The sequence below is a fragment of the Exiguobacterium sp. E17S genome (assembly GCF_057772545.1).
Genome location: NZ_JBYLRU010000002.1, coordinates 115,343 through 322,627, shown reverse-complemented (window position 1 = coordinate 322,627; position 207,285 = coordinate 115,343). Strand labels below are relative to the sequence as shown.

Annotated in this window: 205 protein-coding genes, 2 pseudogenes and 5 riboswitches (1 of these 212 running past the window's edge); of the genes and pseudogenes, 70 read left to right on the top strand and 137 right to left on the bottom strand. The window is 47.3% G+C overall.

The window, feature by feature from the left end:
- Positions 1-367: 367 nt before the first annotated feature.
- The 12 genes from AC3B4V_RS10820 to mtnK form a co-directional block, all read right to left on the bottom strand.
- Entirely contained in the window at positions 368-1,279 is a 912-nt protein-coding gene (locus AC3B4V_RS10820) for a proline dehydrogenase family protein (protein ID WP_488378390.1), read from the bottom strand.
- 83 nt (positions 1,280-1,362) lie between these two features.
- The gene (locus AC3B4V_RS10815) at positions 1,363-2,667 is read right to left on the bottom strand and encodes an NCS2 family permease (RefSeq protein WP_029340736.1); all 1,305 of its coding nucleotides are present in this window, start codon (positions 2,665-2,667) and stop codon (positions 1,363-1,365) included.
- 135 nt (positions 2,668-2,802) lie between these two features.
- A riboswitch (purine riboswitch) is annotated at positions 2,803-2,904 on the bottom strand.
- Positions 2,905-2,973: 69 nt separating this feature from the next.
- Complete coding sequence (locus AC3B4V_RS10810) at positions 2,974-4,005, bottom strand: acyltransferase family protein (RefSeq protein ID WP_488378388.1); 1,032 nt, start codon at positions 4,003-4,005, stop codon at positions 2,974-2,976.
- Between the two features lie 111 nt (positions 4,006-4,116).
- Positions 4,117-5,637, bottom strand: a complete 1,521-nt coding sequence (gene guaA / locus AC3B4V_RS10805; RefSeq protein ID WP_051353615.1) for a glutamine-hydrolyzing GMP synthase — start codon at positions 5,635-5,637, stop codon at positions 4,117-4,119.
- 130 nt (positions 5,638-5,767) lie between these two features.
- Positions 5,768-5,869, bottom strand: a riboswitch (purine riboswitch).
- 40 nt (positions 5,870-5,909) lie between these two features.
- Positions 5,910-7,982 carry a transglutaminase TgpA family protein gene (locus AC3B4V_RS10800; protein ID WP_488378387.1) on the bottom strand — a complete coding sequence of 691 codons (2,073 nt, stop codon included), beginning with the start codon at positions 7,980-7,982 and terminating at the stop codon, positions 5,910-5,912.
- Complete coding sequence (locus tag AC3B4V_RS10795) at positions 7,979-9,061, bottom strand: DUF58 domain-containing protein (protein ID WP_055970223.1); 1,083 nt, start codon at positions 9,059-9,061, stop codon at positions 7,979-7,981. The genes AC3B4V_RS10800 and AC3B4V_RS10795 overlap by 4 nt, the downstream gene beginning before the upstream one ends.
- Positions 9,058-10,014, bottom strand: a complete 957-nt coding sequence (locus AC3B4V_RS10790; protein ID WP_023467045.1) for an AAA family ATPase — start codon at positions 10,012-10,014, stop codon at positions 9,058-9,060. The genes AC3B4V_RS10795 and AC3B4V_RS10790 overlap by 4 nt, the downstream gene beginning before the upstream one ends.
- Positions 10,015-10,379: 365 nt before the next feature.
- Positions 10,380-11,384: an ABC transporter permease gene (locus AC3B4V_RS10785; RefSeq protein WP_488378386.1), complete on the bottom strand. Its 1,005-nt coding sequence runs from the start codon at positions 11,382-11,384 to the stop codon at positions 10,380-10,382.
- Positions 11,381-12,889, bottom strand: coding sequence for a sugar ABC transporter ATP-binding protein (locus tag AC3B4V_RS10780; protein ID WP_313122525.1), 1,509 nt, complete (start codon positions 12,887-12,889; stop codon positions 11,381-11,383). The genes AC3B4V_RS10785 and AC3B4V_RS10780 overlap by 4 nt, the downstream gene beginning before the upstream one ends.
- On the bottom strand, positions 12,886-13,968 hold the full coding sequence (locus AC3B4V_RS10775; RefSeq protein ID WP_058265592.1) for a sugar ABC transporter substrate-binding protein: 1,083 nt from the start codon (positions 13,966-13,968) through the stop codon (positions 12,886-12,888). Before AC3B4V_RS10775 ends, AC3B4V_RS10780 begins: the two co-directional genes overlap by 4 nt.
- Positions 13,969-13,979: 11 nt before the next feature.
- The gene (gene mtnA / locus AC3B4V_RS10770) at positions 13,980-15,029 is read right to left on the bottom strand and encodes an S-methyl-5-thioribose-1-phosphate isomerase (protein WP_488378385.1); all 1,050 of its coding nucleotides are present in this window, start codon (positions 15,027-15,029) and stop codon (positions 13,980-13,982) included.
- A complete protein-coding gene (gene mtnK / locus AC3B4V_RS10765; protein ID WP_488378384.1) occupies positions 15,026-16,192 on the bottom strand; it encodes an S-methyl-5-thioribose kinase in 1,167 nt (388 codons plus the stop codon). Before mtnK ends, mtnA begins: the two co-directional genes overlap by 4 nt.
- Positions 16,193-16,270: 78 nt before the next feature.
- Positions 16,271-16,374: riboswitch (SAM riboswitch) on the bottom strand.
- A gap of 205 nt (positions 16,375-16,579) precedes the next feature.
- Positions 16,580-16,681: riboswitch (SAM riboswitch) on the top strand.
- A 70-nt stretch (positions 16,682-16,751) separates the two neighbouring features.
- On the opposite strand from mtnK, the gene AC3B4V_RS10760 reads away from it, so the two are divergent.
- The 6 genes from AC3B4V_RS10760 (at position 16,752) to AC3B4V_RS10735 (ending at position 21,197) form a co-directional block, all read left to right on the top strand.
- Positions 16,752-17,942, top strand: coding sequence for a 2,3-diketo-5-methylthiopentyl-1-phosphate enolase (locus tag AC3B4V_RS10760; RefSeq protein ID WP_290777992.1), 1,191 nt, complete (start codon positions 16,752-16,754; stop codon positions 17,940-17,942).
- Positions 17,939-18,598: a 2-hydroxy-3-keto-5-methylthiopentenyl-1-phosphate phosphatase gene (locus tag AC3B4V_RS10755; protein ID WP_488378383.1), complete on the top strand. Its 660-nt coding sequence runs from the start codon at positions 17,939-17,941 to the stop codon at positions 18,596-18,598. The genes AC3B4V_RS10760 and AC3B4V_RS10755 overlap by 4 nt, the downstream gene beginning before the upstream one ends.
- On the top strand, positions 18,595-19,215 hold the full coding sequence (locus tag AC3B4V_RS10750; RefSeq protein WP_023467033.1) for a methylthioribulose 1-phosphate dehydratase: 621 nt from the start codon (positions 18,595-18,597) through the stop codon (positions 19,213-19,215). Before AC3B4V_RS10755 ends, AC3B4V_RS10750 begins: the two co-directional genes overlap by 4 nt.
- Positions 19,216-19,231: 16 nt before the next feature.
- Entirely contained in the window at positions 19,232-19,768 is a 537-nt protein-coding gene (locus AC3B4V_RS10745; protein ID WP_023467032.1) for a 1,2-dihydroxy-3-keto-5-methylthiopentene dioxygenase, read from the top strand.
- A gap of 124 nt (positions 19,769-19,892) precedes the next feature.
- Entirely contained in the window at positions 19,893-20,381 is a 489-nt protein-coding gene (locus AC3B4V_RS10740; protein ID WP_029340721.1) for an arsinothricin resistance N-acetyltransferase ArsN1 family A, read from the top strand.
- Between the two features lie 60 nt (positions 20,382-20,441).
- Complete coding sequence (locus tag AC3B4V_RS10735) at positions 20,442-21,197, top strand: MBL fold metallo-hydrolase (RefSeq protein ID WP_064300624.1); 756 nt, start codon at positions 20,442-20,444, stop codon at positions 21,195-21,197.
- Positions 21,198-21,264: 67 nt separating this feature from the next.
- Here the strand turns inward: AC3B4V_RS10735 and AC3B4V_RS10730 are convergent, their stop codons facing one another.
- Complete coding sequence (locus AC3B4V_RS10730) at positions 21,265-21,903, bottom strand: pentapeptide repeat-containing protein (RefSeq protein ID WP_064300623.1); 639 nt, start codon at positions 21,901-21,903, stop codon at positions 21,265-21,267.
- A gap of 176 nt (positions 21,904-22,079) precedes the next feature.
- Here AC3B4V_RS10730 and AC3B4V_RS10725 point away from each other — a divergent pair, with 176 nt between their 5' ends.
- From AC3B4V_RS10725 to AC3B4V_RS10690, 8 genes are all read left to right on the top strand, one after another.
- Positions 22,080-23,402 carry a Y-family DNA polymerase gene (locus AC3B4V_RS10725; RefSeq protein ID WP_047391492.1) on the top strand — a complete coding sequence of 441 codons (1,323 nt, stop codon included), beginning with the start codon at positions 22,080-22,082 and terminating at the stop codon, positions 23,400-23,402.
- Positions 23,386-23,715, top strand: a complete 330-nt coding sequence (locus AC3B4V_RS10720) for a YolD-like family protein (protein WP_023467027.1) — start codon at positions 23,386-23,388, stop codon at positions 23,713-23,715. The genes AC3B4V_RS10725 and AC3B4V_RS10720 overlap by 17 nt, the downstream gene beginning before the upstream one ends.
- A 51-nt stretch (positions 23,716-23,766) precedes the next feature.
- Entirely contained in the window at positions 23,767-24,579 is an 813-nt protein-coding gene (locus AC3B4V_RS10715) for a ZIP family metal transporter (protein ID WP_023467025.1), read from the top strand.
- A 357-nt stretch (positions 24,580-24,936) separates the two neighbouring features.
- Entirely contained in the window at positions 24,937-25,773 is an 837-nt protein-coding gene (locus tag AC3B4V_RS10710; RefSeq protein WP_488378382.1) for an undecaprenyl-diphosphate phosphatase, read from the top strand.
- Between the two features lie 107 nt (positions 25,774-25,880).
- The gene (locus tag AC3B4V_RS10705; RefSeq protein ID WP_488378381.1) at positions 25,881-26,474 is read left to right on the top strand and encodes a LemA family protein; all 594 of its coding nucleotides are present in this window, start codon (positions 25,881-25,883) and stop codon (positions 26,472-26,474) included.
- Positions 26,471-27,208 (top strand): TPM domain-containing protein, encoded by a 738-nt coding sequence (locus tag AC3B4V_RS10700; protein WP_488378380.1) that lies wholly within the window; start codon positions 26,471-26,473, stop codon positions 27,206-27,208. Before AC3B4V_RS10705 ends, AC3B4V_RS10700 begins: the two co-directional genes overlap by 4 nt.
- An 18-nt stretch (positions 27,209-27,226) precedes the next feature.
- Positions 27,227-27,490 carry a DUF1294 domain-containing protein gene (locus tag AC3B4V_RS10695; protein WP_051656210.1) on the top strand — a complete coding sequence of 88 codons (264 nt, stop codon included), beginning with the start codon at positions 27,227-27,229 and terminating at the stop codon, positions 27,488-27,490.
- A 179-nt stretch (positions 27,491-27,669) separates the two neighbouring features.
- Positions 27,670-28,632, top strand: a complete 963-nt coding sequence (locus tag AC3B4V_RS10690) for an EAL domain-containing protein (RefSeq protein ID WP_195865730.1) — start codon at positions 27,670-27,672, stop codon at positions 28,630-28,632.
- 54 nt (positions 28,633-28,686) lie between these two features.
- Here the strand turns inward: AC3B4V_RS10690 and AC3B4V_RS10685 are convergent, their stop codons facing one another.
- On the bottom strand, positions 28,687-29,712 hold the full coding sequence (locus AC3B4V_RS10685; protein WP_488378379.1) for an iron-containing alcohol dehydrogenase family protein: 1,026 nt from the start codon (positions 29,710-29,712) through the stop codon (positions 28,687-28,689).
- A gap of 132 nt (positions 29,713-29,844) precedes the next feature.
- Here AC3B4V_RS10685 and AC3B4V_RS10680 point away from each other — a divergent pair, with 132 nt between their 5' ends.
- A complete protein-coding gene (locus AC3B4V_RS10680; protein WP_214856053.1) occupies positions 29,845-30,660 on the top strand; it encodes an aldo/keto reductase in 816 nt (271 codons plus the stop codon).
- A 111-nt stretch (positions 30,661-30,771) separates the two neighbouring features.
- On the opposite strand, the gene AC3B4V_RS10675 is transcribed toward AC3B4V_RS10680, so the two are convergent.
- From AC3B4V_RS10675 to AC3B4V_RS10665, 3 genes are all read right to left on the bottom strand, one after another.
- Positions 30,772-31,515: a general stress protein gene (locus tag AC3B4V_RS10675; RefSeq protein WP_488378378.1), complete on the bottom strand. Its 744-nt coding sequence runs from the start codon at positions 31,513-31,515 to the stop codon at positions 30,772-30,774.
- A gap of 128 nt (positions 31,516-31,643) precedes the next feature.
- A complete protein-coding gene (locus AC3B4V_RS10670; RefSeq protein ID WP_023467016.1) occupies positions 31,644-31,961 on the bottom strand; it encodes a DMT family transporter in 318 nt (105 codons plus the stop codon).
- Complete coding sequence (locus tag AC3B4V_RS10665; protein WP_029340708.1) at positions 31,958-32,287, bottom strand: DMT family transporter; 330 nt, start codon at positions 32,285-32,287, stop codon at positions 31,958-31,960. The genes AC3B4V_RS10670 and AC3B4V_RS10665 overlap by 4 nt, the downstream gene beginning before the upstream one ends.
- A 269-nt stretch (positions 32,288-32,556) precedes the next feature.
- Here AC3B4V_RS10665 and AC3B4V_RS10660 point away from each other — a divergent pair, with 269 nt between their 5' ends.
- From AC3B4V_RS10660 to AC3B4V_RS10650, 3 genes are all read left to right on the top strand, one after another.
- On the top strand, positions 32,557-33,111 hold the full coding sequence (locus AC3B4V_RS10660; RefSeq protein WP_133208350.1) for a GNAT family N-acetyltransferase: 555 nt from the start codon (positions 32,557-32,559) through the stop codon (positions 33,109-33,111).
- 140 nt (positions 33,112-33,251) lie between these two features.
- The gene (locus tag AC3B4V_RS10655; protein ID WP_488378377.1) at positions 33,252-34,955 is read left to right on the top strand and encodes an SH3 domain-containing protein; all 1,704 of its coding nucleotides are present in this window, start codon (positions 33,252-33,254) and stop codon (positions 34,953-34,955) included.
- 104 nt (positions 34,956-35,059) lie between these two features.
- On the top strand, positions 35,060-35,806 hold the full coding sequence (locus tag AC3B4V_RS10650; RefSeq protein ID WP_488378376.1) for a C40 family peptidase: 747 nt from the start codon (positions 35,060-35,062) through the stop codon (positions 35,804-35,806).
- A 58-nt stretch (positions 35,807-35,864) separates the two neighbouring features.
- On the opposite strand, the gene AC3B4V_RS10645 is transcribed toward AC3B4V_RS10650, so the two are convergent.
- Positions 35,865-36,158, bottom strand: coding sequence for a putative quinol monooxygenase (locus tag AC3B4V_RS10645; protein ID WP_029340705.1), 294 nt, complete (start codon positions 36,156-36,158; stop codon positions 35,865-35,867).
- Positions 36,159-36,235: 77 nt separating this feature from the next.
- Here AC3B4V_RS10645 and AC3B4V_RS10640 point away from each other — a divergent pair, with 77 nt between their 5' ends.
- Both AC3B4V_RS10640 and msrA read left to right on the top strand, forming a co-directional pair.
- On the top strand, positions 36,236-37,414 hold the full coding sequence (locus AC3B4V_RS10640) for a M20 metallopeptidase family protein (RefSeq protein ID WP_488378375.1): 1,179 nt from the start codon (positions 36,236-36,238) through the stop codon (positions 37,412-37,414).
- A gap of 62 nt (positions 37,415-37,476) precedes the next feature.
- Positions 37,477-37,580, top strand: a riboswitch (SAM riboswitch).
- Between the two features lie 94 nt (positions 37,581-37,674).
- Positions 37,675-38,205, top strand: a complete 531-nt coding sequence (gene msrA / locus AC3B4V_RS10635; protein ID WP_023467010.1) for a peptide-methionine (S)-S-oxide reductase MsrA — start codon at positions 37,675-37,677, stop codon at positions 38,203-38,205.
- Between the two features lie 75 nt (positions 38,206-38,280).
- Here the strand turns inward: msrA and AC3B4V_RS10630 are convergent, their stop codons facing one another.
- The 4 genes from AC3B4V_RS10630 to AC3B4V_RS10615 all read right to left on the bottom strand — a co-directional run bounded on the left by AC3B4V_RS10630 (position 38,281) and on the right by AC3B4V_RS10615 (position 40,964).
- The gene (locus AC3B4V_RS10630) at positions 38,281-38,763 is read right to left on the bottom strand and encodes a DMT family transporter (protein ID WP_214861379.1); all 483 of its coding nucleotides are present in this window, start codon (positions 38,761-38,763) and stop codon (positions 38,281-38,283) included.
- A gap of 12 nt (positions 38,764-38,775) precedes the next feature.
- Positions 38,776-39,444 (bottom strand): Crp/Fnr family transcriptional regulator, encoded by a 669-nt coding sequence (locus AC3B4V_RS10625; RefSeq protein ID WP_023467006.1) that lies wholly within the window; start codon positions 39,442-39,444, stop codon positions 38,776-38,778.
- Positions 39,445-39,459: 15 nt separating this feature from the next.
- A complete protein-coding gene (locus AC3B4V_RS10620) occupies positions 39,460-39,888 on the bottom strand; it encodes a DMT family transporter (RefSeq protein ID WP_058265576.1) in 429 nt (142 codons plus the stop codon).
- Positions 39,889-40,025: 137 nt separating this feature from the next.
- On the bottom strand, positions 40,026-40,964 hold the full coding sequence (locus AC3B4V_RS10615) for an NAD(P)H-dependent flavin oxidoreductase (protein ID WP_488378374.1): 939 nt from the start codon (positions 40,962-40,964) through the stop codon (positions 40,026-40,028).
- Positions 40,965-41,055: 91 nt separating this feature from the next.
- On the opposite strand from AC3B4V_RS10615, the gene AC3B4V_RS10610 reads away from it, so the two are divergent.
- Positions 41,056-41,595, top strand: coding sequence for a gamma carbonic anhydrase family protein (locus AC3B4V_RS10610; RefSeq protein ID WP_488378373.1), 540 nt, complete (start codon positions 41,056-41,058; stop codon positions 41,593-41,595).
- A 56-nt stretch (positions 41,596-41,651) separates the two neighbouring features.
- Here AC3B4V_RS10610 and paaX read toward each other — a convergent pair whose 3' ends face one another.
- The 12 genes and pseudogenes from paaX to AC3B4V_RS10550 all read right to left on the bottom strand — a co-directional run bounded on the left by paaX (position 41,652) and on the right by AC3B4V_RS10550 (position 52,046).
- Positions 41,652-42,536 (bottom strand): phenylacetic acid degradation operon negative regulatory protein PaaX, encoded by an 885-nt coding sequence (gene paaX / locus AC3B4V_RS10605; RefSeq protein ID WP_050678965.1) that lies wholly within the window; start codon positions 42,534-42,536, stop codon positions 41,652-41,654.
- Between the two features lie 73 nt (positions 42,537-42,609).
- Positions 42,610-43,377 carry an enoyl-CoA hydratase-related protein gene (locus AC3B4V_RS10600; protein ID WP_488378372.1) on the bottom strand — a complete coding sequence of 256 codons (768 nt, stop codon included), beginning with the start codon at positions 43,375-43,377 and terminating at the stop codon, positions 42,610-42,612.
- Positions 43,374-44,582, bottom strand: coding sequence for an acetyl-CoA C-acyltransferase (locus AC3B4V_RS10595; protein ID WP_488378371.1), 1,209 nt, complete (start codon positions 44,580-44,582; stop codon positions 43,374-43,376). Before AC3B4V_RS10595 ends, AC3B4V_RS10600 begins: the two co-directional genes overlap by 4 nt.
- On the bottom strand, positions 44,579-45,445 hold the full coding sequence (locus AC3B4V_RS10590) for a 3-hydroxyacyl-CoA dehydrogenase (RefSeq protein WP_064300606.1): 867 nt from the start codon (positions 45,443-45,445) through the stop codon (positions 44,579-44,581). The genes AC3B4V_RS10595 and AC3B4V_RS10590 overlap by 4 nt, the downstream gene beginning before the upstream one ends.
- A 74-nt stretch (positions 45,446-45,519) precedes the next feature.
- Entirely contained in the window at positions 45,520-47,028 is a 1,509-nt protein-coding gene (locus tag AC3B4V_RS10585) for an aldehyde dehydrogenase family protein (protein ID WP_488378370.1), read from the bottom strand.
- A gap of 5 nt (positions 47,029-47,033) precedes the next feature.
- Positions 47,034-47,813: an enoyl-CoA hydratase/isomerase family protein gene (locus AC3B4V_RS10580; RefSeq protein WP_023466997.1), complete on the bottom strand. Its 780-nt coding sequence runs from the start codon at positions 47,811-47,813 to the stop codon at positions 47,034-47,036.
- A complete protein-coding gene (locus tag AC3B4V_RS10575) occupies positions 47,791-48,114 on the bottom strand; it encodes an EthD family reductase (RefSeq protein WP_488378369.1) in 324 nt (107 codons plus the stop codon). The genes AC3B4V_RS10580 and AC3B4V_RS10575 overlap by 23 nt, the downstream gene beginning before the upstream one ends.
- A 15-nt stretch (positions 48,115-48,129) precedes the next feature.
- A pseudogene (gene paaD / locus AC3B4V_RS10570) lies at positions 48,130-48,623 on the bottom strand (1,2-phenylacetyl-CoA epoxidase subunit PaaD).
- 14 nt (positions 48,624-48,637) lie between these two features.
- Positions 48,638-49,423, bottom strand: coding sequence for a 1,2-phenylacetyl-CoA epoxidase subunit PaaC (gene paaC / locus AC3B4V_RS10565; protein WP_149426765.1), 786 nt, complete (start codon positions 49,421-49,423; stop codon positions 48,638-48,640).
- Positions 49,420-49,764 (bottom strand): 1,2-phenylacetyl-CoA epoxidase subunit PaaB, encoded by a 345-nt coding sequence (gene paaB / locus AC3B4V_RS10560; RefSeq protein WP_023466991.1) that lies wholly within the window; start codon positions 49,762-49,764, stop codon positions 49,420-49,422. Before paaB ends, paaC begins: the two co-directional genes overlap by 4 nt.
- 14 nt (positions 49,765-49,778) lie before the next feature.
- Positions 49,779-50,750, bottom strand: a complete 972-nt coding sequence (paaA, locus tag AC3B4V_RS10555; protein ID WP_133208338.1) for a 1,2-phenylacetyl-CoA epoxidase subunit PaaA — start codon at positions 50,748-50,750, stop codon at positions 49,779-49,781.
- An 18-nt stretch (positions 50,751-50,768) separates the two neighbouring features.
- Positions 50,769-52,046 (bottom strand): phenylacetate--CoA ligase family protein, encoded by a 1,278-nt coding sequence (locus AC3B4V_RS10550; RefSeq protein ID WP_350468414.1) that lies wholly within the window; start codon positions 52,044-52,046, stop codon positions 50,769-50,771.
- A gap of 331 nt (positions 52,047-52,377) precedes the next feature.
- On the opposite strand from AC3B4V_RS10550, the gene AC3B4V_RS10545 reads away from it, so the two are divergent.
- The 7 genes from AC3B4V_RS10545 (at position 52,378) to AC3B4V_RS10515 (ending at position 59,231) form a co-directional block, all read left to right on the top strand.
- Positions 52,378-52,779: a thioesterase family protein gene (locus AC3B4V_RS10545; protein WP_488378368.1), complete on the top strand. Its 402-nt coding sequence runs from the start codon at positions 52,378-52,380 to the stop codon at positions 52,777-52,779.
- Between the two features lie 37 nt (positions 52,780-52,816).
- Positions 52,817-53,959: a Glu/Leu/Phe/Val family dehydrogenase gene (locus tag AC3B4V_RS10540; protein ID WP_133208336.1), complete on the top strand. Its 1,143-nt coding sequence runs from the start codon at positions 52,817-52,819 to the stop codon at positions 53,957-53,959.
- Between the two features lie 13 nt (positions 53,960-53,972).
- Entirely contained in the window at positions 53,973-55,022 is a 1,050-nt protein-coding gene (gene pdhA, locus AC3B4V_RS10535; protein WP_195865747.1) for a pyruvate dehydrogenase (acetyl-transferring) E1 component subunit alpha, read from the top strand.
- Between the two features lies 1 nt (position 55,023).
- Positions 55,024-56,022: an alpha-ketoacid dehydrogenase subunit beta gene (locus AC3B4V_RS10530; protein WP_058265564.1), complete on the top strand. Its 999-nt coding sequence runs from the start codon at positions 55,024-55,026 to the stop codon at positions 56,020-56,022.
- Positions 56,023-56,035: 13 nt separating this feature from the next.
- Positions 56,036-57,253, top strand: a complete 1,218-nt coding sequence (locus AC3B4V_RS10525) for a dihydrolipoamide acetyltransferase family protein (RefSeq protein WP_488378367.1) — start codon at positions 56,036-56,038, stop codon at positions 57,251-57,253.
- 1 nt (position 57,254) lies between these two features.
- Positions 57,255-58,652 (top strand): dihydrolipoyl dehydrogenase family protein, encoded by a 1,398-nt coding sequence (locus AC3B4V_RS10520; protein WP_488378366.1) that lies wholly within the window; start codon positions 57,255-57,257, stop codon positions 58,650-58,652.
- A gap of 78 nt (positions 58,653-58,730) precedes the next feature.
- Entirely contained in the window at positions 58,731-59,231 is a 501-nt protein-coding gene (locus AC3B4V_RS10515; protein WP_326188491.1) for a methylated-DNA--[protein]-cysteine S-methyltransferase, read from the top strand.
- Here the strand turns inward: AC3B4V_RS10515 and AC3B4V_RS10510 are convergent.
- The 17 genes from AC3B4V_RS10510 to AC3B4V_RS10430 form a co-directional block, all read right to left on the bottom strand.
- On the bottom strand, positions 59,205-59,615 hold the full coding sequence (locus tag AC3B4V_RS10510) for a VOC family protein (protein ID WP_488378365.1): 411 nt from the start codon (positions 59,613-59,615) through the stop codon (positions 59,205-59,207). The genes AC3B4V_RS10515 and AC3B4V_RS10510 overlap by 27 nt on opposite strands.
- 333 nt (positions 59,616-59,948) lie before the next feature.
- Complete coding sequence (locus AC3B4V_RS10505) at positions 59,949-60,953, bottom strand: aldose epimerase family protein (RefSeq protein WP_488378364.1); 1,005 nt, start codon at positions 60,951-60,953, stop codon at positions 59,949-59,951.
- Positions 60,950-62,446 carry a UDP-glucose--hexose-1-phosphate uridylyltransferase gene (locus AC3B4V_RS10500; protein ID WP_488378363.1) on the bottom strand — a complete coding sequence of 499 codons (1,497 nt, stop codon included), beginning with the start codon at positions 62,444-62,446 and terminating at the stop codon, positions 60,950-60,952. The genes AC3B4V_RS10505 and AC3B4V_RS10500 overlap by 4 nt, the downstream gene beginning before the upstream one ends.
- A gap of 29 nt (positions 62,447-62,475) precedes the next feature.
- Positions 62,476-63,474, bottom strand: coding sequence for a UDP-glucose 4-epimerase GalE (gene galE, locus AC3B4V_RS10495; RefSeq protein WP_214725013.1), 999 nt, complete (start codon positions 63,472-63,474; stop codon positions 62,476-62,478).
- Positions 63,475-64,647, bottom strand: coding sequence for a galactokinase (locus tag AC3B4V_RS10490; protein ID WP_488378362.1), 1,173 nt, complete (start codon positions 64,645-64,647; stop codon positions 63,475-63,477).
- On the bottom strand, positions 64,644-66,767 hold the full coding sequence (locus AC3B4V_RS10485; RefSeq protein ID WP_290716882.1) for an alpha-galactosidase: 2,124 nt from the start codon (positions 66,765-66,767) through the stop codon (positions 64,644-64,646). Before AC3B4V_RS10485 ends, AC3B4V_RS10490 begins: the two co-directional genes overlap by 4 nt.
- Positions 66,768-66,781: 14 nt before the next feature.
- Positions 66,782-68,776 (bottom strand): beta-galactosidase, encoded by a 1,995-nt coding sequence (locus AC3B4V_RS10480; protein WP_488378361.1) that lies wholly within the window; start codon positions 68,774-68,776, stop codon positions 66,782-66,784.
- A gap of 25 nt (positions 68,777-68,801) precedes the next feature.
- Entirely contained in the window at positions 68,802-69,587 is a 786-nt protein-coding gene (locus AC3B4V_RS10475; protein ID WP_023466970.1) for a carbohydrate ABC transporter permease, read from the bottom strand.
- 13 nt (positions 69,588-69,600) lie between these two features.
- Complete coding sequence (locus AC3B4V_RS10470; protein ID WP_214725005.1) at positions 69,601-70,563, bottom strand: carbohydrate ABC transporter permease; 963 nt, start codon at positions 70,561-70,563, stop codon at positions 69,601-69,603.
- Between the two features lie 72 nt (positions 70,564-70,635).
- The gene (locus AC3B4V_RS10465) at positions 70,636-71,946 is read right to left on the bottom strand and encodes an ABC transporter substrate-binding protein (RefSeq protein ID WP_050678942.1); all 1,311 of its coding nucleotides are present in this window, start codon (positions 71,944-71,946) and stop codon (positions 70,636-70,638) included.
- 29 nt (positions 71,947-71,975) lie between these two features.
- A complete protein-coding gene (locus tag AC3B4V_RS10460) occupies positions 71,976-72,458 on the bottom strand; it encodes a hypothetical protein (protein ID WP_050678941.1) in 483 nt (160 codons plus the stop codon).
- Positions 72,459-72,679: 221 nt separating this feature from the next.
- Complete coding sequence (locus tag AC3B4V_RS10455) at positions 72,680-73,840, bottom strand: ROK family transcriptional regulator (protein WP_023466966.1); 1,161 nt, start codon at positions 73,838-73,840, stop codon at positions 72,680-72,682.
- A 110-nt stretch (positions 73,841-73,950) separates the two neighbouring features.
- Positions 73,951-74,655, bottom strand: coding sequence for a hypothetical protein (locus AC3B4V_RS10450; protein ID WP_058714012.1), 705 nt, complete (start codon positions 74,653-74,655; stop codon positions 73,951-73,953).
- 107 nt (positions 74,656-74,762) lie between these two features.
- Positions 74,763-74,891 (bottom strand): hypothetical protein, encoded by a 129-nt coding sequence (locus tag AC3B4V_RS10445; RefSeq protein WP_488378360.1) that lies wholly within the window; start codon positions 74,889-74,891, stop codon positions 74,763-74,765.
- Between the two features lie 77 nt (positions 74,892-74,968).
- A complete protein-coding gene (locus AC3B4V_RS10440) occupies positions 74,969-75,817 on the bottom strand; it encodes an MBL fold metallo-hydrolase (protein ID WP_488378359.1) in 849 nt (282 codons plus the stop codon).
- Positions 75,818-75,901: 84 nt separating this feature from the next.
- Positions 75,902-78,568 (bottom strand): MMPL family transporter, encoded by a 2,667-nt coding sequence (locus AC3B4V_RS10435; RefSeq protein ID WP_373953182.1) that lies wholly within the window; start codon positions 78,566-78,568, stop codon positions 75,902-75,904.
- Between the two features lie 31 nt (positions 78,569-78,599).
- Positions 78,600-79,043, bottom strand: a complete 444-nt coding sequence (locus tag AC3B4V_RS10430) for a MarR family transcriptional regulator (protein ID WP_029343331.1) — start codon at positions 79,041-79,043, stop codon at positions 78,600-78,602.
- 128 nt (positions 79,044-79,171) lie between these two features.
- Here AC3B4V_RS10430 and AC3B4V_RS10425 point away from each other — a divergent pair, with 128 nt between their 5' ends.
- Complete coding sequence (locus tag AC3B4V_RS10425; RefSeq protein WP_023466956.1) at positions 79,172-79,369, top strand: hypothetical protein; 198 nt, start codon at positions 79,172-79,174, stop codon at positions 79,367-79,369.
- A 40-nt stretch (positions 79,370-79,409) separates the two neighbouring features.
- Here AC3B4V_RS10425 and AC3B4V_RS10420 read toward each other — a convergent pair whose 3' ends face one another.
- The 3 genes from AC3B4V_RS10420 to AC3B4V_RS10410 all read right to left on the bottom strand — a co-directional run bounded on the left by AC3B4V_RS10420 (position 79,410) and on the right by AC3B4V_RS10410 (position 81,136).
- Positions 79,410-79,859, bottom strand: a complete 450-nt coding sequence (locus tag AC3B4V_RS10420) for a universal stress protein (RefSeq protein ID WP_023466954.1) — start codon at positions 79,857-79,859, stop codon at positions 79,410-79,412.
- Between the two features lie 28 nt (positions 79,860-79,887).
- The gene (locus AC3B4V_RS10415; RefSeq protein WP_050678937.1) at positions 79,888-80,337 is read right to left on the bottom strand and encodes a general stress protein; all 450 of its coding nucleotides are present in this window, start codon (positions 80,335-80,337) and stop codon (positions 79,888-79,890) included.
- A 64-nt stretch (positions 80,338-80,401) separates the two neighbouring features.
- Positions 80,402-81,136: a hypothetical protein gene (locus AC3B4V_RS10410; protein ID WP_064300587.1), complete on the bottom strand. Its 735-nt coding sequence runs from the start codon at positions 81,134-81,136 to the stop codon at positions 80,402-80,404.
- A 123-nt stretch (positions 81,137-81,259) separates the two neighbouring features.
- Between AC3B4V_RS10410 and AC3B4V_RS10405 the strand changes: the two genes are divergently transcribed.
- The gene (locus AC3B4V_RS10405) at positions 81,260-81,898 is read left to right on the top strand and encodes a FusB/FusC family EF-G-binding protein (protein ID WP_488378358.1); all 639 of its coding nucleotides are present in this window, start codon (positions 81,260-81,262) and stop codon (positions 81,896-81,898) included.
- Between the two features lie 78 nt (positions 81,899-81,976).
- On the opposite strand, the gene AC3B4V_RS10400 is transcribed toward AC3B4V_RS10405, so the two are convergent.
- The 4 genes from AC3B4V_RS10400 to msrB form a co-directional block, all read right to left on the bottom strand.
- Positions 81,977-83,515, bottom strand: a complete 1,539-nt coding sequence (locus AC3B4V_RS10400) for a diguanylate cyclase domain-containing protein (protein ID WP_488378357.1) — start codon at positions 83,513-83,515, stop codon at positions 81,977-81,979.
- Between the two features lie 195 nt (positions 83,516-83,710).
- Positions 83,711-86,281: a HAMP domain-containing sensor histidine kinase gene (locus tag AC3B4V_RS10395; RefSeq protein ID WP_488378356.1), complete on the bottom strand. Its 2,571-nt coding sequence runs from the start codon at positions 86,279-86,281 to the stop codon at positions 83,711-83,713.
- A gap of 149 nt (positions 86,282-86,430) precedes the next feature.
- Entirely contained in the window at positions 86,431-89,328 is a 2,898-nt protein-coding gene (locus AC3B4V_RS10390) for a S8 family peptidase (RefSeq protein WP_488378355.1), read from the bottom strand.
- A gap of 144 nt (positions 89,329-89,472) precedes the next feature.
- Positions 89,473-90,573 (bottom strand): peptide-methionine (R)-S-oxide reductase MsrB, encoded by a 1,101-nt coding sequence (gene msrB, locus AC3B4V_RS10385; RefSeq protein ID WP_488378354.1) that lies wholly within the window; start codon positions 90,571-90,573, stop codon positions 89,473-89,475.
- A 186-nt stretch (positions 90,574-90,759) separates the two neighbouring features.
- Between msrB and AC3B4V_RS10380 the strand changes: the two genes are divergently transcribed.
- On the top strand, positions 90,760-91,146 hold the full coding sequence (locus AC3B4V_RS10380; protein WP_223041255.1) for a DUF302 domain-containing protein: 387 nt from the start codon (positions 90,760-90,762) through the stop codon (positions 91,144-91,146).
- Between the two features lie 64 nt (positions 91,147-91,210).
- Here AC3B4V_RS10380 and AC3B4V_RS10375 read toward each other — a convergent pair whose 3' ends face one another.
- The 9 genes from AC3B4V_RS10375 to AC3B4V_RS10335 form a co-directional block, all read right to left on the bottom strand.
- Positions 91,211-91,987: a sulfite exporter TauE/SafE family protein gene (locus AC3B4V_RS10375; protein ID WP_214772119.1), complete on the bottom strand. Its 777-nt coding sequence runs from the start codon at positions 91,985-91,987 to the stop codon at positions 91,211-91,213.
- Positions 91,988-92,038: 51 nt separating this feature from the next.
- Positions 92,039-92,266, bottom strand: coding sequence for a sulfurtransferase TusA family protein (locus AC3B4V_RS10370; protein ID WP_029343316.1), 228 nt, complete (start codon positions 92,264-92,266; stop codon positions 92,039-92,041).
- A 43-nt stretch (positions 92,267-92,309) separates the two neighbouring features.
- Positions 92,310-93,446 carry an MBL fold metallo-hydrolase gene (locus tag AC3B4V_RS10365; protein ID WP_064300580.1) on the bottom strand — a complete coding sequence of 379 codons (1,137 nt, stop codon included), beginning with the start codon at positions 93,444-93,446 and terminating at the stop codon, positions 92,310-92,312.
- A 35-nt stretch (positions 93,447-93,481) separates the two neighbouring features.
- Positions 93,482-94,057 carry a sulfurtransferase TusA family protein gene (locus AC3B4V_RS10360; RefSeq protein ID WP_214861428.1) on the bottom strand — a complete coding sequence of 192 codons (576 nt, stop codon included), beginning with the start codon at positions 94,055-94,057 and terminating at the stop codon, positions 93,482-93,484.
- 28 nt (positions 94,058-94,085) lie between these two features.
- On the bottom strand, positions 94,086-94,382 hold the full coding sequence (locus AC3B4V_RS10355) for a rhodanese-like domain-containing protein (protein WP_023466941.1): 297 nt from the start codon (positions 94,380-94,382) through the stop codon (positions 94,086-94,088).
- 25 nt (positions 94,383-94,407) lie between these two features.
- On the bottom strand, positions 94,408-94,767 hold the full coding sequence (locus AC3B4V_RS10350; RefSeq protein WP_047391640.1) for a rhodanese-like domain-containing protein: 360 nt from the start codon (positions 94,765-94,767) through the stop codon (positions 94,408-94,410).
- Between the two features lie 22 nt (positions 94,768-94,789).
- On the bottom strand, positions 94,790-95,269 hold the full coding sequence (locus AC3B4V_RS10345) for a DsrE/DsrF/DrsH-like family protein (protein WP_023466937.1): 480 nt from the start codon (positions 95,267-95,269) through the stop codon (positions 94,790-94,792).
- 55 nt (positions 95,270-95,324) lie between these two features.
- Positions 95,325-95,588 carry a metal-sensitive transcriptional regulator gene (locus AC3B4V_RS10340; RefSeq protein ID WP_023466936.1) on the bottom strand — a complete coding sequence of 88 codons (264 nt, stop codon included), beginning with the start codon at positions 95,586-95,588 and terminating at the stop codon, positions 95,325-95,327.
- A gap of 144 nt (positions 95,589-95,732) precedes the next feature.
- Positions 95,733-96,581, bottom strand: a complete 849-nt coding sequence (locus AC3B4V_RS10335; RefSeq protein ID WP_488378353.1) for a LysR family transcriptional regulator — start codon at positions 96,579-96,581, stop codon at positions 95,733-95,735.
- 115 nt (positions 96,582-96,696) lie between these two features.
- Here AC3B4V_RS10335 and AC3B4V_RS10330 point away from each other — a divergent pair, with 115 nt between their 5' ends.
- On the top strand, positions 96,697-97,545 hold the full coding sequence (locus AC3B4V_RS10330; RefSeq protein WP_488378352.1) for a sulfite exporter TauE/SafE family protein: 849 nt from the start codon (positions 96,697-96,699) through the stop codon (positions 97,543-97,545).
- Between the two features lie 50 nt (positions 97,546-97,595).
- On the opposite strand, the gene AC3B4V_RS10325 is transcribed toward AC3B4V_RS10330, so the two are convergent.
- A complete protein-coding gene (locus AC3B4V_RS10325) occupies positions 97,596-98,453 on the bottom strand; it encodes a YihY/virulence factor BrkB family protein (protein WP_023466934.1) in 858 nt (285 codons plus the stop codon).
- A gap of 187 nt (positions 98,454-98,640) precedes the next feature.
- On the opposite strand from AC3B4V_RS10325, the gene AC3B4V_RS10320 reads away from it, so the two are divergent.
- Both AC3B4V_RS10320 and AC3B4V_RS10315 read left to right on the top strand, forming a co-directional pair.
- Positions 98,641-99,735, top strand: coding sequence for a nitric oxide synthase oxygenase (locus AC3B4V_RS10320; protein WP_488378351.1), 1,095 nt, complete (start codon positions 98,641-98,643; stop codon positions 99,733-99,735).
- Entirely contained in the window at positions 99,732-100,178 is a 447-nt protein-coding gene (locus tag AC3B4V_RS10315) for an NUDIX hydrolase (RefSeq protein WP_214858746.1), read from the top strand. The genes AC3B4V_RS10320 and AC3B4V_RS10315 overlap by 4 nt, the downstream gene beginning before the upstream one ends.
- Before the next feature lie 21 nt (positions 100,179-100,199).
- On the opposite strand, the gene AC3B4V_RS10310 is transcribed toward AC3B4V_RS10315, so the two are convergent.
- The 8 genes from AC3B4V_RS10310 to AC3B4V_RS10275 all read right to left on the bottom strand — a co-directional run bounded on the left by AC3B4V_RS10310 (position 100,200) and on the right by AC3B4V_RS10275 (position 110,529).
- Positions 100,200-100,979 carry a GNAT family N-acetyltransferase gene (locus AC3B4V_RS10310; RefSeq protein ID WP_214858745.1) on the bottom strand — a complete coding sequence of 260 codons (780 nt, stop codon included), beginning with the start codon at positions 100,977-100,979 and terminating at the stop codon, positions 100,200-100,202.
- Between the two features lie 94 nt (positions 100,980-101,073).
- On the bottom strand, positions 101,074-102,462 hold the full coding sequence (gene bcaP, locus AC3B4V_RS10305; protein ID WP_075642704.1) for a branched-chain amino acid transporter BcaP: 1,389 nt from the start codon (positions 102,460-102,462) through the stop codon (positions 101,074-101,076).
- Between the two features lie 216 nt (positions 102,463-102,678).
- Positions 102,679-104,475, bottom strand: coding sequence for a mechanosensitive ion channel (locus AC3B4V_RS10300; protein ID WP_410756438.1), 1,797 nt, complete (start codon positions 104,473-104,475; stop codon positions 102,679-102,681).
- 161 nt (positions 104,476-104,636) lie between these two features.
- Entirely contained in the window at positions 104,637-106,028 is a 1,392-nt protein-coding gene (locus AC3B4V_RS10295; protein ID WP_488378350.1) for an MBL fold metallo-hydrolase, read from the bottom strand.
- A gap of 22 nt (positions 106,029-106,050) precedes the next feature.
- Positions 106,051-106,344: a rhodanese-like domain-containing protein gene (locus AC3B4V_RS10290; protein WP_195865792.1), complete on the bottom strand. Its 294-nt coding sequence runs from the start codon at positions 106,342-106,344 to the stop codon at positions 106,051-106,053.
- Positions 106,345-106,473: 129 nt separating this feature from the next.
- Positions 106,474-108,330, bottom strand: coding sequence for an ABC transporter ATP-binding protein (locus AC3B4V_RS10285; RefSeq protein ID WP_316499659.1), 1,857 nt, complete (start codon positions 108,328-108,330; stop codon positions 106,474-106,476).
- Positions 108,327-110,051 carry an ABC transporter ATP-binding protein gene (locus AC3B4V_RS10280; protein WP_488378349.1) on the bottom strand — a complete coding sequence of 575 codons (1,725 nt, stop codon included), beginning with the start codon at positions 110,049-110,051 and terminating at the stop codon, positions 108,327-108,329. Before AC3B4V_RS10280 ends, AC3B4V_RS10285 begins: the two co-directional genes overlap by 4 nt.
- Positions 110,044-110,529, bottom strand: a complete 486-nt coding sequence (locus tag AC3B4V_RS10275; RefSeq protein ID WP_488378348.1) for a MarR family winged helix-turn-helix transcriptional regulator — start codon at positions 110,527-110,529, stop codon at positions 110,044-110,046. The genes AC3B4V_RS10280 and AC3B4V_RS10275 overlap by 8 nt, the downstream gene beginning before the upstream one ends.
- Before the next feature lie 157 nt (positions 110,530-110,686).
- Here AC3B4V_RS10275 and AC3B4V_RS10270 point away from each other — a divergent pair, with 157 nt between their 5' ends.
- Entirely contained in the window at positions 110,687-111,028 is a 342-nt protein-coding gene (locus AC3B4V_RS10270) for an ASCH domain-containing protein (protein ID WP_488378347.1), read from the top strand.
- Between the two features lie 45 nt (positions 111,029-111,073).
- Here AC3B4V_RS10270 and AC3B4V_RS10265 read toward each other — a convergent pair whose 3' ends face one another.
- A complete protein-coding gene (locus AC3B4V_RS10265) occupies positions 111,074-111,943 on the bottom strand; it encodes a cation diffusion facilitator family transporter (RefSeq protein WP_053452503.1) in 870 nt (289 codons plus the stop codon).
- A gap of 299 nt (positions 111,944-112,242) precedes the next feature.
- Between AC3B4V_RS10265 and AC3B4V_RS10260 the strand changes: the two genes are divergently transcribed.
- The gene (locus AC3B4V_RS10260) at positions 112,243-112,566 is read left to right on the top strand and encodes a thioredoxin family protein (RefSeq protein WP_023466923.1); all 324 of its coding nucleotides are present in this window, start codon (positions 112,243-112,245) and stop codon (positions 112,564-112,566) included.
- Positions 112,567-112,604: 38 nt separating this feature from the next.
- Here AC3B4V_RS10260 and AC3B4V_RS10255 read toward each other — a convergent pair whose 3' ends face one another.
- From AC3B4V_RS10255 to AC3B4V_RS10205, 11 genes are all read right to left on the bottom strand, one after another.
- Positions 112,605-112,901 (bottom strand): excalibur calcium-binding domain-containing protein, encoded by a 297-nt coding sequence (locus tag AC3B4V_RS10255; protein WP_029343294.1) that lies wholly within the window; start codon positions 112,899-112,901, stop codon positions 112,605-112,607.
- Positions 112,902-113,015: 114 nt separating this feature from the next.
- A complete protein-coding gene (gene rsiV / locus AC3B4V_RS10250; protein ID WP_488378346.1) occupies positions 113,016-113,870 on the bottom strand; it encodes an anti-sigma-V factor RsiV in 855 nt (284 codons plus the stop codon).
- Positions 113,854-114,357 (bottom strand): RNA polymerase sigma factor SigV, encoded by a 504-nt coding sequence (gene sigV, locus AC3B4V_RS10245; protein WP_488378345.1) that lies wholly within the window; start codon positions 114,355-114,357, stop codon positions 113,854-113,856. The genes rsiV and sigV overlap by 17 nt, the downstream gene beginning before the upstream one ends.
- 124 nt (positions 114,358-114,481) lie before the next feature.
- The gene (locus AC3B4V_RS10240) at positions 114,482-114,631 is read right to left on the bottom strand and encodes a hypothetical protein (RefSeq protein WP_156772485.1); all 150 of its coding nucleotides are present in this window, start codon (positions 114,629-114,631) and stop codon (positions 114,482-114,484) included.
- 30 nt (positions 114,632-114,661) lie between these two features.
- A complete protein-coding gene (locus AC3B4V_RS10235) occupies positions 114,662-115,135 on the bottom strand; it encodes a hypothetical protein (protein ID WP_488378344.1) in 474 nt (157 codons plus the stop codon).
- Positions 115,136-115,512: 377 nt separating this feature from the next.
- Positions 115,513-117,870: a carbohydrate binding domain-containing protein gene (locus tag AC3B4V_RS10230; protein WP_488378343.1), complete on the bottom strand. Its 2,358-nt coding sequence runs from the start codon at positions 117,868-117,870 to the stop codon at positions 115,513-115,515.
- Between the two features lie 61 nt (positions 117,871-117,931).
- Positions 117,932-119,278: a GH1 family beta-glucosidase gene (locus AC3B4V_RS10225; protein WP_035399106.1), complete on the bottom strand. Its 1,347-nt coding sequence runs from the start codon at positions 119,276-119,278 to the stop codon at positions 117,932-117,934.
- A gap of 23 nt (positions 119,279-119,301) precedes the next feature.
- A complete protein-coding gene (locus AC3B4V_RS10220) occupies positions 119,302-120,225 on the bottom strand; it encodes a carbohydrate ABC transporter permease (RefSeq protein ID WP_488378342.1) in 924 nt (307 codons plus the stop codon).
- Positions 120,226-120,228: 3 nt separating this feature from the next.
- Positions 120,229-121,125, bottom strand: coding sequence for a carbohydrate ABC transporter permease (locus AC3B4V_RS10215; RefSeq protein ID WP_023466912.1), 897 nt, complete (start codon positions 121,123-121,125; stop codon positions 120,229-120,231).
- A 60-nt stretch (positions 121,126-121,185) separates the two neighbouring features.
- Positions 121,186-122,493 (bottom strand): ABC transporter substrate-binding protein, encoded by a 1,308-nt coding sequence (locus tag AC3B4V_RS10210; protein ID WP_488378341.1) that lies wholly within the window; start codon positions 122,491-122,493, stop codon positions 121,186-121,188.
- 204 nt (positions 122,494-122,697) lie between these two features.
- Positions 122,698-123,711, bottom strand: a complete 1,014-nt coding sequence (locus AC3B4V_RS10205; protein WP_488378340.1) for a LacI family DNA-binding transcriptional regulator — start codon at positions 123,709-123,711, stop codon at positions 122,698-122,700.
- An 835-nt stretch (positions 123,712-124,546) separates the two neighbouring features.
- On the opposite strand from AC3B4V_RS10205, the gene AC3B4V_RS10200 reads away from it, so the two are divergent.
- The gene (locus tag AC3B4V_RS10200) at positions 124,547-126,574 is read left to right on the top strand and encodes a Z1 domain-containing protein (RefSeq protein ID WP_488378339.1); all 2,028 of its coding nucleotides are present in this window, start codon (positions 124,547-124,549) and stop codon (positions 126,572-126,574) included.
- An 852-nt stretch (positions 126,575-127,426) separates the two neighbouring features.
- Here AC3B4V_RS10200 and AC3B4V_RS10195 read toward each other — a convergent pair.
- From AC3B4V_RS10195 to AC3B4V_RS10150, 10 genes and pseudogenes are all read right to left on the bottom strand, one after another.
- Positions 127,427-129,481, bottom strand: coding sequence for an AIPR family protein (locus AC3B4V_RS10195; RefSeq protein ID WP_488378338.1), 2,055 nt, complete (start codon positions 129,479-129,481; stop codon positions 127,427-127,429).
- A complete protein-coding gene (locus AC3B4V_RS10190) occupies positions 129,481-130,422 on the bottom strand; it encodes a PD-(D/E)XK motif protein (protein WP_488378337.1) in 942 nt (313 codons plus the stop codon). Before AC3B4V_RS10190 ends, AC3B4V_RS10195 begins: the two co-directional genes overlap by 1 nt.
- Positions 130,415-132,304, bottom strand: a complete 1,890-nt coding sequence (locus tag AC3B4V_RS10185) for a Z1 domain-containing protein (protein ID WP_488378336.1) — start codon at positions 132,302-132,304, stop codon at positions 130,415-130,417. The genes AC3B4V_RS10190 and AC3B4V_RS10185 overlap by 8 nt, the downstream gene beginning before the upstream one ends.
- A 56-nt stretch (positions 132,305-132,360) precedes the next feature.
- Positions 132,361-133,173, bottom strand: a complete 813-nt coding sequence (locus tag AC3B4V_RS10180) for a hypothetical protein (RefSeq protein ID WP_488378335.1) — start codon at positions 133,171-133,173, stop codon at positions 132,361-132,363.
- A gap of 2 nt (positions 133,174-133,175) precedes the next feature.
- On the bottom strand, positions 133,176-133,415 hold the full coding sequence (locus AC3B4V_RS10175; RefSeq protein ID WP_488378334.1) for a hypothetical protein: 240 nt from the start codon (positions 133,413-133,415) through the stop codon (positions 133,176-133,178).
- Positions 133,412-134,577 (bottom strand): annotated as a pseudogene (locus AC3B4V_RS10170) (ATP-binding protein). Before AC3B4V_RS10170 ends, AC3B4V_RS10175 begins: the two are co-directional and overlap by 4 nt.
- A gap of 132 nt (positions 134,578-134,709) precedes the next feature.
- Complete coding sequence (locus AC3B4V_RS10165; RefSeq protein WP_488378333.1) at positions 134,710-136,374, bottom strand: DNA cytosine methyltransferase; 1,665 nt, start codon at positions 136,372-136,374, stop codon at positions 134,710-134,712.
- Between the two features lie 214 nt (positions 136,375-136,588).
- The gene (locus AC3B4V_RS10160; RefSeq protein ID WP_488378332.1) at positions 136,589-137,002 is read right to left on the bottom strand and encodes a hypothetical protein; all 414 of its coding nucleotides are present in this window, start codon (positions 137,000-137,002) and stop codon (positions 136,589-136,591) included.
- 14 nt (positions 137,003-137,016) lie between these two features.
- Positions 137,017-139,416, bottom strand: coding sequence for a DEAD/DEAH box helicase family protein (locus AC3B4V_RS10155; protein WP_488378331.1), 2,400 nt, complete (start codon positions 139,414-139,416; stop codon positions 137,017-137,019).
- On the bottom strand, positions 139,413-139,736 hold the full coding sequence (locus tag AC3B4V_RS10150) for a pyrophosphohydrolase domain-containing protein (RefSeq protein ID WP_488378330.1): 324 nt from the start codon (positions 139,734-139,736) through the stop codon (positions 139,413-139,415). The genes AC3B4V_RS10155 and AC3B4V_RS10150 overlap by 4 nt, the downstream gene beginning before the upstream one ends.
- An 89-nt stretch (positions 139,737-139,825) precedes the next feature.
- Here AC3B4V_RS10150 and AC3B4V_RS10145 point away from each other — a divergent pair, with 89 nt between their 5' ends.
- On the top strand, positions 139,826-140,215 hold the full coding sequence (locus AC3B4V_RS10145) for a RidA family protein (protein WP_047391772.1): 390 nt from the start codon (positions 139,826-139,828) through the stop codon (positions 140,213-140,215).
- A 34-nt stretch (positions 140,216-140,249) separates the two neighbouring features.
- On the opposite strand, the gene AC3B4V_RS10140 is transcribed toward AC3B4V_RS10145, so the two are convergent.
- Genes AC3B4V_RS10140 through AC3B4V_RS10130 form a run of 3 tightly spaced genes read right to left on the bottom strand, consistent with a single transcriptional unit; the run spans position 140,250 to position 141,311 of the window.
- Positions 140,250-140,513 (bottom strand): hypothetical protein, encoded by a 264-nt coding sequence (locus tag AC3B4V_RS10140; protein ID WP_488378329.1) that lies wholly within the window; start codon positions 140,511-140,513, stop codon positions 140,250-140,252.
- Positions 140,503-140,865, bottom strand: coding sequence for a hypothetical protein (locus tag AC3B4V_RS10135; protein ID WP_488378328.1), 363 nt, complete (start codon positions 140,863-140,865; stop codon positions 140,503-140,505). The genes AC3B4V_RS10140 and AC3B4V_RS10135 overlap by 11 nt, the downstream gene beginning before the upstream one ends.
- Positions 140,862-141,311 carry a hypothetical protein gene (locus AC3B4V_RS10130; RefSeq protein WP_488378327.1) on the bottom strand — a complete coding sequence of 150 codons (450 nt, stop codon included), beginning with the start codon at positions 141,309-141,311 and terminating at the stop codon, positions 140,862-140,864. The genes AC3B4V_RS10135 and AC3B4V_RS10130 overlap by 4 nt, the downstream gene beginning before the upstream one ends.
- Positions 141,312-141,451: 140 nt before the next feature.
- Between AC3B4V_RS10130 and AC3B4V_RS10125 the strand changes: the two genes are divergently transcribed.
- Genes AC3B4V_RS10125 through AC3B4V_RS10110 form a run of 4 tightly spaced genes read left to right on the top strand, consistent with a single transcriptional unit; the run spans position 141,452 to position 144,221 of the window.
- The gene (locus tag AC3B4V_RS10125) at positions 141,452-142,132 is read left to right on the top strand and encodes an ABC transporter ATP-binding protein (RefSeq protein ID WP_488378326.1); all 681 of its coding nucleotides are present in this window, start codon (positions 141,452-141,454) and stop codon (positions 142,130-142,132) included.
- Positions 142,125-143,123 carry an ABC transporter permease gene (locus tag AC3B4V_RS10120; protein WP_488378325.1) on the top strand — a complete coding sequence of 333 codons (999 nt, stop codon included), beginning with the start codon at positions 142,125-142,127 and terminating at the stop codon, positions 143,121-143,123. The genes AC3B4V_RS10125 and AC3B4V_RS10120 overlap by 8 nt, the downstream gene beginning before the upstream one ends.
- Before the next feature lie 49 nt (positions 143,124-143,172).
- Positions 143,173-143,823 (top strand): Type 1 glutamine amidotransferase-like domain-containing protein, encoded by a 651-nt coding sequence (locus AC3B4V_RS10115; protein ID WP_488378324.1) that lies wholly within the window; start codon positions 143,173-143,175, stop codon positions 143,821-143,823.
- Positions 143,820-144,221, top strand: coding sequence for an NUDIX hydrolase (locus AC3B4V_RS10110; RefSeq protein ID WP_488378323.1), 402 nt, complete (start codon positions 143,820-143,822; stop codon positions 144,219-144,221). The genes AC3B4V_RS10115 and AC3B4V_RS10110 overlap by 4 nt, the downstream gene beginning before the upstream one ends.
- 43 nt (positions 144,222-144,264) lie before the next feature.
- On the opposite strand, the gene AC3B4V_RS10105 is transcribed toward AC3B4V_RS10110, so the two are convergent.
- Positions 144,265-145,356, bottom strand: a complete 1,092-nt coding sequence (locus tag AC3B4V_RS10105) for a GGDEF domain-containing protein (RefSeq protein WP_488378322.1) — start codon at positions 145,354-145,356, stop codon at positions 144,265-144,267.
- 145 nt (positions 145,357-145,501) lie between these two features.
- Here AC3B4V_RS10105 and AC3B4V_RS10100 point away from each other — a divergent pair, with 145 nt between their 5' ends.
- Both AC3B4V_RS10100 and AC3B4V_RS10095 read left to right on the top strand, forming a co-directional pair.
- Positions 145,502-145,678 carry a hypothetical protein gene (locus tag AC3B4V_RS10100; protein WP_023466867.1) on the top strand — a complete coding sequence of 59 codons (177 nt, stop codon included), beginning with the start codon at positions 145,502-145,504 and terminating at the stop codon, positions 145,676-145,678.
- Between the two features lie 89 nt (positions 145,679-145,767).
- Entirely contained in the window at positions 145,768-147,417 is a 1,650-nt protein-coding gene (locus AC3B4V_RS10095) for a methyl-accepting chemotaxis protein (protein WP_488378321.1), read from the top strand.
- A gap of 48 nt (positions 147,418-147,465) precedes the next feature.
- Here AC3B4V_RS10095 and AC3B4V_RS10090 read toward each other — a convergent pair whose 3' ends face one another.
- A complete protein-coding gene (locus AC3B4V_RS10090) occupies positions 147,466-147,993 on the bottom strand; it encodes an NUMOD4 domain-containing protein (RefSeq protein WP_488378320.1) in 528 nt (175 codons plus the stop codon).
- 132 nt (positions 147,994-148,125) lie between these two features.
- Between AC3B4V_RS10090 and AC3B4V_RS10085 the strand changes: the two genes are divergently transcribed.
- A complete protein-coding gene (locus AC3B4V_RS10085) occupies positions 148,126-148,704 on the top strand; it encodes a shikimate kinase (RefSeq protein WP_488378319.1) in 579 nt (192 codons plus the stop codon).
- 36 nt (positions 148,705-148,740) lie between these two features.
- Here the strand turns inward: AC3B4V_RS10085 and AC3B4V_RS10080 are convergent, their stop codons facing one another.
- The 3 genes from AC3B4V_RS10080 to AC3B4V_RS10070 are packed head-to-tail and all read right to left on the bottom strand — an operon-like array spanning position 148,741 to position 151,169.
- Complete coding sequence (locus tag AC3B4V_RS10080) at positions 148,741-149,082, bottom strand: GNAT family N-acetyltransferase (protein WP_488378318.1); 342 nt, start codon at positions 149,080-149,082, stop codon at positions 148,741-148,743.
- Entirely contained in the window at positions 149,083-150,129 is a 1,047-nt protein-coding gene (locus AC3B4V_RS10075; RefSeq protein ID WP_488378317.1) for a DNA alkylation repair protein, read from the bottom strand.
- Positions 150,126-151,169 (bottom strand): bifunctional transcriptional activator/DNA repair enzyme AdaA, encoded by a 1,044-nt coding sequence (locus AC3B4V_RS10070; RefSeq protein WP_214858720.1) that lies wholly within the window; start codon positions 151,167-151,169, stop codon positions 150,126-150,128. Before AC3B4V_RS10070 ends, AC3B4V_RS10075 begins: the two co-directional genes overlap by 4 nt.
- Positions 151,170-151,331: 162 nt before the next feature.
- Between AC3B4V_RS10070 and AC3B4V_RS10065 the strand changes: the two genes are divergently transcribed.
- From AC3B4V_RS10065 to AC3B4V_RS10050, 4 genes are all read left to right on the top strand, one after another.
- Positions 151,332-151,907 (top strand): class I SAM-dependent methyltransferase, encoded by a 576-nt coding sequence (locus AC3B4V_RS10065; protein ID WP_069940202.1) that lies wholly within the window; start codon positions 151,332-151,334, stop codon positions 151,905-151,907.
- Positions 151,885-152,574, top strand: a complete 690-nt coding sequence (locus AC3B4V_RS10060) for a response regulator transcription factor (RefSeq protein WP_488378316.1) — start codon at positions 151,885-151,887, stop codon at positions 152,572-152,574. The genes AC3B4V_RS10065 and AC3B4V_RS10060 overlap by 23 nt, the downstream gene beginning before the upstream one ends.
- The gene (locus AC3B4V_RS10055; RefSeq protein ID WP_488378315.1) at positions 152,571-153,920 is read left to right on the top strand and encodes a sensor histidine kinase; all 1,350 of its coding nucleotides are present in this window, start codon (positions 152,571-152,573) and stop codon (positions 153,918-153,920) included. The genes AC3B4V_RS10060 and AC3B4V_RS10055 overlap by 4 nt, the downstream gene beginning before the upstream one ends.
- Before the next feature lie 135 nt (positions 153,921-154,055).
- A complete protein-coding gene (locus tag AC3B4V_RS10050) occupies positions 154,056-155,849 on the top strand; it encodes an acyltransferase family protein (RefSeq protein WP_488378314.1) in 1,794 nt (597 codons plus the stop codon).
- Positions 155,850-155,899: 50 nt separating this feature from the next.
- Here AC3B4V_RS10050 and AC3B4V_RS10045 read toward each other — a convergent pair whose 3' ends face one another.
- From AC3B4V_RS10045 to AC3B4V_RS10035, 3 genes are all read right to left on the bottom strand, one after another.
- Entirely contained in the window at positions 155,900-156,889 is a 990-nt protein-coding gene (locus AC3B4V_RS10045) for a copper resistance D family protein (protein WP_488378313.1), read from the bottom strand.
- On the bottom strand, positions 156,886-157,413 hold the full coding sequence (locus AC3B4V_RS10040; RefSeq protein ID WP_064300536.1) for a copper resistance CopC family protein: 528 nt from the start codon (positions 157,411-157,413) through the stop codon (positions 156,886-156,888). Before AC3B4V_RS10040 ends, AC3B4V_RS10045 begins: the two co-directional genes overlap by 4 nt.
- A 63-nt stretch (positions 157,414-157,476) precedes the next feature.
- Positions 157,477-158,844, bottom strand: a complete 1,368-nt coding sequence (locus AC3B4V_RS10035; RefSeq protein ID WP_050676874.1) for a hypothetical protein — start codon at positions 158,842-158,844, stop codon at positions 157,477-157,479.
- Positions 158,845-159,091: 247 nt separating this feature from the next.
- Between AC3B4V_RS10035 and AC3B4V_RS10030 the strand changes: the two genes are divergently transcribed.
- Positions 159,092-160,111 carry a hypothetical protein gene (locus AC3B4V_RS10030; protein ID WP_488378312.1) on the top strand — a complete coding sequence of 340 codons (1,020 nt, stop codon included), beginning with the start codon at positions 159,092-159,094 and terminating at the stop codon, positions 160,109-160,111.
- A gap of 66 nt (positions 160,112-160,177) precedes the next feature.
- Here the strand turns inward: AC3B4V_RS10030 and AC3B4V_RS10025 are convergent, their stop codons facing one another.
- The 3 genes from AC3B4V_RS10025 to AC3B4V_RS10015 form a co-directional block, all read right to left on the bottom strand.
- Complete coding sequence (locus tag AC3B4V_RS10025) at positions 160,178-160,663, bottom strand: FixH family protein (RefSeq protein ID WP_488378311.1); 486 nt, start codon at positions 160,661-160,663, stop codon at positions 160,178-160,180.
- Positions 160,656-162,023, bottom strand: a complete 1,368-nt coding sequence (locus tag AC3B4V_RS10020; protein WP_488378310.1) for a PepSY-associated TM helix domain-containing protein — start codon at positions 162,021-162,023, stop codon at positions 160,656-160,658. Before AC3B4V_RS10020 ends, AC3B4V_RS10025 begins: the two co-directional genes overlap by 8 nt.
- A gap of 276 nt (positions 162,024-162,299) precedes the next feature.
- Positions 162,300-162,881, bottom strand: coding sequence for a DedA family protein (locus AC3B4V_RS10015; RefSeq protein ID WP_488378309.1), 582 nt, complete (start codon positions 162,879-162,881; stop codon positions 162,300-162,302).
- A gap of 272 nt (positions 162,882-163,153) precedes the next feature.
- Between AC3B4V_RS10015 and AC3B4V_RS10010 the strand changes: the two genes are divergently transcribed.
- The gene (locus tag AC3B4V_RS10010) at positions 163,154-163,939 is read left to right on the top strand and encodes an NUDIX domain-containing protein (RefSeq protein ID WP_023466838.1); all 786 of its coding nucleotides are present in this window, start codon (positions 163,154-163,156) and stop codon (positions 163,937-163,939) included.
- Between the two features lie 48 nt (positions 163,940-163,987).
- Here AC3B4V_RS10010 and AC3B4V_RS10005 read toward each other — a convergent pair whose 3' ends face one another.
- Complete coding sequence (locus tag AC3B4V_RS10005; RefSeq protein WP_488378308.1) at positions 163,988-164,836, bottom strand: VOC family protein; 849 nt, start codon at positions 164,834-164,836, stop codon at positions 163,988-163,990.
- Between the two features lie 121 nt (positions 164,837-164,957).
- Here AC3B4V_RS10005 and AC3B4V_RS10000 point away from each other — a divergent pair, with 121 nt between their 5' ends.
- Together AC3B4V_RS10000 and AC3B4V_RS09995 are read left to right on the top strand one after the other, a co-directional pair.
- Complete coding sequence (locus tag AC3B4V_RS10000; RefSeq protein ID WP_023466835.1) at positions 164,958-165,308, top strand: winged helix-turn-helix transcriptional regulator; 351 nt, start codon at positions 164,958-164,960, stop codon at positions 165,306-165,308.
- Positions 165,309-165,411: 103 nt separating this feature from the next.
- The gene (locus AC3B4V_RS09995; RefSeq protein ID WP_133208268.1) at positions 165,412-166,194 is read left to right on the top strand and encodes a nucleotidyltransferase domain-containing protein; all 783 of its coding nucleotides are present in this window, start codon (positions 165,412-165,414) and stop codon (positions 166,192-166,194) included.
- A gap of 263 nt (positions 166,195-166,457) precedes the next feature.
- Here AC3B4V_RS09995 and AC3B4V_RS09990 read toward each other — a convergent pair whose 3' ends face one another.
- The 3 genes from AC3B4V_RS09990 to AC3B4V_RS09980 form a co-directional block, all read right to left on the bottom strand.
- Positions 166,458-167,042 carry a DUF4352 domain-containing protein gene (locus AC3B4V_RS09990; protein WP_488378307.1) on the bottom strand — a complete coding sequence of 195 codons (585 nt, stop codon included), beginning with the start codon at positions 167,040-167,042 and terminating at the stop codon, positions 166,458-166,460.
- 167 nt (positions 167,043-167,209) lie between these two features.
- On the bottom strand, positions 167,210-168,145 hold the full coding sequence (locus AC3B4V_RS09985) for an NADP-dependent oxidoreductase (protein WP_488378306.1): 936 nt from the start codon (positions 168,143-168,145) through the stop codon (positions 167,210-167,212).
- A gap of 112 nt (positions 168,146-168,257) precedes the next feature.
- On the bottom strand, positions 168,258-169,727 hold the full coding sequence (locus AC3B4V_RS09980) for a methyl-accepting chemotaxis protein (protein WP_488378305.1): 1,470 nt from the start codon (positions 169,725-169,727) through the stop codon (positions 168,258-168,260).
- 154 nt (positions 169,728-169,881) lie between these two features.
- On the opposite strand from AC3B4V_RS09980, the gene crcB (AC3B4V_RS09975) reads away from it, so the two are divergent.
- On the top strand, positions 169,882-170,280 hold the full coding sequence (gene crcB, locus AC3B4V_RS09975; RefSeq protein WP_064300527.1) for a fluoride efflux transporter CrcB: 399 nt from the start codon (positions 169,882-169,884) through the stop codon (positions 170,278-170,280).
- On the top strand, positions 170,281-170,631 hold the full coding sequence (gene crcB / locus AC3B4V_RS09970) for a fluoride efflux transporter CrcB (RefSeq protein WP_488378304.1): 351 nt from the start codon (positions 170,281-170,283) through the stop codon (positions 170,629-170,631). It begins immediately after the preceding gene.
- A gap of 54 nt (positions 170,632-170,685) precedes the next feature.
- On the opposite strand, the gene AC3B4V_RS09965 is transcribed toward crcB (AC3B4V_RS09970), so the two are convergent.
- The 11 genes from AC3B4V_RS09965 to AC3B4V_RS09915 form a co-directional block, all read right to left on the bottom strand.
- Positions 170,686-171,540, bottom strand: coding sequence for a DegV family protein (locus AC3B4V_RS09965; protein ID WP_058265493.1), 855 nt, complete (start codon positions 171,538-171,540; stop codon positions 170,686-170,688).
- Between the two features lie 70 nt (positions 171,541-171,610).
- Positions 171,611-172,642 carry an aldose epimerase family protein gene (locus AC3B4V_RS09960; protein WP_488378303.1) on the bottom strand — a complete coding sequence of 344 codons (1,032 nt, stop codon included), beginning with the start codon at positions 172,640-172,642 and terminating at the stop codon, positions 171,611-171,613.
- 89 nt (positions 172,643-172,731) lie between these two features.
- Positions 172,732-174,408: a LytS/YhcK type 5TM receptor domain-containing protein gene (locus AC3B4V_RS09955; protein WP_064300525.1), complete on the bottom strand. Its 1,677-nt coding sequence runs from the start codon at positions 174,406-174,408 to the stop codon at positions 172,732-172,734.
- A 178-nt stretch (positions 174,409-174,586) separates the two neighbouring features.
- Positions 174,587-175,870, bottom strand: a complete 1,284-nt coding sequence (locus AC3B4V_RS09950) for a hemolysin family protein (protein ID WP_488378302.1) — start codon at positions 175,868-175,870, stop codon at positions 174,587-174,589.
- A gap of 68 nt (positions 175,871-175,938) precedes the next feature.
- Entirely contained in the window at positions 175,939-176,307 is a 369-nt protein-coding gene (locus AC3B4V_RS09945) for a MerR family transcriptional regulator (RefSeq protein ID WP_035399153.1), read from the bottom strand.
- Between the two features lie 156 nt (positions 176,308-176,463).
- Positions 176,464-178,599: a (Fe-S)-binding protein gene (locus AC3B4V_RS09940; RefSeq protein ID WP_488378301.1), complete on the bottom strand. Its 2,136-nt coding sequence runs from the start codon at positions 178,597-178,599 to the stop codon at positions 176,464-176,466.
- 204 nt (positions 178,600-178,803) lie between these two features.
- Positions 178,804-180,108, bottom strand: coding sequence for an alkaline phosphatase (locus AC3B4V_RS09935; RefSeq protein WP_488378300.1), 1,305 nt, complete (start codon positions 180,106-180,108; stop codon positions 178,804-178,806).
- A gap of 104 nt (positions 180,109-180,212) precedes the next feature.
- Complete coding sequence (locus tag AC3B4V_RS09930) at positions 180,213-180,650, bottom strand: NUDIX domain-containing protein (protein WP_488378299.1); 438 nt, start codon at positions 180,648-180,650, stop codon at positions 180,213-180,215.
- A 55-nt stretch (positions 180,651-180,705) separates the two neighbouring features.
- The gene (locus tag AC3B4V_RS09925) at positions 180,706-181,125 is read right to left on the bottom strand and encodes a hypothetical protein (protein ID WP_023466820.1); all 420 of its coding nucleotides are present in this window, start codon (positions 181,123-181,125) and stop codon (positions 180,706-180,708) included.
- Positions 181,115-181,537, bottom strand: a complete 423-nt coding sequence (locus AC3B4V_RS09920; RefSeq protein ID WP_231681721.1) for a YwiB family protein — start codon at positions 181,535-181,537, stop codon at positions 181,115-181,117. The genes AC3B4V_RS09925 and AC3B4V_RS09920 overlap by 11 nt, the downstream gene beginning before the upstream one ends.
- 108 nt (positions 181,538-181,645) lie before the next feature.
- The gene (locus tag AC3B4V_RS09915; RefSeq protein ID WP_251138197.1) at positions 181,646-183,346 is read right to left on the bottom strand and encodes a glycoside hydrolase family 13 protein; all 1,701 of its coding nucleotides are present in this window, start codon (positions 183,344-183,346) and stop codon (positions 181,646-181,648) included.
- A gap of 349 nt (positions 183,347-183,695) precedes the next feature.
- Between AC3B4V_RS09915 and AC3B4V_RS09910 the strand changes: the two genes are divergently transcribed.
- The 9 genes from AC3B4V_RS09910 to AC3B4V_RS09870 all read left to right on the top strand — a co-directional run bounded on the left by AC3B4V_RS09910 (position 183,696) and on the right by AC3B4V_RS09870 (position 193,413).
- Positions 183,696-185,132 (top strand): NAD-dependent succinate-semialdehyde dehydrogenase, encoded by a 1,437-nt coding sequence (locus tag AC3B4V_RS09910; protein WP_064300519.1) that lies wholly within the window; start codon positions 183,696-183,698, stop codon positions 185,130-185,132.
- Positions 185,129-186,757, top strand: coding sequence for an acetolactate synthase large subunit (locus AC3B4V_RS09905; RefSeq protein ID WP_488378298.1), 1,629 nt, complete (start codon positions 185,129-185,131; stop codon positions 186,755-186,757). The genes AC3B4V_RS09910 and AC3B4V_RS09905 overlap by 4 nt, the downstream gene beginning before the upstream one ends.
- Positions 186,758-186,762: 5 nt before the next feature.
- A complete protein-coding gene (gene ytxJ, locus AC3B4V_RS09900) occupies positions 186,763-187,089 on the top strand; it encodes a bacillithiol system redox-active protein YtxJ (RefSeq protein WP_029343222.1) in 327 nt (108 codons plus the stop codon).
- A 244-nt stretch (positions 187,090-187,333) separates the two neighbouring features.
- Positions 187,334-188,869: a DHA2 family efflux MFS transporter permease subunit gene (locus AC3B4V_RS09895; protein WP_023466811.1), complete on the top strand. Its 1,536-nt coding sequence runs from the start codon at positions 187,334-187,336 to the stop codon at positions 188,867-188,869.
- 117 nt (positions 188,870-188,986) lie between these two features.
- A complete protein-coding gene (locus AC3B4V_RS09890; protein WP_488378297.1) occupies positions 188,987-189,283 on the top strand; it encodes a metal-sensitive transcriptional regulator in 297 nt (98 codons plus the stop codon).
- A gap of 13 nt (positions 189,284-189,296) precedes the next feature.
- Positions 189,297-191,426: a heavy metal translocating P-type ATPase gene (locus AC3B4V_RS09885; RefSeq protein ID WP_488378296.1), complete on the top strand. Its 2,130-nt coding sequence runs from the start codon at positions 189,297-189,299 to the stop codon at positions 191,424-191,426.
- A complete protein-coding gene (locus AC3B4V_RS09880) occupies positions 191,423-191,629 on the top strand; it encodes a cation transporter (protein ID WP_035399161.1) in 207 nt (68 codons plus the stop codon). The genes AC3B4V_RS09885 and AC3B4V_RS09880 overlap by 4 nt, the downstream gene beginning before the upstream one ends.
- A gap of 86 nt (positions 191,630-191,715) precedes the next feature.
- Positions 191,716-191,940, top strand: coding sequence for a hypothetical protein (locus AC3B4V_RS09875; protein ID WP_023466807.1), 225 nt, complete (start codon positions 191,716-191,718; stop codon positions 191,938-191,940).
- Positions 191,941-192,111: 171 nt separating this feature from the next.
- The gene (locus AC3B4V_RS09870) at positions 192,112-193,413 is read left to right on the top strand and encodes a globin-coupled sensor protein (protein WP_029343217.1); all 1,302 of its coding nucleotides are present in this window, start codon (positions 192,112-192,114) and stop codon (positions 193,411-193,413) included.
- A gap of 56 nt (positions 193,414-193,469) precedes the next feature.
- On the opposite strand, the gene AC3B4V_RS09865 is transcribed toward AC3B4V_RS09870, so the two are convergent.
- Both AC3B4V_RS09865 and AC3B4V_RS09860 read right to left on the bottom strand, forming a co-directional pair.
- On the bottom strand, positions 193,470-194,078 hold the full coding sequence (locus tag AC3B4V_RS09865) for a class F sortase (RefSeq protein ID WP_029343216.1): 609 nt from the start codon (positions 194,076-194,078) through the stop codon (positions 193,470-193,472).
- Positions 194,050-194,838, bottom strand: coding sequence for a DUF4397 domain-containing protein (locus AC3B4V_RS09860; RefSeq protein WP_023466804.1), 789 nt, complete (start codon positions 194,836-194,838; stop codon positions 194,050-194,052). The genes AC3B4V_RS09865 and AC3B4V_RS09860 overlap by 29 nt, the downstream gene beginning before the upstream one ends.
- 217 nt (positions 194,839-195,055) lie before the next feature.
- Here AC3B4V_RS09860 and AC3B4V_RS09855 point away from each other — a divergent pair, with 217 nt between their 5' ends.
- Together AC3B4V_RS09855 and AC3B4V_RS09850 are read left to right on the top strand one after the other, a co-directional pair.
- Positions 195,056-195,517, top strand: a complete 462-nt coding sequence (locus tag AC3B4V_RS09855; RefSeq protein WP_488378295.1) for an Lrp/AsnC family transcriptional regulator — start codon at positions 195,056-195,058, stop codon at positions 195,515-195,517.
- Complete coding sequence (locus AC3B4V_RS09850) at positions 195,517-196,110, top strand: LysE family translocator (protein WP_149426676.1); 594 nt, start codon at positions 195,517-195,519, stop codon at positions 196,108-196,110. Before AC3B4V_RS09855 ends, AC3B4V_RS09850 begins: the two co-directional genes overlap by 1 nt.
- A gap of 45 nt (positions 196,111-196,155) precedes the next feature.
- Here AC3B4V_RS09850 and speB read toward each other — a convergent pair whose 3' ends face one another.
- From speB to AC3B4V_RS09835, 3 genes are all read right to left on the bottom strand, one after another.
- Entirely contained in the window at positions 196,156-197,028 is an 873-nt protein-coding gene (gene speB, locus AC3B4V_RS09845; RefSeq protein WP_023466800.1) for an agmatinase, read from the bottom strand.
- A gap of 114 nt (positions 197,029-197,142) precedes the next feature.
- Positions 197,143-197,985 carry a polyamine aminopropyltransferase gene (speE, locus tag AC3B4V_RS09840; protein ID WP_149426674.1) on the bottom strand — a complete coding sequence of 281 codons (843 nt, stop codon included), beginning with the start codon at positions 197,983-197,985 and terminating at the stop codon, positions 197,143-197,145.
- Positions 197,986-198,129: 144 nt separating this feature from the next.
- Positions 198,130-198,801: an NAD(P)H-dependent oxidoreductase gene (locus AC3B4V_RS09835; protein WP_488378294.1), complete on the bottom strand. Its 672-nt coding sequence runs from the start codon at positions 198,799-198,801 to the stop codon at positions 198,130-198,132.
- Between the two features lie 378 nt (positions 198,802-199,179).
- Between AC3B4V_RS09835 and AC3B4V_RS09830 the strand changes: the two genes are divergently transcribed.
- Both AC3B4V_RS09830 and AC3B4V_RS09825 read left to right on the top strand, forming a co-directional pair.
- A complete protein-coding gene (locus AC3B4V_RS09830) occupies positions 199,180-200,736 on the top strand; it encodes a BCCT family transporter (RefSeq protein WP_410755798.1) in 1,557 nt (518 codons plus the stop codon).
- 89 nt (positions 200,737-200,825) lie between these two features.
- Complete coding sequence (locus AC3B4V_RS09825) at positions 200,826-201,671, top strand: metallophosphoesterase (RefSeq protein ID WP_410755799.1); 846 nt, start codon at positions 200,826-200,828, stop codon at positions 201,669-201,671.
- A gap of 36 nt (positions 201,672-201,707) precedes the next feature.
- Here AC3B4V_RS09825 and AC3B4V_RS09820 read toward each other — a convergent pair whose 3' ends face one another.
- Both AC3B4V_RS09820 and AC3B4V_RS09815 read right to left on the bottom strand, forming a co-directional pair.
- The gene (locus AC3B4V_RS09820) at positions 201,708-202,202 is read right to left on the bottom strand and encodes a YwhD family protein (RefSeq protein ID WP_023466794.1); all 495 of its coding nucleotides are present in this window, start codon (positions 202,200-202,202) and stop codon (positions 201,708-201,710) included.
- A 65-nt stretch (positions 202,203-202,267) separates the two neighbouring features.
- Positions 202,268-202,792 carry a hypothetical protein gene (locus AC3B4V_RS09815; RefSeq protein ID WP_488378293.1) on the bottom strand — a complete coding sequence of 175 codons (525 nt, stop codon included), beginning with the start codon at positions 202,790-202,792 and terminating at the stop codon, positions 202,268-202,270.
- 168 nt (positions 202,793-202,960) lie between these two features.
- On the opposite strand from AC3B4V_RS09815, the gene thmT reads away from it, so the two are divergent.
- Both thmT and AC3B4V_RS09805 read left to right on the top strand, forming a co-directional pair.
- Positions 202,961-203,146 carry a 2-hydroxymuconate tautomerase gene (gene thmT / locus AC3B4V_RS09810; protein ID WP_023466792.1) on the top strand — a complete coding sequence of 62 codons (186 nt, stop codon included), beginning with the start codon at positions 202,961-202,963 and terminating at the stop codon, positions 203,144-203,146.
- A 72-nt stretch (positions 203,147-203,218) separates the two neighbouring features.
- The gene (locus tag AC3B4V_RS09805) at positions 203,219-203,863 is read left to right on the top strand and encodes an NAD(P)-dependent oxidoreductase (protein WP_488378292.1); all 645 of its coding nucleotides are present in this window, start codon (positions 203,219-203,221) and stop codon (positions 203,861-203,863) included.
- A 55-nt stretch (positions 203,864-203,918) separates the two neighbouring features.
- Here AC3B4V_RS09805 and AC3B4V_RS09800 read toward each other — a convergent pair whose 3' ends face one another.
- The 3 genes from AC3B4V_RS09800 to AC3B4V_RS09790 all read right to left on the bottom strand — a co-directional run.
- Positions 203,919-205,097, bottom strand: coding sequence for a NupC/NupG family nucleoside CNT transporter (locus tag AC3B4V_RS09800; RefSeq protein WP_023466789.1), 1,179 nt, complete (start codon positions 205,095-205,097; stop codon positions 203,919-203,921).
- Between the two features lie 122 nt (positions 205,098-205,219).
- On the bottom strand, positions 205,220-206,047 hold the full coding sequence (locus AC3B4V_RS09795; protein ID WP_488378291.1) for a phosphotransferase family protein: 828 nt from the start codon (positions 206,045-206,047) through the stop codon (positions 205,220-205,222).
- A 26-nt stretch (positions 206,048-206,073) separates the two neighbouring features.
- Positions 206,074-207,285, bottom strand: the 3' portion of a protein-coding gene (locus AC3B4V_RS09790) for an HD domain-containing protein (protein WP_488378290.1). The gene runs 96 nt beyond the window's last position; only the last 1,212 of its 1,308 coding nucleotides appear in the window; the start codon falls outside the window, past its right edge; its stop codon occupies positions 206,074-206,076.

Sequence of the window (207,285 nt, the reverse complement as noted above, 5' to 3'; positions counted from 1 at the left end):
GGCACGCCGCCAGCGTTCGTCCTGAGCCAGGATCAAACTCTCCATGAAGTGTTTGACTTGCTCGTTTTTGTGACCGAAGTCACGATTGACGAAGCTTGCGCTTCATTCGTTTTTGTATTCCGTAGAATACGATTTTTGCCTCATCGTTCAGTTTTCAAAGTTCGTCTGCCGCCTTAGCGACTTTAATAGATTAACAGGTTGTTTTGATTATGTCAACCATGCTTTTTAAAAAACTTTTCAGCCCCAACGAACCGTTTATAAAAGGCGTCTCGCTGGAACATTTATTAATATAACAACAAAATTCGACAAACACAAGCATTATTTCAAAAAAACTTTGCAAAGAGTTTAAATCCTCTTCGCAAAGTCTTTACCTTCTTAACATAGCTCCTACTGTAAACGCGATATTCGCTGGGCGTTCCGCTAACCGTCTCATCAAATACGTATACCAGTCCACACCATGCGGAACGTAGATGACGATACGATAACCTTGTCGAACTAACTCTTGTTGTCGTTTCGGTCTCATGCCTTGAAGCATCTGAAATTCAAACCGTGATGGATCAATCTGTTTCATTTGAGTAAAGTCAATGATTTGCTGGATGATCTGTTCATCATGTGTCGCGATTTGCGTGTAGTTCCCATTCAACAAATTCACTTTTACTAATTGAAGGTATGTCTCATCGACGGTCTTCTTCGGTTGAATATAGAGTTTATCGTCTCCATCGTATGCCCCTTTGACGACACGTACTGTTGCCTGAAGACGTTCTAGATCAAAACGACTTCGATAGACGTTTGCCTGTAGCGCAATCCCGACGTTTGGATATCGTTCATGCACGCGTTCGAAGACTCGGACGATCGACTCGACCATCATCGCTTCTTCCATGTTGACTGTTACGCGCATGTTTTGTTGATCTGCAACCTCTGCAATACGACTCAACTGTTGATAGGCGATATCCGGATCGATTCTTAATCCGATCGATGTCAGCTTTAGAGATACTTGTGCATCCAGATCATGTTCTTTAATTTGCCCGATGACTTTAATACATTCATTTGCGATGTCTACCGCGTCCTGTTCCGTCTCAATGAACTCTCCTAGACAATCCACCGTAGCGGCTCGTCCATCTTGATTAAATTGTTTCACGGTGTCGAGTGTCTCTTCTGCGCCTTGTCCTCCGACGAATAATGTTCCACCAAGCGGCAATCCGACTTTTCTTGCTAATTGAATCAACAGTCTATTCTCAGCCAAGTATTCAAATACAGGTCCAGTAATCTGCTGTAACATCTGAATCACCCTCTCTCTTCTTCCTTACCCTCTCCTAACAAAAAAACGTCTTTCTTCTATATAGAAGAAAGACGCAGTTTGGATTAATGCAACCAGATGAAGTAACCGAGGAAGCCGAGTGACAACACGTACATGATCGGATGCACTTCTTTTGCTCGTCCTTTCGCGATCATCGTGACCGGGTAGAAGAGGAAACCGAATGCAATCCCTGTTGCGATTGAATACGTTAACGGCATCATGATAACGGTCAAGAAAGCCGGAACAGCGTACTCGAATTTTTTCCAATCAATCTGAAGCAGTGAAGCTGCCATCAACACACCGACGATGATCAATGCGGGTGCCGTGACTGGCGCTGTGATGATTGCGAGCAATGGTGAGAAGAATAAAGCAAGACCGAAGAATAACGCTGTGACGATTGCCGTCATTCCTGAACGACCACCTGCTGCAACTCCTGCACTTGATTCGATGTAAGAAACCGTTGTTGACGTTCCGAGAATCGAACCTGCTACCGTCGCTGTTGAGTCAGCGATTAACGCCCGACCAGCACGTGGTACTTTATTTTCTTTAATCAGACCAGCTTGGTTTGCTACTGCAACCAGTGTACCTGCTGTATCAAAGAAATCAACGAAGAAGAAAGTTAGGATGACGATCATCATTTGAACCGTGAAGATTTCGTCAAAGTGAAGGAATGCCTGTCCGAATGTCGGTGCGATACTCGGCGGTGCTGAAATGACTTCGCCAAGACTTGTTGGAACTGGAATCAAACCGAAGATCATTCCAGCAACTGCCGTTAGGATCATTCCGAAGAAAATCGCTCCTTTGACACCACGCGTCATTAGGACCGCAGATACGACAAGACCAAATACAGCGAGAAGCGTTGTTCCTTTACTTAAATCACCAAGCGAGACGAGTGTCGCTTCATTCGCAACGACGAGACCACCTGTTTTTAATCCGATGAACGCGATGAACAATCCGATACCTGCTGCAACTGCCATTTTCAAAGGTTCTGGAATCGCATTGATGATCATCTCACGAATTCCTGAAGCTGTTAATACCATGAAGACGAGACCTGAGACGAGAACGCCTGAAAGTGCGGTTTGCCATGGAATACCCATTCCGATGACGACGCTGTAGGCGAAGAAAGCATTTAGTCCCATTCCTGGTGCGAGCGCGATTGGATAGTTCGCTAGTAATCCCATCGTAACGGAACCGATGATCGCAACGAGTGCTGTGGCACCGAAGACTGCTCCTGCGTCCATGCCTGCTTCGGCTAAAGTATTCGGGTTAACGAATAAGATATACGCCATCGCGAAGAATGTCGTCATGCCGGCGATGAACTCTGTACGCATGTTCGTACCAAGCCCATTGAAATCAAAGAAACGCGCAATCGCATTTTCTTTTGCTTTCGGTTGGTGTGGCTGTTTCAATTGTGTGCTCATGATTGCCTTCCTTCCAAATAAGCCGTCTCCTTGAAAACAAAAAACGGCCCTTACCTAAGCGGTAAAAGCCGTTTCAATAAGCGCACGATGCTGCGTGTGCGCCGTAGTAGGAACCTTTACGGTGTTCCTGTAGAGACTTCCGGGCCCTATCCCCAGAATTATACGGCATTATTTATGTTTTTTTAGTGGTATGAAAAATAAGAACAGACACATCGTAGCACGGTCAAATTCACGGGTCAACCATAAAAGCGAAATTTAACCACTTAATTTATCCGAACGTTCGGTTTTGTAAGCGTTCTTCTGTTCGGAATCTACCCTGATCCATTTCGAAAGTTGTAGTGTCATTGGGAGGTTTCCGAGTAAAACTAATATTAGAATGGTTGCCACCCCAACCCATACCAGATACCAGCTCTCTACATTGTCATAGAACGATGCAGCTATCATCGCTTTTACAATAAAACCGTGTCCGACATAAATCGGTAATGTGTGAGCACCCAGTGTTGTTCCAATTCCATGTCGTCGTGATATCCAAGCAAAAAAAGCGCAGACTAAAAGCAGTTGCAAAGCATACAAAGAAAGTCGAATACCTGCTCCTTCTAAACCGAGATCCATAGAAGCATAACCGCTTGTACCACTCAACAATTGAAAGTTCAAAGTCTCTGGGTAACGTAACAGTAGGACGATTGCGATTCCGCCCATCCCTAATCCAAAAACCTTTGCGCCACCCGACGTCGGAAAGGTTAACTTGTATTGGCGGAATGTATAGCCCAGTAAAAAGAACGGGAAAAATACGATAATCCGCGAAGCACTGAGTGTCCAATCGATTGCTTCAAAAAAGCCAAGACAAACACTGATCATGATGCTTCCCGCGACAAAGTACCATAATGACACTTGTAGAAAGTGATTGATCCAGACGATTCCCCACAACACGAACGTCCATATAAATACGGCAAACAGATACCAATAGATATACGCCGGTTGCAGCGTCCAAAACGCATATTGTGTAAGTCCCATCCACTTTGTCACTGCGACGAATACCGTTTGCACAAGCAGAAACAACAGAAGATAATCTAGCGTCAGTCGAAGAAGACGAGATGTCGTCATGCGTCCTTTCGTAAAGTAGCCGGAGATGAAGACGAAGGCCGGCATATGAAACAGATAAATGAAATGAAACAGGTTCGTAATACCGACATCTTTTGAAATCATCGGTTCAATCAAATGACCGAATACGACGAGCGTAATCAATCCGAATTTCGCATTATCCCAATATGCATCGCGTTTGTTCATAACGAATATCCTTACCTAATCCTTTAGAATAATAAGCTCCAACTCATAGTGTAGCAGGAGATAACAAAAAAGCACCACGTTCTTTTACAGAAACGTGGTGCTGATCACTTATTACTCCCACTCAATCGTTGACGGTGGTTTCGACGTCACATCGTACAGGACGCGGTTAACGTTCTGTACTTCGTTGACGATTCGAACCGAGATTTTCTCTAGCACGTCCCATGGGATACGTGCCCAGTCCGATGTCATTCCGTCAATTGACGTGACAGCACGGATTCCGACCGCATAGTCGTATGTCCGCTCATCGCCCATGACACCAACCGAACGGATTGGAGGAAGGACTGTGAAGTATTGCCAGATTTCGCGCTCGAGTCCTGCTTTTTTGATTTCATCCCGAAGAATGAAATCAGATTCGCGGACGATTTCGAGTTTCTCATCTGTGATTTCACCGAGGACACGAATTCCGAGACCTGGTCCCGGGAACGGCTGACGCCACACGATTTCATCAGAAAGACCGAGTTCTTTCCCAAGTTCACGGACTTCATCCTTGAACAACGTGTTGATCGGTTCTATCAATTCAAACTGCATGTCTTCCGGCAGTCCACCAACGTTGTGGTGTGATTTGATTGTTTGTGCCGTATCCGTACCGCTCTCGATGATATCCGTGTAGAGCGTACCTTGGGCAAGGAAGTCCATGTCCGTCAGCTTCGAAGCTTCTTCGTCGAAGACGTAGACGAACTCGTTGCCGATGATTTTACGTTTCTGCTCTGGATCTGAGATACCACGGAGTTTGTCGAGGAAACGGTCCTGGGCATCAATCTTGATGACGTTCATGTGGAAGTGATCCGCGAATGTCTTCATGACGCTCTCCGCTTCACCCTTACGCAATAAACCGTGATCGACGAACATACACGTCAATTGATCACCGATTGCTTTGTGAATCAAGGCTGCGACGACAGACGAGTCGACACCACCAGAAAGGGCACAGAGGACTTTTTTGTCGCCGACTTGTTCTTGAATCTTCGCTACTTCGATTTCGATGAAGTTCTCCATCGACCAATCGCCTGCACATTTACAGACTTCAAAGAGGAAGTTCTTGAGCAATTCTTTTCCGAAGACCGTATGGTTCACTTCCGGGTGATACTGCACACCGTACATTTTCAATTCTTCGTTCTTGATCGAAGCGATCGGACATGACACGTTCGTTCCATCGACGACGAATCCGTTTGGCACAGATGTGACGAGGTCGCTGTGGCTCATCCAGACCGTTTGTTCAAGCGGTAGGTTCGCATACATCGGTGACGGGTCTTGTAACGTCAATGTGGCTTTTCCATATTCACGATGTCCCGCACGTTCTACTGTTCCGCCGAAATGTTGTGACATGAGCTGCATGCCGTAACAGATCCCGAAGATTGGAATACCGAGGTCGAAGATTTCTGGGTCACACCGGTACGCATCCTCTGCGTAGACGCTACGTGGACCACCTGAGAAGATGATACCAGCAGGTGCGATTTCTTTTACTTCTGCTGCAGTGATTTTATGCGAATGCAATTCACTGTAGACACCAAGGTCCCGAATACGACGTGTGATCAATTGATTATACTGTCCTCCAAAATCGAGGACGAGAATCATTTCCTGGTCCAAATGTGCTTCCAAAGCTGTTCCCGCCTTTCTGATTTCATGCGCACCCTATGAAAAAAGCCCACTCTTCGCCCATGGATAAAATGGAAAAAGAGCAGGCCGCTTCACAAAAAAAATGTATACGAAGGGTCTGCTCCTTCATAGTCAGGTCGTTTAAGGTGACCCGGTAGAGACTCTCGCGCCATATTCGCGAGTATATACAAAGGAGATTGCATGTGTGTGATTTACGTTGTTCCCATTGTAACTGTATCGTTTCGTAAATATCAACCCTCTACATGACGAATGATATTTTCGAAATATTCACGTTTTTTCTCAGCCGACAGTGATTCTCCACCATAGACCATCCGTTCGTAAGCATCCGTTAACGGTCGCATCGCATACGTCTCGTAGTACCCATCGACTTCGTGAGCGAGTTCCGCAAGCGTCCGACCATCTTGATAATGGAATCCTTTTTTATCAAGACGTCGTAAGAGGTAGCGATACATCCGGCGGAATCCTTCCGGTCGCTCGATTTGTCTCCGGAAGAAGAGAATCGCGAGCGTTCGAATGATTGGTTTTCGGAACAGATAGAGGAACAAGAGAGCAAGTGCCGTCAGGAAGATTGGCCAAAATGGAATCGACTTCTGCTCCGTCTGTCCAGCGCTAGTCGTCTGTTCTTCATCAAGAAGATTTTCTTGCGGACGATTTGGCGTCGTCGTCTCCGTATTATCTTCTGTCTCACGTTGCGGATTTGCTTGTTCCGTCTCGTTATCCGTTTCCCGATCGATCGTGTATTGTCCTGCTCCATCGAAACTGACTGTTGGCTCAAGCGGTACCCAGCCTGGTCCTTCGATATACACTTCGACCCACGAGTGCGCATTTTTATTTCGCACTGTATAACTCGTCACGGCAGCTCCGATGACGTCGGATTCGCCTCCCGTGAACCCTTTCACCCAGCGTGCGGGTAACCCGGCTGCCCGTAGCAAAACAGCAGCCGACGTCGAGAAGTTATCACAGTATCCGAGCTTCGTCTCGAACAGGAATTGATCGACGTAATCCTGATTTTCTCCTGGTACAGCGACTTCCTCCGTATTGTATTCAAAGTTCTCTTCTTCGAAATAATTTTCAATCGCCCGTGCTTTGTCCCACGGTGTCTCCTCACCCTCAACGATTTGTTCCGCTAAATCACGGACACGCTGTGGTAAGCCATCCGGCAGTTGAAGATACCGCGCTGTTTCATTCTCCGATAAATTGACGGGTTCATCTGTCTGAAGTTGTTCTTCCGTAAAGAGCGGATATGAATAGTCAATTTGATAGTTACGTTGACGATCCGCCTCGTCTAGATACGATATTTTTTGATTCTCTGGATCAACCAGTACATTTTGTCGTTGTTGATCGACCGAGACCCGGACATTGTCTCCGTTGTATGGCACGAACGGCAGTTCACGTGCCATCTCAAACGTCGCTGTTTCTTCACGCGTCTTGACTTCTCGCCCGAAGTGCGAGAAGAAACTCCGTCCATCGATTTCCGGGTTCGATTCCGACAGCACCCAGCCTTTGCCCGTGTAAATATCTTTCGTCTCGACTCGCCAGTATCGGTTCCCTTCACTTTCGACCTGGAAGACTTCCCGGTCGTCCATCTGGAACGGTCCTCCGAGTTGCTCATCATTGTTACCGTAGCCAACCTTTTGAATCGCATTTGTCGGCTCTCCTTCACCTTCAAGACCGGACGTCAAATCGTACCAACTGTCTTGCCATGTCGCATTGATGACAGGACTTTGGACAGCAGCGACGATGACGGCACCCATGATGAATAAGGCACTCAGCGGACGAACGTAAGAAGCGCGTGGTCGTTCGTTGACTTCCGTCGCATAGAGCAATAGCAAGGATAAGATGATCGGATAGAGAATGAACGTCTCTCCCGAGTAATCCGTCCATGTATCACAATACGCGATGAATCCAATGACTCCGAAGGCAAGCCCGAAGACGAACCCACGATTCGGGAACGTCCGACGCGCGAGATAGGCGATCAAAAAACTAATCAAACCGATCGAGAGCGCGAAAGCGGGTCGTCCTGGTAATTCACCATTGATGACGCTCTGAATATCTGAACTGATTTCCGTAAAGATGCCCCATGGTGCTGCTCCCGGCGTCAAAATCAGATAGAACGACAGCAGTAATCCACCGAGACTTCCGAGTAAAAAGTAACGCCGCGATAGATGCGACAACAGCAACGGCAGAAACAGCATCGGTAAGAAGGACCAGAGATGCTCGAACGTCGTCAGTTCGAGAAGTGGTGGCATGAAACAAGTCAGGACGGATGCCGCGATGGCGTTCCAAATCAAACGTCGCATCATCGCACTCCCCTCCGTTCTGGTGTATAGACATGAACGGTGGCTTCTTGATTAATCTTCGAAATCCATAGTTCATTGTTCGATTCAAGATCCGGTGTGATGAAAAGGACGTTCCCGCTCAATCGAAGTGCTTTTGACGAGTACTCCCATGACTCGATGAACGTCCGCGTCCGACTCGGCTGCGCCGTCATCAGGTAATGCGTCAGCTTCGCTCCTTCAAGAGGTAACGATAACGATTGAACGGCATGTCCGACGAGGTGAATGCGGTAGCTCAGACGTCGTTTGTTCAACTGATCCGTCGCTTCTGCCAGCATCGAGATGACGCGTTCGAAGGCTTCACCCGCTTCCGTCCCCTCATCAAAGACGATCGTCGTCTCTCGTTCCTGCTCTCGCTCGAACGTCTTCGTCATTAAGCCTTGGCGTTTCGCTGTCGCTTTCCAGTCGATCTGATTCATCCGGTCACCACTGACGTATTCCCGGACCCCGACGACAGTAAAGGACGATTGACGAAGATCAAGCGACACAGGGGAGATTCCCCCATCGCCACGATCCTCCTCATGCGGAAGTTGAACGGCAAGGCGTGCCGGTTCAATCGCAAGATACGTCTCGACCGGAAACATCCGTTTCCGCTTGAACAATCCAAATGGATCCGTAATTTCAACGATACAACCAGGGATCTGGTAGACCCCTCGACGAATCGATGGAATCGTGTAGTCGATTTGCTCTGTCTTCCGGTAGTGGGCACGGAGCGGACGGCTGATATCGAGTTTTTCTTCACTGAGTTCGTTTGGAATCGCCTCCGTCACCTCGACGGCTCCGACCAGGAACGGGAAACGCCGGCGAACCCGTAAGGAAACCGGGATATCCGTTCCGGCAACGAGCATCTTATTCGAGACTTCGCGCGTCGCCAGTGCCTGCGTGACGGGCCAAACGAGGAAGAGCGTCCAGTAGACGGTCAAACCGGCCATGACATAAAACAGCAAGGAAGCGACATTTCCGCCATCGACGCGCGCATATGTCCATAAGGCAACCGTCGTCAAAAGGAGTACAGCGTAACGCCAACCAATTTGCCACTTCGTCATAGGGACTCCACGTCTTGTTGGATTGGTACAGCAACCTCTTTTTTGATTTGTTCTAAAATCCGTTCAGACGATTGACCGTGATAACGCGCGTCCGCTGTCAAAATCAAGCGGTGTGACAGGACCGGAATCAAGAGATGTTTGACATCATCCGGTAACACGAAACTGCGCCCTTCCATGTATGCCCATGCTTGCGCGACTTTCATCAAGGCAATCGAAGAACGGGGACTCGCGCCGAGATAAAGTGAACCGTTCGTCCGGGTCGCTTGGACGAGATGGACGATATATTTTTTGACAGGCTGTGAGACATGAACGTTCTTGACTTCTTCTTTCATCTGGAGCAATTGCTCGCGACCAATCACCGCTTCGAGCGTTTCAATTGGTTCATCCCGTTCGAAACGTGTCAGCAACTTCATTTCTTGATGGAAATCAGGATAACCCATTTTGACTTTGACGAGAAAACGATCGAGTTGTGCTTCTGGTAACGGATACGTTCCTTCGTGTTCAATCGGGTTTTGTGTCGCCATGACGAAAAAGGGATTCGGAAGCGTATGAATCTCACCATCGACGGTGACGTTCGCTTCCGCCATTCCCTCGAGTAAGGCAGATTGAGTTTTCGGTGATGTTCGGTTGATCTCATCGGCTAAGACGATGTTCCCCATTAGAGGACCCGGTCTATATTCGAATTGGCTTGTTTTCTGGTTATACATCGATACACCCGTCAAATCCGACGGAAGTAGGTCTGGCGTGAACTGAACACGTTTGAAGGTCAACCCGATCGATCGGCTGAACGCACGGACGAGCATCGTCTTCCCGACTCCCGGTACGTCTTCTAATAGGACGTGACCGCCCGCTAGTAGTGCTGCCAATGATTGTGTGATGACATCTTCCTTACCGATGATGACTTTCTCTACGTTGTCGATAATCGCTTGAATCTCCTTAGTGTATGTTCGCATTGTCAGGCCCCTTGCTCTCGTAGTAGTTGAATTTTCTGACTTTTTATATCATCTCATATTCCGCTACGCTTTTAAAGAAATACGAGCAGTTTCTAGCACATGAAAAAGGGGGAACGCCGTAGCGTTTCCCCCTTATTTGTTTCAGGAACGAACACATGCCGTGATCCGTTCTTGAACCGTGCAGTTGCACGTAAAACACGAATACATCCGTGTCAATGGACAACGTTCGTCAAGTCCGGTGATCCTCTTCTTTCAGAAGCGACATGCGATCGTTCCCTCTACATTGGTAATCATTCATGTGCATCACCATCCTTTCATATATTGAATATTACCGAATATGTTATAAATGAAACGTCGAATTTTAATTATTTTTTACGATACCGCGCATAAGTCGTCGCGAGCGCGACCGCAAGGACCAGCCCTTTGATGATATTCAACGAATAGTATGGAACAGACAGCATGACGAGACCATTTTCAAGAATCCCGACGAGACAAGCCCCAACAAGTGTACCAAGCGCATTCGGCTTCCCTTGTCCTGCGAACGACGAGCCGATGAATGCCGCCGCGACCGCTGGCATCAGATAACCGGAACCGGCGTTGATTTGCGACGATCCGACTTGTGACGCAAGCAAAATCCCACCGACCGCAGCAAGTAACCCAGCAATCAGATACGCGAGTGCCCGGTAGCGGTTGACACGAATTCCTGTCAGTCGTGCGGCTTCCGGATTCCCACCGATAATATAGAGAAAACGACCATGTCGCGTATAGCTTAAAAAGACATGTGTCACAGCGACGACGACGAGCATGATGACGATGATCCAAGGCGCCTGGCTGATTTTCGCGAAAGCCTCCGGAATCGTGCCGACTGTTGGTGTACCGTCCAGGCGCGGCATTCCGGCACTGATTGAACCACCACCGGTATACGTCATCGCGACACCTTCGACGATGAACATCGTTGCAAGCGTCGCAAACAAATCCGGAATCTTAAACCAGACGATGAGTAAGATGTTCACCAGAGCAACGCTAAGAGATAAGAGAAGTGCTAAACCAATCGAGACACCGAGCGGTAGACTGTACCAGACGAAGAACGAGACGACGAAAGAACTCGCAAGCGTCGCGGTCGACCCGACCGATAAATCAAATCCATTGACCGTCAAAGAAACGGTCAAGCCGATCGCGATAATCGTCACGATTGAGATACTTCGTAAAATATTAATTAAATTCGTCCCTTGTAGGAATGTTGGAGCCGTCGTCGCAAAAAACAGGACGAGGGCAAGGATCGCGAGGACGATCCCCCAGTCGTTCAAGAATCCGAGGACAGGACGTAAACCCTTCCCTCGGTTCGTTTGTTTTGATACTACCTCATTCATCGTTGCCCTCCTCCTGTCGCATACCACAACAAGGTTTCTTCTGATGTATCCGCCGTCTTCGTTTCATGGACGATCCGTCCATCGAACATGACGTAGATTCGGTCCGTGACGGTCAAAAGTTCATCCCATTCACTCGTCGCGTAAAGGATCCCTTTTTGTTGTTGTGCGAGTCCGTCAATCAGACGATAGATATCTTGTTTGGCTCCGACGTCGACACCTTTTGTCGGTTCGTCCAAGACGAGTACAGAAACATCGGTCAGTAACCATTTTCCGATGGCGACTTTTTGTTGATTCCCACCGGATAGTTGACCTACTTCCTGTTTCACGTCTGCCACTTTAATGCCCAGCTCCTTGACCCATTGCGATGCCTGATCTGCTTCTTTGCGACGATCCATCAGCCCCCAGCGGTTGACGAAATCATGAGCTGCCGCTGCTGTTAGATTTTCTGCGACAGAATCGGCAACAAGAATTCCTTCTTTTCGTCGTTCTTCTGGAACGAGACCGATTCCCGCTTGAATCGCAGCTTGTGGATTGCGAAGGCGATGGGCTTTTCCACCTATCCGAACCTCCCCTTCCTGAAACGGGCGATCACCGAACAATGCTTTGCATAATTCCGTTTTACCAGCACCGACAAGACCCGCGATACCAACGACTTCACCTGCTTGAACCGTCAAGGAGATATCGTGGACGTCCGCATTCGTAGCACTCTCGACGGTCAATACGTTCGTTCCATTTACCCGTGACGTTTTCGCAACAGACGTAAGCTGACGCCCGAGCATCTGCTCAACGACAGCTTCCTTCGTGATGTCTGTCAAAAGACATCGTGAGATGAGTTGACCGTCGCGCATGACTGAGATGGAGTCGCAAATCTCATATAGTTCCTGTAAACGATGCGAGATGAAGATGATCCCAAGCCCTCGTTCGGCTAAACGACGCACGACTGAAAAGAGATGGCTTGTTTCCGCCTGACTGAGAGGTGCCGTTGGTTCATCTAAAATCAAAAAACGGCGTTCTTGGACGAGGGCGCGAGCAATCAGTACGAGTTGCTTTTCAGCAAGCCGCAACTCCTCGACACGTGTCTTGACGGAAATATCCGCCTGTAATGTCGCTAACGCTTCCTTGGCACGCTGTATGTAACGGCGTTGGGATACGAAGCCAGTCATCGTTCCGTCCGTCAACAGATCGAGACAGATATTCTCAGCGACCGTCAAATACGGGACAAGCGCCACATCGACCTCTTGTTGGACGAGATCGATTCCAATCTGTTTCGCATCACGTGGTGACGTGATGGACAACTCCTTCCCGTCGAGACGGATCGTTCCTTCGTCCGCCGTTTCCGCTCCGGATAAGACTTTCATCAACGTCGACTTACCGGCACCATTCGCACCGACAAGCGCGTGGATTTCACCGGATTTCACTTCAAACGAGACTTGTTTTAAGGCTTGCACTCCTGGAAACGCCAGTGAAATCCCAGTCATCTTCAAGTGATGATTGGTAGACGTCATTGTTTTTTATGGACGTCACGCAACCGGTCCATCCACGGTTCATTGAATTTGTCCGATGTACTCCATCCTTTGATGATCGTATCGAGATTGTACATCGTCGTATCCTGCTTCAACGCCTTCTGCTCCACGAGTTTCGCGTCGAGATCAAAGCTATCTGGTGTCTTCTCGCCAGCGATTTTCTTAGCCAGTAATCGCATGTCCGTTTGTCCAATCAAGAATGGATCCACCGCACTCGTCGAGACCCAGTTACTGCCTTTTTCACGCATCAGGTTGATATCCTGATTCGAGACATCGATCGAGATTAGCGGGATTTCTTGACGTTTATTATCCTTGAGCGATTTGTAAGCCCCTTTTGCGACTTCGTCCCACGCTCCCCAAACCGCATCAATGCTTCCTTTCGGATATTTCGCGAGAATCGCATTCATCTTCGTTGCGATATCCCCTTGGACATCTTGGAAGTTTGTCGGTCCAACCGTCTCAAGCGTTTTGATCTTACCGTCTGCTTCGTACGTCTTATAGATTTCCTGACGACGATCGAGCGGGGCAAAACCTGGTCCGAACCAAAGTTTGATGACACGGACCGGCTTTTTGTCCGTCACCTTCGTCACTTCATCAAGCGATAGCTTCGCGAGTTGATGATCGTTTTGGAATGTTTCCGTCACACCTTTTAACGTCGTTCCTTTTTTCTTCGTGACCGTATCGAACGTCACGACCTTCAGCCCTTTGTCGACCGCTGGTTTAATCATGTCATAGGCGTAGTCTTCCTTACCATGCGAGATGATGAGCCCATCATAATCTTGCTGAATCGCTTGCGCGACCAGCTCCTTGAACTTGACGTCGTTACCTTCCGAAATGAACGTGCTGACTTTAAAGCCAAGCGCTTCGCCTTCACTTCGTGCGCCATCAAGGAATTGTTTCGTATGGTCGTCCGATGCTAGGTTGCGGATGACGGCGATCTTGACGTCCGATTGAACCCCTTTTGGTACATCCTTGACGACCTTCGTCGTCGTGGCTTCTCCATTCGCACAAGCCGCTAGTAACAGTGCCGGTGCTAGGACGGCGTAAGCTAGTTTTTTCATGACATATCTCCTTATCCGAGGGGTTGAAGCCCTGTTAATTGTTCAATCGTTTCTTCATTCGGTTGCGTGATGACACCAAGTTCGGTAATGATGCCCGTGATCAATGTGTGTGGTGTGACATCAAACGCCGGGTTGAAGACAGCGACGCCTTCCGGTGCTGTCGCGACACCTTGGACAGTCGTCACTTCCTGCGGATCACGTTCTTCGATTTCGATCGCGTCTCCGGAAACGAGCGAGAAGTCGAACGTCGAGAGCGGTGCTGCGACGTAAAACGGAATACCAAAAGCTTGCGCGAGCAATGCCAATTGGAACGTCCCGATTTTATTCGCGGTATCTCCGTTTCGTGTAATGCGGTCGGCACCGACGATGATCGCATCGATCTGTTTTTCTTTCAGCGTATGGGCGACCATGTTGTCCGTAATTAACGTGACATCGATGCCGGCACGTTGCAGCTCCCATGTCGTCAATCGTGCTCCCTGCAGTAACGGTCGCGTCTCACTCGCAAAAACGGATAATTCGATGCCGCGTTCTTTTGCGATGTAGAACGGCGCAAGTGCCGTTCCATAAGCAGCGGTCGCAATCGATCCAGCATTACAAATCGTTAGGATCCGGTCGCCTGACTGGAACAATTCCAGTGCATGAATCCCGATTTGACGTGACGTCTGCGCATCCTGGTCGTATAAGGCGACCGTCCGTTTTTCCAACCGTTCGCGAATCTCTTCTACCGACGTCCCGTCTTGAATGATTGGATTCAATTGATCGAGGACATTTCGCAAGTTGACGGCCGTCGGTCGTGTCGCGAGTAACGTCGCCGATGTCTCAAGCAAGGCTTGCTTGTAGACCGGTAGCTCTGCTTCAAAGCGGTACGCTTCTTGAACGAGCACGAATCCACCGAATAAGCTGATCGCAGGTGCGCCCCGGACACGTAGTTGTTTAATCGCCTCAACCGCTTGCGCGAGATCAGCAATGACTTCATAGTGCTCTTCTTGCGGTAGACGTGTCTGATCGAGAATCGTCAAGATACGATCTTCGTAACGGATACTTTGAACGAATGTAGTCATCGGCTGAGTTCCTCCGTTACGTCAAAGTTTCGTAAATCATCGAATGTCCGGCATTCTGTACGGCGTTTGATTAACGCCGCTCCTAGACGAAGAGCGTGACGTTTCCGCTCTAAGCGTTCCGTCGTTGAATCGATTGATTCTAAATCAGCGACCGGTGCAAGACCAATCGTCCGCCGAATCAATTCGCAACCGGCAAAGCCAAGGGCATCCTGCAAGATCGTGCTCAATACATCGTCGACGAGCCCCGATGTCCGGAATGGTTCGACGGCTTCCCGTTCCCATAAGGCACGGAACGTTGAAGCAAATGTCAGCCAGAACGTGTCGATGTCGCGAATCCGGGCATCACGAAGTGCTGAATAATCGGGGTATGCTGCAAAGAATAAGTGGGCGATGAACTGTCCGACATCGAATCCGAATGGACCATAAAAGGCGAATTCAGGGTCGATGACCTTCGTTTCCGTCACCGAGGCGAAGATGCTTCCTGTATGTAGATCGCCGTGCAGCAATGCATCTCCTTTTGTGATGAAGAGCGCTTCAAGTTTTGCGACTTCGCGTTTTAACTCATCGTCTGCCCATAAATATGCCACCTCTTCTTCAAGCCCGGCTTCAATCTCGTTCGTCTCCGCGTCATGGAACGGATCCGTGAAGATTAATTTTTCCGTGATGTCGCACAAGTCTGGATTGTAGTACGTTCGGGCGACACGTTTCTTTTCAACCGGACCAAGCGCAAAGTCCGATGTATGAAATAACGTCCGAGCGAGATAAGAACCGATATGTTCCGCAAGCAACGGATACTGTTCACCTGCGAGTAAACCGCTTCGAACGATCGTCAGATGTGAAAGATCTTCCATGACCGTATACGCCTCTTCATGACTAGCATGAAAAACACGTGGCACGAACGGTACGGCATGCCGTGCGAATTCACGGAGTGCGGATTGCTCGATCCACGCTCGTTCGAGCGATAACGGCCAGCTCTCCCCGACGACCTTCGCATATGGTAATGCTTGTTTTAAAATCAAGCGATGTTCGCCTTCTCGAATCCGAAAGACGAGGTTGAGGTTCCCGTCGCCAATCTCTTCTGCTTCGACGGCTCCATCGCCGATCAGTCCTAATGTCCGAACACGATCAATCGCGTCCTGTTCTGTGAATGCTTTATATGTCATCTCAGTTTCCCCCTATGTGATACACGAAAAAGCGCCTCTTTTCGTCATCGAAAAGAGGCGCAGAAAAGTCACTGCGTCCTCTTATCTCTCAGACGAAACGTCTGTTGGATGTAGCACCGTGCCCAGTGGTCGGTTGCTGCGGCGTCATCGGGCCAATTCCCTCTGCCAACTCGCGATAAGAGTCGTATGTAGTTGTCGTGTGTGATATTGATTTGAATCTTACGCAATCGACTTCCTCGCTGTCAAATCGAAATCAAGCAGAAACGGATATCATTTTTAAGTCATCTATAGAAAGAGTATTTTCAAAAAAATAAATTTTCTAAAAATAGTTTGACAAGTGGCGATTCTCATGTAAAAATTGCAATTAGATTTCACAATTTCATCCAATTCTTATCAAGAGCAGACGGAGGGACAAGCCCTACGATGTCGCAGCAACCGACCTTTTGGCACGGTGCTAATTCTTGCAGCTACTAAGCTGACAGATAAGAGTCCACGTTCGAATCATTCATGGTCTCTTGTCGCTGACGAGAGACCATTTTTTTGTTGAAGGAGGAAAGACATGGCTTATATCACTGCTACTTATCAATTGACTGCCCGTGATCGACTCGAGCAGCGCGCTGAACAACTCGCGCTTGGTCTGACAGTCGGTTCTTGGACGGAACTGAATCATCTCGAACAACAACAACTCGCCTCGTTCAAAGGGGAAGTCGTACATACCGAAGAGCGCGATGGCAAAGGATATATCACGATTCGTTACCCGGAACATAACGTATCGCGCGACTTTTCTGCGATTCTGACGACCGTCTTCGGGAAACTCTCACTCGACGGTGAAATCAAACTAACGGAATTGCTACTACCCGATACATTTACGTCGGACTTTCCAGGTGCGAAATTCGGGATCGAAGGGGTCCGTTCCTTGATCGGTGTCGAAGATCGCCCATTATTAATGAGCATCTTCAAAGGAGTCATCGGACGCGATTTATCGTTCCTTCGTGATCAACTCGAAGGACAACTCGCTGGTGGGATTGATCTCGTCAAAGACGATGAGATCCTATACGACAATCCGTTGACACCGACGATTGACCGGGCACGGATCGGACGTGAGGTCATCGATGCTCACTTCCAACGGACCGGTAAACGTGCGTTATATGCGATCACACTCAGCGGTCCCGTCTTTACGCTCAAGGATCAAGCCAAGCGATTGATTGATGCTGGAGCGACTGCTTTCTTGCTGAATACCTTCACATACGGACTCGATGTCTTACGTGAACTGGCAAGTGATCCGGAAATCAACGTTCCTATCTTCAATCATCCGGCATATAGCGGTGCGTTGATCGCTAGCCCGAATCACGGAGTCGCAGCCCCTGTCTTACTCGGCACATTACCGCGTGCTGCCGGAGCAGACTTGACGCTATTCCCGTCTCCTTACGGCAATGTCGCTTTACCAAAGGATGTCGCCCGTGGCATCGCGGTCGAAGCGACCCGTCTCGGTCAGACGAAATCAATCTTCCCGGTTCCTTCAGCCGGTATTCATCCTGGACTCGTCGCTCAACTCGTACGAGACTTCGGGATCGATTCCGTCATCAACGCCGGCGGCGGCGTACATGGTCATCCGCAAGGTGCTGCGGCTGGTGTCATTGCTTTCCGCCAGGCACTCGATGCGGCACTCGCAAATGAATCCCTATCGGCGGCAGCATCGCGTCATGAAGAATTACGGATCGCCCTTGACGCTTGGGGGATCAAGTCATGACCGTACGGATTCTTTGTGACTTCGACGGTACGGTGACGACGCAAGATAACATCATCGCACTCATGCAACAATTTGCGCCAGCGAGTGACTTCGAACCGTTGAAACGCGGCGTACTCGACCGAACGCTATCGATTCAGAGTGGTGTCGGGCAAATGTTCGCACTTCTGCCGTCTGACGGAAAAACAGCCTATCTTGACTTTTTGTTGGAGCGTGCAGTCATTCGCGACGGATTTTCGGAGTTACTTCAGTACAGTCGTCGTCAAGGAATCGATTTTTCGATCGTCAGCGGTGGAATGGACTTTTTCGTCGAACCGATCTTAGCGCCATTCCTTGAACAAGAACAGATTTACTGTAACGTCGCCGATTTCAGTGGTCCATTCGTCCATATCGATTGGCCAAACGCCTGCGATGCCCATTGCACGAACGGGTGCGGCTGTTGTAAAACGTCCGTTGCCCGGGCATTGCGCAAAGACGATGACGTCATCATCGTCATCGGTGACTCGGTGACGGACTTCGAACTCGCGAAACAAGCGGATCGTGTCTATGCCCGTGATTATCTGATCACGTTGTGTGAAGAGAACGATATCGCCTATACACCGTTTGAGACGTTCCACGATATCGTTCATGATTTAACGCGAGCGGAGGTGACAACATGACATTCATGCGACGGTATGAAGAGCTACGCGCCATCAAACAAGAGCTTGCGGCGCGCGATTGGTTCCCTGGTACGAGTGGCAATCTCGCCATTCGGACGTCCGGTGTCCCGGTTGAATTCCTTGTGACGGCAAGCGGAAAAGATAAACGGCAGACGACTCCTGACGACTTCGTTCATGTCGATGCGACCGGTCAATTGATTGGTGAGCAATCCGGGCGTCCTTCCGCTGAGACATTGCTCCATGTCGAAGTGTTCAATCGAACGGACGCCGGTTGTTCTCTGCATGTCCATACGATTGCGAACAATGTGATTTCGGAACTCTATGGCGATCAAGGCAGCATCACCTTTTCCGGTCAAGAAATCATCAAGGCACTCGGACACTGGGAAGAGGATGCGACGGTCACGGTACCGATCATTCCGAATCATGCGGACATTCCGACGCTTGCCGCTGCTTTTGCACCGCATGTCACAGCGGACAGTGGTGCCGTCCTGATCCGCAATCACGGAATCACGGTCTGGGCACCGACCGCCTTTGAAGCAAAGAAACACCTCGAAGCCTTCGAGTTTTTATTCAATTACACGTTGACGTTGCAATCATGCCGTCAATCCATTCATTAAAAGGAGGAATCATCTCATGGCAACAGTCTTATTCCAAGAAACAAACACACGGTATACGGATCAAACGGAAGTCGCTGACTTCCTCGCGTCACGCGGCGTTCTTTACGAACAGTGGGACGTTTCGAAACTTCCAGCGCCTCTCGTTGAGAACTTCACACTGACGGATGCAGACAAACAAACGATTCTCGATACGTTTGCTCCAGAAATCAAAGACGTATCAGAACGTCGTGGGTATCAGACAGCTGATATCATCTCACTTTCGGATACGACACCGAACCTTGATGAGTTACTCGTCAACTTCCAGAAAGAACATCACCATACGGATGATGAAGTTCGTTTCATCGTTAGCGGTCATGGCGTCTTCGCGATCAAAGACGAAGAAGTCGGCTACTATAACATCGAACTCAATCCTGGTGATTTGATTTCCGTTCCTGTTAACACACGCCACTACTTTACGCTTCAAGACGATCGTAAAGTCGTTGCTGTTCGGATCTTCGTCACGACAGACGGCTGGGTTCCGATTTATGAAAACGAGACGTCAACGGTCTCTTAAGAACGATATAAGCGCTGATTTCCTTTATGTGAAGGAAATCAGCGCTTTTCTTATCGCACAAACATATCACTACATTGACACGTAACCGATATAATGAAGGAAAAGCGATGAGGAAGTGAGCGTCATGCATATTCGTCCCGTAACGGAACACGACTTACCAGCGATTCTCGCCATCTATAACGAAGGCATTGAAGATCGGATCGCAACGCTTGAGACCGACCAAAAGGACTTATCCTTCATGACCCAGTGGTATGCGGAACGCACCGATCGATATGCCGGTTATGTCGCTGAAGATGACACAGGTGTCCTCGGCTTCATTTCCCTCGATCCGTATAATCCGCGTCCTGTCTACGCATCCGTCGGTGAGATTTCGGTTTATATCACCCGGACTCATCGTGGACAAGGGATTGGCACACGTTTGCTTGAAACGGCTGAGCAACACGCCCGTGATCATCAGATGCATAAGCTGATCCTCTTTACCTTCCCGTTCAATAAAATCGGACAAAAACTCTATATCCGCTCCGGGTTCCGGATCGTCGGAACGTTTAAGGAACAAGGACAGTTGAACGGCGAATATGTCGACGTCATGGCGATGGAGAAACGCTTACGATAGGATTCATTGAATGCCAGACAGGGAATAGTCACTCCGAGTCATTGAGAGAGGATGAACCTAATGGATATTCAACAAATTCGTAATGCAACACTCGTTGTCACGTATGCCAATCAAGTCTTACTGATTGATCCGTTCCTTGGCGAAAAAGGTAGCTTACCTCCCTTCGGTCAAACACCGAATGCCGTCGCCAATCCACTCGTCGACTTACCGGTCGATGTCAACACACTGCTTGATCCTGACGCAATCTTCGTCACGCACCTGCATGCCGATCATTTCGACGATGCTGCAAAACAACTTCTACCCAAGCATTTGCCACTCTATGCGCAGCAAGAAGAAGACGCGCAACAAATCCGAGAAGCCGGCTTCACGAACGTTTCTTCCTTCGATTCCGGTGTAACGATCGGTGATATCCAAGTCCATCGAACAGGTGGACAGCATGGTGTCGGTGAAATCGGCGAACGGATGGGACGTGTGTCTGGGCTCGTCCTCACCCATCCGGACGAACCGACACTTTATATCGCAGGTGATACGATCTGGTGTGACGAGGTCGCGCATGCGATCGAACAACATACGCCCGATATCATCGTCGTCAACAGTGGTGCCGCTCAGTTCTTGACCGGAGAGCCGATCACGATGTCACAGCGTGATCTCCTTGCCGTACACGAAGCGGCGGCGGAAGCGACGATCATCGTCTCGCACCTCGAGTCCGTCAACCACTGTCTCTTGCGACGTGATATGATTGCTGACTTTTTAACTGCTTTCCATCTCTCTGCCCATTTCCTGATTCCGGAGGATGGCGAAACGATGTCATTTTAAGAACAGTAACTTTCATTAAAAAGAAGTCCTTGTTTCGAATATCCATCGAAACAAGGACTTCTTTTTGTTATGGGATGACGAGACCTAACAAACGAGCAAAGGCAACTGCTTGCTCTTCCGTAATGACAGCACCTGGTAAAAATCGCGGATCGATCGTAATACCAGAGAGCTCCGTCTGCCGGAGGTCGAGACCTTTTAACGGCGTTTCAATCCATTGACTATCCGTAAGCCGGACCGCTTCGAGTTTCCACTGGGTCGGTTTCACTTCGAAGAACTGTGCTTCTTTCATCGTCGTTTCGCTCCAGTGTTGGTGACGGACCGTACTGCGAATGAACTGTGCGTAATCCGCAAGTCCTTCCTGAATCGTCACATGGTCCAGCGTACAATCTTCGAACTGAACACCCGTCATCCGGCATCCGACGAAGGACACGCGGTGAAAACGAGTTTCTTGGAAGTGACATCCCGTTAAGTCACATTGCTCAAAACGGATATCTTCGAACGAACCACGGTCAAAGGTGAGATTCGCGAACGAGACATTTTGAAAACACACTTGATAGGCATCGATGCGTTCTGTCAGTTCACTCGGCATCGACTCTTTCTCATAACGCGCCCCTTTTAGATACGGGTCATCGATTTCGACTTGATCGAACGTCTCTGGTTGAAGCGTTTTTGGTAATTCTGGTAAACGGATAATGGTCTCTTTCAATGAAGGTTCCCCCTTTTTTCTCTCCCTTAGTGTATCAAACTCCTTTTATATGAGGGAAAATCGTTCAAATTCCCCTTTTTTCAACAGTTTTTATTTTGAGACACTTTGAGACCATGCTATAGTCAAAGAAAATCAAAATAAGAACATATGTTCTTTTGTGTAAAGGAGTGATTCAAATGTTTCCTTCCGTCGTTTTACCACAAGATAAACGGATTTTTTGCGTCGACAGTGTGTCCTTCTACGCCAGCTGTGAATGCCAGTATCGCAATCTCCCTCCCTTGACGACACGCCTAGCGGTCGTCTCCGATTTGAAACGAAGCGGATCCGTCATTCTCGCTGCCACCCCTGCCTTAAAAGCACTAGGAATCAAGACAGCCGGTCGGCTATATGAAATCGAGCAATTGCCATACGCTGTTCGTCGCACGATTCAACTTGTCGAACCACGCATGCTCGCTTATATGAAGACGTCAATTCGTGTCCTTGATGTCCTGCACCAATTCGCCCCACCTGAAGCGATCCGCGTCTATTCGATTGACGAAAGCTTCATTGACATGACCGGAACCGATCGCCTATTTGGTTCCGACCTGCAAGCTGCCCTCAAAATTAAAGAAGCGATCCTGAAACAGACCGGCATCCACGTCCGGATCGGGATTGGTCCAAATAACGTCATCGCGAAACTGACCCTTGATTTAATCGGGAAAAAAGAAGGCATCGCGCGATGTGGATATGCCGACGTCGCACGACGTCTTCATGATTTTCCGATTCGGAAGATGTGGGGGGTCGGACACCGTATGGAACAACATCTGCAGATGATGGGGATTGAAACAATCGGTGATCTTGCCATGCGCCCTGTCGAAGAGTTGCACGAACGATTCGGTGTCATCGGTGCCGAACTATGGCACCACGCTTGGGGTCTTGACGCGTCACCGACACTTCTTGCGCCTCGTCATCTGTTCGAGAAAGCCCCTCAACGGACGATTGGACACGGTGTGACCTTAATGCAGGACTATTATCAGTTCGAACGCATTCGGAATGTGCTCAATGAACTCGTGCAGGATGTTGCCGCACGTTGTCGCTTTTCGAATCAAGTCGGCTGGACCGTTCACATCGGCGTCCGCTATTCTCGAAACGTCGTCCGAAGTGGTTTCTCCCGTCAAGTGCGGTTGCCTTATCCGACATCCGATGAACGAATCATTTTGCGTCACGTCTTACAATTATTCGAACCGAATTGGCTCGACGGAGAACCTGTTCGTTTTTTATCCGTCGCAGTGGGGCATTTGACTGCCGATCAAGGCACCTTACAGTTGTCTTTGTTCGAGGATAATGCGCGGCTCTGGAAACGACGACGGTTATTAAAAGCAATGGATGTCGTCAACCTCCGCTACGGAAAAGGAACGATTCGCCTCGCTGTCTCGTTTCTTGATACGAGTGTCGCCAAACGTCGCCTTCGTTTTGTCGGCGGTCATCCGGGAGGTGATCTTCATGACAGCGTATCGTGATCGAGGAAATTTAAAATGGATTCCTTTTCTCATGCCGGAACATTTGCAACTGTTGCGGGAATATTATGTCCAGATGCATCAGCTCGACTTGCCTGAAATTGATGAACAGTTGCAAGAATCATGGCACTTTCTGCTTCAAGAAGCTTTAATAGAAGGAAACGAACTTGAAATCACGTATTATAAGGAAAGTAGCTACGTGACGGTCGTCGGTTTCGTGGAACGACTAGAACCCGAACGTTCCGTTCTCTTTCTGCGCGGACGTGAAGTCATTGAAATTCCCTTCACACGAATCGTCCGGATCGAAAACGGGTAAGCTCTCATACAGATGGATGCTTTAAATCGTGCCCGGAAAGAAGGAATAGTCATGTTGGATTGGTTTACTTCCCTCCCCGTCGTCGTGCAAGCATTGCTTGCCGGAATGATGACGTGGGGGTTAACCGCACTTGGTGCGGCACTCGTCTTCGTCTTTACGACGATTGAAAAACGCGTCATGAACATGATGCTCGGTTTTGCTGCCGGCGTCATGATTGCTGCGTCATTTTGGTCGTTGCTTGCTCCTGCGATCGAGTTCACGGAGCAGGATGGAGGAATCGCCTGGATTCCTGCTGCCATTGGTTTTCTCGCTGGTGGATTTTTCGTCCGTCTCCTCGACTTCGTTACGCCGCATTTGCACTTATCTGCACCACTCGAGACAGCGGAAGGTCCTTCGACAGGACTCAAGAAAACGACATTGCTGTTTCTTGCGATCACGTTGCACAATATTCCCGAAGGTCTTGCGATTGGTGTCGCTTTTGGCGCCGCTGCCTTAAACATGGACGGGGCGACCGTCGCCGGTGCCTTGACGCTCGCACTCGGTATTGGGATACAAAACATGCCGGAGGGAGCTGCCCTATCGATTCCACTACGCGGTGAAGGAATGTCGCGCCGGCGCGCCTTCCATTACGGTCAATTGTCAGCAATCGTCGAACCGATTGCCGCGATGGTCGGAGCAGCCGCGGTCTTCTTCGTTCAACCGCTTCTACCGTATGCGTTATCGTTTGCTGCCGGAGCGATGATTTTCGTCGTCGTCGAAGAATTGATTCCGGAATCACAAGCAGAGAACGGATCCGATTTAGCAACGCTTGGTCTGATGGTCGGGTTTACGGTCATGATGATTCTTGACGTCGCTTTAGGATGATCCCGTTTCAAAACGAGTAGTGGACGATATCGTCTCCTGCTCGTTTTTCTGTTTGTAGATTCAGACATATTCCAGTGAAACCAATCGATTTGAAGTTTTTCTGACCTTGTGTCCTAACAGAAAGATTCCCTTTTCCTTCATGCCGTTTTAGTATGAATGAAAATGATCGGATTTCCTGATCTATCCGATGATACCTAAATCCATCTATTATCTTATCCAAACGAATTTAAATCGTACAACGCGTCTTACACATACGATCGTCTCTCAGACCTGCGCCCGATATTCCAATTAGTTCTATCTCACAAGAATAAAACATGATATGTTTTTAACTAGCACATCATATAGAAGGAGATTATCATGACAATCATTGAACTTTTAAAAGCGCTCTTACTCGGTTTCGTCGAAGGGATGACGGAATTTGCACCGGTCTCTTCCACAGGTCACATGATCATCGTCGATGACATGTGGTTGCAAACGACCGATTTTCTCGGTAAATATTCGGCGAACACCTTTAAAATCGTCATTCAGCTCGGATCGATTCTTGCAGTCGTCGTCGTCTTTTGGAAACGCCTCTTCAGCTTGATCGGTTTGTATAAGATTGAAGGCGAACATGACGCATCAGGCACACACAAGTTAAAGCTACGTCACGTCTTGATCGGTCTTCTACCAGCAGCTGTTCTCGGGTTGTTATTCGAAGATTTCATCGATGAGAACCTCTTCTCGATTGAAACGGTCATCATCGGTCTTGCTGTCGGTGCCCTCTTGATGATCGCAGCCGATAAACTCGGACCAAAGGAACCAAAAACGACATCGCTTGATCAGATTACATATCGCCAAGCAGCACTCGTCGGTCTGTTCCAATGTATTTCACTCTGGCCTGGCTTCTCCCGTTCTGGTTCAACGATTTCCGGAGGGGTCTTCCTCGGGATGAATCACCGGACGGCAGCCGACTTCACGTTCATCATGGCTGTACCGATCATGTTCGGTGCTAGTTTCCTTTCGCTCGTTAAGAACTGGGATAACATTCAACCGAACCATTTCGCATTCTATGCTGTCGGTTTCGTTGCGTCGTTCGTGTTTGCCCTCTTATCGATCCGCTTCTTCTTGAAGCTGATCAACAAGATCAAACTCGTTCCGTTCGCCATCTACCGTCTTGTCTTAGCGGCTATCTTAGCTGTCATCGTCTACATGTAAGTTCAAACCGTTAGCTATTTTAGCTGACGGTTTTTCATTTTTTTGAAACTAATTCAGTCGCTTAAGGGTATATAGGGATGAGACATAATTAAAGGAGTGAATGCCACATGGCACGCAGAAGTCGGAGTACATCAAAACTCCCATTAATCATCGGAGTCGTTATTGTTGCCGTGATTGCCTTTTTAGCAATCGGACAATACAATAGCCTCGTCAATGTAGAAGAAGATGTATCGAATAAATGGTCGCAAGTCGACAACCAAATCAAACGTCGTGCGGATTTAATTCCGAACCTCGTTGAAACCGTTAAAGGTGTCGCGGGTCAAGAAGAAAAAGTCTACGGTAAAGTCGCAGAAGCCCAAGCTGGTCTTGCGCGTGCTGCGTCAACCGAGCAACGAATTGAAGCTGACCAACAAGTCACGTCTTCGCTTCGCGGATTGATTGCCTTGCAGACGACTTATCCAGAATTAAAATCAAGCGAACGGTTCCAATCCTTGATGGACACGCTGGAAGGAACAGAAAATCGTCTCGGGATCGCCCGCAAGGATTACAATGATGCTGTAACCCTCTACAACAAAAAACGTCGGAGCTTCCCAACGGCACTTTACGCATCCGCCTTCGGATTCGAGAAAAAGCCGTATTACGAGATTTCAGACAGCGACCGGGAAAATCCGACCGTCGACTTTAACAGTGATTCGAAATGATTCGGCGGTGGACGCGACTTCTATTGAGCGCGTTCCTTGTCTTCTTCCTCTTCGTTCCAACAGCTAGTGCCGTTTCAGAACGGACGGGAGCAGCCTTCTTCATTCAGGATGATGCTCAGCTGCTCACCCCTTCGGAAGAAGCCGAACTCGCGCAACTCGGTCAGGAACTCGAACAATATACGACGGCACAAGTCGTTCTCAAGACGGTTCCCGATCTAAAGGGACAGGATTTAAGCTCTTACGCCAATGAAACGTTCCGGCGCCAAGGCATCGGTCAAGAAGGAAAAGACAATGGTGTTCTTGTCGTCGTCGCTCCGAACGAAAAGGATCGCCAATTCCGGATCGAGGTCGGTTATAAACTCGAAGGGATTTTGACAGACATCACAGCCGGACGTATTCTCGATCAGTATGCTGTTCCTTACAAGGAAAACAGTGAGTATGGAAAAGCAGCCTCCGAAACATATAAAGCGGTCGTCAGTGTCATCTCAAAGGATCAATCGCTTGAGTCACAGGATCCTCCGAAAACACAAAATGACGACGGACTTCCGCTTTGGACGAAGATTCTGATCGGTGCTGGATTAATGATCTTATTGTTCCTCGATATGAAGTTCACCGGTGGTATGTTCTTCTTTGCGATTTTGAACATCTTCTCCGCGATCATGCGTGGTGGCAGTGGAAATGGTGGCAGTCGCGGTGGTGGCGGAAGTTCCGGCGGTGGTGGTGCCGAACGGTAGAAAAGGAGTCGTTTTTTCATGAGGATCATCTTAGGGTATTACCTCCTCCTGACACTCATCGGATTTGTATCGATGTGGCAGGATAAACGTCGGGCGCGGCAACATGCTTACCGGACACCCGAAGCGACACTATTGACGATTGCTTTCCTCGGTGGTGCGCTCGGTTCTTGGATCGGTATGTACACAGTCCGGCACAAGACACGGAAAGCGAAGTTCCAATGGCTCGTTCCAATAGCCGCTATCTTGCATCTCGCTTTCTGGTTTGTTTACACTTCACAATGAAAGAATGTGACCGATAGAGAAGAGAACGTACGGAAATGTGTCCGTCGTTCCTTCTCTTTTTTGTATGAGGTCAATGATTATGAAGAACAGGTTTAATTTCTTTTTCTCTTAGGGTAAAGAATTTAACCAATTTAATAAATACATCTTTTTTTGATGTACTGAGAGGTGGACATCCCTTTATGTGGCATCCTTGCGCCGAATGTACGACATCCATCCGTTTCGTTGAAGCGGGAGCACTCCATATTCAATCACCAACGCCAGAAATCTATTCCTATCAATCGTTTGAACAGCTCGAACAGCTACTAACATCGCTCTTACGTGTAGCGGATTATCCGGTGTCGTGTCGCGCCACACAATCGCGTTATGTGACAGCACCCATCCTAGCTTCAGCACTTCTAGAACAACTGAAGCATCGATCTGCGATTGATTTCATCCAGCATGGGATCATGACGAGCCATTTACAACCGATTTATGATATCCAGCGCAACGTGCTCGTCGCGAACGAAGCCTTATTGCGAGCAGCAGATGATAATACGCCGATCTCGCCTGGTGTCTTGTTTTCGACGGCCTCGAAGATGGGACTTCATTCCCGTCTTGATCAGCGGGCGCGTGAAGAAGCCATCCGTGCGACGCATCATATCGGTGGCACAACAAAAACGTTCATCAACTTTCTCCCTTCGACGATCTATAATCCGGAGTACTGCCTGCGCCATACGTTTGAGATCGTCGAACGTTATCAAGTCGATCCGAGTCGGCTCGTCTTCGAAGTCGTCGAAACGGAAAAAATTGAAGACGTCAACCATTTGAAACACGTCTTCGAACAATATAAAAAGCAAGGCATTCAAGTAGCACTGGACGATGTCGGCGCTGGTTTCTCGACACTCGATATGTTGTCCTTGCTTCAACCGGATTATATTAAGATTGATCGTTCCTTCATCGATCACTGCGATACGAACTCAGAAAACGAAGCCTTTTTACGAAAAGCCCGTCATCTGACACGAGAAATGGGGATTCAAATCTTAGCGGAAGGAATCGAACGGCAAGAAGAACTCGATCTTTGCCGCGAACTCGGCTTCGATCTTGGTCAAGGATACCTACTCGGTCGCCCTGCTCCTTATGCTCGCTTTGCGAAAGCACAATAAAAATACGCACATGGACCGTTTGATGATTATTCGGCACATGTGCGTATTTTTATGTTAAGTCGTCGAAACGAAAACAGTCTCGTTCCGTGTAATAGCATCCACTAGTTGTTCCATTGACACGATCGGACGCAACAGACGACACAATTCCTCTTTCGATGTCCGTAAAGCAAGTGTTTCGACGACATCGAGCGATAATGCGAAGTCTGCGAGTGCCGTCGGCTGTTCTTGTGCAATAAGATAGTCACGCAACTCTGCATAATCATCATCATGTCCGAGTAACTTCTCCTGAACGAGTAGTCCGTAACCTACCTTACTCCCGTGCAAGAACGCATGCGTTTCTGGATGAGGAGATAACGCGTTATGCACTGCGTGTCCGATTGCACCACGCGTCGCCGCGTCACCAAAACCGCCGATACTTCCGGCTAACGGAATGACGGTTTCGACGAGATGTTGCATTTCAACGGGATACTCACGAAAACGCGTTTCCGTTATATTCGTCGACAAGATAAGATCCTTACAACGTTCAGCTGTTCGAAGCGCCATCTCAATGACGGGATCTTCAGCCGATGATCCGCTTAAGGCACGTGCTTCATACCACTTCGCTAGCGTATCGACGAGTCCGGCTACGAAATAATCATACGGACTTGCTGCGATAATCCGATGATCGAGTAAAAGAGCTTCAATCACGACGGGAAACGTATCAAATCGGATGTACTGTCCCTCTTCGTTATACATGACACTGAGCGGAGTCCACGGAGCACAGTTCGAGACGATCGTCGGAATGACGATGATTGGGCGTTGTAATTGAAACGCGACTTGTTTTGCCGTATCGATGACACTCCCACCTCCGAGCGCGAGAATCACATCGTATGGAGCACATACCTGTTTGAAAGCTTCCACCTGTTGATCCGTACAATGTCCTTCAAATAAAAAACGTGGTAATGCTGGTAAAGCAAAAGCGGCTGCTTCATAGGCCTGACGTCCATGAATCAGGACTGCTGAACGATCACCTATCACTTCTTCGAGTTGATCGAGTGCGTGTTGCTCATGTATGTATTGTAAAACAGCTTGTCGAATCACAGGATCGCCTCCTAATATTTGTTATCGCTCAGTATACGCAAAAGAACTCACTTCGGCAATCATTCGATTTTTACAGGAGGAGCGCGTACACTAGAAAAGAGAAGAATCTACTACAAAGGAGTCGATGAATCGATGCAACAGATTACGTTAAATAACGGCATCAGCATGCCCCAACTCGGATATGGTGTCTTTAAAGTACCGGAAGAAGAAGTATATGAAGCGGTCAGCGAAGCACTCCGCGCCGGGTATCGTTCAATCGATACGGCGATGATTTACGAGAACGAAGAAGGTGTCGGTCGCGCGCTGCGTGACTCGGGCATTCCCCGAGAAGAGATCTTTCTAACGACGAAAGTCTGGAATTCCGATCACGGCTATGAAGAGACACTTGCCGCTTTCGAGACGAGTCTGCAAAAGCTTGGTGTCGATTACGTCGATTTGTACCTGATTCATTGGCCGATGCCAAAAGAAGATCGTTATGTCGAGACATGGCGGGCGCTCGAACATCTCTATGCAGAAGGAAAGACGCGTGCCATCGGTGTTTCGAACTTCCATATTCCGCACTTGGAACGAATTTTAGCCGAAGGATCAATCGTTCCTGCCGTCAATCAGATTGAACTCCATCCGTTCCTCAGCCAAGAAGCGATCCGAGACTTTTGCCGCAAGCACGGTATCGTCGTTGAAGCTTGGAGTCCATTGATGAAAGGACGCGACGCGTTAACGCATCCGGTCATCGTCGATATTGCCGATCGTCATCAGAAAACGCCAGCTCAAGTCGTCCTCCGTTGGCACTTGCAACACGATATCGTCGCGATTCCGAAATCTGTCACGCCAAGCCGCATTCGCGAAAATCTCGATGTCTTCGACTTCAGCTTGTCAGACGCTGATATGCAAGCCATCGATCAATTGAACGCCAACGTGCGTACAGGATCAAATCCGGATCATAAATAAGACGAGACGATTCTCGTTTAATCTCCATACAAAAAGAAGGTATTTTTCGGAATTGATCCGGAAAGTACCTTCTTTGATGATGACCCTAACGCGTGATTCTAATCCATTATTTTAGCGGTCTAAATTATTTCCATGGTCTTGCTTGGCGATGTCATCCGATTGATGTTTCGATTGACGACGTTCTTCGCCGTCTTGCGTTGCATCATGTTCTTTTTCCTTGCGTTCTGTTTCCGGCCGGCGGAAATCGTCATCCCGACGCATCGCGATGTCCGGTTCCCGGTTCCCGTCGAGTTTTTTTGAATGATCGATTGCCTGCTCGTCTTGCGGCATCTTATCCGTACCGGCACGGTGCAAATCAATCTCTGCATGCTCTTCCTTCGAATCTTTATCAACATCAAGTGGATTACCGGAGCCGAGCTGTGCATTGGAGTTCGCATCTGATGACGTATGTGTCTCTTCGCCACTACCATAACGGACTTTTACATCAGGATGCGTATTGTCTGTATTTAAATGTGGATCGAACTGGATGTCCTGGACTTCAAGTAACAGAACGAAGCCCCCACCTTCGACTTCCGTTTTGCGTTGTTCGATTTCATTGTCTGATAGATCAAGTGACCCGAACAGATCATCGACTTCTTGATCGCGTCCTTTGTTCCCACGAATCCGATCAATCCAAGACGGTTTTGTCGTCGCGATTTCTGCGTCCATTTGGCTACGGACGAGTGCGATGTTCGACTTCTCCTTGACGATGACGTAGAAGTCTTCCTCCCGATGTCCTTGAATGTGCAGTTCGTCCATTTTTGAGATCAATTCTTCCTCTGAATAGAACGTTCCGATATATTGTTTCGTTTTCATGGATGTTCTCCCCTTATTAACACGATTTGTCATGCGTGACTTCTATAAGGAGTATTTCCTCTTTTGCGTTAAAATATGCCAAAAAACATGCGTTCCATTAAAACGTCATCTGTTTGACATGTAAACAATCATTCGCCGACGAGTTTCAGACCAATCGTCGCACTCAAGACGAGACCGATACAAACCAGTCGCTTCCAGTCTTTTGATTCGTTATAGAGCACCATGCTGAGAATCGCACCACCCGCTGCTCCGATTCCCGTCCATACCGCGTACGCTGTTCCCATCGGTAAACCATTCATCGCAAGTGTCAAAAATAGAAAACTGAGTCCGAATCCTGTTCCCATCAACAGTAGATTCTTCGCATTCTTATTTTGATTGAACGTATTGATCAAGACGACACCAAACATCTCAAAGATTCCGGCAATGATTAAATAAATCCAACTCATGCTGATTTCTCCTCTCCACTGACTAATTTCAGACCGATGACGCCGACGAGTAAGACAGCAATCAATGCTAATTTCATCACGGAAGCGGCTTGATCGAACAAGACGATATCCGTCACGACCGTTCCTGCTGTTCCGAGACCGACGAAAACAGCATAGACCGTTCCGACTGGTAAATGGTTACTCGCTTTAATGAGCACGGTAAAGCTAACGATGATACAGACGATCGTTGCAGCCCACTCAAGTGGTGTTGCCGCATGTTTTAATCCGATGACCCAGCCCACTTCAAAACACGCTGCGACGATGATGCCAATCCAATACTTTGCCATAGTAATTGCCTCCTGATAGGTAAATTCAAATGAAAAAGCCCGGGAGCAAGCGAGACGATTCGCTTTACTCCCGGGCTTTTATCCCTCCGTTGCATGGACAAACGTCCATGTTCCTCCCTCGGTCCAGCCGTACGGAACCCTAGAGGATACTCCCTATTCCATTCGATACAACCACCCTAGCACGCCCTTTTTCCCGTGTCAAACAGGAATCCGTTCCCCATCTGTCAAATAGAATCAAAGTGACTTCATCTGAAAGAGGAGGATGCTGCATGCGTTATAAAATCAATGATCAACTTCGGATTCGTCGTTTTACACCAGAAGATGTAGAAGCGGTTCACGCCTATGCCTCACAACCCATCGTCAGTCAATTCCAATCATGGGGACCGAATACCGAAACGGATACGAAACAATTCCTACATGATGCGCTTGAAAGTGAACTCGAGACACCAAGACGTCGTTATGTCTTTGCCGTGACGTTTCCAAGTGACGTCGTCATCGGTGCCGGTGAACTCGTCATCACAGACGTTGATAATAAAATCGCCGAAATCGGATACGTCCTCTCGCCTGATGAATGGGGGAACGGATATGCGACGTCGATCGCCTCTTTCCTTCTCCAATTCGGTTTCGAAAAACTAGAACTACACCGCATCACGGCAACGTGTGACCCACGGAACGTCGCTTCTGAACGCGTGTTGCAAAAGGTCGGCATGACGAAGGAAGGACAGCTCCGTGAGACGGTCTATCTCGAAGACCACTGGCGCGATTCCTTGATTTACGGCATGCTCGACTGGGAATGGCAAGTGGATCACGAAGAAGATAACTAACATACGACTTCAAACGGTGTGCCAAGGCATACCGTTTTTTTATGGATAATCTCCTATTTTTTTGATTTTTATCAATTTTTAACAATCGCATGCTACACTATTCATAATGATAAATTTTAAGAATTGGAGTGAACCTCTTGATGAAAAAATGGACTGCTCATGTTGCTGGACTTGCCGCAACGTTAATGTTGAGCTCGGTTTTACCCGCACCCGCTTTCGCTGAATCGCCACCTGCTCAACCGATGGCAGAAACACAAACAGTCACCGAGACGATTGGAACGGCTTATTTGAAAGAGGATGCTGCGTTGCTACAAACGGCTGATTCCACAACGGTCATTCAACAACTACCAGCAGGAACAACATTCAAGACACTCAGCACGGACGGTGACTTTACCCGTGTCAGTTGGCAAGAAGGCGCTGCTTATGTCGCAACAAACGCGTTGACGCAAACAGCACCTGTCTTTCAAAAACAAGCAACACTGACGTCGAAAGGTCCACTCTCATTAGTTGCTTCACCATTTGATTCCACCGTCGTGACGACACTTCCCGCCTATCAGCGAATCGATACATACGGCACTTTCGACACGTTCACACGTCTGAAATGGGACGAGCAATACGTCTACGTCTCTACGACACAACTCGAGCAACTTCCGAAATTAGTTGGAACGCGTTATGCCAAACGAGCGACTTCTCTTTTCGTTGAACCGAAGACGACGAGCGCGAAGTCAGCTGTCACTCAAAATCAAGCATTCGAAACGTTCGGTACGATCGGTACTTTTACACGTGTTGCGACTAAGACGGGTTACGCCTTCGTATTGACGGCTGATTTAGCTGATGCGCAGGTCGAAAATTATCCGGAAACAGGACTGCGTTATGCCAAACGAACGACTTCTCTTTTCGTTGAACCGAAGACGACGAGCGCGAAGACAGCTGTCACTCAAAATCAAGCATTCGAAACGTTCGGTACGATCGGTACTTTTACGCGTGTTGCGACTAAGACGGGTTACGCCTTCGTATTGACGGCTGATTTAGCTGATGCGCAGGTCGTGAACCATTCGGAAACCGGGCTACGTTACGTCCAACAGCAGACGACGGTCTATGCTACTGCGACTACAAAAGGAAAAGTCGTACAATCGATTCCTGTGAATACTTCTCTTCAGACGTACGGCATCGAGGGGTCATTTACACGAATCAAACGAAACGACGAGTATGCCTATGTGTTGACGGCACATCTCGGTACGTTGAAATACTATCCGAAGACTGCACGCCTCTATGTTCAGCGCGCTACGCCAATCTATTCGGACGCCAAATCTTCAAGTCCTGTCTTGAAGCAACACCAAACGAATACGCTGCTGACGGTGTATGGCACAAGCGGTACCTATAGCCGGATCATCTTCCGTGGAGTTCATGCTTACGTCAAGACAGCTGATCTCGGTACTGGAAAAGTCTATGCATCAACCGGGACACGATACGCGAAACGCAACTTGTCCGTCTACACATCTGCTTCGACGAAGAGCAAAATTATGTATTCCGTCAAACGAGCTGACAAACTAACGGTTTACGGCACAAGCGGTAGTTACACACGCTTGAAAAAAGGATCGGTCTACGGCTACGTCAAGACGACGGATCTCGTGACGAAAAAGCCGGATCTGTATGACGTCACTGGTCAACGCTATGTGACGGAAGACGATGTCGTCATTCGTTCGCAGGCAAAACTTTCGAGCAAAAAAATCGGCACACTCAAAAAGGGACCTCGATTTCGATCTACGGAAAAAGCGGTTATTATACACGCGTCAAATATAAAAATGCCTTTGGTTTCGTCGATTCGAGTCGTATCGGACTGAACAAGCCGACGGCAAAAGCAAAAAAAGGAACGACATTTTATGTCCACCTGGACCAGACGCCACTCTTCTCTGCCGACGTTGCTTACAGTCGCCCAGCTGCCTATTTGAAGAAAGGAACAAAACTGATTGGTCTGAAATCGATTGATGATGACTTTTGGCAAGTTCGCCTGGCAAATGGTCAAACCGGTTATGTCCTCAACCCTTATATCAGCACGAGCAAACCCGATATGGGACTGACACAAAAAGCGATCGACCGGGCGAAAATCTATACGGTCAAACAGACGACGTCGTTCTTTGCGAGTCCGACAAGTCCAAAAGGCAACGGACTCGTTGAACAAGGCAAACGGGTTTATCCGCGTCATCGAGTCGGAAACTTCTATGTCATCCAGTCAGGCTGGACACCTGTTTATCTTCCTGTATCCGCTGTGACGATCACGTCCGATAAACGGGTCGTCAAAAAGAACAATACGCGTGGTGAAAAGCTGATCCAAGCAGCAGTCCAACATATCGGCACACCATACACATGGGGTTCGCAAGATGCCGTGAATGGTGGTTTTGACTGTTCCGGTTTGATTCACTACGCGACGAACAAGGCTGGAAAATACGGTGGTCGGACGAACGTTCGTGGCTACTGGTACGGTGCTTTCTTTACGAATCGCCGGACGAGTATCTCGAGTGGTAAACGCTCGGATATCGTCTTCTTCCAGAACACCTACACGGATGGTCCATCGCATATCGGAATCATGCTCGATAGCGAACACTTCATCCATGCGGGCGGTTCACAGCTCCAAATCAATTCGATTTATGAACCGCGTTGGCAAGAGCATTTCCTCGGATTTAAATCGATGTAAGACAAAAAAAGACGAAGCCGTCGAATTCGACGGCTTCGTCTCTTCTTATCGCAACACGTCAGAATGTCATCTCGACGTATTTCGTTACTTGTCGATCCATCAAGTATAACTCGATCTGTTCACGGTATGCTTTATAATGATCGGATGCGATATGCGCTTCAAGCGCCTCTTCGTCCCGATACACTTCATACAGCATGAATTGATGCTCATCCTCGATCGATTGGTGCAAGGAATAACGTAAGCATCCTTCTTCTTTTTGTGAGGCATGATAGACCGTTTGTAGAATCGGGAAAACTTGATCCGCGAGTCCTGCTTTGATTGTAAGTACAGCGTTGACGACGATTTCTCCCATGTTTCATTATCCCCTTTCGTGATTACCTGTATCTGTACCCATTTTCACGAAAAGACACACGTCAAAGGAGCTTGAAGATGCAAACTCAACTTTTTGAAGCACTTGAACAATTTGAACCCACGATGATCGCGTTACGTCGTGATTTCCACCGGCATCCGGAACTGTCCTTCCAAGAAGTCCGCACACCAGAACAGATTGCTGCCTTTTACACAGAACGAGGCATTCCTCATCAAACAGCCGTTGGAGGTCGTGGGGTCGTCGCGACGATTGAAGGTAAACAACCTGGTCCGACGATTGCTGTCCGCGCAGATTTTGACGCATTACCACTTCAGGAAGAGACAACGCTTGCTTTCCGGTCGATCCATCCTGGTATCATGCATGCTTGCGGGCATGATGGTCACACGGCAATGGTGATGGCCCTGGCTGCTACGCTCTATCCGTTGCGTGATCAATTGCAAGGAACGATTCGAATCATTCACCAGCATGGTGAAGAGGTCTTTCCCGGTGGAGCGATTCAAATGATTGAAGCCGGTGTCCTCGAAGGTGTCGATGCGATTTTTGCGACACATCTCGAAAATGATTTACCGGTTGGTACGATTGGGTTTCGGGAAGGACATACATTATGTGCGATCGACGAATTCGAAATCATCGTCCACGGTCAAGGCGGGCATGCCCAAGCACCACATAAAACAAAAGATGCGCTCGTCGCTGGAGCGCAGCTCGTCTGCAACTTACAGCATCTCGTCAGTCGACGGATCGATCCGTTTGAGCCTGCTGTTCTTGCAATTGGTTCTTTCCATGCGGGAACGGCTCCGAACATCGTCACGGGTGAAGCACGCATCGTCGGTGAAATTCGGACGTTCAATGAGACATTGCGGCATCAGCTCCGGCAAGAAGTCGATCTTGTCGCCAAAACGACATGTGCCGGCATCGGTGCTACCTATTCAATCGACTTCACGACTGGTTATCCAGCACTCTGGAATCATCCGGACGAGACAAAACTTGTTCAGGAAGCCGCTTCTTTCTTACCGGAAGCATCCGTCCGGGCACTCACACCAATGATGGCTGCGGATGACTTCGCGCATTATCTAACACATGTCCCGGGAAGTTATTTCTTTACTGGCTCCGGATATACGGACGGTCGCGTCAACTATCCACAGCATCATCCGCAGTACGAAATCAACGAACAGGCGTTGTTGATTGGTGCGAAGACACTCGGAGCGACGGTTTTACGTGCCTTGAAACCTAAGGATTGACTTTATTTCTGTGTGAATGGTATCATCACAACAATGATAACGAATGACATCAACTTCATATACCCTTATCAAGAGTGGACCGAGAGATCTGGATCGATGACGTCCCAGCAACCTGCGCATAGCAAGGTGCTACGACCAGCAAAGCGAAAGCTTTGGTTGATAAAAAGCGGCGACTCCTTTTGCAACCAAGCGAAGGAGTCGTTTTCGTTTTCTCGCTGTCAGACATACAATGGGGATTTCCCACGGAGAGGAAGAGACAGATGGAAAAAGCAACATTTGCAGGTGGATGTTTTTGGTGCATGGTGACACCGTTTGAAGAATTACCAGGAATCGAGGGAATCGTATCAGGTTACATGGGCGGACACGTCGACAATCCGACATACGAGCAAGTCAAGACAGGAACGACGGGACATCTCGAAGTCGTCCAAATCACGTTTGACCCGAGCCTGTTCCCGTACGAGCGTCTGCTCGAACTCTACTGGCCACAAACGGATCCAACGGATGCAGAAGGTCAATTCCAAGATCGCGGCACGCAGTACGCACCAGCAATCTTCTATCATACGGATGCGCAGCACGAAGCAGCGATCGCTTCCCGTGACGCTCTTGCTGCAAGCAATCGTTTCAAACAACCGATCGTGACGCGGATCGATGCCGCTTCTGAATTTTATCCGGCGGAAGAGTACCATCAAGACTTCCATAAGAAAAATCCAGAACATTATAAAAAAGATCGTGCTGCCTCTGGTCGCGATGCTTTCATCGAGCAGGAATGGAAAGATACGACGACGGTTTAATTCAAAAAATGCATATAAAAAACAGGTCAGCAAACATTTGTTTGCTGACCTGTTTCATTGTTATGAAAAAATAAGTCATGAAACACGTTCTACTTGATCCGCCGCCTTCTCTTCCGGCGCGACGACTTGATACCGCTTCAAAACGAAGATCCCACATACCATGACGGCGAGACCGACGAGCTGACCGAACGATAAATCAATTTGTGGTAAACCGAACCAGCCGAACGTATCAACAGCAAGAGCAAAGCTTAACTGCGAAATCAGAACGACAGAGATGGCGACGGACGGACCAAGCAACTGAATCCCACGCATGACACAAAAAACGACGCCGACACCGACAAGTCCACCAAACCAATAGAGTGGCGATACGTTTTGAATCTGTCCGATTGTTCCACCACGAAACAGAACATACGTGACACTTGCTCCGACGAAACCGACAAAGAAGACCAGCGTCGTCGTCGCCCAAGCTCCAAACGCGTCACTCATCCGAGCATTCAATACCGTCTGTAAACTGATTAACATCCCTGCCAACACGGCACACACGATGCCTATTACCATGTTCGTTCCTCCCTACTCATAGCTGTTGCCGTTCGCCTTCTCGCGAATCCGCTCCAGATCGACGATGATGATTTTCCCGCGTCGTCGAACGAGAATCTCTTCTTCACATAATTTCGTGATGATCCGATTGAGATGGCGATAACTCGTTCCAAGCCAGTCGGCGACGTCATGTAAGTTCGACGTCCGCATCTCCTGATAAAATAAACTGTCACTGGCTTCAGAAGCGATCGACAACAAATACCCTGCAAATCGCTCTTCAACTGTATACAACACATGGTGCGACGCTGATTTCGAGTCGGCATACCACTTCGCTGTGATCGTGCGTAATAAGAATTGCAGAAAGACGTTCGTTGTATTGTGCTCGCGTAAAATCGCATACGGTACGCTCAACACCTCGACATCGGTCACTGCTTCGACCGTATTCAGCACTTCCCGTTCATTGATGAACTCAGCGTCACCGATCACTGTCAGTGGTGTCTTGAATCGTAGAATCCGTTGTTTCCCTTCTGACGAGGCAGCAGATATCTTGACCTTGCCTGCGACGATGAAGTACATCCGGTCGATCGCTGCCCCTGTCGTACAGAGGAGTTCCCCTTTTTGGAAGGTTTCTTGACGCAACCAAGCGCGCGTCTCTTCCGTCAAAATCGTATCGAGTCCATACTGTTGAATGACGGTTTCCATGTTCATTCCCTCCCTTTAGGCAAGTGAGAAAATCGCAACTCCTGCAAGCATGAGACCCACACCAACCCACTGACCACGATTTCCTTGTTTTTTTAAGACACCGAACCATCCCTTTAAATCAATCACAAACGCACATAAAATCTGTGCGACGAGTAATAAACACATTGCCCATGTCATCCCGAGTTTTTGGATTGCTGTCAGTTCCGTTACGACGACTAGCACGCCAATCAAACCGCCACTCGCATAAATCCATGGTAACTGACGGAAGCCACCGATTTTCCGATCTCGTACGAAACTGTAAATGACTAAACAACCCATCAGACCCACAAAGTGGACGATCAATACGGACAACCACGGTCCGACGCCTGTCGCAAGGCGCGCATTGAATATGCCTTGCAGGGCGATGAACAGACCGCTCATCAAAGCAAACACGACTCCTTGCACGTCATCTCCTCCTTTAATCTCTACACTAGAGTAGACCTTACTCGTGCCCTACTTGAAAAGGACAAATGTCCCATTTTCAAAAAAACATGAAAAAACCCGCTGTCCACAAGTGGCATCACGGGTCCCTCACTATATGCTCATGTCGTAAAACGAGTCGTCGTTTGTTTCAGCTGTTCCTCTGCTTCCGCCATCATGCGCGTAAACAACTCCGCAACAGTCGGCACGTCATGAATCAATCCCGCAACCAGTCCAGCGTTGACATATCCGTTCTCCTCATCGCCCTCAAGAGCGCCTGTAATATGATACGACTCATTCGTCTGATCGAGAAAAGCAGCAGGTGTCTCTACTGTGAGTCGTTCGACGTAAGGACCATCAAGGACACGTCGGACGAATCCGACGGAACGTCCGATGATGCGTGTATCGGTATCGGTCGCATCCATTAAGTGCGCCTTGTATGCCGAATGAACCTTCGCCTCTTCCGTCGCAATCAACCGTGTTCCGAGCTGTGCGCCAGCCGCACCAAGCAACAGGACAGCTGCTAGTCCACGACCGTCACCAATCCCACCTGCTGCCAGGACCGGAATGTTGACCCGATCGACGAGTTGCGGAATCAAGGTCAGCGTCGTCAGCTCGAGCGGTGAATTGATGCCTGCTGCTTCAACTCCCTCCGCTACGAGTACATCAGCACCTGCCTGTTCTGCCTTTAACGCCTGTTTGACCGAGGCGACAACCGCGATCGTTTTGATGCCAGCAGCTTGAAGTCGCGCTATGTACGGTGCCGGGTTTCCGGCCGACAAGGAGACGACCGGAATCTTTTCTGCAATCGCGAGATCAATCAGTGCTTCCGTATAAGGAGACACCCGAATCGCGATGTTCAAAGCAAATGGTTGATCCGTCAGCATTCGTGTCTCGTGAATCCGCGACGCCACTTCATCAACCGACAATGTCCCGCACCCGAGCGTACCGAGTCCTCCTGCATTCGACACCGCTGCCGTAAGCGCCGCATGACTAATGTTACCCATTCCTCCTTGAATCAAAGGATATCGAATTTTAAAGAGCTCACAAATCAGAAACATGTCTTTCCTCCGTTCTCGCCTTCACTCACATGCTATACTGACATGGAATGAATAGTAGTTCATCTTATTATAGAAACGAGGTCATTCTGTTATGAAGATTCCGTATCAATCGATTCATCCGAACGTTGCCTCCGATGTATTCCTCGCTCCTGGTGCTTATCTGATCGGAGACGTCACGATCGGTTCCGAGTCTACCGTCTGGTTCAACGCTGTCTTACGCGGTGACGAAGGACCGATTACAATTGGGAAACGCTGCAGTATTCAGGACAACGCGACGATCCATCTCTATGAAGGGGCACCCGTCGTCATTGAAGATGAAGTGACGGTCGGACATAACGCGATTTTACACGGTTGCAAAATCGGACGTCGTTCGATCGTCGGAATGGGTGCGACCGTTCTTGATCATGCAGACATCGGTGAAGAATGCATCATCGGGGCGAATACGCTAATTCCATCGGGAAAAGTTTTCCCACCCCGTTCGCTGATCATCGGCTCTCCCGGTAAAGTCGTGCGTGAACTAACAGAAGCGGATCTCGCGATGATTCAGGAGTCGATTGATTCTTACGTCGATAAAGGATATGCCTTCCGGAACATTCTCGCAGAATCAGCTGAACAGAATACATCTGAATGACACGAATGCGGGGCGGATCAACTGATCCGTCCCGCTCTTTTCATTCGAATAAATGCTCACCTCTCTGCAAACAGCGGATGTTCCGCTGCGTCGTACGAGGCACTGCGTTGGGATACATCATGCGTCTCTTCAAAGATCGATTCGAAGAATCGACTCGCTGGTTGTGCGAGCAATCGGTAATATTGTTCGAACAAGAGCGCCGCGTGATGTCCGCTCCAAGCATCTGGTAACAGTTCTTGCGGTAATCCGGGATCCGTGAATAGAAACTTCCGGTATTCATGTACGAGCATCGTCCGTTCGACGAAACACTGTTCATCCGTCATTTCTCCGAGTTGGAGCTGACTCTGATGGACGATGTATTGCCGGCTGTAATCCGTGATGAACGTCTCGTAACGCTCTTGCAATTCCTCCAGCGGAAACGCACGCTCGACGAGGGATTGATCCTGCTTCGGACCGTGGTATTCACCGACGAAGAAATCGACATACTCTTCGATCTCGTACGCTTCGATCAATCGTTCCGCCTCTTTTTCAAGCGGGTTCGGTGAAATCCAAACCCCGTTCGATAAGTTGCCAAACCCACTCCACGTCAGTTCTTTGCGCAGCTCATCACGAATCTGGCGTTTATCCTCCGGAATCGTGTACATCAGCGTCCGCCACTTCCCGTCCCAGTCGTGCGGTGTTGATCTGTAGATCCGGCGTGCGGCCTCCTCCATCCGTTCCACCCCACGTGGTGTTAATGAATAGAAGCTTTTATTTCCTTGTTTCTCGGAGACGAGCCAGCCTTGTTTAACCATCCGGGATACCGCGACCCGAACGGCCTGCTCGTTATGTCCGAACTCTTTGACGAGTCGAATTAAACTACCGACCCAAATTTGATTGCCGTAATGGCGGATATAATCGCCGTAAATCGTAAAGATCATCGATTGGGTGTTCGCACTCATGGTATTCACTCTCTCTTCAGTCGTTCATAGTGTGTATCGTTAGTATACGGGTTATTTCAAACGTCGACCATCCTCATCTTCCTTCAAAGCGCGGTGCTCGTTTTTCAGCGAAGGCTTGTAGCGCTTCCTGACGATCAGCCGTCGGAATGACGACTTCATAAGCTTCTGTTTCGAGCTGTAGTCCTTCTTCGAGTGAGACATCCCGCCCTTGATCAATCGCTCGCTTCGCTTGGCGCAAGGCAATCGGACCATTCTGTAACATTTGATGGGCAAACTCAAGACACGTCGTCATCAACGCTTCCCGGGCAACAACGGCTGTCGCGAGTCCGTACCGTTCTGCTGTCATCGCATCGATTTTTTTAGCCGTGAAGATCAATTCCTTTGCCCGCGTCTCCCCAATCAGTCGTGGCAATCGTTGTGTTCCACCGGCTCCCGGAATGATCCCGAAGCTGGTCTCCGTCAAGCCGACGAGTGCATCCTCGACGAGAAAACGGAAATCACAGGCAAGGATCCACTCGAACCCACCGCCGAGCGCGTGACCGTTGACGGCTGCGATCGTTGGTTGCGGCAATTGTGCGATCGACGTGAAGACGTTGCGGATCGCAAGGACATTGCGCCGGACTTCTTCTTCGTTTAACTGCGCGCGTTCTTTTAAATCGGCACCCGCACTAAATGCTTTCCCCGTTCCCGTAAACAGGACGACCCGCGCTTCCGGGTCGACCGATAACGCATCGACCTGTTCTTGCAAAGCGACAAGCGTCGGATAATCGAGACAGTTCAAACGTTCCGGACGATCAATCCGGACGATCGCAATATAGCCTTCTCGTTCTAAGTGAATCATACGAGTCCCTCCCGATCGACGACGAGTGCGATCCCTTGTCCGACTCCAACACACATCGTCGCGAGACCATAGATCCGGTTCGTCCGGCGCATCTCATGCAATAATGTCGTCAAAATCCGCGCCCCACTTGCACCGAGTGGATGACCGAAGGCGATCGCACCGCCGTTGACATTGACTTTTTCGCTTGGTAAACCAAGTGCTTCGATACAGGCAAGACTTTGAGCCGCAAACGCTTCGTTCAACTCGATTTGATCGAGCTGTTCGACCGTCAACCCTGCCCGTCGGAGGACTTTTTTCGTCGCGTCGATCGGTCCGATTCCCATGATGGCCGGTTCGACCCCTGCCGTCGCACTCGCCCGGTAATACCCGAGCGGCGTCAAACCGAGTTCGTTTGCTTTTTCTTCACTCATCAATAACAACGCCGACGCACCGTCGTTGACACCAGATGCATTCCCCGCCGTCACGGTACCACTTGGGAATAACGGACGAAGTGTCGCCAGTTTCTCACGTGTCGTCTCAGGACGAGGATGTTCATCGCGGTCGAAGACGCTGACGTTACCTTTCCGGTCTGTTTGTGTGACCGCAACCAATTCGTCCGTGAAGCGCTCTGCCTCGATCGCTCGTTTTGCGCGTTGTTGGCTTTCGAACGCAAAGTCGTCCTGCGCTTCGCGCGAGATTCCGTACTGACGGGCGACGTTCTCGGCTGTCTCCGGCATCGAATCCGTTCCGTATTGATCTGCTAAACGATCATTGACGAAGCGCCAACCAATCGTCGTATCGTACATCGTCTGGTTGCCACGTGGATTGGCTTGATCCGGCTTCGCGAGAACGAACGGTGCACGCGTCATACTTTCCGTTCCACCAGCGATATAGATATCACCTTCACCTAAGGCAATCCCACGTGCCGCCACGATGACGGCGTCGAGCCCTGATCCACATAAGCGATTGATCGTCGTACCGGCGACTTCGACCGGTAGACCCGCTAGTAGTCCCGACATCCGGGCGACGTTGCGATTGTCTTCTCCCGCCTGATTCGCATTACCGAAAATGACTTCCTCGATCGTCTTCGGATCGACTTGTGGATTACGCTCAAGTAACGCTTCGATGACGCGTGCTCCTAAATCATCCGGACGAACCTGACGCAAGGCGCCGTTATAGCGACCGATCGGTGTCCGAACGGCATCGATGATGGCGACCCGTTTCATGATGTCACCTCGCGATTCGTATAATCATAGACACCACGACCTGTCTTACGACCGAGTCGACCCGCTTTGACATACTGTTCGAGTAGTGGTGCTGGACGGTATTTTTCGCCGAGCTTCTCATGCAGATACTTTAAGTTGTGGAGCCGAGTATCAAGTCCGACCAAGTCCCCGAGTTCGAATGGTCCCATCGGGTAGTTTAAGCCGAGTTTGATCGCTTTATCGATCTCTTCTGGTGTCCCGAGTCCTTCTTGTAACATGTAGAACGCTTCGTTTCCGACGAGCGCACTGATCCGCGAAGTCACGAACCCCGGAAACTCACGGATGACGACCGTTTCCTTCTGCATCTGACGCGCCACCTGTTCAAGAGCTGCGACCGTCTCATCCGATGTCTCAAGACCACGAACGAGCTCGATCAGTGGCATCAGATGGACCGGATTGAAGAAATGCATCGCCATGACCCGATCCGCTCGATTCGTAAAGGAGGCAATTTCCGTTGGACTCATCGTCGATGTGTTCGTCGCAAAATAACAGTCCGGACGTGCGTTTGCTTCTAACGTTTCAAAGACTTGCTGTTTGATGCTGAGTTGTTCCGGTACTGCTTCAATGACGAGATCCGCTTGTTGTGCCGCCTCAGCTAGGTCGGTCGACAGACTCAGCCGATCGAACAGTCCCTCGACCTCACTTGCGGACATCTTCCCTCGCGTGATTCCTTTCTCTGCGATGCGTTCGAGTTCTCGATAGGCACTTTCGACATAAGCTTCTTTTATATCAACGAGTGTCACCTGAAATCCGCGGTGTGCGGCAACATAAGCGATGCCACGTCCCATGACGCCGGATCCGACGACGACGATTTGTTCTACCATCTGAATTCCCCCTTATCCCCTGTGCTGTTAAAAAAGGCTGGACTTCCCGACGGAACTCCAGCCTTCCCTCTTGCTTATAGTCCGAACGGATTGAGTGGACGACTGCCGTAATACGACAAGATACTTTTTGTTTCCGTGTACAGATCAAGTGTTTCGATACAGAGTTCTCGACCGAAGCCTGATTGTTTATAGCCACCAAACGGTGTACCCGGGAAAGCAGAGAACGGACAGTTGACCATGACGATGCCGGCTTTGATTTGATTGGCGACACGTGTCGCTTTCGCGCCATCTTTCGTCCAAACAGCTGAGCCGAGTCCAAATGATGTATCGTTTGCTAGACGAATCGCTTCTTTTTCATCTTTGAACGGCATGACGACGACGACCGGTCCGAATATTTCTTCATTGACCGCTTTCATCTCGTGCGTGACGTCCGTGATGATCGTCGGTGCGTACCAGAAGCCTTTTTCGTATCCTTCTGGTGCTGCCGCGTGACCACCTGTGACGATTGTTGCCCCGTCCGCTTTCGCTGACTGGACGTATCCATCGATGACGTCGACTTGTTGTTGGTCGATGATCGCTCCGACGTGTGTTCCTTTGTCGAACGGGTTACCGAGGACGAGTTGTTTTGTTTTTGCGACGAATTGTTCCATGAACGCTTCGTAGATCTCCTCGTGGACGTAAAGACGCGAACGCGCTTCACACGATTGACCGCTGTTATAGAAGATGCCGAACAACGAACCATCAACGGCTGCCGTCACGTCCGCATCTTCAAAGACGATGTTCGGTGATTTCCCACCGAGTTCGAGTGTGACCCGTTTTAGCGTCTCAGACGCACGTCCCATGATGTCTTTACCGACTGGCGTCGAACCCGTGAAGGCGACTTTATCGACGTGAGGATGCTCGACAAGATGGTTGCCGATTTCGCGTCCGGATCCCGGGATGACGTTGACGACACCTGCTGGTACGCCAGCTTCTAGACAAATCTCACCGAGAATGATCGCTGTCAATGGTGTCAATGTCGCTGGTTTGACGACGACCGAGCAACCGACAGCTATTGCTGGTGCGACTTTCCAAGCTGCCATCATTAACGGATAGTTCCACGGAATGATTTGTGCACAGACACCGACCGCTTCTTTTTCCGTATAGTTATGGAATTGTCCCGGTACGTTATTGACGACACCACGGTGACCGACGATTGCACCCGCATAGAACTCGAAGTCTTCGATCGCTTGCGTGACTTGTCCTTGCGCCGCTGCCAGTGATTTCCCTGTATCAAGAATCTCCAGTTCGACGATTTCGTTGAAGCGGGAACGCATGATGCTCGCAATCTTATTCAAGATTTGTGCCCGACGGCCGACCGGCCACATCTTCCACTTTCCGTGATCAAACGCATCACGTGCCGCTTGAACAGCACGATCGGCGTCTTCCTTCGACGCTTTTGCGACTTCCGCGATCACTTCGCCCGTTGCCGGATTGTATGTTTTGAACGTCTCGCCTGTTGCACCCTCGACTTGTTCGCCGTTGATGAGCAAGTGATAGACGGACCGTTTCATTTCAAGTGTTTTTTCATGTACTGTCGACATTGTATTCACTCCTGTTCCTGTTGATTGAAAATCGGTGATCGTTTTTCGAGAAATGCTTGCATGCCTTCTGTTTGATCGGCTGTCGCGAACAAGAGATAGAAGTTACGGCGTTCGTGCTCCATCCCATCCTGTAACGATAAATCGACGGCTTTGTTTGCCGCGTCCTTAATCAACCGCAACGCCATGCTCGGTTGATTCGATAACCGCTCTGCCATCGCCAGCACCGTCGCTTCGACATCAGCCGTCACCCGGTTGATGATACCGAGTCGTTCCGCTTCCTCTGCCTTCATCCGGTCGCCGGTGAAGAGCCACTCGAGCGCCCGCGTTCGACCGATGCATTTCGTCAAGCGCTGTGTCCCGCCTGCTCCCGGCATGACGCCGAGTCCGACTTCCGGGAATCCGAACTGTGTCTCAGGATCGGCGTAGATTAAATCACAAGCGAGTGCCAGTTCAAAACCGCCGCCAAGGACGAACCCGTGGACACCTGCGATGATTGGCTTTTTGATTCGGCTGATCCGGTCCCAGTCCGCGAACGGATCGAGGAGTTCCATCGAGATCGGTGTCGCCTCGAGCATCTCCTCGATATCGGCGCCTGCTGAGAACGATTTTCCGTTTCCGGTCAAGACGATGACCGTCACCCGTTCGTCTCGGTCGAACGTCTCCATCGCCTCGACGATTTCCCGGACCATCGTTCGGTTCAGCGCATTGTATCGTGCCGTTCGGTCGAGTCGAATCCGACCGATCCGATCGACCATTTCCGTCTTAACGTACTGTTGTGTCGGCATGGACATCTTCACCAATCATCAATGTGACGAGATCCCCCGCAAAGCTCATCAAGTCTTTCCCGGACGCTTTTCCTTCGAGCGAACGCATACCTGCTTGCATCGCTTCCTGACTTTCATAGACCATCTCGCACATCAAGTAATACTCTCCGTCTCCGCCCATTGGTGAGCCGACGATTTTCGTGACATTCATTTCTTGCAGTCCTGGAATTTTTGCTGTCAATGGACCATGGACCTCAAAGTAATGCTGATCGAATGCTTCCTTGTTTTCCGGATGTTTGTAAAGTGCGATTAATTTTGCCATATTGATTACCTTCCTTCACATGAGAGTAGAGACGGGTTTCATCGCCTCGAATGGATTTTTACACGATTTACAGTAGAGAATACTTCGACAAGCGGTCGGTCCGAATAAGTTTTCCATCGTCACGTACGTCGATCCACAGTACGGACAGTCAATCTCCCACTTCCCTTGCTCGAACCGAGGGGGAGCGATCCCGAATTCCTTCAATCCTTGCATGCCTTGTTCCGTGATCCGGTCCGATGTCCACGGTGGATCAAATCGGAACTGGACGTCGACCTGTTCGACATTCGGAATCACCTGCAAGGCGGATTCGGTGTTTTTTTAATGATTTCAAGCGCCGGGCAACCGAGGAACGTCGGGAGAAGCGTGACGCGCACCAGGTAACCATGCTCCGTCGCTTCCGCGTCCATCGTCTCGACCATGCCAAGATCTAAAATACTGACGCTATCAATTTCCGGATCCTTCACCCCGTTCAGGGCTTCCCGGATTGCATCCTGGAGTGTCGTCGTCATGCTTCCCTCTCCTTTCACCACGTCGCCGTCTGATCGATCAAGTAGACTTCTCCGAGTGTCGCAAGCGCGTCGTTCAAATCTTCTGTATGATCGCCGTCCCGCCCGTTACGCGTCATCTGCATTTCCGGAAGAGTCACGTTCAATTCGACGAGCAACGGTGTGATCGTCTGATACCAACGATCGAGTAAAATGCCTTGCCCTTCGATCAACCGCATCTCTTCGATCAATTGACCGTGTTCGCCATAATCGAACATGTCACCGAAGTCATAGAGGACTTTTTCTAGGGCTGCATCCATCTTCTGCCGCGCCGTCTCCGTCGATTGATAAAGCTGGGTAAACCACGTTTGCCAGTGCAGCAAATGATAGTACAACTCCATGTTGATCTTGATGGCAGCCGTAGCGAGTGGCTCGTAACTGCTCGACTTCAAAGCATCAATCCGGATCTTTTTCGCGACCGTGTAGCAATAGTTCCGTACGACGGCGAATGCCCAGTCATATTCAGGCTTCTCCATGTAGTAGCCAGGTCCGTTGACACGTTCGACGAGGATCGAATTCTTCCGTTCATGCGCCAGTCGGACATGAGCTAATGCATCAGCATTTCCTTCGCCGAGTTCTTCGAGGAGTTGGTAATACATCGCCGCGTGTCCCATCGAATCTTGCGCAATCGAAGACGAAGCGACGTCCTCTTCGATATGCGGTGCGAGTCCGAGCCATTCCGAACCACGATACGCGTAAAGGAAATCATCATCCGCGAGTTGATAGAGTAAGGAGGCGAGTGCCGTCCGTTCTTGTTCCGTCATTTGGAATCGCCTCCTTGCCAAGACATGATCTCTTTTTCATCGAGCATCTGTTGCTCGTAATGACGCCATTTTTTCTTCAAGTAGCCGTACCCTTTCGTCGTCCGGTAGTCCTTATTATCAAGGCGTTGTAACATCTGCTTCTCATCGGGTGATAAACCACGGATATCTTCGCGTTTGACGACCCAGATGTCGACGACCGGTTCCCGGCGCATGAAGTTTTCTTGCGCCATCAACAGTGCCATCTCCTTGTTCGGAGCGAGCAAGCTGAATTGATGGGTAAACGCCGCGTTCGGCGTCCGTTTGCTAAAGACTTCGAATTCGTGATAAAACGTCTCGTTCATCGTGCTTTCCCCTCTCATGCCTTCGTTTCAGCGAGTGCATCCCGTACCCAGGCGTTATTTTCATAAGATGTCCGGCGCAGGTCCAGTCGCTCTTTCGAACGTGGTCCTCCCCCTTGGATGATCGTCTTGAATTTTGTCCAGTCTGGCTGTGCATATTCCCACTGCCCTGTCTCTTCATCAAAACGTAACGTCGGATCCGGAATGACGAGTCCGAGTGAACGAATCCGTGGTACGTACTTCGTAAAGAAGTTTTGCCGTAACTCTTCATTCGTTTTCGTCCGAATCTTATAGGCGATCGTCACGTCCTGTTTTGATGTCCCAGTCGTCTCTTTCGAGGCTGGTCCAAAGAACATCAATAAGGATTCCCACCACTCATCCAGTGATTCCTGAATCATCGCCCGCTGTTCCGGTGTTCCTTCCGCGAGTGCCATGATGATCGACTCTCCGTGTTGCGCATGGAAGACCTCTTCCGCACAGATCCGTTGCAAAGCCCGTGCGTAAGGTCCATATGAAGCACCGAGCATGTTCGTCTGCGTGATGATCGCCGCGCCATCGACGAGCCAACCGATCACCCCGGCATCAGCCCATGACCGCGTCGGCATGTGGAAGACGTTGTGGAACTTCAATCGTCCGGTGAATAAATCGTCCATCAAATCCCCGCGTGTCTTGCCATACGGCTTCATCAAATCCTCGACGACACGAAGCAACAGTTGTCCATGCCCCATCTCATCCTGGACCTTCGCCATGATGCCGAGCTTCCGGCGAAGTGATGGTGCTTTTGGAACCCATTCTTTTTCCGGAAGTGCACCCATGATTTCACTGATACCGTGCATCGAAATCAATTTAATCAGCGTGTCCCGGTAAAAAGCAGGCATCCAGTCATCGGCTTCGATTTTTTCACCTCGCTCGATTCGTTCCTTAAAGCGAGCCAATTTTTCCTCTTCCGTCAGTTGGACGGGTTCGAACAGTTGTGTTGCATCATACATGCTAGTTCCTCCTTTGAATCAGACGAGTGATGTCGAGCGTCGATCAACGATCCGAACGGCTTTCCCTTCCGATCGTGGTAACCCTTGATGCGGGTGACAGACGAGATCAATAGAAATGAGACATTCCGACTTGATGGCGTCACATATCGAACGCCTTTGTCGCTCCGAGATATTTTCGAATTCGATATGTAGCTCAACGGCATCGAGTCCCGCTTTACGCACGAGATGGATTTGATAATGTGGCGTCACGTCCGGTTGTTGGAGCAAGACTCGCTCGATTTCTGACGGAAAGACGTTGACCCCTCTGATGATCAGCATGTCGTCTGTCCGACCTTTGACACGTGACATCCGTGTCGTCGTCCGACCACAAGCACACGCCTCATGCGTGATCGATGCTAAGTCACCTGTCCGGTAACGAATGATTGGAAGCGCTTTCTTTTTTAAGCTTGTAAAAACGAGTTCCCCGACCATGCCATCTGGTACCGGTTCCCCCGTAACGGGATCGACGACTTCCGTAATGAATAAGTCATCCATGATATGCAGACCTGCCTGCTCCTGACATTCCATCGCGACACCTGGTCCCATGATTTCACTGAGTCCATAAATATCGAATGCCTGTAGATCAAAGGTCTGTTCGAGTGTCTGACGCATCTCTTCCGACCAGGGTTCGGCTCCGAAGATGCCGTAACGCATGCTTGTGTTGCGTGGATCGATGCCCCGTTCGATCATGCGTTCTGCTAATCGCAAGATATAAGAAGGTGTCCCACAGATGCCATCCGGTCGGAAATCCTCGATTAACGTGATTTGGCGATCCGTGTTGCCGCCGGAAATCGGCAAGATTGTCATACCTAGTTTTTCAGCACCTGCATGAAGACCGAGTCCACCTGTGAACAGTCCGTAGCCGTATGCATTGTGCAACAAATCAGCTGGTGAACCACCGGCTAAGACTAAGCTACGTGCTACGGCATCTGCCCAGTCGTCTAAATCTTCTTGCGTATACCCGACGACGGTCGGTTTACCACTCGTACCAGACGAGGCGTGAATTCGAGTGACCTGTTCTCGTTCGACGGCAAATAGCCCGAACGGATAATGATCGCGTAAATCTTGCTTGCGTGTGAAGGGAAATTTTCGTAGATCTTCGATCGTTTGAAAATCATGTGCCGTCATCTGCAATGTCTGCAGACGTTCTTGATAGAACGGGACGCGCGTGACGTGTTCCATCGTTTGACGTAATTGCTCCATCTGTAGTTGCTCCCGCGTTTGCGCATTCATCGTTTCGTGATGTTGATCGTACATACCTGCACCTCCTCATCATGTATACAATAATTAAACGGTCGTTTATTTTTAGTTATATGTTTAACGTACGATACGTTCACAATGTTGTCAATCTTGTTTTGTTAAATGCTCCCAAACGATTCTCGCTTTATCACTTCAACGCACCTTATCAGTAAATCGTTCGGCTTATAAAGCTATTTTTTCATGATAGAGAGTCTTTTTTGGAAAATATTTCTGAAATGATTTGCTCATTTTGTAACGGGTTGATAAAATATCGTGTGACAAGTGTTATACTATTTTTGGTAAGACCACTTGATTGAATGAGGATTCGTTGTAGTGAAGGGGGATCACGATGAAGCCAGGTTTAGCTGTCGGGGATACAGCAGAGATTCAAGCGGTCGTCTCGCAAGATATGTTTGCACGGTTTGAAGGTCAATTGGTTCATCCCGCATACTCGACCGTTTCGATGGTCTACCATATGGAATGGGCAGCACGTCAACTTATCCTGCCTTACTTAGAGGCAGACGAAGAAGGTGTCGGGGGTGCGGTTTCGTTGAAGCATCTTAGCATGGCAGCTGAAGGCGCACGATTGATTGTGACCGCTACAGTAACACGCGTCACAGCACGTCGCGTTGACGCTGACATTGAAGTCCGAGACGGACAATCGATCATTGGAACAGGAGAAGTGACACAATTCATTTTAGAAAAAAGTCGGATTCAAGAAAAATTGCAAGTGAATGCTCCAACAAAATGAAAGCGCTTACTTATATTTGATAGAGGAGGACTCTACTATGAACATGTTAAACCCATCTACGAATCCAACGCTCTCGATCATGGAAAAAATCGCGGGTCATGAGCAAGTCGTCTTTTGCAACGACCCTGTCTCAGGGTTACAAGCAATCATCGCCATCCACGATACGACGCTCGGTCCCGCTCTCGGTGGTTGCCGCATGGCGCCTTACGCTTCTGTCGATGAAGCACTTGACGATGTCCTCCGCCTGTCACGTGGCATGACGTATAAATGCGCTGCCGCTGATGTTGATTTTGGTGGTGGTAAAGCTGTCATCATCGGTAATCCGGCAACAGATAAATCACCAGAGCTTTTTCGTGCCTTCGGTCGCTTCGTCGATTCGCTCGGCGGACGTTTTTACACCGGAACCGACATGGGTACGACGATGGATGACTTCGTTCATGCTAGCCGGGAAACGTCACGCATCGTCGGCATTCCGGAAGCCTTTGGCGGAAGTGGCGATTCATCGATCCCGACGGCTGAAGGTGTCGTCTATGGACTCCGGGCGACGATCGAGACGTTATTCGGTTCAGACGATTTGAGTCGAGCGACTTACGCGATCCAAGGACTTGGAAAGGTCGGCTTCAAGGTTGCCGAACAACTGTTACTCGCCGGTGCGACGATTTATGTTTCAGACGTCAATGAAGCCGCGCTCGCAGCAATCGTGACCCAAGCCGAAATGGCACCCGGGACAGTTCGCGTCGTCTCACCTCACGAAATCCATCTAACAGACGCTGATATTTTCGTTCCATGTGCATATGGCGGTGTTATTCACGCCCAAAATATCGCCCTCTTACCGTGCAAAGCCATCTGCGGTTCGGCGAACAATCAGCTTGCAGATGAACAGCTCGCGCACGTCTTGATGGATCGCGGCATCTTGTATGCACCAGACTATATCGTCAACGGTGGTGGATTGATTCAAGTCGCTGACGAACTGTACGGAGCAAATCACGAACGGGTTCTCCTGAAGACGCGTCACATCTATGACGCCGTGCTCGAAGTCTTCAAGGAGTCGCAAGCAGAGAACATCACGACGGTCGAAGCCGCGAACCGGATGTGTGAAAAACGGATGCAGATCCGGGCAAAACACAACAACATCTTCACGAATACGACAAAACCAAAATGGGATATCCGTAACCACTGAAGGAGGGACTGACATGGAGCAACATTTTCCGATTCAACGCATCATCGATGAAGAAGGTCGTATCATCGACGCCTCAAAAGAACACGATCTGACGAAAGAGCTCGCCCTCACCCTATATGAACAGATGCATCGGATCCGGACGTTCGACCGGAAGGCGATCAACTTACAACGCCAAGGGCGCCTCGGCACTTATGCACCGTTCGAAGGACAAGAGGCGGCGCAAGTCGGTAGTGCACTGGCGTTGTCAGAGCAGGACTGGTTATTCCCGACGTACCGAGATCACGGTGCGACGTTGACGTTCGGTGCCGACATGGTGCGGACCCTTCTCTACTGGAACGGTCGTGTCGAAGGTTGCGTGCCATCTGAGAAACACATCTTCCCTCCTGCCGTTCCGATTGCGACGCAAATTCCGCATGCCGTCGGTGCCGCGTGGGCAGAAAAACGAAAAGGTACGACGAACGTCGCGGTCGCCTACTTTGGTGACGGGGCCACGTCTGAAGGCGACTTCCACGAAGGGATGAACTTCGCGAGTGTCTTCCAAGCACCAGTCATTCTGTTCAACCAAAACAATCAATTCGCGATTTCTGTTCCGATCGAAAAACAGATGCATTCCGAAACGATCGCACAAAAAGCGATCGCCTACGGAATGCCAAGCGTCCGAATCGATGGGAACGATGCATTTGCCGTCTATTTCACGATGCAAGCAGCCGTTGCGCGTGCCCGTTCTGGCGGTGGACCAACATTGATTGAAGCCGTCACATGGCGATTTGGTGCGCATACGACAGCAGATGATCCAACGAAATACCGTGATCAAGCCCGCTCTCGTGACCGGGTCGATCCGCTCGATCGACTTGAACAGTTCTTAAAACACCAAGGCTACTTTGACGAAACCTGGATGCAACAGCTGCAGGAACGGCACCAGGCAGAAGTCGAAGCGGCAGTAACTGCGATGGAGCAATTCAAGGCACCAGACGTCAATGATCTGTTCGACCATACGTACGCGACCTTACCGGTTGATGTCCAGCAACAAAAAGAAGCGTATCTGCTAGCAAGGGGGAAATGAGATGGCAACACCAATCAATCGTCAAACAGAGATGACACTCGTTCAAGCTGTCACGGATGCCCTGCGGACAAAATTGTCGGAGGATGAGACAACCCTCGTCCTTGGAGAAGACGTCGGAAAAAACGGTGGTGTCTTCCGAGCGACGGACGGCTTACAGGAAGAGTTCGGGGAAGACCGGATCGTCGATACACCGCTCAGTGAAGCCGGCATCGTCGGTACGTCGATCGGTCTTGCCATCAATGGCTTTAAACCGATCGTCGAGATTCAATTTCTTGGCTTCATCTACCCTGCCTATGAACAAATCATGACGCACGTCTCCCGGATCCGGATGCGGACGATGGGACGGTACAGTGTGCCAATGGTCATTCGTGCGCCTTATGGTGCCGGCATCCGGGCACCGGAAATCCATTCCGACAGCACAGAAGCACTCTTTACATCGATGCCTGGTCTCAAGGTCGTCTGTCCGGCGACGCCATACGATGCAAAAGGGTTATTGATTGCTGCGATTGAAGATCCAGATCCCGTGTTATTCCTTGAGTCGATGCGCAGTTACCGCTCATTTAAGGAAGTCGTACCGAGCGAATCATATACCGTTGAAATCGGAAAAGCGCGCTGCGTCAGCGAAGGGACGGACGTGACGTTGATCGCCTGGGGAGCAATGGTTCAAGTAGCCCAAAAGGCAGCAACGGCTGCTCAGGAACGCGGGATTTCTTGCGAAGTCCTCGACTTACGGACGCTTTATCCGCTTGACCGGGAAACGATTGCTGCTTCCGTTCAAAAGACGGGTCGTGCCGTCATCGTTCATGAAGCCGCAGCAATGGGTGGTCTCGGTAATGATCTCGTGACATTGATCAACGATACGGCGTTTCTTTATTTACGGGCACCGATTGCCCGCGTGACCGGTTTTGATGTTCCGGTTCCGCTGTTCGCCCTCGAAGACCATTACATTCCGACGCCAGAACGTGTCCTTGCGACGATTCAGCGTACGGTCGAGTTTTAAGGAGCTGAATGCCATGATCGAAGTTAAATTACATGATGTCGGTGAAGGAATGACAGAAGGTGAAATCGCCCATTACCTCGTCCAAGTCGGAGACCATGTCACGACGGATCAACCGGTCGTCGAGGTCGCGACCGATAAGATGGTCGCCGAACTACCGGCTCCTGTTTCCGGGATCGTCAAGGAAATCATCATCCCGGTCGGTCAGACGGTGCAAGTCGGTACGACATTATTGCACATCGAAGCAATTAACGCTTCCGACATGCCGGTCGCGGTAACACCTGAAGCGTCGTCCGCTCCTGAACCAGCATCGGTTGCTGTCACTGCCCCACCTGTTCAAGTTTCTCCAGCAAAACGGGTCCTCGCGACACCATATACACGAAAAATCGCTCGTGATCACGGGATTGATATCGAAGCTGTCACGGCTTCCGATCCATCGGGTCGCGTCTCGGAGGACGACGTGCTTCGCTTCGTCCAGGCTGCTACTACCCAACAAGAGACAGCTACGCCGATCATTGAAGAGGTCACGTACCAAGAAACCTTACCGGAAACGATTCCGTTTCGCGGCATTCGCAAGCAAATCGCGAAAAAGATGACCCAGTCACTTTACACGATTCCCCATGTCACCCACTTCGAGGAAGTCGATATGACGCGTTTGCTCGCACTACGTGCCGAATGGAAAGCAGCTGGACGAAACATCAACGTCAACGCCTTCTTCATTAAAGCCTTGATTGTTGCCTTAAAAGAGTATCCTGTCTTTCATGCCAAACTCGATGAAGCAAATGCATGTATTCGATTAGAGCAGGATTTCCACTTTGGCATGGCAACCGAAACACCGGACGGGTTGATGGTTCCGGTCATCCGTCATGCCGATCAGCTCTCACTGACGGAACTGCATGAACAATTGGTCGCGTTGCAACAACGTGCTCAAAACGGTGCCTTGCGCGCAGCGGACTTAAAACCAAGCACTTTTACGATGAGTAATGTGGGTCCGCTCGGCAGTACGGGAGCAACACCGATCATCAACTATCCGGAGACAGCACTGATTGCCTTCCATAAGACGAAAAAACGAGCCTGTGTCGATGAGAATGATCAAATCGTCGTTCGCTCGATGATGAATTTGTCGATGTCGTTCGATCATCGTGTCGCAGACGGGGCAACGGCTGTTGCCTTTACGAACCGATTCGTGTCACTGATTGAACATCCGACTACCCTACTTCTGGAGTTGATCTAACATGGTTGTTGGCGAACTTACACAAGAACGGGATCTTCTGATCATCGGTGGAGGTCCCGCAGGTTATACGGCAGCGATTCGCGCCGCACAAGGCGGTCGAAACGTTACATTGATTGAACAAGCTGAACTCGGTGGACTTTGTCTGAACCGAGGCTGTATCCCGTCCAAGGTCTATGCGCATGCGGCAGAAGAGATGTTACGCTTGCCGCATCTTGAAGACCTTGGATTCACCGCCCCTGCTGTCCATGATTTTAGTAAACTGAATGCTTACCGGAATCGTGTCGTGCAACAATTACGTCAAGGAGTGGTCGCTCTCTGTCAGGCGAACCAGATTGAGCATATCTCTGGTGCAGCCTCCTTCCTGTCAGAGGACCGGATTGGCGTCGAGTCGGGACATCAGTTCGATACGTACCGGTTCCAGGACGTCATCATTGCGACCGGCAGTCACAGCATCCAGCACGAGGAATCGTGCCGCTTGAATGCCGAACAGCTTTATCAACTCGAGCAACTACCAGAGAGCTTATTGATCATTGGATCTGACACGCTAGCACTCGAAGCGGCCGCCTGTTTCCATGCACTTGGGACAGAGGTGACGTTGTTCGCGGATCAATTGCCACTCGAACCAAGCCTTGAAAAGGAACTGAAGCGGACATTCAAAAAACAAAAAATCCGTCTCGTGTCGGATGTCGTGACACGTATCGAGGCTTCATCGGACGCGACCGTCACCGTCATGAAAAACGGAGAAGAAGTCGCCTATCAGGGTGCCTATCTGTTCCAGTCCCTTTCCCGGATCCCGAACAGTTTGACACTCGGTCTCGAACGGATTGGTGTGACGCTTGCAGAAGACGGAACGATTTCAGTTGACGCAACTGGACGAACGAATCAACCCCACATTTACGCAATCGGTGATGTCACACCGGGGCCACAGCTCGCCATCCGTGCGATTCATGAAGCGAAGCGGACGGCAGCGCATCTGTCCGGTCAAGACGTCGATTCAACGACACCGTATTATCCGACGGTTCTACGGACCTTCCCACCGATTGCTTCGGTCGGGATGACAGAACAAGAAGCAGTCGAAGCCGGACATGCTGTTCAGAGCGGACAGTTCCCACTGAATGCAAACGGAGCGACGACGATTGAAGGTGGCAGTGGGTTCGTCAAGGTCATCGCTGATGAGCAAACATCACTGATCCTTGGTATTCACATGATCGGAGACGATGCTCATCGTCTCGTCGGACAATTCACCCAAGCGCTGGAACTGACAGCAAAACGGGAGGATCTTCTCTTCCCTGTCATGGCCCATCCGAGTCGAAGCGAAGCCTTGACGGAATCGATGGAAGCCTTATTTGGTCAATCGATTCATCTTCCACCGCGGCAACAAGTCGGTTCGCGCGCGTAATCCAAAAGAGGTGCCTCTGCGTCAGAAGCACCTCTTTCTGATTCATCACTTCATTTCGTGTAGAAAGGAAAACATGTCATGGAACTGTACTTCACTCGTTTGCACTGGAATACGCATACGTTTCCGGTCGCCGCTACAGCAGATGGTCTCTGTTATGTCGGCGCTTGGGATGAACCGGAGGATTTATTCGACGACTGGTCGCGGAAACACTTTCCCCGAGCCGAGCGGATTGCTTCTGACACCGTGCTTGCTCCGTATACGGAGCAGCTACTGGCTTATTTAAATCAACAGTCGACGACACTGTCCTTTCCAATCGCACCAGTCGGTACCCCGTTTCAACTTGAAGTCTGGAATGCTTTACGCGCGGTACCGTACGGTCAAACCGCCACCTACTCCGATATCGCGGAACGACTCTTCCGCCCGAACGCGACTCGCGCGATTGGTACAGCAATTGGGAAAAATCGATTACTGCTCGCGATCCCATGTCACCGGATCATTGGCAAAAAAGGCGATCTGCTTGGTTATCATGGCGGTCTGAATATGAAGCGTACACTACTCGCGCTCGAGCAACGCCTCTGATTCTCGTCCCTCTTCGCTGAACGATAAAGCGAACAGAATCCCGAACGGATCGCGGACTTGCGCATACCAACCTCCAAAGTCTGCTACCGCAAGGGGTGTGACGATTTGACCGTCTGTCGTTAATCGTAAATACACTTGCTCGAGCTCTTGAAGCGACGTAAAAGTCAACAACAGATGGAGCGAAGAAGAGGTATTCGGCGCGGCACTCTCGTCCCAGAGCATCAATTCAAACGCGCCATTGGATAAATGCGCGTGGTAGACGGTATCTCCTGCTTCATCCATTATGATACGCCTACGTGTCATCGCAAATACGTTTTCGTAGTACACGATCGCCTGCTTGGCTTGTCCCGAAAAAACGAGACAAGGAGTAGCGGCATACTGCATGAAAAGCCCTCCTTTCATTATGCTTTAGTATCACCTTTCACACTTTTCTTCCCGATTTCCTTCTATACACAAAAAGGGGTTGACTCAAAAAAAGAATGATGCGTCTTTTCACGCCCTTTCCTCAGGCGAGACACAAGCCAGTTTTCCTGCTTTATTCAAGCAGGAAAGCGGGTCTTGTTTGTCTCTGACAGCGCATAATGCGCTTTTTCCTGTAGGAGTGGCGTGTGACGCGTCATTCTTTTTGTTACGAGAAAAGGGTGGCAGATCATCATTCTGCCACCCTTTTCTTTGCAGAGACTGATTTTTGAGTCAGCCCCTTCTTCTTCGAATCCATCAAGACACTACACCAAAGCGATAAGTTGTTTTCCAATGATAGGTCTCACCGGGTGACAACAAGATTGATGGAAAATCGGGTTCATGGACTGCATTCGGATGGACTTGTGCTTCAAGGCATAGACCAAGTGATGGTCGAGCCGGAACACCGTGAACCGTATAATCGGTCAGTAGTTGCGTTCCCGTATAGAGCACGACCGCCGGCTGATTCGTTGTGACGTCGACGAAACGACCGGACACCGGATCTTCAAGTCGAAGTGTGTCATCCCGCAACACGAAGGGATGATCATAGCCGTTTCCAACAGCAATCGTCTCGGGATGCTCCAGCGTAATCCCGTCACGAATCGACTGACCGTTCCGGAAATCGAACGGGGTTCCGGAGACATCCCGTTGTTCCCCTGTCGGTAAGCCGTCTGGCTGGACCTGTAAGTAGCAGTCGCTTGGTAACGTCAAGACGTGATCTAACACATCCCGCTTCGCATCTCCCGATAAGTTGAAGTACGTATGATTCGTCAGATTGAGTGGTGTCGTCTGATCCGTCACGGCCGTCATCTCAAGCGTCAGTGTTGTTCCCTCTAATCGATAATATACGTCGAGTGTGACCGTTCCCGGATAACCTTCTTCTCCATCCGGACTGTTCAAGCGCAAATGGAACAATGTATCCGTCGCTTCGATGACATCGAACCATGCTTGATCGAATCCGTGAATCCCACCATGCAGATGATTCGCACCGTCGTTTGCGACAAGCGGATAGACCTGTCCCGCTACTTCGAAGCGTGCCTGTCCGATTCGACCAGCGACGCGTCCTACGATTGCCCCGAAGTAAGGCGAGTGCTGTTGATAATCGTTCACCGTCTCGAGACCGAGGACGACACTTTCCAAATGACCATCCCGATCGGTTGTCCGGATATCTTGAATGATGCCGCCGTAGTTCCAGAGTGTCACTTCGATGCCTTCCTGGCGTAACGTATGTCGGATCAACTCTTTCTCAAGTAGTTGCGTCATCGTTGTTCCTCCACCGGTTGGCGCGTCACGAGTTGAACGAATCGCCCGAACGCCGCCTGACCTTCTTCCGTCTGTTTAAAGACGCCACAGTCCTCGAGACCACGTACGAATTTCGCAGCGACCGCTTGCTCGACGTACATCGTGACATCTTGTCCGACATACGCTTGTTTTAGTTCCTGCGCCCAGTCAGCATGCGCGACAGCCACTTCGTCGACTTCACCTGTGATGAACTGTTCGACCTGTTGCAACTCTTGGAGCAGGCGTGCCGGTAAGACCGCCAGTCCCATCACTTCGATCAAACCGATATTTTCCCGCTTGATGTGGTGAATATCGGCATGCGTATGGAAAATACCGTCCGGATGTTCTGCTGACGTCCGATTGTTCCGTAAGACGAGATCGAGCTCGAATTGTCCATCATGTTGACGGGCGATCGGCGTTACCGTATTGTGTCGCGTCTCACCGGTATGTGAACGGATCTCTTGGCTCTCATCCGTATACGTCAACCACGTCTCATAAACGGTCGTCGCAGCATCGAGTAGTGCCGACGCATCTTCACTCTTCAGACGCAACACACTCAGTGGCCAGTGTAATGTTTCACCAGTGACTGTCGGTTGATCTGGTAACGTAAAGGATGTTAAAGCGTTTGCCCGGTCCATCGCAAACGTATAGCGACCGCCCTGATAATGATCATGCGTCAGGATCGATCCGCCGACGATTGGCAGATCAGCGTTCGAACCAGCAAAGTAATGCGGAAACTGCTCAACGAAGGCGAGCAGGCGTGCAAACGCATCCCGATTGATGACCATATCACGATGTTCCTGTGACAAGATGATGCTATGTTCGTTGTAATAGACGTACGGCGAATATTGTAACGCCCACGATTCTTCCAGCAGTGTCAGCGGAACGATTCGGTGATTCGCACGGGCTGGATGATTCGCACGCCCCGCGTAGCCGACGTTTTCAACGCACAACAGGCAGGTCGGATAGTTCGACGTCGTCGGTGCCTCCGTCCGAGCTGCTGCGATTTCACGCGGGTCTTTTTCCGGCTTCGATAAGTTGATTGTGACATCAATCGTCCCGTAAGCCGTATCCGCTTGATAGCGTTTATTCTTAGCGATCCGTTTCGTTTGGATGTAATTGCTCGCTTGACTCAGTTGATAAAAGTAATCCGTCGCCGCTATCGGTGATTCAGCGTACAGACGACGGAATGCCGCCGTCACGTCAGACGGACGGGCGACGAAGATATCCATCACATCTGCTGCGAACTGCTCTTTGTCTTCAAAACGCGCCGGCAACTGTCCACTTACGATCAACACTTCAATCATGTCATCCAAGATATCTGGAATCGGGCGAGATGGTACGTCTGCCTGTTCTTCAAAATCGGCTTGACCGACCCGCGCTAGAATCCGGTTCCGGGCGTAGATCGCATCTTCCGGTTCAATCAAGCGTTCCTGGATTGCTTGCGCTACTAACTGTTGGATGAGTTCATTCATCGCCGTCACTCTCCTCATTCTGTCTCTCTTTAACGAACGCTCGTCCGGTACCCTTCTGGATTGTGCGCATGCCAATTCCAAGCATCACGGATGATCGTTTCGATGTCGGTGCGTTGTGGTGTCCAGCCGAGAACTTCTTTTGCTTTGGCGGATCCGGCGATTAAGATACTCGGATCCCCTGCACGACGTTCAATGATGCGTTCCGGAATCGGGTGTCCCGTTACGCGACGGGCTGCTTCGATGATTTCTCGCACGGAAAACCCTTGGCTTGAACCGAGGTTAAAGACTGCGCTGTCGTTGCCGTCCGCTAAATAATCGAGTGCTCGTACATGGGCATCAATCAAGTCTTCAACATGGATGTAATCGCGAATGCACGTGCCATCCGGCGTTGGATAATCATCGCCATAGATCGAAATTTCTGCCCGTTGTCGGTTGGCGACTTCAAGGACGAGCGGAATCAAATGTGTTTCTGGTGTATGGTCTTCTCCGATTTCACCTGTTGCCCGTGCACCGGCGACATTGAAGTAGCGTAACGCGACGTAACGTAAGCCATACGCTTGTGCAGACCATCGCATCATCTTCTCCATCATCAACTTCGTCTCGCCATACGCATTCGTCGGACGCGTTTCCGCTGTTTCGAGAATCGGCATCTGTTCCTGTTCACCGTATGTCGCTGCCGTCGAAGAGAAAACGATCTGTTTGATGTCGTGAGCAATCATCGCTTCGAGCAACACTTGTGTCCCGTAAACGTTGTTATCAAAGTAGCGTAATGGTTCCGTCATCGACTCGCCAACGAGTGAAAAAGCAGCGAAATGAACGACTTGTTCAATCGTCTCTTCCGTAAAGACGCGATCGAGAAAAGCACGATCGCGTATATCGCCCTCATATAAACGTGCTTGCGGGTGAACCGCTTCACGATGACCGGACTGCAGATGGTCGATGACGACGACATCCTTTCCGGCATCAATCAATTGATAGACGGCATGGGAGCCGATATAACCAGCTCCACCTACGACTAACGTTGCCATTTAGATGACCTCCCGTTCGATTTCACGTGCTCCGTCACCGACCGTCGCCGTATAGAACGTCGCCGGGTATCCGATCCGTGCTTCATAGTGTTCGCCGACAGCTTGTTTGAACGCGTCGACTGCTTCGTCTTCAACGATCGCAATCGCACAGCCACCAAAACCAGCACCTGTCATCCGTGCGCCGAGCACGCCCGGTTGTTCCCAAGCGGCTTCGACGAGTGTATCGAGTTCAATCCCTGTCACTTCATAATCTTCCCGTAACGAGACGTGTGACGCGTTCATCAACTGACCGAACGTCGTCAGTTCTCCCGCTTCAAGTGCCGCTAGTGCCTGAAGCGTTCGTTCATTTTCTGAAATCGCGTGTCGGGCGCGACGCATCAAACGTTCGTCTTCCCATGCGACTTTCGCAAATTCTGACGTCGTCCATTGTCCGAGTGCTTCCCGTGGCGTGAATTGATTGAGGTAAGCGAGTGCTGACTCACATTCCGCTCGGCGTTCATTGTATTTCGAATCCGCCAGTTCACGGCGTTTGTTCGTATTCATGATGATGATCGTATACCCCGTCAAATCGAGTGGGGCATACGTATAGTCAAGCGTCTCACAATCGAGCAACAATCCCGCTCCCGCTTTTCCCATACCGATCGCAAACTGGTCCATGATGCCACTGTTGACGCCAATATAACGGTTTTCGACTTGTTGTCCAAAGCGGACGAGATCAAGACGTGGAATCTCTAATCCGTATAATCGATCGAGCAAGACACCGATGACGAGTTCAAGCGAAGCCGATGATGAAAGACCAGCTCCATTCGGGATGTCACCTTGAATCAGGATGTCACATCCTGAGTCGATTCGATACCCTGCTTCCTGTAAGACTGTAATCATACCCTTCGCATAGTTCGCCCAACCATGCTTCGCATCATACGCAAGTTCGTCGAGCGCGACTTCGATGATGCCGTCTTGCTCAAAATTCAGTGAGTAAAAGCGGAAACGTTGATCGTCTCGTTTTCGTGCGATCGCATGCGTGCCGAACGTCAACGCACATGGAAAGACGTGACCGCCATTGTAATCCGTATGTTCGCCGATTAAGTTGATCCGTCCTGGTGCAAAGAAGCGATGCGTCGACGGTGAGCCAAACCGCTGTTCAAATTGTTCTTCTAACGTCTGGTCTGTCATACGATCGTCTCCTTTGATTCGAGTAGTGAGAGCGCACGGTGGACTGGCTGAATCCGCAAGCAGCGGGCTTCATAGTCCGTCGTGTAAGAGAATGTTAAGCCTTGTTGCATCAAATAAGCGCCGCTTAACGTCCGGTCCTCGACTTGATAACGCATTGCTGGGTCGAGTCCTTTTAGCTTGAAGTGATACTGATGTGTTCCGTATTGTCGAAGTGGTGCGATCGCAAGTAGGACCGTTTCTTCTTCTGATGTATACTGCATGACGCTTGGCGTCTGTTGTGTAAAAGCAGATAAGCGATACTGGATACCGCGTTGAATCGTCGGACGAATCGCTTGATATGTCTCGATCCAACCTTTTGCTTCCGCAAGTTCATCCGTTGACCACTCGCTTAAGTTACCACCGATGCCGAGTGTGCCTTGCATCGAGGAGACGAAGCGTGTCGCAAGCGGTACGTTGCGTCCATTTAACCAGTTCGGTCCGTCCGTCACCCAGCAACTCATCATTTTCGCATTGTAGGCATACGAGAAGTCGTGCTGAATTTGTAAGCGATCGAGTGGATCGGTGTTATCACTCGTCCAGACTTGTTCTGTCCGTGAGAGGATTCCAAGGTCGATCCGTCCGCCACCACCGGCACAGGCTTCGAAGTCGACCGTCGGATGCAAGCGACGTAATTCGTCAAAGATCCGGTACAATGCATCGACGTGACGTTTCCATAGTTCTTGCTGTCGATCCGTCTGGTCTTTTGGAACGCCTGGTTCCGAGAAGGCACGGTTCATATCCCATTTGATGTAGTCGATCGCGTGACGCGTCAGCAAATCATCCATCATCTCGAGAATGAATTGCTCGACTTCTGGTAATCCGAGGTTTAAGACGTATTGATTCCGTGACGTCGTCCGAACCGCATCGCGCGCATGGTATATCCAATCTGGATGCGCCCGGTATAGATCAGAATCCGGATTGACCATCTCCGGTTCGACCCACAGACCGAATTGTAAGCCTTGTTGTTTCACATACGAGATCAAAGGTTCTAGACCGTTCGGGAACTTTTCCCGATTGACGTGCCAGTCCCCGAGTCCCGCTTGATCGGAATGGCGTTCGCCAAACCACCCGTCATCGACGACGAACAGCTCACAGCCGATTCCTGCTGCCAGATCAACGAGTTCACGTTGACCAGATTCCGTCACATCGAAATAAGTCGCTTCCCATGAGTTATAGAGAACCGGACGCTCCGTCGCTCGCGGCATGATGACGTCACGCTGGAACGCATGCGCATGGGCGCTCATATCCGCGAAACCGTCCGCATAGCCGATGTAGAACGTTGGTGTCGTCAACTGTTGTTGATGTGATAGTTTCCAACTGAAGTCAAACGGATTCATGCCCCCTGATAGTTGGACAAAACCGAACGCATCTTGTTCGACGTGAATCGCCCAGTTGCCGGAATAAGCAAAATGTCCGTAGACGACTTCACCACTGTCTTCTGTCGCGTCCTGCTCAAGTGCGAACCAAGGATTCGCTTGGTGACTTGTCACTCCACGTCGACTTTCAATCGTCTGGCGCCCTGGTGTCACTGGTGTGATCTGTTTCTTGAACTCACCTGTCCACATCCCAGCGAAGTGATGCAGTTTTAAATTCGGTTGATGCCAGCGTCCCATCGCGAAGGACTGGGCTGCTGTCAAACGAACAGGTAATCGGCCTGTGTTTTCGACGACGATCGAACGACCGATGATGTCGTAATCGGCGAACACTTCGTACTGAACTCCGACTCGCATCTCCTGCAAGGGATCAAACAGCCAGAGCGTCAATTTCGTTTCGGTCTGCTCGGAGCGTTCAAACTGGAACTGGTGAATCCGCTGTCCGTCTTCTCGTTCCGATTTCAAAGTCGGCTCCGTGTACAACATCTCGCCGAATGGTACGAAATCGTACGTCGCGACGCCATCTGGTGATTCAAATGAACTGTGTGCGACGATTGGACTCGGTAATGCTTCATAATCATCTCGATATGGTAACTTGGCACCGAAATACGTGTGAATCAGCTTACCGTTCGCACCAATCGTGACGACGTGAGCGACCCGTTTCCCTTCGATGACGAAACGACGTCCTGCTACTTCAAAGATTGCCATGGTTCTCTTCCTCCTTACGTCGTCAGAATCAGTGTCTCAAGTGGTGCGAGCTGGACCGTTCCACGATATGTCTCATCTTTTGTCAATGCTTTGTATGTTGCGTCTAACGTGACGTCCCGCGTTTCTTTCGTGTCATGGTTCATCAAGAAGAGGAAATCACGCTTTTCGCCGTGACGACGCACGATTTCGACTTGATCCGGCGCCTCGATCATCTCGATGCCGGCCTCAGTGAACGCTTGACGGTAAATCGTATCAATCATCGCGTCATCAATCGATGAGCCGATGTAGGTAATCATTCCTTTATAGGCATTGCGCGTCACAGCCGCTACACCCTCGTAGAACGTATCTTTATAGACAGCGAGCGTCTCTGCTGTCGTTGGTGTAATGAGGTCACACCAGAGTCGGGCTGTTGAGGATTGTCCTGCCATCTCGCCGATGCCTGTCACCTGATGTTGCTGAACGGATTGGAGTGACTCGTATTCGTCGATCTCGATGCCCGCATACGGCGCGAACTTACCGGGTAACGTCGTCGGTACGACATGGTTCCGTGCATCCTTGACGCCTGTCCGGTACGTGAAGATGACGTGACCGCCTTGTTCCATGTACGCGATTAAAGCGTCGTCGAACGTTGGATTCGTTAAGAAATAGAGCGGAACGATGATCAGTTTATAACGAGAGAGATCATCACCCGGGAAGACGATGTCGGTTGCGACTTGTTGACGAACCGCTCCACCATAGAAGCGAACGAACTCCGTCCGGAAATCAAACGCATCACTGTGTGGCTGGTGTGTCCACGCCCAAACGTTTTCTTGATCGAAATAGACACCGACTTTCGCGTCGTAACGGCTCGCGTTGATCTCATCACCGTACGTATTCAGTTCCGTCATGATTTGTTTGACTTCTTCGAATTTCCGTTTCGGTTTGCCATCATGATCGATGATGCCGTGACAGAACTCCTCTGTTCCGAAATGAGCAGCCCGAAAGCGGAAGTAGACGATTGCTTCTGCTCCCCGCGCGACCGCTTGGTACGTCCAGAGGCGAATGTGTCCTGGTCGTGGCAAGTAACCGATTTTGCTCCAGCCTTGTGCGCCACTCAACTGTTCCATGACCCAGAACCCTTTTCCTTGCTTCGAAGAACGGCAAAGATCGTGATCACTCGCCATCTTCTCGAACCGGTTCGGCTCCGGTAGTCCACCCCAGACTGGGTAGTTATCGAACGCCACGTAATCGAGGTCTTGCGCCATTTGTTGTTGATTGACCGCCATGTCACTGTAGACCAGATTGTGCGTGATGAAGACGTCCTCTGGAATGTAGCGACGTAAGACATCAACTTGTAATTTGTTGTAGTACGTATAGCCGTCGGCACAGAAGCGATCGAAGTCGACGAGCAAGGATGGGTTGTGTTCCTGATAGACTTTACGCGGTACCGGGATTTGCTCCCACGCCGTGTACGTCTGACTCCAGAAGACGGTTCCCCATGTTTCGTTCAAGGCATCGAGCGTTCCGTAACGGTTCGCTAGCCAACGCTGAAAAGCAGCGCGGTCGACATCGCCGTAAGAACGATCCGATTTCTCATGCCCGTATTCATTATCCGTTTGCCACCCGATGACACGAGGATGTTGACCGTAGCGTTTCGCCATCTCTTCCGTGATCTTGACGGATAGACGCTGGTACGTTTCGCTGTGGACCGTATAATGGCGACGAGCACCAAAGCTGATCGTCACACCATTCTCATCGACCGGTAAGATTTCTGGATACTTTGTACATAACCAAGCCGGTGGTGTCGCAGTTGGTGTTCCGAGTACGATATCGAATCCTTCCGCACTCAAGCGTTCGATGACGTCATCCCAAATGCTGAAGTCATAGACGCCTTCTTCCGGCTCCATCATTGACCAAGCGAATTCCGCGAGACGAACGACGTTGACGCCAAGTTCCTTCATCAGTCGGAAGTCTTCCTCCCATAGTGCTCGTGGTGTTTGTTCTGGATAATAATCGACTCCTAAATACATTGTGCTCCCCCTTACGCAAAAACAATTATTTTACTGCACCCGCCGTCATTCCTTTTTGGAAGAAACGTTGGAAGAAGATATAGAAGATCATCGTCGGTAAACTGATCAAAACAAGTGACGCGTAGATTTTTCCTGGATCCCCACCGAGCGCATCTTTGAAGAAACTTGGTGCCATCGTCACTGTCTGATAGGCAGGATCCGTCATGAACGTAAGAACCATCAAGTATTCGTTCCATGAGTTAAGGAACGCATAGATTAAAGCTGTTGCGAGCGCTGGTTTTGCGAGTGGTAGCATGACTTTGAAGAAGACTTCAAGAATCGTCGCCCCATCGATATACGCCGCTTCCATCAGTTCGTTTGGTAGTTCATCAAAGTACCCTTTGATGAGCATCAGACCGAATGGTAAGAAGAATGCGACTTCCGCTCCGATCAGTCCCCAGTGGTTGTTCAGTCCGTCAAACGAACGGAGCGTGAAGAACAATGGAACGATCATCGAAGCGACGGGTAACATCAGACCCGCTAAGACCATGTTGAACAAAAGGCGTTTTCCAGCAAACTCAAGTTTCGAGAAGGCGAACGCCGCGAATGCCAGAATCGTGATCGAGATGATGATCATGAAGAAGGCAACGAAGAAACTGTTGAAGACGAACGTTGGGAAGTTCGGGTTTTGCAGTGTCGCGATATAGTTGTCGAATCCATTGATTCGGAGACTCTCTTTGAACATGACGAAAATCGGGAATAACCAGACGATTGATGCCAGCACCAATACAAGGTTGATCATCCAGCGGCTTTTTTTAGATTCTACATCCATGGGTCGTTCCTCCTTAGTTATCCATTTTCTTTTGTACGCGCAATTGGAAGTACGTGATGAGTAAGGCAATCGTCAACAGGATGATGGCAACAGCACTCGAGTAACCGACTTCCTGTTGCAACATCGATTTCCGGAATAGATAAGTCGAAATGAACTCCGTCGACGATCCCGGTCCGCCGGCTGTCGTGATCCAGACTAAGTCAAACGTCTTCAGACCACCGATGACACCGAGGATCGAAAGTGTGAACGTCGTTCCTTTCAAGTTCGGGAAGACGATGCTCCACAGTGTCCGGAAGAATCCAGCTCCATCGATTTTTGCTGCTTCGAAGATTTCCTTCTCAATCGTCAACATCGCCATGTAGTACATGACCATTGAAGAACCCGTCCACTGGAAGATGTTGATTGCAATGACGGAATAAAGCGCGATATCCGGGTCACCGAGCCAGTTCTGTTCGAGGCTACCGAGACCAATTGCACGGAGGAACTCATTGATGTAACCAAACTGGAAATCATAGATTTGTGAGAATGCCGCACCGAGTACGACAGGGCTCAAGACGACCGGGAAGAAGAAGACCGACTTCATCGCCGTCCGCATTGGTCCCGGTGTATGCAGGAAGTACGCCAAGACAAGACCGATACCGGCTTGGATCGTGACTGTTAAAATCGTGAAGATGAACGTATTCTTCAGCGAGAGATAGAAGTCTGGATCTTGGAACATCTCAGCATAGTTGTCGAGTCCGACGAACGCTTTGTCAAACGAGATTCCGTCCCACGAGAAGAACGAGTTATAGGCGTTATAGAAGATCCCATAATAGATGAAGCTGACAACGAACAAGACGATCGGGGCAACGAAAGCCCATCCGACCATGTTCCGCTTCATGTTCTTTTTCTTCTTTGGCGCAGGCGTACGTGTCGCTACCGGCTGGAGCGGTTCTGCTTTTGGTTTAATCGGCAATTCCTGTCGCTCTGTCTGCATATGGATTCCCCACTTTCCTCAAGTCCAAAAATCAGGAAGTGGCACGCAGGCGTACCACTTCACTGTCGAGTCTTATTTCGCTGATTGATCCGCTGCGTCTTGAACGCGTTGTAATGCTTCTTTCGGATCTTGTCCTGTCGCGATGTTTTGAAGTTCCTTACCGAGGATATCGTTTAATTTCGTATCCCGGATACCACGGCTAGCAACCGCTTTTGCTAATGTGTCGTTCAACATCTTGTACGACTCTTTTTCACCTTCCGATGTGAAGGCAGCATCTGAATCGACTTTGACGTCCTTGATTCCAGGTGCCATCTCGAACTCACCCATGTAGACTTCTTGTCCTTTTCCTTGGCTCATGAAGGCGATGAACTCCGCTGCACCTTCTTGTTGTTTTGACTCTTTGTTGACACCAAGTGCCATGTCGATCGATGCGATGACGGGTTGCTCTGTTCCGCCTGCTAAGTTCGGGAGTGGAACGAATCCGAGCTCATCATCGATTTTCCATTTTTCTTTTTTCTCTTTCGTCGTCATCGAGTGTGCTTCCCATGAACCGATGACCCACATCGCTGCTTTTTTATCGAAGAATTGGTTCATCCCGTCATTGTACGTCGCTAGACCAAGTGCACCTTCTTGGAAGACTTTATCCTTGAAGAGGTCTTGCCAGATTTGCGCTGTTTTGACCATCTCGTCGTCTGTCCACTTCGCTTCACCCGAAAGAACTTTTTGGATGTAGCCTGGTGCCACTTGGTGACTGAGGACGTTGTAGACGTCGATATCGATCCACGCATCTTTTGCTCCGAGCATGAGTGGGATGACTTTATCGCCTGAGTCTTTGATCTTCTTGACTGCACTGACTGTTTCTTTGTAGTTCTTCGGTGGTGTCACGCCGTATTTGTCGAGCATCGTCTTGTTGTACATCAAGTACGCTTGACCTGTGAAACCGATTGGCACTGCATATTGTTTACCGTCGAGTGTCGTTTGTTCGATTCCAAGCTCGACGAACTTGTCTTTCCAACCTTTGCCGGCTGCTTTATCCATGTACGAATCAACCGGTACGACACGATCCTTGTACTGCTGGATCATCGGTTCTTTTAGACCGATGATGTCTGGACCCTTACCTGACAACATCGCGACTTGTAATTGTTTTTCATAGTCTTCACTGTAACGTTTGAATTGAACGACGTATTTGTCTTGCGATTCGTTGAACGCATCAACGACTGCTTTCCCCGCTTCTGGTTGTGGCGCCCAGCCCCACCATGTGACGATCGTCTTGCCGTCTTTCGTTTTCGTTTGTTGCTCGTCTTCGCCACCACAAGCAGCAAGGAATGCGGATAATGTTAGGACTGATGCTGCAGCAACGAGTTTCGTTTTTTTGAATTTCATGTAAGAGCTCCCCTTTTATGTGTAAGTAGTCAAGCGTATCGTCTAGCGTGTTCCCCTTCAATTTGTGCTTGTTTGCACCATTCTTCGATCACTTTCGTCTGAATCGGCATTCCCTGTAGCTGAATCAATACGCGGGCAATCAATCGAAGACGGTACGCCAGCGTATCAACGTCCGGTCGGACGAAGAGATATAACTCCCCACCGAGCGTCAAACAACCGGCAGAGCGCATGTGTTGCATGAGTGCGCGTAATTCAATGTATCCGCTCTCATTTTTTCGAATGTGTAGCTCGGATGAACGGATCGTCAGGACCCCTTGTACCGATGACATCCGGAATTGAAACACACCGTCACGTCGTGGTCGGACGAGCACGATATCCTGCTCGTCTGTCGGGACATCGCCTGGACCCTGTTCTGTCATCTGTTGCGTCGACCGATGAAAATAAAAACCGCGGATTGCTCCGTAACGCCCGAAAGCTTCACGGTACGAAACCCATGGATCGTATGGTTCCATTGCGCGATGCCTCCCTTTCCTGCTTCAGCTTGATTAGCCCCTGCTAACCTGCATCCACCTCCACTTAGTTGACCATGAACTTAGTAAATTAAATTTATTATCTAACTTTACATCGACTATAGCACATCACTTTTTAATTTGTAAACGGTTTCATTAAATTATTTTTGAATAACAAAACCGATTCCATCTCTTGCTGGTTCGCAAGACACGGAATCGGCTCATTAAATCGTTTGAAATAAACTGTTCGTTGCAAGGGCCGCAGCACTGAGCGCTCCCTGTTTTTCACCCCACGGGACCATCTTGACATCGGTTTCACGTGAAGCAGCGGTCAACGCCGTGTGCTCGACCCGTTCCTTGATTTGATCAACGATCGTAGGTGCGAGCTCGAACATCGGTCCCCCAAGTAAAATCCGGCGTGGATTCAAAAGATGAATCGTATTCAAGACCCCGATTCCGATATATTCCCCCGCCCGTTCATACGCACGAACCGCCTGCTCGTCTCCCTCGTTCAACCGCTTGCGCAAATCAGCAAGCGTCGAGACTTGTGGATCAACGACAGCATAATCCCGTAACAATGCTTTTTCGCCTGCCAACGCTTCAAGACATCCTCGGTTCCCACACGAGCAAATCGGACCATCGAGATCAAGGCGCATATGTCCGACCTCTCCCGTAATATGATGTTGTCCGTCGACAAGCTGTCCGTCGAGCACATAAGCACCCCCGATCCCTTCCCCAGCATAGAGATAGAAGAATTGTTCGACCCCGACGCCTTCACCGAACAATAACTCAAACGAAGCGAGTGCCCGGACATCATTTTCGATGAAGACAGGATAGTCAAAACGTGCTTCGAGTTGTACCTTCAACTCAACGTCATGCAGATGGAATCGTGGAGCAAAAAGAATGACACCTGTCTCTGGATTGACCATCCCGTGGACGGAGATCCCGATTCCGTGAATCGTTCCCCGTCCTTTTGTCTGTGCAATCAAGGTCTCGCATAAGCGACCGATTGCTTCAATCAGTTCTTCATTCGTCTCAAAGCGTCCCACGGCTTCGGACTCATGAATCGTGTTCCCACTTAAATCCGCAACGACACCGATGAATTGGTGACTTGTTGCATCGATGCCGATGACGTATTGCTCTGTTGCGACGAGTTCGAGCATGATCGGTTTTCGTCCCCCATTTGATACCCCAAGCTCTCGCTCCGTCACGAGTTGTTCTGCAATCAATTCACTGACGATGTTTGATACCGTCGGCTTCGTCAAGTTCGTCCGTTGTGCTAACTCGACCCGCGAAATCGGTTGATGCATCCGGATCAGTCGCAAGACGAGTGCTCGATTATAAGAACGCATCCATTTAGAATTACGCGGTGTTTCTTTCGCCATGTCCCCCTCAACCCCTTTGGTCTGTCTCTTTACTATCTTCGCATATTTTGTAAGGGATTTCACGGTCTCACACAAAAACCGTTCATCTGCTGAACGGTTTTTGTGCACTTTCATGCTTCGTCGTATGGTTGTTCCAAGATCAAGACACGTGAACCGTCCGGATTCTCGGTCAGTTCAATTTCGACGATCGCTTGACCGACCAGCAAAACAATCGGTTGAGACGGATCATTCTCGCGAAAGAAACCGATTTTTCCGTGGTGTGCATCCATATAGTCCGCATATAAAAATGTGCCGTTGACGTGTAACTCATCCTTCATGCGATTAAACGTCAGACGTGGAACACCGTACCATGCTTCCCCATTCAAATAAAGCAACGGACGCTCGCCAACCGATTCATTCATCGCCCGTCGGACCTCGATCGCCCCCGTCGTATCGTAATACAATCGATCCTGACCACGTGTCGCGATGACAATCGGATGTTTCTGATACAAGACGACTTCTAAAATTTCATCCGCTTGTTCGACGAAATAACCAGTATCATCCGACTGGGCAAAACTAATCGTATACAATTGCATCCAGGAAACAATATCCGTCACTTGAACCGGTTTATGAAAAAGCGCAGAAACAAGCAGTGTTTCTTGCGGAGTCACAATCAGATTGACGGAGATATCCGCTAAGCGGATCGTCCGGATTTGTGTCGAAGGATACGTATGATCATAACTCGGAACAAGCATCGCTTCATAGTGATCATCCTTTTCAACCAGTTCAATCGATGGCATGCGTCGATCAAAATCCGCAATTTGAATTCGTTTCATCCGACATCTCCTCTCACCTTCTCGAACAGCCTCACGCAAGTTATTACCCAATATCTGGTTTTCGTGCACTCCCCTGAATTCAAAAAACCGGAACGCATGCGTCCCGGTCATTGTAAATACAAATCATATAGTAGATATAGAATGCCTCCGACGATGATTAAAAATGAGAAGATGCCCGTTTTCCCAAAAAAGACGCGATCGATGGTTTCATCTCGTTCGAATCTTTGCTTCGTCATGTAGTACCGCTCCCTTTAACAAGCTCGTAGTACTTCTCTTTTTCGACGTCTCGTATCCAATCCCTTGTTATGATCTGTCATTTCGTTCCATTTGCGAAATAAATCAATGTTTCGGTCTCATCTTCTGTCAACGGTCGTCCTGTCTCTTCTGCATATAAGGTCCGCATGTCCTTCAGTCGTCCTCCGGTCGCTTCTGTTACGCGAATGGCTCGACGCAACATGTTGATCTCTTCTTCAAATTCCGACTTCGGCATCGCTTCTCCATGCGACCAGATATAATAGTCGGCATCTAAACGATCGAGCGCCGCTAATAAACGCGTCGTCCGCTCGACCGTATAATTCACCTCCGGCGAAAAAATATCGGCATACATCGCGTCACCTAAGAACACGGCATGTTCTTCCGGAATGTAGACGAGTAGACTTCCCGGGGAATGATCGTTTTCGACTTCAATCAACTGACAGTGTACCCCGCCCAAATCAAGATCCAGTTTTCCTTCAAAGCCGATCGTCGGTAAAACGACTTCGATATCACGTGTCGAACCGAACTCGAGCTTGATCGCGTCCGCACAAAACGGAATCTCGATGCCTTGATCCATTCGTTCTTGTAACGCTCCATCTGTCCAAGCGTATGGTTGCATCTCCTTCATTCGTTCGATCGTTTGCTTGGTCGCGATTGACGGCAGGTCGAGATGTTTCATCCCAAAAATATGATCCCAGTGCCAGTGGGTCAATGCCAATAAATCAGGTGATCCAAGATTGTGTTTCTTCATTTCTTCTAAGAATAGTGCTGCATGAGCTGACGAGTTTCCCGCATCGATCATCAATTGATGATTTTCCCCACGTACGACGGCGAGAATCGGGCGGTCCGTCTCGCTGACCGGTGTCTGATACCAAATCCGTGAAGTTAGTTGTTTGAAGTGTTGCATGCTCTACCTCCTTATCATCTGCTTTTAGTATACGTCATGACAAAACCGGGTTCATCTAGAAGACGAACCCGGTCTGGTTAGTTATTATTTTTTAGCGTTTGGTCGAAACGGCCACCAGACCCCTTTGCCAAACGATACCGTGATCGCTGGAATCAAGAGTGGTAAGACGATCAAACCATACAAGAGTAGACCTGTGATGACGATCGTCGCGATTTGAACGAGACTCAAGACACCAGACGGCATCATCGCTCCGAAGGTTCCTGCGAGGATGATCGCTGCCGTGATGATGACAGACCCCATCTTTTTCATCGACAGGAACATCGCTTCCTTCGTATCGAGTCCCTTGATCGTCTCTTCCCGGAAACGGTCGAGTAGGAAAATCGAGTAGTCGATACCAAGGGCAATCAACATAACGAATCCGAAGAACGGAACGGCCCAACTGATACCGTCATATCCGAGTCCGTTGACGAAGATCAGCTCTGCGATCGACATCGACGTATAATACGTCAGCAATAACGAACCGATCATGAACAACGGCATGATCAACGAACGGAACATGATTGCTAGAATCACGAAGAGACTGATCAGCATGACCGTCACTGTTCGTTTGAAATCGGCTTTCGACGTATCGTTTAAATCACTGTTGACGCTTGAGATACCACCGTATGCAACACTGCTGTCTTCAAACGGTGTCCCTTTGATTGTCTTCGCTGTCGTCTCTTTGATCGCAGCGACCGTTTGAATCGCTTCCGGAGAATACGGATCATCTTCGAGGATGACTTCGAACTTCAATCCCGTCTGTTGATCGATCGCGTAACGATCAATTGCTGGTTTAAAGGCTTTATCCGACAGCGTATCTTTTGGAACGAACACACCTGTCCCCCGAATCGATGTCGCTTGTCCCATCTCGGTCAGAAGATCGGAAATGTCTTCAAGACCACTTTCAATTTTCGTCAATCCTGCGTTCGCTTGACCGACACCGTCCGCGAGTTGCGTCAACCCACTTCCAAGTTGACCGGCTTGCGCCCCTTGAGACGCAATCCCACTTGCTGCTTGACTGATGCCGGCTTGAACTTGGCTCAATTGACCAGACAAGGCATTCAACGTTCCAACGGTTTGCGGGATGTTTTGGGTCGATTGTAGACCTTGACCGACGAGCGTCAACTGTTGGTTAATTTGCCCAAGTCCGTCTGCTGCTTGTTGCAACTGACTCGCACCTGCTGAAGCCGCATCTCCTGCCGGTAGCTGTCCTGTGATACCGTTGAGATTATCTTCAACGGTCGTCAGACCAGACTGAACATCCGTAAGACCAGCGGTAGCTTTCTTCATGCCATCAGCAACTTGTTTTAATTGACGATCGACGTAGAAATCATTGATGACTTCGCCTGTCGGACGAGAAATCGAACGAACCGATTTGACCCCGTCAATCTTCACCAGTTCGCGACTGAGTTGTTCCGCATAAGGAACTGTTTTTTCAGTAATCAAATCATCGTCACTCTTCAGGATGACGTTGACCGGGAGCGACTCACCTGCACCAAATCCATCCGAGATCGCATTCAGTCCTTTGACCGTCTCATACTTCGCACCAATCTCATCGACGGTATTAAACGAAAGGTCATCATCATACGTAAAGAGTGTCGGGACCGTTATGATCGCAACGATGATCATCGCAAGCAACGGACGACGAATCGATAATCCACCATAATGTGACCACAGTTTACTATCTTGGTGACTCGCCGCCTTCTTCGATGGCCAGAATAGCTTTTCTTTTAGTGTTGCCATGAAGAATGGGACGAGTGTGAACAAGACAAGCAAGAGCACAGCAATCCCGACTGCAACAGCGACCGACGATTTAAAGATCGGGAAGTCCGCAAAACCAATCGCCGAGAAGCCGACGAGAACAGCGAGACCACTGATGAGTAACGTACGCCCTGCTGTCTTATACGTGTTGACAATCGCTGTCTCAACGTCGTGTCCTGCCGTCAACTCTTCCTTGTACCGGCTCAGGAGCAAAATACAATAGTCCGTTCCAATCCCGAACAGGATGGCAACAAGGAAGATTTGCGTATAGTTCGATACCGGGAAGCCGAACCAATCGACGAAAAAGGCGACGAGTGATTGGCTGATCAGGTACGTAAACCCAACCGCAACGAGTGGGACGAACGGTGTGACGACTGAACGGAAGACGAGCAGAAGCAGTCCGAAAATCAATCCGACGGTAATCAGTTCCGTCCGCTTCAGTCCCTCTTGCGAGCTCGTATTGACGTCATCATTGATTAACGCTTCACCCGTTAGATAAATCGTTTGATCCTTTGGTAAGAGGTCCGTCCGGATTTGTTTTGCCAGTTTGACGATCTCTTCTTGCGAACCATCGACCGTGATTGGCACGAGAACTGTCTTTTTGTCTTTTGAGACGAGCTGTCCTTCCGTTTCTTTGTTTTCAAACGGATCCAACACATCCGTGACCGGACGATCAAGTGCTTCTAAATCCTTAACGATTTGCCCGATTGATGTTCGATCGGCATCGCTGACTTTGTCTTTGAGCGGAATGACGAGAGAAATGGTTTCTTCACTTGCCCCCGCTTTTTCTAAAATGTCAGCTGCCCGTTGTGAATCGGCATCATTTGCAAGCTGAATCGCACCTGCTTCTTCTGCTTGTTTAGCTAAGTTTGGTGCCGTAAATAGTAAACCTACTGTGACGATGAGCAATAACGCAAGAATTGCCCAACGCCATTTGACGATTTGTCGCATATCCGATTCTCCTCTTCCTTCGATTCTGTCTTTAGTCGTTCAACTGCAAAATCTCTTTGATCTTCTTAAAGGTTTCGATGAACTGGATGATTTCTTCTTCCTCGACCTTTCCTTCAATCAAATTTTCAAGATACGTATAGATTTCTTGCTCCGCTTCAGTTGCCACTAACCGACCTGATTCCGTCAGTGAGATATACTTCGTCCGGTGGTCGTCTTCTCGTCGTTCGACGATGACGAGACCTTTTTCCGTCAACTTTTTCAGCCGATTCGAGATGGCACTTTTGTGAACACCCTGCACTGCCGCGAGACGCCCAGACGAAATCGGTCCATATTTTCCGACGAGCTTCAACACATGAAGTTGTTCCGGTGAATACATTTGCCAAACGGGTGCTTCGACCGACTTCAACACGCGTTCTGTTCCGTGGATCATGACTTCTTCAAACAGGAGGACTGCTTCACGTAAATTGTCTTTCATTTTTAGTTTACCCCCTAAACTCATGAAGTTAGTTTAGCCCCTCAACTAGAAGTCTGTCAACTCTAAACTGTCACAACTTACCGATGCAGAACATGACCAATTTCTGTATGATAAAGGAAGAGAGGAGCATGCTTATGTTGACTTTGTTTTGGATTGCGTTAGTCATCTGTCTAGTAGGTCTTGTCTTTACGTTACGGATTGCCAAGCAACCAGCAGAAGAAAAGTATGACCACAAAACTTCGGCCAAAAACATGTCTTGGATGTATTTCATTTTTCTTCCGATCATTTTGATTTTATTAGGCATCTTCTATTATTTTTTAACATGATATAAAACAGCACACATCAACCGATGTGTGCTGTTTTATATCACTTCAAGGTTTTCGGACGGACGATATAGATATCGCATTTTGCATAACGGGAGATGTTTTCAGAGACACTCCCGATCATGATGCGTTCCATCGCATTCATCCCGACCGCCCCACAGACGATCAACCCAGCACCGACACGTGGTGCGATGACCTTCGGAATCAATGTTTTTGGAGAGCCATTTTCGATGACCAGTTCAACTGTCTCGACGCCTGCTTCTCGTGCCCGCTTCTCGTAACGATCGAGCAGTCCTTGTGCATATTCCGTGACGTTTTGATCAATGAAACGCTTATTGGCACGTACATTAGCAAATGTCTGAATATCGATGACATGGGCGATGACGAGTTTGGCATGATCGAGTTTGGCGAATTTCACTGCCTTTTCAAAGGCAAGATCTGCCGTCTTTGATCCATCGACTGCCACTAAAATCGTATGATACTGGCTCTCCATCAAGAATCATCCTTTCTGCACGACTCTCTTACAGCATCCGGTCATTTTCATTTTCGAGGGCGCGGTTTTCGTGATCGAGTTTTCGTTCTGCCTCGATCCCTTCTGGTTCTGTCTCCAAAATACTTTTTGGTTCCGGTGCAGGACGTGCTGCACCTGCTTCGTCTGCTAACAGGACATACTCACCTTGTTGGACACGTAAGACATGTTGACGAATATCCGACTCCGGTAATCCGAGTTCCGTGAAGGCGGTTTGAATTTCCTCAGCCGAAGCCGGTTTGCCTGTAAATCGCTCAAATAGCGTCCGTTTTCCAGAGACGAGTTGCGCTGCTGATTGCCCGCGTAACATCGCCATATCGGTTTTGTCTTGCAACACGACATACAAATCTTCTTCTAGATAACCAGCAAAATGTAGATCCTCAATTTTTCGAATCAAATCCGTCTCATTTTGATAGACACCGATCCATTGTTTTTTTCCCATGACACACGTCTCCCCCTTTTATAGCAACTATATGAGATATACCCCAAATTCATCTAAAACATGACTAGGATGAAGAAGACTTCGGCGATTGCTGTCGAAAAAGACGTTGCCGTTTATAGAAGACGTAATAGCACAAGAGTAAAACACATACGATTCCGACCCCTGTTACGATTTGTTGCAGAAGAAAGAGGCGATCGTTAAAGTACAATCCAATCAAATACCAGACGAGCGCGAGACCGAATACCCAATCGGAATGAATGACGACAAACAATAGTCCTCCGATAATCGCTACGATGAGTGCAATCGTACTCCATTGCTGTTCGGAAAGACCAAATAGCGAAGTGAACTGAAAATCCGATAAGATCCGAAATGGTAAAATTAACAGCATCGTGCTCATCCAGGCAAGTAATACTGAAAATGGGGAGCGCATCCAAGGCGAGCGCCGAGGATGATACTGAATTTTCATATAGACTAAACAAAGACTGATGAATGAAATCGTAGTCCAGACGAGTTCCCAAGGTGGTCCGGTCATACTACTGACGCCAAGTGTCAGGAGCGATAACGCGAGCCATCCCCCGATGTCTTCAATCAGTTCTCGATCCGCTGGAAAAGCTCGGACCGGTCGAATACACCAAATTAACAACGTCGTGAACACGACACCTGTAATCGCATCAAAAAAAGGTGCTGGAACAAGAGGCAACGCAGGAAGGGTGACCGGATTTGACCAAACGACGCGCGCTAGCAATGCAAAGAGGAATGCTCCTATATTCATGAGGCGTAAAAATGTTAAATACTGCACGTCCCTCTTCACCTCCTCGTTCATTCTGTTATTCAATTCCCCTTGCAAGAGGCAGAAAAACAAAAATGTCGCTTTGTTCTGTTGCCAAATTCCGGTACGATGAAAAGAAAAGGAGGAACGCGAATGGACGCATTTTTATTGCCCTATCAATATAACTTCATTCGGAATCAAGTCGACCTGTTACAACATCAATTCGCTGCCGTTCATGATCCCGATGTTCGTGATGCTGTCCGGTATAGTGCTGCTGAAAAAATATTCGATCTATTGCCCGTACTTACACCAGAACAGGAAGCGCTGTTGACGAACATTCGTGACGCTGAATCCGAACAGGATCTCCTCGCATATTTAGCACACGTCGAACCATTCGTCCAACCGTTTCCGAGCATTTCTGAATCACGCATCCGTCAGCTCTTCAAAAAAACGAAAAAGTTACATGTTCCGCCACTTTACTCCTTTGAATGGGCTCACACGACGTTTTTAAGCTGGAACGATACCGGAAATCGAAAAAAATACTTCGTCTATCCTTTGGACGGTCAATGGATCGGCGTCGAGGGAACCTATCTGCCATCGATCCAAAAAGGGATTTGTGCGATTTGCCATACGTATAGTGACATCACACTCGTAACCGCAACGACACGTCGTTCAGCTGAACAGCACCAGACGATTGGTCATCATATGTGTATCGACAGCGATGCATGTAATCAAGCTGTGACGAATCCAGAAGTCATTGAAACGTTCTTAGCACGCACGCAAAAGAAATGATAGGCATCAAAAAAACACGTTCGTATGACTGATCCGATGAGGTTCAGTATACGAGCGTGTTTTTGCATGTGACGGCGTTCAGGTGTTCGTTATCGCTGGATCATGTAAGCAAAATTGATTCTTCCCGCGACGTTTTGCCTCATACATCGCTAGGTCTGCTTGCTCGATCAAGTCTGATCGAGAGGCTGCATGCGCAGGATAGATCGCTCCACCAATGCTTGCCGTTACGGGAAGTGGAATGATGCCATGGTGAAACGGCTGTTGGAACAAGGAAACGAGATGTTCTCCACACTGCACCACTTCTGCTTCTTGTTCAACGTCAAATAACAAGACGACGAACTCATCTCCGCCTTGTCTTGAAATGACTGTATTGGGCGGCAGTTTCTTTTGTAAGCGTGTCGTGACATCGACGATGAGTTGATCTCCGACGCGATGACCGTACGTATCGTTAATCTCTTTGAAGTGATCGATATCGATAAAGAATAATCCGACTTGTCCTTCACTCGCTTCCGCCCGGTACAAGGCATCTTGGAACAGTCGCGCAAACAGATACCGATTCGGTAACCCTGTTAAGGCATCGTGGTATGCCATTTGCCGCATCTCCTCCATGGCAGTTGCTAATGCTTCCGTTCGCTCTTCCACCTTCGCTTCGAGATTTTCGCGCAACCGTTGATTGTCAACGACAATCCGGATTTGACGGGAAATCAACAACGGTATGGCAATCATCAGACCAATCGTCAAACCGTTCCAACTAATCGTTTGCCGTGCCATCGTCACGAATAGAATCAATAAGAATAAGTAAGGTGTAATTAAACGTAAGACATCGATCCATCTCCGTGTGACGTCAAGAGGAACGAGCGCTTCTTCAGCGTCAAAGCGATATGCGGCAAGCCCGACGATCATGACAGTCGCTAACCATAACGGATCGAGCCAACTCGAAGGAAATGGATAATCAAATCGTTCTAGGACGACGTATAGGAGGTCGGCAAGTAATTGAAAATGAAATGCGAGTAGAATCAATAATAACGATCCGCCATTACCACGTTTCATCAAACCAAAGAATAAGACAATCATTCCGCCGAGCAACAATAAATCACCGATCGGATAACGAAGCCATAAAAGCGTTTCGATCGTCAGCAAGGCATTTGCTTCTAAATAGGGTGTCACTAAGTAGTGCCACGAGAGCGATCCAGCAACGACTAAAATGATGAACTCATCGAACAAAAAGACCCGCAAATTGACTTCTTGCCGTCGATTGCGAAGGAAATAACCGAAAGCAATGATATAGATCAAGATTTGAAGACTAAAGATCAAGTCAATCCAATCAAACGGTTCCGTTCGCGTACGTCCTTGGAGAAAGTATAGGAGCTGTCCACATTCGCCGATACCAAGCATCGCATTAGCGAATAATAATAGAAAAAATAAGCGGTAAGTAAAAGGGCGTCTTGCCTGGCGTCGCTGTGCCCGCCAAATCAAATAGAGGGAGATCGTTACACCACCGATCGTGAACAGACTGTTGACGACTTGTCCGATTGCCGTATCCGTGCCCACATACGTCACCCAGCCGATATGAAACAGTAACCAGCCTATAACGACTCCCAGCCATTTCTCATACATGACGATTCCCCCTTTCCTTTTTTAACCATAGTTCGTTTGTCCTATAGGTATATCGGTTCAGGATTGCTGTTTATTCACTCTTTTTTTATTTTATTGAAATCTTTTTTGACAAGATTACTCGTTTTAAACATAAGAAAAAACCGTGCTCGCCCCTAGCGGATTGAACACGGTTTAGTTGGAATGTATCCTAGTTCTTTAACTAGAACGTCGATTCTCTTCTGTCGACTCGATCGATTCACTTAAACTGAGCGGTAACACGATGATGAAGCGACTTCCTTTGCCGACTTCAGATTCCACATGAATTACACCTTCATGCTCTTTGACGATTTCCTTACAAATCGATAACCCAAGTCCAGTCCCACCGATTCGACGTGTATCGGAATTATCGACACGATAGAATTTATCAAACAAGTGGGCAAAGGCATGGTGTGGAATCCCAATTCCTTCATCCTTCACTTCAATGATAGCTTGATCGTCTTTCGTATCGATCCAGACGTCAACACGCCCACCATCCGGAGAATACTTGATCGCATTGTTGATCAGGTTACTCATCAATTGTTTGATTCGATCCTCATCTCCTAAAATGAATGGACGATCCGGGCTGAGCAATTGCAAATGAAGATCGTGCCGTTCACTTGAAGCATCGTACAGAGATATCACTTGTTCAGTCAGGCTAAATAAATCGAGATGTGCCATTTGGTATAACTGTCCACCTGACTGCATTCGCTGAACATCTAAGAAATCCGTGACGAGGTTTGATAAGCGTTCCGTCTCGTTATGGATCGTCGCCAGATACTTCTGCTGTTTTGAGTCATCGATTTTTCGATTTAGCATCAACTCTGTAAAACCGTAAATCGACGAGAGCGGTGTTCGTAACTCATGCGATACGGTTGAGACGAGTTCTGTTTTGAGACGATCGGCTTCTGTTTCCCGGGTAATATCCCGTAAAACGAGAATGATTCCCTTCCATCCTCCGACGACGTCAATGCGTTCTGCGTAGACTTCTAAATGAGCCGTGTTATTTCGAATATCAAATCGGACCTTTTCCGGTGAAATCTCACCGGAACGAATCAACTCTAGATACGTATTAAAAGCCTCGACATCATCCACCAACTGGCGCATCACATCGATGACATATTCACTCGACGGTAACGTTCGATCCACCGTGAATTCCGATTGAAGTTCTGGAATCAATTCAAACAATGGACGGTTGACATATAACTCTCCGTTTCCATCTTCAAGATAAATGATCGCTTCCCGGATGGAGTCCAATACTTGCTCGGTCTTTTCTTTTTCTTGACGCATCCCTTCATACGAGCGCGTTCGCAGGAGCGATAACGTCATCTGTTGCGCAAACTCGCGAATATCCGTTAACTGCTGTCCTTTATAGGCAGATTTATAACGAACCAGATAGATGGCTGCAATCAATTCATGCGTTTCCGGATCTTCAATCGGAATCGTCACTTCATGCGTGCTGAATGAATACGGATGGTCTTTTTGACGCGTGACTCGTTTTTCCGATTGGACGAATTCCATCTGACGAACCGATCGATTGATGACGGACATCTCATCTTTTAGAAGGACTTTCAAATAATCCATCGTCATCCCCTTCGTCGTCGCACCTATGAACGCTCCTTCTTCATAGAGTAATAGAGCACCGTACTCCGAAGAGGTGATATCGATCATCTTTTGAACGATTGCCGGATACGATTCGACGGTTTCGCGAACAGCAAGCGCCTCGGTCAATTCGCTACGTAATCGGAGCTTTTCCTCATTCTTTTTCGTTGTTTGATACGCTTCTTCGAGTTCTTCTTGTTGCGCTTGCAGTTCTTCTTGTTGCGCGAGCAACTCTTCACTTTGCGCCTGCAACTCTTCGTTTTTGCCTTGCATCGCATCCGTATGGGCATTTGTCGTCACGACCATCCGATTAAAGGCTGCGCGCAACAATCCGATTTCGTCTGGTCGCTGCTCGGCAGCTTTATCAATCTTAATCGGTTCTTTCCGAGCGAGCTTCTGATTATCATCGATTAAGCGTAGTAATTGTCGTGTCATCCGGCGAAGGAACGGGTGCACGAAGAGAAGGATGAAGGCGATGAGCACAATAATACTCGAGATCCAAATCCATTGTGATTTTGCGACCTCACTTCGTAATTCTCCGACAGCCGTTTCTTGTTGTTGGCTGAGATTCGTGCGGTATTCATCAAGTGCGGCAGATGCTTTTTCGATATCTGGCGTAATATCAATCGAACCGTCCGCTGTCGGCTTCAACCGTCCTTGTTCAACGAGTCGTTTCGCAATCGGTAAGGAAAACAGACTATCTCCTTGTAAAAAGTCCTCATTGATCCGATTCGCCTTTTTTTCATTGACGTAAGACTGGGTCAACGGGAACAAGGCGTCATAGTATAACTCATATAAATTCGTCATTTGCGCTGCGAATTCTTCTTCTTCATCCGTTTTGGCGTTTCGCATGAACCAATCTGTCTCACTTTTGATATCTGTTCGGAGCGCTTGGATTTCATCAAACCGTTCCTGATTACCAAAAATGACGAATCCGCGTAAACCGAACTGAACCGTTTGCCAATTGTCCCACAAATCATTGGCTCGGCGATTTTGTTCACTGATCGTCTCGAGATTCTGTTTTGATGTTTCAATTCGTCCTTCCATGTAGTCATAGACAAAGAACGAAGTAATCGATACTACGATCAGTACCGCATAAAAAACAGTCAGCAGTTGCCGACCGATTCGTCGCCGAATCCAATTCACCATGAATGTATCCTCCTCATCATTCGTTGAATGATGCTTTTTCATTTGTTTCTATAGATTTAATATAATAGAAACGCTTTCGAAGCAACAGCTAGGATATCCAAAAAAGACCTTTTCTCGGAATGTACCCGAAAAAAGGTCTTTCTACCCTCTTACTTTTTCGCTTTCTTTACTGTCACAGATGTCACAGGACTGACTTGTCCACGTGTATTTTTAACGTAGACGGAAAGCTTTGCTTTTGCTTTTTGCTTCGGAATTTTGACAGAATAGTTGCCTTTTGCAGAAACCGTTCCTTTTCCGATGACTTTTTTCTTCGCATCTTTTACATAAACACTCAATTTCTTTTCAGCTGTCCCGGTTACTTTCGTTTGTCCAGCATAGACGGATTTCACTTTCGGTGCTGCTGGGGCTGGGAGGACTTTTACGATCGTCGGTTTACTTGTGCGTTTAGCAATATCCGTCACTGTGACGATCAAGCTTGAACCACCGACTTGTTTTGGTAATTTCGCACTAAAATGACCTTTTGCATCAACTTTTGCTGTGGCAATTTTCTTTTGTTTCGCATCTTTGACAGTAATCGTACCGCCAGCGAGAGCTGTACCTGTCATTTTCGTCGCACCAGCAAGAACTGGTTTGACCTTCGGTGCTTTTGGTGCTTTTCCTGGAAGGACTTCTGTCCGTTCCGATGTAACGTCTAATCCATTCGCATAGCGAACCGTCAAGACCGTCTTTTGATTTTGACGTGGAATCTTAACGCTGTATTTTCCTGCTTGAGCCGTTGTCGTAGCTAGCTTTTTGTTCGTTGTTGTTTCTTTACCATTCTTATCTTTCGTTACGAGTGCTGCCCATACTTCAACTTTCGTTCCTGTCTTGACTGTTCCAGAAACGAACAATTGGTTATCGTAGACGTCATTAACATTCCCGTTCAAGTTCAACTGAGAAATCGCACGTGGAATACTGACTTTTCCGTATCCAGAGACTGGGCTGACGTAAGCTGGGAATTCCGGTTCCATCTTCTCCCCGTCTTCATCTTCTTCGAAGTCGAACCAGTCGTTTGGATTTTCAAACGCAAGTGGCTCTGCACTCTTACGCAAAATCTGTTCGATTTGTGTTGGTGTCAGTTTCGGGTTCAGTGACTTCAAGATTCCCGCTACTGCTGCAACGTGTGGCGAAGCCATACTTGTTCCATCCATATACACCGTGTTACCGTCTGGAATTAAACTAGCGACTTTTGATCCTGGTGCCACGACGTCAAGTCCGATACCATAGTTCGAATAATCAGCAACCATTCCGAGTGGGTTCGTCGCTCCAACAGAAATCGCATATTCCGAGTTCGCTGGGTAACCGACCATCATGTCATAGTCGTTTCCTGAAGCCGCAACGACCGTAACACCATGATCTGCTGCATATTTCATCATATAAGCCATCGTCCGGCTCTCACCGCCACCAAGACTCATGTTGATGACTTTGGCGCCATGATCGACTGCATATTTAATCCCGAGTGCGATCGCGTCTGTTTCTCCTTCGCCGTTTGCATTCAAGACTTTAACCGGCAGGATTTGTGCCGATTGATGAATCCCTTGGATACCATAATCGTTGTTCATCGTTGCTGCGATGACGCCTGCCACGTGTGTTCCGTGACCGTTGTCATCAATCGCATCCCCGTCACCGTTGACGGAAACGTAGTTCTTTTCATTTGCGATATCAACTTTTCCTTGTAAGTCCTTCAAACGATAATCAACACCTGTATCGATGACTGCAATCTTCACAGGCGCTAACTTCTTCGTTCCAAAACGCTGTTGGAATGCTTCAAAACCGATTCCAACGTTATCGAATTGCTCGAAGACGGTCTTTTTATTGACGGCCCATTGATAATCGAAGTTGATATCATTCGTCGCCCGGTACGTCTGAACTTTTTCAACGTACTCGACCGCTGACGAACGGTTGAGTGATTGTTTTAATGCTGCCGCTGATTGTCCTTTGACCGTCGGATCTTCCGTTACGATGACGAAGTCTCCCGCATTACCAAGAGATAAACGTTCCACATCATTTGCTTGAACACCTGCAATCTTCATTGAACGATTCATCTTACCTGGTTTTAATTTAACGATGTAACGTGTTGCTTCTTTTGATTGAATGTTCATACCCATTGACTTGAATGTCTCGCTTAACGAACTACCACTTAATGTAGAGACATCCATTTTGTTGGCGTATCCATCAATCTCTTCCGCAATCACAGCAGGAGATGCGTCACGTGATAATTTGTAGAGACGATCGACAGCTTGTTGATCGGCTTTCGTCAACGTGTACGATGTTCCACGTACGAGTGCCTCCATTGCCGGCTTCAATGTTTTTAAATCTTCATATGCTTGTTGACGCTTTTCTTTATTGAATAAAAGCGTTTTGACGACGTAAGGAGACGCTTTGTAGTAAAGCGATGTCAAAGCACGTCCTGCATCCGATTGGCTCAACACTTGCTTTTGGATCGAGTGCATGAGTGCAAGCATCGGCTTTTCTTCTTTTGTTTGCTTGAGTGCTTCTTCCGCCATACAGCTGATGTCATTGATTGGCTCATACTCGACAGGTAGTTTGACATTGTTATACGTCAATTTGACATGAGCGGCTTTCGTCGTCTTACCTTCTTCGATGTTCGGGTAATATTCGACTTTGACATAATACGGTCCATCCCATGCATATGGAACGGCTAATTTCGTCAGATTTTTTTCATCTGGCTCCGCTTCTGTCCGGTAACGATCAAACGTATCGTCTTCCGCAGCCATCGCTTCACTCGGATACGCTGTTACTTGAACAGGTTGATCCGTATCGATCGATAGTTCGAAGTGAGACGCGTTCTTCTCTACACCCGCTTCATGATTGACGCGGTACCAATATGTATTTTTTTCTTCCGTTCCCGTTTCAAGCGTCGTCTCTTGTCCTACTTTCAAGAGCGTTGCTTTAGCAAGGGCTGTTTCCGCCTTTGCTGTCGTAGGTCCTACTCCAAGCGTCAAAATCAGACAGCTCAGCATGACCCAAATCATCAGTTTCTTCACACATGTTCCTCCTTCAAGATGGATTTACTTTATCTTGATTATAAACAGGATATGGATAAAATGGATATTTATTTTATGGATGTATCTTACAATTTTGAAAGGAAAGGCATCCTATGCATATGAGCATCGGATGCCTTTTAATGATTATTTAAAATCTGCTAGATATTCACCGTATCCTTCTTGTTTCAAGTCCTCTTTCGGAATAAAACGTAAAGCGGCTGAGTTCATACAATACCGAAGCCCCGTTGGCTCTGGACCATCCGAGAAGACATGTCCAAGATGGGCATTTCCATGTCGACTCCGGACTTCCATCCGTTTCATGCCGATTGAAAAATCACTTTTCTCAATGATATTACCCGGCTCAAGTGGTTTCGTGAAACTCGGCCATCCTGTCTTCGAATCATATTTATCGTTTGATGAAAACAATGGTTCGCCAGAAATCAGATCGACATAGATACCGTCTGCTTTCAAATCGTGATACGGATTATCAAACGCCGGCTCCGTCCCATCTTCTTGTGTCACCTTGTACTGGATGTCGGTTAATTTCTTTTTGATTTCTGCGTCTGATAATTTTGGATAGGTTGGAAGATCAAGCTTTGGTTGATCGTTCCAGTAACGGTTGATGAAGTCGTCGCGTCCAGAAGCTGCTCGGTAAAACTTATACTTTTTCTCACTCTTCAAATAGTAGTCTTGATGATACGCTTCCGCTTCATAAAAAGGACCTGCCGCAATCAACGGTGTGACGATGTTATCATCGAAGACTTGTTGTTTCTCTAAATCTTGTTTCGATTGCGCTGCGATTTCTTTTTGTTTCTCATTCGTATAGAAAATCGCCGTCGTATAAGACTCACCACGGTCGACGAATTGACCATCTGCATCCGTCGGATCAATCTGGCGCCAGTAGACATCCAACAATTGCTTGTACGAGATGACGTTCGGATCAAATGTGATCAATACAGCTTCCCGATGACCTGTCGTCTCCGCTGACACTTGATTATACGTCGGATTTTCAACATCGCCGCCCGTATAACCAGAAATGACGGATTTGACGCCTTTTAACCTTTCGAACGGTGGCTCCATACACCAGAAGCATCCACCAGCTAAAATCGCCGTTTCTTCCGGTTGATAACTTAATTCCTTACTGCCGCTTGATTTTGCCTGCTGTTGCTGGAACACGAAGTATCCCCCGACCATGATGACGATGAGACCGATGACTGATACAATCGTCCACATTCGTTTCTTCATCTCCCTTCGCCTCCTTTATTTAGCTTACGTCGCATGACGTCTATTGGATGTTCTTTTATTTAACTGTACCGCGCTCATGCCGTCTTGTCGTAGCATGTGCTCAAACGGAGCACATTGGATCTTCCGGATTAAAGAAGTCCAATCAGGGAATAGACTATATATCAAATAACACCAGGAGGGGTATTTATGTTTGATTACACTGTAACGTCACATCACGATTTAGATCACGTCATGACTCAACTGAAGCAAGCTCTCTCCGAGGCATCGTTCGGTGTCTTATGGGAGTTTGATTTAGCAAACAAATTCGAAGAAAAAGAACTCTCTTTTAATGAAAGCTATCACATTTTAGAGGTATGCCAACCTAAAGAGGCGCACCGCGTCGTTTCCCATGACTTACGGGCTGGTTACTTTCTTCCATGTAAAATCGTCGTCTATACCGAAAAAGGACAAACGAAAGTCGGAATGCCAAAACCAACTGCCTTGATGGACTTAGCAGACGAGGCAGCACTTCAAACTGTCGCAAAAGAAGTAGAACATACGTTACGACACGTAATCGATCAAGCTACACAATAACAAAACGCTCTACCTGTACATTGTTTCGTAAAGGAAACATCATACAAGTAGAGCGTTCTTTCGTTCACAGGATGTCGATCCAAATCTTCACGGCTGTCGCTAAAATCAGGACAGCAAGAATGACTTGGAGAATCTTCGTGTTCATCTTCTTCCCGGCGATTGCGCCAAGTGGTGCTGCAATTAAACTAGCAACGACCATGATTGCCGCAGGACCCCAGTCGACTTGTCCGGTCGTGATTTTACCAACCGTTGCGCCGATCGACGAAATGAACGTGATCGCTAATGACGAAGCAATCGTCATCCGTGTCGGGATTTTCAAGAGCACGAGCATAATCGGGACGAGTAAAAAGGCACCTGCCGCACCGACGATTCCGGCTCCGACACCTACGATGAATGCCGATACCGCCGCAATAGTTTTGTTGAACTGGACCTGATCAAGTGGAATGTCGTCGATTCCCTTTTTCGGAACGAACATCATGATCGCTGCCGTTAACGCAAGAACACCATAGACGATGTTGATTGTGTCTTCAGCCAGGATATTTGAACCATACGCACCGATGAAGCTACCGATTAAAATCGATCCCCCCATGTAGACGATCAATGATTTATTCAAATAACCGCCTTTTCGGTAAGCCCAGACGCCACCAATCGTCGCAAAAAAGACTTGAATCGCACTGATTCCAGCAACCTCATGGGCAGAAAATGCTGCAAAGCCGAGTAGCGGCGGGATATACAATAACATCGGGTATTTAATGATTGAACCGCCAATTCCTAACATTCCTGAAATATAGGACCCAACAAATCCGATTAAGAAAATCGTCACGATAAAACCGAATTCCATCGTTCATCACTCCTTAAAAAAGAGAGCCGTAAATCAGCTCTCTTTTCAAAATTAACCTTTTTGAATCCAGAATTTTAGGACGCTTGCTTCTTCTTCATGTTTGACGAGTTCATGACCACCTGATGTCGCCCACGCCTGAAGATCGTTTTTTGCCCCTTTATCCGTTGCATGGACTTCAAGGATTTGACCTGATTCGAGTCCAGCGATGGCTTTTTTTGTTTTTACGATTGGCATCGGACAAGCAAGTCCTTTTGCGTCGAGTACGAGTTCTGATTTCATGTTGTATTCCTCCTGAATGATTTGATATTCGTTATGCGTCGGTTTAGCGTACCGCACAGCGGTTCGGTCCGACTTCCATTTCCCGTTGTGTTTCAAGATCGGGTGTCTGTTTCCCCATGTTCGTTTCACGGATATCTTGATACGCGTTCGGTTGTGGCGGCAGGTTCTCTGTGACCATTTTCCGGAATGTTGCTTCATCGTCGATGTTGAGACCATGATTGTTCGCAAGCAAGATGCTTAATTTTTCCGCTACACTACCATCCGTGTTCAATTCTTCAATGATCATGAAATGTGCCGGTAAGACGATGAGTTCTGGTGAAAGATCACGATACGTGTTGTAGAGCGAATCGCGTAAGTCGCCGACCCAGTCTTCCGCGAGACCGGCTAAATCCGGACGACCAATCGAGTCGATGAACAAGATATCACCCGTCAATAAATAACGCTGATCGACGATGAATGAAGTCGATCCAATCGTATGTCCTGGGGAATAAAGAGCGCGTACTTCAATCGCTGTATCCCCCACTTGAACCGTACTACCGTCTTCAAGTGGTGCATAATCGAATGTGACATCCGTCGCATCTTTTGGCGGCAACCAGTATGTCGCGCCTGTTTTTTCGGCGATGTCGCGTCCTCCAGAAATATGATCCGCATGAAGATGTGTATCAAACACATGCTTAATCGTGACGTTGCGTGATGCGGCATAATCCAAATACACATCTGTCATTCGTGTCGCGTCGATGAGTACGGCCTCTCCTTCTGAGATGACCATATACGAGAGACAACCTTTACCGATTCGAACGAACTGAACGACTTCGCCTTGATCAGTTCCTGTTTCGTTCAGCGTTCCGAGTGAAATCGGTTCTAGATGTTCACTCCATGCTTTCATACCGCCTGACAGATACGATACGTCTCGTCCTGCTTCTTCTAGCATATCGGCGACGAAAATCGATGAACCTTCTTTTGCGCAAACGACGAGAACATCCTGATCCGTTGGAAGCTGATCGAGAATCTCCTCGACACCATCCAACAATTCAAAATACGGAATGTTGAGGTACTTGAAGTTCTCTCCTTCGATTTTCCAATCTTGAAACGCATCCTCATTCCGGACATCTAAGATGAACAGAGACTCACGTCCAATGATTTTTTTTGTAACTTGTGCGGCTGTCATTGCTTGTGCCATATCTACTCGTTCCTCCTCTACTTTACGCTGTTGTATTATTTCGCTGAAACGAGTGTCGTCGTCTCAGACGCCCATTCCTGCATACCCGGTACGACATTGTGGACCGTATACCCCTTGTCACTGAGCTGTCGGCATGCCATGTCACTTCGGCTACCTGTCCGGCAGATGACATAAATCGTCTGATTTGAATCCAGTTCTGCATGGCGTGTCTCCAGTTCGCCTAACGGAATATTGATGGCTCCCGGTACATGGGCGAAGGCATATTCTGCTTGTTCACGAACATCAAGCACCGTGATCGAATCGTCTTGGCGTGCTGCTTCGACTGTTGCGTTGTCGACGGTTTGAGCGAATGCTGCTGGTTCCGTGACATCACCTGTTGATTTCCGAACGTAATGACGGAGCACTTCGCCTTCTTCAATCGTGCCTAAATAATGATTGCCGGTGCTGTTTGCCCAGGCACGGAGATCTGCAGTTGATCCTTTATCCGTCGCCAGGACTTCGATGACTTGTCCTGGTTCTAACGTCTTGATCGTTTTTTTCGTCCGAACGATCGGCATCGGACAAGCGAGACCTTTAGCGTCCAATACGATATCTGATTTAATCCTAGTCATACAATTCGCTCCTTTACGGTGTGGGGTATTATTTTGTTTCGCCTTCGTACGACATCATGCCGCCATCCATGTTCGTCACGTCATATCCTTGTCCTTCGAGATATGTCGTTGCGCGACCACTGCGCGCACCAGAACGGCATACCATGACATACTCTTTTTTCTTGTCGAGTTCGTTCATCTTGAATTCAATCAATCCAAGTGGAATATGGATCGCTCCCGGAATCATTCCTTCTTTGACTTCATCGACTTCCCGGACATCAATGACGTTCAGTTGTTCACCACGTTCGATTTTTTCCTGTACTTCTGTTGCTGTCATGCGTTTCATGTTCAATTCCTCCTCTTGATTCGATTTAGCGCCAGGCATTCATTCCGCCACGGACTTCCGTGACATTTGAATAACCAGCTTTTTTTAGTACTTTGACGGCTTGTTTGCTTCGCATCCCGCTTTGACAGATGACGAGAACTTCTTTGTCTTTTGGGATTTGATTCAGTTGACTGTTTAGCGTTTGTAACGGAATGTTCTTAAATCCTTTGATGTGATTGCCTTTGAATTCTGCCGGTGTCCGAACATCGAGATAAAATCGTTTGCGGTCGTTTAGTAACGGCTTCAGTTCCGTGGTCGACACTTGCTTGACGCCTTTTGTTGGGGCGAACATCTTATAAGCAAGATAGCCGACGACGAGCAACAAGATAATCGATAGTACATCCATGCGTCATTCCTCCTTCAGATCATTAGATGAATAGATTGACGTTTCCGTTCTCCGCATCGGCGAGGTAGGCGGCAACACCTGCATACTCAATCCCGTCGTGTAATTCTTCCTGTTTCAAACCGAGTAAATCCATCGTCATCGTACAGGCGACGAGTTTGACATCCTGTTCTTTCGCTAATTCGATTAAGTCTGGAAGTGGCATCGCATTGTGCTTCTTCATGACGTTTTTAATCATTTTTTGACCTGCACCACCGAAGTTCATTTTCGAGAGTGGCATCTTATCAGCACCGCGTGGCATGAACTTACCGAACATCTTCTCAAGGAATGTTTTATCCGGCTGGATCGGTTCATCCTTACGCATCGCATTCAAACCCCAGAAGGTATGAAAAATCGTGACTTCGTGATCGTATGCGGCTGCACCGTTGGCAATGATATAAGCTGCCATGACTTTGTCGTACTCTCCACTAAATAAAACGATGGTTGTTTTTTTCGTATCTGACATGAACGTAATTCCTCCGAGTTTTTACCCTAAGGGGTATATTAATTCGTAAAAAATTTTATCTGCTTTTCATTAAGAGTTGAACAGCCTCTGCAACGGCTTGTTCATGATTTTCCGTCGCATCATCCTGACGGACACAGTCGATCAAGTTTTCACTGACGACAAGACCGATGACGCGATCGATTGCACTACGTGTAGCGCTCAGTTGTGTGACTACATCCTTACAGGACGCCTCTTCTTTCATCATTCGAACGATTCCGTGGATTTGTCCTTCAATCCGATTCATCCGATGAATGATGCGATCTTCATAACCGTTTTCCATATGAAGTCCATCTCCTTTTTTAAATGTGACATACGTCATACCTCGTTGGTACATTTCATACAATAATACCTATAGGGGTATAAGTCAACAGAAAAGATTTCCGATTTTGTCGCCATTGTAGAACGTCCGGAAATCTTTTTGCATTTAACCTTTCCAATTCGCCTGTAAAAAAGTGATCCAATGTTCTGCAAGGCGAGTCGGCATCTTCTCTGGTAACAGATAACGAAACGTTCGTTTAGAAATCCCTTTCGCATGAAGCGTAAAGGACTCGGACGGGAAAGACGTGACGAGTCGTTCCGACAAGGCTGCAATGCCACTCCCATTAAAAACAAGTTGACGCACTAAATAGTTGGCATCGACTGTAATCGTTCGTGCGGGAACGATCGACGAAGCATCTAGCCAACGATCGAGCGCATAGCGGGATGCAGATCCTTCTTCACGAACGATCCACGTTGCATCTTTTAACGAAAGGTGGGACGCACCAATGATATGCAGTTGATCTTTCGCAAAGACGATTTGTTTGATTCCATCAAATGTCAGTTCTCCTTCGATCATCCCGAGATCAATCTCACGATGTCGTAAAGCTGCTGCCACTTGATCATGGTTCATTAACTGGATATCTAGTGATACCTTAGGATGAACGCTTGAAAACAGATGAATCATGTTATCGAGCAACATTTCGTGAATCGTATGCGTTGCTCCGATCCGTAAGGTTCCGCGGAAGACACCTTCCGATTCATCCAGCTGGGACTGCATCTGTTCGAGCTGGAAAAGAATTTCTTTTGCGTGGCGATAGACAATCCAGCCCATTTCCGATACCTCGACCCCTATTGCGAATGAATCACGTATTAACAATGAATGTCCGATCTCTTCTTCTAGTCGTTTGACGTGAACACTGACCGTCGGTTGCGATAGAAATAACTGTTCCGCTGTTTTCGTAAAATGACGTGTTTCAACGAGTGTGACGAACGTTCTCAGTTCAGTTAATTTCAACAATACCCCTCCTCATTACATTTCATAATCATTTGTATATAATTAATTCATTTTTATAATCTGGTATTCCTCTTTCATACTCAAGGTATCACGTATTAGAAAGAAGGACTGTTTCATGATGTATATCTCATTTATTTTGTTAGGAGCAACCATCGGCATACTCTCTGGCTTTTTCGGAATCGGCGGCGGCATCATACTGACCCCACTGTTATTGATTCTCGGCTATGAAGCCAGCACCGCGATCGTCCTCAGTCTGTTACTGACACTCGGATCGACTGTGACCGGCACGCTTTCACATCTTCGATTAAAAACATTCCGTTTTCGTGATGCCGGGATTATTGGTCTGTCCGGCATCATCGGTTCGGCGTTGATCACACCAGTCGTCTTTTGGCTCGAGCGTCATGCTGGTGCTGATGTCGTCTTATCGAGTCTCTACATCGTTTTACTGATTGGTTTTTCGATTCAGTTTCTTCGTCCCCGTTCAAAGGAACGTTCGTCTTTTCCCGTCCATGATGCTTCGATCGTAAAGCTCGCTGTCATCGGACTTGCTACCGGAATCCTCTCATCATTGATGGGTGTCAGCGGTGGATTCTTGTTGACACCGCTCTTGCTCGGATGGGTTCGTTTTCCGCTCAAACAAGCAATCGGAACGAGTATCGCCTCTGCGACATTGATCGTTCTTGGAGGCGTGACGAGTTATGTTGCTTCCGGAACCAGCGCTCCGTTATCACTCGGGATTGCTTTAATCGTCGGTGCGTTCATCGGCTCACCACTCGGTGCTTCACTCTTGCATCGCTTCAATGAACCGTTCGTTCAAAAGACGTTAGGAATCTTTTATGGTGTCGTCGCCTTAAGCGTCATCGTCAAAGTATTCGGTCTTCCTTATCTGTCACTCGTCTTACTCGCTTTATTCACACTCAGCCTGTTGAGCGTCTTCGGTTACCGGATTCTTAAAATGGCCTAAATGAAAAAGCAGCTGACACATCGTCAGCTGCTTTTATGCGTGCTCAATGATTAACGCACGCTTTCTTCTTTGATTTTTTGTGGTTTCATGATTTTTGCCTCTTTTTTCTGACGCATGCGTTCCGCATTCATCAATCCCCCTAACATCAAGACGACAGCAGATAAATAGAACCATGTCATCAAGACGATGATTCCGGCAAGCTGACCGTAAAGACGATCGTAACTCCCGAACTCAGCATAGTAAGAGAAGAATTCCGAAACGACTTGCCAAGCGATCGTCGCAAAAATGGCTCCAGGGAGTACTTGACGAACCGTTAGTCGGACACTCGGTAAAATCCGATATAATAAGATGAAAAAGACAAGTAAGAACAACGTCCCGAGTCCCCAGCGGAATAAGAACCAGATCCACGAATAGTTCGTCACGAAATCAGCGACGATTGCAAAGTGATTGATGAAACGCCGTGTTAACTTTTCTGAAATCGGAACAATCAATGAAATCGGTAAGATGATCATCATCCCGATCGTAAAAGCGAAGTCTTGCAACAGTCCGCGCCAGAATGGCGCTTTTCGTGTCACTTCGAGCGCATCGTTCAGCGAGCGGACAAGTGACTGGACCGACATCGAAGCGAGCCAAAAGGCGGCGAGGAAACTGATCGAGGCGAGTTTGAAGCCGCCTTGATCAAAGATTCCAACGACGTTCCGCTGAATCAAATCGTACGTTTCTGCCGGAGCAAACGGTCGAATTAAATCCAGCACGTTATCGGACGTAAACGGTAAGAACGAGACGATCCCAACTACGAATAATAAGAACGGGAATAAGGACAACATCAGATAATAGGCGAGCTGAGCCGATTTATCAAAAAAGGCTTCACCAAAAAAACGGGCAAATACAGGTTTGATTAAAGACATACAAATTTCCTCACTTTCAACTAATTCTCTACACTATCCCCCATTTCATACCTCCTTTAAACTTTTGGAAGTCTTTTGAACTTATAACAACCTTATACATCATTCAAGTTTGGCGCTTCGGTTCTGCGCGGGGTACACTAGGAACAGAGATTGTATCGTGCTTGTTTTTTAGAAAGGATTTCGATTCGTGTACTCACTCATTCAAACCGAAGCAGAACGCTTCTTTACTTCTTATATAGAGCAATACCCCGAAATGGCCGGACGTCAGCAAGAAGTCATCCGTTCGATTGAAACAACAGGAACGTACGAACAGACGGCTTCCGAGCTAGCGTTCGGTGCCAAGCTCGCTTGGCGGAACAGTAACCGATGTGTCGGACGTCTCTTTTGGGAACAACTCCATGTCTTTGACGCGCGGGATGCGTTGACCGTTGAAACGGTCCGCGACGCGTTATTTGAGCATATCCGGTTCGCGACGAACGAGGGACGAATTCGCTCGACGATCACGATTTTCCATCCGACACGTGTCCGGCTGCATAATCACCAACTGATCCGCTACGCTGGTTATGAAACCGCAACAGGAATCATCGGTGATCCGGCTTCTATCCAACTGACGCGACAATGTGAAGCACTTGGCTGGACCGGAGCGCGTACACCCTTTGATATCCTGCCCCTCTTGATTGAACTTGATGGACAAGTCAGCCTGCATCCGATTCCAGATGAGCTCGTGCTCGAAGTCAGCATCACACATCCTGACTATGATCTGTTCGGTGGTCGCGAAGTCCGCTGGTATGCCGTGCCGATGATTGCCGACATGCAGCTTGAGATCGGTGGCATCGTCTATCCGTGTGCTCCGTTCAACGGATGGTACATGGGAACAGAAATCGGTGCCCGTAACCTCGCTGATATGGATCGTTACGATCTGTTACCGCTCGTCGCGACACAACTCGGTCTGAATACCTCACGTGAACGATCGCTTTGGAAAGACCGAGCGCTCGTCGAACTGAACGTTGCCGTACTCGAATCGTTCGAACGAGCCGGTGTTACGATCGTCGATCACCATACGGCTGCCAAACAGTTCGCTCGTTTTGAAAAAAATGAAGCCGCGTGTGGTCGTGATGTCACCGGGGAATGGTCCTGGCTCGTGCCACCGATGAGTGGGGCAACGACGCATATGTTCCATAAGGATTACGACCCAGAAATCAAACGACCGAACTTCTTTCCAAAATCAACACAGACGGCACCTGTGACCGGCTGTCCGTTTCACCAAGGAGCATTGAAATGAATTATGTCGAACAGTTACGTCAAAAAATCGGTCATGACCCAGTCATTCTCGTCGGTTCTGTCGTCCTCGTCGTACAAAATGAACACATTTTGCTCGAACAACGGAACGAAGCACAAGCCCGCTTTGGTTTACCAGGAGGATTGATGGAATGGGCGGAATCACCGGAAGAGACCGCGCGTCGAGAGCTTAAAGAAGAGACTGGCTTAGAGGTAAAACGATTAACGTTACTCGATGTCTACTCCGGTTCGCAATACGTGACGACGTTAGCGAACGGAGATGTCTTTCAAAGCGTCACCCTCGCCTATATCGGTGAACATCCGATTGGAATGTTAAAACAAAGTGATGAGAGTATCAAGCTCCAGTTCGTACCGCTTGATGACTTACCTGATCACTTAGTCGGTTCTCACGCTCGAATGATTGAAGACTACAAAAACCGCCGCTAAATGAATAGCAGCGGTTTTTGTTTATAGCGACTGACGCATGATGTATTGTTTCAAATCCCGCTGAGTCCACCCTTCAGAACGTAACGCCTCCCAAACCTGCACATCTGTTGATTGATAATGGTAGGTCGTTCCCGGTAAACGACGGACGACTTCTGTCGCGTGTCGTGCTTTTTGTTCTGCTGGACCGACGACTGACAAGAGAGATGATCCGGCTACTGCCACTACACTTGCTTCTAATTGATAATAATCCGTTTGTAATTGCTGCATGACATGAGGATCTTGCTGCCAGATGTATTCTCCTTGTCCATGGTATTGTTTTAAAAACTCCACTTCTTCGATCGTCGGCAGAGCGACCTCTTGACGTTCATCTGTTAAATGAAAATAACCGATTTCTCCAACAATCGTGTAGTGAAGCGATTCATACAAGCGAATCGCTGGGTCGTTCCCTTGAATGACTTCAAGCATCAGACCATCCATTCCGATTTCTTTAGCATGGCTCAGTTGTGCTTGATACAAGGCTTTCGCGATCCCAAGACGACGATACTGTGGTGAAATCCCCAGTCCCCCACACCGCATGATGCGTTGACCCTCAATCTCCTTCCAACCGTTCAGCCAGAGACCGACTGGTATTTCTCCATGATAGGCAACGAATGAATGCTCCAATTGGTTCCCGTCTCGTTCGATGATGCGCTCTTGGAATTCTGCTTCCGATAAGTGCAGTGGAATCAAATAATCTTGGAATCCATCCTGCATCGCTTTGTATGCTGTTTTTACGTCAGGTGAACGTTGAATGTGAATCATCGAAAAACCTCCTTTTCCACTGAGCTGTTTCGCTTTCGTTCGCCTAATTTCCTGCATACAAAAACACCCTTGTCACCAAGGGTGTTTAGTCGATTCATTGATGGAGTTTCGAACGCTTGCGTCCATATCCGAAGTACAACAGTAATCCAATGGCTGTCCAGATAAAGAAGGCAATCCACGTGAATGGTTGTAAGTTGAACATAAGCATGATACAAGCAAGGACCGACAAGATTGGTAAGACTGGGACGAACGGAACCTTGAAAGCACGCTTCAAATCAGGACGCGTCCGGCGTAGGACGATGACTGCGATCGAGATGAGTGAGAAGGCTGCCAGTGTTCCGATGTTGATCAATTCAGCAAGTGTACCAAGCGGCACGAATCCAGCGATTAAACCAGCAATCGTTCCGAGAATCCAAGTTGCTTTAACGGGTGTGTGCGACTTTTCGTTGACGTCTGAGAAGACTTTCGGTAATAATCCGTCACGGCTCATCGCGAACAAGAGACGGACAAGACCAAATGTCATGACGAGGATGACCGTCGTCATACCAACGATGGCTCCTAAATCGACGAATCCAGCGACCCAGTCTTGGCCTGCCACTTTTAAGGCAAGGGATACTGGGCTATCAACACCTTCAAACTGTTTGAATGGAACGATTCCGACCATGATGGCAGAGACGACGACGTACAAAACGGTAACGATCGCAAGCGATCCTAGAATCCCAACCGGTAAGTTACGTCCCGGGTTTTTGACTTCTTCTGCTGCCGATGTGACGGCATCAAATCCAAGATAAGCGAAGAAGGCAATCGCTGATGCTTGCAGGACACCGCTCATACCGAACGGCGCAAACGGTTTGTAGTTGCCTGGTTCGATATACCAGATCCCGACGACGATAAACAAGACGACGACGGCAACTTTGACGAGTACCATGATGTTGTTGACGCGTTTCGTCTCTTTAATCCCAAGCGAAAGCAAGAGCGTAATGACCATCAGAATCAAGAATGCTGGTAAGTTAAAGAACGTCTCGCTTCCTGGTACAGCACCTGGAGCAGCTGTTAAGGCTGTCGGTAAATGGAGACCAAAACCTGCTAACAGTGACTGGAAGTATCCTGACCAGCCAGTCGCAACGGCACTCGAAGCGAGTCCGTATTCTAAAATGAGACACCAGCCGATGATCCAAGCCACGACTTCCCCAATCGTTGCGTATGTATACGTATATACACTACCTGAGACGGGAATCATCGACGAGAATTCAGCATAACAAAGGGCTGCGAGCGCACAGACGATAGCGGAAATAATGAATGAGATCGGTAAAGCAGGTCCTGCATAAAGAGCGCCCGTTCCTGTCAGAACGAAAATCCCGGTACCGATGATGGCACCGATTCCAAGTAAAATAAGGTCAAACCCTGATAAGTGACGTGCCAGTTTGGAATGTTGTTTCATGTCCATCATCACACTGACATCTTTCTTGCGAAGCAAACTCATGTTTCATCCTCCGAACTTTTCTCTTTTTTCTGAATATTCAAATCATTGAGGTAATTGACTTTCTTATCATAACAAACGATGTCAGGTTCGATAAGTCTTTTTTTCTGTATTTTTTCACAAAGTGGTCAAACCACTTTTGTGAAAATGCGACAACGCTTTGATGCGTCAACGCAAAAACACCCTTTCCTCAAAATGAGAGGAAAGGATGTACTCGTATTACGGACGATCGTTTGGATGATCGAGGTTAGGACCTTTATGCTCATCTGGATCGATCGGGTAATCATCTTGCTGTGCTAAATCGTTTTCTGGCAATGCACCTTTTGGTGTACCATGTGTCGTCTCATCTGTTGAAGAAGAGCGCGCTGAACGTGGTGCACGATCTGGTGTGACATCATCTGCTGCTTGTGAAGCTGCACCTTTTGCTGCATCTTTCAAGCTCGGTGATGAAGAAGTAGATGCTGACTTACTTGGAAGGTTCGATGTGTCGACTTCCGTATTCTCTGCTTTCTTTTGCAGACGATCGAGGTAACGCGATGCATTATCACGTCCACCAAGACCAAAGGCAAGACCGAAAGCAAGCGCAAGTGCTCCAAGGATCAAGATGAAGGCTGAGTTGACGATCGTATCAGCAACACCCAATTGATCAAGTGCCATGAAGACAGCAAGTGCAAGAATCGCATACTTCGCAACGCTTGAGAGGACTTTTAGTTCAGAGTTACCGAACAGGCTGTCCATCGTACGTTTGACGAGGTTGCTGACGATGATCCCGATTGCGAGAATGATGATCGCTGTCAGGACGCTTGGCAAGAACGCAAGGACGGCACGACCGAGGTCTACCATGAAGTCAAGACCAATCAAATTGAACGCTTCAACGACGAAGAGAACGACGATGACGATCTCAACAAGGACTCCGACGACTGATGACGGCGAGGTAGAAGTTTGATTCGCATCCCATGTACCGATTTTCAAGTGACGTGTCAGATTGTTGAATCCAAGACGTGATAAGAGGTCCGTGACGAACTTCTTGACGAAACGTCCGACATAGAGACCGACCAGAATCAGAACGACACCGACAAGGATGTTCGGAATCATACCGAGGACATCGTTCAACATGTTGATCGCTGGGCCCGTGATTCCTTTAATGTTCAATTGATCGAGTGCCGAGATCGTGATTGGAATCAAGATCAAGATGAAGACGACTGTTCCTAGAATCGACGAAAGTGATTTTGAATCTTTTTGATCCGTTGATCCAAGGTTAAAACGAGCTGCAAATTTATCCGTCCCAACAGCATGAAGGAAATTCGTTACGATATCGCGAACGATTTTTGCAACGAAATAACCAACTACGAAGATAGCGGCGGCAGCAATTAAGCGTGGGATGAACCCAAGGAATGACGATAATAAATCGCTAAATGGTTGAGAGACACCTTCAATGTTCAAAGCATCTAGAACACCCGGTAAGAACAGAAGCAAGACGAGATAGAAGACGATTTCTCCTACGATTTTTGGATAAGTTGATAAATCCGTATCCCCTTGTAACATCTTGTTCGAACGAACCTTTTCATTCGACATCAACTTCGTACCCGCTTTGACGATGATCATACGGAGAACGACCGCGATGATATATGCCAAGAGAAGGACAAGGGCTGCTTTCAAGACGTTTGGAATGACTGCGAGCAATGTGCTCATCGTATCCGCGAGTGGTCCAGCAATGATGTTCAGATTAAGAATATTGAAGACCAAAATCAAAACGAAAATCATGAGTACCCAAAAAATGACGGTTCCAATTACTTTTTCAGGCGTCCATTTTTTCTTCTTTTGCTGTTCGCCCTCTTTTGGAGGTATTAACTTATTAACGACCCCAGACTTCTCTAATGCTTTTTGAACTCCGTTTGCAATTAGCTTTGCAATGAGCCAACCGATCAGAAAAACGATGATCGCTCCAAGCAAATTGCCGAGTGATCCTAGAATACCGTTCATGTTGAACGATGTTCCATTCCAAAAGTTATTCATCCTGTCACACTCCTTCACCTAAATAAAATTATATATTTCTGACACTTCTTTAATTTCCCCAGCTAAAGGATTTATTAAACCCTTGTCCGTACCAGAATGTGGTGTTTCTTGTGTTCCATACAAAAAAATGGATGGCATATGCTGCCATCCAGTCCGTCGTCTTATGATGTTTGTTGATTCAAAATCGTGCGCATCGCTGCATATCCACCTTCAATGTTAACGACATCCTTAAATCCGAGTGACTGTAGTACACTGACCGCCATTCGAGAACGAACACCGGATGCACAGTGTACGGCAAGTGGACGATCGGTCGGTAATTCCTCCTGACGAGCCACTAGCTTTCCTAAAAGAATCCGTCGTGCTTGATCATAATGTTGGCTGTCCCACTCTGTTTTGTTCCGGACGTCGAGGACGTAGACTTCTTGTCGCTCTGCAGCTGCTAGCGCTTCTTCTGCCGTCCAGTCCTCATAACGTTCCGTTAGCATCGATGCTGGTACTGCTTGATGATCTGCCCAGTAAGTGACCCGATCGAGTCCAATTGATTGAAGATCCCGTTGAATATCTTCACGCTGTTCCGGCGTCGACAGAATCGCGATGTCATGGTCAAAATCGAGTAACCAACCAGCCCAAGTAACGAATTTATCATCGTACGGAATATTGATCGTACCTGGAAGATGTCCGTTCCGGAACGACTGACCATCTCGCGTATCAACGATCTGTATCGAAGACGTCCACGCTGTCGGATCCTCGTTCGTCACGAGTTCAGGAATCTCCGTCGTCAAAGCAATTCCTTCTTTATTGACGCGTTTCATCATCGCGAAATAGTTCGGTGGTTCTGGTTGATCCGTCGTTAGTTCCCGAATGAATGCATCTTCGTCTTCCATCTGCAACGCCCAGTTCGTCGCTTTTTCATAGCCGACCGTCGATGTCGGAACGGCTCCGAGCGCTTTCCCGCAAGCACTTCCGGCGCCATGTCCTGGCCAAATTTGGACAAAATCAGGTAGCTCCTTGAAACGTTTTAACGAAGCAAACATCTGCTTCGCTCCAACGGCTGTCGTTCCTTTGATACCAGCTGCTTCTTCGAGTAGATCGGGACGACCGATATCACCAACAAAGACGAAATCGCCTGTGAAGATGCCCATCGGTACTTGTTGATTTCGGTCGAATAATAAGAAGGAGATATGTTCTGGCGTATGCCCTGGTGTGTGCATGACTTCTAGCGTCACATTCCCGACTTTGAACCGGTCACCATCTTTGACAAGTTCATGGTGAATATCCGAGACAAATTGATATTTCCAGTTTTCGTCTCCTTCATCTGACAGGTAAGCCGTCGTGTCGTATCGTTTTGCAAACTCTTGTGTGCCCGAGACGAAGTCTGCGTGAATATGCGTTTCCGCTGTAGCAGTAATCCGGAGACCTTCTTTTTTAGCCACCTCTAGATACGGTCTAATATTCCGTGCAGGATCGATGACGATCGCTTCTCCTGTCATTTGGCACCCGACCATGTATGACGCCTGCGCTAATTTTTCATCATAGAAATATCGTAATAACATTGTGTATACCCCCTCTAGTGTATTAAACGATGGTTCCTTCGTAGCTCATCATGCCGCCGCTGATATTCGTCACATCGAATCCTGCTTGCTCCAAGTACATCGCCGCATTCATGCTGCGACCACCAGATAGACAGATGATATGGACCGGACGTGACGCGTCGAGTTCATCCGTTCGCTCTGTCAACTCGGACAATGGAACGTTTTTGGCTTCAGCGATATGTCCGCTTTCGTATTCATCGATTTCACGAACATCAATCAATTGGATCGTACTTTCGGTTAACGTCTGCTGTAATTGGTCTGTCGTCATCTGTTTCATCAAGATTCCTCCTAGTAGATGCCTCACGGCTGTAAAGTTGTTGAATTCAATATACCCCCTACCGTATATAAGTTCAAGAAAAATGCACACAAAAAAACAGCATCGTCAAAATGACGACACTGTCCTGACTCAAACGACTTCCTTTTCAGAGAACTGACTGTTGTACAGATCCGCATAAAAACCATCTGCCTCGAGTAATTCTTCATGTGTGCCCTGTTCGATGACACTTCCTTGATTCATGACGAGAATCAAATCGGCATCCTTGATCGTCGAGAGACGATGGGCAATGACGAAGCTTGTCCGTCCCTCCATCAAGCGACGCATTGCTTGCTGGATGAAGACCTCTGTCCGTGTATCCACACTAGAGGTCGCTTCATCGAGAATCATGATCGGAGGATCGGCAAGAACGGCCCGAGCAATCGTCAACAGCTGTTTTTGACCTTGCGAGATGTTCGAGGCTTCCTCGTTCAAGACCGTATCATACCCGTCCGGCAACGTCCGGATGAAGTGATCAGCGTGTGCCGTTTTGGCTGCCGCGATGATTTCCTCCTCGGTCGCTCCACTCTTACCGTAAGCAAGATTATCTCGGATCGTACCGTTGAAAAGCCACGTATCTTGTAAGACCATCCCGAACGTCGTCCGTAAGTCTTCGCGTGACATCTCGCGGGTATCGATGCCGTCAATCCGGATCGTCCCCCCGTTCAACTCATAAAAGCGCATCAATAGATTGATCATCGTCGTCTTACCGGCACCGGTTGGTCCAACGATCGCGACCGTTTGTCCCGGTGCGACATCGATGTTCATGTCCTCGATCAAGAGATCCTTTCCGTAACCAAAATCAACGTGTTCGAACGCGACCGCTCCTTCAGCTTGCGTGAGACGATGTGTCGTCACTTCCTTGATTTCTTCTTCTTCGTCCAGTAATTCGAAGACACGTTCCGCTGCTGCGACTGTTGATTGAACGATGTTCGCGATATTCGCTGTTTGTGTGATCGGTTGCGTGAACTGGCGTGTATAGGTGATGAACGCTTGGATATCCCCGATCGAGATCGCCCGTTGCGTGACGAGAATCCCGCCGACGATACTGATCAGGACGTAACTGATATTTCCGATGAACATCATCATCGGCATGATAATCCCGGAGATGAACTGTGCTTTACGTCCTGCTTCATACAACTCTTCGTTGACGGCATCAAACTGCTCGACCGCTTTGCGTTCATGTCCGAACGCCTTGACGACCGAGTGTCCGGTATACATCTCTTCGACATGTCCGTTCAATTGGCCAAGTGTCCGTTGTTGGTCAGCAAAATACTTTTGAGAACGTTTCAAAATCGGTCGGATCGCAAAGATCGAAACCGGCAACGAGACGAGCGAAATCAGTGTTAACAGCGGACTGATCGTCAACATCATGATCAGAATCCCGACGATCGTCACGATCGAGGTGATGAATGATGTCACACTTTGTTGTAACGTACTACCGATCGTATCGATATCGTTCGTCACGCGGCTGAGTGTCTCCCCGTTCGGACGACCATCGTAGTATTTCAATGGCAGGCGTTCGAGTTTATGATTGACGTCTTCGCGTAAATCGTAGACTGTTTTTTGAGCGATACCTGACATCAAATACTGTTGCAAGTAATTAAACAGACTACTGATGATATATAGTCCAGCGAGCCAGAGCAGGATCTGTCCGATTTTCGTGAAATCGATTGCCGCTCCCGGTACACCTTGGAACTTCGCATATGCCCCTTCAAACAATTCCGTGATTGCCGTCCCCATGATTTTCGGACCGGCAATCATGAAGACCGTACTGAGGATGGCTGCGAGGAATACACCAACGAGTGCCGTCCGACGCGGACGCAGATACCGAAGCAGACGACGGAACGTTGCTTTGAAATCCTTTGGTTTTTCTCCGAGCATCATCATATTTCCGCCACCGGGACCACCAGGCGGAGGACCGCCGGCAGGTCGTTTTTTCTCACTCATGCGATTTCCTCCTCTGATAGTTGTGACTTCACGATTTCCTGATAGACGGCATTGTCAGCAAACAATTCATCGTGCGTTCCGATTCCAGCGACTTTCCCTTCATCCAGGACGATGATTTGATCGGCATCGATGACGGTGCTGACACGTTGAGCGACGATCAAGACGGTTGCCTCGCGTGTTTCTTCCCGTAAGGCTTTCCGAAGTGCCGCATCAGTTTTAAAGTCGAGTGCTGAAAAACTGTCATCAAAGACATATAAATCTGGTCGACGAACGAGGGCTCGCGCAATCGACAACCGTTGTTTTTGCCCACCGGAGACGTTCGATCCACCTTGTTCGATCCGCGCATCGTAACCGTCCGGCATCCGTTCGATGAAATCGGTCGCTTGTGCGATTTGCGCTGCATGCGCGACTTCTTCGTCTGTCGCGTTCTCTTTCCCGAAGCGAATGTTTTCAGCGATCGTACCCGTGAACAGTAGCGCCTTTTGAGGAACGAAGCCGATTTTCGACCGCAGTTCCTCTTGCGGTACATCCTGGCTATCGACACCGTTGACCCGGATGCTCCCTTCCGTCACGTCATAAAAACGAGGAATCAAATTGACGAGCGTTGATTTACCGGAACCCGTTCCGCCGATCACAGCCGTCACTTCACCTGGTCGTGCCGCAAAGCTGATGTCGGATAAGACAGGTGTCTCAGCACCTGGGTAACGGAACGTGACACGATCAAAGACGAGCGTTCCTTTTTCACGGTCAGCGGTTTGTGTCCCCTCATCTGTCATCGTTGGTGTCATCTCGAGAACTTCATTGATCCGTTTCGCCGAGACAGCTGCTCGCGGAATCATGACGAACATGACCGACGCCATGACGAGCGCGAACATGATTTGCATGACGTACTGGATGAATGCCATCAAATCCCCGATTTGCATGCCACCATTATCGATCCGGATGCCCCCGAACCAAATGACACCGACGACCGTCAAGTTCATGACGAGCATCATCACTGGCATCAAGAACGCCATGATTTTATTGACCTTGATCGAGACTTCTGTCAAATCCGCGTTCGCTTTTGTCAATCGTACTTGTTCATCACGTTCCCGGTTAAAGGCACGGATGACACGAATCCCGGTCAAGTTCTCCCGCAAGACGAGGTTCAGACGGTCGAGACGTTTTTGAACCTTCCCAAACAACGGAACGCCTTTCCACAGAATCAACAGGATCGAAATAACAAGGACCGGCATCGCCGCGACGATGACGAGCGATAGTTTGGCATCTTTCGAGACGGCCATGATCAATCCACCGATGAACATGATTGGTGCACTGACGACCATCCGCAACATCATGATGACGACTTGTTGGACTTGTGTGATGTCGTTCGTCGTCCGCGTAATCAGTGACGCCGTTCCGACCTGGTCGAACTCTTGCAGGGAGAAACGTTCGACATGGTTAAAGACTTGGCGACGGATATCCCGTCCGAGCCCCATCGACGCCTTCGATGAATAATAACTGGCGGCAACTGCAGCTAACGCTCCGATACCGGTAATCCCCAGCATGACGGCACCAATTTTCCAGATATACGCGGTATCGCCGGTAACGACGCCTTTATCGATGATATCCGCCATCAGTGTCGGTAAATACAAATCGGACATCGATTGTGCAAATACAAGGACAAGCACAGCAAAGACCGCCCATTTATAGACCGTCAACCGTTTGAGTAACTTAATCATCCGAACATCCTCCTTTCAGATCTGGACGTAAAATCTGACCGATTCCCTCAGCAATCACTGCGTGTGTTTCAAGCATCTGTTCGAATACGTCCGGGTCAATCGTCGCAAGCACTTGCTCCAGTTGACGTTGCATCCCCTTCTCTTGTTCCTTGATGTCAGTGACGAATTGCTGACCTTGATCACTAAGCTTTAAGACGACTTCCCGTCGATTGTCGGGATTCGTCTCCCGAATGACCCAGCCCGATTGGACGAGACCTTCAATCGACTGACTGAGCGTACTTTTCGGTAAGTGCGTATGTGCGGCGAGCTCTTTTTGTGAGATCGGTCCACGCGGTGCAATCGTCATCAAGCTATGAAATTGCGGTAAACTGAGTCCGTTTTCCTGTGCCGTCTGATGCGCTGCTCGGACCAGATGGCGCTGGACATTCCAAAACGACTGCATCATCGCATTCGAACGGGTCGTTTCCGTTTGATCCATCTTGTTTCGCCTCCTTGTTCCATTTCAAATCGTTCCAAAAGGAACAATTACTTATATGAATTAAATTACGCCGATTATTTTTAATTGTCAACGAAAAGGCAATGTGAAAAATCACATAGTTTTTGCTATGCTCAAGGAACACAAGGAGTGAGCATAGATGAGACATGAAATGGGATTATTTGAAGAACCGTTTCGTTCGATTGAACAAGGACGAAAGACCGTCGAGATTCGACTAAATGATTTAAAACGACAACAGGTACAAGTCGGTGATCAGATTCAGTTCACCCATACGGAAACAAGTGAGACGCTACTTGTCCGCGTGACAAAACGACAAGTCTTTCCTGATTTCCGAGCGCTTTATGAACACATCCCAAATGAAGCTATCGACTGTGTTGGTTGGTCGCTCGACGAACTCGTGACGTCAACCTATGCAATCTATTCACCGGAAGCCGAGCAACAGTACGGGGCACTGGCTCTGACGATCGCATTAGAACCATAAAAAAACGTCTTTTCTACAGTCAACGTAGAAAAGACGTTTTTGAATTCATTCGGGTTCGACGTGTACATGGATATCATAGACACCGTATTCTTCCGTCAGTGTATCTTCAACACGTGTCGCAATATCGTGTGCTTGGTGGATGTTCAAAGTTGAGTTGACGAGGATGACGACATCAACGACTTCATTGTTGCCGTAATTACGTCCTTTGATTGACTTAATCCCTTTGACACCTTCGAGATCGAAAATGACATCTTCGTACATCTTCAGCTTCTTCTCATCGAAGCCATCCGTCAGTTCGTGTGACGCTTCCGTAAAGATGTCCCATGCTGTCTTACAGATCAGGAAGCCGACGATGATCGCGGTCACGACATCGAGCCATGGCATGCCGAACTGTGATCCGACGATCCCGATCGTCGTCCCGACACTGACCCAAGCATCCGATAAATTATCTTTCGCCGCTGCCATGACGGCTTTGCTTTCAATCTCCTCGGATAACTTCTTATTGTAGCGGTAGACGAAGTACATCACGAGAGCTGAACCGATTCCGACGTATGCTGCAAGAACATCAGGTGATTCCTGCTTGCCTTCGAACAACGTCGAGATTGTATCGATCAAGACTTGAAGACCGACTGCCATCATGATGAAGGAAGCTACGAGCGAGGCAATCGTCTCACTTTTCCAGTGTCCGTACTTGTGATCGTCATCTGCCGGACGTTGCGAGATCCGTAAGCCGATCAAGACAGCGATCGACGCGATGATGTCAGTCGCGTTGTTCAAACCGTCTGCCCGGAGTGCGGCAGAATCTGCTGTATACCCAATGATTAATTTTAAAGATGATAACAAGATATAGGCTGCGATACTAATCATCGCACCGCGTTCGCCACGTTTTAGATTATCGTATTTTTGTTGTTCCATTCTCGTCGCCCCCACTTTCTCTGCGATTAGCAAACCTCATCGTACCAGTCGGAAATCGAGTGGGTCTAGAGAAATCATTTTGTTTCGAACTAGGTAATTAACAAACACGCAATAATGTTGCTCTATACCAAACTGAATTTGATTTGGTCATGTGGCTCTTTTCAAGAAAATCAGCAGCATTATCTTAAAGAGCAACCAACTTTTTTGACTTGTCAGACTCTTCGACGAACATAATTCGTGCAAGTTCTGAAGGGAATCGGTAGACTAAAGGTACAACACCAAGAGGAGGAGTTCTCACAATGGCAGAATTCATTAAGAGTGAAGAAACATTCAAGGAATTGATTTCAAGTGATGCACCGGTCATCATCAAGTTCGAAGCAGACTGGTGCCCCGACTGCAAACGGATGGATTACTTCATGCCGGACGTCGAGTCACAATTCGACCACTTACCAATCCACACGATCGACAAGGATGAGTTCCCTGAAATCGCATCGAACCATGATGTCATGGGAATCCCAAGCTTGCTCGTCTTCAAAAACAATGAAAAACTGGCGCACTTGCACAGTGCAAATGCTAAAACACCAGAAGAAGTTACAGCCTTCTTAAAGCAAAACTTCAACTAAGCAAAAATAACCTGACGCCGCAGCGTTAGGTTATTTTTTTAACGTTCACACGCGATACCGTCTTTATCCCGGTCGCTCTTCGTGTTTAAGTTATACGTCGCAAGGCTCACGTATGCTTTGTACTTTGTTGCTTTGTAGATCGGTTTTCCGTTCTTGTCATACCCTGTCCGATTTTTTAGACCCGCTTTTTTCGCGACGCCGCCTTTGTACGTCTTCTGCATTTCCGTACAGTTCTTAAAGGCTTTTGCTTTCGTCGCCGCTTCACTAGCTGCTGGAACATGGATCAAGGCGAGACTGACGACACCCGCTAGTACGAGCCGACTCCATTTTTTCATAGGGACTCCTCCTTTTTTCAAAAAACAACGATTCGTCTTTTGATTATAAGAGGTCATTTTTAGAAATTGTTTCCTTTTTTCATTTTTACGTCAATGTTTTTTAAAATCTGACAATCAACGAATATAGGTCGAACTGACGAGGTCATCTTTTAAGATCGACGTCGGGATCTTAAACTCAACGATGCCCATATATCCTGGAGCGATGCTGTACTCATCAAACGACAAAACTAATTTGTGATCTGCCGTAATATAAAAGTTTTGCTTCGCTGAAATGTGCTTGAACTGTTCGTCCTCTGGCACATCTGATGTTCCTTCGACGAAGTAGACCTTTCCTTCATCGGCTTTCATTTGACGACGCATCTCTTCTTTTAGATACTCACTGATCGTCGTGATGTATCCGTCATCCTTGAACAAGGATGGTAACGTCAGGATAAGCTGTTGCTTCTTATCGATCGTATCGTACTGGACGCTTTCCGCTGCACTTGCCCGTGTTTCAGTGACAGTCCGCCCGATCGACAACAAGTCGTCCGTATCCGTCTTGACGTCGTAGCGGCTATCGACGGCAAATGCCCCTTCCTGTCCGTGCGTCTCCTGTTTGAACTTTTCGTAAAGCGCTTGTCCTTCCGCGATATACTTTTCGTTCAGTTGTTGCTCGAGTGATTTGTCCGGTAACGTCACTTGAGGGGCTTTGATATCAGCCGACTGTTGTGTCTTCGTCTCTTTCCAGTCGATCGTCACGATCTCGGTTAGTTGACCAAAGACCGGCACCTTCGCCATCGCGTCCGCAAACGACGCATTACTATTTAATCCGCCAACGAATAACGTGATGGCGGCGGCTGTAATCAATACGGAGCTTTTCGTCCGCGAAGGACGCGTCCGGTGCTCGACTCGGGCAATCATTTCATCGAGTTCTTTTGGAACCGGTGGTTGTTGGTATGCCTGTTTCAGATCATCAAGTTTGTTTGACATCTAAATCATCTCCATTCAATTTCATTTTCAGTAAGGTCAACCCTTTATACAGCCGGGACTTGGTCGTACTTAAATTCAGCTCTAAAATCGTCGCGACGTCTTTTAAGATCAAGTCCTCGAAATAGTGTAAGATGACGACTTCCCGGTACATGACCGGTAGCTCCTCGAGCGCCTGTCGTAAATCGGAATCTGGGTATGTATCTTCTTTCGTCGCGACGAGTTCGATCAGTCGATCCGTGTCGTAACTGATACTATGCTGACGCTTCCGGATCGCATCAATCGCTGTTCGTGTCAAAATTTGATAGAACCAGGCTTTCATCCGTTCCTCATCCTCGAGTCGATCGAGCGACTGTAACGCTTTTTGAATGCTGTCCTGAATGACATCCAGGCTATCCTGTTCATTTTTCATATAACTGTAGGCTAACCAGTAGAGATTCGGTTTGTATTGCTTTAAAAAACGGACGAATGCTTTTTCCCGTTTTCTCATTTGACGAGATGTCATAGGCCGCGGCTCCTTTTTTCGATATCGTTCTGTGTATACATCATTAAGACGGGCGAGTCGAGAAAAAAGTTGACGACACAACAAAAAAAGGTGACACCAGGTCACCTTTTCATGGAGCAGACTTCATTAAGATAAGAATGATCAACAGAAACGGAACGATGAACAGTAATGGAATGCCGACGATCGTGACGCATCCCACATCGATTTTTCGTTGTTTTCGGCGTTCACGTTTACCCGTCCGTTCCTCGCGCTCATTCACGGGACTCAACATACCATTCACCTTTTCTACTTAATAATGCAAATGCCGTGATGTATCATTCCAAACCTTTACGTGGAGCGTAATCAAGGCGATACCGTACAAGACACTCATGTATAACGAAAACTCACCAAACAATACATCGGTCCAGGCATTTAATCCAAACAATGGGACAACGAAGAGAAAATAGAACACTAACTGAACACTCGCCAATGCATCAAACCAAATCGTTTCAGAAAATGCGCCTTCGAGTAACGAAACACCATAAATGAATAACGCCGCAACGAGACCAATCCGGATATACCAGACTATAAGTCGAAGCGCTTTATCTTCCTTGACATAAAATAGCGACGCAACTAGAGCAACAAGCCAGACGACGGAGGCGATGCTTTGCCAGCCGTTAATCGTGCCGTCCGGATGGAGCATGGCGGACCATCCGTTGATGCCGATCATGCCAAGTAAACCTACGATGAAGATGAGCCGATACGGTATGTACCTCTGACGCATGACGTTTCCTCCTCTGAAAACGAATAGATGTCACTTCTACGTTGTATATTCCATATGATGGGTTTTATTCCTTTTCCATCATGAAAAATAGTTCAGCTTTTTTGTTTAAGCTGATGACACAACAACAAGAGCTAACTCATCAATCAGTCTATACAAAAGATAAGGGTGGCAGAACGAGCATCTGCCACCCTTATCTCGTAAAAAAGAATGACGCGTTGCACGCCACTCCTACAGGAAGAAGCGCATTTTTGCGCTGTCAGAGACAAACAAGACCCGCTTTCCTGCTTGAATGAAGCAGGAAAACTGGCTTGTGTCTCGCCTGAGGAAAGGGCGTGCAAAGATGAGTCATTCTTTTTTGAGTCAAACCCTTGTTTCGATCATTCCTTCACTTTAAGATTCACATCATCAATCGTCACATCATGGGCGGCGAACGGCGAACCTTCCGCGCGTCCCATCAAGAACTTCAACGCCCCTGTATCGGCTTGTCCCATCGTAAAGGTATAGCTGTACGTTTTCGGTGTCGTCGTGATCGGCTCGACTTGACTGAAGTAACGCGTATACGAAGCATTTTCGACTGTTACTTCGATCGGACGCGGTACAGTCGACGATGCCGTGAAGCTCAATTCATATGTTTTGCCTTTCGCGAGTGACAAGTTTCCCTGCTCGAGCAAGACACTCCATGGTTCTTGTCCTTCCGCTCCAATCTTTATGCGTGCTGCTTCATTGACAGCTTCGATAGCGGCTTGCGCATCATAGTGGACGTATGACGACCACGACGTCAATCCGTTTGCGAACGAACCGTTCTTCAGTGGTGACGGATCGACCGGCACTGGTGTCACATCGATCAATTCCACATCATCGAGCGAGATTTTTCCGGCTTGTCCACTGAAGTCAAACACAAGCTGATTGTCGTCTGCCGTTTGTGTAGCTGTGAACGGAATGTCGACAGTTGTTGCTTGTTTCGTCAACGGTACAGTCGTCTGTTTCAATTGCTCTTGTGCTCCAGTGATTTTCACCTGAAGTGATTTCGCTTTTTTCGCACCTGCTGTGAATCGAAGCTGATACGCATGCCCGGCTTCTAGTTGAAGTCCCTTTTGCGTTAAGCGCGCTGTCGTTTTTTGACCATGTCCTTCATAACGGAAATCACGTGACTCGGGATCAACAGCCCCTGTCGTCCGCTTGTTACCATCGAAGTGCCAATACGTCAAACGATCCATCGCCCCTTGATCGAACGTTCCGTTGTAGACGAGGTTCCCGTCCGGTAGTGCCGGTTTTGTTGCATCTTCATCGATGACGCCGCGCGGAATCTGTTCGACACGGACGTTCCCGATCTGAACACCCGCTTTTTCAAGTCCGAGGTTGAACTCAAGACGCGCTGCGAGATCCGTCTCTGCCGCCATATCGAACGTGAACGTATGTCGTTTGACGCTCGGTGTCAGAGCGATCGACTGTTCATTTGAATATTTCGTGTACCCACGCTCTGCCCCACCGCCGACTTTGACCATCATCTTCCGGTCTGCTGTGCTGCTCGCGTCAAAGCTGACTTGGTAACGTCCACCTTGCGCAAGGGATACGTTTTGAATCAGTTGGTGAGAATACGTCTGTGAACCAGGCTGATCAATCGTGACGTCCGCCATCCGTTGCCCCTCTTTTTCGATGATCGCAAGACTTCCTTTGCCACCGAAGTCTGGGAGCGTGACGTAGTTCCAGTACAGCGGATCAAACGACTGATTCCCAGTGATCATCGTGACCAGTTGTTCATATGTCGTGTCGTAGACGAGATTCCCTTCGATTGGTTGCTTGGCTCCGTCCGGTAATGTCACGTTTTCGTAGGTCGGTTCGACCGGTTCGCGGTACGCTCGATTTTTTAAGTCGTAGACCCGGACGTAGTCGACTTCCATCTCGGCTGGGAACTTCGTCGTCGCATCGACCTCTCCATCGAACCAACCGCCGACCGCGAGATTCATGACGAGATAGAAGTTTTGGTCGAACGGTGCCGGATAACTATAGTTCGTTGCCGCGTTCAAGCCTTTGCTGTACCAATCGTTTTGTGTTTGATAGAGATTGCCGTCGACGTACCAGCGGAGTTCGCCCGGCTCCCACTCGACCGCGTACGTATGCCATTGGTCGATCCGCTGTCCGTCTGGGAAGTGATAGTCTTTCCCCGTATATTTATTGTTTGGCCAGTTCTCCCCGTAGTGAATCGTTCCAGCGACCTTGTCCGGCTGACTGCCCCAAGCTTCCATGACGTCAATCTCACCGGACGCTGCCCACGCACCGTACTTATCTTGCTCCGGTAACATCCAGAATGCAGGCCAAAGCCCTTTTCCGGTCGGGAGCTTCGCTTTGATCTCATAACGACCGTACGTCTTACTGAATAAGCCTTTCGTCTTCAGCTTCGCTGACGTGTAATCGTATGTACCGAGATCATCCGTCGTCTTTTCCTGCTTCGCCTTGATGACGAGTTTCCCGTTGCGGATAAACGAGTTGTCCTGCTTCGTCGTATAGTATTGTTTTTCATTGTTGCCCCAACCCGGTGAGACCGGTTGTCCGTTCGCATCCTTGATCCAGTTCCCCGTATCATACGTCCATTTCGTCCGGTCGAGTTGTTTTGCCTGAAACTCATCCGACCAGACGAGTTTCCACTTCGTCTCTTTTTTGTCTGCCTTCGCGTCGACCGCTTGACCGCTCAGCAATAAACCGGTCCCGATCGCCAGTGCTACCCATGTCTTCATGTCTGTTTCCTCCTCTTAGTCAAAAAGAGGCAAGGACGAATGTTCGACCTTGCCTCCTTTGTCACGCTTCTTGCGGAATCGTTGCCTTATGCTGCTCGATGACGCCCGCATACCAGTGGGCGCTGTCTTTCCAAATCCGTTCTTGTGTCTCGAAATCGACGTAGAGAATCCCGAAACGCTTATCGTAGCCGAAGCTCCACTCGAAGTTGTCGAGCAGTGACCAAAGATAATAGCCTTGGATGTTCATCCCTTCTTCGTTTAAATCAGACACGGCTTGCAGGTGTTGTGCGACGTAATCAATCCGGTTCTGGTCAGCGACGCGACCATCGACCAATTCATCGTCGAATGCCGCACCGTTTTCCGTGATGTAGATCGGTAAATCCGTATACTCGGCACGCAAACGACGAATCAAGTCCTTGAATTCGCTCGGGGCGATATCCCAGCCCATGCCTGTCTTGTCATAATCCGAGTACGCATCCTTCTGCAGGAAATCGTTCGCAGCACTGAACTCGACGAGGTTGCGGCTGTAGAAGTTAATCCCAAAGAAGTCACACGGGACGGAGATCGTCTCCATGTCGCCTTCCTCGATGAACGCGTACGAATGGACGTATTTCGAGAACAGGTTCATCATGTCAACCGGATACTGACCTTTGAAGACTGGGTCGAGGAACCACCGATTCGCATATCCGTCTGCATTGTTCATGGCTAGCTGATCGTTGACGGAATCCGTCTTCGCATACTTCGGTGCCAAGTTCAACGTGATACCGATCGGTGTGACCGATTTGAACTCACCCTTCAACAGCTCGACTGCCTTTCCGTGTGATAACAACAAGTGGTGCACGGCACGAACGGCTTCGTTCATATCCGTATGACCCGGTGCATGTTGTCCGAGATGGTAGCTGAGGAACCCAGCACACCACGGTTCGTTATGTGTGATCCACGAATCGACGATCCCGTCGAGCTCCGCAAAACACGCGCGGGCGAAGTCGAGGAACCAGTCGACCGATGCTCGGTTGACCCAGCCGCCTTCTTCATGTGCCCAAAGTGGTAAGTCCCAGTGGTACAGCGTCACGGCTGGCTTGATGCCTTCAGCCCGCAGACGCGTCGCGAGTTTCTTGTAGAACGCCATGCCTTCCGGATTGTAGACCCCTTTTTGCGGGAAGATCCGTGGCCAGGCAATCGAGAAGCGGTACGTGTCGACGCCAAGACGTTTAATGTGCTGGATGTCCTCTTCATAACGGTGGTAATGATCACAAGCGACATCACCGTTATGTTTTTCGAAGACTTTTCCGTCCTCATCACAGAAGGCATCCCAGATCGAAGGTGTACGTCCGCCTTCGTTGTGAGCGCCTTCGATCTGATACGACGATGTAGCCGTTCCGAATACGAAGTTCGGTGCAAATTTCATATGTGTAATCTCCTTTAAGCTACTTATTCTTTAACGGCACCTGCCGAGATACTGCTGACGATATATTTCGAGAGGAACAAGAAGGCGATCATGATCGGCACGACGGAAATCGCGATCCCGAGATAGAGCGAGCCTAAGTTCTCTGCGACTTGTGACCCTTTCAAGAAGCCCATCAAGACCGGTAACGTATACTTCTCTGGGGAGAAGAGTAAGACGAGCGGCATGATGTAGTTGTTCCATGAACCGATGAACGTAAAGATCGACATCGTCGCGATCGCCGGCATCATCATCGGCAAGGCGATCGTATGGAAGATTCGGAACTCACTCGCTCCGTCCATCCGTGCTGCTTCGATCAAACTTGGGTGCAGGACGGTCTGGACATATTGTCGGACGAAGAAGACCGTGAACGGACTCGCGATCGCCGGAACGATCAATGGGATGTAGCTATCAAGCAAGCCGAGATTCTTACTTAGTTCGTAAAACCCGATCAAACCGAGTTGACCCGGAACCATCATCATGATGAGCATGAAGACGAACATCGCGTTCTTCCCTTTGAACTGATAGAAGGCAAATCCGAATGCTGTCAACGCCGAGAAATACCCTGATAAGACGGTGACGAGGACAGCGATGATCAAGCTGTTCTTGAAACCGGACCAGATGTTGACGTAAGCGCTGAGTGCCGCGTAGTTCTCGACGAGCGAATTCCCTGGAATCAACGAGAATCCGGACAAGACTTCTTCGTTCGAGCGCGTCGCATTGATGATCATCATCAAAAACGGGATGATACAGGCGATCGTTAAGACGACGAGACCAATATAGATGACACTTTTGCCGAACCAGGCTTTCTTTTGTTTCGGCGGTGGCGTCAACTTGAGCGGGCGTTCGGAACGCTCCGGTTGTTCCTCCGTTTGTGGCACGATCCGACGTGCTTCTGCATTTCGTTCCATCGGTCAGGCTCCTTTCGGCGAACGTTCTTTTCGGAACATCCCTTTGAAGACGATGATTGAAAAGACGAGCGTGATGGCAAACAGTCCGTATGCGACAGCAGCGGCGTAGCCATAGTTGTTGTATTTGAAAGCTTGGTTATAGAGATAAAGCACCATCGTGTTCAAGGCACCATCTGGCGCACCGACACCATCCGTAATCAACATCGGGAGGTCGAACAATTGCAGACCACCAATCAACGACGTGATCATGATGTAGAGCAAAATCGGTTTTAAGAGTGGCAATGTAATGCGTGAGAAGATTTGCCAACGTGTCGCTCCGTCAATCAAGGCTGCTTCGAAGTAATCCTTCGAGATCCCGGATACGCCTGCCATGACGACGATGAACGAGTGCCCGAGCCACATCCATGTCAGGATGAGCGAGACGGAGATTTGTGCCGTCACCGGTTGCGTCAACCAGTTGATTGGCTCCGAGATGATTCCGATTTTCATCAACATCATGTTCAGTGAACCATGCTGCCAGTCGAGCAAGATACCGAACAATAAGGCGACCGAGCTGATCGTGATCAAGTTCGGTAAGTAGAACGTCGCCCGGAAGAAGGCAAGCCCTTTTAATTTCAATTGGAGATCCGAGAACAACAAGGCGAGCAATAAGGCACCACCGATCTGAAGGATGAAGTTCAGACCCCAAATCTTCAGAGTGTTAAAGAACGCTTCGATGAAGTACGTATCCCCGAGTAACCGCGTATAGTTCGCGAGTCCGACGAGTTGTTCGCCTTCAGCGCCCGTGTAGTTCGTGAAGCTGTAATAGAAAGTCAAGGCAACCGGATAGATGCTGAAGATCAAGAAGACGATCCAAAACGGTGCGATGAACAGATACCCATGGCGATCGAGTTTTTTCACAGGTCAAACCCCTTTCTTAAACAAGAAGAGGTGAGGCGAGGATCGCCCCACCTACTCTCCTTATTCCGGTACTTTTACGTCCGGATACGCGTTTTTGACTTTTTTGTAGAATTCAGCAAGTGCTTCGTCTTTTGATTTTTTACCTTGGACGTATTCCATGACCGATGCACCATACAATGTATCGAGCTGTTGGTCATACTTCGTGACGATCCCTGGTGTGATCTTGTCTGCTTGGTCAAGGAAGAACTCATAGTTGTTCTGTCCGCCGAGGAACTCATCTTTGAAGTCGGTCTTGATTTTGTCTGTGACTGGTTTGTACGCTAACACGTCACCTGTTTCTTTTGCCCAATCCGTTAGGAACGCTTCGTCTTGTGTCATCATCTTGACAAAATCATAGGCAAGCTTTTGTTTCTTCGAATCTTTGTAGACACCTAACCACGTACCGCCCCAGAAGTATGGGCTAGGTCCGCTTGTGACCGCCCAGTCACCCGCTGATTTTTTCGCGTTTTCTTTGAGGACACTGTGAAGACCCCACGTCGGGAGGACGTAAGAGAAGACTTCTGTTTCAGTCTCTTTACCGTTTTCTTTGACTTTGACCGGTTTATCCATGCCTGCGAACCATGATGGTGACCATTCTGGTGCAAGTGCTGTGTATTGTTTCGTCCGAAGTTCTTTTGCGTAATCCATGTAATCCTTCTTGTCTTGTGTCAAGACGAGCTCTTGCTTATCGTTGACCCAAGGCTGTGGGTCGTTCCCTTGTGCGAACCAACGGATCGATCCTTCATCCGGGAACATCTTGTAGCCTTTGCTCTTCATTTTTTCAGCGACTTCGAAGACGCCGTCCATCGAGTCCATCATGCCGCCGATTTCTTTTGGATCATCTGTGCCGAGGACTTTTTTCGCGATGCTACGTTTGTAGTAGACGCCACCTGGTGTCGTTTGCCATGACAGCGCACGAACGTTGCCGTCTTTATCTTTTCCCATGTCATAGACGTACGGGATATAGTCATCTTTGACTTCGTCTGCGTTAAACGGTTTTTCAGAGAGGTTCGCCCAGTAGCCGGCATCAACCCACTGTTTGAGGAACGCGATCTCGCCTGTGAAGATATCCGGTGCTCCGACACCACTTTCAAGAGCTGGTTTCAATTTCGTCGGGTAATCGGCGATCGGTACAATCGTCAATTCGACTTTGACTCCGTTTTTCTCTTCGAACTTTTTGATTGGCTCTTTTAATTCATCCGTGAACGACCAGATTTTTAAGACGTCTTTCCCACCGCCCGTCTTTTCTTCGCTGCTACCTGAACATCCAGCAAGGACACTTGCTGTTAACGCACCGACTGTTAACACACTAACTAATTGCTTCTTCATCTCATCTCATCCTTTTGTTAAGTATTCCGCTTATAGGTAAGCGGTTTCAATTTGTTATTCAAAAATATCGAAAGCGCTTTCGAAAAGGCTTTAAAGAAAATTCCCGAAAGCCCTTTCGGAAAAAGTGATAAAAAATGATTTCGAAATCGCTCTCGCTTTTCCTCACTGACAACGAGCGAGAGCGATTCCGAAACAACCATTGTGTTATTCAGGTACTGGACCTGTCGATTGACGAACCATCAAATTGACCGGGATGACATCGCGTGTCGTAACCCGTTTTTTGTTGACGATCTGTTCAATCAAGACTGATGCTGCGTGCTGACCGATCGTTTCCGTATCTTGTCGGACTGTCGTCAGCTTCGGTGTGATGTACTGCGCCATGTAAATATCATCGTACCCAACGACTGAGATGTCTTCCGGAATCCGTAACCCGGCTTCATGAATCGCCTCAATCGCACCGATTGCCATTTCATCCCCGGCAACAAAAACTGCTGTCGGTCGTTCAGGTAATGCCAGCAACTCGTTCATTGCCTGCTTGCCTTCTTCCCCGGAAAAGAATCCGCCGTTGACGAGATAGCCGCCCGGAATCGGCAAATCAAGTTGTTCCATTGCTTGCTGATAGCCTTCAATCCGCGCTCTTCCGGCATCTGTCGACGTATCCCCCGCAATGTGGGCAATCAACCGATGACCAAGTTCGTACAAATGATTGATGGCGAGTGTGCCACCGGTGATGTTATCCGAGTAGACAACACTACAATCGGCACTGTCCATGTCGACGACGACGATCGGAATCGTACTTTGAATCAACTCCTGGACGTGCTGGTCCATCTGATCGGAGCAGATGACGACAATGCCGTCGACTGCCCGGTGTCGGAAATGCTCGAGGTAACTCATATCACGATTGCGTAAGTTCCGCGATGCGAAGATGAGGTCATACCCTTGTTGTTCTGTTGCTTTTCGGAAACTCTCAATGATCGCGTTGAAGAACGGATGCATCATTCCGACGCCATGTGCTTCCGAGAACATGACACCGATCGTCCACGAACGCTTCGTCGAGAGCGACTGGGCGTGCGCGTTCGGTAAGTATCCCATCTCGGCTGCTGCTTGGACGATTTTTGCTTTCGTCTTTTCACTGACATCCGAATAATTATTTAAGGCTTTTGAGACCGTTGTAATTGAAAAACCGGTCATCTTCGCTAAATCATAAATTGTTCCCATGCTACTCACTCCATTTCACCGAAAGCGCTTTCGATAAATTCAGTATAAGTTGGGACCTGGAAACATGCAACTATTATTTTCAATTTTTTAGAGTTCGTAACTAAAAGGTACAATTGATATATAAAACTTATAAATTTATAAGTCGAATGCAGAAAAAAGCGAAATCAGTTTATCATATTAGTTATTTTACTTTTAGATCTTCTTGAAATCAAAATTGTCTTCCAACCAAAAATTTCACATACTTATCGTAATTACTGTTGTATATCAAATTCATTGTACACTATGTGAAAAAGACTTTTTTGCATAGAAAAGTAGTGTCCTTTTCGGCACAATCATATATATGAGAAGTAATGATCGTTTTCTCGTCACAAACTCATCATCAAGGATATTTGTCGTATATTTATTGATTCCATCAGAAAGTATTAATATATCCATTTTTGTTAGAAAAGCTCGTATCCTTGAACAAAACTTGAAAACATCGGGTCATAGTACTGTTCTTTTATGCTTTTTCGGAATAATTCGGTATAAATGAAGGCGAATGCAAAACCGTAAAAACATAATAATGTAAAATTATTATATAAAAAGGGAAATAATAAAGAATAAAGATATAATTAATTTCATTAAACATAATAGTAATTATTTCAAACCAATTATTTGAATTTTTATAATTATTAAAGTATATTATAGGAATATGATTAAATAAGTACGATATATGTAATTTAAATACTTTCGCTACTTTACTATTACTGCGATAAGAATTTATTATACAAATAAATAGAATCAATATTTTATTTTTAACTTTTAATAATTCACTAAAAAATAGGAGGAAATAAATGTGAGAGAATTAATTAAAAATCGAGAGCGCGTTTCCAATTTTCTTTCGGAGTTAAATTCTGAAATTGGAGAAACGGCAGCATTAAACGTATTACAAACATCTGAAAACATATTGACCAAAGCTCCAGAAGTCAATAGTGGTGAAAAAGTTTTAGGATTATTATATGGTTTAATTCAAAGTGGAAAAACCAATATAATAAACATGACAATCGCTTTAGCTGCTGATAATGGCTTTAAACTATTTGTGGTATTAACTGATAGGAATAATTCCCTTCAAGATCAAACTTTTGATAGATCAGACTCAGCACTATCAGGAATATTAGTAAGAAAAATTGATGAAATAAATGAAGAAGACCCAGAATATTTGAAAACTGTATTAGATACAGATGGAATTGTATTGATTTGTAAAAAAGATCCTGCTGACCTTGAAAAATTATTTTCATTTTTAATAGAGCAAGATTTGTCTAGTATAGCAACTTTAATTGCAGATGATGAAGCGGATGCTATAGGTTTAAATACAAATCAGCGGATCGATGGTGAAGATCCAAGTACGATTAATCAGCAACTTTTAGATCTACGTGAAATGGTTTCAACACAACTATATTTACAGGTAACAGCAACTCCTCAAGCCATAATTCTTCAAAATAAAGAGGAAACAGGTTTTTATCCAGAATTTATAGAAGTAGTTGAAGCAGGAAGAGGTTATACGGGAATTCATACTTTCTTCCAAGAAAATGTCGATAGACATATTAGAAATGTAAACGAAGAGGAAATAAAACAACTAGCTAATATGCAGTCGAATGATGAGGATATTTCTGATATTCCTGATGGATTATTGAGTGCTCTATCTAATTTTTTGGTCGGCGCTTCGATTCGATTACTTGAAAATACTGAACCTAAAAACGAACAAAAATTCACATTCCTCTGTCATATTAGTCCATATCAACTAATTCATAGCAGAATAAAAAAGTTAACTAAAAAATTTATTGCAGATGTATATAAAGCTTTAAAAAGACCAGAAGAATCAGATAAAAGAAAGTTTATTATGAATCATCTTTCAAACGCTTATGAGGATTTACAAAGCACTAATCCAGAAATACCTGTATTCCCGGACGTATTAAAAGTTTTAAGTGATAATATAAATAGTCATGATGTTATAGTGCTTAACGCAGCACCGGATTCTCAAAGTAACATTAGATTAAACAAAAAGTACAATTTTATTATTGGTGGTAATAAATTAGGTCGTGGTTTAACTATTCCTCGGCTCTTAGTTACTTATTACGGTAGAGTAGTTGCGAGACCACAAGTCGATACATTGATGCAACACTCGAGAATGTGTGGTTATCGTTCAAAGGATTTATCTGTAACAAGAATATTTATTCCTGAGGATATAGCAGAATTATTTGAAGAGATATGCGAGCATGATACAATACAACGAGATATAATTAAAAATCACAATATAGAAAGTACACTATATTTAAACAGGGACAACTTAAGTCCTACAAGGCCTAATGTTATTCCAAATTCTGTAGGAGCTTATAAACCTGGACAATTAAAGTTTCCTAAAGTCCCTGAGTTTCGTAAAGGCGAAGTTGAAGAAATAACTAAATATATAAATGAGAAAGTCCTGACGCTCGGGGTGCCTCGTAATTCGATAGTGGTCGAAGTTGATATAATTATTAATATTTTCGATAAAATACCAGTATTAGTTAGTGGTGGATGGCATACTAAAGTAATTATCCAATATTTAGAATGGTACAAAGCAAATCATGGTACCTCAATCAATGTGCTATTTGATATTGACACTAACATAGGTCTGTCAAAAAGTAGGGGAAGTAAAGAAATTGGATCTGTTCTTTCATCTAGCATGCAAAGTATAGTAAATGGAGTAGACATCAAAAAGCCATTAGCAATTCTTATAAGAAATAAAGGCGAAAAAGAAGGATGGGATGGTGAAGATTTCTGGATTCCTTTGCTTAGATTCCCGATAGACGAAAATAGTATTCTATTTAATCTAAACAATATCTAATAATAAAATTATATGAAACAAGCGTAAGTATTATTTACAAGTGTTTTTAATGTTTTTAAGAATAAAAGGACGAATCCCTATTTATTTAGGAATTCGTCCTATTTTTTACAAAAAAGAATACTTCTTAATCTTGTCTTCAGCAATTACATCACAAATTATTACGATACATTTTTAAAAGACATCAATGAGAAGACACAGCTATTATACGAATTAGCTTATCAAGCCTCTGATCAACTTGATAAGTTGAAGTACATTTCTATCTGTTCTAGACGAGTCTCTTTTGATTAACTTGAAAACGGAATTGACGACAATTCTTCTTTGAATTTCTAAACTTTTTTGAATTTTTTTTCGTCATTTGTTGTTTTTAAATTGATCCAAGTGCATAGTTTAATAGCATTTTCGATTAGAGAACAAGATAATTTCAGAAGATATTCTTCATAAAATCATCTATGGCTGTAACAAACTATGATTGATGGCGAAATATTCATGAGCGCAATTAGATTAGAAGTATGTTGAATTTCAGATTATTGAACAATCAGCAGTATTTCCTCTCATAACTTGCGACTCATTTGTCCGCAAGGGATGGCTTTTTTCTTTCGTAATAACCACAGATGTTTCAGCATTTCAACCTATGATTATCGATCACTTGATTTGAACACACTTAGGACAATCACAGTTTAATACCTAAGCGCCTTTCTAAAGTTCATATAAATTTTTATTCAATCAATAAAAGGATTATTTTCAAGTATTTTTAATAAAATATTTGAAATTTATCACAAATAAAACTCAGTTTATTACTTTAATTTATAAATTTAGTTCAAATAATAATACCTTTTGTCATGATGTATATTTTCACTCTAAAATTAGTCTTTCTTCTTCAACTACACGTTTGTATATTTTGTATAATTCTACACACTGATTTTCAGTAGGAAAATATCCTTCTATATTCGAGAACTTTGATAACGCCGTAAATGCAAACGAAGATATTCCTTTTCTATTTTCAACTTTACTACAGTAATTAAATATTTGCTTCCACTGATCTTTTGGTAATTCGAAAATAAAAGTTTGTATTTCAATAATCGAATCTACCTTTTTTAAAGATTTTTCTTGTCTTTTTTCATACTTTACTTCTTCTTGATTTTTATAAAATCTTTTTGGTACATTTAAATCTATTTTTAAATCTTTTATTTGTGTCCAACATCCTTCTTTTTTACACCATTGAGATATATTTGAGTATCCTGTTGGTGGTTTAATGATTTCAAAATGTATTCTTTTTGCTATCTTCTCAATTTCTTCGAATAAATCATTATCTACAGCCTGCTCATCCCAGATAATCTTAAAATTAAAATTCTGTTTCGAGTCTGCAATATAGTGAGCAAGATATGAAATGGTATATGTTACTGTTTGAGCTCTATACCCGCCAGTGTACCAATCTGAATTTGAAATCATACGCTCAATAGTTCTAAATAGTATTATTTTAGATACAGCATCTTGAAAATATTTTTCTGTAATAGCTAAATTATTCTTTTCTAGTAGTTCAGAAATGTGAGTAGCAAAATCGCTAAAACAGTACTGTGCTCCTCTACTAACGATGTGAGGTTTTTGAAGCCATGAGCTCTCACTTTTCGCTAAAAATGTTTTATCAATCAATTGATTTTTAGGATTTTCTAATAAAAATTGTTTTTGCTTCGATTTACTTAAATAAATTTGTTCATTTAGAAACTCACCTCTAACTCTTTCATAGTACCATCTAGTCTTTTTCTGACTACCATTAATTGGATTCACCCAAGTATGTGATGAGTATTTTTTCATATCTTTATGGAATGGACTATTTGAGAAAAAGTCTGATTTATTAACTTTATTTTGTGTATTTGCATATTCAGCAACTCTTGATACAAATTCGCTATGTTCTTCACCTGCTTCAATTACAGATAATTTCATTTGAACAGAAACTTGACTTACATCTAATCCTTCTTTTTTCTTTGCAGCGTATATAGAAGAAGTTGTTTGTCCTCCGTTCACGATTTGAAAATCAAAAAGTTTGACGATATGATCATCCTCAATCAATATTCTAGACGCCGTCGCAGTTATACCATTATTAAAAGCAAAAAAATTACTCGGAGCCCCACTAATTGTGTTTCTTATCCCCTTATTTACAGATCCTTTGAATTGCAAAAATGTACGAACATTTTGTTCTAACAAACGTTTCCCATATTGATCATATATTTCAAACAGTTGATCTCCGCTCAAATAAGTTAAGTAGGATGTATATACCTGAGAATCTGAAGGTATTTTTAAATATGGTATTTTTACATCAACAGCGAAGGTAGTGTCTACGTTTTTAGAGCTATAATTTTTAAATAAATAATCGACATCTACAATTCTAAGTTCTAAATCAGAAATACCATCTATTTCATCTAATTTTTTCCCTTTAAAATTTTTGCTTATTTGACCATCAGTTAAAAGGAAGAATTTAACTTTATTGATTTCTTTATCTTTAAATCTACAATAAATTTGATAAGCCATAGAATAAGCTGGTGAAGTTTCTTCTAATTCTTTGAAAAATCCATCCATACACCTAATCAAGAAATTTTTAAGTCTTTTTATTTTTTTATCTATTGCATCTAAAGTAAGAGTTTGTATTTGATCTTCTTGAAAAAACTCGTGTGTTAGAATCGAGAGAATTCCTCTTTCATCATCAAAGTCATATCCATAGGCTTCAACTGGATTTCTGCCCTTCAAAATTCTTATATCAGCTTCGCTATAGTTTACGGATAACTCACCTGTTGAACTTAGCTCTTCACAAACATATTCAAAAAAAGCTTGCGAGTTTAATAAACCTCTACTATCGGCAATTGATAGTGTAGTTTGAATTAAATCATCATGAAAATCTTCAAGTGTTGTCATCATACTTCATTCCAATCATCAATTAAATAGTCCTTACAGTTGTTTAAATTAAGCTGGTATTTCATATTAATAATTCCACTCGGAATACTTTCTAAGTCGACTCTAGGAAAGTCATTTCTAACATCAAAATTAGAAATTTTATCAATATGAAACTTATAAAGAGTGTCTTTATGGAAGTTATCCTTATAGCCGTACTGAATGATCTTTTGTTCAAAAATGTACATTTCATTGAATAAATTATTATTCTTTAACTCGTGTTTAATTTGCTGAATAAGATTTTCTACAGTATCTCCATTTTCTTTAATGTCCAATGAATATACTCTTAAAACAAGACGATTTTTAGATGAAAATAACTGTTGCGGACTAGATACATGTATAACTTCATTTTTTCCTGTTTTATGAGACTTTACTTCAAGAGCTAGTTTATCTAATATAAAATCTTGCTTATCTGAATCCGGTCCTCCCCAAGATAACACTGCTTCTTTTAAAGAAGTTTTTTTAGTTAAAACAATACTTAACAATGTATCTAATTCTGAGAAAAGACCCATTTGCAATTCTATCGGAAAAGATTTTTCTTTATTATTCAAAAGAAGATTTTTCCATCTTGTTAATCTATTAAAAACTACAACATAAATCTCTACTTTTTCACTATAATTTTCACATTCCTCGATTAAATCCATGCATAAACTATTAAAAATATCATAATCATATAAACTATTGAGCATTAAATATAAATCCGTTTTATTCTCATTTTTATTTTCAAAAATATCAATATTTTTAAGCTTTAGTTCTTTGATTTTCAAATTTTCTTCGCTATTTTTTAATGACAACTTTAAGCCGTAATTACCCTCCATTTCTTCTTTGATCCAATAAATATCATGATACAAACTTGCTCTTCTTTGACTACCTCTCGCCATATCTTTCCAAGGATTTTTAATCATCATATACCTCGTCTTCAAGCATGTTTTTCATATTTCTAAGGTATACCGAGTTAACTTGCAATCTTACATTTCTCGTCATACTTTTTATTCCACCCGGGAAACTTATCCCAAAAGCTGCAAGATTAACTTTTTCAGCCTTGTCCGTTTTAATTTTAGAGTCAACTAAATGTCCGTCAATTATATGAAGCATTAGTAAAGGTTTTTTCATTATATTCCTTACAGCTTTACGAACGCTGTAAAGTTCTACTTCATTCAACTCGTTCTCTTTTTTTTGCTCCTTAACAATTTTTCGATCCTCTTTATTTTTTCTTTTTATATTTTTTATTTCATTATATTCTTCAACAGTGATTGCGATATTTTCAGCATTACCTGAAGAAACTTGACGATGTTCAATTTCATAAAAGCGCCCTCTATCGTTTATCTTTCTCTCTTGATAGAAGCCTTCTAAATTTTCTATATCTAATCTTTGTTCACTATTACCTGAATAAATAGCTACATCCCAAAAAGTATCTACCGATTCGATGTACTGTTTTATAAATTTAATTGGCATCTTAGATCTCATTCCAAAATCGTCATCTGGTACTTCATAAATAGAGAAGTTATTTATAAATTCTGAGACTACATTTTTAGGAACATCAATCCAGTATCTTGGTTTTGGTTGCGTATAGTAAGGTGTTATTTTATTTTCTATTAAATTCTTAATTAGATTTATATTTTGTTCGTTTTTTTCTTTATCTTTGATTATCCAAGATGTTTCTTTTAAATGACCATCTAATTTCATTTCATAATAAAGAGATTCAGAATTTTTCAGTTTATTTTTAGCTGTTACTTGTAATCCGCTATCCGGATGTTGCTTAACAGCTAAACCAAAATCTCTTGGAGTCATTTCATTTCGAGCCATATCGTTCAAATCACTTACTAAATCTAGAGTCGCTTCAGTTATAGTATTAAATCGATCAAAAATCTCATTAGTTGTATATATTTTACACAAATCTTCGTACCCAGGTCGGTAACCAAACCATCTACCCATTTGCATCAATGTGTCATAAAAAATTGTATTTCTTAAGAAATAACTGACTGATAGTCCTTCCAAAGTGTACCCCCGTGCTAAACTAGTGCCCCCTATTGCAATTACGTTACTAGCAATGTCATCTCGATATTCTAATTTTATTTTTGTATCTTTATGAACTTGAACAATTAAAATTTTAGAAATGAATTTTGCAATTTTTTTAATAATAGATTCCCATTCAAACTCAATATTATCTTTATAGTGAATTTCAAAAGTATTTTTAAGGTCTTCTAAATGTTCATTTTTTTCATAATGTTTTTCTTTTAGTCCGTCAATGCTTATAACTTCACTTAAATCTTTAAAATATTTTTCTACATGTCCTGCAATATTCTTATGAACTTCTGTAAACCTTGTAGCGTGAATTAACATGCTGTTATGTTTGTTTTCTTGATTTCTCAGATGTCTAATTGCAATATTTATCAAAAATGATCTCATTGCCTCTTTCATACTCTCTGGTAAACAGGGTAATTTGTAATCTTTTTTATGATTAAAAGGTATAATATCTTCTACATCTTCTACTTCATAAAAATGCGTTTTTTTCTTATCTAAGAATATTTTTTCTGCTCCAAAATAATTACTAGGTGCACTTAAACAATATATAAAATCTTCTGGAAATAGGTCTTTCCCCAAATTTTCAGTATCTGTATTATGATCTATAAATATGTTTGCATAAGGAGTTGCTGTATAGGCTACATATGAACTTTTTTTAAACAATTTTAGTAATGCTCTTATTTTTTCATTTATTTTTGTAGGGTCTTCCTCATCCTTTGTATTAATAGATGCATAATCTGATTCGTCATCAATTAATAACATTGCATGATTCTCTACTCCTTGTGAATAATGCGTAGTTATCCATTGAATAACGTTTTTTAATGTGCTTGTATTTTTTTTATTACTACGATTACCGGACTAGTAATGCTATCTAAGCTAATTCCTTGTGAATTCCGATTAGCGTCAGCCCTATTAAAATCTTTCAATTTTGACGTCAAACTTATCGGTCTCTTGTCTTCTCTATACCCAGCTAAATTAGCTACACCAATTTTTTTATCTATATCTCTCCCAATAAAAGAGGCATTAAGTCTTTCCTGCGTTTGATTTCTTAAATTATTCATAGCTCCAGCAATTATGACTATAAATTTATATCCGGCGTCGGCTGCTTTGCATACTAGTGATGAATAGTTAGCTGTTTTTCCTGATTGTACATGCCCTACGACCATTCCATATCTCTCGAATTGATCATCACTAGGGTTTCCTAAATGATTCATTATGGCATCTGTATCTTCTTCGATTACTTTTATAACTTCATTGGGCAATGAATTACTTATGAATTTTTTATAATTATCTGAATAATAATTTTCTCGTTCAATTTTTTCTTTCATTGTCCACCAAGTATAATCTCTCTGCTTTTGTTCCTCTCCCATAACAACTATCCCTAAATTTGTTTGTACATCAAATTCAACTTCTAATTCTCTAACCATAAGTTCCCATTGTTTTTTGTCTAGCTTATCCATTTTCTCTATATTATGTTTACGTTCAAACATTTTTAAAATCTCAGGAACTTCCTGTAACGTTTGATATAGATTAACCTCTTCTTCAATTTGGTTTTCCTTTAAAGGCTTTTCTTTATTTTCTAAGTTTTCTAGTACTTGCTCTTTAAAGATTTGATATGCATTTTTTTTCATAACTACCTCTCCTTCATTCCTTTAAATATTTCTGTTTTCAAAAGTTCATCAATTTGCTCTTTAGTTAGATTTAAATTTAGTAACGCATCAAGTAACTCTTTTTTTTCATTCTCTTCGATTAACTCTTTTTGTTTTATCTTTTGAGGATCTGTTATTGCATAAGCCTCAATTGCACTAATAGGGATATATGCTTCGATTCCTTTTAAATAAGTACTAAAAAAAGAAATTTCTTGATCACTCATCTTTCTTTTATATGTACTAATATTGGATGATGTTGATTTATCAAAAATTTAATAGAATCTGTACTATGAGATACTTCCCAAAAAGGAATTATCGTTTTATCTTCTAAAACTTTTGGACGTCTTGTATATACGTTTTTTCCGCGATTTAATATAGAGTTTAAGATTTTTTTTAATTCACCTTTAATAAACATGTTTGGAGATGCAATTGATTTTTTCACATCAATATTCCAAATTTCATCTTGATCATTTGAAATATCTACTCTGATACGAATTAGTCGATGCGCATCAGATATCTTATTTAGTCCCCACCACGTTCCATGTATTAATAAACGTCCGCTTCTATATAAGTAAAAACCTTGAGATTTAGTATATCCGTCATTAGTAGCATATTTATTATATTCTTCGTTTGATAACTTATTATGATGAGGTAAAATATATGGTGTTATTTTTACCGTTTTATTCTCGAATTTTATTAATTGTTCAGGTAAAGTCTGTGTTGCAGTGTTACTTTCATTAAAAGGATTAAATCCTTTAATTAAATTGTTGTTTAAATCCAATAATATTTTTCGGCCTCTAATACTTCCATCTAGAAATCTATGGAATACTAAAGCCAAATGTTCTCTCAATAAATTTAATTCTTCATAATAATTTTCTTTTTGAATAGAGTCTATTTTTTCCCAAATCACTAAAGTCCCAGATTTTTGAGCACTCAACTTTTCTAGTAACGATATATGTTCAAATTCATTTAAATTAGGTGTAATTAATAGCCACTCATTTTCTTTTTCAATTAAATCTAAATCCCATTTCTTAAATGACATTTTATTTTCTTTTTTAGTAATCACAGTTAAGGACTTACATTGTGAAAAAGAAGCAGTTTTTAGACCTAATCCAAATCTACCTAAATCTTTTTTTCCCGTTCTTCTTCTGGATCTTTACTTCCTAACCTCATAGCTTCAATCAATTCTAATTCTGTCATTCCAAAACCATCGTCTAAAATGCTCAGACTTATTTCTGGGTTCATATTTGTTTCTATCGATATTTTCTTGGAGTCTGCCGCAATACTATTATCAATAATGTCTGCTAAAGCTATAGAAAAATTATATCCAAAATCTCTTAACGACTTAATAAAATTACTTAAATTGGGCTTTACAATCTCATCCATAAATTATCACCACCATCAATTAATTAACTATTTATGTATATATTATAATTTAAATTTGATAAAAGATAACGGTTAAATGAAATTTGTTTAAAAAAGCCACCTTTAGCTTTAAAGAGACTAAAGGTGGCTTTTTTAAATTAAATATTCTAATATTTTTTCAGCAATAGCTTTAGCTAATAAGGGAGGAACCGCATTTCCAATTTGTTGATAACGTTCATCTTTTCTTCCTTCGAAAACAAATTTATCCTGAAAAGATTGTAGACGCGCAGCTTCTCTAATGCTAATAGCTCGAGCTTTTGTAGGATGTTGCCACATCGACTTTCTAACGTTGATTACTGTCGGAGATGGTTCGTCATAATTTAATCGAAGATACACTGTGTTTTGAGTTCTAGAAGCATCAGCATAGGTACTTTTTAAATCGTCAGGCAAACTATGGAAATTTTTCCCGCCATTTTTTAAAATGTTTTTATAACGCTCCAGTATTAACTTTGAACTTTCCGTATTAATATGATCGTAAATTTCGTTCGGTTCCATTCCTTCTCTGTAATACTTATTCAAATCTTTCTTACTACTTGAAACATATACTTTTGAATTGTAAGAATCTATTTTAGTTTGAGGAAGGATGTTTTCCAGGTCTTCGATCGCATCTCGTACAACATTATGAATTTCATCATCACCTTCAGGCAATTCAATAGTGTTACTACTATTTAATATACCAAGCATCATGAAACGATTTCTTTTTTGAGGTACACCAAATCGAGAAGCGTCTAACACTCCACTCGTTATGCTATAACCATAGAACTTGAATATGGCTTCTAAATATTTTACTACGTTATATGAATACACTTGAACAAATAACTTATATATTGTTTTATTTTCAACAATGAATTCAAGACATTCAATATCTTCATCTTTTAGTTCTTGGCACCTAGTTAAAAATCGATTCAAATTCACTAAATCTTTTATGGCTTGATGATTAAAATTATTTAGGGATTCATTATCAAGAAGATTTTTTAATGCCTTAATAGATTCTTGAACAATGTATTGCTGATTTTCATCATTTATGTTTTGATTATTCAATTGATTAATAATCTCCAAGATTTCATCCGTTGATTTCTTAGTCAATTTCAACTTTTTATTATTATCAAGTGCTTTTTCTAATAATCTTAATCTTGTTATTAAAAGTGGCTTTATAATAAGTGGAGCTGGAACATCTATTAAAGATTTATATTTTCCTGATACCATCTTCAAACTTTCACTATCGGTACTCAACAGCTCTATGGTGTCCTTATTATAAAGTTTATTATCTTCTTGCGTAATTTGATCTAAATGATGTCTTGAACTAAAATCATTTTGATTATCTGCTTTGTATTCTGTTACAAAAAATTTGTGCACAGATGAATTTATAGATTTTACATTTTCCATTAAAAAGGCAATTGGTTTTACATCTCGTACTGCTCTTACATATTCTTTCACGAGTTTATTATTCCCTGAAATCAAATAATTTTTTTGTCGATTTGCATTAGAAAATCCCTGGCATGGCGGTCCACCAATAATAACTGTGTTCTCAGAATCTCGACTATAATTTTTAAAGTCGATTTTAGTAATATCACTTATTCCTGTTGTAGAAGACTTGATAATAACATCTTTATTTTCATGATTTTTAATATATGTCTGCTGGGCTGCTTCATTTATTTCCACAGCACCAATTACAGAAAATTTTCCTGTTTGCTCAAAACCGTTACTTAAACCGCCTGCACCGGCAAATAAATCTAATACTTTATATTTATGTTCCATGTTTTCTCCTTACTAATTCTCCAGATTCTCTAATAGCAGCATACCTTATGAATTTATTTATATCAACATCTGAAAATTTAATAATTGACACACAACTGCACTGGTTCAACAAAAAAAAGTACTTATTAAATCGTTTAAAAGTCTGCACAACTCTTAAACAAATCAATAAAATACTCTTCTTTAGTTTATATCATTTTAATGATCTTATGCTTGCTTACTTAACTGATTCACCAACTACATAAAACTTTTCATCATTTCCACGCACTTTAATATAGTCTTCCCAGATATAAAATCTCCATTTTTCATCGTTCGAATAATCTAACGTAATATCTTTAGTCATTAGTCTTCGCAAATTTTTAAATTCCACAAAATATGCTTTGTTCCCTTCGACTCGAACGACCATCATAGCTATATCTGAACGATCTAAAATTTCAACTTGCTTCATAGATAAGTCGAACCAGCCATGTTCTTCATTGTGTATTTTAGTTTCTGGAGTACATAAAGTGACTGATTTGCCACTTGTCGTTAAACCATGGTACATAATTTTCTTCTGTGGCATGATTTGAAGATCATATTCATATCTATCATTCATCATTTTGACTATGGTTTCTCTTTCTAATATCTTCACTTTTAAAATCCCCCTTATGAGTTATTTATTACAGACAGAATCAATAAAGAAAATCCAAATACATATATTTCTATTTTATCATCTTTACATATTTTTAGAAAATAATTATTTATTCGGTATAACACAATATCTTTTATCCATATTTTTATATTTATACTGTTTATAGTAAGATTCGTTTGAATTGATAAAGTTTTTTTATTCTCATTGTATTCGAATGGATATCCCATTTTTGAAAAAGGTTGTTTAATCAACAATGCTCCTATTTTTGATTCATTATAACCATTCTCAAATACTTTACCTTGCGCATCCTTCAACTCCCGATACTTCTCCGCATGTAAATACTCATAAAAGAACGGCGCAACTTCTTCGGCCGTAATCGGCTCCATCCAGTGCTCTTCTCCCCGCTCAAGCATCGCCAGCAAGACGATCATCTTATAACTTCGGTTCATAATCGTTTTTTCGACCTGCTCAATCAATTCGCGATTTGTTTCATACGCTTCTATTTCTTCGTCTGATAACTCCTGATGCTCTTTCAAGAAACCAACGTAAGAACCCCACTCCTGTTTATAGCCTTGCGGAACTGCTGCATACTCACCGATTTCAACATACGATGGTCGACGACCGAGTTCGTATTTGATTTGCTCGTATTGCTCGATCAATCGTGACTTCCGCTGACTTGGTTGCCGGAGTCGATGAATCAATTCCAGTGCCTGCGTATCGAACTCAATCACACAGCCGGGTGGTGGCGTAATCGGTTCTGTTTCCCCTCGCTTGAACGACTCTTTCATCGTTCCGAGCAGCTTCAGCTTCGTCTCGACGTTGCGATAGTTCCCAATCAAGTCAATGATGACGCAGTGCGATTTGTCCTGTGCCAAGCGTAAACCGCGTCCGATTTGTTGCGTATAGATAGCGACGGATTCAGTCGGACGACAGAACAGCAGTGTGTCGACTTTCGGAATATCGACACCTTCGTTAAACAGATCGACGGTAAAGAGAACGTCAATCTCGCCTTGCTCGAATGCTTGCATGTACTTTGCACGATTCGTCGTCTGCCCTGTCAGCGCAAATGCCGTCGCTCCTTTATCCCGGAATACTTGCGCCAGATATTCTGCCTGCTTGATTGACGAACAAAAGCCGATTGTCTTCGTTTGTCGATGTTTCTCCCATGAATGATAGATATTATCGGCGACTTCACGATCAAGTTGTCGATGCTCGAGCTGCGACGCATCATACGTCCGACCGATTCGTCGAATCTGGGAATAGTCGATCGTGTCATGAATACCGTAATAATGAAACGGCGTCAAAAAGCCTTCAGCAATCGCTGCCGTGAAGTGCATCTGGAACGCAACGTTATGGTGACAGATCGCGTAGACATCGGCACCGTCCATTCGATCTGGTGTCGCCGTCAGACCGAGCAGGAAACGGGGTGTGAAATGATCAATGATCTTCCGGTAACTCGTCGCTGCCGCGTGATGGAACTCGTCGACAATGATGAGATCAAATTGATCATGTGAAAAGCGCTCCAAGTGACGCTTTTGTGCCAGCGTCTGGACGGATGCGAAGACAATCTCAGTCGTCTCCGTGACAGTCCGGTCACTGCCGATATAAAAGCCGGTCTGCCACGCTGGATTGACTTTTTGAAACGAACGCTCTGCTTGCAGTAATAGTTCTTTTTGATGTGCCAGAAACAGGACTCGCGTAAAATCTCCCGCAAAGAACGCACTGAGATAGGTCTTTCCTAGTCCAGTCGCGAGCACTGCCAACGCCCGTGTCCGTCCTTCTTCCATCGTTTCCCGTAACGCTTGGAGCGCTTCTTCCTGCACTCGGTGTGGCAGAATTTCTGGCGCAACAACAACGGTTCTTTCGTCGTACTCGACTTCTGGTTCCGCGACATATTGACGTGCCGCGTACTCTTGACGATAGGCCTCTAAAACAATTGGGTTCAGTTCTTCTGCTGATTCGCTAAGGTAAAGGTCCATGAAGGCATCAATCGCGTCATCAAGGATTTGTGGTGCGACAGCTTGCGGTAGATGAACGTTCCATTCGATACCGGATCGAAGCGCACTATTCGAGATGTTCGACGAACCAACGATTGATAAGCCAGTCTCTGCATTTCGAAACAGATACGCTTTCGGATGGAAAGAGCGTCCGCCTGACCGATAAAAGCGAACTGACAATCCATCAAGCGCAAGCAACTGCGCCAATGCTTCTGGATCGGTGATATGTAGATAGTCGCCAATCAACAGCCGAATCTCGGCTCCTCGTTGCAAGGCACGACGAAACGCCGGAACGAGTAAAGCGACGCCTGACTTCTGAGCAAACGCTGCGACGATATAGACTTCCTCTGCCTGATCAATGGCTTCGACGAGTGAGTCATATAAGTGATGCGTCGTCAGCTTCGCTTCCGGGATCAATCTTCAACCTCGATCAAGTAAAGACGTTCTTCGAATCCCCCGCGCTGTTGATGTTTCTTCGCCCGAACAGCTTCCAGTTCCTCGACTGTCACGCCATGTGTCTTCGCTAATGCTTGAATGAGCTCCAGTAAGTCGGCTAATTCCTCGACAGCGTCTGCGTCTGTCGTTGCTTCCTCGTATTCAGCCAGTTCTTCATGTAATTTCTTTTTCGCTTCCACTAGGAATTCATTTTCATCCAGCGTTCGGAACGTCGCTTTTTTCCCGTTTTGGTCGATGATGTTTGGAATCGCGTCTCGAACTAATTTATGATAAAGTGGCATATCAATTCACTCCTTTGAAGGGTTGAGGGATATCCGAGTCGAATCACTCGGTGTCGTACATATGTATTTTATAAGAGGAGGTTCTTTTCATGTCTACATTCAAACAGATTGACACAACGAACGCCCCTGCAGCGATTGGCCCTTACTCGCAAGGCTTTATCGCAAACGGAACACTCTATGCTTCCGGTCAAATCCCGATTGATCCGGCAACGGGTGAACTCGTACCAGGTGGTATCACGGAGCAGACGGAACAAGTCATGCGAAACGTCGATGCCATCCTGAAAGAGGCAGGACTGACACCTGACCGCGTCGTCAAGACAACATGCTACTTAACGAGCATGGAACACTTCGCTTCTTTTAATACAATCTACTCCGATTACTTCGCACCGCACAATCACTTCCCGGCACGGTCTTGTATCGCTGTGAAGGAACTACCAAAAGGTGCCTTGGTCGAAGTCGAGATCTTGGGACTCGTGTGATCTAATCGCTACGCACTCGCTGCGTAGCGTTTTTTTATCGTAGTCCCCAGCGTCCTGTTCCTTTTCCGGTCTCACTGTAAAAAAGGTCCTGCTCCCCCTGGTACAATTCACACTCGCTCGCATGCAGGTAGATCAATTTTCGAATGCGTGCCTCGAGTCCTGCTTCTGATGTAAAGCGTGATAGATCCAAATGTTCTGCTTGTCTGACGCGCTGGTAGATATCAATTAAGTCGAGTGATGATTGTCGTTCTAGGATTCGCTGAATTGCCTCAAGTAACTGCTGACTCTCATCCGTCATGTCCTTCTAACTCCTTTTTCATCACTTTGTTTTGAATCGCATTCATCACAATCGGTATTTGCACGACCAGATTCAAGACGCTGACTCCAAGAACCAGTTGACTAGCCGTTAATGGTTTGAAATATCCTTCGCCGTATCCTTCCCCTACACTGAGTGCGATCCCGTACGAAATCGCAAACGACACCATGTTGCCGATGACGATGTATTTCGGTTTTCCACTACGCGCAAGTGAATATGATAGAACACCGAGTCCAAACAAAAATAAGGCATACCCTAATATCGAACCCACTTTCCAATCGAGGTAAGGTCCCAGCCACGCAAACGGAATCAGATACAATAGGGCTCGTTTCATTGTTCACTCTCCACTTTCTCGTCTTTTCGGTTACTCCCCGCGTCATAATAACCGTATAAAAGTTCCCGAATCATCCTCCATCCTGGCGGAAAAACGTTTGAGCGTGACACTTTTTCTGTACCATTTTCTGTCGTCACATGAATTTCCCAGGCCGTTCCGTCCATTATCGTAAGACTTTCAGGATCTTCGTACCCCCACCATTTCTCGGCATTAAACCAATCCGACCACATGTCAATTAGATAAATGTCCTCTTCCGTCAGCGTTCTGAATAATGGATGGTCTTCTTCCTCTAGATATCGGAGACCCTTCGGATACCATGGACCTAATAATTCTTCCTCATCTTCCGCACGAACCGTCTGACTTGCACGGTCCCACCAAAACGTCTGTCCTCTCCCCATGCCGGATTCCCGAAAATAAATTCGCTCGACTGTTTGCATCGTAATCATCCTCTAAAATTGATATTTCCATTATAGCCCATTTGTTATTTTTAACCTGTTACATTTTTTACTATGGTTCTGCTGATTTCTGTTGCTGTGAAACATTTTTCCCCTTCTATCAGTAAATGTAGTGAAAGGAGATGTTTCACATGCATGTATCCATTCAACAAGCCGGTTATGACGTAGGTCAGCCCGTCTTACAAGAGATTGCGTTTGCTTTACAGCCTGGATCCATCACCGGTTTGATCGGTACGAACGGTGCAGGAAAAAGTACGACGATTCAAGCGATGTTCGGTACGCTACCGTGGGTCGAAGGAGAGATTGATTTACCGGTCTCACTTGCCTATATTCCGGAACAGCCAACCTATTATGAATATTTGACGCTCGCCGAGCACCTTGAGCTGGTCGCCTCGCTCCACGAGACGGATCATGCCTATACAGAACGACTCTTAAAGACGTTCGAACTGCATGCTGTCACAAATGACTATGTGTCCTCTTTCTCTAAAGGAATGAAACAGAAGGTGATGCTCGTCTGTGCCTTGATGCAACGCGCGGACTGCCTGATCCTCGATGAACCGTTCGTTGGTCTCGACGCGGTCGCAACGATTCGGTTATTGCATGTACTCGAAGCAGAACGAACGCGTGGCGTAGCGATTCTGCTCGTCACCCACGTCCTTGATTCCGCGGAACGTCTGTGTGACGACTTCGTCTGGATTGATCAGGGACGCATCAAACATCAAGGAACACTTGCTCAAATCGGTGAAGCCTCTGGTCAGCCAGGTGCCCGCTTATTTGACATCATGGAAGCGATGGTGCTCGAACATGATTGAAACCTTTTTGAAGCAACGGATCCGTCGACGGCATGTGGAACAGCGTCGCTTCTTTCAAGAAATCTTCGACTGGACGATCTTGCTGTATCTCGTCATTCCAGTCGGTCTGTTCATCATCTATGAGACGGTTCAAATCTTAAGTGGTCAGGCGGACTGGGTTCAAACAGTTCCGGTCGCTTGGATTTTACTCGGATGGATTCTGTATGGATTCCTGCCCGCCTTTTACGCCTGGTTCGAACCGGCAGATCGCCTCTTCTTCAAACCGGTTTCTGGAGCGATCGTTCGAATGAAGTGGTATTCCGTTCGGTATCACTTCGTGAGGATTTTTCTAATGACTGCCGGATTACATCTACTCTGTTTTCCGTTACATAGCATCCGGTTTGACCAATCTAGTATCACAGTACTACTGATTAGTCTCGCGCTCTCTTTGCTCCAACCATTCTTTAGCTTTTGGACATATCGATTATCTGGACAACGGTTCTTGCGGAAATGGAGCGGTCATCTCGTCCTGGCAACCGGACGCATCACTCTGTTACTCCTGCTTTGGCTTCAACCGCACCCTGTCCTCTTCGTCGTTGCACTGTGTGTGGTGCTACTCGGATCCCTTCATGTCCGGTACTGGTCGCGGCGTGAGGACGGATTAACGGAGGATATCCTGTTGTCAACGAAACGACAGTCGAGTTTATCGGCGACCGTCCTTGAATTGAATGGTGCCTTACCGAAGCCGTCTCACCGAAAGCGTCCGTTCCTTCATCTGCGATTATTCAAGCAGACGCATCAGCAACTCCCACTGATTACGTATCTACGGGATCCGAGCAAGCTTCGCTTCTTGCTCCAGCTATTTGCTGCGATGAACTACGGTCTTCTCGTCTTACCATGGATCGGACGCGGACTCGTTTTCGCTTTCGTCCTGTTTGTTCTCTTTCAAGAACGGAAACAACATTATACATGGTTCCGCAGACAATCATTCTACCAGCACATTTCCAATTGATTGATTTCTGCTATACTTTTTCTATTACATTGGTTGGAGGGATGACTTCATGCGTACTCATTTATTCTTATTCGGAGGCGGTCCTCCTTTTACACCGAACTTACGAACACGATTTGCTACATTAACGAATGGTGGACCGGTCGCGATTCTATACGTTCCGCGGACCGGTAAGGACTGGACGAGCTACGCCTCAATCTATACGAAGCCATTAGAGGAAGATGGCATCTCGTCGTTCGTCCATCTGCCACTGTCTGACGCACCAACGGACGAACAACTTGCACAATTGAAACAGTGTCAGGGCATCATCATCTCCGGTGGCGAGACCGAATTGTATCAGCAATACTTGGTCGCTACACCGATCGGTGACATCATTCAGTCGCGTTTCGCAGATGGTGTTCCGGTCGCCGGCTTTTCAGCCGGTGCCCTCGTTTCGCCTGAACGATGTGTAATTCCAGAGATCGACCAACGCGACAACCGACGTCTTCGCTTGCCTGGTCTTGCCTTACTGAAAGACGCGGTCGTCTGTGTCCATTATGAGACGTGGGGCGAAGCTGCTCATCTCACGCAATCCTTTACGGAAGAAAGCACAGACCGTGCCTTCGGACTTGCTGACGAGAGCGGGATCTATCTACGCGATCAGTACCTCGTCGAAACAGAAGGAACCGACCCTGTCGTATTATCGCGGAGTCTCGTCAGATGACGGCGATCGTTCCTGCCGTCAAAGGCATCATCATTCACGAGCAACGTCTCCTGATCGTCCGCCGGGCTGCTGCTGACTTCGGTGGCGGCACGTGGGAATGTCCGGGTGGCAAGATCGACTTCGGTGAATTGCCAGTCGACAGTCTTGTTCGCGAGATTAAAGAAGAGACACAGTTGACGGTTTCACCGGAGCGTCTGCTCTATGCCTCGGGCTTTCTGACGCACTCCGACCGACAAATCATTCTCTTGATGTACGTCTGTTCGACGAATCAGACTGATGTCCGGCTGTCGGAAGAACATGACGCGTATCTGTGGGCGGATGAAGCGACAATCCGGCAACTGATCGCGCCGAACATTCTCATCGATTTTGAACAGTACGATGTCTTTTCCTTGTTATAAAAAATACCCCGCCAGACCAGTCGGTCGAGCGGGGTATTTTTTATCAGAGGGACGGATCACGGTAACAAACGACACGATTCCGACCATTTTGTTTCGCCTCGTATAAAGCTAAATCCGCTTTCTGGACGGTCTCAAATACGGTTGATGCCTGATCAGATGAAGCAGCACCTAGCGATAACGTGACATGAAAGACGGGATGCTCCTTATAGACGAAGTGTTGATCGGCGCAGGCAGAACGAATCCGCTCCCCCAGTCGTTCCGCCCGTTTCAAAGGTAAATCCGGTAACAAGAAGACGAACTCCTCACCCCCGTAACGACCGATGATCCCCTTATCTGGAAGATACGACTCCAACAGATGGCTCAGTTGCCGTAAGACGACATCCCCTCCTTCATGTCCGTATGTATCGTTGATCGATTTAAAATGATCGAGATCGAGAATGAGAACAGAAAAGGCAGTTCCGTGCTGGGCATATTCAGCCAATGTCTCATCCAGCTTCCGGCGGTTTCCGAGCTGCGTCAGTCCATCTGTTAAAGCCAGTTCCTGTTGGGTATGAACGAATAGGAAGTGCTTACGCAACTCTTGTAAGAAACGATATGTCACGTAACCACCAATCATGATGACGATGATGTAGACGAGCGCAATCTCTAAAAACCGCTCGAACGTGTTCGTCAATAAATAGAGCGCCGGTAAGCTGTATGCGATACCTGTTCCAAGCAACACGAGATAATCCTTCATTCGCTGAGCAGCAAACCGACGATAAATCGTCGCTGTCACGAGTAACGCGACACAGATCAAGGTCGTCAGGATCAGCCCCTCGTATTCGCCAGCCGGTGTCACCGCAAATCGGGCACCGATGATGAACAGCATCGTGATGCTACCGCTGACTAACCCTCCGTAAAAGTACGCCGTAACAAGTGCAACGAGACGCAAATCAATCTTTGCGACGTCATAGGAGATACTGTTGAAAATCAACAGCGCACCAATCAAACCCGCGATACAACCGATTGCGAGTCGGACTTGTAAGGAGGAGTTGGGTGAGATCCGCTCGATTCGTCGTAGCGGTAAAAACGCGAACAGCAATGTCGCAATCAATAGGGAAAAGTTCAACAACAATGAATTGAGCAACGTAAGCACGACGACATCCTCCTCATTCCATTTCAGATATTTACTCTATTCCCGTCAGATTACACATTCCCCTCTTTTTCCAAGGTTTTCAAACAAGAAGAGAGGGAATCAAACAAATATGTCTATCGTCTACATCATTAAGGGGGAATCTTTCATGGATCGTCAAGCTGAAAAACGAAAAAGTAAGATGCCGTTCTTCATCATTCTTGTCATCGCTATCTTCGTCATCGTTGCTGCTGCGTTAATCATTTACGTCACATCTGAACCAAAAGAAGAGACACAAGCACTTATGACACATCTTGCGACTGTCCTACCAATTTACGTGAATTAGATTCACAAGACCTTTACACAAGCCGTACAACACCTTCATACATGTTGCTTCATCTCCTTCCGATAGGTACACGGGAGGAGATGTTTTTTATGCTTATGAAAAAACGATTACTGGCACAACAATTAAATGGATGGTTGATTCCGATCGTCGCCATCGGACTGATCGTGATCAGCGGTCTAAGCGTCTACGCTTCCTATCAACAATCCGTCGCAGCAACCGAGGAACGGCTGATGCGTGAATTAACGATGTTCGATGCGAATGTCCGGGCAACGTTTCTGGCGTACCCGGATGACGCAGCAGACCGCTCACGTGCCATTAAACGATTGCAACAGCAACAGCGAACCGACTTATCACGTGACGACTACACGGTTCGCTTCCAAAGCCTGAACACGAGTGAGGCGTTCCGACCGTTGACACTCGAACCGACAAAACGAAAACAACTACTGCAGCACTTAAAAAATGCGCGTACATATGCCTTTTCGTATCAAGATCAGTTTCTAGTAGCGATGACGATTCCAGAACTCGATGACGTCATCTTGCTGACGACCGATCGTGATAAATTAATCGCCCCCGCTCGAGATTTAGCTTGGACACTCGTCTGGGTCAGTGTGATCACACTTGTCAGCATCAGCCTCTTGATCCGCTGGCGGATTCAACGCCAACTGGCACCGTTATCGAAACTCGCCTTACAGATTGAAGAAGCGCATGCGAAGCGATCGTATCGTCCGTTAACACTCAAGACGACGACCTTTGAGTTACAACAGCTGACGTTTCAATACAATCAGTTGATGCAACAAATTAATGACTTAACGACGGAGATGCAACAAGCCAGTCAGGAACTTGAATCCGTCCAGCCCCACTTTTCCTCGCGCTTATCCGCGATGGATCAATCAGTCCAAGCTGTCGATGAAGTCGCCGGTTCTTTACTTGCGCAATCGACGCAGATGGATCAGACGATCGTCGCTTCGACACGTCTGACTGCCCAAGGACACGATGCGTTAAGCGAAATGCAAACGACACTTCTGAACAGTCAACATGCCGTAACCCGTTTTCAACAGACTGTTCAGACGAATCACACGACACTTGAGACCTTACAAGAGGAAAGCCAGTTGTTGAAGGAACAATCCACGACGACAGAGCAGATTTTGCAACAGACCTCACACCTACAGCAGCAGATGGAAACCTCGATTTCGCACATCCAGCGTGTTGCTGAAGAGACACGCCGTTTGTCACTGAACGCGCTGATTGAGGCAACCCGTGCCGGAGAAGCCGGTCGCGGCTTCACGGTCGTTGCCAAGGAAGTCGAAAAACTAGCGATCGATATCCGAACGAGTACGGACCATATCCGACAGGTCAATCAGACGTGGACGACAGGACTCGATCAAGTCGAACAAGCGCTCTCGCAGATGACGGAACGGTTTCTCTCGACGTCACAACAGCTCGAGACGGCAACGGAGCATTTAAAACAGATGCTAACCGAAGCGACGACAATCGAGACGACACTGGGTACTGTCGAACAGCAGCGTCAAATCGTCGCAGACGTCCAGTTAAACATGCAGGAACATCTACAGTCGGTTCAGCAGTTGATGTCAGAACTCTCGTCCTACAGCCAGGTCCTCGGTGATCAAATGCAACACCACGTCACCCAGCAGACGGAACTGAAGACACATAGTGCGGTACTCGAGTCGCGGATCAGTTCGTTGCAACAGACCGTTCGTGCCGGCGAACAATCGTCTTAAATCAAAGGAGCGTCTACCATCTCTGGTAAACGCTCCTTTATTCTGGTCTCAGCCGATATAACGTGCTTCCTTCTTATCGATGATGTTGCGAATCCGGTTCTCCGTCACCTGATACTGCTCTGCCAATTGACGAATCGTTTTTCCTTTTTCGTACTGCACGCGAATCGTTCGAATCTGAAACGGTGATAGCGTCACATGTTGATTTAACAAAAGATCAAACTCACCAAGTAGTTCGTTATACTGCTGATCGATTGAAGGCAGAATTTCTAAGTTCGACAACTGATCGTCAGCCCGTTTACCATTGCGCCGGACGAGTCGCGCTTCCGTGACGTCTGTCGTCAGAAAGGCTTTTGCGACAAGCAATCCGACTTGCATCCGCTCTCCTCGACCATTTTGATAGAGCGTGACTTTGCGGTATCCTTCCCGATTGAGCCGTGGACGGAGCAAGACACCTTTTCGGCGTTGCTGGACACCGCGACACGTCACGATCGTCCGGTCGAGCGACCTTACGCGACCAAGTGATGAGACTTCATATATACCTACATAGCCGATGACGGCTTTCCATTGTTCTTGCATGGTTGTCCTCCTTCAGACAAGGACACGACGGGACTTCATACTTGAATTATATCAAATTACGAACAAACGTTCTAGTGATGTCACTCGTCGGAATGTGCTATTCTTAGCAGAAAAAGGAAATGAGGTTCGTCCATGAAATTTGTCTTGTTACTTGGTCCACAAGCGGTCGGAAAGATGACGATCGGTCAGGAAATCGAACGGTTGACGGAGATGAAAGTTTTCCATAACCACCAGACAATCGATCTGTTATTGCCTTATTTTGATTTCTCTGAACCTGCACACCATCGCCTAAAAGATACGATCCGGCGCGAGATGTTCAAGGAAATGGCGAACAGCTCGCTCGAAGGCGTCCTGTTTACGTTCCTCTGTCTATTCGGCATCGAAGGCGGTGGTCTTGAGTTCATCGAAGAGACAGTTGAGTTATTCGAACAAGCAGGTGCTGACGTCTACATCGTTGAACTCGATGCGCCGGTCGCAACTCGCCTGCACCGAAACACGACTGAAAACCGATTGACGCACAAAGTAACGAAGCGTGACCTCGCTGCTTCTGAACAGAACTTACGCGAAACGGCGGACGGTTACCGAACACGTTCATTGCCAGGCGAATTGCCGGACGTCAACTACCTCTTCCTCGATACGGAACAGTTAAGCGCACGTGAAAGTGCGGAAGCGATTTGCGATCATTTCAACTGGTCCAAAACAACGGTCTAATCACTAAAGCCCCGTCCTGCTCAAGCAGGCGGGGCTTTAGTGATGGAGTTCGCGTTCATATCGTTTCACCTGCAACTGAAATCCGTTCCGACGCCAGACCGCCGCACTGCCCGCTTCGCCGTAAACACGCGTCAGTAATAACGTCCGCGCGAGATACGACAAAATCGACGTCAACGCTTCTGTGATGTATCCGTGCTGATCGTCCTCATCTGTCGTCGTGTAACGTAAGTTTCCGGTCGATCCATTCCATGTGAAGGTAATCGTTCCGACAATCGTTTTCTCACGCAACGCATGCAGCGTCCACTTGCAACCCGATTCTTCATCCGTTGCTTCAACAAACAGTCGTGACGTCGTAAAATCCGGATGTCGTCCTTGCATTCAGCTCTCCTCCTCGACCTCAAACGTTGCTGTCGCGTAAGCCTCTCCGTTAATCAAAATCGTTAATGTATGTGTACCAGGATAATGGACACGCGTCGTCATGTTCCGAAACGATTGGCGTCGTTCAACTTGTAAGACACCTTTAACTTCCCGCTCCCGCAGTTGAAACACCTTACGACTCGTTCCGCGTTGTTTGACGTAATCGATCGCGTATTCAAGACGCAGACGTTGTTCAACGGAACTGTGCACTTGAAACGAAAATTGTAACTCTTGACCAATCGTCACCGGTGAGACGACTAAGTCCGTCACCTCGACCTCACCTTGCGTAACGTGTCCGAACAACTGCAACACGTCTGGGTTTCCGCGCTTCAGTAACGTCCGGGAGGCGTGGTGCAAAATCCAGTCCGTGCTCGGATCTGTTCCTAAGTGACGTTCGATTCGCTCAATTAGATATTCCGGGTGTGTCTTTGAAATATCATTCAAGTGATTGGCGACACTTTTTCGGACGTAGAGTGACGGATCCTGTAGTAAGGCGTCAAGAATCGGTAATGCTGGACGCGGATCAGCAATCAGACGCGGGATCGCTTGTCCCCATGGTAAACGCGGTCGTGTCCCTTCGGACGCTAAACGACGGACGTGTTCATCGTCTGATTTTGTCCATTGGAGGGCCTGCTTGAGGAAACGTTCCTGATCAGCAAGTAAAAAGCGACGAACGGCGAACTCCGACGTCGAATGCGGCGTCAACTTGGCAAGTGTCGCTAACGCAAGCGTCCAATCAGCAAGGTCTGCCGTTCGTTCCACGTACTCCGGAAAAACGATCCCCGGTAGCCCGGTAAACTGCGGTGCGAGTCGCTCTAGTTCTCCCGCTGCGTCCGGAAACGGCGGCAAGATCGTCTCTAGCGTCTCCGCCACACGACGGACACGTTGCTTAAACGCGAGTTCTTTCCAGTCCCTCTGTTCGACTCGTCTTCGAAAATCCGGTACGTCGACCGCTGCTCCTAAGCGGTCGAGCCAACTCGGTGAAAATACATCTTTAATCAAACTCATCCTTCATCCAGTCCCCTCTGTGTACGCTCCAGTTTGAGCAATGTTTCCTTGCGTGCGAGTCCACCCGCGTATCCACCTAAATCGCCATTCGTCCGAATGACCCGGTGGCACGGAATGACGATTGCCAGTTGGTTCGCTCCATTCGCCCGTGCGACGGCACGAACAGCGGTCGGCTGACCGATCCGGATCGCCAGTTCTTGGTACGAGATCGTCTCCCCACTCGGAATCCGTTCGAGTTCTTCCCAGACGCGGCGTTGAAATGGTGTTCCGTACCGCATCAGTGGCGTCTGAAACGATACCGGCTCTCCTTTGAAGTAACGACGGAGCTCCGCTTCGATCTGTCCAAAGACCGGTGATTCCCCGGGAACGATGACAGCGCGCGCTTTTAAACGTAATTGTTCGATTTCCCGCTCCAGTCCACGTCGGTCGACGAACTCGAGCAGATGTAAGAGTTGATCGTCGGCAATCGCCAGCATCGAACCGAGTGGTGTATCAAGCCATTTCGCGCGTAAGACCTGCCCGTCAAAGCGCGATGGTGCTTGTCCGAGAATCCGTGCCGATGCCTCACGAAAACCACTACTCGATTCATAACCTCCAGCTAACTGTCCTTCGATGATCGGCTTACCGGTCCGGATCTCCTTCATCGCAAGCCCCATCCGTCGTGCCCGGGCATACGCGACGAACGTCATCCCGAAGCGTTTCTTGAACTGACGGCGTGCCGTTGATTCGTCGAGACCAAGTGCTCGGAAATCGGCTTCCTTGAATCGTTTGTCTGGTTCTGCCTCGACCGCTTCGATCAAGCGTTGAATCGTACCATGATCTCCGGGATAAGCAAGCGGATGACAACGACGGCACGGTCGATAAGAGGCAAGTAATGCCTCTTGCGCCGTCTCAAAAAACTCACAGTTCTCCGCTTTCGGTTTTCGTGCCGGACACGTCGGACGGCAAAAGATGCCGGTCGTCTTGACGCCGACGAAAAACGTCCCTTCGTACGTCGCGTCCCGGCGAACGAGCGCTTCATAATACGTGTGATGTTCCATCGCCTTCCCCTCCTTTGTCCTTAGTATACCGGCTTGTCCGGTCATCATGTCGCCGAAAATCAGGCATTGATATGTTTAAGATTCACTTAAGAAACATCGTCCTGTTTTCGAAAGGGACGACGTGCATACTACATGATATACTCAACGGAAAGTAGGGTTTTCATGTTTGATTTCTTAAAAGAAGCACTTCACGCACCACTCCGTGTTGGAGCCGTCGCACCGAGTAGTCCACGCCTGGCTGAAATGATGGCACGACGCGCCGTCGCCGATCGTCCGCGTCAGATCCTTGAAGTCGGGGCAGGTGACGGGGCAATCACAAAAGCTTTACTGGCCGCTCGTTCACCGGAAACACATCTCTTGATTTGTGAACGGAGCGAAACGTTCCGCCCGGCACTCGAACAATTACTGGCTCAGGAAACGAATGTCACTCTCTTCATTGGTGACGTTCAAGGATTATCCGATTCATGGAGCGGACAGATCGACGTCATCGTCAGTGGTCTCCCGTTCGCGTCGTTCCCGGCAGCGTTACGGCATGATTTATTGGCACAATTTCAAACGTTACTACGATCAGGCGGTCACTTCATCGCCTTTCAATACACCCGGTTTCAGTTCAAGATGTTCCGGGACTATTTCCAAGAACACAGTTATTCGCACACGCTCTACAATCTGCCCCCCGCTTATGTTTTCGAGGGGGTGCAACAGGAGGAATCTACACATGCCCACGCTCTTGATCGTTGATGATGAAGCAGACATCCGTCAATTGCTTCGACTCTATTTAACCAATGAAGGGTACGAGATCATCGAAGCCGAAAATGGTGAGGAAGCGTTAGCGACTCTTGCAACGCGTCCGGTCGATGCGATGCTGCTCGACGTGATGATGCCCGTTCGCGATGGCTTCTCGACCGTTCAAGCTGCGCGCGCTGCCGGTCACACGTTACCCGTCTTGATGCTGACAGCGAAACGCGAAGACATGGATAAAATTCAAGGTTTGACCTTCGGGGCGGACGATTACATCGGTAAACCGTTCAATCCGCTTGAAGTCGTCGCCCGCGTCAAGGCGCTACTGCGCCGCGTCAGTCAGTATCATGTCCCGACTACTGCTTCAGCGATTCAGGTCGGTCCGTTCACACTCAAAGAAGACGAACGCGTCATCTTTAAATACGACGTACCGCTCGCCCTGACACGCCGTGAATTTGATTGCCTGGCGCTCTTTTTGAGTCACCCCCGTCGTGTCTTCTCGGCTGACGACCTGTATGAACGGGTTTGGCAGGAGGAAGCACTCGGTTCCGCGTCGAACGCTGTCATGGTCCTGATCCATAAGCTCCGCGACAAAATTGAGGATGTCCCAAAAGAACCGCGCTACCTCCAGACGGTCTGGGGCGTTGGTTATAAGGTCGAGCCATGAGACGGGTCAAACTAACTGTTTGGATGCTCGTCTTACTACTGCTTGCTGCGCTCCTCAGTACTGCATTATCTTGGTTGTTGTCTAGCCAATTACCGATTGGCACAACCACGATTCCTCGTTATTACTATACGACAGAAGCGCAAACGATTCAGGACGTCAAACAGGACATCACTCGCTATCAACAAGGGCAAACACCGAACGGTCCTTACGAATGGGCAGTCTATGGAGCGGATGGGCGTCGTATCGCTGCTTCCGACAAATATCCGGAAGATTTGACGCCCAGTCGACTGCTCGCTGCCCAAACGCCATCGGAACGTGATCCCTCTAACGAAGGAAAGATACGAACATTGCATCATATCGAAGCCATTTCCCTACCGAACGATGAGTCTGGTTTTTTCCTGACAGTAAAAAGAGAAAAACCAACATTAAATGAATATCAAGTCGGTAATCCGAATGCCTTCTTCATTTTACAAGTCGTCTTGTTCATTCTCTTCTTACTACTGTTGACGCGTTGGATTGCCGGATTGTTCCGGGAACTCGAGCGACGGCTTGAGCGATTGACGGTCGAACCAGCGCCAACAGCACCGTTACCTCCAGTCAAAGGACCGAAGGAGTTCAAATTGTTCGCCCAATCAATCGAACGGATCGAACAGGAACTCCGGACGTTACGGATGCGTGATCAGGAGCGGTTCGTTCAGCAGTTACGCTTGATCACGAGTCTTTCACATGACTTACGGACGCCTCTGACCTCAATCCAAGGATTCATTCAGTGGCTGATGGAAAAACACGAGACGTTATCTGCGACAGAACGCACGGAGCTTCTAGCGATCGTCACCCGCCAGTCGGAAACGCTCGCTGCCCGGATCGATGAACTGTTCACGCTCGCTAAATTATCGAACACTGATTATCCGGTCGAACCGATCTTACTCGATCTCGTAACCTTAACAGAACAAGTCCTGGAACTGTTTCCTGGCACTTCCGCTACTGTCAATGGTCCTGCACACGCGACTCTCATCGCCGATCCGATGCTCTTACGGCGCTTGCTCGAGAACCTGATTCGCAATGCGACACTTCACGGAACCGGTGACCTTCGGATTTCAATCAAAGATGAAGCAGAAGGCGTCCAGCTGATCTGCTCGAATGCGATTGAGTCGACTTATACGCTAGAGGAACTAAACGAATGGCTGACACCTTTCGGAACATCTGACGCATCGCGTTCTTCCGGCGGTTCCGGTATCGGTCTGTCAATCGTTCAACAAATCATGGCGCGTCATGGGGGGAGCGTCGCGTTGACTTCACAAGACAACCGCTTCATCGTGACCTGTCGTTTTCCACATGTTTCGTAAGCCTGCATCCGACGCTTTCGTCGGGTGCTTTTTTAGTCAGGTTGTTACTTCTTAGACACTTCTTTGAAATTGGAATTCGATACACTAAAGACTGTTAGAAATTAGTTGTCGTTTTAAAGGAGTTGTTCGTGTTTTATGAAATCCTCGTCTCGTTCGATTACATATATGCCAGGGCTTGATGGCTTGCGTGCCTTCGCTGTCCTATCTGTCATTATCTACCACTTATCCGTTTCATTCTTCTCCGGTGGTTTCCTCGGTGTTGATCTCTTTTTCGTCCTATCCGGTTACCTGATTACCGGTCTCTTGTTGCGCGAGTGGCAAACGAGCGGACGCCTCGACTTGAAACGGTTTTGGATTCACCGCTTCCGTCGCCTGTTCCCAGCCCTATTCGTCATGCTGTTACTCGTTCTCGGATACGTGACCGTCTTTGAACGCGAGCTATTGCATACGGTCCGCCAAGATAGTGCCTTTGCGCTTATTTACGGGACGAACTGGTGGTATATCTTCCATGACGTCTCGTATTTCGAGTCGTTCGGTAAACCGTCACCGATCCAAAATCTTTGGTCACTTGCAATCGAGGAGCAGTTCTACCTGCTATTCCCGATCTTACTTTGGTTCGGAATGAAAAATCGCCGACTGTTCCTGCAATTGATCGGCGTTGCGGTCGGTGCATCCGTGCTCGCGATGGCGATTCAGTTCACACCTGGTGAAGATCCAAGTCGCGTCTACTATGGCACGGATACTCGGTTATTCGCCTTGTTGATTGGGAGTCTGCTCGCGTTCGCGTGGCAGCCGACCCGCTTTAAGCTCGATATCCCAAAACGCGGTGTCCGGTTACTGAATCAAACAGGTGCCGTTACTTTGCCACTCTTGCTTATATTAATGATCGTCACAAGTGAGTTCGGCAGTTTCTTATACCGGGGTGGCTTTTTCCTTGTCGCCGTCCTTGCTGCACTATTGATTGCGACAATTGCTCACCCGGCGTCGATCTGGAGTCGCTGGTTTGCGCATCCAGCACTCGTTGCGATCGGTAAACGATCGTACGGTCTGTATCTATGGCATTTTCCCGTCATCACGCTGCTGACACCAGTCGAGCAAATCGGTACGTTCTCGTTGTTCCGGACCGTGCTGATCGTCGTTGTGCTTGTTGCCTTGACCGAAGCATCGTATCGCTTCATCGAACGTCCGATCCGTCAGCATGGACTGTCCGGTTACCTAAAACGTCTATCTTTACATCCGCGACAGTTACGTCAGTTTTCAACGATGCAGTGGACGAGTGTTGCCGTGTTGACGATCCTCATCGTCAGCTTCATCGGTAACTTATCGATTCTTGCTGTCTCCGATACGCCAAAGCCAGAACCTGCTTTCGAGAAAATAGCGGCGCCAAAAGAAAAACCGAAACCGGTCCTCAAACCGACGACACCGAAAGCAACATCCGATCAGCGAAAAATCTGTCGCCCGACGCTTGCGATCGGCGACTCGGTCTTGCTCGGTGTCGAAGATTATCTCGGCAGTACGCTCAAACAACTGACAATTGATGCGAAACTCGGTCGACAGCTCCGGGAAGCGATTCCGCTGAGTGAGCAGTATGCCGCTTACAATCAGCACGGACGGCAAGTCATTCTCCACCTCGGAACGAACGGTAGCTTCCGAAAGGATCAGTTGAACAGTTTGCTCGATCAATTCGCAAATGCCGATCACGTCTATCTGGTCACTGCACGCGTCCCGCGCCCGTGGGAAGCAGAGGTCAATCAGATGTTACGCGAGGCATCGAAACGGAAGAGAGTCGAACTGATCGACTGGCATGCTGTTGCCGTCAAACATCCATCTTACTTCGAAGCAGATGGTGTCCATTTAAATATCAAGGGCGCACGTGCCTATTCGAAGATTCTTGCGAAAGCAACGAATTGCGCTGTTTCAACGAAATAAGACCACGTCAAACAAGGTAGCGGAACGATCCGCTACCTTGTTTTTTATACTCATCCTGTCGCTAGCAACCCAAGATAGATCAAACTGACGCTGAATAAACTCAGCAAGACACCTACTGCATGCCGACGATATCCAAGTAAAAGCAATGGTAGCGTGGCGATGCCGATCATCAAGACCCACCTGTCCCCTGCTGGACCACTGACCGGTAGTTGCCCTAGCGTCGGTTGTTCCAGACGACTGAGTGAAGCGCTCGCCATGAACAGCAATACTAAAATGATACTCTCCATCCGGAGTAGTGGACGCGGATCGTACGTTGAGTCAAAACGCAACCGACGCCTTACGAGCGTTCCATTACAGAATGCGTAGAACAAAAGTGGTAGCAGCAGGAGGTGCTTCAGCAACAACGCTTGACCGTATGGTACACCCCAGAGATTCGTATAGCGTTCAAGTGGAATCGCCAGTTGCATCAGTAAGAGCCCCGACAGGATGACACCCGTAAAGGCAATCCGGGCAAACGGACTGAACCAACTTAAAAAGGCAGACCAATGAGCGGTCGAGCGAGCACCGATGGCTACCCAAAACACGACACCGATCCAAGCTGTCACACATAATAAGTGACTAAATTGCAGCATCCATCCGAACGCACCGTATTTCGCCGCAGCATGACTCGTTCCTGCGATGCCAATCCATAACGGGATCGTCAAGAGTGCGAGCAGGATGGACCGTTGCTTTTGCCATGCGAATATAATCAACAGGAGTAAAGCAGAGAAGTAAACGACAAGAAACATCCGACCGATATGCAACTCCAGTAACCCCGTTCGTAGAGCTTCTGTCATCGTTTGCGTCGAAAGTAGAAAACGAACGGCACCAAAGACCGGGATGCTCGTTCCAAGAACGAGCATCCCGAGTCCCGCTCCCGCCCACGACGTACCGTCCATTAATGGCGGTTTCCGTTTCCTTGGGATGAAGCATAATACCAAATAGCCCATCCAAAGCGCTCCACCCATATAGACGAGTAGTTCTCCTAGAAACGCACTCATGTCGTGCGACGACGTAACAAGAGAAGGATGACGATACTGATTAACAGTCCCCCGACGATCCATGGGAGCAGTGTCGGAACGAGTCCTTTTGAAACTGGCTCCGCTTCAGGAACGACTGCTGCTTTTGTTTCCATCGGCTCAGCCTTTTCTACGGTGCTTGTTTCAGCTTTTGCCTCACCTAGTACCGTAAAACGAATCGTTCCTTTAACGGGATGACCATCATCTGAAATCGATGCCCACTTGATCGTATATTTTCCTTCCGTTAAAGGCTCTGAGACGACAGCACTCAGTTCATTTCCGATGATGAGCGGTTTTGCGAGAGACTGTTCGACGCCATTCGCGTCTACTACACGTAAGGTGCTTGTTTTTTCAACAGCCTCACTGAACGTCAAGCGGATTCGATCGACGGGTTCAGATAATGCCGATCCCTCTGCCGGATTCGAGCTTTTTAAACTCGTATGTGCTTCGACCGATATGGGCAACAGACAAACGAGGAATAGGAGTACAAATCGGATGATGCGCATGTCGTTTACCTCCTTTCTGCTTGATGTGTAAAAGAAAACCCGCTGTTGCCAGCGGGTCGTCCTTTATTGTTGCGGGCGACGACGGAGTGCGAAGAATCCAAGGATCGATGCTGCTGCGATACCAAGCAATGACCAGACGATACCTGTCGTCGATGCTTCTTCTTGCATACCACCGAGACCTGTGTTTGGCATTCCAGGCGCACCTTTGAATTTATCTGGGAACTGATCGACGATTGCTGTCGCAGTTCCTTCCCCTACGCCGTACATATGCGCGTACGCTTCGCGAATTGCTGGGTACGTTTTGTCGTAATCTTTTTCATTGTAGCTATTGAAGGCAAGTAAGAGTTGGTCAATGTGAACCTTCAATCCTTCTTCCAAATCTTTCGCTTTCAAGCGTCCTTCTGTTGCTGCATCAAGGAATGCTGCCTGTTCGACACGGTACTCATCGAGTTCTTTCACGGCCATGTCGCGTGCTTGATCATCTTTCGCACCTGTTGCTTTGACATAGTCGACGAAGTAGCCGATGTGGCTCGACCAAATCTTCTTGAATTGTTGCGCTGCTTCGCTACCATAAACAGAGCCAATCGAAGCTGTCAGGTCATCCGTATTTTGATTCAAGGCACCAGCCGCAGCGTCAAAGTCTTTTGCTCCGTCAATTCCTTTTTGCATCGCGAGCACTGCAAGCGCCGCGTGTTCAGAGAAGTTTCGGTTCAGTCCGGCACGAAGATCAGCTGCTGGTGTATCAACTTTCGTATTTTTGAATTTATCTGGGTACTGATCGACGATCGCACCAGATAACCCTTCTCCCACCATATACATATGCTCGATTGCTTTACGTAGATTACTGTAGGCAGCATCATAATCACCAGCAACGTAGCTATCAAACGATGTTAACAGTTGCGTGATATGGACTTTTAGTCCTGCTTCGAGATCCGCTGCCTTCAGACGTCCTTCCGTTGCTTTATCGAGGAACGCAGCCTGTTCGACACGATACTCATCAAGCTCTTTCAATGCTTTTTGTTTCGCGTCTTCGTCCTTGGCACCAGTTGCTTTGACGTAATCGACGAAGTAACCGATATGGCTCGCCCAGATTTCTTTGAAGGCAGCGCCTGCTTCTTCCCCGTAGACGGAACCAACAGCTGCCGATAAATCATCCGTGTTTTGATTCAAGGCACCGGCTGCCTGCTCAAAATCTTCTTTACCATCAATTCCTTTTTGCATCGCAACGACTGCGAGATACGCGTGTTCAGATAGAATTTGATCGAGTGTCGCTCGTAAATCCGATGCTGGAGATGAGACATCGAGGGAGACTTTTCCTGAACTGTGAGACATCTTACTATGGTCCTCATGACCATGTGCACTAACACCTGCTGCTGGAATCAACAATGCGGCACTAAGCGGAACAGCGAGATACGACTTTTTCATCTTCATCTTATGAACACCCCTTTGATTTTTTGGACTTCACATAGATAACGTAAGAAGTTCACGAATGGTTTTATCTTTTTACATTTTTTATTTAAAATATTTTTTGGTCGAAATACCTCCGTTCATTACTTTAATTATTTTTTAGTTTTTATTTACTCGTTTTACGAAACAGACGACTTATCTTCTAATTCTTTCATTAGAATCTTCTTATAACCGCATCTTTTATTTTTTAATTCAGAACAGGAGTGGATTTATGAAACGGATTTTTATTGGCGCAGTACTGGCTTCTCTCGTCGTCTCGCAAGCAGTTGGACCTGTCGAAGCAAAAAGTAAAGCGAAGAAGAAACCTGTCGTGCAAGTCGATCGAGACAAAAATGAGATTCCAGATGCTTGGCAAAAACAATATCATTTGGGATATGGAAAACAAGTCGCAACAAAAGATCACGATCGCGACGGTTTGATGAATGTACAAGAGTATCAACTTCGCCTCAACCCTACAAAATTGGATTCGGACCGCGACGGAATCAAGGATGGGAAAGAGGATTCAGACCGCGACTTACTTACGAATCAACAAGAATACACAGCGCATCTAAATCCATTGAAGAAGGATTCCGATCAAGATGGTATTTCTGATGATAAAGAAGATCAAGACAAGGATCGATTGACGACACGAGAAGAATTCATCGTGGGTACGCAGCCACTGAAAAATGATTCAGATCGTGACGGCATCAAAGATAACGAAGAGGACCGCGATCAAGATACGCTTCTGAATGAAGACGAATTCGAACTTGGTTCTGATCCAACCAAAGCAGACAGCGATCAGGACGGGACTCGAGATGATCAGGAAGATACGGATCACGACGGGGTTCAGAATAATCAAGAACTCAAACGAATCATGATCAAAGTGACGGATACGAATAAGAAAAAGTTCGAGTGGCGTTACAGTAATGAACATCAACGGAAAGAATTGCGCTTTAAAGACGAGATCGGTATTACTGACGTTGCGACGTTAAAAGATCGTCTTCTCGTCACACCATCGATGATGGAAGAAGAATTATTAACGTTAGTCGCACAGGCACTTCAATTGCCAAACATCAAAACGTTACACGTCCAGATCAAGTTCTATAATGGACAGGAACTCGAATCAGAAGATGAGCACTCGGATGACGATGATTCTTCGGATGACTCAGAAGATGATGATCAAGATGATGATTCAGACGATCATGGAGACGATGACGGGGATGATCACGGAGATCATGGTGATGACGATTAATCGTCTATACGAAAAATGAGAGGACGGAATAGTATTCCGCCCTCTCATTTTGTATTTCCTTATTCTTCAATGATGGTGACCGCTACTTCCGCCAGCTGGTTTTGCTCCACCTTGTAAGATTTTTAAATCTTCTTTCGATAACTCACCGACGATGAACTGCCGTGTTGGCATGATCATCGCACCTTCACTGCTCGCATGCGCTTTGACATAATACAAGCCGGATTTCGGTAATGTCTTCGCAATCGTATAGACACCCGGCTTCGTCTCTTCTGCCGGTTCCATACTATAGCGGACTGTTCCGTCTGCTTTCCAGATTTCGAAGTGGACATAGTCGACTTTTTGAGCCGGTTTCGCTTCACGCCAAACCGTCGCTTCGAACGTTTGCTTTTTCTTTGCGTCCGGTTGTACGTCTTTTGGGATATTCATTTTGATCGATAACGGATGAACGACTGCGTACTGCTCCGCCGCATCAGAATCAACGGCGCAGCCGGCAAGACTCGTCGTCGTGACGAGCAGTCCACCAAGCACGAATGTTTGCATCGATTTACGCATTGAAGAACCTCCTTACACTCGGAATACGACGGATGACGAGGAAATCGACCAGCCAGACGACGAGCAACGATAGACCGACGAGCGGGAAGACGATTCCCAGCACGACAAGCACAGCGAGGAATCCTTTCAACATGAATGCTTTCGGTCCTTTCGGCGCCCCCATCCCTTTACTTGGTTTTCGCTTCAGCCAGAGATAGAAACCACTGACTGCCACGAGAATGATTCCGAGACAAATCAACAGACTAATTAACTGATTGAACAAGCCGAATTCCGTTCCCTTATGGAGTGTGATCCCGGTCGCGACGATCTTTCCGACGATACCATAGTTGTCATAACGATAGTCGGCGAGCACGGCACCGGAATATTGATCGAGATGGATCGTCGCTTCATTCTGTGCTTTCGCTGGATACGCAGACAGCGTATAGACACCGCTCGGGTCACTTGGAATACTGATCTTAAAGCTTGGATCCATCCCTTGTTGTTTGCCGATTGCAACGATGTCATCGATCGAAGCCGGAACAGCACCTTCGACTTTCGATTGCGGGACATCAAGTGTTTCGGCAGCCCACGGGACTTCCGCGATATCCTTCGTTTGAAGTGTTGACGTCGGTGCCTCCCCACCCCAAATGGACGGTGGATAACCAAGCCCTTGGTTCGTGACAAGGGACTGGAAGTTCGTTCCCCAGAAACCGGACCACGGTAAGCCAGTCAAGATCAGGAACAGCATCCCTGCTGTGATCCAGAATGCTGGAACAGCGTGGAGGTCACGACGGAATAACTTCTTTCCTTGACGAAGGCGCGGGAACAAGACACCTGACAGTCCCTTTTGCTTACGCGGGAACCATAGGAACAGTCCCGTCACGATCAAGACGATTCCCCAACAGGCGACGAGTTCAACGATTCGGTCGCCAGTCGTTCCCGCCATCAGTTCCCCGTGGATCTCTTCGATTTTATTCATGATCCGGTCATCGTCAGATAATGTTCCGATGATCTTACCAGAATACGGATTGACGAAGACTGTCGCCGACATATCTGGTGACGAAACCTTCACTTCACTGGATCGATCGTCGGATTCACCCGGTCGGTACGACGTGACAAGTGCATCGGGATACTTCGCTTTGACGCGATCAATCTGTTCCGTCGCAGTGATGCGATCTGCTTGTGGTGTAACTTCATAATACGATTGATACAGGACGTTTTCGATTTGTGGCTTAAAAAGATAAATGGATCCTGTCACAGCAAGCATGACTAGGAACGGTGCAAAAATGATACCAGCATAAAAGTGCCACCGCCAAATCGTCCGGTAAGCAGAAGAAGTCGGTGCTTTTTTGACCGTCTCTTCCGTCTGCATGAGATTCATATGTATCCTCCTCTGGCAATAAATATGTCCACTCTGTGAACACCTCCTAGTATAAGCGTTTACAATCCAATTTCAGCCACTTGCTTGTGACGATAAATTGCCAATACGGTGTGTAAATCACGTAGCTTTTAAGAAGTGAAAAACGTCTTTTTTTGACAATGATTTCACTTTTCTTGTAGATTACTTCTTATTTCAAAAAACTATCCTTATTCATAGAACCAAACTTCATCTAAAAAAGCGAATCCTGATCTGGATTCGCTTGCTCGTGTGATGTTTTTATATTGAAGAACTTTCCTCGACTGATTCCTTTTGACGGCGATGATGCACGATACCGATGACGGCAATACCGATCACAATGATCACGACAGAGCCGACGATCCCTGGATTCACCTGGAGCCAGTTCCATAGCTCCGACCACGTCACGGCTTCTCCGATCCGGACGATCAAAAAAGTCCAGAGTCCTGTATACACGCCTGCTGCTAAGAATGTCATTACTAAATAGCGCGGTAACGGATAACCGAGGAGTCCGGCGACATAATGAATCGGGTGTCTGACGCCGGGTAAGAAGAACGATAGTCCGATTGCCCATAATCCCCGTCGTTCAATGATCGTTTCTGCTCGTTCTAAGAAACGTGATTTCATCCAGCGTTTGACGAGCGGAATCTCACGGAAGAACCGAGCAAGTAGATAAAACCACGTAAAGGCGATGAAGAAGACCGGCCATGCGGTCAACCAGATGACGACCGGGTACATCCCCTCTCGTAATCGAAGTGCTGCAAAACTCATCATCAAGACATCGTCCGACAATGGGGTGAACATGATTCCGCCAGCCAGGCGGACGAGTGCCATGATATCCATCACGTATCCCTTCTTTCTGTTTCTCTCTATTTTCAGTATCCCCGATTTTTCTGAAGTTGAGCCCTATCCATTTCTTAAGTTCTTCTTTAGTTATACTTTTCCGATCAAAAGAGATCATCATCGATGATTTAAAGTCACGTAGACCGGATGACATGTATACGCAACCGTTCAATAAAAAATCCTTTTCCCACATCGAGAAAAAGGGTTTCATCCGTCCGTTCGAGAAGGGGTACAACGTACATCTGAACGCTCATCTGATAGGAGGAATTTCCATGTTACATCGCCGGAAGACCTATACGATTCGTCCCGAACGCCTAGAAGAATTCACTGAGTTTTTCCATACCTATTTGTACCCGCTCCAAGTCAGCCATGGTGCCCGTCTTGTTGGTCGCTGGGTGACCGAGGCAGAAGATGAAGTCATCGCCATTTGGGAATATCGCGACCGTGAACATTACGAACAAGTCGATCGTGATGTCCGCAACAGTGCTTTACGTCGCGAAGCGATGAAGAAGCGCGCGCGCCTCGGCAAAAACCTCTATATCAAATCCTATGAAGATTTCATGACAGCGACCGGTACGTATGCTCCCCCTCGCGCGATCGTCAGCGTGACCGCGTACATCACGAACGATGCCGGTGAAGTCCTGCTCGTCCGCAACCTCCACCGGGGTGATACGTATGAGATGCCGGGTGGACAAGTCGAAAATCACGAGTCGATTCTTGACGCCATTAAACGGGAAGTCAAAGAAGAAACCGGTGTTGATGTCACAATCGATGGCATCACCGGTATCTATCAAAATGTCTCAAGTCACGTCCTGTGTGTCTGCTTCCGTGGGAAAGCCGTTGGTGGTGAACTCGCAACACAAGAAGGCGAGACGACGGACGTCGGCTTCTTCCCGCTGACACGTGACTCGCTGAGTGAGTATATCAAACGGGAACACTTCCAGTTGCGGACGCTTGATGCGATGGATCCCCATTACTTCCCGCATGCCTTATATAAAGTCAGACCGTATGAACTGATCAGCCGGTACGACGGTAACGCGACGTCGTCTTCACGGTAAACCAAAAATCCCCTTACAGTGTTTTCACTGTAAGGGGATTTTTTTCGGTTACGTTGTCAATCGAGCAGTGATTCCGGCATCATCGGTAACATAAACATCGCCCGCATCATCGGTAACAGCATAAGTAGAAGACTTTAATGTTTCGATTGCTGCTTGAAGCGTCGCTTGATCCGGATAACGCAGCGTCCAGTAAACAAGTCCGACCGCATCTTCCGGATTCGTCGGTGCGTTGACTCCAGACCAGACGTTCAGACCGATATGATGATGGTAGCCGCCGGCAGCGACGAACAAGGCACGCATCCGCGAAGCGTCAGCGGCAACCTCAAAGCCGAGCGTGTCGACATAAAAGGCCCGCGCCGCTTCGAGTGTCTTGACGTGGAAATGGACATGTCCCATGACCGTATCGTTCGGCATGCCGTACCAATCTTCTTCTCCCGCTTCGACGAGCATGCTTTGCCAATCGACGGGATCCGTTGTCATTTTGACGTCACCATTAGCTTCATACGTCCACGTCTCACGTGGACGATCGGCATAAATCTCGATCCCGTTCCCATCTGGATCCGATAGGTAAAAGGCTTCACTGACGAGATGGTCGCCTTGACCAATCTCGATCCCTTGTGCAATCAAATTCCGGATGACGAAACCAAGTTCTTTTCGGTTCGGTAGCAAAATCGCAAAATGATATAATCCGGCGACCGAGTTCGGTGGAAAACGCCGGGCATTCGGATGAACTTCAAGTTCAACGAGTGGTGTATCTTGTGCGCCGAGCACCGTCAACTGATCCGTTTGCGTTAGCACGCGTAATCCGAGTGACGTTGTATAAAATGAAATCGAACGGTCGAGGTCCGTGATACGCAAGCGAACAGGACCGAGTGTGATTTGTGGATGAATGGACATCTTGTTTCCTCCTTCAATGAAATAGCTCGTATCCCTATTATTACGCGGAAGCGATCGAAGCGGAAGTAGGCACGAATAAGTGGTATAGTATCCTAAACGATACCATGAAGGAGGAAGACAGATGGAAGAGACACCAAGCTGTCGGGTCGAGACAGCACTCGAAATCTTGACCGGAAAATGGAAGCCGTCGATTTTACTCGTCTTGATTACACACGGAACGCTCCGCTTCAGTGAATTGAAACGACAATTGCCAAACATTACGCAAAAAATGCTGACGGCTCAACTGCGTGAGCTCGAACTGAACGATATCGTCCATCGCGAGATTTATCAAGAAGTCCCCCCCCGTGTCGAGTACTCTCTGACGGATTATGGTCGGACGCTCATCCCAGTCCTTGACGCGATCAATGCATGGGGGGAACAACATGTCCTCCATCTTGAACATAAAGAAAAACTCGCTTCTGCTTCTCAATGAGGAATCCATTTCAATGTGATTTCTCATTTTTTATGGAAAAACCTGTCTATTATCACGTATACTGACGTAATAGACTTCTGTTTTCGGAAAGGAATGAGTCCTCATGCATCAACTTCATGCAATCGAGCAACTGGTTGCTCGACTCAAACAAGATCCTGCAGTCGAAGCTATCTTCTTGAAAGGATCTTTTGGACGGGGAGAAGAAGATGTCCATTCAGACATCGATCTGTACTGTCTCGTCTCGGAAGAACGTCAAACGAAATTCTTATCGCGTCGTTTGTCCCATCTTTCTGCCTATCGTTCAATCATCTGGAAAGATGAGATCGATATCATCGCTCCACAAATGATCGTCGTCTATGATGATCTGCTACATATTGATTTATTCACGGTGACGCTTGATTCGCTGAACCATAAGGATCAATTGCGTGTCTTATATGATCCACAGGAACAGTTGACGGACTTTACCGACACATGTGACTTAACACTTTCTGCTCAAGAAGCGACCGATGAAGCAATCGATGCCGTCTGGTTCTTGTTCCAATATAAAAAAGCAGCAGCACGGGGAAATGACTTATGGGCAGTCGAGATGCTCCGTAGTGCCTTGATCAAGTTCGCAAAAGTATTACTCCATCATCATGCTCCTGAACGAGCACAACTCGGATTAAAGACGATTCCGACGACATTGCCAGACCATCCACGCCTTGCTCTTGAAGCAATCTACGACGTCCTGACACCCGCAACGCACGCTGAAGCGGTTCAACGTTATTTGGCTTGTTTAGAGACCGAACGAAGCGCGCTCGACCAGACGCTTGCCTCTCATCCGGAGACGCTCGCTTTACTCGATCGATTAACGCCTGAACTCTCGATCCAACAATCAGGACGGTAACAATAAGGGGCCGACTCAAAAAAAGAATGACTTGTCTTTCCACGCCCTTTCCTCAGGCGAGACACAAGCCAGTTTTCCTGCTTCATTCAAGCAGGAAAGCGGGTCTTGTTTGTCTCTGACAACGCATAATGCGCTTTTTCCTGTAGGAGTGGCGTGTGACGCGTCATTCTTTTTTTTACGAGATAAGGGTGGCAGATCATCATTCTGCCACCCTTATCTTTGTAGAGACTGACTTTTGGAGTCAGCTCCTTCTATGCTCGCTATTAACGTGTCAATTGAATCTCTTTTGATTGTCCACCTGCCCAGCCAAAGCCAGATGAGACCTCAAGCTTCGGATTTTTCACCTGTTTCGGTAATTCGAAGACGATGTTGCCGGTTTTCTCGATATTCGGGTTGATCGTCTCTAAGAAGAAGCCCATCCCGTCTTCATTCGCATAAAGATCGAGTTCCGTATCGGCTGAGTATTCTGTATCGCCGACATTGACTTTAAACATGTTACTGTCGACGAATCGCTCTTCCTTATCTCCGTTTAGAATCGTCAGACCGACGACTAAGAATTGTCCTGATGTTTTCTTTTCGCCGAGGACGTTCGATAAGGTATCGACCATCTTGACGTCGTTGACGACGTACGTCAGTTTCCCGACCTTTACCTGATCATTCACCCCGTACGTTTTCTTGACCGGCTTCGCAACTGCTTTTGCTTTCACTGGTTTTGCTTCTGATTTGACTGCTTCTTGTTCGACTTCTACTTTTTTCTCCGGTGTTGCTTGTTCTTCGTCATTTCCTAGGTTTCCTAAAATGACTACGCCGATCACGATGATTCCTGCCCACTTCAATCCTTTTTTCATGTTACTTCCTCCTTTTAATGTGGCTGACTCACGTCTGATAGCCTTAGTATAGGAAGAAGCAACCCCTTATCCTTTACACTTTTTTAACCAGGTTATTTTTTGTTTATGGTTCGATAAAAAGATTGACAAAAATAAAAGAGAACGCTAATTTCAGCGCCCTCCTCTCCTTATTCTCCTTTGACTCGGATGACGATTTTGCCTTTTGCGTGCCCTTCTTCGCCATAATCATGTGCTTCCTTGATTTGATCCAGATCAAAAATCCGATCAACGACAGGTTGTAGCTCACCACGTTCGACCGCTTTAGCGATATGCTGTAAACGCTCACCCGTCGGTTGCATGAAGACATACGCAGAACGTGCATTATGTTGCTTCGCTTGTTCTTCATCGGGTGGTGTGGAAATCGAGACGAGCATGCCATTTGGTTTCAGCATCTGATACAGTTCCCCTTGCTTGTCGCCACCCATCGTGTCAAATACAAAATCGACGTCGCGAACACGATCCGCCGGATTTTCCTGTTTGTAGTCGATGACTTCGTCGGCTCCAAGTGCTTTTACCCAGTCAACGTTTTTTGTACTTGTTGACGTGATGACGTACAAACCGTTCGCTTTTGCGAGTTGAATCGCAACCGTTCCGACGCCCCCTGATCCGGCACCAATGAAGATCCGGTCACCCGGCTTCGCATCCATCACTTCGAACATGACTTGCCACGCTGTATGCGAAACGAGTGGCAGAGACGCTGCTTCTGCGAAACTGAGCGATTCTGGTTTTTTGACGACAAGATGTGCATCGACCGCGACGTACTCGGCATACGTTCCTTGACGAGCGATTTCCGGACGGCTGAAGACAGCGTCCCCGACTTGAAGATCGGAGACGTTTTCTCCTACTTCCTGAATCACACCGGCAACGTCCCAACCGATGACGAGCGGCATCTCATAGCTCAACATCTGACGCAAGTATCCTTCGCGTAGTTTCCAATCGACCGGGTTTACACTCGCGGCATAGACTTCGATTAAAACATCATCCGGTCCAATGACTGGCTTTTCCAGTTCTCCGACCTTAAATTGTTCCGATCCACCATACTGTTCAATGTAAGCTGCCTTCATCCGTTGACTCCTCCTTCGATAATCGTTCCCTATATTCTTCCCCGTCCGTAACAACGACAAACAGTCTGAAGATACACGACAGCTCTCCATCAATCGATGAAGAGCTGTTTCGTTAAGCATTCGTTTGTTGAAGGGTGGATGCTGTCTCATTCAAGGCATGAATCGCCTGCTGCAGTTCCATGACCTGCCCAACTTGATGACGTGTCAAACCGGATAATGACTCACTTTGTGAAAGCAAGGCATTCATGAACGTGTCGAGTTGACCGGTTGCTGTCGTGATAGCAGTAAGACTACTCGTCATCGTCGCGAACTGGGTCTGCGCCGACTGGATCGAACCGACGACTTCCGTTGCATCCATCTCAATCGTCTGTAGCGCTAACTGACTCTCGGCCATTCGCTCTTCCTGCTCACGTAGTAATGTCGTACTGGCATGAATCGAGTTGCCGGTTTGCGTAACGTCCTGATCAACACGTTCGATGATCGCATTGATTTCCTTCGACGCTTCTGCCGTCTGTGCTGATAGATTACGAATTTCTTGCGCAACGACCGTAAAGCCTTTTCCGAACTCACCCGCACGAGCTGCTTCGATCGACGCGTTAAGACTAAGCAGGTTCGTTTGTGCCGCAATCGCATTAATGCTCGACGTGATGGCGACGATTTCCTGAAAACGTCCAGCGAGTTGTCCGAACGACGTGACCGACTCATCCATGCTCGTCGTCAATTGTTGTAAGGATTGTCCGGCAAGACCAATTGTCTGCCTGCTCTTTTCGGCTGTCGTTCGCGAGGACGAACTGCGCTCGAGTGCGTGGTCGACAGAAACGGTCACATCCTCCATCCGATTGACTTGCTGGTCGTTCAATTGGCGAATTTCACGAATCGCTTGAACGCTTCCTGCTGCATCATCTGCCAGCTGTTGCATCGCTAGATCAACCTGACTGAAGGAATCCTTCGCTGCGTCGACCGTTTCACTCATCTCTTCCGTGAACGTCGTTACTTCCGTTGCGGTTGCCGCCGTTTGTTCGAGAGCAATTTGCGACGTTGCCGCGTAGGCTTCCGACCGTTCTTGTTCTTGGCGGACGGCTAACATGACGTTCCGTCCAAAGACAGCGACAAAAACAGCCGCTGAGAAAATCATCAAATAGATGACATAGGCGACAATCAAGTCGAATGTATTCGTAAAGACAATCGTTCCAAGCATAGTGAATACTGCCATCTCAACGAGTCCAAGGATTCCGGCGAGAATGACCAAGCGCGGAATCAAATAAACGATTGAAATCGTCAAGTAGAGATAGACGATCGTCCAAATGCTCGGCGACGGCAACGTCATCAAGACCAGAGCGAGGACGAAATACGTTAATGTCACTTGGACGTACTTCCCGCTCGGACGATGTCCAAGTAGGCGGTTACCCACAAGCAACGCGACCGTCAAGATCAAACCACCGACTAAAAACTGATAAAACACACTGATTGGGACGTAATTCATTTGCGCAAATAAGAAAATCAATGGATGCGCGATCGTAATTAACGTTGCAATCAGGCGGGACAAAATCTTTGTACTTTGTTGCTCGAGGGCAGATACCATCTTGTTCAAACTCCTTCACCTTATTAAAGTCATACAGTTGTTCATCGGCAGAAAGATTTCATTCGTTAAGTCCCTCCAGTGACTTTTTTTCTTGACGCTTTCTTGAGAGTGGGAGTACGGTTAACGTAGACTTTTTTCAGAAAAGAGGATTCATATGCTGTATGTACTCGTTGGTTTCGCGGGGGTACTGGGTGCCTCTGCGCGTTATGGGCTCGGACTGTTGATTAGCGACTTGACGACTGGTCCTTTCCCGTGGCCAACGCTTGTCATCAACTTGATCGGGAGTTTTCTTCTCGGCTATGCGACACACTTTTTATTTCGAACGAAACTCTTACATCAATATGCGATCACAGCCATCGGCACGGGTTTCATCGGCTCATTTACGACGTTTTCGACATTCAGCGTCGAGACCGTGACCTTACTCAACGAACGTCATTTAGCGGACGCGTTCCTCTATGTACTCGTCAGCCTATTCGGCGGTTTGTTCCTGTCTTATGTCGGTTACGCGCTCGGAACACGACGACTGCGTCACGTGACGAAAGGACGTGAGTGAATGACGCTACTCGCTCTTGCCATCGGTGCTTTTTGTGGTGCCATCAGTCGTTTTGCCGTCAGTCAATGGATGAAGACGTTTTGGAAACGCGAATTTCCACTGGCGACGTTCCTGATTAACATACTCGGTTCATTTTTACTTGGACTCGTCATCGGGGCGCATCTCGATACGACATGGACGTTACTCTTAGGTACCGGCTTCCTCGGATCATTTACGACATTCTCAACGTTTAAAATCGAGACATTGCAGCTATTTCAGGACGGAAATCGTAAAGTGCTCACCCTCTATCTCATCTCGAGCTACGGTTTCGGAATTCTTGCAGCTTTCCTTGGAATCACACTTACAGCTTGAACGAAACAAGAGGCGACGGAAAAATCCATCGCCTCTTGTCGTATCCGCTTTAGTTTAATCATTCATCCAGAATAGACCAACCGTCTCTGCTCCGGCATGCGTCCCGATTGCTGGTCCGAACGTGCCTTCGAGAATCGTCAAATCCGGGAACTTCGCTGCGACTTGTTGCCGCAGTTCCGCTGCCATTTCCGGTGCCATCGTCGTCGCAACATAAATCCGGTTCTTGTAGAACGTATGCTGACGCATCGATTCGTCGATTTGTTTGACCATCTCGATGTAAGCTTTCTTTAAAGAACGTGCTTTTTTGAATGGCACGATTTTTCCGGCTTCATCCGTCGTGATGATCGGTTTGATGCTAAGCAAGTTCGCAAGGAACAGATCTCCTGATGAGACACGTCCACCCCGACGCATCGTCTCCATATTACCGACGATCATATAGAAGTGGGTCTTTTTCGTCAACGCTTGTAAGGCAGCGACGATTTCCTCGACGGATTTCCCCTGTGCCGCAAGCTCCATCCCGTAACGAATGAATTCCTGTTGGTTCTCAAACGCCGTATGAGAGTCGATGATGTGAACCGGGAAGCTGGCTGCTTCTGCTGCTGATGCTGAACTTTGGACGGTACTCGATAATCCATTCGTACAGTGCACTGCAATCGCACAGTCATAGCCTTCTTCTTTCAAGCGTTCGTATGTTCCGACGAACTCTCCAAAAATTGGTTGTGATGTTTTGGCAATCAGCTTTTTGTCCGCATCTAGGGCACGGAACAGTCGTTCGACCGTGATCGCATTCTCTTGATACGCCGTATCACCGAGTAAGATTTGAATCGGTACGACATTGACGCCGATCGCTTCTGCCTCTTCCTTCGTGAAATAGGCCATACTATCGGTCACCCATGCTATTTTAGTCATTTTCCTTAGCCTCCGTTAGATTCTTCTCGCTTTATCCTACCATATACAGAAGTGGAAATCGCAAGAAACGTCATGACATCATCTGAAAATGAAATGAAGTACGCTTATGATAGTGCTCATCGGCATGCAAGACGACGGAAGGAAAATTCGGTTGGTTGATCGCATCCGGTAATCCTTGTGTCTCAAAACAGATGCCGAGGTATGGAGTTGCTCGTCTTCCGCAAATCGTAAACTCGCCCGACAAATGATTAGCGGTATAGACGACGACTCCCGGTTGATCCGTCACGACGCGCAATCGCCGCCCGCTGATTGGTTCGTCGAGAACGATTTCTCCATTCTCTCTAAGCAGGAAGGGATGATCGACCCCACTACCTGCTTGACGCAACTCTTCGTCTGGTGCGTGTGTCACTTCATGTAGCGGACGAGCTTCCGAAAAATCAAAGACGGTGTCTGTTACCGGGAGAATGTCACCGGTCGGTACCGCATCTTTTGTCAACGGAACATAAAAAGGTGCATCCATTCGTAACAGATGCTGTTCGATCGTCGTTTTTGCTTCACCCGTCAAGTTAAAGTACGTATGATTCGTCGGACTGAATGGTGTCGAAGCTGTCGTCTCCGCTTCATAATGAATATGCAGGACGTTCTCATCCGTCCATTCGAACGTCAGCGTGAACGACAAGTGACCCGGATAGCCGTTCTCACCACTCGGACTATCTAAACGTAGAACAAGTTTGTCGTCGTTGATTTCGTGCGTGAACATCCGGTTCGCCCAATTTTCGCTTCCTCCATGGAGGTGATGTTCACCCTCATTTTGCTCAAGAACGTACGTCATCCCTTCCAACGCGAATGCGCCATTCGCAATTCTTCCGCCGACGCGTCCGATCGTGGCGCCTAAGTGATGCGGATCATCCTGATATTCTGATAGGTCGTCAAACGCGAGTACGACATTTTCGATCATTCCATGCTGATCCGGAACCCGGATGGCAAGAATTTTTGCGCCTCGGTTCAAGATATCGATACTATGCCCATGCACATTTTGTAACGTGAATCGTAACAAGGACTGATCACCTAGTTGTCCCACTTCTGTTGTCGTAATCATCATCTGCTTCCTCCTGTACGATACATTTTCCTGTTTTCGTATTTACCCTCGGAACGAGACAAAAAAACAACAATGGCAAAATGCCACTGTTGTTAAAGAGACGGGAGAGGTAATCGCACTTCGATCCGAGTTCCTTGATGGATGATCGAATGGACGTGTAATGTTGCAGTCAGACCGTATGTCACGTCTAATGCGCGTCGAATCAGGAACAGGTTCGAATCTCCCGCTTCCTGTTGATTCAGTTGTTGCATCACGGCAAGCGGCATCCCTTGTCCATTATCCGTGACTTCGATGACCCAGTCCGTCGTCGCCCTAAAGGCACGGACATCAATCCGGTGATGTCGTCCTGCCTTTACGAACGCATGACGCAGTGCATTATCGACAAGCTGCGTCACAAGGAATGGAAAGACGAAGTATTCTTCAACAGCGGTCTCGATATCAAGATCGACCGTGATATCGGCGGAGGTCAGTTGATTCGGGCGACGCCGTGTTCCTTCTAGTGATAAATAGGCCTTCAGGGTCGCCAGTTCCTCGCGTAGTGGATGTTCATCATGACGCGTCGCTGCCGTCAAAAGTTGAAGCAGCGCATTCAATTGATGTTTCACAGGAGTTCCCGGATCAGCTGTCCGCTGGATTTCTTCGATGATCCCTTTTAGATAGCTGACGTGTAACATCGGTTTCATCTTTCTCCCACTTAACCGGAGCAACTGATCTTCTCGGTGCATGTGTAGCTCTCGTGCTAATAAACGGACGAGTTGTTCCGTCATCCGCTCGACGGTGTCGTCAAATAAGTCTTTCGAAAAGTAACAGATGACACCTGCCTTTTGACCGTTAATGCGCATCGGATGAAAACTGAGAATTTGTCCCGTCTGCTCGTCTTCCTGTCGGACGGGTTCTTCTGCTTCGATCCATCGTTGTTCCTCACGTCTCGGTTGCTCGCCACAGACTGCTGGTTGCTGGTCCGTCATATCGATGACGACCTCTGTCGCCCCGAGCACGACGATCCGTTGCATCTTCGTTTCCTTCAATAACGTCGCTCCAATCTGCCGCGCGACTTCCGAAGTCAATCCCTGCTTTCGTAAAGGTTGTAACGCTTGCAATAGACGATCGGAACGCTCGGTCTGGCGGACGAAGAGATCGCCTTCGAGTCGTAGTTGTGTCCGTAAGATCATGATGAACAGTACGACCCCACATATGTTCGCGAACAGTAACGGAAAAGCAGCACGGCTCATCAAATCAAGCGCTTCTGCCGTATCGGGGGCAAGTAATAACGTAATCCCACTTTCGAACAATAATGCCGTCAATACGATACCGATCGGTGGAACGAGCGCATAACCATCATGCAAACGCCAGCGTTTTCGATACCAACCGCTCGCAAGTCCAGCGAGCATGGCGATGATCCAACCTGCTTCTGCCCCTAACGAACCAAGTACGTAGCGGTGTAGACCGACTATACATCCCGTGATGCCGCCGATCACTGGTCCACCAATCAATCCGCTCGTCACGATGACAGCGAGTCGGGTATCGAGCAATAGGGCATCCTTTTCGACGGCTAATCCAAGTAACGGATCAATCGTCGTATCTTGCGAAAGTTCAATTCCTGCGTAGTTCATCAAAATACCGGATGACACGAATGCAAACAGCAGTGGAAGATTCATTCCGCGGTCCATCTTGAATATGTATCGGGAAATGCGCCACTGGGACAATAAAAAGGCTAACAGTGCTAACATACCTAAACGACTCAGTAAGAATGGAATCTGCTCGAGCACGGAATACCTCCTCGTTTCATAGGACGCGATTTAACAATAAAGTAGCTGTAGATTACATTCCCGCTCCTCTCTGCATTCTCCTATCATGACTGCCGAAAGTTCGCACAATCCGTCCATTCTTGATTTTTTGACTGATGCGATGAAAAAAAGCCGGTTCCTCCATGAGGAACCGACCATTTTATGCTTCTGCTTGTTCAGCTGGATGCAACCAAATCTTGACGCGGTTGATTTGATAGTTTTCCATCTCCATCACTTCGACGGAGAAGTCTGGTGTGTCGATATGCTCACCTGGCTGAAGATCGATGTTGTGCATCTGAATCCAGCCACCGATCGTATCGACATCTTCGACATTCGTAAAGCGAATGTTGAAACGTTCTTCCAAGTCAGCGAGCAAGACTGTACCGTCGAGCAAGAACTCGTCCGATTTGACCTGTTCGATTTCCTCGACTTCATCTGCGTCGAATTCATCACGGATTTCACCGACGATTTCTTCGAGTAAGTCTTCCATCGAGACGAGACCTGCCGTTCCACCATATTCATCGACGACGAGAACGAGATGGGTCCGGGTCCGTTTCATCTTGCGAAGTGTCTCTTGAAGCGACGTCACTTCCGAAACAACCGGTAAATCCTTGATATAATGCGTTACCGGATGCTCATTCCCGTTCGCATAATCCGTCAAGACTTCCTTGACGTTGACGTATCCGAGAATCCGGTCTTTATCGTTTTCTTCTGTGACCGGGTAACGCGTGTACGGATTATCCATGAAGATTTCCATCAGTTCATCTTTCGTCAAACGTTCCGAGATCGTCTCCATCCGCATCCGCGGCACCATCAAATCTTTGACGATGTGCTCATCAAACGCAAAGACGTTTTGCATGAGGGCAAGTTCCGTTTGATTGATTTCACCACTTTGGAAACTTTGCGCCATGATGATTTTCAATTCATCTTCCGAGTGGGCTTGTTCGTGCCCTGCTGGTTTGACACCGAACAGACCGAGGAATAAGCGCGCTGAACCGTTGAGTAACCAAATGAATGGATACATGATTTTACCGAACACATAAAGTGGACGGGCAAACAACAATGTCATGCGTTCTGCATACTGAATCGCAAGCGTCTTCGGAGCGAGTTCACCGATGACGACGTGTAAGAACGTTACGGATACGAATGCGATACCGAACGACAAGAGTGTCGAAACAGCAGCAGAGATTCCGAAGTCGTCGAAAACAGGATGCAAGATCTTTTCAACGGTTGGTTCACCAAGTGCCCCAAGACCAAGTGCCGTGACCGTGATACCAAGCTGACAGGCAGACAAGTAGTAGTCGAGATCGCCCGCGATTTTTTTCGCAAGGACGGCACTTTTGTTCCCTTCTTGAATCATTTGATCCAAACGCGACATCCGAACCTTAACGACAGCAAATTCCGATCCGACGAAAAACGCCGTCAACGCAATCAACAAGACCACTAAAATAAATTGATGAATAATATAGTATCCAAAATCCCCTAAACAGGGGTCACCTCCATTGTTTTGTATTAAAGCTGTGCAATCAAGGAAGCAATCAATGTCAGACGCCGGGACAGTTCTAAGCGGATCGCTTGTTTTTCGACGTCCGTCGAATGTAACAAACGCTGCTCGAGTCCTTCAACCGTCGCCTGAAGTTGTTTCACTTCCTGATAAATCGTCTCCCCTGTTTTTTGTTCCCGTTCCGTAAAAGAAGCAAGAATCTCTTGCAGGGAAAGCCGTTGAGACTTCAAATATTCAATCTTTTCGATTTGATGAATGACCGATTCGTCATACAGACGGTAGCCAGACGCGGTGCGCTCTGGTGTTAATAGACCGAGTGATGTGTAGTAATCGATCGTTCGTTTTGATAAGCCGGTGGTCTCCGCGACCTGACCGATTCGAAGTAACGCCTTCCCAAAAGATTCTCACCTCCTTTCTTTAGCTAGTTCTTTTATCTTATCATGTCAAAACCATACAGTAAAACGTCGCGCTTTTTTAGAAAAAAAAAACGACTACTCCCGTTCGCACGAGAATAATCGTTTCGTCCCACTTTTTCATACGGTTACGACAGGTTCTTCGACGGGTACACCGACAATCGACCGTTCCAGTAATTCGACGACATCGTACGTAGCAACCGCCTCGTCGACTTCCTTCGCTTTCGTACCGTCACTGAGCATCGTCAGACAGTACGGACATGCTGATCCAATGACAGACGGTTGGACCGTCAACAATTGTTCCGTCCGTGCGACGTTGACCCGTGCACCGACTTTTTCTTCTTGCCACATCATCCCGCCGCCAGCACCGCAACACATCCCTTTTTCCCGGTTGCGTTCTGTCTCGACGAGCGTGATTCCTGGAATCTTCTCGAGAATATAACGTGGTGCGTCGTAAATATCATTGTAACGACCAAGGTAACACGAATCGTGATAGACGACACGCTCCTTGACTTCATGGAGCGGTGTGATCCGTTTTTCGTCAATCAGTCGTGCGAGCAATTCTGTATGGTGATAGACTTCAACGTCCGGACTCAGTCCGAAGTCTGGATACTCGTTTTTAAATGTATTGTAGGCATGCGGATCAATCGTGACGATCTTTTTGACACCATATTTCTCAAATGATTTGATGTTGGCTTCCGCGAGTTCCTGGAACAAGACTTCGTTCCCGATCCGGCGCGGTGTATCACCTGAGTTTTTCTCATCGTTTCCGAGAATCGCAAACGAGATGTCTGCCTCATTTAGAATACGTGCAAACGCCATCGCGATTTTTTGACTTCGGTTATCGTACGATCCCATCGCACCAACCCAGAACAGATACTCGAAGTCTTCGCCCGCTTTTTTCTTCTCCTTTGCTGTCGGAACGACGAGTTCATCCCGGTTTTTCCGCCAGTTTTCGCGTTCTTTCCGGTTCATCCCCCATGGATTACCTTGACGTTCGATGTTTGCCATCGTCCGTTGCATCTCCGGATCCATCTTGCCTTCCATCATGACGAGATGACGACGGAGGTCGATGATCTTATCGACATGTTCGTTCATGACCGGACACTGATCTTCACAGTTCCGACACGTCGTACACGCCCAGATCTCTTCTTCCGTAATGACGTTCCCAATCAATGAATCCGGAACGATATCCATCTGTCCGGCTGCTGCCAGTGAAGCGATTTGGTTTCCTTGCGATCCTTCGAACGCAAAGGCAGGTGCCCATGGCGAGCGCTGTGTGATGGCTGCCGTTTTCATGTTGAGATGGTCCCGTAATTTAACGATCAAATCCATCGGCGACAACATCTTCCCCGTTCCACTCGCCGGACACATATTCGTACAGCGTCCACACTCGACGCAGGCATATAGATCAACGAGCTGTTTCTGATTGAAATCTTCGATTCGGTTAACCCCGAAGCTAAATTCCGCTTCGTCGTCTTCTGCCTCTTCCATGACCGATAGATCGATCGGTGCCAAACGCCCGACTTTCGACGTTCGACCGAGCCAGACGTTTGCTGTACCGGCAATCAAGTGTGCATGTTTACCTTGCGGGATGTAAACCATGAAGCTAAGTAAGAACAGTAAGTGCACCCACCAGAAGAAAACGAATAATCCAAACGCAACCGATTCCGGTACCCAACTGAATAAGAACGCGATGCTTGAAGCAACCGGTTCACCGAGCGTCGAATGATTCTCATAGACAAGGAAGAATCCGTTTCCGAACAGGACGGCGACCATCAAACCACCGATGAAGATCAACGCAAGACCTGCCATGAAGTTTCGTTTCAAACGAACGAGTTTTTCGACGTACCGGCGATAAAATCCCCAAACGACGGCAATCAAGATGACGAGCATGACGATTTCTTGGAAGAATGTAAAAATCGGATAAAGCGGACCGAGTGGGACATGCGGGAAACGCTGACCGACGGCGAGTCCTTTCCAGATAAAATCGATCGCTCCGAATTGAACGAGTAAGAAGCCATAGAACATCATGACGTGGATGGCGCCACTTTTCTTATCCTTTAATAATTTCTTTTGACCGAAGACGTTGACTAAGACTGCGTCCAATCGTTCTTTGTTCGTCAGTGTCCATTCCGCCTTTTTCCCCCGTTTGATGGCGGCATAACGACTTTTGATGAGTGACGTGAACAGATAGCCCGCATAGCCGATGACGAGTAGGAAGGCAATCCAGTTAATGAGTAAAAACGTATTCATGTTCGAACAAACCCCTTTCCCCCTAAAGCAGTTGTGTTGAAATGAGTATAGCATATAATGAATGGCTATTCATTCATTTTTTTCATTTAGTTTTTACTGCGTCACACAAGCAGATAAGTACTCAAAAAAATCAAGCGGTGGATGTCCACCGCTTGATTTAATCACGTCCAATACGTCATTTTTTTAATTTCATTGCATTGGCCATCAGACCAGGATATCCGTATTTTCATGCAACCCACTGAACTGTTCGCTTTGTGGACCGTACGCGTAGAGCGGAACGTCTACACCTGTATGCACGGCAGTCGTCCAGCCGACATATGCTCGTTTACTGATCATCTCATTCAATGTCATGACGCGTTTCTTCGCATCCACTTTTTGCAACGTCTGAATTTCTTCAGCCGTCAAATCAAACGTCGTTTCTCGTTTGACGACAGAGGCGATGTTCGATAAGTCGTCGTTGAACTGACGAACCATCTCATCCCCCGTCGCCTTGACGTTTTTCAAGACTTCCGGTTTTGCTACGTACTCATCGTATCCACCGACGGACATACCACCTGTATCATGGTCACCGGCGACGACGACCAATGTGTGTTTATCTTTTGCTGCAAAACGAAGCACTTTTTCGACTGCCTGGTGGAACGCTTCTGCATCCTTCATCGCCCAAGCAGCATCATGCGCATGACCCGCCCAGTCGATCTGACTTCCTTCTACCATCAAGAAGAAGCCATCGCGATCTTTCTTCAATGTTTGCAGAGCTTTCGACGTCATCGTCGCAAGGCTCGGTTGATTCGTGTTTTCCCGGTCCAGTTCTGGTGCCATTCCTTCTTCTGCAAACAATCCAAGAACTTTACGACCATCCGTCTCATTCAGACTTTCGAGTGAATCCGCATACTGGTATCCTGCTCGTTCTGCTTTCTTCACTAGATTACCAGCCTCTTGAACGCCACCATTCTTTTGATCAAAAAAGAACTTCTGACCGCCACCCAGTAAGACGTCGACTTTCATTTCATCCATGTATTGTTTCGCGATGTCCGCTTCATTCGCACGCGTTGCGACGTGCGATGCAAAAACAGCTGGTGTCGCATGGGTGATGGCTGATGTCGAGACAAGTCCTGTTGCTTTGCCTGCTTGATCCGCCCGATCAAGAATAGACGCTACTTCTTTTCCACTTGGATCCATACCGATTGTTCCGTTGTTTGTTTTTGTTCCTGTTGCCATCGCCGTTCCGGCAGCTGCTGAATCGGTCACTTTCGTGTTTGCCGAATACGTCCGCATCATTCCTTTTAAGTGATCGTCGAGTTCCGTCTCCTCGCCTCCTTGATACCAGCGATAATTCGTTGCATAGGCAGCCGAATAACCGTCCGGGATCATGAAGATGACATTTTTAACCTTCGCTTGTTTCGTGTTTTGTTTTGCCTCGACTGGCTGAGCCGATTCATATGTATAGCCCGCAACTCCCGTCATAAGCACTGTACCGAGAATACCTGTCGCCATCCATTTCTTGTTCATTTGTGTTTCCTCCCTGTTCCCGATGATGGTTTCATCATACCGAGCGAAAGTAAATGAACGATGGAGACCGCTTTAAGGAATGTAAAGAAACGATGACAGCCGAGTTACCACTTCATCTCTTCAAACATGTAATAGCCTTTGTGCTGTTCTTCTAAATATGTCGATAACGGAAGACGGACGTCTTCACTCGTGATGTACTCCGCTAACTCCGTTTGATCGATCCACTTCGTCTCAATGATTTCTTCATCGGGATCATTTGGATCAAGTACACCACTCACTTCGCAATCAAAATAAGTCACGAGACTGTGCGCTCGATAGGTCGGCATGAAGTTCTCCGTTAAGAACGCAAACGACGACGATGTGACCGTCAAGCCGGTTTCTTCTTCCACCTCGCGACGCAGTGCTTGCTCGAGTGTCTCTCCAGACTCAATCTGTCCACCGGGTAAGCTCCAGCGCTTCTCCTGACCTGATTGATTATGGACGACGAGCAGTTGATCGCCCTTGCGGATGATCGCGATAATGATTCGATAGAGTGGATACATGGCGCTTCCTCCTAAAAAGACCACCTTGTCTAAAACAAGATGGTCCACTGATTGTTTATTCTAAACCGAGCGACTGTGGCAAACGGACTGCACGTGCGAAGGCATTTTTATAGTCCTTTTTCGCGACTAACTTTTCGACTTCACGGATTGCTGGATGCTGTTCGTCCGCGAACGCACCAAGAATCGTCAAGTAACGCTCGTATACTTGATCGTCTTCCTGACGTGCTTTCAAGAGTGCTGTATACAGCATGACGGTATCTTCACCGTATAAGACAGGTAGTTCTTCGTTAATTAAAAGCAGTGTATCAATCGCTTCTGGATCGACCTTCGGATTGTATTCCGTGATGACCTGCTCTGCGAGTCCTTCGAGTTGATCGCGCCATTCGTTGTAACGCGGCTCATCGTTCTCGAGCCATTCAAACCATTCCTCTTCCAACATCTGCTCCATTTGACGTACTGTTTGTTCAAATGCCATTCGTCTCACTCCGTTCCCAAGTTAAATCAATCGTATACGTACCGACTGCTTGTCCATTCATCTTTAATGTATAGCGAAACTGCATCTGCTGCCGTTTCATCTCAATCGTCTCCGTGTCCGTTTCCATCAACATCTGACCGAATTGACTGCCATATTGGCTTTTGGTCGTCTCTCCTAAAATGAAGACGTGATGCATCGCAACAGGACCTTTGCGATTCAAAGCGATCTGGTCTTTTGACCATTTGATCGTCGTATCGATCGGTTGTTCATCCGGCTGAACGAACTTCACGGCAAAACCGTCTTTTGTTTCGAACAATGTGCCGTCCGCCTCAAGTTCGACCGATTCACGCATCGGACCATCTTCGATCGTCGTCACTTGTCGTAATGACACCGGGTACTTTACTGGTTTCACTTCTATCACCTCATCGTTTAGCGTACACGATTTTTTCGTCTGATGCACCTTCTGCTTACATGCAAGAAAAAAACGGATTCGATGTACTTCGAATCCGTTCAAAACATATTAGCGCACACGGTACAGACGAGCTTCGAATGGACGAAGTTCCAGTTCTGTTCCTTCATGGTGCATCGTCGGATAGTTGCCAAGCAACATATTGTCCGAGTGCAAGATGATGTCCGTATCGATTTCTGCTGTTTCACCTTTTAAGTTCGTAACGATCAAGAATTGTTCATCACCAAACGTCCGTGTATACGCGTAGACTTTCGTATCTTCCGGTAAGATGAGATCATACGCGCCGTAGATCAACGTCTCTTCCATCTTACGGATTTGGATCATTCGTTTGTAGAAGTTCAAGATCGAATCTTCATCTTGTTCTTGCGACGCGACGTTGATATCCGCGTAGTTCGGATTGACACCAAACCATGGAGATTGATTCGAGAAGCCACCGTTTTGCTCATTTGTCCATTGCATTGGTGTGCGTGAGTTATCACGGGACGAGTTCCAGATGACTTCCATGATTTCCTCATGTGTTTTCCCGGAAGCGAGTTGCATCTCGTACATGTTTTTTGTCGCGACATCATCATAATCCGAGATGTCCGGGAATTGAACGTTCGTCATCCCGATCTCTTGTCCTTGATAGATGAACGGTGTGCCTTGCATGAAGAAGTACATCATCGCAAGCGACTTCGCGCTCTCTTTCCAGTACTGTTCCTCGTCACCCCAAAGAGAGACCGAACGAACCTTATCGTGGTTTTCGAGGTACAAGGCATTCCAACCTGTTGCTTCAAGTCCTTTTTGCCATTTCGTCAGCACTTGTTTCAGTTTGACGACGTCGACGCCTTTTTCTGCATCTGCACGCCAGAGATCCATGTGCTCGAACTGGAAGACCATGTTCATCTTGCCATTCTCTTCTCCGACCCATAGATCTGCTTCTTCCGGCGTGACGCCGTTTGCTTCTCCGACTGTCATGATATCGTATTTCGAGAATGTCTCATCCTTCAACTCTTCGAGATACGCATGGATGCCTTCGACGTTCATATGCATGTCGAATGACGGAACATACGGCATACCGAGCGGGTTCGGGAGATCAGCGAATGATTGATCCTTGTTGATGTGACTAATTGCATCGATTCGGAAACCGTCGATGCCTTTATCGAGCCACCAGTTGATCATCGTATAGACAGCTTGACGCATGTCGCGGTTTTGCCAATTCAAGTCTGGTTGACGACGCGAGAAGACGTGCAGGAAGTACTGCTCTGTCTTTTCATCATATTCCCATGCTGATCCACCGAAAATACTTTCCCAGTTGTTCGGTTCTCCACCATTGACGGCATCTTTCCAGATGTACCAATCGCGTTTATCATTGTCTTTTGATGAACGTGATTCAAGGAACCACGGGTGTTCATCCGATGTGTGGTTGACGACGAGATCAAGCAAGACCTTGATGTCACGCTTGTGCGCTTCTTCCATTAAAAGATCGAAGTCCGCCATCGTACCAAACTCATCCATGATATCTTCATAATCACTAATGTCATATCCGTTATCGTCGTTCGGTGACTTGAACATTGGGCAAATCCAAAGAACGTCGACGCCAAGATCCTTCAAATAATCCAGTTTTGCGATGATACCCGGAATATCGCCGATTCCATCGTTGTTTGCATCGTAAAAGCTGCGTGGATAGATTTGGTAAGCAACTGCTTCTTTCCACCAAGCTCGTGTAATTGTTTGTTGGGCCGTTTCAGGGCGCGGTATCATTTGTGTCATGTGTCGTGAATCCTCTCGTAGGTCAGTCTTTGGGGTGTTATTTTCATCAGTCAGTTAACTTCTATACATATAGCGCAACCGATTGCGCAATTCCTCTACCTTCATCTTATCAAATCCACTTTTAAAGTCAATGTTTCGGGGGTGATTCCACCATTTCACATCAACGGTTGTCACTCTTCGTCCACACTGAATATTTCAGATTGTTTTACATTACATTTACTGAATTATCCTACACTGTTTATCGGTCGATTTCTACCCTTTTGCATAACCTTTCCTTCCGAAAGTGAATCTTTTTTTCTTCGTTCGGGTATACCCTTACCAATGCATGTAAAAAAGGGGGATTTTCAAGATGAAGGGACAATTCTTTATTGGTGGACAATGGCTAGATCACGGACGAGAACGGACGGACGTTACGAATCCAGCTACTGGAGAAGTCGTCGGTAGTGTACCAAACGGAACAAAATCAGACGTCAACGACGCAGTAGAAGCAGCACGGAAGGCATTTCCTGATTGGTCGAAACGGACAGTCTACGAACGTGCCGAACTGCTCGAGAAGTTATATGCGAAGATGATTGAGAAAAAAGATGAACTGGCTCGCCTGATGACGCTTGAAATGGGGAAACCGCTCGCTGAATCAGAAGGTGAAGTGCAGTATGCCGCAAACTTCGTCAAATGGTTTGCAGAGGAAGGAAAACGCGCTTACGGACGTGTCATTCCAACACATGATGCTTCTAAACGACTTCAAGTCATCAAACAGCCGGTCGGTGTCGTTGCTGCAATCACACCGTGGAATTTCCCGGCAGCTATGATTACTCGAAAATTGGCTCCGGCACTCGTCGCCGGATGTACGTTCGTCATCAAACCACCAACAGCGACTCCGCTTACCGCGCTTCGTCTTCTTGAACTCTGTCAGGAAGTTGGGATTCCAGAAGGCGTCGTCAATGCCGTTACAGGGAGTGGGAAAGCACTCGGTGAATCACTCGCGACACATCCACATGTCGATAAGATCACCTTCACTGGTTCAACCGAAGTCGGACGGACGCTGATGGCTCAGGGAGCAGAGACGATCAAGGCGATGTCGCTTGAACTTGGAGGACATGCCCCGATTCTCGTCTTTGATGACTGTGATCTCGATTTAGCTGTCGCTGAGACGATTAAGTCGAAATTCCGTAATGGCGGACAAACGTGTGTCTGTGGAAACCGGATTTACGTATCCGACTCAATCTATGACACGTTCGTTGAAAAACTCGGGCAAGAGACAGCGAAGCTGAAGACCGGAAATGGTTTGGATGCTGAGACGAAGATTGGACCGATGATCAATAAGGCGGGTTACGATAAAGTCAAAAAGCATGTTGACGATGCGACATCTGCTGGTGCGCGAGTCGTCACGGGCGGAACAGGAACGACGGATGACGAGAACGATGTCTATTATTACGAAGCAACCGTTCTCGCAGACGTAAAACCTGGCATGCTGATCATGAACGAGGAGACGTTCGGACCTGTTGCTCCCGTCCAGCGTGTCAGTTCTGATGAGGAAGCAGTTCGTTACGCCAACCAGACACCGTTCGGTCTCGCTTCGTACGTCTTTACGAAGGATTACGCGCGTGCGATTCGTGCGATCGAAGGGCTTGATTATGGAATCGTCGGCTGGAATGATGGTGTTCCTTCTGCTGCGCAAGCACCATTTGGTGGAATGAAACAATCCGGTCTTGGGCGCGAAGGTGGCAGTGAAGGACTCGAAGCGTATCTCGAGACGAAGTACATTTCCATCGGTGGACTAGCGTGAACGCCGCGGATTGGTTCGTCCAATGTTTAGAGGCAGAGGGCGTCACGCATATCTTCGGTGTTCCCGGTGAGGAAAATATCACATTGCTCGAATCACTCAGTCGTTCGTCAATCACCTTCATCACGACACGTCACGAAACGAACGCTGCGTTCATGGCAGCGATGTTCGGTCGCCTGAGTGGGCGACCGGGTGTCTGCCTATCGACGCTTGGTCCCGGTGCGACCAACATGATGACCGGTATTGCAAGTGCAACGATGGATCACTCCCCTGTCGTTGCGATCACAGGTCAAGGCGCGACAGCACGGCAACATAAAGCATCGCATCAAATGTTTGATCTCGTAGACCTCTATCGTCCGGTCACGAAGTCTAGTACGTCCGTTCTGTCGGCGGAGGTCATTCCGGAAATTGTTCGACGTGCCTTTGCGACGGCACAAAGCGAAAAACCAGGGGCGACCCATATTTCTTTTCCAGAAGACATTGCAAAACAAGAACGTGATCAAGCAGCGACACCCTTACAGCAGGACAGTACACCAACGCATCTTCATTCCTTGACGATTGATGATCCCGATGCCTTACGTCTGATTGAGCGTGCAAAACGTCCCGTCATCATTGCTGGATTTGGCATTCATCGGCAACAAGCACTCGATGCGTTTCGAGCATTCGTCGAAAAGCTCCAAGCTCCCGTCGTCGAGACGATGATGGGAAAAGGAGCGATTTCTTCGCACCATCCGCTTGCTGCACACACGATCGGTTTACCAGACGTCGATTACAATCAGCGGATTCTCGATGCGAGTGACCTCATCATCACGGTCGGCTACGATATTACGGAGTTACCTCCGCAAAAATGGAATCCGAAAAAGACACCAATCGTCCATTTGGATACGAATCCTCACGAAATCGATGCCTATTATCCGGTCGTCGCGAACCTAGTCGGACCACTCGTCGATATGCTGACTGTATTGACTCCTTTACTGCCCGAGCGTGCGTGGAACGACTGGCAACAAGATCGCGATAAATTACGCGACGAGATTCAAGAAACGTACTCGCTTGCCTTGCCTTTACATCCTCAAAGTATCGTCCGTGAACTCGAACGAACCGTCGGGGAGGATGGCATGGTCTTCTCGGACGTCGGTGCACACAAAGTCTGGCTCGCACGCCATTATCAAACGACACGTTCGGATCAGTTGTTCATTTCCAACGGATTTGCTTCGATGGGCTATGGTTTATCGAGTGCGCTCGCAGCCAAGCTGTTATATCCGGACCGGCGAATCGTCTGTGCCGCTGGAGATGGTGCCTTTTTGATGAATGGACAAGATCTTGAAACCGCCGTTCGTCTGAAGCTTCCACTTGTCGTATTGATTTGGCGTGACGGAACCTATGGCCTGATTGAATGGAAACAACAACAAGCGTTTGGGCGGTCGTCCTACATCACGTTTGACAATCCAGACCTCGTTCAACTGGCTCATGCTTTCGGCGCACTCGGTCTCCGTGTCGGTGAACATGGCTCCCTCGCACATTGTCTTGACCAAGCATTTGCAAGTGATGGACCCGTTTTAATTGACTGTCCGGTCGATTATCGGGAAAATCTAAAGTTAAGTGAACGTCTCCGGACGTATGGAGGGTGATATACATGACACAACCACGTAAACTGCAATCTATTTCTGATTTTGATCAATTTGCGTCCGAACATACCGCGTTCGTGATTTGCAAACACAGCACGACATGCCCGATCAGTGCCGCAGGATTCTCGGAGTATACGAAGTTCGCGGATGAAACGTCTGTTCCAACAGCGTATCTTTTCGTCCAAGAAGCTCGGACGTTATCGAATCACATCGCCGAACATTACAGCGTTCGACACGAGTCACCACAAGTCTTATTCATTCAAGACGGTAAATCGGTCTGGACAGCCTCTCATTATGACATCACGAAAGACGCACTCGAAACAAACGTCCAGTAATGCTAGCTATGAAACAAGCCTCCGGCAGTTTCAAACTGAAGACGAAGCGCAATTTTTCTTTCACGAGAAGGATTGCGCTTTTTTGTTTACTTCACTAGAAAAACGCTTTCAATCTTACATAAAAAATAAAATTATCTTTCTTAGCTATTATTATTTGTAATTCGAACTAAATCGGATTAAGATAAACTACAGATAGAACGACCGTATAGAAATATGTACCGTTAGTTTAGTTAGGAGGATATTCATGCAACAAAGTGCAACTCACACAGCTCGAGCTCCTTACGGCATTCTCGCCGTTTTGATGATCGGGGCATTCATTGCTTTCTTAAATAATACATTGCTCAACATCGCCCTGCCTTCGATCATGAAGGATCTTGCGATTGAACCATCGACTGCTCAATGGCTGTCGACTGGTTTCATGCTCGTCAACGGTGTCTTGATTCCGACATCTGCGTTCTTGATTCAAAAATATTCGGTTCGTCGCCTCTTCTTACTCGCGATGACGCTCTTCTCGGCCGGAACGATTCTTGCCGGCTTCGCGGAAGTCTTTCCTGTGCTACTCGCAGGACGGATGATTCAAGCATCTGGTTCTGCAATCATGATGCCGTTACTGATGAACGTCATGCTCGTCAGTTTCCCGATTGAAAAACGTGGGACTGCGATGGGCTTCTTCGGATTAATCATGATGGGGGCTCCAGCGATCGGACCGACGTTGTCTGGTTGGATCATCGAGCACTATGATTGGCGGATGTTGTTCCACTTCATCACACCAATCGCCTTGATCGTGCTCGTTGCTGGTTTCTTCTTACTTCGTGACGTCAAGGAGCGGTCTGCCACTCGGATTGATCTCGCTTCCGTGGCACTTTCGTCACTTGGTTTCGGTGGCTTACTGTATGGATTCAGCTCAGCTGGCTCTAAAGGTTGGGACAGCTTCCACGTATATGGAGCGCTGATCGTCGGAGTCATCGCACTCGTGACATTCATTTACCGTCAGCTCCATATGGAACGTCCGATGCTCAACTTCAAGATTTATCGTTACCCGATGTTCGCCTTGTCTTCTGCCATCTCGATGGTCGTCACGATGGCGATGTTCTCTGGGATGTTATTGCTTCCGATTTATGTCCAGACGATTCGCGGTATCTCACCACTTGATGCGGGTCTCATGCTATTACCGGGTGCCATCTTGATGGCCGTCATGTCACCAATCAACGGGAAACTGTTTGATAAAATCGGTGGACGTCCTCTTGCGTTGACTGGTTTGTTCATCACAGTCGTTACCAGCTACTACTTCAGTCAGCTTGAGATGGATACGACGTATACGCATCTGATCGTCCTGTATTCGTTACGGATGTTCGGGATGTCAATGGTCATGATGCCAGTCTCGACGAACGGTTTAAACCAGTTACCAACGCGTTACTATCCACACGGAACAGCGATGAACAATACGCTGCAACAAGTATCCGGTGCGATCGGAACCGCCTTGCTTGTAACAATCATGTCAACGCATGCCAAGACACGTGGAACAGAACTCGCGGCTGAAGCGGCGAAGAACATGACGAGTCAACCGACAGCTGAAGCGGCTGCTGCTCTGAAACAGCAGATCACGATGCAAGCAACGCTCGACGGAATCAACTATGCGTTCTTCATCTCGACGTTCATCGCTGGCCTAGCATTCGTCCTTGCTTTCTTCATTAAACGGGCAACACAAGCTGAAGACATCATCAGCGATCAACGTTCATTAAACGAAACGATCGTCAAACCACAAGTTTCCAATCAATAAGTACAAAAGCAGTCGCCTCTCGCGACTGTTTTTTATTTCTTAAGCTAAATACTGGTACCCCCCATACCTATATGTTACAGTAAAGATAACAACAAGATTACTAAAGGAGGTACGACTATGACACACGATCACCCCGTCGTTCCACGAACGAACGAAGAACAAGATGCGTTGATGAAGCGATTGAAGCGCATCGAAGGGCAAGTCCGCGGGATTGCCAATATGGTATCTGAAGATCGGTATTGCATCGATATCTTAACGCAAACGGCATCGATTCAAGCAGCATTACGACAAGTCGAACTACAAATCATCGAACGCCACGTTAAGATGTGCATTCATGAAGTCGCCACTCGTCAAGACAGTACGGACGCTTACGTCGATGAGTTGATGGCGGTCATCGCTCGATTGAAAAAGTAAGGAGGGGTTTCTGATGTCAAAAACAATTGAGTTTGATATTGAAGGGATGACGTGTGCCGCCTGCTCCGCCCGGATTGAAAAAGTCCTCAACCGGATGGACGGGGTCGAAGCCACGGTCAACTTGCCGCTTGAAACCGCTCGTGTCTCGATTTCTGATGCCTATGACGATCAAGCAATCATCGAAAAAATCCGAAAAATCGGCTACGGGGCAACGGTCAAACAAGCACCACACGCAACAAAATCGAATCGCCGGATGCTGTATCGCTTTATCATCGCGGCCATTCTATCGTTACCGTTGCTCGCGAGCATGCTGACGCATATTCCAAACAGTCCGTTCCACCTTCCATTCTTGATGAATCCGTGGCTACAGTTTGCTTTAGCGACACCGGTTCAATTCATCATCGGAGCGCCCTTCTATAGTGGGGCCTATAAAAGTTTACGGAGCGGTAGCGCCAACATGGACGTTCTCGTTGCACTCGGAACATCGGCAGCTTACTTTTATTCCGTTGCTGAAATGCTACTCGTCTCTGATATGCCGCATCTCTACTTTGAGACGAGTGCGATTCTGATTACACTCGTCTTGCTCGGCAAGGTCCTTGAAGACCGTGCGAAACAACAGACGACGGGAGCAATTAAAAGTCTGCTCTCCCTACAAGCAAAGGAAGCCGTCATCTTAGAGGACGGACAGGAACGAACTGTCTCCATCGATGCGATTCAAACCGGGATGATCTTACTCGTAAAACCTGGGAACAAAATTCCGACAGATGGTGTCATTCGTGCAGGCGACGCGTATCTCGATGAATCGATGTTAACCGGTGAATCTGCGCCTGTTCATAAAACGGTTGGGGCATCCGTCATTGGTGGTACGCTGAATACGAACGGATCTTTACAAGTCGAAGCGACAAAAATCGGACAAGCGACGGTTCTTTCACAAATCATTCGTGTCGTCGAACAAGCGCAGACTGAAAAAGCACCGATTCAACGACAAGCCGATCGGATTTCTGGTGTGTTCGTGCCGATTGTCGTCGCCATCGCGCTTCTGACATTAGCCGCTTGGTGGATGATCAGTGGATCCTTTGCGGAAGCGATTCGTCCTGCCATCGCGGTGCTCGTCATCGCTTGTCCATGTGCACTCGGACTTGCGACACCGACTTCGATCATGGTCGGAACCGGAAAAGGGGCAGAACGAGGTATTCTCTTTAAAGGTGGCGCTCAACTCGAAAATCTCCAACATGTCGATGCTGTCGTCTTTGATAAGACCGGAACACTGACAGTCGGTCGCCCTGTCGTCGTCGAAACGTTCGGTACGGAGACAGCGCTCGATTTCGCTGCTGCGCTTGAACGGCAATCGGAACACCCTCTTGCTCGCGCCATCACAGCAGAACGGGATGTCGTCTTTGATATCGAACGGTTCCACGTCGAATCAGGACGTGGGATCACGGGACAAATCATGGGATATGATCTCATCGTCGGATCGGCGCGAATGATGCAGGAACGAAACATCGTTCTTCCTGATTGGACATCACCTGGAGCGACTCTCGTATACGTCGCTGTCGATGGAGAAGTCGCGGCCGGATACGCCATCCGTGACGCGCTAAAAGATTCAGCGAAAGAAACGATCCAGCGTTTGCGCCAGACAAAAGAAGTATATCTCTTGACCGGTGACCGCCGGGAAGTCGCCGATCATTTAGCAACAGAACTGGGACTGGATCCAGCGTTCGTCTTTGCTGACGTTTTGCCGATTGAAAAGGCAGATGTCATTCAGTCACTTCAACAAACGAAACGTGTCGCGATGGTCGGAGACGGTATCAATGATGCCCCTGCTCTCGTAACAGCGGATGTCGGCATCGCGCTCGGTAGCGGAACGGATGTCGCTCTTGAAGCAGCCGACGTGACGTTGCTTGGACACGACTTAAAACAAGTTTTACTTGCGATCGAGCTGAGTGAGCAGACGATGAAAAACATTCGTCAAAATCTCGTCTTCGCACTTGGCTACAATACGATTGGCATTCCGGTCGCTTTTCTCGGTCTGCTTGCCCCATGGCTTGCGGGTGCCGCGATGGCATTCAGCTCTGTCTCTGTCGTGACGAATGCGTTACGATTAAAACGTACCCCACTATCTGAAGGAGGAACTTCATCATGAAAGAAACAACGTTATCTGTCATCGGTATGACATGCAATCACTGTAAAGCAAGTGTCGAATCAGCTCTATCTGAAGTCGAAGGTGTACAACAGGCTACTGTCTCACTGGAACAAAACCAGGTTACAGTCCAGCACGAGGATGTTCCTCGTGAACGTCTCGTCGATGCGATCGAAGAAATCGGCTACGATGTACCGACTGCTTAAATTTTCATGCCAAACTGCTTCTAACACGCAGTTTGGCTTTTTTATTTTTTGAAAAGCGGGAATGTACGGAGTAAGGAGGGGTTCGTATGGTACCGAAAATCGAATTCGTAGAACACTTCGACGACAACAAAGGAAAACGATTTAAAATCGAACTTTGGAATCTCGGAACCTTCACATTCAGTGCCGAGTCAGCTCGTGGACCTGTCACCCGTTTCACCTCCATTGACATTCAATTCGTTCAAGCTTGCGTTCAACGAATGCGCTCGATCGTGGACGCTAAAAAAGCATTTCAGGAAGATCAACCGGTCTAATCCTGTTCTTTTTCTATTCTCCTCATGGCACTTGCCATGAGTTTTTTTGTTTCCGGTCAATGTTTTTCAATATTCTCGTCTTTTTTTCGAAAATCAGTATCGCTTCGTCAAGATGAACCGATAAGAAACAGACATCATTTTATTCACATCTTGAGTATTGGAGGCAACTACGTGCGTAACCCTTTTAAAAGTAAGACTACTTCGGCTTATCAAGCTACCATTGGCTTTCCTGATTCCCGTCTCATCACAAAGACGGCAGATCCTGATCTCACATCCCGTCTCGTATACATGGGATATACAGAAGAACAGCTACAGACACTCAAATCGATGGCACCTGTCGTTCAAGGCATTTTAGATGAAGTCCTCGAGCAAGTGCTTGACCATCTATTATTGAATCCAGAGATGGCAACGATCGCGAAACAATCATCGACACGCGAACGACTGAAAAAAGTCTTCGCCGACTACTTCACGAGTCTACTGACAGGAAACATGGACGAGTCATTCCTCGCGATGCGGACGCGAATGGGACAGACGCATAAACATAACTTCGTTCCTGTCACTTGGTTCATCGCCTCGTATGCTGCGTTTCAGACGTTGTTGATTCCAAAAATCGTTGAACATTATCAGCATGACCCAGCGCAACTGACGACAGCCGTACTCGCCTTGACACATGCGATGAACTTAGATGCTCAAATCGTGACGAGCCAGTATGTCGATTCTCGTCTTCATGAAGTGACAGCAGCGAACGAGTCGCGTCGTCAACTTTTGACAGACGTCGTTCGTGTCAGTCAAGAAGTTGCAAGTTCCGTCGAGCACACGGATCATGCCATCATTGAGACGAGCCGTCGTGCCTCACAAGTATTAGCAGAAACAGCTCAGACAGAGCAGACGAGTCAGCAACTCGTCCAAATGACGATTGCCAACGAACGACAGATGCAACAGATGGAGCAACAATTCGCTCAATCGACACAACAAGTCGGTACTTCGCTTGAAAGCATCCATGAATTGAAGACAACGTCGGATGACATCGTCCAGATGACGCAAAGCATCGAAGCAATCGCCAATCAGACGAACTTACTCGCGTTGAATGCTTCGATTGAAGCAGCACGTGCCGGTGAACACGGTAAAGGATTTGCTGTCGTCGCGACCGAAGTTCGAAACCTTGCCGAGAATGCGAAATCGTTGAGTAGCAGTATCAATGGTCTGATTCAAAAGAACAATGGTAATATCACACAACTCGTTTCTCAGATGGAAGACATCACACGCGCTAACACTGCATCTCAGCAAGAATTGCAACAAGTTAAACAAGGAATTCAAACCGTTAAGAGTGAAATGGAGAATTCCCTCACCTTGTTTGGACGCAACAAAGAAAACCTCGGGCAAATCGTCGAGACGATCCAAGGTCTCAGTAAGACGACACAAGGCTTGACGACATTGACGACGGATCTTGTCGCTGCTTCCGAAACACATTAAAAAATAGGCAATTCTTATTCTCGGTTTTAATCGAAATAAGAATTGCCTATTTTACTTTACTCGTCTTGTTCTGCTGTGACGACAAGACGCTGATCGTATCCTTTTGATTCTGAAAACGTACCTATACATGAAATGAGCGTCAGTTTATTCATGACGGTCGCACCGAAGATTGATCCGACAGGTGCTTCATCGACAGGATAGGACATGACGTTCGTCACCACGTACGATACCTGTTGTCCTGCTTTTCCCGTCACTTCAATCCGTTGCCCTTTTTTCATCTTGGCTAAATCATAAAAAACAGCGGGACCTTCTTGATCATCCAAATGTCCGGCTAGCACGACATTCCCGGTTTGTCCGGCTTTTGCTCCGTACTTGTACCAAGCGACCTGATCGGTCTGTTTCGGAACATCCATCCGTCCTTGTTTATCCTTCCCGACGACTTCGATGTTCGCTTTCACATCGAGCGTCGGAATTGTAATACGCGTTGGTATGAACGCCTCTTCATCCACCTTTTCGGATGGCGTGGACGAAGAAGACGTCGTTGTTTCGGTTTGTTTTGGTTTTTCCGGCTTTGTAGCATCTGGAGGTGACCCCGATTGACATCCGGCTAATACGAGTAAGAGAAGAAGACTACTCTTAAGCGTTTTGTTTACGACGGACGACATACGCTGTTCCTACTAACAAGGCAGCTGCTGCTGCGACTGCCCATGGTGTAGCAGAAGCCGTATCAGATGAACCACCAAGTCCTGTTTCTGGCATTGATGCCATTTCACCACCGTCTGGGATCAAGAGGACTTCAAATGCCGGTTCGCCTTCAAGTAAGCCGATTGCGAGTGCTGTATAGTTTTTGCCACTGTCGAGTTTGACGCCATCCAGTGCTTTGACGACATCCGTTGCGCCTGCAGGACGGACTTCAAGGTCATACGTACCTGCATCGAGTGTACCGTAGTCAGAGACTTTCGAGAATTCAAGGTTACTGAAGAGTGGGTCTCCACCTTTTGGTGCGACATCAACAGCTGGTGCATCTGGTGCAAAGTGTGCGACACGAACCATTGATTTTCCATCTTCGCCTTTACCGTTGTCTTCCATGACCGCAAGTTTGATATCAGCTAGTTTGCCGATTGCTGCGACCGAATAGAATTTACCAGCTTCTACGTTGAGTGTTTGAGAGAGCACAGGATCTTTTGTTGTTCCTGCAGCGAATACTTCTACTTTATGTTCGCCCGCTGGTAGTGTGAGGTAATCTGTGACATCTTTGAATTTTGCTCCTGATACCGCTTTTTTGCCATCGACCGCGATATCGACTGCCGGAGCATCTGGTGAAGCATGAATGACACGAACCATTGCGTCATCTGCTGCGCCTACTGGTAGCACGAATAGTGCAAACAGTAACGTAGCGGTCACAAACGATAAGAGTTTCTTCATCTTTTTTCCACCTTTCTGATTGTCAAATGTACATCGCTCTCAAACCAATGTTCTTACACTTCTGAACATTTCCTTCGTGGTGACATCTTAAACTTAAGATACTTCCGTATATGTGTAAAGATTTCAGTGTGCTATGAACTTGTTTTGAAAACACATTGACTTTATCTTTATTTTCAAAATAAAATATGTAGTAAATCCGTTGAAAAGAAGGTTGATTATGATAGATTCTTACGATTTAAATATTATCTATTTATTAAGACAAGATGCCCGGATGAAATGGTCAACACTTGCACAGCACATCGGCTTGTCGGCACCGGCTGTTGCAGAACGTGTCGCCCGCTTACAAGAGCAAGGTATCATCTGTCAGTTGACGACGGTGCTAGACCCTTCCTCCTTTGACTATCGCCTTGCTGCATTCGTCGCTGTTTCACTCGAGCGACCGGAACATCGGGCGCCATTTCTAAAACGAGTTCAAGAACTTGAGCATGTACTGGAATGCCATCACGTCGCCGGGGACGATGACTATTTACTCAAAATACGCTGTCGGGACACGGAACAGCTTGATGAAATCATCACCTACCAGATTAAAGGGCTACCAGGTATCCTGCGGACAAAAACGACGATCATCATGCGTACGGAAAAGGAATCGCTTCATTTTCCGTTACCCGAGGTCGACTGATGTTTACGACTGGTTTTGGTATCGGTTTTGCCTTAGCCGCCCCCGTCGGTCCGATCGGCCTCTTATGCATGCAACGAACTCTTCGACATGGAAGAGTTTCTGGCATCGTTTCCGGACTCGGAGCCGCTACGGCAGACTTCACTTACGGGATACTCGCGTTATCTGGTTTTTCACTCGTGCAATCTTTACTCACCCAAGCATCTTGGATGCAATTGATTGGCAGTCTATTTTTGTGTTACATCGGCTGGTCGATGTTTCAAGCTTCTTCGAACGCCTCGATTTCTGATACGGCCACGTCACGGTTAAGTGCCTATCTGTCCGTCTTACTCCTGACGTTTTTAAATCCGATGACGATCACACTGTTCCTGGCGTTGTTTGCACGTTTTGAGTTAACGATGACGAACGGACAGGATGCGTTTTTGTTTCTAATCGGTATTTTTCTCGGTTCTGCCGCCTGGTGGGTCATTCTAGCGAACATCACGCACCTGCTCAAGCACCAGCTTGCGATACCCACTTTACGTATCATTCAGTGGACGTCTGCCAGTCTAATCATCGGATTCGGTGCATTCGGGGTCATTCAGTTCTTCTTCTGAGCAAAACAAAAGAGACCGACATCACGTCCGGTCTCTTTTGCTTTTTCATTTAATGAATCCAATCATCATTTCGCGTAATACTTTTGCTGCCGCGATCGCTGTCATATCGGATTGATCGTACGCTGGGCATACTTCTACCAAATCCGCGCCGATGACGTCAACGTCTGCTCGTGCGATCATATGAACGACTTCAAGTAATTCCTTCGTTGTCACTCCACCGATTTCTTGCGTCCCTGTTCCTGGTGCTGCTGACGGATCGAGAACATCGATATCGATCGTGACGTAGACTTTTTTACCGGCAAGTGTTGGAAGAACTTGACGAAGCGGCTCGACGATCTCGTATTTGAAGAGGTTGTAGCCTGACGTCTTCGCCCATTCGAACTCTTCTTTCATCCCTGAACGAATTCCGAATGAATAACAGTTCTCTGGTCCGATCAAGTTCGCAATCTTCTTGAGTGGTGTCGAGTGCGACAATGGCTCTCCTTCATACTCATCGCGTAAATCCGTATGCGCATCAAAATGAAGCACGACGAAATCATCATAGTGTTTATCGAACGCTTTGACGACGGGCCATGTGACTAAATGTTCGCCGCCCATACCGAGCGGGAACTTGCCTGCTGTCAGTAACGAATCGACGTATTCTTCAATCATATCAAGTGATTTTTGAGCATTCCCGAATGGTAACGGGATATCTCCCGCGTCAAACAATTTTGCGTCAGCGATGTCACCATCTAAGTACGGGCTATATTCTTCTAAACCAAGTGAGACTTCACGGATACGTGCCGGACCGAATCGTGAACCCGGACGGAAACTGACCGTCCAGTCCATCGGCATGCCGTACAAAATTCCTTTTGCATCTTCGTGAGTCGGTTGACTCGCGATAAAGACTTTTCCTGAATATGCTTCATCAAAACGCATGATCCATTCCCCCTGTTCATTTGCCGCTTGCTGATGCAAACGCCTGTTTACCTGACAACAGAGCGATTTCGAAGATCGAAACCGCTCTGTTCATGTGTGCTATAGTGACTGAGCTCAGCCGTTCGTCAAATCTTTAACGAACTTCGGTAGCGCGAAAGCTGCCGTGTGAAGCTCAGGCGTATAATACTTCGTGTCAATCTCGTGGAAACGCTCTGCTGCAACAGCAAGCGGATCGTGTTTCTTTGATCCGATCGTGAATGTCCAAAGACCACTTGGGTATGTCGGAACGTTAGCGATGTAGAGCTTCGTGATCGGGAAGATTTCTTTGACGTCGCGTTGAACATCACGGATCAAGTCTGGTGTGAACCATGGGTTATCCGATTGTGCGACGAAAATGCCGTCTTCTTTCAATGCTTTTGAAATACCAGAGTAGAAGCCTTTCGTAAACAAGTTGACCGCTGGACCAACTGGTTCTGTCGAGTCGACCATGATGACATCATACTCGTTTTCTGCTTCTGCGATATGCATGAATCCATCCCCAACGATGACTTCGACGCGTGCATCATCCAATCCACCTGCAATGTTCGGGAGGTATTTTTTCGAATACTCGATGACTTTTCCGTCGATTTCAACCAAAACAGCTTTTTCGACGGACGGGTGTTTCAAGACTTCACGGATGACTCCGCCGTCTCCTCCACCAACGACCAGAACCGATTTTGGATTCGGGTGTGTGAACAATGGGACGTGCGCGACCATCTCGTGGTAAACGAACTCGTCCTTATCTGTCGTCATGACCATTCCGTCAAGTAACAACATCGTACCGAACTCGTCCGTTTCAACCATCTCTAGGCGTTGAAACTCCGTTTGTTCGCTCTCATAAACGTGGTTGACACGGAATGTGATACCGTAATCTTCCGTTTGGTGTTCCGTGAACCATAACTTTAATTTTTGTTCCATTTGCGATAGAACCCCTTTCTTTCATCAAGACAAAAGTTGTTCGTATGCGAGTGGCGTTTACGGCGCTTCTTAATCATACAAATGCGAGTATACCGAATTTCGAAAGAAACTTCTATATAATTCGAAAATTTTTGTCTTCCGTCTTTACTCGATGAACGTCACGATTTCATCAAGCGGACGACGTTGCTTCTCACGTTTTGGTTCGTCTGCCCGGTAACCGAATGCGACCATGACCGGCACCGTGAAAACAGAGCGATCGAGCAGTCCACGATCGACGAGTAATTGCTCGACGGCTTGCTGGTCGAATCCTTCGATTGGGCATGAATCGATTCCGATTTGTGCTGCCGTCGACATCATGTTTCCGAGTGCAATATAGGCTTGTTTTGCTGCCCAGTCTTCCATCGCTTTCGGGTTATCACCAATCGCAAAGTCCTCCTCTAAAAACAGACCGTAACGCTTCGTCCGTCCGGCTTTTGCTTCTTCAGATAGACCAAGGAAATCCATCATCTGCGTGACATGTGGACCATCTGCCTGCATTTGCTCTCCTGTCCGGGCGAGGAATAAGATGAAGTGACTCGCTGTCGGCAATTGTCCTTGTGCGCCCCAAGAGATTTGTTTTAATGCGTCTCGGATTTCTGGATTTTGAATGACGAGCATATTCCATGGCTCATATCCGAACGAGCTCGGTGACAGACGCGCCGTTTCTAAAATGAACCGAAAATCGTCTTCTGGGATCATTTGACCATTAAATGCCTTTGTGGCGTGACGGAATTGAAACGCTTCAAGAATCGCTTGTTTTTGTTGTTGTTTTTCCATGGGAAATTCCTCCTTCAAAATGATGACTGCTTTTGTTATATCAAATCTGATTTCCGACCGCCTCTGATTTGCTCACATCAAGCTTTACGTTAGTTTTAAGACGAAACGGGAAATAATAGTATTAACGTTTTCTTTTTCTTTATTTCCACATTATTTTAAAAACGCTTGATTGCAATCTTTTTTGCTTACCCTTCCATGAAAAACATTGATCTCTTTGTTCTCATTTCCCGGTCGATTTGCTTTTCCACACAAATGTTTGTTACGGTAGTACCCTGCGTGATTAGGTTTTGTTATCGGATCGACGGGGTAATGATAATGTCGTTGCCATCATTTGATACAGAACAACTATGTAAAATTCGAAAGAAGGTGTTGAACACGATGGAAAATAATCGAAAAAGTAAGATCACAAAAGTCTTTATGGTATCCGTCATTTTCTGTGTGCTCTTTACCATATGGGGAATCTTACCGGAATCCCTAATCGGTGCAGCTAGTCTCGGAAATGTCACAGCTAAAGCACAATCCTTTGTTTCTAACGGATTTGGCTGGCTTTATCTTCTCGGCATGAGTGCCTTTTTAATCATTGCTATCTTTTTAATCTTTTCCCGCTTCGGTTCCATCCGACTCGGTAAGGATTCGGACCGCCCTGAATATGGTCTCATTTCTTGGTTTGCGATGCTCTTCAGTGCTGGTATGGGAATCGGTCTTGTCTTCTGGGGTGTCTCAGAGCCATTGACGCACTTCCATACACCGCCAGTCGCAACAGATGATCCAACGGAAGCAGCACGCCTCGCGATGCGCTATTCATTCTTCCACTGGGGATTACATCCTTGGGCATTATACGCGATCGTCGCGCTTGCGATCGCTTACTCGACATTCCGAAAAGGACGTCCAGCTACGATTGGTGACACGGTCGCTTCATTGATGAAGCCTCGGTATGCTTCTGCCGGTAAAGGTACCGTCGAAGTACTCGCCATCGTCGCAACGGCATTTGGTGTCGCGACGTCGCTCGGTCTCGGTGCACAACAAATCTCAGGTGGATTGAACTTCCTAACGAGTAGTATTCCCAACTCCTTCCTGACACAAATGATCATCATTGTCGTTGTGTCTGTCCTTTACATGATGAGTGCGGCATCCGGACTCGATAAAGGAATCGTTCGTCTCAGTAACGCCAACATTGTCCTCGCCGTTCTGTTGATGATCGGCGTCCTGTTCCTCGGACCGTTCAGTTTCATCATGGACCTCTTCGTGCAAACAACAGGTGCTTATTTGCAAAACTTACCGGTCATGAGTTTCCGTGCATCTGCCTTCAACCCAGATGAACGTGAGTGGATCAACGGTTGGACGATCTTCTACTGGGCATGGTGGATTTCCTGGTCACCATTCGTCGGAACGTTCATCGCCCGTGTCTCGAAAGGACGGACGATTCGTGAGTTCGTCATCGGCATTATGCTCGTTCCAACGATTTTTGGTCTCCTTTGGTTCTCAGTCTTCGGTGGTTCAGCGATTTGGAACGAACTGTTCCAAAACGTCGACCTAATCTCGACTGTCAACGATAAAGGGGTTGAAACTGGAATGTTTGCATTGTTCGAGACATTCGGTGGCTTAGGAACGTTCCTCAGTATCGTTGCCGTCTTCTTGATCACGACGTTCTTCATCACTTCAGCTGACTCCGCGACATATGTTCTCGGTATGCTATCGTCTGGTGGTAGTCTGATGCCAAGCTTACGCATCAAGCTTGCTTGGGGTATCATCCAGTCTTCAATCGCCGCCGTCTTACTGTATGCCGGAGGATTGAGTGCCCTACAGGCAGCAGCTGTTCTAGCCGCCTTCCCGTTCATCTTTGTCGTCGGGATGATGGTCATTGCACTGTTCAAAGATTTATCAGAAGAACCCGATGCGCAAAAAGAAGTCACAGACTTAAAACAAGATGCCTAAATCATTTTGAATTCCTCCTTCCGTCGCATACGGAAGGAGGTCTTTTTTGTTATCCTGAATTATGCTAAGTAGAAGAAATGAGGTGGCTCATGCGAAAACGTACACGCTGGTTAGTATCCCTCAGCGTCCTCGCCTTAGGAAGCTGGTTTTTATATCGTGAAAATAACATCATCGATGTCTCACAGATGACGGTGACGTCAAGTCGCTTACCGGAAGCATTTGATGGTTATCGTGTCGTTCAGATCGCAGATTTACATGGCAAGGCGTTCGGGAATGAACAAAAACGACTACTGAAAAAGATTTATCGCGAAAAGCCGGATCTCGTTGTGATGACTGGCGATTTGATTGACTCAAGACGAAACGGTGAAGAAACTGCTCTTATACTCATGAAAGCGCTCGTTGCTCGATACCCGGTCTACTTCGTCACCGGGAATCATGAGGTTCGACGCAATCTAACGATTTTGCCAAAACTTGAACAACTAGGTGTTACCGTTCTCCGGAACGAATCGCGCGTCATCGAATACCAAGGTCAATCGATTTCGTTACTCGGTATCGATGACCCGACGACGACACGTTGGCGTGAAGGGCTATCGGAACCGGATGGGATTCGTCAAAGTCTCGATCAAGCACTGCAAGACGTGTCACCTGATGCGTTTCAGCTCTTGCTTGCGCATCGTCCGGAATATAAATCCTTGTATGCCGAGCGTTCCGTTGATCTCGTCTTATCCGGTCACGCCCACGGCGGACAGATCCGCCTGCCGTTTACGGAAGGTCTGTATGCCCCTGGTCAAGGATTCTTTCCAGCGGTGACGGCAGGTCGCTATCAGGAACAGCAGACGGAACTGATCGTCAGTCGTGGTCTCGGGAACAGCCTGTTTCCGTTTCGTCTGTTCAATCATCCAGAACTCGTCGTCTTGACGCTGAAACGACCATGAAAAAAGAACGTGTGCCGCGGCACACGTTCTTTTTGTTTAGACTAACGCTTCATGTAAAGCAGCGTCAGCATTTTCCCACATCTCCGGTTTATGTGTCTGCAAGAAATCACGTAACAATTCCTTTGAACGCTCATCCATATGATCGACGACGATCCGTCCTTTAAGGGATTTATCCATCTTATTGACGTGATCAGCGAGAATCTTAAATCCGCGACGTGCTTCCGCATCGACTAACAGATCGCAGGCAGCGACACCACCATAATAGAATCCTTCTGGCTTACGACCGACCGTCACCCAAACGATCCAGTATAATTTACCGTTTGGCGTATCGGCTTTATCCGTCGTGAATTTGACGCGTTTCTCGATGGCTGCTTTCGCGTGCATCGCGCCCATATCGATGTAAGCTTCACCGTCTTCCGGAGAAATGATGACTGGTGACATACTATTTAAACTGAGTGTTCCGACACCAAATCCTCCGTGGCCGTCTGTAGAGTTATCTGAAATGATATTGAAGTTAATCTTTTTTTCCATCGTGTTTTGTCCCCTTTTAATCCTGTTGCTTCTATCATACCGTATTCCGAGGTGTCTGCAACCAGTCACTCGTAACGAAGTAACTGTAATTGTTCCTCTGATGCTCGGCGAATCGTCGGGAGACGATAACACGTCATGGACGCAATTTCCTCATGTGCCGGGGGATTGACCTCTTCGAGATGAAGCAAAGCGCGGTCAAACAGAGTTTGCGCCGCACGACCGAACAAAAAGAGACGTTCCAGCGAAGAACACCGCGACCGAATCGCACGTAACTGATGCGCGAGTTCTCGCACTTTCGCCTCGACCTCTTCTTCCATGTCAGCCGTCGGTTTTCGATTTTGAAACAACGGTTTGAAACGTACATCGTCTTCAAGCAACGTCAACATCCCGTATCGCTTTGCTTCTTTTTGATTCAGCAGTTGAGCAAGTTCTTTATCCGTTACGAGTCGTCCGAATGGAATGTTCTGTTCAAAGACGATATCTGCGACTTCGATTCCTTTAGCACCAGACAACGGATAATTCGTATCTTCCGGTAACGCCCGATCAAAAATCAGTAACGTATGAATCTTCTTCCGTATGATTGCGTCCATATGTCTCTCCTTTTCTGCCGTATGTGTATGACTACCTTCGCTTCCGACAAGAATAGCTCCTACCTTATACCCTTCTTTTTCGAAAACGATGTTCGAATTGACGAATCCCCTATCGAATGCGCTATACTGATGGCGTATCGTCATCATGTTAGAGGGGGAAATGAAGTCATGCCATATGTTACGGTTAAAATGTTATCGGGTCGTACAGTCGAACAAAAACGTGCCTTGATTGAAAAAGTCACGGAAGCAGTGTCGGAAACGACGAATGCTCCTAAAGAAAACATCACGGTCTTCATCGAAGAGATGGAAAAAACGGATTACGGTCAAGCTGGCGTCATGTTCGCGGATAAATAACCAAAAAGAGACGTCCGGTCGTTACCGCACGTCTCTTTTTCCCATCTACTTGATCTCTAAGGAGGAAAACTTATGACTACTGTTACTGTACTTGGTGCGACCGGTCGAACGGGTCGACCTTTGATTGATCGGTTATTAGAAGACGGCTACGATGTTCTTGCACTCGTACGTTCCACGTCACCGGACTTACCCGTCCATGACCGACTTCACGTCCTGACAGGAGATGCGACAAATCCAGAGGATCTCGAACAAGCACTCGTAGGAAGTACCGCTGTCTTCAGTTGTCTCGGAACTGATCAACAGCAGGTCCTTTCGACAGCGATTCCACATCTCGTCACGAAGATGAAGGAAGCAGGCATTGAACGGATCGTCTTCATTGGTACAGCAGGCATTCTCGATGCGTCAGAAGAACCAGGGAAGTATCGTTTCCAATCGAGTGAGTCCCGTCGAAGCTCGACGATTGCAGCAGAGGATCACTTGAAAGCTTATTTGACCTTAAAGGATGCAGACGTCGACTTCACCGTCATCTGCCCAACACAATTGACGGAAGACAAAGCACTTGCTGCTGACGACCTGTTGATCGAGACGACACGTTTCACTGCACCGACAGGTCCGATTCCCCGGGAAAACGTCGCCCAGTTCGCCTTTGAAGTTTATCGTGACGGAACCCATCATCGCGTCCGTGTCGGGATTGCTTCGCATGGATCAACTGAATGAAAAACAAAAAGAGCAATGGATCTGCTGATCCATTGCTCTTTCATATGTGTAACGATTACAGCAAGACGCTGACGACGATTGCCGTCAAGACACTGACGAGTGTTGCGCCGTAGAGTAACTTCAGACCAAAACTAGCTGCAACGCTTCCTTGGCGGTCGTTCAATCCTTTAACCGCACCAGCGATGATTCCGATTGACGAGAAGTTCGCAAACGAGATCAAGAAGACAGAAACGATTCCGAGTGTGCGTTCCGAGAATTCTTTTGAGTACTCTGGAAGGCTCAACATCGCAACGAATTCGTTCGTGATCAATTTCGTTGCCATGACACTACCGGCACTGACAGCTTCCGCCCATGGAATACCCATGATGAAAGCGAACGGTGCAAAGATGTATCCGAGGATTTCTTGGAACGAGATGTTTAGAACCATCAAGAAGATATCGTTGACCATTCCGATCAAGGCGTTGTAACCAATCAACATCGCACCGACGATGATTGCGACTTTGAATCCATCCATGATGTATTCACCGAGCATCTCGAAGAACGTTTGTTTTTCTTCGACGATTTCAAGAATATCTTCTTCCGGATCAACCGTGTATGGGTTGATGATCGAGACGATCATGAAACCACCGAACAAGTTCAAGACGATTGCTGTAACGACATATTTCGGTTCTACCATCGTCATGTATGCACCGACGATTGACATCGAAACCGTCGACATCGCTGACGCACACAATGTGTAGAGGCGGTTTGCTGGTAATTGACCGATTTGTTTTTTGACTGTGATGAATACTTCTGATTGTCCGATCGCAGCTGAAGCAACCGCGTTGTAAGACTCAAGACGTCCCATACCGTTGACTTTTGATAGGACGAAACCGATACCGCGCATTAAGAGTGGTAAAATCTTCGTGAATTGTAGAATCCCGATCAAAGCAGAGATGAAGACGATCGGTAACAAGACATTGATGAAGAATGGTTGTGCGCCTTCGTTCGCTAAACCACCGAAGACGAAATCAATTCCGATAGCCGCATAACTAAGCAGTTTTTCAAAGACTTTCGCGACGCCACGAATGACGATATATCCGAACGATGTATTGAGTAAAATGAACCCAAGTACGAGCTGAAGAACTAGCATGACCGCAAGCGGTTTCAATTTGATGCCTTTACGATTGCTGCTGACAAGGAGTGCCAAGCCGAAAACGATAGCCAGTCCGAGTAGTGCGATAAGATATTTCATGAAGTACCCCTCTATCTATTAGTTGTTTATCAGTTGTACATTCGTACGATGTCTGACGTTTAATCTCTTTCCAAGTAATAGAATAATCAATATTTCGAAGAACTACAAGAGGAAAAGTTCATTTAGTAACCGCTTTCGTTATTTTCATAGACTTTCAAGACAAACTTTTCCAAGCGTTCCCGAACATTGTCCTGACTAAGGTTTTGCCTTCCATATGCTTTCCACCCCGGATAGACGTCGATCGTTTCCGGTCCAAAATCAAAAATAGCCCGAATATCCCACGCGTGATCGTAAGAACGTTTCGTCTGTTTAAGGTAACTTTTTAAAAAATGATCCGCCATCTCGACGGATTCGAGCAAGGCAAGATTCAAACGACAATGCGCAAGGTCGACTTCAATAGGTCCTACACACGCATTAATCCAATCAATCGTATGACACGTTCCATTCATTTCGTATAACACATTGACCGGGTGAAAATCCCGATGAATGAACCGGATCGTTTGACTTTCGTCCGGTTCGACCGCCAGTAGCTGACGCCATCTCTCCGGATGCTGCGTCCACGTCGGAACGTGACGCTCCGTCGCATACGGCTGATAGACATAACGAGATTCTGGTACCGGTAGCGCATGGATCGCAGCAAGCATTTGTGCCAGTCGAACGACATACTGCTCATCTACCCGATCAAGCCGGATCTCTCCTGGTGAACGCGTCATATATAACCACGGCGGGACTTCGTCTCTAACATCGGTTTGATAGTCCAACACATCTGGTGCTAAGTCACCTGCTGCTTGTAACGCAAACACTTCATGCAAGACAAGATCCGGCTCCTCATGTAGCCAGTCTTGATTCGTATGGACGCGAAGAATTCCCTCACCGACTCGAAAAACAAGGGAGGATGTCGCGCCTTTTAAGACTTCGACCTCTCCTCCCTCCTGTCCAAGCTGTTGCAAGATTTTCGTAAGGACAGCGGACGATATCATGATGTCACGCTGCCAATCAATAACTGGTCGATCTGCATCTTCTCATTCGCATGCTCGCGCAAGTCGTGCAAAATTTCTTGCGGGAAGAACAGCTTCTCATCCGTCTGGCGTGACGTCGCAATGGCTTGAACGAGCGGTGAAACTTGCGAAATCTCTTTCATCTGCCCATCCTTCATCTGCAACATGATCGGTTGCTTACTAATTTCACCGTTGTCTCCATATAAATCGTAAGGAAGACGACTGAGTTTATCTTCAAGCAGATAATACGTAGGATTCAAGCCAATTGCTTCAAACAACTCACACAACTTATCGTGGACGAGTTCACGTTTTTCAGCCGGATAATCGACATACTTGAACAACTTTCGGTCAACGAATCGCCTCGAGAGATCCGCAAGGATTGGATCCTGCTCGTTCGCCCACTGCTGAAAATAGAAGTAGACGATCGTCTCATCGAGCCCAAGGAAATCACGCAACTCCATCTTCTGATCAAATAGCGGCGTCAAATGGATTGGTGCGATCGCAAACGGATATGCGGACAGGTATAACTCCTGCGCCCGCTCTAGAATAGCTTTTAATAGGTAATCACTCGACCGTGTCACCGGATGCAGATAGACTTGCCAATACATCTGATACCGCCGCATGATGTAGTCTTCGATCGAATGCATTCCGGATTGTTTGACGACCATCTGATTATGGGCTGGACGCAATACTCGAAGCATCCGCTCGAGATCGAATTTTCCGTAGCTGACACCGGCAAAATGCGCATCGCGCAATAAATAATCCATCCGGTCGACGTCGAGTTGTGAGCTGATCATCGTAACGAGCAGTTGATTCGGGTGCGTCTTATTGATGATCGACGCTACTTCTTCCGCAAATCCGTCGCCGACTTGGTCGAGGACTTTCTTGATTTCCGTATCCCCGAGAATGATCCGCTCTGTCCACGTCTCATGGTTAACACCGAAGACGTTCTCGAATGCGTGCGAAAACGGACCGTGTCCGACATCGTGTAAGAGTGCCGCAGCCAGTGTCAACTCCCGGTACTGATCGTCCCAATCGGCGCGACCGTTGAAGACATCGATCAGTTGACGCGTGATTTCATAGACACCGAGCGAATGATGGAACCGTGTGTGCTCTGCTCCATGAAACGTCAAAAAGGATGTTCCGAGTTGCTTGATCCGGCGTAGTCGCTGAAATTCACGTGTACCGAT

What these genes read in the sequence shown, in the direction of transcription:
- AC3B4V_RS10540 (WP_133208336.1), top strand. Translation starts at nt 52,817, where the DNA reads ATGAACATGTTAAACCCATCTACGAATCCAACGCTCTCGATCATGGAA.
- AC3B4V_RS09835 (WP_488378294.1), bottom strand. Translation starts at nt 198,801, where the DNA reads ATGGAAAAACAACAACAAAAACAAGCGATTCTTGAAGCGTTTCAATTC.
- AC3B4V_RS09925 (WP_023466820.1), bottom strand. Translation starts at nt 181,125, where the DNA reads ATGGCATTTGAACAAACAGTACGTCAAATGGAGCAGATGTTGGAAGAG.
- AC3B4V_RS10035 (WP_050676874.1), bottom strand. Translation starts at nt 158,844, where the DNA reads ATGAAGATGAAAAAGTCGTATCTCGCTGTTCCGCTTAGTGCCGCATTG.
- AC3B4V_RS09915 (WP_251138197.1), bottom strand. Translation starts at nt 183,346, where the DNA reads ATGACACAAATGATACCGCGCCCTGAAACGGCCCAACAAACAATTACA.
- AC3B4V_RS10505 (WP_488378364.1), bottom strand. Translation starts at nt 60,953, where the DNA reads ATGACGCAACTACTTGAGAAAGAGTTGATCCGACATACGTTACGCCAG.
- AC3B4V_RS10740 (WP_029340721.1), top strand. Translation starts at nt 19,893, where the DNA reads ATGCATATTCGTCCCGTAACGGAACACGACTTACCAGCGATTCTCGCC.
- AC3B4V_RS10475 (WP_023466970.1), bottom strand. Translation starts at nt 69,587, where the DNA reads ATGGATGTAGAATCTAAAAAAAGCCGCTGGATGATCAACCTTGTATTG.
- AC3B4V_RS10585 (WP_488378370.1), bottom strand. Translation starts at nt 47,028, where the DNA reads ATGTCGACAGTACATGAAAAAACACTTGAAATGAAACGGTCCGTCTAT.
- AC3B4V_RS09880 (WP_035399161.1), top strand. Translation starts at nt 191,423, where the DNA reads ATGAAAGAAACAACGTTATCTGTCATCGGTATGACATGCAATCACTGT.
- AC3B4V_RS09965 (WP_058265493.1), bottom strand. Translation starts at nt 171,540, where the DNA reads ATGACTAAAATAGCATGGGTGACCGATAGTATGGCCTATTTCACGAAG.
- AC3B4V_RS10345 (WP_023466937.1), bottom strand. Translation starts at nt 95,269, where the DNA reads ATGTCAGATACGAAAAAAACAACCATCGTTTTATTTAGTGGAGAGTAC.
- paaA (WP_133208338.1), bottom strand. Translation starts at nt 50,750, where the DNA reads ATGTATGATGCAACACAACTGTTCGAACCCGTCCAACTGACGGAAGAG.
- AC3B4V_RS10290 (WP_195865792.1), bottom strand. Translation starts at nt 106,344, where the DNA reads ATGAAACAGATGACGACAGACCAATTACAGCAGACGTTAACCGAAAGT.
- AC3B4V_RS10095 (WP_488378321.1), top strand. Translation starts at nt 145,768, where the DNA reads ATGCTTATGAAAAAACGATTACTGGCACAACAATTAAATGGATGGTTG.
- galE (WP_214725013.1), bottom strand. Translation starts at nt 63,474, where the DNA reads ATGGCAACGTTAGTCGTAGGTGGAGCTGGTTATATCGGCTCCCATGCC.
- AC3B4V_RS10015 (WP_488378309.1), bottom strand. Translation starts at nt 162,881, where the DNA reads ATGGATATCATGGCACTCGTCCGCCTGGCTGGCGGAATCATGTTCACC.
- AC3B4V_RS10470 (WP_214725005.1), bottom strand. Translation starts at nt 70,563, where the DNA reads ATGCAGACAGAGCGACAGGAATTGCCGATTAAACCAAAAGCAGAACCG.
- AC3B4V_RS10190 (WP_488378337.1), bottom strand. Translation starts at nt 130,422, where the DNA reads ATGATTAAAAATCCTTGGAAAGATATGGCGAGAGGTAGTCAAAGAAGA.
- AC3B4V_RS10375 (WP_214772119.1), bottom strand. Translation starts at nt 91,987, where the DNA reads ATGGAATTCGGTTTTATCGTGACGATTTTCTTAATCGGATTTGTTGGG.
- AC3B4V_RS10725 (WP_047391492.1), top strand. Translation starts at nt 22,080, where the DNA reads ATGTTTCCTTCCGTCGTTTTACCACAAGATAAACGGATTTTTTGCGTC.
- bcaP (WP_075642704.1), bottom strand. Translation starts at nt 102,462, where the DNA reads ATGAGTTTGCTTCGCAAGAAAGATGTCAGTGTGATGATGGACATGAAA.
- AC3B4V_RS10030 (WP_488378312.1), top strand. Translation starts at nt 159,092, where the DNA reads ATGAAACGGATTTTTATTGGCGCAGTACTGGCTTCTCTCGTCGTCTCG.
- mtnA (WP_488378385.1), bottom strand. Translation starts at nt 15,029, where the DNA reads ATGACTACATTCGTTCAAAGTATCCGTTACGAAGATCGTATCTTGACG.
- AC3B4V_RS10310 (WP_214858745.1), bottom strand. Translation starts at nt 100,979, where the DNA reads ATGATTCACATTCAACGTTCACCTGACGTAAAAACAGCATACAAAGCG.
- AC3B4V_RS10060 (WP_488378316.1), top strand. Translation starts at nt 151,885, where the DNA reads ATGCCCACGCTCTTGATCGTTGATGATGAAGCAGACATCCGTCAATTG.
- AC3B4V_RS09850 (WP_149426676.1), top strand. Translation starts at nt 195,517, where the DNA reads ATGTTTACGACTGGTTTTGGTATCGGTTTTGCCTTAGCCGCCCCCGTC.
- AC3B4V_RS10590 (WP_064300606.1), bottom strand. Translation starts at nt 45,445, where the DNA reads ATGGTAGAACAAATCGTCGTCGTCGGATCCGGCGTCATGGGACGTGGC.
- AC3B4V_RS10450 (WP_058714012.1), bottom strand. Translation starts at nt 74,655, where the DNA reads ATGAAACGAATTCAAATTGCGGATTTTGATCGACGCATGCCATCGATT.
- AC3B4V_RS10140 (WP_488378329.1), bottom strand. Translation starts at nt 140,513, where the DNA reads ATGACGGATGAGAGTCAGCAGTTACTTGAGGCAATTCAGCGAATCCTA.
- AC3B4V_RS10600 (WP_488378372.1), bottom strand. Translation starts at nt 43,377, where the DNA reads ATGATTCACTTAGAACGAGAAGGCTATATTGCGATCGTCCGGATTGAT.
- AC3B4V_RS10195 (WP_488378338.1), bottom strand. Translation starts at nt 129,481, where the DNA reads ATGACAACACTTGAAGATTTTCATGATGATTTAATTCAAACTACACTA.
- paaX (WP_050678965.1), bottom strand. Translation starts at nt 42,536, where the DNA reads ATGAGTGCGAACACCCAATCGATGATCTTTACGATTTACGGCGATTAT.
- AC3B4V_RS09855 (WP_488378295.1), top strand. Translation starts at nt 195,056, where the DNA reads ATGATAGATTCTTACGATTTAAATATTATCTATTTATTAAGACAAGAT.
- pdhA (WP_195865747.1), top strand. Translation starts at nt 53,973, where the DNA reads ATGGAGCAACATTTTCCGATTCAACGCATCATCGATGAAGAAGGTCGT.
- msrA (WP_023467010.1), top strand. Translation starts at nt 37,675, where the DNA reads ATGGAAAAAGCAACATTTGCAGGTGGATGTTTTTGGTGCATGGTGACA.
- AC3B4V_RS09820 (WP_023466794.1), bottom strand. Translation starts at nt 202,202, where the DNA reads ATGGAAAAAAAGATTAACTTCAATATCATTTCAGATAACTCTACAGAC.
- AC3B4V_RS10075 (WP_488378317.1), bottom strand. Translation starts at nt 150,129, where the DNA reads ATGAGTTTGATTAAAGATGTATTTTCACCGAGTTGGCTCGACCGCTTA.
- AC3B4V_RS10510 (WP_488378365.1), bottom strand. Translation starts at nt 59,615, where the DNA reads ATGCAGTATGCCGCTACTCCTTGTCTCGTTTTTTCGGGACAAGCCAAG.
- AC3B4V_RS10285 (WP_316499659.1), bottom strand. Translation starts at nt 108,330, where the DNA reads ATGAGTGAGAAAAAACGACCTGCCGGCGGTCCTCCGCCTGGTGGTCCC.
- AC3B4V_RS10070 (WP_214858720.1), bottom strand. Translation starts at nt 151,169, where the DNA reads ATGGAACATCACACGTATTATGAAGCGCTCGTTCGCCGGGACGCGACG.
- AC3B4V_RS10220 (WP_488378342.1), bottom strand. Translation starts at nt 120,225, where the DNA reads ATGGAACGAAATGCAGAAGCACGTCGGATCGTGCCACAAACGGAGGAA.
- AC3B4V_RS09990 (WP_488378307.1), bottom strand. Translation starts at nt 167,042, where the DNA reads ATGAAAAAAGGATTGAAGTGGGCAGGAATCATCGTGATCGGCGTAGTC.
- guaA (WP_051353615.1), bottom strand. Translation starts at nt 5,637, where the DNA reads ATGATTCTCGTCCTCGATTTTGGAGGACAGTATAATCAATTGATCACA.
- AC3B4V_RS10670 (WP_023467016.1), bottom strand. Translation starts at nt 31,961, where the DNA reads ATGAGTTGGATTTATTTAATCATTGCCGGAATCTTTGAGATGTTTGGT.
- mtnK (WP_488378384.1), bottom strand. Translation starts at nt 16,192, where the DNA reads ATGACATATAAAGCATTCACAGAACAGGACGCGATTGATCGTGTTCGG.
- AC3B4V_RS10625 (WP_023467006.1), bottom strand. Translation starts at nt 39,444, where the DNA reads ATGGAAACCGTCATTCAACAGTATGGACTCGATACGATTTTGACGGAA.
- AC3B4V_RS10455 (WP_023466966.1), bottom strand. Translation starts at nt 73,840, where the DNA reads ATGGCGAAAGAAACACCGCGTAATTCTAAATGGATGCGTTCTTATAAT.
- AC3B4V_RS10490 (WP_488378362.1), bottom strand. Translation starts at nt 64,647, where the DNA reads ATGACAGACCAGACGTTAGAAGAACAATTTGAACAGCGGTTTGGCTCA.
- AC3B4V_RS10400 (WP_488378357.1), bottom strand. Translation starts at nt 83,515, where the DNA reads ATGTATGAGAAATGGCTGGGAGTCGTTATAGGCTGGTTACTGTTTCAT.
- AC3B4V_RS10460 (WP_050678941.1), bottom strand. Translation starts at nt 72,458, where the DNA reads ATGGAACCATACGATCCATGGGTTTCGTACCGTGAAGCTTTCGGGCGT.
- AC3B4V_RS10465 (WP_050678942.1), bottom strand. Translation starts at nt 71,946, where the DNA reads ATGAAATTCAAAAAAACGAAACTCGTTGCTGCAGCATCAGTCCTAACA.
- AC3B4V_RS10420 (WP_023466954.1), bottom strand. Translation starts at nt 79,859, where the DNA reads ATGGAGAGCCAGTATCATACGATTTTAGTGGCAGTCGATGGATCAAAG.
- AC3B4V_RS10325 (WP_023466934.1), bottom strand. Translation starts at nt 98,453, where the DNA reads ATGTCTTTAATCAAACCTGTATTTGCCCGTTTTTTTGGTGAAGCCTTT.
- AC3B4V_RS09890 (WP_488378297.1), top strand. Translation starts at nt 188,987, where the DNA reads ATGACACACGATCACCCCGTCGTTCCACGAACGAACGAAGAACAAGAT.
- AC3B4V_RS10185 (WP_488378336.1), bottom strand. Translation starts at nt 132,304, where the DNA reads ATGTTATTAATTGATGACGAATCAGATTATGCATCTATTAATACAAAG.
- AC3B4V_RS10040 (WP_064300536.1), bottom strand. Translation starts at nt 157,413, where the DNA reads ATGCGCATCATCCGATTTGTACTCCTATTCCTCGTTTGTCTGTTGCCC.
- AC3B4V_RS09860 (WP_023466804.1), bottom strand. Translation starts at nt 194,838, where the DNA reads ATGAAGAAACTCTTATCGTTTGTGACCGCTACGTTACTGTTTGCACTA.
- AC3B4V_RS10425 (WP_023466956.1), top strand. Translation starts at nt 79,172, where the DNA reads ATGCTTATGTTGACTTTGTTTTGGATTGCGTTAGTCATCTGTCTAGTA.
- AC3B4V_RS10275 (WP_488378348.1), bottom strand. Translation starts at nt 110,529, where the DNA reads ATGGATCAAACGGAAACGACCCGTTCGAATGCGATGATGCAGTCGTTT.
- speE (WP_149426674.1), bottom strand. Translation starts at nt 197,985, where the DNA reads ATGGAACAAAAATTAAAGTTATGGTTCACGGAACACCAAACGGAAGAT.
- AC3B4V_RS10580 (WP_023466997.1), bottom strand. Translation starts at nt 47,813, where the DNA reads ATGCCGACACAACAGTACGTTAAGACGGAAATGGTCGATCGGATCGGT.
- AC3B4V_RS09895 (WP_023466811.1), top strand. Translation starts at nt 187,334, where the DNA reads ATGCAACAAAGTGCAACTCACACAGCTCGAGCTCCTTACGGCATTCTC.
- AC3B4V_RS09985 (WP_488378306.1), bottom strand. Translation starts at nt 168,145, where the DNA reads ATGAAGGCAGCTTACATTGAACAGTATGGTGGATCGGAACAATTTAAG.
- AC3B4V_RS10005 (WP_488378308.1), bottom strand. Translation starts at nt 164,836, where the DNA reads ATGTCCATTCATCCACAAATCACACTCGGTCCTGTTCGCTTGCGTATC.
- AC3B4V_RS10010 (WP_023466838.1), top strand. Translation starts at nt 163,154, where the DNA reads ATGTTACATCGCCGGAAGACCTATACGATTCGTCCCGAACGCCTAGAA.
- AC3B4V_RS10045 (WP_488378313.1), bottom strand. Translation starts at nt 156,889, where the DNA reads ATGAGTGCGTTTCTAGGAGAACTACTCGTCTATATGGGTGGAGCGCTT.
- AC3B4V_RS09910 (WP_064300519.1), top strand. Translation starts at nt 183,696, where the DNA reads ATGAAGGGACAATTCTTTATTGGTGGACAATGGCTAGATCACGGACGA.
- AC3B4V_RS10020 (WP_488378310.1), bottom strand. Translation starts at nt 162,023, where the DNA reads ATGAATCTCATGCAGACGGAAGAGACGGTCAAAAAAGCACCGACTTCT.
- paaB (WP_023466991.1), bottom strand. Translation starts at nt 49,764, where the DNA reads ATGAACGAGACGTTTTATCACGAATTCGAAGTCTTTAGCAAACGGACG.
- AC3B4V_RS10575 (WP_488378369.1), bottom strand. Translation starts at nt 48,114, where the DNA reads ATGGCAAAATTAATCGCACTTTACAAACATCCGGAAAACAAGGAAGCA.
- AC3B4V_RS10790 (WP_023467045.1), bottom strand. Translation starts at nt 10,014, where the DNA reads ATGCGAACATACACTAAGGAGATTCAAGCGATTATCGACAACGTAGAG.
- AC3B4V_RS10655 (WP_488378377.1), top strand. Translation starts at nt 33,252, where the DNA reads ATGAAAAAATGGACTGCTCATGTTGCTGGACTTGCCGCAACGTTAATG.
- AC3B4V_RS10150 (WP_488378330.1), bottom strand. Translation starts at nt 139,736, where the DNA reads ATGCCACTTTATCATAAATTAGTTCGAGACGCGATTCCAAACATCATC.
- AC3B4V_RS09980 (WP_488378305.1), bottom strand. Translation starts at nt 169,727, where the DNA reads ATGGTATCTGCCCTCGAGCAACAAAGTACAAAGATTTTGTCCCGCCTG.
- AC3B4V_RS10780 (WP_313122525.1), bottom strand. Translation starts at nt 12,889, where the DNA reads ATGACGTCTACCAATCATCACTTGAAGATGACTGGGATTTCACTGGCG.
- AC3B4V_RS10125 (WP_488378326.1), top strand. Translation starts at nt 141,452, where the DNA reads ATGCATGTATCCATTCAACAAGCCGGTTATGACGTAGGTCAGCCCGTC.
- AC3B4V_RS10090 (WP_488378320.1), bottom strand. Translation starts at nt 147,993, where the DNA reads ATGCAAGAACAATGGAAAGCCGTCATCGGCTATGTAGGTATATATGAA.
- AC3B4V_RS10440 (WP_488378359.1), bottom strand. Translation starts at nt 75,817, where the DNA reads ATGCAACACTTCAAACAACTAACTTCACGGATTTGGTATCAGACACCG.
- AC3B4V_RS10750 (WP_023467033.1), top strand. Translation starts at nt 18,595, where the DNA reads ATGACATTCATGCGACGGTATGAAGAGCTACGCGCCATCAAACAAGAG.
- AC3B4V_RS10710 (WP_488378382.1), top strand. Translation starts at nt 24,937, where the DNA reads ATGACAATCATTGAACTTTTAAAAGCGCTCTTACTCGGTTTCGTCGAA.
- AC3B4V_RS10795 (WP_055970223.1), bottom strand. Translation starts at nt 9,061, where the DNA reads ATGACGAAGTGGCAAATTGGTTGGCGTTACGCTGTACTCCTTTTGACG.
- AC3B4V_RS09865 (WP_029343216.1), bottom strand. Translation starts at nt 194,078, where the DNA reads ATGTCGTCCGTCGTAAACAAAACGCTTAAGAGTAGTCTTCTTCTCTTA.
- AC3B4V_RS10820 (WP_488378390.1), bottom strand. Translation starts at nt 1,279, where the DNA reads ATGTTACAGCAGATTACTGGACCTGTATTTGAATACTTGGCTGAGAAT.
- AC3B4V_RS10270 (WP_488378347.1), top strand. Translation starts at nt 110,687, where the DNA reads ATGAGACATGAAATGGGATTATTTGAAGAACCGTTTCGTTCGATTGAA.
- AC3B4V_RS09885 (WP_488378296.1), top strand. Translation starts at nt 189,297, where the DNA reads ATGTCAAAAACAATTGAGTTTGATATTGAAGGGATGACGTGTGCCGCC.
- AC3B4V_RS10205 (WP_488378340.1), bottom strand. Translation starts at nt 123,711, where the DNA reads ATGGGAACAATTTATGATTTAGCGAAGATGACCGGTTTTTCAATTACA.
- AC3B4V_RS10065 (WP_069940202.1), top strand. Translation starts at nt 151,332, where the DNA reads ATGTTTGATTTCTTAAAAGAAGCACTTCACGCACCACTCCGTGTTGGA.
- AC3B4V_RS10340 (WP_023466936.1), bottom strand. Translation starts at nt 95,588, where the DNA reads ATGGAAAACGGTTATGAAGATCGCATCATTCATCGGATGAATCGGATT.
- AC3B4V_RS10380 (WP_223041255.1), top strand. Translation starts at nt 90,760, where the DNA reads ATGTTTGATTACACTGTAACGTCACATCACGATTTAGATCACGTCATG.
- AC3B4V_RS10610 (WP_488378373.1), top strand. Translation starts at nt 41,056, where the DNA reads ATGAAGATTCCGTATCAATCGATTCATCCGAACGTTGCCTCCGATGTA.
- AC3B4V_RS10680 (WP_214856053.1), top strand. Translation starts at nt 29,845, where the DNA reads ATGCAACAGATTACGTTAAATAACGGCATCAGCATGCCCCAACTCGGA.
- AC3B4V_RS10480 (WP_488378361.1), bottom strand. Translation starts at nt 68,776, where the DNA reads ATGTATTTAGGAGTCGATTATTATCCAGAACAAACACCACGAGCACTA.
- AC3B4V_RS09935 (WP_488378300.1), bottom strand. Translation starts at nt 180,108, where the DNA reads ATGAACAAGAAATGGATGGCGACAGGTATTCTCGGTACAGTGCTTATG.
- AC3B4V_RS10115 (WP_488378324.1), top strand. Translation starts at nt 143,173, where the DNA reads ATGCGTACTCATTTATTCTTATTCGGAGGCGGTCCTCCTTTTACACCG.
- AC3B4V_RS10120 (WP_488378325.1), top strand. Translation starts at nt 142,125, where the DNA reads ATGATTGAAACCTTTTTGAAGCAACGGATCCGTCGACGGCATGTGGAA.
- AC3B4V_RS10085 (WP_488378319.1), top strand. Translation starts at nt 148,126, where the DNA reads ATGAAATTTGTCTTGTTACTTGGTCCACAAGCGGTCGGAAAGATGACG.
- AC3B4V_RS10700 (WP_488378380.1), top strand. Translation starts at nt 26,471, where the DNA reads ATGATTCGGCGGTGGACGCGACTTCTATTGAGCGCGTTCCTTGTCTTC.
- AC3B4V_RS10000 (WP_023466835.1), top strand. Translation starts at nt 164,958, where the DNA reads ATGGAAGAGACACCAAGCTGTCGGGTCGAGACAGCACTCGAAATCTTG.
- AC3B4V_RS10230 (WP_488378343.1), bottom strand. Translation starts at nt 117,870, where the DNA reads ATGAAGACATGGGTAGCACTGGCGATCGGGACCGGTTTATTGCTGAGC.
- AC3B4V_RS10260 (WP_023466923.1), top strand. Translation starts at nt 112,243, where the DNA reads ATGGCAGAATTCATTAAGAGTGAAGAAACATTCAAGGAATTGATTTCA.
- AC3B4V_RS10295 (WP_488378350.1), bottom strand. Translation starts at nt 106,028, where the DNA reads ATGTTATTACGATATTTCTATGATGAAAAATTAGCGCAGGCGTCATAC.
- AC3B4V_RS10300 (WP_410756438.1), bottom strand. Translation starts at nt 104,475, where the DNA reads ATGAATAACTTTTGGAATGGAACATCGTTCAACATGAACGGTATTCTA.
- AC3B4V_RS10430 (WP_029343331.1), bottom strand. Translation starts at nt 79,043, where the DNA reads ATGAAAGACAATTTACGTGAAGCAGTCCTCCTGTTTGAAGAAGTCATG.
- AC3B4V_RS10520 (WP_488378366.1), top strand. Translation starts at nt 57,255, where the DNA reads ATGGTTGTTGGCGAACTTACACAAGAACGGGATCTTCTGATCATCGGT.
- AC3B4V_RS10210 (WP_488378341.1), bottom strand. Translation starts at nt 122,493, where the DNA reads ATGAAGAAGCAATTAGTTAGTGTGTTAACAGTCGGTGCGTTAACAGCA.
- AC3B4V_RS10640 (WP_488378375.1), top strand. Translation starts at nt 36,236, where the DNA reads ATGCAAACTCAACTTTTTGAAGCACTTGAACAATTTGAACCCACGATG.
- AC3B4V_RS10165 (WP_488378333.1), bottom strand. Translation starts at nt 136,374, where the DNA reads ATGGAACATAAATATAAAGTATTAGATTTATTTGCCGGTGCAGGCGGT.
- AC3B4V_RS10080 (WP_488378318.1), bottom strand. Translation starts at nt 149,082, where the DNA reads ATGCAAGGACGACATCCGGATTTTACGACGTCACGACTGTTTGTTGAA.
- AC3B4V_RS10485 (WP_290716882.1), bottom strand. Translation starts at nt 66,767, where the DNA reads ATGGCAATCTTTGAAGTAGCAGGACGTCGTTTCGTCATCGAAGGGAAA.
- AC3B4V_RS10530 (WP_058265564.1), top strand. Translation starts at nt 55,024, where the DNA reads ATGGCAACACCAATCAATCGTCAAACAGAGATGACACTCGTTCAAGCT.
- AC3B4V_RS09960 (WP_488378303.1), bottom strand. Translation starts at nt 172,642, where the DNA reads ATGATGATTACGACAACAGAAGTGGGACAACTAGGTGATCAGTCCTTG.
- AC3B4V_RS10025 (WP_488378311.1), bottom strand. Translation starts at nt 160,663, where the DNA reads ATGCGTAAATCGATGCAAACATTCGTGCTTGGTGGACTGCTCGTCACG.
- AC3B4V_RS10615 (WP_488378374.1), bottom strand. Translation starts at nt 40,964, where the DNA reads ATGTTTCTGATTTGTGAGCTCTTTAAAATTCGATATCCTTTGATTCAA.
- AC3B4V_RS10135 (WP_488378328.1), bottom strand. Translation starts at nt 140,865, where the DNA reads ATGAAACGAGCCCTATTGTATCTGATTCCGTTTGCGTGGCTGGGACCT.
- AC3B4V_RS10365 (WP_064300580.1), bottom strand. Translation starts at nt 93,446, where the DNA reads ATGGCACAAGCAATGACAGCCGCACAAGTTACAAAAAAAATCATTGGA.
- AC3B4V_RS09815 (WP_488378293.1), bottom strand. Translation starts at nt 202,792, where the DNA reads ATGGACGCAATCATACGGAAGAAGATTCATACGTTACTGATTTTTGAT.
- AC3B4V_RS09995 (WP_133208268.1), top strand. Translation starts at nt 165,412, where the DNA reads ATGCATCAACTTCATGCAATCGAGCAACTGGTTGCTCGACTCAAACAA.
- AC3B4V_RS09930 (WP_488378299.1), bottom strand. Translation starts at nt 180,650, where the DNA reads ATGTATCCACTCTATCGAATCATTATCGCGATCATCCGCAAGGGCGAT.
- AC3B4V_RS09800 (WP_023466789.1), bottom strand. Translation starts at nt 205,097, where the DNA reads ATGAAATATCTTATCGCACTACTCGGACTGGCTATCGTTTTCGGCTTG.
- AC3B4V_RS10785 (WP_488378386.1), bottom strand. Translation starts at nt 11,384, where the DNA reads ATGAATGAGGTAGTATCAAAACAAACGAACCGAGGGAAGGGTTTACGT.
- AC3B4V_RS09830 (WP_410755798.1), top strand. Translation starts at nt 199,180, where the DNA reads ATGGAAAATAATCGAAAAAGTAAGATCACAAAAGTCTTTATGGTATCC.
- AC3B4V_RS10810 (WP_488378388.1), bottom strand. Translation starts at nt 4,005, where the DNA reads ATGAACAAACGCGATGCATATTGGGATAATGCGAAATTCGGATTGATT.
- AC3B4V_RS10705 (WP_488378381.1), top strand. Translation starts at nt 25,881, where the DNA reads ATGGCACGCAGAAGTCGGAGTACATCAAAACTCCCATTAATCATCGGA.
- AC3B4V_RS10235 (WP_488378344.1), bottom strand. Translation starts at nt 115,135, where the DNA reads ATGCGTCAGAGGTACATACCGTATCGGCTCATCTTCATCGTAGGTTTA.
- AC3B4V_RS10755 (WP_488378383.1), top strand. Translation starts at nt 17,939, where the DNA reads ATGACCGTACGGATTCTTTGTGACTTCGACGGTACGGTGACGACGCAA.
- AC3B4V_RS09805 (WP_488378292.1), top strand. Translation starts at nt 203,219, where the DNA reads ATGACTACTGTTACTGTACTTGGTGCGACCGGTCGAACGGGTCGACCT.
- AC3B4V_RS10660 (WP_133208350.1), top strand. Translation starts at nt 32,557, where the DNA reads ATGCGTTATAAAATCAATGATCAACTTCGGATTCGTCGTTTTACACCA.
- AC3B4V_RS10735 (WP_064300624.1), top strand. Translation starts at nt 20,442, where the DNA reads ATGGATATTCAACAAATTCGTAATGCAACACTCGTTGTCACGTATGCC.
- crcB (WP_064300527.1), top strand. Translation starts at nt 169,882, where the DNA reads ATGCTGTATGTACTCGTTGGTTTCGCGGGGGTACTGGGTGCCTCTGCG.
- AC3B4V_RS10180 (WP_488378335.1), bottom strand. Translation starts at nt 133,173, where the DNA reads ATGAAAAAAAATGCATATCAAATCTTTAAAGAGCAAGTACTAGAAAAC.
- ytxJ (WP_029343222.1), top strand. Translation starts at nt 186,763, where the DNA reads ATGACACAACCACGTAAACTGCAATCTATTTCTGATTTTGATCAATTT.
- AC3B4V_RS10675 (WP_488378378.1), bottom strand. Translation starts at nt 31,515, where the DNA reads ATGAAAACGAAACAATATATCGGAACGTTCTATTCAGAGGAAGAATTG.
- AC3B4V_RS10550 (WP_350468414.1), bottom strand. Translation starts at nt 52,046, where the DNA reads ATGTACGATCAACATCACGAAACGATGAATGCGCAAACGCGGGAGCAA.
- AC3B4V_RS10715 (WP_023467025.1), top strand. Translation starts at nt 23,767, where the DNA reads ATGTTGGATTGGTTTACTTCCCTCCCCGTCGTCGTGCAAGCATTGCTT.
- AC3B4V_RS10225 (WP_035399106.1), bottom strand. Translation starts at nt 119,278, where the DNA reads ATGAAATTTGCACCGAACTTCGTATTCGGAACGGCTACATCGTCGTAT.
- AC3B4V_RS10690 (WP_195865730.1), top strand. Translation starts at nt 27,670, where the DNA reads ATGTGGCATCCTTGCGCCGAATGTACGACATCCATCCGTTTCGTTGAA.
- AC3B4V_RS10360 (WP_214861428.1), bottom strand. Translation starts at nt 94,057, where the DNA reads ATGACTAGGATTAAATCAGATATCGTATTGGACGCTAAAGGTCTCGCT.
- AC3B4V_RS10280 (WP_488378349.1), bottom strand. Translation starts at nt 110,051, where the DNA reads ATGATTAAGTTACTCAAACGGTTGACGGTCTATAAATGGGCGGTCTTT.
- AC3B4V_RS10760 (WP_290777992.1), top strand. Translation starts at nt 16,752, where the DNA reads ATGGCTTATATCACTGCTACTTATCAATTGACTGCCCGTGATCGACTC.
- AC3B4V_RS10720 (WP_023467027.1), top strand. Translation starts at nt 23,386, where the DNA reads ATGACAGCGTATCGTGATCGAGGAAATTTAAAATGGATTCCTTTTCTC.
- AC3B4V_RS10415 (WP_050678937.1), bottom strand. Translation starts at nt 80,337, where the DNA reads ATGGGAAAAAAACAATGGATCGGTGTCTATCAAAATGAGACGGATTTG.
- AC3B4V_RS10395 (WP_488378356.1), bottom strand. Translation starts at nt 86,281, where the DNA reads ATGGTGAATTGGATTCGGCGACGAATCGGTCGGCAACTGCTGACTGTT.
- AC3B4V_RS10130 (WP_488378327.1), bottom strand. Translation starts at nt 141,311, where the DNA reads ATGATTACGATGCAAACAGTCGAGCGAATTTATTTTCGGGAATCCGGC.
- AC3B4V_RS10595 (WP_488378371.1), bottom strand. Translation starts at nt 44,582, where the DNA reads ATGAAACGGGTCGCCATCATCGATGCCGTTCGGACACCGATCGGTCGC.
- crcB (WP_488378304.1), top strand. Translation starts at nt 170,281, where the DNA reads ATGACGCTACTCGCTCTTGCCATCGGTGCTTTTTGTGGTGCCATCAGT.
- AC3B4V_RS10645 (WP_029340705.1), bottom strand. Translation starts at nt 36,158, where the DNA reads ATGGGAGAAATCGTCGTCAACGCTGTACTTACAATCAAAGCAGGACTC.
- AC3B4V_RS10695 (WP_051656210.1), top strand. Translation starts at nt 27,227, where the DNA reads ATGAGGATCATCTTAGGGTATTACCTCCTCCTGACACTCATCGGATTT.
- AC3B4V_RS10630 (WP_214861379.1), bottom strand. Translation starts at nt 38,763, where the DNA reads ATGGTAATAGGCATCGTGTGTGCCGTGTTGGCAGGGATGTTAATCAGT.
- AC3B4V_RS10500 (WP_488378363.1), bottom strand. Translation starts at nt 62,446, where the DNA reads ATGAATGAACTCATCCAACAGTTAGTAGCGCAAGCAATCCAGGAACGC.
- AC3B4V_RS10445 (WP_488378360.1), bottom strand. Translation starts at nt 74,891, where the DNA reads ATGACGAAGCAAAGATTCGAACGAGATGAAACCATCGATCGCGTCTTT.
- AC3B4V_RS10745 (WP_023467032.1), top strand. Translation starts at nt 19,232, where the DNA reads ATGGCAACAGTCTTATTCCAAGAAACAAACACACGGTATACGGATCAA.
- AC3B4V_RS10405 (WP_488378358.1), top strand. Translation starts at nt 81,260, where the DNA reads ATGGACGCATTTTTATTGCCCTATCAATATAACTTCATTCGGAATCAA.
- AC3B4V_RS10330 (WP_488378352.1), top strand. Translation starts at nt 96,697, where the DNA reads ATGATGTATATCTCATTTATTTTGTTAGGAGCAACCATCGGCATACTC.
- msrB (WP_488378354.1), bottom strand. Translation starts at nt 90,573, where the DNA reads ATGAAGAAACGAATGTGGACGATTGTATCAGTCATCGGTCTCATCGTC.
- AC3B4V_RS09825 (WP_410755799.1), top strand. Translation starts at nt 200,826, where the DNA reads ATGCGAAAACGTACACGCTGGTTAGTATCCCTCAGCGTCCTCGCCTTA.
- AC3B4V_RS10315 (WP_214858746.1), top strand. Translation starts at nt 99,732, where the DNA reads ATGAATTATGTCGAACAGTTACGTCAAAAAATCGGTCATGACCCAGTC.
- AC3B4V_RS10145 (WP_047391772.1), top strand. Translation starts at nt 139,826, where the DNA reads ATGTCTACATTCAAACAGATTGACACAACGAACGCCCCTGCAGCGATT.
- AC3B4V_RS10665 (WP_029340708.1), bottom strand. Translation starts at nt 32,287, where the DNA reads ATGGCAAAGTATTGGATTGGCATCATCGTCGCAGCGTGTTTTGAAGTG.
- AC3B4V_RS10515 (WP_326188491.1), top strand. Translation starts at nt 58,731, where the DNA reads ATGGAACTGTACTTCACTCGTTTGCACTGGAATACGCATACGTTTCCG.
- AC3B4V_RS10255 (WP_029343294.1), bottom strand. Translation starts at nt 112,901, where the DNA reads ATGAAAAAATGGAGTCGGCTCGTACTAGCGGGTGTCGTCAGTCTCGCC.
- AC3B4V_RS10100 (WP_023466867.1), top strand. Translation starts at nt 145,502, where the DNA reads ATGGATCGTCAAGCTGAAAAACGAAAAAGTAAGATGCCGTTCTTCATC.
- paaC (WP_149426765.1), bottom strand. Translation starts at nt 49,423, where the DNA reads ATGACGGAACAAGAACGGACGGCACTCGCCTCCTTACTCTATCAACTC.
- AC3B4V_RS10175 (WP_488378334.1), bottom strand. Translation starts at nt 133,415, where the DNA reads ATGAGTGATCAAGAAATTTCTTTTTTTAGTACTTATTTAAAAGGAATC.
- AC3B4V_RS10435 (WP_373953182.1), bottom strand. Translation starts at nt 78,568, where the DNA reads ATGCGACAAATCGTCAAATGGCGTTGGGCAATTCTTGCGTTATTGCTC.
- AC3B4V_RS10370 (WP_029343316.1), bottom strand. Translation starts at nt 92,266, where the DNA reads ATGAAATCAGAACTCGTACTCGACGCAAAAGGACTTGCTTGTCCGATG.
- AC3B4V_RS10775 (WP_058265592.1), bottom strand. Translation starts at nt 13,968, where the DNA reads ATGAAAAAACTAGCTTACGCCGTCCTAGCACCGGCACTGTTACTAGCG.
- AC3B4V_RS10800 (WP_488378387.1), bottom strand. Translation starts at nt 7,982, where the DNA reads ATGATGCGACGTTTGATTTGGAACGCCATCGCGGCATCCGTCCTGACT.
- AC3B4V_RS10525 (WP_488378367.1), top strand. Translation starts at nt 56,036, where the DNA reads ATGATCGAAGTTAAATTACATGATGTCGGTGAAGGAATGACAGAAGGT.
- AC3B4V_RS10110 (WP_488378323.1), top strand. Translation starts at nt 143,820, where the DNA reads ATGACGGCGATCGTTCCTGCCGTCAAAGGCATCATCATTCACGAGCAA.
- AC3B4V_RS09940 (WP_488378301.1), bottom strand. Translation starts at nt 178,599, where the DNA reads ATGAATACGTTTTTACTCATTAACTGGATTGCCTTCCTACTCGTCATC.
- AC3B4V_RS09875 (WP_023466807.1), top strand. Translation starts at nt 191,716, where the DNA reads ATGGTACCGAAAATCGAATTCGTAGAACACTTCGACGACAACAAAGGA.
- AC3B4V_RS10050 (WP_488378314.1), top strand. Translation starts at nt 154,056, where the DNA reads ATGAAATCCTCGTCTCGTTCGATTACATATATGCCAGGGCTTGATGGC.
- AC3B4V_RS10355 (WP_023466941.1), bottom strand. Translation starts at nt 94,382, where the DNA reads ATGAAACGCATGACAGCAACAGAAGTACAGGAAAAAATCGAACGTGGT.
- thmT (WP_023466792.1), top strand. Translation starts at nt 202,961, where the DNA reads ATGCCATATGTTACGGTTAAAATGTTATCGGGTCGTACAGTCGAACAA.
- speB (WP_023466800.1), bottom strand. Translation starts at nt 197,028, where the DNA reads ATGCGTTTTGATGAAGCATATTCAGGAAAAGTCTTTATCGCGAGTCAA.
- rsiV (WP_488378346.1), bottom strand. Translation starts at nt 113,870, where the DNA reads ATGTCAAACAAACTTGATGATCTGAAACAGGCATACCAACAACCACCG.
- AC3B4V_RS10265 (WP_053452503.1), bottom strand. Translation starts at nt 111,943, where the DNA reads ATGGAACAACAAAAATACGATAATCTAAAACGTGGCGAACGCGGTGCG.
- AC3B4V_RS10545 (WP_488378368.1), top strand. Translation starts at nt 52,378, where the DNA reads ATGAAGCCAGGTTTAGCTGTCGGGGATACAGCAGAGATTCAAGCGGTC.
- sigV (WP_488378345.1), bottom strand. Translation starts at nt 114,357, where the DNA reads ATGAGAAAACGGGAAAAAGCATTCGTCCGTTTTTTAAAGCAATACAAA.
- AC3B4V_RS10055 (WP_488378315.1), top strand. Translation starts at nt 152,571, where the DNA reads ATGAGACGGGTCAAACTAACTGTTTGGATGCTCGTCTTACTACTGCTT.
- AC3B4V_RS10350 (WP_047391640.1), bottom strand. Translation starts at nt 94,767, where the DNA reads ATGGATGTACTATCGATTATCTTGTTGCTCGTCGTCGGCTATCTTGCT.